This window comes from Devosia sp. BK (assembly GCF_032907385.1).
Taxonomy (GTDB): Bacteria; Pseudomonadota; Alphaproteobacteria; order Rhizobiales; family Devosiaceae; genus Devosia.
Genome location: NZ_JAIMBX010000001.1, coordinates 1,365,988 through 1,593,976, shown reverse-complemented (window position 1 = coordinate 1,593,976; position 227,989 = coordinate 1,365,988). Strand labels below are relative to the sequence as shown.

The window sequence follows — 227,989 nt, the reverse complement described above, 5'->3', positions numbered from 1 at the left end:
GCCTCATCGTTCCCTGCGATGGCGACCGCGTCGCCACCATCGGCGAAAACCGCAAGCTGCTCGTTTTCCCCTTGGCGCAACTGGCCGTCATGTCCCGCGGCAAGGGCGTCCGCATCCAGCGCTATAAGGATGGCGGCATCTCCGACATCAAGACCTTCTACGCTGCCGACGGTCTCACCTGGACCGACTCATCTGGCCGCACCTATTCAAAACCCACCGAAGAACTCACCGACTGGCTCAGCGACCGCGCCACCGCCGGCCGCCAGCCCCCGACTGGCTTCCCGAAGAACAATAAGTTTGTTGGGTGAGGGGCGAGCGCGCAGCGCAAAATTGCTCCAGTGGAGCAATTTTAGGCCCGAACGCCCGGAGAGCTATGCTCGAAGGGCCGGACGTGCTCATCACGGACCACCGCATGTCACCCGGCGAAAGCCGGGGCCCATCCTGAGATCTCAAGATTGATCCCGGCTCAAGGCCGGATGACGCGCGGTGGATTACCAACAAGCTTATGAAGCTCTTACCCCAAATCCTTCCAAGGACTCACGAAAATGATCCGCCACTGCGTTCTCGTCCGTTTCCGTCCTGAAGTAACGCAAGAGCAGCGCGCTGCGCTCTATGCCGAACTTGAATCATTGCGTGAAGTCGTCCCCGGCTTTCTCGCTATGTCAGCAGGCCCCAATGTGTCACCCGAAGGCGTCCACCAAGGCTTCGTCGATGGCTTCACCATGGATTTTGAGGATGAGGCGGCCCGTGACGCCTACCTCGTCCACCCGGACCATAAGGCCGCAGGCTCAAAACTCGTCGCGGCACTCGAAGGCGGCCGTGATGGTCTGATCGTGTTCGATATGGTTGTGTGACCGGCAAACGCCGGTCGTATCAATCCTCGACCCGACACCAGCCGGCATGGCCGCGCTGCACTTCCAGCGGCCGATACTGCGCCTTATAGGCCATCTTGGGCGAGTTCTTCACCCAATAGCCAAGATAGACGTAGTTCAGCGCCGAGGAGCGCACCTGCGCGATGTGGTCGAGAATAAGAAAAGTCCCGAGGCTGCGATGTGCCAGTTCCGGGTCATAGAACGAATAGACCATAGATAGCCCATCGTGCATCACATCGGTGAGCGCCACCGCGACCAATTGCTCGTCAGGATGGTCGCGAAGACGATATTCAACCAGGATGGATTGTACTGGCGTGTCTTCCACCATGTACTCATAGTCCTGATAGGACATCTGCGTCATCCCGCCGCCCGCGTGCCGGGATTCGAGATAGCGTCGGAAAAGCTCATATTGCTCGGTGGTGGCGGTCGTCTGCCGGACGGTAACGGACAGATCCTCATTGTTCCGCAACACGCGTCGAAACCGGCTCGATGCCGCAAATTCGCCAGCCACAATCCGCACGGATTGGCAGGCATTGCAGCCCTCGCAGGCCGGCCGATAAATCAGGTTCTGGCTGCGGCGAAACCCATTGTCGCTGAGCACATGATGCAGCGCCGAAGCGCGTCGCCCGCTCAAATGGGTAAAGAGCTTCCGCTCCATGTGGCCCGGCAAATAGGGGCACGGCATGGCTGCAGTCAAAAAAAGCTGCGTTGTCTCTGGTGATTGGTCGGTCATCTACGACCCGTTGCTGCAATCAGACGATACTAGCCTTAGAGCAGCCGCCTCGCAATGTTCACGAAAAGGCCGTGCCTCTCGCACCGCCCCAACGCCGCACCATGGGCGATCGACGCACCATCAGCGTGCCGACGACCAGGTCATGGATCATCTGCCGCCGGGGCGTGAAAAGCGCAAACAGCAGCGAAATAGGCCAGGAAATCCAGAAGCTTACCCAAAAGAGCAGCGCGTGGAAAATAGCCATCCAGCCATCGAGTGGCTGCCCCCGCGTCGGCGTCAAAACGATATCCATCATCTGCATGCCGACGGTCGCTCGTCGCGATGACCCGAGCGTTGCAGCATAATAAAGCACGATGGCGCCGGGAATCACCGCCGGCAAGGCGATCCAGGCCAGCCCCAGCGTGAAGAAGCCAAGCACCCCGCCAATCATCAGCGCCGCCAGCACCAGCGCCCCCATGATCATCAGGTCGATGAAGTAAGCCATGACGCGTCGCGTCAGCACGCCTTCGAACAATTCGGGGGCATTTGCGGGGTCTGGGAGATAGGGGCGAACATGGTCCTGGGTCATGGTCCAGAAATTGTCACGCCTGCGCCGCAATGCAAGACCCAAGGCACAGAAAAGGAACCGCCTGCGCCAAGGGTGACACGCTCGCCCGAGCATCCTATCCTTCCAAAACCGAGGAGGGCGCGATGAGCCAGATCACCCAAGACATGGATCGCCAATATTCCGATAGCGAAAAGCTCGCCGCCCGCGCTCGCCTCTCCGGTGGCTTCAGCAAAGCGGAGGTCCCGTGGTTCACTTGGGTTGCCCAACATGTTTCGGTCTCTACCGGCGCCAAAATCCTCGACGTTGGCTGCGGCCCCGCCTGGTTCTGGCAGGAGGCCGTGTCGGTGCTCCCAGAGGGCCTCGATGTGACACTGTTCGATCAATCCCCCGGCATGGTGGCCGAAGCCGAAACCCGCTGCCGCGCGCTACCCTTCGCAAGCATCTCAACCCAGGTCGGCGACGCCACGAGCCTGCCCTTTGCCGATGAAAGCTTCGACGCCGTCATCGCCATGCACATGCTCTACCATGTGAAAGACCAGGCTGCCGCCATCGCCGAGTTCCATCGCGTCCTCAAACCAGGCGGGACGCTCCTCGTCACCACCAATGGCCGCAACAACATGGCCGAACTCTATGTCCTGACCACGGTCTTCGGCAGCGCCCCGCGCGATCCCGCTGGCGACGCCTTCGGCCTCGACCGCGCCGAGCATCTTCTGAAAGCCCAGTTCGGCAATGCCGCGCTCAAGATCTATCCCGCGACCATGCGCGTCACCGATCCGGAAGTCGTCTACCTCGCCATGACTTCATATCCGCCCGGCGATACCGCGCCGACCGATCAGCAAGCCGCCTTCCGCGCTGCAATTCATTCCGCTTTCGAAGCCGGCAACGGTGGCGTCGACGTTACAAAGGAAGTTGGCTTAGTCGTGAGCCGCAAAGCCGCTTAGCGATTGAGGCGTTTCCGCTGGGCTTGGCGGGGCCTGGTGCTTATTATCGACCCAATCCTGCCATTTGCGAGTCGCCCCGATGCGCTCGCCGCCTCGGACTAAACCATGTCGACCACTTCTGCGTCCCCCGCGCCGCTGACCGATCAGCCATTGCGCGGCCTTGCCCTGATCATCGGGGCAACGATGCTTTTCGCCCTCAACGACACGACCAACAAACTGCTGGTCACTGAATATAACGTGCCGCTGGTCACGGCCATTCGCTACATCACTCATACACTTCTGATGCTGGCGCTCGTCGCGCCGTTCCGCGGCCGGCAGATGGTGAAAACCACGCGCACCGGTCTCGTCCTCGTCCGCGGCGCCTGCCTCGCGGTGGCGTCTCTCCTGATGGGCTTTGCGCTACAACGCATGCCGGTCCCCGAGACGACGGCGATCGTTTACATCATCCCCGTTCTGGTCATCCTGCTCTCCGGCCCGATCCTTCATGAGAAGGTTGGGTCCGCCGCCTGGCTCGCGGCAGCGCTTGGCTTTGGTGGCGTGATGCTCATCGCGCGTCCTGGCGGCGGGCTTGATCCGCTCGGCGTTGCCTTTGCGCTCGGCAATGTCGTCGTGTCGGTCGCCTACAACATGCTCTCGCGCGTCCTCGCCCGCACCGAGCGCACCATCACCATGCTGTTTTATACAGCCCTCATTGGAGCCATCGCCTTCGGTATCCTTCTCCCTTGGACGCTCTATGGCGTCGCACCCACGCAATTGCAGATCGTGCTCTTCCTCAGCCTCGGCGTCTCCGCCTGGCTGGGCCACTATCTCTTTACGCAGTCCTATCGGTACGCACCCGCCGCGATTCTCGCGCCGATGAACTATCTGCACTTGGGCTGGGCAACGCTGCTTGGCTGGCTGGTCTTCGGCCACGCCCCGGATTCGATCGCCCTGATCGGCATCGCGCTCGTTGCCTGCGGCGGCGTCGTCAGCGCAACAATGGCGCGCCGCCGCAGCCCGCGCGCCAAGGAAGAAGTTGCAGCGGCGCCCGAAGAGTCGGTTTAGGCCCCGAGCTTCCGCGCCATTTCGAGCGCATAATAGGTGAGGATGCCATTCGCACCGGCACGCTTGAACGCCCAAAGGCTTTCGAGCACCGCCGCATCGCGGTTGATTGCACCGGCCGCCCCGGCCAGCTCGATCATCGCATATTCCCCGCTCACCTGATAAACGTAGATCGGCACGTTGAAGGCGTCTTTGGTCCGCCGCACGATGTCCAGATAGGGCAGGCCCGGCTTGATCATCACGCTGTCGGCGCCCTCGGCGATGTCCTGCTCGATTTCGCGCAGCGCCTCGTCCGAATTGGCGTAGTCCATCTGATAGGTGCGCTTGTCGCCGCGCAACCGGCTCCCCGAACCCACCGCCTCGCGGAACGGACCATAATAGCAGGACGCATATTTGGCCGCATAAGACATGATCTGCACGTCCTCGAAGCCATTGGCGTCAAGCGCCGTGCGGATAGCGGAAACGCGCCCATCCATCATGTCGGATGGCGCGATGATATCGGCGCCCGCCTTGGCCTGCACCAGCGCCGATTTGACCATCGCCGCCACGGTCTCATCGTTGAGGATATGACCGTCCCGGACCAGACCATCCTGGCCGTCGCTCGAATATTCGTCGAGCGCCACATCGGCAATCAGCCCGATCTCGGGCACAGCGGACTTGATCGCCGTCAGCGCCCGGCACATCAGATTGTCCGGATTATAGGCCTCGGCCCCATTCTCGCTGCGCAGGTGATCTGGCGTATTGGGAAAAATCGCCAGCGCTGGAATGCCTGCATCGCGTGCGGCCTTCGCCGCCTCAACCAGGAGATCGATCGAAAGCCGCTCCACGCCTGGCATGGTCTTGATCTGCGTCCGCTCGTTCTGCCCCTCGATCGCAAAGAGCGGCCAGATCAGGTCACGCGGCAAGAGCTCCGTCTCGCGCATCATGTTCCGGCTCCACCCCGTCCGCCGCAACCGCCGCGGCCTGCGGCCTGCGAGGAAGGACATATCGTGTTTGGGCCAGCTTTCGCTCATTCTTTCATTCCTTGCTACGTGATGGAGGCATCCACCGGACCCAACCGAATTCGCACTAGCGAATTCGGTGACACCTCCGCCGTGATGGGGGCGGCTGGGAGGGGGCAACAATCACTTTGGCTTTGGGCGTCATAACAGTCGGAGTGATCGCCTCCAAGCCGCCGCTTGTCGCAGCCCCGTCCCATGGCATAGTAAGAAGCCATGTCGTTCAAGTCACCCCAACTCGGTCTTTATCTCCGCATCACCGCACTCCTCAGCCTCGCTCTGGGGCTCAGCGATGCCGGGCGCCTTCTCGGCATCAACTCTGGTGCGACCAGCCCCGTCGCCGTCCTTGGCTCATCGGGCTTTGTATTTCTCGCGATCTTTTCGCTCTCGCGCCTTTTCGCGGGCGTTGGGCTCTGGCTCAAGGCTAGTTGGGGCGCCGTGCTTCTCGTTGGATCGACCACGGCCGAACTCGCGCTTTATCTCGCCGGCAATGGCGATATCCACATGTCCGCTCCGGGCTTTGCCGTCCGCGTCATTCTGCTGGTCGCCATTCTCGTGATTTTTGCCCTCAGCTTCCGCTTCACCCGCGCCCAGGCAGCGGACTGAATCTTAGCCTGCCAATTCGGCTCAAATCGCTGGGATCACGGTAACCGTCCGCGGTGGCTGCGATTAGGCAAAGAGGGGCGCCTGATACGCGGCCCGTCTGCGCGAAGACCCTACTTCTGCCTAACGCGCTAACAGCCCCAACCCTGTGTCAAAGCCGTTTACGCCCCGGAAAGGTTACAACTTTATGCACCGGTGTGACGATCCGTTAAGCCAAATTCTCATTGCTTTCCAGTAAGATGACATTAAGCGTGCTGCTTAGGTGGATCTTAGTCCGGCCGTCGTAGTTTGGCCTCATGAGATGCGAAAAATCGCACGCAGATAAAAACAGTGAGGCAAAAAATGGCAATCAAGTCGAACGCAGCTGAGACCCTAGTTCCGAACCGTCCGGAAAGTCTGAAGCCCCTTTATCTCGAAGCCGTCTCCCGCGTGGAGCGTCTGCACCGCCGTCTGCTCGATCTAATCAAGGACGAGTTTGACCGTATGGGCTGGGATGATATCAACCCGGTCCAGGCGCTGCTGATGTTCAACATCGGCGATAGCGAATTGACCGCCGGCGAACTGCGTTCGCGCGGTTACTACCTCGGTTCGAACGTCTCCTACAATCTCAAGAAGCTGGTCGAAACCGGCTACATCTTCCAGGAACGTTCGCGGACCGATCGTCGCTCGGTCCGCATCCGCCTCACCCCCAAGGGCGAGGAAGTCGCGGAAGTCATCGACGAACTCTATGATCGTCACCTCAAGTCCATCGACAAGGTCGGTGGGCTCGGCGACGAAGAGTTCGACAACCTCAATAAGGCACTGGCCCGTCTGGAGCGCTTCTGGGTCGACCAGATCCTCTACAAGCTCTGATCCGGTAGCCGTCCGAAGCGATTTGCCTCCGTCACCGCCTCAAAGCGCGGGGCGGGGTAGGGCGCCACAGAATCAAGAAAATAGCATGCGGGTGTAGGTATGTGTTGCCTCCACGCCACACTCTTTGCAGAGACGCCGGCCGCAAGCCGGCGTTTTCTTATTTGTGCCGCAAACCGGGCGCAGCGATTTTTGCTGGTTTTAAACCATTTTTCGCTAATTCAGAGTCGTGCCGAGCGTGGTTCACAAGGCGTTGAGAGCCGTTGTGGAATCCGCCTCAGCAGTGATATCGCGCCATAACGTGGCGAGCGACTTTTTCTGGGGTACCGATATGCGGGTAAATCGACGTTCCTTTCTCCAATCCATGACATTCGTTGGCGCGTCCGCAGTGCTGCCGACTTTGGCACGGGCGCAGGAAAGCGAGTCGATGTGGGGCATGTTCTCGCGCGATCGTGTGCTGGGCGACGCTGCCAAGGGCGGTGCAACCGCTGCTGCCGAAGCGCTGATTTCGACCAATGAGCCAATCCTGTCGTTCGACACGGTCTACAACCTGCAGCTCGCCATCTCGCAATACGAGCCATTCGTTGCGGCCGGCGGTTGGGAAGGGATTCCTCAGGAAGCCTATGGCCTCAACTTCGGCAAGTCTTCGCGCGCCGCCGTTGCTCTCAAGCGCCGCCTGATTTCTTCGGGCGATATGGCGCTCGTTGAAAACGTCAACGACGTCTTCGACGAACAGACCGATGCTGGCGTCCGCGCTTTCCAGGCCCGCCATGGTCTCGTCGTAACCGGCCAGGTCGATGAAGCCACTTGGTACGCAATGTCCGTGCCGGCTCAACAGCGCCTGCAGCAGCTTTACCTCAACTACACGCGCGTCCAGAGCATGGCCGCCAATCTCAACCCGCGCTATGTCGTCGTCAACATTCCGGCTGCGACCATCGAAGCGGTGAATGACGGCATGGTCGAGCAGCGCCACACCGCGGTGGTCGGCCGCGTCGAGCGCGCCACCCCGATCATGGCGAGCAAGATCAGCCAGATCAACTTCAACCCATACTGGCATGTGCCCAAGTCGCTGGTCCGTCAGGACCTGACCAAGTACATGATGGAAAACCCCAACTACCTGACTGAACAGAACATTTTCATCTATGACGGCTCGGGTCAGAAGGTTGATCCCTCGACGATCAACTGGGCCGCGATCACCGATCAGCAGGTGAATTACATGTATCGCCAGGAACCTGGCGCGGCCAATTCCATGGGTCACTGCAAGATCAATTTCTACAATCCCTACGATTGCTACCTGCACGACACCCCGTCCAAGGCTCTCTTTGGCGAAAACGCTCGTTTTCACTCGTCGGGCTGCGTTCGTGTCGATGGCGTCAATCAGTTGGTCAATTGGCTGCTGCGTGACAATGGCGATTGGGATCAGACCAAGGTCGACTCGACCTTCGAAGCGCTTGAACGCCTCGACGTCGAGTGCAAGGCCCGTGTGCCGATCCACACGACCTATATCACCGCCTGGGCCAACCGTCAGGGCACCGTCAGCTTCCGCGACGACGTCTACAAGTTCGACGAGCAGGGCAAAGTGAGCTTTGATGCGTAAGCGTTAAGCCCTTAAAATACGAAAAATCCCCGCGAAAGCGGGGATTTTGTTTTTCAATATTCTCCCCTCACTCTCGGCGTCATCCCCGCGTAAGCGGGGATCTCTGGCCCCGTAGATGGTTCCCGATTTCGCGGGAATGACGCCGTAGTTGTGCGGAGGGAGTTGATGCTGATCGATGATCATCGATACGGCCAGCCGGTCCCATCTATTCCGACTCCCCCGCCCGAAAATCCCTGATAAACTCCATCCATCAATGGAGGTCCCATGGCGGGCGAGGTTCTCTTCGAGTTTGTGCAGATGGGGCAGGTGATGCGTGTCGCCGCCATCGACGAAGAAACCGGCACGGAAGTTTTCGTCATCACGCCGGTCAACGCCGCCCGCATTCACATGGAACGCTTGGCCCTCGCAAAGCTTCGGCGGAAACTCGGTGAACCCGAGCCCCCGCCGCCGCCGCGTCCATCAGGACGTTATGCCTGAGACCGCAAAGGTCTCGGCGCTACTCTGAAGTTAGAGACGGCACTGATGGCGGATGCCATCATAGCCGAGATAGGTATTGGTCCGCTCATCATAGGATTTGTAGCGGGCGTAGCACGCGTTGACGTTCCCGCCGCCATTGCCTTCACGATAGACGACCACGTCTCCGCGATTATTGTTGGCCGCGCCATTGGCAATGATCGAGCCAAGCGCTGCACCAAAAGCGATCCCGAAGATGCCGGCCGAGATATTGTCGATCGACGAACGGCGGGTATTGTAAAAATTGTAGTAGTCGCGATCGTCCCAACCACCATTGTAGAAGCCGCGGCAATCGCGGTCCCATGGGTTGCGGTCGCAATAGGTCTCAACGACCTTATAGCGCTGGCCAAAGCTTAGATTGACCGATTGCGCCTGCGTCGGGGCAGCGGCGCTCAGCATCGCCATGCCACCCAGGGCTACACCACTCACAATACGTGCAAGGTTCATCATTTCTCAACTCCCGGGCCGCAGCCCACAAGATCCTTGCGCAAACAATGTCGAGACCTGTCGACTGGTTGCGAGATGCCTAAATAATGAATACCTCATATGTGCTTTCACCCAGTTGAGTGACGCGCCCTCTTTTCCCAGGCGCTCATTTGCGGCATAAGGGTGCCGTTCGCGCGACTGGCGAGAAAAGGTGGGCAACCATCGGGGAACGCGAACCTCTGTGAAGCCGCTCGCCTGGGCACCCATCCGCGATCAAGGGAGCCCCCATGCACCCGATTCCGTCTGTCCGGCCTTTTATTTGCGCCATTCGACGTGATATGGGCACCGCCATGCCGGCCAACCTGATCCTTTTTGAGGAAGTCTTCCCATGAGCGCTGCAACGTCAACTCCGCTCTTCCCGCATTTCTTCTCCGCCGCCGTGGCCGAGACGGATCCGGATCTCGCACGGGCTATTCAGGACGAACTGGGTCGCCAACAGAACGAAATCGAGCTGATCGCTTCGGAAAATATCGTCTCCCAGGCCGTCCTCGAAGCCCAGGGTTCGGTGCTGACCAACAAATATGCGGAAGGCTATCCCGGCAAGCGCTACTATGGCGGCTGCCAATATGTCGACGTGGCCGAAAGCCTTGCCATCGAGCGCGCCAAGCAACTTTTCGGTGTGGCTTTTGCCAACGTCCAGCCCAATTCCGGTTCCCAGGCCAACCAGGGCGTCTATCAGGCCCTGATCCAGCCGGGTGATACCATCCTCGGCATGTCGCTCGACGCGGGTGGTCACCTGACCCATGGCGCCAAGCCCAACCAGTCCGGCAAGTGGTTCAACGCCATCCAATATGGCCTCCGCAAGCAGGATGGCCGCGTGGATATGGACCAGGTCCGCCAGCTCGCGCGCGAGCACAAGCCCAAGATGATCGTCGCCGGTTTCTCGGCCTATTCGCGCGTCATGGATTGGGCCGAGTTCCGCCAGATCGCTGACGAAGTCGGCGCAATCCTGTTCGTCGATATGGCCCACGTGGCCGGTCTCGTTGCCGGCGGCGCTTATCCGAGCCCGTTCCCCCATGCCCATGTCGCATCGACCACCACCCACAAGACCCTCCGTGGTCCGCGTGGCGGCCTGATCCTTACCAACGATGAAGACATCGCCAAGAAGATCAATTCGGCCATTTTCCCGGGCATCCAGGGCGGCCCGCTGATGCATGTCATCGCGGCCAAGGCCGTGGCCTTCAAGGAAGCGCTCCAGCCTGAGTTCAAGCAATACGCTGCTAAGGTCGTTGCCAATGCTCAGGTTCTTGCCGAAACCCTCGTCAAGGGCGGCGTCGATATCGTTTCGGGCGGCACCGACAATCATCTAATGCTGGTCGATCTCCGTCCCAAGGGCCTCACCGGCAAGGCGACCGAAAATGCCCTCGGCCGCGCGCATATCACCTGCAACAAGAATGCCGTGCCTTTCGATCCGGAAAAGCCGGCGATCACCTCGGGCATCCGCCTCGGCACTCCGGCGGGCACGACGCGCGGGTTTGGCACGGCCGAGTTCCAGACCATTGGCGAGCTGATCATCGAAGTGCTCGATGGCCTCAAGACCAATGGCGACGACAACAATGGTGCCGTCGAAGCCGAAGTCCGCGCCAAGGTGAAAGCCCTGACCGACCGCTTCCCGATCTACGGGTAAAACACCCTTCGTCATTCCCGCGAAAGCGGGAATCCCTTCTTTGCCATGAGAGGACATAGAGCCAATGCGCTGCCCCTATTGTGGCAATGACGATACCCAGGTGAAGGATAGCCGCCCGACTGAAGATTCGGGCGCTATCCGCCGCCGCCGCGTGTGCAATGCCTGCGGCGGCCGCTTCACGACCTTCGAGCGCGTGCAGTTGCGTGATCTGACCGTGGTCAAGAAAACCGGCCGAAAAGTCCCCTTCGATCGCGAAAAACTCACCCGCTCGGTCAATACAGCGCTGCGCAAACGCTCTGTCGATCCAGAGCGTGTCGACCGCATGATTTCGGGCATCGTCCGCCAGCTCGAAAGCCTTGGCGATGTGGAAATCACCTCGGATCAGATCGGCGAATATGTCATGGAGGGTCTCAAGGGGCTCGATGACGTTGCCTTCGTTCGCTTTGCCTCGGTCTACAAGAACTTTGCCGGTCCCGACGATTTCCGGGATTTCCTTGCCACCCTCGATGCCGACGCCAATACGCCGCCGCCCGAAGATGATTGAGTTCCCCACCGGAGTCCTGCAGTTGCGCGGACTCGCCCGGGGGACTAAGGGATTGGCTGGCAAGTTTTAGGATGACGGCAATGGATTCTTACGGCGAACGTTTCCCCATCGAGGCCAATTCCGCAGTTGGGCTCCACTTCCTCATCGTCGAAGGTAGGGCCTATCCCGGCATTGCCGGTGAAATGAAGTCGGGTGCCGTCGCCGCGCTGACCGCCGCTGGCGCGACCTACGACGTCATTGCCGTCCCCGGCGCCATGGAAGTTCCTGTGGGCGTCGCCATGGCGCTCGAAACCGAACGATATGACGGCTTCGTCGCCCTCGGCTGTGTCATCCGCGGCCAGTCCAATCATTACGTCGCTGTTGCCAGCGAGAGCATTCGTGCGCTGGCCGAATTGGCCGTCGTCGATGCATTGCCTCTCGGCATCGGCATTCTTACCGTCGAGAATGAAGGTCAGGCCTGGGCCCGCGCCCGCACCAATGATGGCGACCGTGGCGGCGATGCTGCCCGCGCCGCCCTCGCTCTCGCCGCTCTCAAGGCAAAGTTGAACGCATAGTATGAACGACACGCAGAAGCCCGTACCGCAGACCGCACGCAGCGCCAATCAGCGCGGTGCTGCACGCCTTGCCGCCGTGCAGGCGCTTTATCAAATGGATGTGGGCCGCCAGACGCTTGAAGATACGCTCGCCCAGTTCGGCGCGTTTCATCTCGGCCGCGAGATCGAAGGCGAGCAATATCTCCCGGCCGATGCCGACTTTTTCAGCCAGATCGTTCGTGGCGTTACCAAAAATCAGCTCGAAATCGACCCGGCCATCGATACGGCTCTGGCTGACGATTGGCCGATGGAGCGCATCGATTCGACGCTCCGCGCCATCCTCCGCGCCGCTGCCTTCGAGCTGCTTCGCCGCCGCGATATCCCGCCCCGCGTCGTCATCACCGAATATGTCGATGTTGCCCGCGCTTTCTTCGAAGAAGACGCCTCCGGCATGGTCAACGCCGCCCTCGATTCCATCGCCCGCACTGCCGGCGTCGATATGGAAAAGAAGGCCTGAGCCCTTTTCACACAGTGTTCCACCCGGCTGCCCTTGCACTGGCAACTATGGCGTTGACCCCTGCTGTGCAGGCGGAGGCGCCGTGTCCAGTACAATACGCGCTGGCGAGCACGGCATCTGAGAGCGTTGGCGTCATCGTTGAGTGCAGCGTCAAGAACGCCAAGCTTCCAGCCGAAGACATTATGCTGTCTCCCGACGTCGCACTGTCGCTCGGCGTAACCGAAGGCGGCAGCGTGAATCTGCTCTCTCCGGAAGGACCGGACACCCCGCTCGGCGCATTCCCAGTCCTGAAGTCCCTCACCGTCGTTTCAGCGCCGTCGGGCCCGTTATCGGAAAACACGGTCATTGTCTCGAGGGCGGCCTTCCAAGAGCTCTTCGGCAAAAACGGCTCGCAAAACTAATCTCCTCAGCACGCTAGCTACATTCAATGCACCAACTGGTTACTTAGCCTTGACCTTTTCGTCCAGCTGATGGAATGTTTGTTCCGCGATCTACGATTGTGGAATTTGCATATCATCACCAAGAGCGGCTGAGCCTTCGGTACAATAATAAACGCCGGCCTCCGCTCATTGAGGAGGACATCATGAATCGCCGTTTTTTCCTGGGTGCCGCGGCGGCGCTCGGCACGCAGGCCGTTGCCCAGTCCCGCTGGCTCGCGGGCTCCGCCATCACCCTTGGTCTTACAGGAACCGCCATGTCAGCCGAAGCCGATACCGCTAGTCTCGCTCTTCTTACCAAATCCGCGGACGACCAGGTCCAAAAGACCATCGAAGGCCAGCCCCAGGCGATGACAGGTTCCCCACGCGGCTTGACGCGCCAGGTTCGCCGCCTCGTCACGCCCTTTGTCTGGGCGGACTCGAAATACCACCACGACGAATCCCTGCTCCCCCACATCCGCCAGGCGCTCGAAAAGCTCAGCCAGGCGCAGCATGACGATGGCACCTTCAGCGTCGGCAATCGCCATTCCCCGCCCGATACCGGCTTCCTCATCGAAGATTTCGGTCTCATGGTCTCGCTGCTTGAGGCTGATGATCACGCCGATAGCGCCGCCATCGCTGACACAATCCGCGCCATCCTGACCAAGGCCGGCCCAGGCCTCGCGACCGGCGGCGTCCACACGCCCAATCACCGCTGGAAAATCTGCGCCGCCCTCGCGCGCATCAGCCACGTCACCGGCGATAAATCCTACCTAGCCCGCATCGACGAATGGCTCGCCGAAGGCATGGATATCGACGAAGACGGCATCTATTCCGAGCGCAGCCCGATCTACTATTCCGAGGTCACCAATCCCTCGCTGCTCATCGTTGCCCACGTCCTCGATCGGCCAGAACTTCTCGATTATGTCCGCAAAAATCTCGAACTCTCGATCGAGCACGCTGACCGGAACGGCGAAATCGAAGCCGTTCACTCCCGCCGCCAGGATCAGCATCAGCAGGGCACCAATCTAAAATCCTTCTACGTCCAGTTCCGCGAACTGGCTCTCCTCGATACCAATGGCCGTTTTGCTGCGATGGCCCGCCTGATCGAAGAAAAATTCGCCCCCGAACTCGGAGATTATCTCGGCGACCTCATCGAGCGTCCCGAACTCTCCACGGCCCTCCCGGCCAGCCAGGAAGCCTTCGTTGATTTTGCCAAGCACTACAAAACCGCCGGCCTCGTCCGCATCCGCCGCGGCCAAATCACCGCATCCGCCTTCGGCGGCAGTGATTGGTATGTGAACGGGCACGAGAGCAAGTTCTTCAACACCGTCGGCTCTGGCCTCTCGACCAACCCGACCATCTTCCGCTCTACAAACGGCGCTGCAATCCTCGACGCCGTTCGCCTCGTGCCTAATTTCTTCTCCATGGGCCATTTCCGCTCCAACGGCATCGGCTACGACAACGGCGCCATCACGCTCGGCAATGAGCTCAAGGTCCCTTACTACCTTCCCATGCCCCCAGAGCGCCGCGATCCCGACGGCGTCTATGCGCTTTCGCGTTCTGTGGATGGCCGCTTCAATTCCATGCTCGATTTCGAAAATCGCCCCGTCTCAACGCGCGATCTCAAGACCGACGTGGCCATCACTGAAACCGAAAATGGGTTCGATCTCGCCTTTGACGTCTCGGGCGAAGAGGATGTTGAACTCACCTGGGAACTCACCTTCCGCGAAGGCGGCGAACTGTCAGGCGTCGAAGCCCTCGAAGATGGCACCTTCCATCTGATCGAAGGGCAGGGGACCTACACCCTCGGCCAGGACAAGATCACCTTCGGCCCCGGCAATGGCAAAGGCCTCATCGAGGTGCGTCCCGGTGAACAATATAGCTGGACCAATGGCAGCCTGACCCTCAAAGGCCACCGCGTCTACATCACCGCCAAATCGCCGGTGACCTACACCCTAAGCCTCGGCTTCGCCTGACGCTCGATCGCTTCCTCCCCCTACCAGGGGGAGGTTAGGTGGGGGTACCCCGCACAAACAAAAAGCCCCGGCATGCACCGGGGCTTTTCCAATTCTTTGCGTCCAAAAACCTCAGAACGACTGCAGGATCTGGTCGATAAACGTGCGGTCTTCGCCGAAGGACGGCGTACGGCGGCTTTCGATTTCGACCGTCTTGCCGTCGGCTGCCGAATAGACCGCCTTGTCGACGACCTTCTTGTTCTTGTCGAAGTAGACCGCGAGCACCGTGCGCTCCATGCCGGTCGTCATGCCAAACGATGTCTGCTGCACCTTGGTCTGCACATAATACCAGGCGCTTTGATCGCCGAAGGTATTGGTCGACTGTGGCGAGCCGAGCACGAGCGTCACGAGCTCCTGGCTCTGCCCGACGCGGATCTGCTGCAGCGCGCTATCGGAAATCTCGTAGCCCTGGGTCCGCTTGGTCACGAGCGATGTGCTGCTCGTACAGGCCGCCAGGGTCACGGCCAGAAGGGCTGCAGCCGCGATCGGTGCGATGGGAGCGGAAGCAATACGCATGGGCATGAATTTGACTTTCCCGATGGCTCTCGACTATAGGCGTCTCAACAAGGCGCGTGCCCCTTGGCCGCCGGAATGTTTAGCTGTCAACTTGGCTCGGTGGCAAGCTGACATTGGGTTGGCGAACGATGCATGTGTTTGACCCATCCCGAGGCTGAGCGCAATCCCATGATCTTGTCTCTGTTCCGCAAAAACTCAGCCACAGATGCCGTTTACGGCGTCTATAACGCCATTGTGGCGCAATCCCGGCAGCCAGTCTTCTATGCCCAATGGGGTGTGCCCGATACGGTCACTGGCCGCTTCGATATGATCAGCCTCCACATGGCCCTGGTGTTCCGCCGCATGCGCGGCACGGAATCGACACGCCAGTTCAGCCAGGCTGTCTTTGATCTCTTCTTCAAGGATATGGACCGCTCGCTGCGCGAAATGGGCGTGGGCGATCTCGGCGTGCCAAAACGTATTCAGAAGATGGGCAATCTCTTCTTTGGCCTTCTTGCTGCCATCAATGAAGCCATGGATCGCAACGATCGGGAGGCGCTCGCCGGTGTCCTCTCGCGCAATCTTTTCGAAGGCGCGGACCTCGAACACGCCGGCACTCTCGCCGACTATATGTTCGAGCAAAACCAGACCCTCGCCGACCAGCAGCCTGCCGATATTTCGGCCGGAAACATCACTTTCGGACCCGCCGCATGAAAGACCAGCCGGAACCGCTTTTTGACGCTATCGTCCGCATCGACAAACTCCCCGCCTCCGGGCGCTCGGTGAGCGTTGATGCCGATGCATCGACGCGCGAAAAGATCGCGAAAGACATGAAGCTGACCTCGGTCGAACGGTTTGTCGCCGAATTGACCGTCGTGCCTCTGCGCGGTGGCCTTCGCGCCCAAGGCTGGCTGAAGGCCCGCATCACGCAGCCCTCGGTCGTCACCTTTGAACCGATCAGCCAGGAAATCGACGAAGAAGTCGATCGGGTATTCCTTCCCGTTCCGCATGGCCATCAGGCGCCTGCGCCGGGCTCGGAAGTCTTCATCGATCTTGAAGACGATGATTTCCCTGACCATATCGATGGTCCCGAGGTCGATCTCTCGGCGCTGCTCCTCGAAACCCTTGCTCTCGCCATCGACCCCTATCCCCGGCGCGAAGGCGAAGATCTCAACGCGCTCGGACCAATTGGTGATGGCGAAGAAAGCGGCCCTTTTGCTGCGCTCGCCAAGCTCAAAGACCAGGACAAGAGTTGAACCTTTCCCGGCGGGGCTTGCACCGACCCCCTGATGGGATATGTTGTCATGCCTGCCCAAGCGGGCCGAAAAACGGGCTGAAATGACCGATACTATAACGATTTCCGTGGATGCCATGGGCGGCGACCACGCTCCGCGCGCAGTCATCCATGGGGCCGATCTGGCCCTTCGCGAGCGTAAAAACACCCGCTTCATCTTCCATGGGCGCAAGGAGCAGATCGATCCGCTCCTCGAGGAATTCCCCAAGCTTAAGGCTGCGTGCACTGTCCGCCATTGCGAAGCCGTCATCGCCATGGACGAAAAGCCCAGCCAGGCCCTGCGCAAGGGTAAGAACGTCTCGTCCATGTGGATGGCCATCCAGGCCGTGAAGGATGGTGAGGCCGATGTCGCCATCTCCGGTGGGAATACCGGCGCGCTAATGGCAATGGCCACCTTCTGCCTCCGCCCCATGGAAGGCATTTCCCGTCCAGGCATCGCAGCCATCTGGCCGACCACCCGCAGCGACATCATCGTGCTCGATATGGGCGCCACCATTGGTGCCGACGCCCGCCAGCTCGTCGATTACGCCATTCTCGGTTCGGCACTCGCCCGCGCGCTGTTTGATTCCGAGTCGCCGACCGTTGGCCTTCTTAATATCGGCACGGAAGAGGCCAAGGGTCTCGACTATATCAAGGATGCCGGCAAGATCCTGAGCCAGGCCAGCGGCGCCGGCTTCACCTATCATGGCTTTGTCGAGGGCACCGATATCGGCAAGGGCACGGTCGATGTCGTCGTCACCGAAGGTTTTGTCGGCAATGTCGCGCTCAAGACCGCCGAAGGCACCGCCCGGCAGGTCGCGTCCTATTTGCGCTCGGCACTCAAGGCCAATTGGGTAAGCATGCTCGGCGCATTTTTCGCCTCGTCCGCGCTCAATGCTCTGCGCCGCAAGATGGACCCGCGTACCGTCAATGGTGGCGTCTTCATGGGCCTCAACGGCATCGTCATAAAATCGCATGGCGGCACGGATGAAGTGGGCTACAAGAGTGCTCTCAACCTTGCCTATGAAATGGCGCGCAGCCGCCTGATCGACAAGATCAGCGACACCATGCAGCGCTTCCCTGTCACTGTAGCGGCTCCCGAGCCGTCTTCCGATTCCGAGGCCAAGTCCGCGTGAGCAGAGTTCGTTCCATTGTGCGCGGGGTCGGTAGCTACCTTCCCCAAAACGTCGTCACCAATGCCGAATTGGCCAAGACCGTCGATACGTCGGACGAGTGGATCCAGCAGCGCGTCGGCATCAAGGAGCGCCACATCGCTGCCGAAGGCGAGTTCACGTCAGATCTAGCGGTTGCCGCGGCCAAGGCCGCGCTCGACAATGCCGGCCTCACGCCCGAAGACATCGACCTCATCATTGTCGCGACAACAACGCCCGATTACACTTTTCCGGCGGCTGCTACGCTGGTGCAGATGAAGCTTGGCATGCACCATGGCTTCGCCTTCGATATCCAGGCAGTCTGCTCCGGCTTTGTCTATGCGGTTACGACGGCCGATAGCTACATCAAGAATGGCCTAGCCAAGCGTGCCCTCGTCATCGGCGCCGAGACCTTCACCCGCCTCCTCGATTGGACCGATCGCACCACCTGCGTGCTCTTCGGCGATGGCGCCGGTGCCATGATTCTCGAGCGTGCCGAACTGGCCGAAGGCGAGCCGGAGCGCGGCATCATCGCCTCCGCTCTCCGCTCCGATGGACACCATTGGGATAAGCTCTATGTCGATGGCGGCCCGTCCTCTACAGGCACGGCTGGCCATGTCCATATGCAGGGCCCGGAAGTCTTCCGCCACGCCGTCGGCAAGATCACCGACGTCGTCTATGCGACGCTCGAACAGAGCGGCCATACCGTCGCCGATCTCGATTGGTTCGTGCCGCACCAGGCCAACAAGCGCATCATCGATGGGGCAGGGGCCAAGCTCGGCCTGCCGCCCGAAAAGGTCGTCACCACCGTCGATATTCACGCCAATACATCTGCCGCTTCCGTGCCGCTCGCCTTGAGCGTCGCCGTCGCCGATGGGCGCATCAAGTCGGGCGATCTCGTCATGCTCGAAGCCATGGGTGGCGGTTTTACTTGGGGAGCCTCGCTCATTCGCTGGTAGTCGGCGATTGAGCCGATTGACCTCAACCGTTTCAAGGCGTTAGTCTCCTTCCTGGGTGGAGGAGCCCGACGTAATGGCCTTTTCGGAGCATTTCCGAGGGCCGCGTCGATCGAGGGAAGGTTTCCTGCCGGTTTGCACTGCTAACTGGCGACAGTGGAATAAAAAAACAGTACGCTGGCTTGGAAATCAGTTCTGAACCACGGGGGTGCGAATGACGCAGAAGACGGTAACGCGGGCCGATCTTGCCGAGGCTGTTTATGGCACTGTTGGTCTGTCGCGAACCGAGTCGGCCGAATTGGTCGAACGCGTTCTAGAACTCATCACAGATGCGCTGATCACCGGCGCCAATGTCAAACTCTCATCATTTGGATCATTCCAGGTTCGCTCCAAAAACGAGCGGATCGGCCGCAATCCGAAGACCGGCGAGGAAGTGCCTATTTCCCCCCGGCAGGTTCTTGTGTTCAAACCCAGCAATGTGTTGAAGTCAAAAATCAACAAGTCTATGGTTGCCGCTGAAAAGTAAGGCTTTCTTACTCGAGGGGCGACCGGTTTGGACAAGTCTCCAGACGCATTCCGGACGATATCTGAAGCCGCGGAAGAGCTCGATCTTCCTCAGCACGTCCTGCGATTCTGGGAGACGCGCTTCGCCACCATCAAACCGCTCAAGCGCGGTGGCGGCCGCCGCTATTACCGCCCCGAAGACGTCATGCTGCTGCGCGGCATCCGTCATCTCCTTTACGATCAAGGCTTTACCATCAAGGGCGTCCAAAAGATCCTCAAGGATCAGGGCCCGCGCTATGTCATCGCCGTCGGCGAAGGCAAGGGCCTCGACGAGATCATCCCCCTCATCGAAGAAGCGCAGGCCGCCGCCGACGAAGCCGAGATCGAAGAAGCCGTCATGACGGCCGACCCCGCCCTCGACGAAGAATCGCGCGAAAAACTCTCCGAAGTTTTGCGCGAACTTTTAGAATGCAAACGCATCCTCGAGCGGGCGCGCGAGCACTAGTTTCTTAGAAGCCGAGGCACTCACAACGTCATCCCCGCGAAAGCGGGGATCTCTGTTTTGCTAATCCTGCTCCGTAATGGTGAGGTACTTGCGCAGCAAGCCTCGAACCGCTAGGTCATGGCACCATCCTCACCTCTCCCTCTGGGGGAGAGGTCGCCGCGAAGCGGCGGGTGAGGGGGCCTGCCCGCCAGCAAGCACGACGGCATGGCGTGGTCTTTTGGACCCTTGGCCCGACCTTCCACCCCGTCGTCACTACCCGGTCTGTCCGGGTAGTCCATGCGCGGCGATATGGATTGCTAGGCCAAACTCGGCAAAGACAAAATCCGAAGTGCCATGAGTGCACAAACCCCAGCATGATGACCTAGAATTCTCATTCCATCCGCACCAAAAATCGCCTATTCATTCCACAACAATTTATGGGTGGAGGTACCCTCATGACCGTTCGTTTTGGCCTTCTCGGCGCCGGCCGCATTGGCAAGGTTCACGCTAAAGCCATCGGCTCCAATCCCAAGGCGAAACTCGTCGCCGTCGCCGATCCAATGGCTGACGCCGCCAACGCCATCGCCAGCCAATATGGCGCCGAAGTCCGCACGATCGACACGATCCTGACCTCGGCTGACATTGACGCCGTCGTCGTCTGCACCCCCACTGACACCCACGCCGACCTGATCGAGCGCTTTGCCCGCGCCGGCAAAGCCATATTCTGCGAAAAGCCGGTCGATCTCGATATCGAGCGCGTCAAAGCCTGCATCCGCGTCGTCGATGAAACCGCCGCGACGCTCATGGTTGGCTTCAACCGCCGCTTCGATCCGCACTTTCAGGCCGTCAAGCAAGCCATCGACGAAGGCCAGATCGGCGACGTCGAAATGGTGACCATCATCTCGCGCGATCCCGGCGCACCGGGCGTCGATTACATCAAGCGCTCCGGCGGCATTTTCCGCGACATGACTATCCACGACTTCGACATGGCCCGCTTCCTCCTCGGCGAAGAAATCGACACCGTCACCGCCCAGGCCTCGGTCCTCGTCGACGCCGCCATCGGCACCGCCGGCGACTTCGACAGCGCATCGGTCATGCTGTCTACCGCCACCGGAAAGCACGCCACCATCTCCAATTCCCGCCGCGCCACCTACGGCTACGATCAGCGCATCGAAGTCCACGGCTCCAAGGGCGCCGTCGCGGCAGAAAATCAGCGCCCGGTCTCCATCGAAATCGCCAACGGCAACGGCTACACCCGCCCGCCGCTGCATGATTTCTTCATGACCCGCTACACCGAAGCCTATGCCCGCGAAATCAGCGGCTTCATCGATTTCGTCGAATCCAAAACTCCCGCTTCGCCCAGCGGCACCGACGGCCTCATCGCCCTCGCTCTCGCCGACGCCGCCCTCAAATCCGTCAAAGAGGGCCGCGCCGTAAAAGTCAGCGAAATCACAGGCATCATGGCCGACAAATCGGTCTTCCAGGGCCGCTGAGCCTCAGCCATCCACCCCGGCGAAAGCCGGGGCCCATCCTCAGGTCTATAAAATAAAAGGGCGCCACCACGGCGCCCTTTTTTCGTTTAGTCTAGTCCGAGCCCAAACACCGATGGCACAATGAAATTCCTCCCCCTGCTAACCGGTCTTCTGCTGATGTCCCCCAACGCCCAAAGCGCCGAACCCCATTCGGTCTTCACCCTCCGCGGCACCTGCCAGAGTTTTCTGGTCGGCACCGAAAACCTCACCAGCCTCTGCGCCGGCGAAGTCATGCAAGTGGTTTACACCGACAGCCGCATGGACCTGTCCATCTGGACCGACGACCCCTCCGGCCGCTTCTTCGTCCTCAGCGGCACAGCCAGCGCCGAGAACGGCAATCTCGCGCTCGCCGTGGATCAGATCACCGAAGGCAAGGACGGCAGTGGCAACAACATTGTCGAGATCAAAGCCTCAGGAAAATGCACGCTCGCCGGCGACCCCACCTCCGGCCCCGCGCATTACACCTGCGAGGCCACCGACGACGCCGGCAAAACCTACAAGTTTGCCCTGCTCACCGATGGCTCGGCCTCGGAAAGCATGCTCGATTGACCTCTGCCTGCCATCAGGAAGCCGCCATGCGTCCCGCTCTCGCCCTCTGCATCATTATGGCTGCCATCGTGCCCGCCACGGCCGCGGAGATCATCGATACCCAAGCGACCGACGGCACCTGCGAGCGGCTGGTCATCGCCGACGAGAACCTCACCGCACAATGCGGCACTGGCCTTGCCGTTCTGACCTATGACGATGGCCGGGTGGCCGTTTCCGCAGGCACGGGTGGCCAAGACTTCTTCGGCCTCGGCGAGCCCGAGCGCATGCTCTTGCTGATCGGCCCCGGCAAGCCCTGGATGGATTTCAATATCTCCAGCGTCGTGATCAGCGCCGCCGCAGAGACCGAAGACCCAGTCCTGGCCGACGTCTCAGGAGCCTGCACCCACGTCGACGCCACCCCCGGCTTTCTTGTTTCCTGCGAAGCCAAAGACGGCGATGGCCGTACTTACGCGCTCACCTATCGCACGGACGGCGGACAGATCCACAGCTTCTAGCTATTTCAGCATCCACTCATGCTCCGGCGCATTGTGGAATTTCCACACCCGCTTTGGCCCAGCCATCACATTGAGATAATAAAGATCATACCCCGCCGTCGTCGCCACCGGATGATATCCTCGCGGCACCAGCGTGACATCACCATCCTCCACCGCCATCGCCTCATCGAGGCTCCGGTCGTCGGTATAGACGCGCTGAAACGCAAACCCCTGCGGCGGATTCATGCGGTGATAATAGGTCTCTTCCAGAAAACTCTCGTGCGGAAGGTTGTCCTGATCATGCTTGTGCGGCGGATAGGACGAGGTATTGCCCTGCGGCGTGATCACTTCCACCACCAGCAGCGCATTGGCCGAGCCATCGTCCTCGGGCATGATATTGTAGACATGCCTGATATTGGCGCCCTTGCCACGGCTCAACCGCGGATGGGTCCCCGGCGGAATGATTTGGGCATGGAAATCCCCGCCGCCCGGCGCCGAGCACACGGCTAGTTCCAGGTCCGTCGTCGCATCGACTGCCCAGTCGCGCCCTGCCGGCACATAAAGCGCCCACGGCGCCCCCTGGAACGGGCTCATCCGCTCCCCGAGCTCGCCAAAATCCTCGCCATCGACGGCAAAGCGCCCCTTGCCGGAAACGATCACCAGGCAAACCTCGCGCTCGTCCGTCGCCTCGCCATAGGCCTCGCCCGGCTTGAGCCTATGTAGCCCGAAGCCGACATGCGTCCAGCCGGCCGAAGCCGGCGTCACATCATGGATCTTGCCGCTCGTCGCCGTCGACCGGACCAGCAGGGGGGATTTGCTCATTTTTGGGCTGCTCCTTGGGGAAGGCATAGAAGAAATTCCAGAGCGAATAGGCGAGCGCAGCGCCTACCAGCACGATCCAGAGTGTCTCCTTGGTCCAGATCGCCTCCCAGGCAAGCCAGATCGCCAGAAACACCACGATGGCCACCCGGCGCCAAAGCGGTCGGAACCAGTTGAGATCGTTTTCTTTCAGAGCCATGCGCCAATCCTTCTTCGTTGGCGCATGGTCTAGCAAAACTCACGCGTTCGGAAAACCTTGCGTCTCGACGGTGTAACCCGCCGCCGTCATCACCCGCATCAGTTCCTTGTGGCCCACCTGCGCCATTTTCAGCGGCGGATTGGCCTTCGGGTCCTGTTCGGCCTCGACCACAAACCAGCCCTCATAGCCATGATCGGCCAGCCGCTGCACGATGGCGCCAAAATCGAGCGACCCATCACCAGGCACGGTGAAAGCACCCAGCGCCACCGCATCGAGAAAGCTCTGCTTCGTCCGATCGAGCCCATCGACAACCGATCGGCGAATATCCTTCACATGCACATGATTGATCCGCTCATGATGCTTATCAATCGCCCGCAGTGGATCACCGCCCGCAAAGGCCAGATGCCCCGCATCGAGCAACAGCGGAATGCCCGCGCCCGAAGCCGCCATAAACGCATCCAGCTCCGGCTCGGTCTCGACCACAGCCGCCATATGGTGATGATAGCTCAGTGGCATGCCCTGCTCGGCGCACCATTCGCCAAATTCGGTCACCTTGCGCCCATAAGCCTTCATCTCGTCATCCGAGAGCTTCGGCTTCTGCGCCAGCGGAATTTCGCGCTTGCCCTGCACCGACCGGCCCACTTCGCCATAAACGATGCAAGGCGCGCTTACTGCCTTGAACAGCTCGATCATCGGCAGAATGCGGTCCTTGTTGGCCGCCAGCTCTTCCTTGACCAGCGTCCCCGAAAACCATCCGCCGCAAAGCGTAACATCGGCCGCGCGCAGGATCGGCAGCATCACCTCCGGATCATCCGGAAACCGCCGCCCCTTCTCCATCCCGGTAAACCCGGCCGAGCGCGATTGTCGCAGGCACTCCTCGAGCGACACATCATCGCTCAACTCCACCAGATCGTCGTTCCACCACGCGATCGGCGACATCCCAAGCTTGGCTTTCATTCTTTTGGTCTCTCCCGCGCCGTCGCGCTTAATCTCATCACGCCCACCGGCCTCCCCCTCGCCCCTTGCGGGAGAGGGACAGGAAATCTGCGTTCAGCAGATTTCCAGGGTGAGGGGTTCTATCCCCACGCTCAATTTCTCAATTCCGTCGTCATTGCCCGGCTTGTCCGGGCAATCCATCTCGCCTCCGCATGGACCACCGGGACAAGCCCGGTGGTGACGACCACTAGTGGACAGTAGTCACCCAATCCGCTGCGCTTGCAACGCCTTCACATACCCCTCACGCGCCGCATTCACCGCGCCGCGCTCGCTCACCTCCGGCACCGCCACATCCCACCAGGTCCCCCCAGCATCCGTGGTGATCAACGGATCGGTATCAATCACAATCACCGTAGTCCGCTCGACATCCGCCGTCTCGACCAGCGCCGCTTCCAGCTCAGCGATCGACCCGACCTTGCAGCTCACCGCCCCCATCGCCGCTGCATGCGCCGCAAAGTCGATGCCCGGCAGCGTCACGTGATGCGTATCCCTAAGCAGGTTGTTAAAATTCGCCCCGCCCGTGGCCATCTGCAGCCGGTTGATGCAGCCGTAGCCCGCATTATCCAGCAGCACGATCGTCAGCTTGGCGCCCAGCATGATCGACGAAACGATCTCCGAGTTCAGCATCATATAGCTGCCATCGCCGACCATCACGACCACGTCGTCCTCGGGCCGCGCCAGCTTCACGCCAAGCCCGCCGGCAATCTCGTAGCCCATGGTCGAAAAACCATATTCGAGATGATAGCTGCCCGGCGCACCCGCCTTCCAGAGCTTGTGCAACTCGCCAGGCAACCCGCCCGCCGCACACACCAGCGTCGCCTTCTGCCGCGCCCGCTGCACTGCTCCGATCACCTGCGCGTCCGACGGCAATTCCACATTGGTCGGCCCGGTCGCGGCGTCAGCATCCAGCAGCCATTTGTCCTTTTCCCGCATGGCCTTATGCGTCCAATCGGAATCAACCTGCCATCCCATCAGCGCCGCATCCAGCGCTTCAAGTCCCACGCGAGCATCTGAGACCAGCGGCAGCGCCTCGTGCTTCCCCGCATCGAACGGCTGCACGTTGAGACCAATGATTTTGAGGTCTTCGTTCTTGAACAGCGACCACGACCCAGTCGTAAAATCCTGCAACCGCGTGCCGACAGCCAGCACCACATCGGCCTCTTCAGCCAGAATGTTTGACGCCGACGAACCCGTCACGCCGACACTGCCCATGTTCAGTTCATGCGCATGGGGCAGGGCGCTCTTGCCCGCCTGCGTCTCCATAACGGGAATGCCATGCTCCTCGGCAAAGGCCATGAGGCTCTCGTTCGCTTCGGAGTAAAGCACGCCGCCGCCCGCGATGATGACCGGCTTCTTCGCCAGTTTCAGCGTCGCCGCCGCCGTCGCAAATTCATCGGCATCTGGCATGATCCGCCGCGGTACCCAGACCTTTTCGGCAAAAAAGCTCTCAGGATAGTCATAGGCTTCCGCCTGCACATCCTGGCACAAGCTCAGCGTCACCGGCCCGCATTCAGCCGGATCGGTCAGCACCTGCATGGCCCGCCGCAGCGCCGGAATGATCTGCTCCGGCCGCGTGATCCGATCGAAATAGCGGCTGATGGGCCTAAAACAGTCATTGGCCGAAACCGTGCCGTCGCCCCAGTCTTCGACCTGCTGCAAGACCGGATCAGGCAACCGATTGGCAAACACATCGCCCGGCAGCAAAAGCACCGGCATCCGGTTCACATGCGCCAGCGCCGCCGCCGTCACCATGTTCAGCGCGCCCGGCCCGATCGAAGAGGTCACCGCCATGAACCGACGCCGGAAGCTGGCCTTGGCATAGGCAATCGCCGCATGCGCCATGCCCTGTTCGTTCTGCCCGCGATAGGTCGGCAGCGTATCCCTAACGCCATAAAGCGCCTCGCCCACCCCAGCCACGTTCCCGTGCCCGAAAATGGCAAAAACCCCGCCAAAGATCGGCACCGTCTCCCCGGCAATGACAGTCTTCTGCGCCGTCAAAAACCTTGCCACAGCCTGCGCCATGGTCAATCGAACAGTCTTCTGGCTCATGGCCACTCCTCGTATTCCTCGGTCCTTGTCGGACCCTAATTCGTGGCGCTACCGCCTGTTAAGCCAACGCGCTTCCCTCGGGCTTGACCCGAGGGCCACCATCAATTTGCCACCGCGTCATTCCCGCGAAAGCGGGAATCTCACTGCCACTAAAGCCGGGATTCCCGCTTTCGCGGGAATGACGCCGTGGAGGGTAGATTTCCCTTGAGTTTAAGCCCCGTCCCAAGCCTCAACCAACCCCGCAAACCGCTGCGCCATCATCGCCACGGCCTCATCATCCCCAATGCGCCCATCGAGCCAAGCCCGCGCCGCATCAGCAAAAATCGTCCGCCCGACTGCAAAGCCCTTCACCGACTTTGCGGCCTTCGCCTCCGCAAAGCCAGCGATCAACTGCTCCGCCGGCGCATCGAGCCCGAGCAGCACGACCCCCCGGCAAAGCGGATCATGCGCTTCGATCGTGGCATCGATCTGGCGCCAAGCCTCCGCGCTCGGCTGCGTCTCGAGTTTCCACCAATCCGGCTTGATCCCTGCCGCATATACCGCTTGCATCGACCGCGCCGCCGTATCGTCGCTCAGCGCGCCATGCTTGCTGGAAATGATCTCGACCAATAGCTCGCGCCCGATTTTGCGCGCCGCATCATAAGCCGCGCGTAGCTTATCGATCTGCACGTCCCGCAATTCCGCCGCATCGTCCGGATGATAGAAACACAGCACCTTTATGCAGTGATCCACCGGCCAATCCACCAGCCGCGATCCCAGATCCTGCGAAAACTCAAACTGCAGCGGCCGCGACCCCGGCAACTCAATAGGCTTTGCCACCCAGAAATTGCCGATCGCGCTGGCTGCATAAAGCGCATCGCGCCCATATTTGTCGTCGAGCAACATGCCAAAGCCGTCGCGCCCACCAGCCACCTGCGCCGCTGCTTTAACGGCCAGCACCTTGAACGCCGGAATGCGCTTGAGCTTTTCCGCGTCGCCCGCTGCCATCTCTTCGATCTGGAGCCGATGGTCGATTGCCAGCGCCTTCATGCTTGGGATTTCGCGCCGACGTGTCGTCGCCCAGTGCACGTGATTGATCGCCTCGTCCTTGCGCAGCGCCCGCTCCTTGCTGCCATGCTCGAGGAAGTAGTTGAGTTCGGTCCAGGTCGGAATTTCCGGCGCACACAGCAGCCGGCTCACGGCAAAAGCCCCACAGGCATTGGCCCAGGTCGCACTCGTCGCATGCGGTTCCCCGCGCAGCCACCCGCGCAGAAATCCGCTCATGAAGGCGTCGCCGGCCCCAAGCACATTGTAGACCTCGATCGGAAATCCCTTGCCGACGATCCCATCTTCAAGATCATCCGGAATAGCCCCGTCATAAACAATGCACCCCATCGGCCCGCGCTTGAGCACAATGGTCCCGCTCGAAAAGCTTCGAATGGTTTTGAGCGCCGCTGTCAGATCGCTCTCGCCCGACGCGATAAGCACTTCCTCTTCCGTCCCGACGATCAGATCGCAATCCGCCAAAACGGTCTGCATACGCTTGGAGACTTCATCCGACGCGATATAGCGGCTGTCGCCCGCGTCGTGCCCCGCCAGTCCCCAAAGATTAGGCCGATAGTCGATATCGAGGATAACCTTGGCGCCGTTGGCCTTGGCGATCCGCATCGCCTTGCGCTGCGCCGCGTCCGTATTGGGCTTGGCAAAGTGCGTGCCGGTCACCAGCACCGCCTTGGCCGAGCGCACGAAATCCTCGTCGATATCGCCTTCATCAAGCGCCGCATCGGCGCAGTTGTCGCGATAGAAAATCAGCGGAAACGAATTGTCGTTCTCGACCGAAAGCAGCACCAGCGCCGTTAGCCGCTCGGGATCGGTCACAACGCCCTGGGTCTCGACCCCCTCGCGCTGCAATTGCTCGCGAATGAAGCGGCCCATCTGCTCATTGCCAACCCGCGTGATCAGCGCCGACTTCAGCCCCAGCCGTGCCGTGCCGACAGAAATATTGGTCGGGCACCCACCGACGGATTTAGCGAAGCTGCCGATATCCTCGAGCCGCGTCCCGATCTGCTGGCCATAAAGGTCCACCGAGGCGCGGCCAATGGTGATCACATCGAGCGTCTGTTGCGTGCTCACCAAAATTCCTCCCGCGGCGGCTTATCGTTGGAGGAATTGAAACACATCTTCTAAATCAGATCAAATATAGAATACTTGTTCCATTCATGAAATTTGCATTCGCCGCCGTTCCTCCGCGATGCCAACCGCTAGCGCCATGGCGAAAGCCATGCTTGCGGATAGTGACCGGAAGCCGGCATGGTCCGCTTCGACCAGTTCGAACCACACCGTCGAACATTCCGCCAGCGGCGAGAACGCTGAGTCGGTCAGCGACACCACCGGAATGCCCCGCGCCGCTAGTGCCGAAGCTTGCGCGATTGTCTCCGGAGCATAAGATGAAAAGCTGATCGCAAAAGCCGCGTCACCCGGGTCGGCCATTGCGAGCAAATCATCGTCGATGCCGGATGCTGTTCCAGCGATCTGACAGCGGATTTTGAGCTGCGAAAGCGCGTAGGCCATGTAGGTCGCGATCGGATAGCTTCGCCGACGTGCAATAAGGTGAATTGTGCGCGCCGATGCTAACGTAATGGTAGCGGATTCGAAGCGTTTAGGGTCGATTGCAGTCCCCAGATTATCAAGGCTGCGATGGGCTGCAGCAATGAATGAACTGAGGATGACCGCCGATCCTGCCGGCGCCAATTCCCCGCTTTCAAGCTCTGCAAGGCGATCTTCATAGCTCGAATTGCGCTCTCGCAACCGCTCACGAAACACAGCCTGCAATGCCGAAAAGCCATCAAAACCAAAGGCTTGCGAAAATCGAACCAGCGTAGATGGCTGCACTTCCGCCGCGAGCGCAATACTCGCCGCCGTGCCAAACGCGATCTCATCGGGATGATCAAGCGCAAAGGCCGCTACCTGCGCCAGGCGCTTGGGCAGTTCGCGCCGCCGTTCAAGGATAAGCTCCCGCAGCGCCTCGAAATTTTTCGGCGCCGCCAAAATCTCTCCCCGGTCCATCGAACACCCTCAAAATAGCAACGCCGGCAATATCGCATCGCCGGCGCCCGATTTGGAAGAATTATTCTACGCGCGGAACGCTATGCCGCTACGAATTTCGATCCTTGGTCGCGTCCTTCAACAAGATAGAGCAACAGCGACGCCAGAATGATCAGCGCTGCACCGGGCCAGAACCATACCGATGGCACCTGACCAAGCACGATCCAGCCGACGATCGCGCCCAGGGGGACCTTCAAATCACCGAATGGCTGGAGGAAAGTTGCATCGGCGGCCCGATAGGCAAAGCTCAGCAGATACTGCGCCGCGGCCGTTAGTGCGCCGAGCAACAAAAGCAGGATCAACCCGGTACCCGTCGGCAAGGCAAACGGAAAGCCAGGAGCAGCACCGACCGGCAGCGCCCAGGAAAAGGCGGTCACCAGCAGCAGGATAGCAAGGTGGTTCGGCGTGATCAGCACCAGCAGCGAAATGGTGAGCGTCTCGGGGCTTTCGCCCTTATGCGTCAGATACTTGGTCAGAATATCCGTGGTTGCCCAAAGCGCCGCCGCCAAAATCGGTACAAGGGTTTGCCAGGAAAACCCTTCGGCCCCAATGCCCGAAACAATGATCGCACCAGCAAAGCCGGTTAGCGCGGCGCCAATCCGGGCCGTGGACGCCTTCTCGCCGAGAAGCAGCGTAGACCCCAGAATAATGAACAGCGGCCCGGTGGCGAGCAGCGTCACCATCTGCCAGATCGGCACGCCTGAGGCGAAACCATAGACGAATACATGCACGCCCAGCGCCGAAGCGAAGGCACGAATTTCATGGGCAAGCGGATAGCTGGTGCGCAGATTCTTGAGGCCAATCCGCATGATGATCGGCAGCGCCAAAATGGAGGCAATGACATATTGCCAGAAGGCCATGCCGGTCGAACTCATGCCAAACCCGCCATATTCCACCGGCGTGGGCAGAACGGATTGCAGCGTATTGGACGCGGCAAATGCCAAGCTCGCGACGAGCATGAACAGCGCGCCCGAGGTGGCGCTGGCATATTTAGAAGAGGAAATCTGGTTCATATGGTGTCCTTTCCGTAACCAGTTTCCTCAGGGTTACGAGAAGGGGACGCATCACGGTGCTCGCGAACAAACGCGAACGCCGTCAAGCGATTACCAACTCATTCTCTTTCATCCGGACTATACCGTCGGCTCCGGAATCACACCGGATCTGCTGACCCTCCAGCCGAAGCCGGAAGCGCTCGCGGGCTTGGCGTCGCCGCCTTACCGCCGGTGGGGAATTGCACCCCGCCCTGAGAATTGCGCGAGATCGTAATCTCACGATGGATAACATAGGGCAGGCCAATTGACCTGACAACCGCGCTTCAGGGCACAAACTGTCTTCTTTCGCCGAACAGCGCGGATGAATTCTCTACGCGGCGGTGTGAAATTATCGACGCCATTCCAGCCATTGAAAAAGGGGCCCGTTGCCGGAGCCCTTGATCTGTTTCGGTTTTGTTAAGGCTTAGCCTTCCAGCCATTTCACCTGTTCTGGCGTCAGCTTGATCTCGAAAGCCTTGACGCTATCTTCGAGCTCAACCAGACGACGCGGCCCGATCAACGGTACGCTGGGGAAAGGCTGGGCCAACACATAGGCCAGCGCCACATGGATTGCGTTGTGGCCAATCTGATTGGCCAGCTCGATGGCCCGGTCACGACGGCCAAAGTTCTGCTCGTTGTACCAAACGCGAACCAATTCCTCATTGTCGGTCTTGTCGCGACCAGCAAGGTCGGTGAAGAACCCGCGAGCCTGGCTCGACCACGAGAAGTTGGTCACCTGACGGTCGATCAGCCACTGCTTGAAATCAGGCGTCGATGACGTGACGCAGCCGCCCCAGATCGGATCGAGCATTTCGGCCAGCGCAAAGTTATTGCTTAGGGCCTGTGGCTTGGCCTTGCCCGTGCGTTCGGCATAGGCAATTGCTTCGTCCATACGCTCTTTGGTCCAGTTCGACCCACCGAACGGCCCACGAATGCGGCCAGCCTTCACCTCGGCATCCATGGCATCGACGAATTCGCCCACTGGCACATCGGTATTGTCGCGGTGCATGAAATAGACGTCGACATAGTCTGTTTGAAGCCGATCGAGCGACTGGGTCAGCTGCTTGCCGATGACGTCGGGATAGACGAGCGGCGAGTGCGCGCCCTTGCCGATGACCACGGCGTCTTCACGCACGCCGCGGCTCTTCTGCCATTCGCCAAAGAGCTTTTCGGTGTAGCCACCGCCATAGATGAAGGCGGTATCAAAGATATTGCCGCCCTTTTCCCAGAACGCATCGAGGAGGATCGCGCCCGAGGAGAAAGTGCGGAAATCTTCAAAGCCAAGGGCGACGGCCGAAGCCGGCTTGTTAAGCCCAGGGATCGTGCGCTTGGTGATCACGCCACTGTTCGGTCCCAGCTTGCGATTGTCCAAGGTGTTGACACGGTTGGTGTATTTTTCGACCGAGTACTCAATCCCGGCGTCCTTACGCCACTGATCCAGTACGCGTGCGTTGCCAAGGCTATCGCCCCAGGTCATGCCTGGCGCCGGGAATTCCTGCTTGCCTTCGAGAATGGCGAGCGAGGCTGCGTCGGCTTCGAACGAATAGACGTGAGCGGTTTCATTGACCGAAACCGTCTCGGTCTTGCCGCCCTTGATGATGTCGATGCGGCCAAGGCCCTGGTCACGATTGCCATTGGCGAACCAGAATTCCGGCACTTCGATCCGGCCGTCAGAGCCATGGATGCGCAGCACATTGTCGAGATTGGCCATCACCGCGCAAGACACCTGCGCGACGATGCCGTTCTCGAACGTCAGCAGCGCCGCGGCCCAGTCGTCCGTGCCTTCATCGTTTAGCTTAGCCGTGCCAGCCACCTTAACCGGATCAGCAAACGGTTTGCCGAGCGCCGCGCCAGCAATAAGCCGCGCCATCGAAACCGGATAACCGCCGACGTCCAGAATGCCGCCGCCAGCCAATTCCGAAGCGAACAGGCGGTGCTGCGGCTGGAACTTGCCCATCGAGAAACCAAAGCTCGACTGGATCATCCGCACTTCGCCGATGGCGCCGGATTTGATCAGGTCGAGGAGCTGCTTCATCTGCGGGTGTAGGCGATACATGAAGGCTTCCCCGGCAAAGGTGCCGGCCTTCTTGTGCGCATGGAACACGGCGTCGATTTCATGAGCCGAAAGCGCCAGCGGCTTTTCGACCAGCACATGCTTGCCGGCTTCCGCTGCCTTGATCGCCCACTCGGCGTGACCGGTATGCGGCACAGCGATATAGACCGCGTCGATGTCCTTGTCGGCGAGAAGGGCGTCATAGCCCTTGACCACGCGCACCCCCGGAAAATCCACGGCCAGGTTCGGCTTGCTCGGATCGCGGGTAGCGATTGCTGCCAGAACGCCATGCTTGGAATGCTCGAGGCCGCCGCGGAAGGCCTTGGCGATGCTGCCTGGGCCAATAATGCCCCAGCGAATTTTCTTGTCAGTCATGTTCTTTCCTCGCAAGGAGCCATCCCGTTTCCGGTTGGCTCGATCTTATTGCTGTCGGCAGAATCAGGTGGGCGCGGCTGACACAAGGCCCCGCGCTCTCTCCTCCCTTGCTCTTATGCCGAGCGCTACCTAAGCTAGAGACTCTATTAGAGCCGTCGCTCTTATCGGGTATTTCAAATTGGCGGATAGTAAGATGGTGGATCGCGGCTTTTATGAGCCGTCAATCAATGGCGTCGAACGCCTCCCCACCGAACTCAACATGTTCCATGCGTCTCCGCTGCTGATGCGTACGCCGCATTGGCATGCGCAGGTCGAGGTCAATTATATCGTCCGTGGCTGGGCGCATTATGCCATGAGCGGCTACGAAGTCCGCTTTTCCGCCGGCGATCTCGCCCTGTTCTGGGGCGGCCAACCCCATCGCCTCGACGATGCCTCGGACGACCTCGTTTACACAGGCGGCCATCTTCCGCTCGTTCATTTCTTCCGCCTGCGCCTGCCGCAGGACGTCCAGGCTGGGCTGATGCAGGGCGCCTCTCTCGTCACCAAGGCAACTGATCCTTCGGATACGCTCAATTTCGCCCGCTGGAACGACTATGTGCGCTCCAATGATCCGCTTCGCGTCAGCGTCGCAGTGGACGAACTCCTCCTTCGGATCGAGCGCATCCGCTTCGCGCCTTATGAGCTGCTGTCGAGCCACCCAATCCAGTCCGACGGCTCCTCGACCGACCAGCATATTTCGCCGATCGTTGTGCGCATCTGCGATTTCATCGCCGACAATTTCCGCGAGGACATCGACTCTGTCGACATCGCCGTGGCAGCCGACGTGCACCCCAAATATGCGATGACCGTCTTCAAGAAATGCACGGGTATGACGCTCAACGACTACGTCAACCTGATCCGCCTGTCTTACGCGCAGGCGCTGCTGATGCGCGACGATGAAAACGTACTGCAAATCGCCATGGAAAGCGGCTTCGGCTCGCTCAGCGCCTTCAACAAGCTCTTCCGCAAGATCGCCGGCATGTCCCCCAGCGACTTCCGCCGCGATCTGCGAACACGACCGGTATCCGCCCTGCCGCCAAAAGTCGCGGCCTCGCTTTCATATAACTGATCAAGCCGTGTGGGGCGCAAGCTTTTGGCGCAACTCATCGCGATGCGGCCAGGTGTAGCGCAACACTGGCGTATCCGGGCTGCCCGGATATTGCGCCAGAATCCGCTCTTCGATCCGGCCGCCCATGCGGTCGTATAGGGCGCGCGCCGGCATATTGCCTTCAAGGGCCAGCAGGGAAATCGGGGTATCCAGGAACGCTGCTGGAAAAGTGTCGAGAATGGCAAGCCAAAGCCGCCGCGCCAGCCCCTGCCGCTGAAAGTCAGAGCCGACATAGAGGTGGTGCAGATAGGTGCCCCACTTGTCGCTAGGGTCGAACACGGCGCTGGTAAATCCGGCCAGCACACCATCCGCGTCCGCCACCATGATCGATAGCCGCTCGGGGTCGACTGGCCCGGCAAAGCGCTCCGACCAGAGCTTGTCTTTCTCTGCGGGTAAAACTTCGGCGAAGTAATAGTCCGACAGAATGTGCCCATAAGCCTTGCGGCTCATCGTAACATGCATGCCGATGATCGCATCCCGATCGGCGGCGCGGGCTGGGCGGATAGGGATGGGCATCTTCTTGTCCAGGCGTTGTAAATCCTGACGGAATTATCCGGACAAACACGGCTGAGAAAAGGCTGGGAGGATGGAAACCACCCTCCCGCCAAAGGCTTACTGCGCGGCAACGGCTTCCGGTGCTGCAAGGCCAGCCAGTTCGCGCGCGCGGCGCAGGCTTTCCGGCTGCTCGGCGCGGTAGCGGTGGCCGACTTCCATCATCAAGACGGTGTCGGGCAGGAAAGTGAGTTCGGAGAAAATCCGATCCCAATCGATATCGCCCCAGCCAAGTGGCATGTGGAGATCGCCAATGCCCATGGCCGTGTTTTCCTGCGGATGGAACGGCTTGTAGAATCCCTGTGGGCGACCAAAACTGTCGTGAACGTGTAGATGGCCCGTGACCGGCGCCATGGCGCTGATTTCGCTGAAGAAATCGAGGCCACGATAGGTGCTCTCGATATAGGCGTGGCTGAAGTCGATCAGCGCCACGACGTTCGGATGGTTGACGGCCTTGACCGTCTCGGCCACCTGGCTCGGCGTCTGTCGATACTGGCCGAGTTCGGTTGTAAAAATGTTCTCGAGCGCAATGCGCACGCCATAGGGGCGGGCGAAGTCGGCGAGTTCGGTGAGCGCTTCGCGTTCGCGCTGGTCGGCGCCGTTGCGCTCGGCGATCTGGTCGGCGCGGAGGCATCCACCGTGCTGAACGATGATGCGGGCATCGACACGATCGCAGACTTCAATCAGGGCCTTTGCGGCATCGATCTGGTACCGTTGCGTTACCGGATCCATGAAGTTCGACGAGACAAGACCGTGGACGGTGTAGCGGAAGTCGAACTGCTTGGTGATCGCTTCGAGCCGCTGCATGCGCTCGGGGATGATGCGGCCCCCCGAAATGAGGTCGAGGCTGGTGAGACCCAGTTCGACCGTATCGACGCCCATATCGGCAAGGGCGCGCATGTCGTCGTGGAAGCTGGCGAGTTCGCCGTCGGTCGATCCGACATTGAAGCCGGTACCAATGATATTGCTCAAGATGATCTCCAAGGGTCAGGCGGAAACGGTTGCAGAGCTGCGTTGAGTGCGGCCGGGCGCGTCGACGCGGCGTCCGGTGTCGTGACTGAAAACGTGGACATCGGCTTCCTCGAAGGCGAAGTGAACAGGCATGCCGGTGCCCAGCGCATCGCCGCGCGTGTCGACGGCAATGATCTGGCTGCCATCGGCGCGGGCATAGATCAGGCGTGAGGCGCCGAGTTCTTCGGTGTAGTCGACGGTCGCGTGGATCGCGTCCTTATGCGAGGCATCAACCCGGCGCACGAGTTCGGGACGAATGCCCACGGAAACTTCCTGGCTGAGGTGGTGCGGCGCAAGACCCGGCAACCGGATCATGCCGCCATTGCCATGACGGAAATAACCATCATCGGCAAAGAAGCCGCGTACGAGATTCATGGCCGGCGAACCGATGAAGTCAGCGACGAAAAGGCTCGCCGGGTGATGATAGACTTCCGAGGGCTTGCCGACCTGCTCGACGATGCCGGAGTTCATGACGATCAACCGATCCGCTAGCGTCATGGCTTCCGTCTGATCGTGCGTCACAAATACCGAGGTGACGCCCAGGCTGCGGTGGAGGTTGCGGACCTCGGCGCGCATGGCGACGCGGAGTTTTGCGTCAAGGTTGGAGAACGGCTCGTCAAACAAGAACACCTTGGGCTCACGCACCATGGCACGGGCCATGGCGACGCGCTGGCGCTGACCACCGGAAAGCTCGCCCGGCTTGCGGTCGAGATAGGGGTCGAGGCTAACCGACTTCGCAACCTTGAGCACCTTCGCCTCGCGCTCTGCCTTGGGCATGCCGGCGACCTTGAGCGCATAGCCAATGTTCTGGCGCACGCTCATATGCGGGTAAAGCGCATAGTTCTGGAACACCATGGCGCAGCCGCGTTCGCGCGGCTCGAGCTCGTTGACTATCTTGCCGTCGATGGCGATCGTGCCCTCGGAAATCTCCTCAAGCCCGGCAATCATGCGCAGGAGCGTAGACTTGCCGCAGCCCGAGGGGCCGAGGATAACGACGAACTCACCCGCCTCGATCTCGACATCGACGCCATGGATGACGTCATTCTTCTGGTAGCGCTTCTTGACGCCGGAAAAGCTGATCGCAGCCATGGTTGTCTCACTTGTCCTTGGTGATGAGGCCGCGCACGAACCAGCGCTGCATGAAGGCAACGATGAGGAGCGGCGGCAGCATGATGATGAGGGCGCCTGCCATGGTGACGTTCCAGTCGGGGGTGCCGTTCTGGGTCGGGATCAGGGCCTTCAATTGCATGACGACGGTGCCGTAATTGGCGCGGTCGGTGGTGATGAGGAGGGGCCAGAGATACTGGTTCCAGCTCGATACGAACATGATGGTGGCGAGCGCCAGCATATTGGTGCGGCTGAGCGGCAGGAGCACATCGAAGAAGAACCGGATCGGGCTCGCGCCATCCATCTTCGAGGCTTCCACCAATTCATCCGGGATAGTCATGAAGAACTGGCGATAGAGGAAGGTGCCGGTGGCTGTCGCAACGAGCGGCAGGATCAGACCCGTATAGGAATTGAGGAGGTTCCATTCGAGGCTGATGCGCACGCTCGAAACCGCCTCGACGAGCCCGGTGATCCCAAGCGTATCGAGAACGACCTGCATCGGAAGCAGCGCGTTAGCTGCGATCGCATAGGTCGGCACGATGCGCACTTCGAGCGGCAGCATCAGGGTGATGAAGATCAGCCAGAAGCAGACCATGCGTGCCTTGAAGTTGAAGAACACGATGGCGAAAGCCGAAAGGGAGGCGAGCACGATCTTGCCTGTCGTCACGCCAACCGCAACGATGAGCGAATTGAGCATTTTCGGGCCAAGATCGGCCCGGGCCCAAGCCGCCTGGACGTTTTCCCAAAGGTGGGAAGAGGGCCAGAGGACGATGGGCACTCGGCTGACTTCCTGCAGCGATTGGCTGCCGGCCACGATGACGATCCAGAACGGGACCAGCACCACAAGCAGCCCCAGAACCATCGCGGCATAAGTGACGAAATTGAAAAAGGGGGAACGTTCGATCATCTCGGCGCCCTCAATTGTAATGAACGCGCTTTTCGACCCATTTGAACTGGACGAAAGTGAGCGCAATGACGAGGAGCATCAGGACGATCGACTGGGCCGCAGCGCCCGAATAGTCGAGGGATTTGAACCCGTCGAAATAAATCTTGTAGACCATGACCTCGGTCGAGCCGACCGGACCACCTTCGGTCATCGTGTCGATGAGGCCAAAGCTGTCGGTGAAGCTCGAGATCAGGTTCATGATCAGGAGGAAGAAGACGGTCGGCGCGATCAACGGCAGTTGCAGGTCGAACATGCGGCGAACCGGCCGCGCGCCGTCCATGGCCCCAGCCTCGGTGATCGAGCGTGGGATCATTTGCAGGGCGGCGAGGAAGAAGATGAAATTGTAGCCGATGCCGAGCCAGGCGTGGCAGATAATAATCATGGCAAGGGCGTGCATGCCGTTGGTAGACGGGTCCCAAATGCCGGGCCAGATCTGGTTGATCGAGCCGATGATCCCCGATTGCGGGGCGAAGATGAACCGGAAGGCGACCCCTGCAGCAGGCGCGGCAATCGCATATGGCCAGACATAGACCGATTGGAAGATCTTTGTGCCCTTGAGCGAGCGATCGACAAAGCACGCGAGAAAGAGCGCAACCGCCATCGAAAGGCCGGTGGTGCAAAGCGCATAAAAGGCGCTGCGCGCAACGGTCGTCCAATAGTCGCTATCCCGGAAGATCGCGAGGAAGTTGTCGAACCAGATCCAGCTATTGCCGCCGCCCCAGGGCTGTTCGAGCGTAAAGGCCCAATAAAGCGCTTGCGATGTCGGCCAGTAGAAGAAAACCAGGACGAGGATGAGCTGCGGGCCGATCAACAGCCAGGGCAGGACCCCATTGCGGTAATAGGCGCGTCGTTCCATCGCCGTCTCCCAAGGAAAAAGAAAAAGCACGGGCGGCGAACCGCCCGTGCAATCGGATCAAGCGATCAGGGGAGCTGGGCGCCCTTGTAGGTCTGCTCGAAGCGACGGAGGATTTCGTTGCCCTTGGCATCGAACGCCTGGAGCGCTTCGAGAACCGGACGATCGTTGAAGAGAACGTCCTGCATGGTCTTGACCATTTCGGCGCGGATCGAGGCATAGCTGCCAAGACGGATACCGCGGCTGTTTTCGGTCGGCGGGGTGAAGGTCAAAGATTCAATGGCGACTTCGCGGCCCTTGTAGGGGGCTTCGTCATAAAAGCCATTGGCTTTCATGGCTTCAAAGCCAGCCATGGTCACGGGAACGTAGCCGGTGATGGTCGACCAGGTCTGGGCCTGTTCTGGCTGGGCGAGGTAGTTGAAGAACGCGGCAGCGCCCTTGTATTCCTCTTCAGACTTGCCCTTGAGGGTCCAGAGCGAAGCGCCGCCCACCAGCGAGTTGGTGCGTTTGGTGCCTGCCCAGATCGGCAGCATGGCATCGGTCCAGTGCACGCCTTCGGCGGCCTGCTTGCCAAAGGTACCGTGGTCGGCGATCGAGGACGACGTGATCTGGCACTTGCCGTTGACGAAGGCGTCGTTGGCGGTTTCGCCGGCATCCTTGGATTTGTGAACGATGATACCTTCATCGTACATTTTCTTGATCCAGGTGAGCTGATCGACGAACTTGCCCTGGCTCACGACCATTTCGGCATCGAGACCGCCAAAGCCGTTGCCCTTGGTGGCGATCGGCTGGTTGTGGATGGCGGAGAACTGCTCGAACCACTGCCAGGCGCCTGACGGGTCGAAGGCGATCGGGCATTCATAGCCGGCGTCCTTCATGGCGCGGGCGACGGTTTCGACTTCTTCCCAGGTCTTGGGCGTGCCTTCGAAGCCAACCTTTTCGAGCGCGTCGGTATTGTAATAGATAACGGCGGTCGAGTTGTTGAACGGCAGCGACAGCATCTCGCCCTTCGAGGTCGAGAAGTAGGACGCGATACCCGAGAGGTAGTTGTCCCAATCGATCTGGTAGCCGTTTTCTTCCATCAGCTGGCGCACGGGGACATAGGCGCCCGAGAGCATCAGGTCGAGCGTGCCGGCGTCGAAGATCTGGGTGACGGTCGGCTGCTTGTTGGCGCGGTAGGCTGCAATCGTGTTCTGCAGGTTGGCGTCGTAATTGTCCTGGCTGACGCAGACGATCTCATAATCGGCCTGCGACTCATTGAAGCCTTTGCACATGTCCTGCACGCGCTCGGACAGGTCGCCCGAAAGGCCGTACCAGAATTCGAACTTGGTCTGCGCCAAAGCCGGAGTGGCCAGCGCGAGGAGGGTCAGCGAGGAAGCCGCAGTCAGCAGCTTGATGTTTGTCATGGTAGGGCTCCGGAGAACTTGGCCTTCTGAGGCGGGCGGAGTCCTAGAGCGGGTCCTTGACGATCAGACTTCGGAATTATGACGGGGCGCCAATAGTTCTATGACGGCTCGGTGACGCGCACGTGTTCACTGAGCGCGAAAATCGAGCCCAGATCATGGGTGTTCGGCATAAAAATATAAGTTTGATAGCAGTTTAGGCTGGCGTGAATTCGCGCCAGGTATTGCGGCCTTCGCGCTTGGCAGCATAAAGCGCCTGATCAGCCCTGGCATAAAGTTCATCGGCGACGCACACGTGTCCATAGGCAATGCCGACCGATGCTGTCACTTTTCGCGTCGTGCCGTTGAACCTGTATGGCTCCTGCAAGCGCGCGACGATCGTCTGCGCGAGAAGGCGAGCCACATCTGGCCGCTCGTCGTCGAGCACCACGGCAAACTCATCTCCGCCAATGCGGGCCATCAACGTGTCGGGGCCACAACACTCAGCCATGCGTTGAGCCGTCTCGATTAGGCACGCATCGCCCGCCGCGTGGCCGAGCGTATCGTTGATCCCCTTGAATCCATCGAGATCGAGCAAAAGCAGCGCCCCGACCGGCTCTTCGAGCCGGGTCTGGAAATGCATGCGATTGGCTAGACCGGTCATGGGATCAGTATTGGCAAGCCGTCGCGTTTCCTGCGCCAGCACCTTTTCTTCGGTGATGTCCTGCTTGATGCCAAAGATGCGGGTTGCGTTACCGTCTTCCACGTCGACCGTACCGGTAATCCGGATCCAACGCTTCTTGCCGGTGGCCGTTTTTATCTCGGCGTCAAAGCGCATCGAGCCGCCAGTTTCGATCGCTTGGCGACGGACGGCCTCCATGGCCGCGCGCGAGTCAGGCGCGTACATCTCGAGGATCAATTCACGCGGCACGGCAGAGCCCGCCTGCAATTCGAACAGCTCGTAAACCCCTTCGGACCATTCGATCTGCTCGCCCGGCAACTCACATGACCAGAAGCCAATCTCTGCCGTCTTCGCCGCCCGCCGCAGCCTATGGCGATACGCCATCGACCCTGCGCGGACGCGGGCCAACGACATCTGCGCCGTCAGAGCATCAAGCTTGAAGAGCAATTGCGCGGCTTTGGTGGCCAGAGGTTTCCTGGTCAACCAGACCACGAGCCAGCGGTCTGCTGCATCACCATAGGACATGATGGGCGCTGCAAAGACCGTCGACTTGCCGACGTCGAAGCAGCGAACGCCATCACCGAGGGAGGGGAGGGCGGGCAAAATCGCTGCGCCACCAAAGGCGAGCCATTGACCGTCCGGCGTGGCAAAGCCCGCACCATCGACAGCCAACGCTGCAGCAAGGCGCGTCAATGCACGAGCATCTCCCAAAGGAGACGGCTCAAAATCCTGCTCTCTGAACTGATCGACGAACACGGATCGACACACCGAACATGGGCGACGGAGACAAAAGTCCGCTCGCGCAATTTCAACCTATATCCGGAATTTTCCCAATGCCCGGTTAAGAGCCTATGCGCAGGTGGCACGGCATCGGGATGTTTTACCTACACAAGTTTTATGTGCCGGCTTAGAATTGGGTGTGTTCAAAAGGTTAGTCCGAGCACCGCCGTTAGTCCGGCGATGCTCCTTTCTGATCGATTAGGCAGCCTTCGATTGCTCGCCGTCTGGCGCACTGTCCATGGCGCGCATGTAGAGGTCGAGCAGCGTTTCGTGCTCGTCGCGTTCGTTGCTGTCTTGCTTGCGCAGCTTGATGATTTCCTTGATCACCTTGATGTCGAAGCCTTCGCCCTTTGCCTCGGCAAAGATCTCTTTCTTGCCCTCGTTGAGCTCGGCGATCTCCGCCTCGATCTGCTCGACGCGTTCCACGAAAGACCGGATACGGCCGCCTGCAATGCCTGCGTCGCTCATGATGACTCCTTTGTTAAATCGAGGCAGATCATCAAGTCGCCCGATAAACGAAAGGTAAAATTGCCTCGCCTATCCACAGAACCAGCTCGTTCAGGATTGGCCTTGCCGTCGGAGATGGTCTTGGTGGTGCATTGGCTAAATGCTATCCAGTTCCCATGCCTAACCCAGACTCCTCCGCCGTTGTCCGCGGCAGCGCTCAGACCGTGGTAGACCTGTTTCGCCTGATGGCCGCTTTGCTCTGGCGCTTCTGGCCTCAGCTCGCGGCAATCTGGCTACTCGGCTTTATCGGCAACCTCGTGTTGAACGAATTCGCCGCCCTGCTTGGGCGCTGGAATTCGCTGGCGGGTCTTTCGGTTCTGGCGATTGTGGTGCTGCTCAAGCTGATCATTATCGTCGCGCTTTTTGAAACGGTGCGGCCGGCCCTGCCGTCGCTTGAAAAAGCGTCGAGAGCGGTGGCGGACCAGAGGGCCGAAACTGTAAGCGCAGGCGAAGAACCCACCGATTTTGTCACCGTGCTGACCCTGACCCTGGTCCCCTTCTTTGCGTTTTATGCTGCCTGGGGTTTTCTGGGCGATACGCTGCGCGATTATTCGCGCCTCGCCTTCAGCCTTTTTCTCGCCGGTGAGCAAAAAAGCCTGTTGGAGGTAACTGGTGGTGCCTGGTTGACGGTGCCTATCGTGGTCGCCTGGGCCGTCCGACGGTTTGCCAAAGCCATGCACAAACGATCGAAGGCCTGGATTTGGCCGGTGCTGACAGTGCTGTGCGAGGCGAATTGGGCCTTCATCGGCATTTTCGCGCTTTCGCAGTGGCAAGGCGACATTTTCGCCTGGTTCAGCCAGTTGGCCGACATGATTGGTTCGGTCCTGGGCGCTCTCTCGCCCATTCGCGAAGCGGGGGCCCAGCCCATTCTTCCGACACCACCTGAATTTGCATCGCCACCGGTCGGCCCACGGCTGATCAGCCTCTTTTTCTATAGCCTCTATCCAGTGGTCTGGCTCACCATCGCTGCGCTTGTTTATGGCTACGATATCAATGCTGCGCCCGCGATTGCAGAGGGGCGGTTCGCAAGGGTCGTGTCTCGCTGGAAGGCGCTTCCCAAGACGGTCCGCGAGTTTATCGCGCGCTTCGGTGCTGGAACCGTAAAGCGCTATCAAGCGCTTGCCGAAGGAATAGGACTGACGCTGAAATCAGGCTCTGTGCTCATCGTCACCGCGATCGTCCTTTATCGCGCTCTGGACTGGCTCTCTGCCTGGGCCTGGTATGGCCTCACCCAAGTTATCGGCCCGCACGATCTGCCGCTTTGGCAAATCATCGCCCAGGTCATCTCGCCTTTTATCGGCACGCCGAGTGATCCTGGCGAAGGCCTTTTGGTGACGCCGATCAAGATTTGTCTCCTCGCCGCGACATTGGAGCTTGGCTTCGCGCGTGGCCGGCAATGGCGCGGCCGCAATCAAGCGCCAGCGGTGGGCTAGCTGCGATCAAGGCCGAGCGGAAACTCGATTGCTGCAGGCCTCAAGGCGCCGACGCTCAGAGTAACGGAGAGCGCAGGAACGGCACTTGCAGGAACAACGAACTTTTCTTCGATTGTCGCAGTCTCATTTGCAGCAGGTGGGTTGAGCGATTTGATGCCGCAGCCGTCGAGCGGCTCAGCCGCCGGGTCGAGATCCCGGCTGAGATCGTCCGATAAAACCACGTCGAGCGGCAGCCAGCGGCGACCAGTTCCGTCGCCCAAGCTGACTTCGCATTGTCCCCATCCTTCGCCGATGGTCTGCGTTGCAGTCGCCGAAAGCCGCACGATCACAAGTCGCATCTCGCCGGGAAGAACAACCTCCGTGTCTCTCCCGTCGCCGATCAGGCGTGCCTGCGCAATGCGCCACGTGGCGCCTGCATAGTCAGGTTCGGTCGGCCCCGGCTGCACATCGGTTTCAATGCGATGCCGGTATTCGTCGACATTGCGCCATGCATTGATGCCGATCGCCGCGGCGACCAGCACCGGAAGGCTTGCAAACGACAGCCATCGGATCTTTCTCTCGCGATCAGATGCCATCTGGGCCAATGTCCAGTCGGTCTTGCGGTGAACCGGGGAGGGGAGTGAGCGAGACAGAAATCTCATCCTGAAGTTGCGGGTCGTATTGTTCGGAAACGATCAAGGTCATCTTGCTCAGTTCGTCCTCGGGAATTTCGAAAATGAACAGTCCCGTCGTCGGCAGTCCCGGCTGGACGATTTTCGAAGCGAGAACGTCCGGCGCCCCTCCCGCCCGCTGCGATTGGCGATAACGCCGGCCTGAGGCCCCGACAAGCGTCGCTGCACGAACGGGCATGGTTTGTCGAAAACCTTCCAGCTTGGCTGAAACGACAACCCACACGCCCGAGGTGTCCAGCTCCACCGCCTTGCCGAACTGATCGTAGGCAAGGATGCGTGCTTGCTTCACCTCGCCAACGCCGATGGCGAACGTCGCACTCGTCACCCTCTCGGATTGTGGTCCCGCCGTCTTGATAGGCCCGGTCAGCATTGCATAGGGCGGCGTCGTCGTTTGCAGCATGGCCAGCACAAGCGCCGTCATCCCCAGCGCAAAGATCCTCAGCAGGTGCCCCATCAATTCCCATCCCCAGAGGCAACCTCGGAAAGGGTAAACACGACTTCCGCCACGTCACCCGTCGGGAACCAGCCGGGCGCTGCATAGAGATTGTCACGCGGTTTGAATGCGGCGCCCTGGACATGAACTGTGAGCGTCTCAGGCAGTCGGAGATCCACCGGCACTTCCCAAACCGCGGCGACTGTTTCAGGCATTCGGGGCTGCAAATCCCACAATATGCTCCGGTCTCGCAAAAGGTAGAAATCAGGCTTTGGAAGATCGGCAATGTCGGACAGGACGAGAAGGTCGCCGTAAAGATTTGAGCTTTCCGACGAGATATTTTCCAAAGACATCTCCACGACCAACGCCCGTTTGTCTGGCGACACCGATAGGCCATTGGGTAGCTCAGACGTCACTTGAGCCTTCAAAACCGATACGGTCCACCGACCCGCAGAGATCGGAATGCCGACGTCCACTTGAGGCACGGCGGCGGCCACTTTCTGCTGAGAAACCGAATAGCCCAGAGAAAGCAACGCAGCCGAGACCCCACCAACAGCCGCCAACAGCTTGGTGCGCCAGCTCTTGCGGGCCGTCTTTGTATCTTCTTCCGTCAAGCCGCTGATTTCCTTCAGGCGTGCAGATGCTTTGGCCGTGCGCAACATCCCCGAACGGCCAAGACATTGCAACACTGCGATTTTCCGTGCTGCACTGAATGACTGGGCGAGCTGAGGCTCGTCGACACAATGGCCGATCTTATCATTCCATTCACCATCATCGACCAAGATGAGATGCGCGATCGAGTACTGCGTACGCGCCCTTTCCCAACGTGAATGGATCCATGCTCAGAGCGTTGTTGCTTGTTTTAGTGCTATCGTCCCCAGCTATCGCCGCCGATTGGAAATTTGAAGGCGGCGCTACACCCATCGCCTATTCCGACAATGGCGAGGCCCAATTCCAGTTCGCCTGCCGCGGCGGTGACCTGGCCATGGCCTATTGGGTGCGCAAGCCCGGCGCGACGGTCGCCAAGTCACTTTCCCTCAGCCTTGCAATCAGCACGCGAGGCGGCGGGGTGTCAGCCGGGGGAGATACGAGTTTCGCCCAAGACTTTCCGATGATCCACTACGATGGCAGCTCGCTGATCATCCGCGGCCCGGTAGCGCGGCAATGGGCACGGACCGCGCAGCAGGCCGGCGAAACCATGGAACTTGCCTTCGTGAAATCCACCGCCAGCGGCGGGCCGGATTTTCTCGATCGTCATCGCTTTGGCGCGGTGGGTTCCTCAGCAGCAATCGGCAAAGTTCTCGCCGACTGCAGTTAGGCGCCCACAATTCGGCCTGGTCACGGCAGACGCACGCGGTGGTTCGGCTCGAACTCCGCCTTCCCGAATGTGGCCTTAAGATTGTTGTCCGTCCATTCGACAGGATATCCCAAGGCAAACGGTAGAGCTTCCGTCAGCTCGTCCCTCGCGTCAGGCGGCAAATCCACGTCGCCCGCGGCCAGATTTTCGTCGAGCTGCTCCGCCGTGCGCACCCCGATGATCGCCGCAGTCACCCGCCGATCGCCAAAGAGCCAACTCAGCGCCACCTGGCTCGGCGTGTGTCCCAGCCGATCAGCAACCTCGACCACATTGTCGATCAATTGCAGCGCATTGTCGAACCAGTAGCGCGGCATGGTGACGGAGGCTTGAATGCCAATGCGTGATTGCGCATCCGGCGCCGACTGATTGCGATATTTGCCCGAAAGCATGCCTGCTGCGAGCGGGCTCCAGCAGATCATCCCGACGCCCGCATCTTCGGCCGCCGGCAAGATTTCGCGCTCAACATCGCGGCGGATAAGATTGTAGAGATGTTGGGCCGAGATCAGCCGCTCATGCCCCTTCGTATCAGCAAGCGCATTCGCCTTGGCGATCTGCCAGCCGTGGAAATTCGAGCAGCCGAGATAGCGCACCTTACCCGCCCGCACGAGATCGTCGGCGGCCCTCAGGCTTTCTTCGATCGGTGTGTAAGGGTCTGGCCCGTGAAACTGATAGAGGTCGATATAGTCGAGCCCCAGGCGCTTCAGGCTTTTCTCGCAGGCCTCGATGATGTGTTTTCGCGAAAGCCCTCGGGATGTCACTGCCTGATTTGTTGGAAACCAGCATTTGGTTGCGATGACGAGATTGTCTCGATCGAGTTCGCTCAGCGCGGTGCCCAACATCCGTTCGGATTCGCCACCGCTATAGCCGTCTGCGGTATCGATGAAATTGCCGCCAGCCTCGACGAACCGCCGGACGATGCTACTCGCCTCGTCCTGGTTGCAGCCCCATTGCGCATTACCGAATGTCATGGTGCCAAGGCAGAGCCGCGACACCAGAAGCCCTGAGCGGCCTAGATAGCGATACTTCATCGAGAAATCCTCCTAGTCGAAGAACCCGGCATCTTCTTCTGCCAGGTACTTTTTCGCGCCGTCGGCATCGATATCGAGCCCAAGGCCCGGCGCTTCGAGCAGATCGACATGGCTATCGGTGACGATCTGTTTCGGTAGCCCGATGACAATGTCTTCCCACCACGGATCGGATGCGCTGGGATATTCGAAGGCGATGTAGTTGGCCGGCAGCGTCGCGCAGACATTGATCAGCGCCCCGAGCCCCAAAAGGCCATTGGCGGTGCCATGCGGCGCCATCATGATCGAGTGCATGTAGGCGTGTTCCGCCACCCATTTGAGCTCGGCGATCCCGCCGATATCGGCCGGGTCTGGCCCGACGACCCGCACCGATTGCGTCTCGATCAGCTCCTTGAAATTGTGCCGGAGGTAAATCTGCTCCCCGGTATGGATCGGTGTGGAGGTCGAAACGGTCAGCTCGCGATAGGCCTGATGGTTGACCCAAGGCACATAGTCCCCTGTCAGCATATCTTCGAGCCACATCAGATCATATTTCTCGACAGCCCGCGCAAAGCGGATGGCGTCATTGAGGAACCAGCCCGGCCCACAGTCGAGCGCCAGGCTTACTTTGTCGCCCAGCACTTCCTTCATGGCCGCCACGCAGTCGAGCATGTGGTTAAACCCGCGCTCGGAAATCTGCCCTTGGTCCATGGCGCCGTGATAGCCGGCCTTGTTCTGGCGCACGCCATAGTGGAAGTCGTCGACCGTATCCTTCATGTTCGAGTGGAAGGAGATGCCCTGCTTCACCATGAAGAATTTCTCGGGCCGCTCCATCATCCACTTCACATCAGCCGCATAATCCTCCGGCCGGTCGCCCGTGCGCTTTTGGCGGATAGAACCATTGTAAACGCGCACCTTGTCGCGAACCTTGCCGCCGAGGAGCTTATAGACCGGCACATTGGCCGCCTTGCCCGCAATGTCCCACAGCGCATGCTCGATAGCGCTGACCGCCGCGCCATAGGGCTTAAACGACCCGCGCTGCCGGATTTTGAGCATGCATCGCTCGACATCGGTCGGGTCTTCCCCGATCAGAGCATCGCGGAAATGCAGCACCCAGGGTTTGAGGTAGGTTTTGGTGAACTCCACCTCGCCCAAGCCATACAGTCCCTCATCGGTCACAATACGAACAATCGGATGCCGCCCGATAACGGCACAGCGCAGATCAGTGATTTTCATGCCTTTTGCCTTTCTTCACCTCTCCCTCTGGGGGAGAGGTCGACCGCAGGTCGGGTGAGGGGGCCTTCCAGAGACCTCAGCTCCAGGTCCGATCCCAAGAATATTCCTGATCCCAATGATCCGTCGGCTGCCAGATGCCCTTCACACCCGGCTGCAGGTGCTGGCTGATGACCTCATCCACCACATCGTCGATCCCGAGCCCGGGCTTGTCCGGTACTTCGATAAACCCGTTCTTGACCAATGGCTTGGGCAGGCCCGTGACGATATCGTCCCACCAGTCGACTTCGACCGAGTGATATTCGAGCGCCATGAAATTCTCGGTCGCCACCGCCACGTGCGCGGCGGCCATTGCCGCGATCGGGCTCTCGGCCATGTGGATGGCCATGGCCACTCCATGATCCTGCGCCATATCTCCAAGCTTCTTGGTTTCGAGGATGCCTCCCGAAGTAAGAAGATCGGGATGGATCACTGAAATCCCGGCCTTGAGGAGCGGCTCGAACCCTTCTTTGAGGTAGATGTCCTCGCCCGTGCAGATCGGCACGGTGGTCGCTTCCTGAAGCTGCCGATATTGCTCGGTATATTGCCAGGGGATGACATCCTCGAGCCAGGCCGGGACGTATTTCTCGATCCGCCGGGCCAGCCGAATGCCGTTCTGCAGCGAGATATGACCGACATGATCGATGGCGAGCGGCACTTCGTAGCCGATCACCTCGCGCACCTCGTGGATATATTGCTCCAAGAGATCGATGCCCTTGTCGGTAAAATGGAGTCCGCTGAATGGGTGCCGCACATTATGCGTGTCATAGACCGCATTGCGCGCTCGGCGGTCATCCATCGACGTCACTGGCCCGCGATCGGGATGCACGCGATAGGCTTCGAGCGAACCCGCCGGCGACACCACGGCCCCCGGAATATCGGCGATCTGCATCAGCCCCAGGTCCATCTTGAGGAAGGTGAACCCCATATCCATGCGCGCCTTGAGCCGCTTGCCCGTCTCGGTGCCGCTTGGCTTGTCGGCGTCGGTATCGCAGTAGCAGCGGACCTTGTCGCGAAACTTGCCGCCCAGCATCTGATAGATCGGCACGCCATAGGCCTTGCCCGCAAGATCCCAGAGCGCAATCTCGATCGCTGACACCCCGCCGCCCTGCCGGCCATGACCACCAAACTGTTTGATACGGCGGAAGAGGCGATCGATATCGCAGGGATTTTCCCCCAGCAGCCGGCTCTTCAGCATCAGCGCATAAGTCGCGCTCGCGCCGTCGCGAATTTCACCAAGTCCGACAATGCCCTGGTTGGTGTAGATCTTGAGCAAAGCTGAGGTGAAGGGTGCGCCGACGATCTCTGCGACCCGCAGGTCGGTGATGCGCAAGTCGCTTGGCGCGGAAGATCGGCGCACATTGGTTTCGATATGCTCGCCGGCGGTCAAATCCCTGGTCATGAAACTCCCTCCCTTGTATGCTTTCACCGCGCCAGCGGTGCGGATGCTCTATCCGGCGCTCCTCCGCGCCAGATTGCGCTTGGCAACGCCCATCTGTTCGATGATGTGACGTCCCGATCCTTCGACATGCCGTGCAACCACAGCCGCAGCGCCCTCGGCATCCTGCGCCTTGATGCGGGCAATGAGCTCACGATGTTCGCTCAACACGGCGACGCGACGGCTCAGCGAAGTCGGAAAACGGCGGCTAATAGCGCGGAGGATCTCGCGATGCTTCCACCAGAGTTCAGCGGCGTGCCTGTTGTAGTGGCGGTCGTAAATGAGCTGATGGAATTTCGTATCCAGCTTGCCATGCTGCCGCGGATCGGAAAAATTGAGCGCCTCGATTTCGGCTTGGGCGGCTTCGAGTTCTGCAATGTCGGCGTCGCTGACGATCGAGACAAACCAGCGTGTCAGCGCCGGCTCAATGAGCATTTCGATCTCGATGATGTCGCGCACGAAGTCTTCGTCGATGGCGACCACGCGCGCACCGCGATTGGCTTCCATCACTACAAACCCTTCGCCGCGCAGCTGTTGCAGCGCCTCGCGCACCGGGTTGGTCGACGTGTTATAGGTGGCGGCCAGGTCGGCAACCTTGAGGCGCGCACTGGGCTCGAGCCGTCCCGAAATGATATCCTCGCGGATCAATTCGTAGACAGTGCCCGGCTGGTCATTCGCCGTTTCAGGCAAAGAAGGGGTGGCGCTGCTCTCAGTCATAGCGCCTGTCTTATGCGCCTTTCACGGGTAAGCCAAGCTGCTTCGCACGCATAAATCACAAAATAATGTACGATTTTCGGACGCTTGACACACAACTTCCCGTCTGTAACGTTCTTGTTTGGGAGACATGGGCAAAAGCCCGGCCCCGGAGCAGGCGCCACCTGATCGTCTGCAGAGGAGGCGCAGCGCAAGCTGCGTGGAGAGCCAGGTCAGACCGATGGGGTCGAGCGGCTTTCCGCTTGAGGAGGACTATCGATGACGAATATGCAGGGCCGCGCTCAGCGGCCGGGCTCGCTGACTCGTCGGCAGGCCGTTGCCTATGCCGTTGCAGCTCTGACGACTACGTCGCTGATGTCGACGACCGCATTTGCTCAGACCGTCGATCTCAGCCAGTGGTCGCCAGACTACGTCAAGTCGATCGCAGGCACGAAGCAGTTCGACGCCGCCAAGGATTGCGGCGCTGTCGTTCCCAACGATTATGCTGGCAAGGTCAGCTACTGGTACACCGGGCCATTCGAGGCAGATCCGCAGATCGCGCACGATCAGGACAAGGCATTCTGGGAAGCCTTCAAGGCAGCATATCCCAATATCCAGACCGATGTGCAGTCGATTACCTATAACGAATTGCTCGACAAGTTCCGCACGGCTCTACTTGGCAATGCCGCTCCGATGGTCATTCGCCTCCAGATCCTCGGTGGCGTGGAGTTTGCCGCCAAGGGCTATCTGCAGCCGCTCGCGCCGGAGGATGTCGGATACACGGCCGCCGATTTCTGGCCCGGTGCTCTCAAGTCTGTCACTTACGAGGGCACGACCTACGGCTTGCCTACCAATAACGAGACCATGGCGCTGATCTGGAACGCCAAGATTTTCGAGGACGCCGGGCTCGATCCAGAAAATCCCCCAGCGACCTGGGATGACGTGGTGGCTTATTCAAAGACCATCCACGACAAGCTCGGCATTGCCGGCTATGGCCTCGTTGCCAAGCAGAATGCGGGCAATACGCCGTTCCGCTTCATGCCCCAGCTCTGGGCCTATGGTGGCGGCGCGCTCGACGAAACCTCGGCTGACCCGACCTATACCACGGTCGAGATCAATAATGACGGGTCCAAGGCGGCACTCGAGGCTGCGTACCAGATGTATGTCGTCGATAAATCAGTTCCGGTTTCGGCCCTGACCAATACTCAGGCGGAAAATCAGGCCCCGTTCATCGCCGGGCAACTCGGCATGATGATCGCCCACCCTGCCGAATATGCCAAGATGGTCGACCTTGCTTCCAAGGCCACCGGCGCAGACAAGGCTGTTGCCGACGATGTTGTCGCCAATATGCGCTATGGCCTGTTGCCGACAGGCCCCGATGGCAAGCGCGCCGTCGTGTTCGGCGGCTCCAACATCCATGTGGTCAAGCCCGAATTCGTCGAAGGCGGACAGTCGGACGAGCAGGCGGTCAAGGCGCTGATCTGCTTCTGGAATAGCCCGGAATGGTCCACCAAGCTTGCTTGGGTCGGCTCCAATCCCGGCAATATCAATGGCTTCCTCACCGATGCCATGAAGGAACGTCTCGATACCATCAAGTTCCTGGATGTCACCACCTCCATGCTGCCCAACGGCATTCCGTTCCCGGTGATCCCGGAAGCGCCGGAGATCATGAACATCATCGTTCCGGACATGCTGCAGAATGCTCTGACGGAAAACATGACGGTGGACGAGGCAACCGATGATGCGGCCACCAAGATCGAAGCGATCATTGGCGGCGGCGGCGGCCTCTGACCTCTACCAACTCCAAGGATCGGCAGCTCGTGCTGCCGGTCCGCGATGCCGGTATAAAGGGGTTATCTGGTGAGCAGCGTTCAGAAGCAGGCCATCTTTCGCGACGTGCCTGGGCTTGTGCCCAAGCGACCCAATCTAGGTCAAAAAATCTGGAAGAGCCGCGCCGATTATCTCTACGTCGCGCCTGCCATTGTGGCCATGATCGTGGTGATCGCCTATCCGATCTACTACACTATCGAACTGAGCTTCTTTAACACACCAGCCAGCCTGTCGCTGGCCGATAAGCAGTTCAACGGCATAGACAATTACGTCACAATTCTGACCAGTCCTGTCTTCTGGAAAGTGACCTGGCAGACGATTGTCTGGACTGTGCTCTCGACCCTTTTCGCCTTCCTGCTCGGTCTGGGTGCCGCGCTCGCACTGCATCGCGAGTTTGTCGGGCGCGCGCTCTTGCGTGGCTTGCTGCTTATCCCTTGGGTGATCAGTGCGGTGGCCGCCTCCTATGTCTGGAAATGGCTCTACCATTCCGATTTCGGGGCGATCGGCGCGGCGCTGGTGCAGCTTGGGATCACCGACAGGCCCATCAACTTCATCGATAATTCGACGAGCGCTCTCTATTCGCTGATCGTGGTCAATGTCTGGAAGGAGTTTTCCTTTGCCATGATCATGCTGATGGCTGGCCTCCAGACAGTGCCCGACTCGCTGTTGCGCGCCGCCCAAGTCGATGGCGCCAATCCCTGGCAACGTTTCTGGCACGTCACCTTCCCGCATCTGTCGGGCGTGTCGACGGTCACGATCCTGCTGCTCGTCGTGCAAAACTTCAACTCGTTCATCATCCCCTTCATCATGACCGGGGGTGGGCCAGTTGGCTCGACGCAGATCTGGATTACCCACATCTACGAACTCGCCTTCCTGCGCCAGCGCTGGGGTGTCGGCGCCGCTTACGCCGTCCTGCTCTTCATCATCATGATGACTCTGGGCTACTTTTATGTCCGCGCACTGACCCGCGGCGATGAATCGAGGGCCGGCGCATGACCTCCGAGATCACAACCGCCGCTGAACCAATCCGGGTGGCGCGACGACGCAGCATCGACGGCTGGCGCTGGGCCGGCCGCATCTTCCTGACGCTGCTGGTCGGCTTCACCATTATGCCGATGTTCTGGATGGTGATCACCTCGCTCAAGACCGGCTTTGCCGCCATGCAATATCCGCCCCAATGGTGGCCGGCGGCGCCGACGCTCGACAACTACTGGCGGCTGCTCGATCCCAATGGCAGCGTAGGCCGCGATTTCCTGCGCTATTTCTGGAACAGCATGTTCGTGTCCGTAGCGACGACCGTGCTTGCCGTCGTCGTCGCGGTCCCGGCGGCCTACGCGTTCTCGCGCTTTCGGTTTCCCGGCAGGAACTTCCTGTTCTTCGCCATTCTCTTGCGCAACATGTTTCCGGCGGTCGTGTTCCTTGTGCCCCTCTTTATCCTGATGCGGGTGCTGGGCCTCGTGAACACACATGGCTCCCTGATCCTGACCTACCTCACCTTCGGTCTGCCGCTCGCCATTTGGCTGCTCAAGGGCTTTTACGACAATATCCCGATCCAGCTCGAACAGGCCGCGCGCATCGATGGCGCGACCCGATTCCAGGCCTTCTTCCATATCGTCATGCCGCTCTCGACGCCGGGCATTATCGCGACCTCGATCTATTCCTTCATCGGCGCCTGGAATGAATACATCTACGCCTACACGTTCCTCACACGGCACGATCAGATGACGCTTCCAGTCGGCATCCAGCGCTTCTTCTCGGAGAACGCCACCGATTGGCCGGGCCTGATGGCTGCCACCTTCCTGATGAGCGTGCCGGTCGTGGTGCTGTTCCTCGTGCTGCAAAAATACTTCGTGCGTGCCCTCACCGAAGGCGCCGTCAAACACTAACGGGGGTACACATGGCCCAAGTGGTTCTCAAGGATCTCGTCAAGACCTACGGCTCCATCTATGCCGCCAAGGACGTGTCGCTGACCGTCAACGACGGCGAATTCGTCGCTCTCGTCGGCCCTTCCGGCTGCGGCAAGACGACGACCCTCAATCTCGTCGCCGGGCTCATTCCGATCACCTCGGGCGACATCGTCATCGGCGATCGCGTCGTCAACGATCTCGATCCCAAGGATCGGGACATCGCCATGGTTTTCCAAAACTACGCGCTCTATCCGCAAAAGACGGTGTTCCAGAACCTCGCCTTCCCGCTGATGATGCGGAAGCTCCCGAAGGATGAGATCGACCGCAAGGTGCGCGAAGCCGCCAAGGTGCTCGACATCACCCATCTCCTCGAGCGCAAGCCACGAGAACTCTCGGGCGGTCAGCAGCAGCGCGTCGCCCTCGGCCGTGCGCTGGTCCGCGATCCCGCGGTCTTCCTTATGGATGAGCCACTTTCCAATCTCGACGCCAAGTTGCGCGTGCAGATGCGCTCAGAGATCAAGCGTTTCCATCAGGATCTCAACGCCACCATCATTTATGTCACCCATGACCAGCTCGAAGCGGTCACCATGGCCGATAAGATGGCGGTGATGAATGGCGGTCTTCTCCAGCAATACGACACGCCGGCCAATGTCTTCGCCAATCCGGTCAACATGTTCGTCGCCAGCTTCGTCGGCAGCCCCGCCATGAGCCTCGTGCCGCTCGAACTCTCGACTGCCAACGGGCAAAGCGTCCTTACCAGCCCCGAAGGCTGGAGCCTGCCGCTCTCTGAACACAACGCTCGAAAGGTTGCAGGCGCCACATCGAGCAAAGTCGTCCTCGGCGCCCGCCACTCCACCATCAAACTACACAAGTCTCAGATGCCCGGCACCGTCCCGGCGCGCGTCTATACGGTCGAGCCCACCGGCGACATTACCTTCGTGCAAGCCTTCCTCTCGGGAGCCATCGTCAATATCAGCTTTCCGCCCTCCGTCGTCGTTGCGCCCGATGAACAGGTCTGGCTCGAATTCGACCAGGACCGCATTCACCTCTTCGATGGCCAGACCGAAATGGCCCTGCGCGCCGACTGATCAGAAATCATCATGTCCTTAAAACTCAAGATCACCGCCATTACGCCCTATCCCGTCTGGGTCGGCATACGAAATCAGTTCCTTCTCAAGATCGAAACCGATCAGGGGATTGTCGGATGGGGCGAAAGCGGCCTTTCGGGTCGCGAAAAGGCGGTGGCTGGCGCCATTGAGCATTATACCAAATTCCTCATCGGCCAGGATGCCATGCAGATCGGCCGCATCTGGCAGGAAATGTATCGCAGCCAGTATTTTGAGGGCGGCCGCGTGCTCCAGGCTGCCATCTCGGCCATCGATATCGCCCTCCACGATATCAAGGGCAAGGCGCTCGGCGTGCCGGTCTATGAACTCCTCGGCGGCAAGCAGCGCGATGTCGTGCCCGCTTTTGCCTCGACCGGCGATGCGGCGGGGGAGGGGGCCGTCGAACGCGCCCATGAACTGCGCGCAATGGGCTTTGATGCCATTCGCTTCTTCCCCATCGGCCAGGACAGCCGCGATATCTTCGAGCCGCGCCAATCCATCGCCGCCACCGCCCGCATTCTCAATCGGGCGCGCGAAGAACTCGGCAGCGAGGTTGTGCTCGGTATCGATTATCACCATCGCCTCTCGGTCGCCGAAGCCGCCAGCTTCTGCAACAAGCTGGACAAGGGCGTCCTCGATTTCCTCGAAGAACCGATCCGCGACGAGACGCCCGAAGCCTATGAATCCCTCCGCACTATGACCGATATTCCCTTCGCCATCGGCGAGGAATTTTCGAGCAAGTGGCAGTTCATCCCCTATATCGAGCGCGGAATCCATCAGTTCAATCGCCTCGACGTCTGCAATGTCGGCGGCCTCACCGAAGCGATGAAAGTCGCCGGTTGGAGCGAGGCGCACTATGTCGACCTCATGCCCCACAATCCGCTCGGCCCGATCTGCACCGCCGCCACGGTTCACTTCGCGGCGGCCGTCCCCAATTTCGCCTGGCTCGAAACGCGCGCTCCTGAAACTGCGCTCGGCTTTGACAATTCCGAGTTCTTCCCGGTCCAGCCCAAACTCGAGGGCGCGGTCTATCCTGTCAGCGATGCGCCGGGCCTGGGCGTTGAAGTCAACGAGGCGCTGCTCGCCAAGCAAAGTTTCAAGTTCTGGGAAGCGCCCCATCTCAAACGCACCGACGGTTCGGTGACCAACTGGTAGGCCAAAGGCCCAGAGGAGAAACCATGATCGAGACACACGACATCACGCGTCCGTCCAAGCACCTCATCGAGGGCCTCAAAAATCTCGGCGCCGCCACCATTGCCGGCACGCTCGGCCATATGGGGTTCAAGAACCCGCACATGACCGGCATCCTGCCTCAGACCAAGGGCAAGTCGATCTGCGGCCCGGCGCTCACCCTGCAGTGTCTCCCGCAGCGTCCAGACCTCTTCAGCGAAGGCGAATACGCCAATCCTGAGATCCAGCTCCACCGGCATGTGCTCTATCATGTTCAGGATGGCGACGTGGTCGTGGTCGATGCGCGCGGCGACATGCGCTCAGGCATTTTCGGGGACATGATGTCCACCTATTTCAAGGGTCGCGGCGGCGCCGGCATGATCATTGACGGCGTGATGCGCGATCGCCCCAATGTCGAAAAGCTCGATCTCTCGCTTTGGCTCAAGGGCTGGTCGCCGAACTATCACGTCCAGACCGACATCTTCCCCAATGCCGTCAACGTCACCATTGCCTGCGGTGGCGTCACGGTCGTCCCGGGCGATATCATCGTTGCCGATGACGATGGCGCCGTCGTCGTGCCGGTCTCAATGGCTGAGCACGTCATCGAAGACGGCAAGAAGCACGCTGAATGGGAAGAATTTTCGCGCATGAAGCTCATGCAGGGCGAACCGTTGCAGCGATACTACCCGCTGCACCCGGACGCCGAGGACGAATACCAGGCCTGGCGAAAACTCAATCCGATCAAACCGGCTTGACCATCTGCGGCCTTTGGAAAGGGCGTGAAACCCCTTCAAATTCTTGGGGTTTCAACACCAGCATCCGCGCCAGCTCAGATAGGGTCGCGCAAAAATCTGCACTTTGCTCACACAACCCTCCAAATTGAGGGTTGCACCCAAACCCCGGTTTCTCTATGTCTCCGCGCAGTCGGGGCGTAGCGCAGCTTGGTAGCGCATTTGTCTGGGGGACAAAGGGTCGCAGGTTCAAATCCTGTCGCTCCGACCATTTCACCAATATCCGCGCGTGATGCGACGCTGATCGTCAGATCAGCATTTGCTCGCGGCTTGATGTCGTCCGCCGCTCATTGTTGATGGCGCTCGACAATCCCCAGGTGAGGCCGATCAGCAAGAAGAAATGCCGCCAGTGATCGGAATCGATGATCGCTGATTCCGCGACGACCATTGTGAATGTCGCAAAGACCGGAATGGCCATCAGCCGATAAGGTGAGGGGCGAATGATCGTCCCAAGGCCCTTCCAGAGGGTCAGCAGGATCATCAGGTAGTAAAAGAGCCCGCCGCCCCAGCCATAGACGTGCAGCACCGTCACATAAACATTGTGCGGTTCTTCGCGGACACGCAGGTGGCGAAATTCTGCCGGCCCAATACCCCATGGATGATCGAGGGCCAGTTCGAACGCATAGCCCTGTCGGCCAAAGCGCCCGGTCTCCCCCTCGTCATAGTGCTGGGCCGAGGCGCGCATCTCGAAGAATTTGCTCACGGCCGGCACCGAGAGCAAACCGCCCAGCGCCACGACGAGAAGGCCCGCGCCGATCAGGCTCATCAGCAAAATGCGCACCTTGTCTCGCGCATTGGCTTCGAAAAGAAAGACCAGCACCAGCGTGATCAGCGACGACGCCGCAAAATGTCCCCAGCCGCCGCGTGAGAAGCTGACGAAGACCCCCAGAAACAGAATGAAGTAGGCCGCGCAGGCAAGGATCACCTGCCAGCCGCGCCCGAGGAGAATGCGCTGCAGCGCAAACATCGCCGGCAGGACGAGAAACGGCGCGAAAACGTTGGGGTCCTTGAACGTCGCCTTGGCGCGATCGTAGATCAGGAAAAAGCTGCCGCCCGGCATGACGCGGAGATAGGCGAGGGTGCCGACCAGCGCGAGGATCACGGCAATCCAGGTATAAGCGCGCATGATCACGCGCATGCGCCGCTCGGTCGCTTCGGCGAGATAATTGGCGAGGAAATAGCTCGTGATCATCAGGAAGATGGTCACCGCCGTGAAGATGATCGCTTCTGATATCGGCGTGATCCGAACCTGGATGGCCGCGATCAGGGCGAAGGGTATGAAGCCCAGAATGATGGCGAGAAGCCCAAAGGTCGACCGATAGAGCCCGAGCCCGGCCATGACCGCCACGGGCAACACCAGCAGAAACATCACCTCATAAGGCGATGGCTCGATGATGACGATGCCGCCGGCAAAGATCCAAAGGGCAACGACGACATCGAGCAGTTTCTCGGCGCGCTGCCGCACATAATCCCGGCCCGAGACACCAGGCCTCACAAGGCTTGGGTCAAATGTGCCAGAAACACTCAATACGCATTCTCGTTCTTGGCGATGAGCGAAACCGGCGTCATCAAGACGATGTAGAGATCGAGCAAAAGGCTCCAGTTCTCGATATAATAGAGGTCATGGTTCACGCGCTGCATGATCTTGTCGATCGTGTCGGTTTCCCCGCGCCAGCCATGGATCTGCGCCCAGCCGGTCATCCCGGGCTTGACGCGATGGCGCGCGAAGTAACCCTCAACCGCTTCATAATAGAGCTGGTTATCGGCCTTGGCCTGCAGGGCATGGGGGCGGGGGCCAACTACCGAAAGCTCGCCCTTCAACACGTTGAAAAGCTGCGGCAATTCGTCGATCGAGGTCTTGCGGATGAACTTGCCGACGCGTGTCACGCGCGGATCGTTCTTGGTCACGAGCTTCGTGGCACCGGCATCGAGCATGTCGGTCCGCATCGAGCGGAACTTGTAGATACGGATCAGCTGGTTGTTAAAGCCATGCCGGTTCTGCACGAAGAACACCGGCCCCTTGCTCTCGAGCTTGATGGCGATGGCGGCGACGATCATCACCGGCGAGAGCAGCAGCAGCGCCGTTATCGCGACGATCTTGTCGAACACCCATTTAAAGACGAGGTTCCAGTCCGAGATCGGCCGATCGGCCATGTCGAGCACGGGCACGCCACCGACATAGGAATAGGCGCGATCTGTGAACTTGAGCTTGCTCATATGCGCCGAAAGGCGGATGTCCACCGGCAGCACCCAAAGCTGGGTCAGCATATCGAGCACGCGCTTTTCCGCCGAAAGCGGCATCGACACGATCACGAGATCGACCGGCGTCAGTCGCGCAAAATCGATCAGTGTCGACACCCGGCCAAGCTTGCTCAGCCCCGCCACCGATTCCGGCGACCGCGAGTCGTAGCGATCGTCAAACAGCCCCAGCAACTCGATGTCTTTGTCCGCGCCGTTCTGAATCTGCTCGATGAGAATTTCCGCATCGCGCCCGCCACCGACGATCACCGCGCGACGCTTTAACCGTCCGAGATTTGTCCAGCGCAGGACGAGAAAACGCAGCATGAGCCGATAGGCGATGAGCACCACTGCGCCCGAGATGAACCAGGTCAGCAGCCAGACGCGGGAGAGCATGTCCCCCGCCTTGAAAAAGAAGATGGCAGCGGTCATCACCGCCATCACGCAAAGCCACACCGCCAATACCTGGCCGAACTGCCCGACCACGCGGCGATAGGTGGTGATGCGATGCGCGCGGATCAGGTTGAGCCCGATATTGGTCGCGAGGCACGTGCCGACGACAACGGAGAGGTAAAAGCCCTCCTGTCCCGATGGCACATAGACCGCGTGAATGCCGTAGCCGAGAATAATCAGCAGCAGCGCTTCGACGACCTGCGCCACGCCGACGATAACGGTGCCGGAATAGGTGCGTTCGACAGGGCGCGCCGCGATTTCGACGGCAGCGGCCGACAGCGTCGCGCCATCCCCCTCGGGCTTGCGCGCGGCATGGTCCGCGATGGCCTGCTTTGGATCGACACGAAACATGATGCTACCGGTACTCACCTACTCCCGGCTGCATCATGGGGCCAAGGGGTTTATACTCGGTGAAACGAAAGCTCAGGCTTTGTCGAGGATATCGCGATAGAGCGCCTCGATGCGCGTCGCCATGGTGTCGAGCGAAAATTCTGTCTCGACGCGCCGCCGCCGGATTGCAAGTTCCGCCATTGCAGCCTCCGGCTCATCGAGCATCCGCTGCATCGACACGGCCAGAGCCTCAGCATTCCCCGGCTCAACCAATGTCTCTGTAGTGCCGGCAAAGATTTCCGGGATGCCGCCAACCCGCGTCGTCACCACCGGAAGCCCCGCCGCCGTCGCCTCCAGCACCACATAGGGCAGTGACTCCGCCAGCGACGGGATCACGCCATAATTGCCCATGGCAAAGACACTGCGCGCGGGTTGCGATCCCACAAGCTTGACCTGACGCTGCAGCGACAGCCCCGCAATATGCGCCTCAAGCTCCTCGCGCTGTGGCCCATCACCGGCCATCACCAGCGTCACCGGCCTTCCGTCTGTCCGCTTCAACTGCTTTAGCGCATCGACAAGCGGGAAAATGCCCTTGAGTTCGCGCAACTCGCCAACAAACACAAAATCAGCCGGATCGCCAACCTTCGCAACGGGCTCGAATTCAGCGCGATCGAGCCCATTATAGATGATCTCGGTCCGGCAACTGGGCGGCGCGATCAACCGGCTATAGGTGTCGCGCGCAAATTGGCTTTCGAAGACGATGGCGCCAGTCTGGTTCAGCAGCTTTCGCTCCAGCCAGTGAAACACCTGCCCGCTCCGCGAGCGCGCCGAAAAGTGCAGAACCCCGCCATGCGGCGTATAGACCGCCGCTGGCAGCTTGCGTCCCAAATGCGCCAGCCGTGCATAAAGCCCGCCCTTGGCGCCGTGCCCGTGGAGAATATCGGCAGAAACTCGCTGAGCGATCCGCCGCACTGCAAAAGGCGCCGTCAAATCGCCTTTGCCCAGCACGCGTGGCATAGGCATCGCATGAATGCCAAGCGTCGCATGGTCGCGCAGCGCTTCGAGACGCGCCGTCGTCTGCGCATCGCTTGCGAGCGCATCGACGATCAGCCCGACGCTATGCCCGCGCGCATTGAGCATGCGGGTGAGGTCGGCCACATGGCGAAAAAGTCCGCCGACAGGCGCGCGCATCACCTGCAATATGCGCAGCGGCCTCGTCATCGAGTTAGAACCAGCGTTCGGAAACGACGACAGTGTCACCGGGATAGATCGGGAAGTCGAGATCGACGTCACCGCGCACCATTTCATTGCCCTGGCGGCGATAGACGGTGACATTATTGCGGTTTGCCGTTTCGCCATAGCCTCCGGCCGTGCTGATCGCAGCGCGCACCGTCATGTTCGGCACATAGGCGAACTGGCCCGATGTCCGCACAGCGCCCTGGATGAAGAAGGGGCGATATTGCGCCACTTCCACCGCTACATTGGGATTGCGCAGATAGCCATTGGCCAGCGCCCCGGCGAGCCGGTTGGCGGCGACTGAAGTGGTCTGTCCACGCACCTGCACCTGACCCACAAGCGGGAAGGATATCGTGCCGTTGTCGCCGACGCGGTAGCTGTTGCTCAGCTCCTGATCGCCGTAGACGGTCACCCGTACGAGATCGCCCGTGTCGAGCGTATAGGGCCCGGAGGGTTCTACGAAATAGCTGGCCGGCCGCGTCGTAGCGCACGCAGCAAGGGGGAGCATCAATGTGACGGCGAGTATGGGAAGCCAGCGCATGGTGAATCCGCGCGTTTGAATTGACCCTCAGTCTTCCCGTTTATGGTTAAGATTTCCCTTATGTCCTTGCGGGGCAATTCGAATGTGATCCTGCGATTAACTGAATTTTGATAGCGAACACCGATAGTGCGGCGGATGATGAGGATTTGCCGTGAGCGAATACGCCCCGACGATGCGCGATGCGCGAATTGATGTAGCTGCTGTCTTTTCCGCCGTCGGCCGGCGACTGCCGCGCATCATCATCATAACTTTGCTGGTCTTGGCAGCGGCCTTTCTTGTCTTGATGATGATGCCGCGGCTCTATGAATCCTCGGCATCTATTCTCGTCGAACCGCGCTCCAATGTTTATGCGCGCTCCGCCAACGAACAGGCGCCGTCGAGCACGGCCGGCGATGCCAGCGTCGTCTCGAGCCAGATCGAACTCATCAAATCGCGCGATACCCTGCTTGGCGTCATCGACAAACTCGATTTGCGCTCCAAACCAGAATTCAACGGCAGTCAGTCAGGCTTCTCGCCGCTTGGCGTAATCATGCAGCTTATCGGCCGCAGCTCGACACCAGTCAGCGTCGACGAGCGCGTCATGACCACGCTTTATGATCGTATGACGGTCATTCAAGAGCGCGATTCCCGCATCATCTCGATTCTCGTGCGCTCGACCGATCCGCAACTGGCCGCCGACATTGCCAATGCCGTCGCTGCCGCCCACGTTGCCCGCCGCGCCCAGCTTTCGCTGGCTGATACCGCCGAGGCATCGGAATGGCTCAATCAGGAAATCGATCGTTTGCGCATTGCCGTGCGGGACGCTGAATCAAAGGTTGCCCAGTACCGCGTCGACAATGATCTCTTTGTCGGTACCAACAACACCACCTTGCTCGATCAGCAACTCTCGACGCTGACGACCCAGATCACATCGGCTCAGGAGCGCAAGAACACCGCGCAATCGCGCGCCGCCGTCATTCGCGGCCTCCTTGAACGCGGCCAGCCGATCGAGAGCATTGCTGACGCGAGAAATTCGACCGTCATCCAGCAGCTCAGCCAGGAAAAGGCGCGACTCCAGGGCCAGCTCGCCCAGCTTTCGGCAACGCTGCTTTCCAACCACCCCACGGTGCGCGCGCTCAATGCGCAGATCGCCGAGCTCGATACCCGCATCAACCAGGAAGGCTATCGTGTCGCTGCGGCCCTCGAAGCCGAAGCCCAGGTCGAGGCCGATCTCGAAGTATCCATGCAGTCCGATCTTGCCCGCTTCAAGCAGACGGCGTCGACCGCAACCCAAGACACTGTTGCGCTCGATAGCCTGCAGCGCGAAGCCAAGGCCCAGCGCGATCTGCTCGAGTCCTACCTGCTGCGCTATAATGAAGCCTCATCGCGCGTCGACTCCAATTCGACGCTGCCCGACGTCCGCGTCGTCACCGAGGCTGTGCCTTCGGTCATCCCCGCCTTTCCCAAGACCGCACTCATTCTCGCCGGCATTGGTATCGTCACTTTCTCCGTCCAGTTCGGCGCCGTTGTTTTCGGCGAGCTGATGTCGGGCCGGGCGCTGCGTCCGATCGAACCCTATTACGCCGCTGCCCAGCAACCGGTCCCGGTCGTGACGCAACCCGCCCGCGCTGCGGCTCCGCCTGAGCCTGTCGAGGAGCCGGTCCAAACCGAGGTCGTCTATGACGAGGCCGCAGCGGAAAGCGACCATGAAGCCGCGTCAGTCGCCGAGCCCGAGCCGGTCGACCAAACCGCAGTCGCCTCCGCCAATGCCCGCAATCTTCTTCGTGATCTCGCCGAACGCCGCGCCGAGCGCGAAGCGGCCCGTGCAGCCGTCGCAACGTCGTCCGAAGAAGAAGCTGCTGAAGTCGCGACCATGCGCCCCAAGACCCAACAGGTCACGGGCATCGTCCGCTATTCCGATCTTGCGGCCGACCTCGTCCTCGGCAAGACCCATCTGCTCCTGCTCGCCGATCACGGCAGCGCCGAGCCCGGCCGTCGCATGGCTGACGCCCTCGTCGCCGACGCGCTTGGCAAGGGATTGAGCGTCGTCCTTATCGATGCCGGCAGCGGCTATGTCGGCGAGAACCCTGGCCTCTCCGATCTCAGCCTTAATCGCGCTGGCTTCGGCGATGTCGTGCAGAAATCTGCCGATCAAAGCTATGCGGAAGTTGCCTGGGGGCAGGGCGAAACCATCGAGCGCAGCTCCACCAAGCCATCGACGCTGGTGGAAGCCCTAGGCGATATCTACGAAGTCGTTCTCGTCCTCACGGGCAAAGTCGGCGGCCGCTCGACCCTCCCCATCTTCGCCGATCTCGGCGGCCGAGTCGTTCTGGTCACCGCCGAAGACGAGGATATCGATTCCGCCGATAGCGTCCGCCGTCAGCTTATCGACGCTGGCCTGCCGCGGGTCGAGATTTCCGCCGTGGACGATGCCGTTGCAGCCTGATCCGCTGAGCGAGATTTAATGAAATACGCCGCCATCCGTGCCGCCTTCGAGCTGATTTGGCTCTCGCGCTTGCCATCGCTTTCGCGGGCGCTGTCGAAGTCCCGTGGCGTCATTTTTACGCTCCATCGCGTCCTGCCCGAACCGCCCCCAGCCTTCTTCCCCAACGCAATCCTGCAGATCGAGCCGGACTTTCTCGACTACACCATCGCGCGCCTCCGCGACCTGGGCATAGACATTATCACGCTCGACGAGGCCATGGAGCGCCTTGCTGAGCCTCAGAAGCCACGCCCCTTTGTCGTCCTCACCTTCGACGATGCCTATCGCGACAATCTCCAATACGCCCTGCCGATCCTCAGCCGCCACGAAGCGCCATTCACACTCTACGTGCCCACGGCCTTTGCAGATGGCGTCGGCGAAATCTGGTGGCAGGCCATCGAAGACATCATCGCGCGCCAGGAAGCCGTCGCCTTCACCGAAAATGGCGACGTCGAATATGTCGACACCTCCACAACGGCAAGAAAGAAGGATGCCTTCTCGCGCCTCTATTGGCATATGCGCAAAATGCCCGAGCCCGCCCGCCGCGCGCTCCTCGCGGAATTCTGTAGCAATTACGGCTACGACCTCGAAAAGCAGTGCCGCGACCTGATCATGACCTGGCAGGAGCTCCGGCTGTTCGCCGGCGACCCGCTTTGCACCATCGGCGCCCACACGGTGCACCATTACGAACTGGCAAAACTCTCCGCCGACGAGGCGCGCCAGGAAATCTCCCAGTCCGTCGACGTCATCGAGGCCCAGTTCGGCCTACGCCCCCAGCATTTTTCTTATCCGCTCGGCGGCCCACTCTCCTGTGGTCCGCGCGAGTTCGACATAGTCCGCGACCTCGGCTTCAAAACCGCCGTCACCACCCGCCCCGGTGGCCTCTATCCGCACCACGTGCAGACCCCCACAGCCCTTCCACGCGTCTCCCTCAACGGGTATTTCCAATCCCGCCGCTACGTTGACATCTTCGCCAGCGGCGGCATCTTCACCGCCATCGGCAAATTGACGGGCTGACTGTCTTCACCTCTCCCTCGGGGGGAGAGGTCGGCGCGCAGCTCACCGAATTCGCGCTGCGAATTCGGTTGGGGTGAGGGGGCCTTCCTATACGCGCTCATCCGGCCGCGCCATCCAGCGAATGATCCACATCGCCGGAAACACCCAGCCCATCCCCGCGACGATAAAATAAAGGATCAGCACCAGCCCCGGCAGCCCCTCGGGAAACATCAAATAGATCGAGGTCGCGATGCACGCCCAGACGAAAATGGAGATCACGCAGAGGAAAGCGCCGATCAATTTGCGAGTACGTTGGGTCATGTGCGGCATCTGGACTGTTGCGACGGAGCGAAGCGGGGATTACCACTCCGCCAGCCCCATCGATACCGGAATATCACCGTGACCACCCAGCACAATGCCGCACCGGGCCAGATCAGCTACGCTAGCGACCTCCTGCGGCCCGTCCGCATCTGGCTTTATGCGCTCGCGAGCTTCGTTCTGCTGATCGTCGTGGTCGGCGGGATCACGCGCCTGACGGAATCGGGGCTCTCGATCACGAGCTGGAAGCCGATCTCCGGCATCATTCCGCCGCTCAACGATGCGCAGTGGCAGGCCGAATTCGACGCCTATAAGCAGATCCCGCAATATACGGTGCTCAATTCCTGGATGTCGCTGGGCGACTTCAAGTACATTTTCTTCTGGGAATGGCTGCATCGCCTGCTGGCCCGCACCCTAGGACTGATCTTCATCGTCCCATTCCTGGTTTTCCTCGTCCAGAAGCGTCTGTCGCGCCAGCTCGCCTGGCCACTGTTCACGCTCTTCATTCTCGGCGGCTTCCAGGGCCTGCTCGGCTGGTGGATGGTCTCCTCGGGCCTATCCGAACTGACCTCGGTGTCCCAATACCGCCTCGCCGCCCACCTCACGGCCGCCTCGCTGCTCTTCGTCGCGCTCATCTATGTCGCGCGCAGCCTTGAGCCGGGCAGGGTGCTCGGCCGCGTTACGCGCTGGCATCTGGTAACGGGCGTCATCCTCGGCGTGCTGCTGATCATCCAGATCGGGGCGGGGGCCTTTGTCGCCGGTCTGGATGCCGGCATGGGCTACAACACCTGGCCATTAATGGATGGCGCGATCATCCCCAAAGGCCTCCTGATCATGGATCCCGCCTGGCGCAATTTCTTCGAAAATGCGCTGACCGTGCAGTTCATCCATCGCTGCATCGCCTATGGCATCACCGCTTATGTCGCTTATCTCATCTGGCGCCGAAACAAGGATGGCGGCTTTGGCGGCGTCCATGGCTGGCTGCCGCGCATCGGCTTCCTCGTCCTCCTCCAGGTCGCCCTCGGCATTGCGACGCTGCTCACCAACGTCCCGATCTCGCTGGCGGTTGGCCACCAGTGCCTCGCTTTCATGCTTGCCGGCTCCATTTTCGGCTATATTGCCGATATGCGCCGGGCCAGGTGAGTCCGGCTTGCGGAGGAGTTAGCCGCAAGATGACCGCCTGGATCTGGAAGACCGTTCTCGCCATCGTCGGCTCCGTCATCGGCGTCTATATCGGCCAGGAGCTCATGGGTGGCGGCGCAATCGGGTGGATGGTGAGTGGTGCGATCATCGCGGCAAGCTGCTATCCGCTCTTTAAGGCGCTCTTCGCCTATCGCACTGAAAAAGCGGGCAATACTTTGCGGTAATATGATACCGCATTCGTAACGTGTTGATTTCGTTGATTTAAATCAACCCTATTGACGACCGCTAGAATCCCCCCTAAACGAGCCGCCGAACATGCCGTTTTCCCTCGTTTGGGAGCATGGCATCCCAGCTTTTTCTAGGGAATTCCAACAATGACCACTTACTCGGCAAAACCGAGCGAGATCGAAAAGCAGTGGATCCTCATCGACGCCGAAGGGCTTGTCGTGGGTCGTCTGGCTTCGATCATTGCTTCGCGTCTGCGCGGCAAGCACAAGGCCACTTTCACGCCTCACATGGACATGGGTGACAACATCATCGTCATCAATGCCGACAAGGTGAAGCTGACCGGTCGCAAGCTCGACCAGCACCGCTTCTACTGGCACACCGGCTACCCCGGTGGCATCAAGGACCGCACTGCTCGCGAACTGCTCGAAGGCCGTTTCCCGAACCGCGTCCTCGAAAACGCCGTTCGCCGCATGATGCCGGGCGGCCCGCTGACCCGCGCTCAGCTCAAGAACCTCCGCGTTTACGCTGGCGGCGAGCACCCCCATGAAGCGCAGAACCCGAGCAAGCTCGATGTCGGCGCTATGAACCCCAAGAACGTCCGGGTGAAGTAATATGGCTGAAACCATCAACTCTCTCGAAGCCCTGGGCACCTCCGCTGCTGCTCCCGCTGCCTCCTCGGCTCCGGTTCATGTGCAGAAGCTTGATTCCCTCGGCCGCGCCTATGCCACTGGCAAGCGCAAGAACGCCGTCGCCCGCGTCTGGATCAAGCCCGGCAAGGGCAAGGTCACGATCAATGGCCGCGAATTCGCCGCTTACTTTGCGCGTCCGGTTCTCCAGCTGATCGTCAAGCAGCCCATCGTTGCTGTCGACCGTCTCGACCAGTACGACGTCAACGTCACCGTTGCCGGTGGTGGTCTCTCGGGTCAGGCCGGTGCCGTTCGTCACGGTATCTCCAAGGCGCTCAACTACTTCGAGCCAGCCCTGCGCCCGACCCTCAAGAAGGGTGGCTTCCTGACCCGCGATAGCCGCGTCGTCGAACGTAAGAAGTACGGCAAGGCCAAGGCCCGCCGCTCCTTCCAGTTCTCGAAGCGCTAAGCTTCACTTTTCGATATTTGCAAGGGCCGGGAAACCGGCCCTTTCTTTTTGGTTGCATAAGCCTAAATGCGCTTTGTGCATCGCACGCTCGATTGTCACCCCGGCGAAGGCCGGGGCCCAACCTGAGATATTAAGATGGCCCCCGGCTTTCTCCGAGGTGACAGCCGGAAGTTGGTGATATGCCGGAACACATCCGCGAAAGTCGGCCGATGCCCCTCGTCACCCGCTTCCATCTCCTGATCTTCTCGGTGACGCTCTCCATCACGGCCGTCGCCCTGTTCCGCATACCCGCCGATTTCCTGTTCCAGGCCCATTGGCACGCCTCCAACGCCGATTGGCTTTGGCCGCGCGGCATCGCGCTTTCGGTGGCTCCAGCCATCCAAGCCATCCTCCTCATCGCGTTTTTCGTGCTCGGCCGCGCCCTCACTAAAAATCACTTCGCCAAGACCCAGCACATCCTCGATCCAGCCCTCAGCTTTTTCCTCGCCGTCCCCGCCGTGTACCAGCTTGGCCTCCTCTTCATCGGCATCGGCTCTGATCTCGATATCATCCGCGGCGAAGGCTATATCCTCGGCGCCGCACTGGGCTTCATCGGGCTTGTCCTGTTTTACGCCGAGCGCCACAGCTATGGCGGCCTGCGCCTACCGTGGCCGATCCCCTCTGATCGCGCCTGGCTCCTCGCGCACCGCCTCACTGGCCTCGCGACATCGCTGGTTGGTCTGGTCGTCATCTGGATTGCCTGGACCGATCCCGGTCCGGCGATCCTGGCCCTGTCTTACGCGGCCGCACTCATGGCGCTTCCCATCATCGCAGCCGTCGTGAGTCTGGCTGTCCGCCGGGTCTGACAACTTCTATTCCCTAATTCCCTGTACAGAATGAGAAAATTCTTCTCTAGCGGGCGGAAATGGAACGCCATGCGCTGCGTAAGCGCATGCGCGGGCGTAAGTTGTGGGCAAGATAAAGGCAGGGCGCCCGTTTTTTGAGCGGCCCTTGCCAGTGCAAAGGTCGTAAAATGTCTCCCACCACCGTATCCGCTGCGCGCCCGCCCAAGGCGCCCAAGCCGCTTTACGCCAATTTCGGCTTCCAGGTTCTGGCCGCCATGGTCATCGGCCTCGCCCTCGGTTTCGTCGCTCGCTCCATGGGCCCGGATGCCGCCGGCAATGCCAATTGGCTCACCCAGACGCTCGCGACCATCGGCTCGTCCTTCGTGTCGCTGCTGCGTGCGCTGGTTCCGGTTCTTGTTTTCACCGCGATTGTCGCCTCAATCGCCAATCTCCGCGAACTCAACAACGCTGCCAAGCTGGTCTGGCAGACCCTCCTTTGGTTCGCCATCACGGCGCTGATCGCCGTCGCCATCGGCATCGCCCTCGGCCTCATTATCCAGCCGGGCCTCAATTCCAGCGTCGCCGCCGATCTTGCCAAGGCTCCGTCCTCGACCGGCTCCTGGCTCGATTTCCTCAAGGGCCTGATCCCGTCCAATATCCTCGGCCTTCAGGCATCGACCCGCGTCACCGATGGTAGCGCTTCGACGAGCCTCAGCTTCAACGTGCTGCAGATCCTCGTGATCTCCATCGTCGTCGGCATCGCGGCCCTCCGCGTTGGCCCGGCTGCCGATTCGTTCATCGCCTTCACCCGCTCGTTCCTCAAGGTCATCCACAAGGTCCTGTGGTGGGTTATTCGCCTGACCCCGATCGGCACGATCGGCCTTCTGGGTAATGCCGTTGCCGTCTATGGCTGGGATGCGCTGGCCCAGCTCGGCTGGTATTCGGCCGCCATCTATATCGGCCTCGCCCTCGTTCTGTTCGTCGTCTATCCCGTGCTGCTGCAGCTCAATGGACTCAACCCCATCCGCTATTTCCAGAGCGCCTGGCCAGCGATCCAGCTTGCCTTCGTCTCGCGTTCGTCCATCGGCACCCTGCCGGTCACCGAGCGCATCACCGAAGAAAATCTCGGCGTGCCGCGTGAATACGCCGCCTTCGCCGTGCCACTCGGCGCCACCACCAAGATGGACGGTTGCGCCGCGATCTATCCTGCGATCTCGGCCATCTTCGTCGCCCAGTTCTTCGGCATTTCGCTCGGGATTGAGCATTATCTGCTGATCGTCTTCGTCTCGGTCATCGGCTCCGCAGCCACGGCTGGTCTCACAGGCGCAACGGTCATGCTGACCCTGACCCTTTCGACCCTCGGTCTGCCGCTCGAAGGCGTCGGCTTGCTGCTCGCCGTCGACCCGATCCTCGATATGGGCCGCACTGCGGTCAACGTCGCGGGCCAGGCCCTCGTGCCGACCATCGTTGCCAAGCGCCAGGGTATTCTCGATCAGGCGACCTATGACCGCGGTGAAAGCATCGATGCGCTCGGCGCCGACGCTGTTCCTGCCGAGTAAACGGCCTAATCAATCGTGTGAAAGGGGAGGCACTGCCTCCCCTTTTGTTGGCTGCTATTCTAACTCATTTTACCAAGTAGCCACATTTGGCCTTCAACTTGCCAGCTCAAGACGGTATTGAACCCGACTGTGCATATGGGAAGATTTGCATGATGGCTCAAAGACCTGGTTTGTGGGATGGACGGCGTCGCGCCGTTACCCTGGGCATGATTTCCAACATCATCGGCGCGGCCGCAGCCGCCGGTGCCGCAGTCACTGCGTGGCTCAGCACGCATTGGCAGACGGATTTGACACAGTGGACGCTGGTTCTTGCCGGCATCGGCGGCGTCTTCGTCATCAAGGGCACGATCATTCTCGGCATCGCCGAAAGCCGCCCCTATATGCCGCGGGAATCTGACGCCGATATGCAGCACTCGCTGCGCGCCTTCGAAGGGCGCCTGAATTCGCGCCAGAAGGCCATGGTCGAGCGCTTAGACAAGCTCGAAGCCGAGATCACCAACATTCGCGTCGGAAGCTGAGCCGGTTTCGGCTCAGACAGCCTTTTTCAGCGATAGCTTCTTGGCCTTCGTCTTGGATTTTCGCGCTAGTTTGGCTGCGCGCGGCACGAAGTTGCCCATCACCCGCTCAATGACCTTGATGGCTTTGTCAGTGCCGTCCTCGCTGCGCAATTGCTCCGCCACCAATGCGGCATTGCGGCGATAGGAATCGTTGCTGTTGAGATCGGCGAGCGCTTCGGCCAGCGAATCCGCCGTCAGCTTGCGGAGCCGGATCGGCTTTGGTCCGCATCCAAGCTCATAAACCCGGCGGCCCCAATAGGGTTGGTCGATGGCTTGGGGGACGATGAACGTCGGTCGCCCAAGGTGCAGGCCCGCCGAAGTCGTGCCCGCGCCACCGTGATGCACCACGGCGCTGACATAGCGGAATAGGCGATCGTGCGGTGCTTTTTCGATCGGAAAGATCGTATCGGGCAGATCGCGCGGATCGATGCCGCCCCAACCGCGCGCCACGACGGCGCGGCCACCCCAAAGCGCCACCGCTTCTTTCAGAATGCGCGTATTGCGTTCGGCCCCAAACGGCATTGAGCCAAAGCCGATATAGACCGGGGCTTCGCCTGCCGAAAGAAAGGCCTCGAATTCCGGCGTCGGCTCCCAATTGCTGCGATCGCGCAAGTTCCAGTAGCCGGTCACCAAAGCCGTCTTCGGCCAATCCCGCGGGCGCGGACTGACAGCCGCCGAATAGGCATAAAGCGTGGTCAGGTGGGAGCCATCCGTATTGGTGAAGACCCCACCCATATTGCGCGCTTCAAGCCCCATCAGTTCCCGGCGCAGGCGATTGCGCGGCAGGTTCATATAGGCCTGCTGCATGGTGGCAGCGGTGTAGGATAGCTTGTTCAGCGTCGGGCCGAGATCGTCGGCGACATAATACATCGAGAGCGGAAATTCGCTCGTCGAATTGAGCGGCTGCAGCGCCGTCATGATCGCCGGAATCTTCAGCGCCTCGGCAATGTCGATGCCGAAGCTCGTATTCATATTGACGATGATCGCATCGGTGCCCTGGCACATGCGCCAGGCGGCCCGCGCCGCCGTGTCGATGATCTGCTGGCCCTGTTTGAGAAACCATGGGCCATTGATCAGCATCGAGCTGTTCATCGCATTTTCGAAGCGGGTTTCCTTGAGGAATGCCTGGATCGAAGGGCCCAGCGAATGGAATTCGATTCCATATCCCGTCACGAGGCCTTCAAAGTCCTCGTTGGCGCCGATCACGACGGTATAGCCACGTTCCTGCAGCGCCAGCGAGAGCGCGATGTAAGGTTGTACGTCGCCTTGCGTGCCAATCGTCACCAGGGCAATGCGCTTCAAGTTTCAACCTCATCATACGCCGTCAGGCCGTACGTTGTCGTGCCCCCGGGCATTTACAAGACCATGTGGAGCAATTATGAACGGCCTGTCGATTGTTGCATTCTTTACAAAAACGACCTTCGAAGGGCAAGAGACATGCTGTCTCCATTCACTGTTGCATGGGTTGGAGCTCCGCTCGCCGGCAAGGTGACTGCTATTGCCGCTGCCACTCCCGTCGCCGCGGCGGCAAGCGCCCGATAGCTCTTCCCGCGTGGCCACCTGGTGGCCGGGAGGAGCCGAATAGATCGTTTGGTCTCGCAAGGGCCGCTTTAACCCATCCAAAACCATAATTCCGCGATAATCGGCGCCTCTCTTGAGCCGCCAGCGCAAAGCGCGTCGCGATCAGTTCAGGGTCCTTGAAGGGACCTTCCGAGGAATCAAATGAGCGAAGTCTTCCATCGCATCCGCCGCCTGCCGCCCTACGTTTTTGCGCATATCGATCCGATCAAGGCCAAAGCGCGCGCAGAAGGCGTCGATGTCATCGATCTCGGCATGGGCAATCCCGATATGCCGACGCCCGAGCATATCGTCGCCAAGCTCCAGGAAACGGTGAAGGACCCGCGCACCCACCGCTATTCCACCTCCCGCGGCATTCCCGGCCTGCGCAAGGCTCAGGCGAGCTATTATGGCCGCCGCTTTGGGGTAAAACTCAATCCCGATACCCAGGTCGTCGCGACCCTTGGGTCCAAGGAAGGCTTTGCCAATATGGCTTCGGCCATCACCGCCCCGGGCGATGTGGTGCTGGTGCCGAACCCGACCTATCCGATCCATTCCTTCGGCTTCATCATGTCGGGCGGCGTCGTCCGCTCCATGCCCGCCGAGCCGGGCGAAGATTTCATGCGCGCGCTCGATCGCGGCGTGCGCCACTCCATTCCAAAGCCTATCGCGCTGGTTCTCAACTACCCGGCCAACCCGACCGCTTACACCGCCGACCTCGATTTTTACGCCGAGGTCGTCAAATATTGTAAGCAGCACGACATCTTCATCCTGTCCGATCTCGCCTATTCCGAGATCTATTTCGACGAAGACAATCCGCCGCCGTCAGTTCTCCAGGTGCCTGGCGCGATCGACATCACCGTCGAATTCACCTCGATGTCCAAGACCTATTCCATGCCCGGCTGGCGCGTCGGCTTCGCCGTCGGCAACGAGCGCCTGATTGCCGCGCTCGCCCGCGTCAAATCCTACCTCGATTACGGTGCCTTCACGCCGATCCAGGTCGCCGCAGTCGCCGCGCTGAACGGCTCCGACGACGTCATCGAGGAAGTCCGCAAGGTCTATAAGCATCGCCGCGACGTCATGGTCGAAAGCTTTGGCCGCTCCGGCTGGGATATTCCTGTGCCAAAGGCCACGATGTTCGCCTGGGCGCCCATTCCGCCCCAGTTCGCTCATCTCGGCTCGCTCGAATTCGCCAAGCTCCTGATCCAGGAAACCGGCGTCGGCGTCGCCCCCGGCGTCGGCTTCGGCGAATATGGCGATCAGTACATTCGCCTCGCCTTCGTCGAAAACGAACAGCGCATCCGCCAGGCCGCCCGCAACATCAAGAAGCTGCTGGGCAGCAAGGGCGAGCAGAGCAACATCGTGCCAATGGCTTCTGCGACGAACTAAGTTAGGCTCGACTTCACCTAGGTCCTGGGCCTCGGCCCTATAACGACGTCATTCCCGCGAAAGCGGGAATCCCTTCACCGGAAGTGAGATTCCCGCGTTCGCGGGAATGACGCGGTGATAGAATGCTCGTATCGCAGTTTTGGAGGGACGTGGATTCGTCCCTTCATTTCCAAATCTAGCCGCGTGGAGGCAAATCTGAACGCCATCATGCACTGCGGCTATTTCGACCACGGCGTCTGCCGCTCCTGCACCCGCATGGGCGAGCCCTACGGCGCCCAACTCGACGCCAAGCTCCTCCACGCCCACGACCTTCTCGCCGCGTGGCCCGAAGCCGAATGGCTGCCGCCCATGGTCAGCCGTCCCGAAGCCTTCCGCAACAAAGCCAAGATGGTCGTCGGCGGCACCGCCGATGCGCCCACCCTCGGTATTCTCGATGACACTCAGCACGGCGTCGATCTCACCTGCTGCGGCATCCTGACCCCCGGCCTTCGTAGCGCCTTGGAACCCACCAAATCCTTCATTTCCCTCGCGCGCATCGCCCCTTATGACGTGCCCACCCGCCGCGGGGAGTTAAAACACGTCCTCCTGACCGAATCCGCCGATGGCGAACTCATGCTCCGCTTCGTGCTGCGCTCGACCGAAGCGCTTGGCCGCATGCAAAAGCACCTGCCGAGCCTGCTTGCTGCGCTCCCCCAACTCGCCGTCGTCACCGCCAACCTTCTCCCCGAACACAAGGCGGTCCTCGAAGGCGAAGAGGAAATCTGGCTCAGCGGCAGCGAAACGCTCGCCATGCGTCTCGGCACAAGTGTCCTCCATCTCCGCCCCGCCAGCTTCTTCCAGACCAATACCGAAATCGCCAAAGGTCTCTATCTCCAGGCCAGAGACTGGATCGACCAAGCCGGCGCCAACGCCATTCTCGACCTTTATTGCGGTGTAGGGGGCTTCGCCCTTCACATCGCCGCACCCGGCCGCCGCGTCCACGGCATCGAACTCAGCGCCCCAGCCGTCGAATCTGCCCGCCTCAGCGCCGCCGAAGCCGGCCTCACCGATGTCACCTTTTCAGTCGGCGATGCCACCGCCCTCGTCGCCGCCGAACTCCCCGACGCCATCATCGTCAATCCGCCCCGCCGCGGCCTCGGCGATCAACTCTGCCAAACCCTGCAAGCCTCCGGCGCCCAAACCATCATCTATTCAAGCTGCAACGCGGTCACCCTCGCCAAGGACCTCGCCGCCATGCCGGCGTACACGCCCACTGCCATCCGCCTCTTCGACATGTTCCCCCAGACCGACCACTACGAAGTCATGGTGCTCCTGACCCGTCGCACCGACGCATAGCGTCCAGAAATTACATGACAACGATAATCACCTTTCGTATGGAGTGTGACCTCCACGAAAAGGGTGCCCCATGTCTGTCCGTTCGATCCTGCTCTCGGCCACCATTGCATTAGCCTCGGTCGGCGCCACTCAAGCCCAGGCTTTCCCGGTCACGATCGAGCACGCCTATGGCAAAACCACCATCCCCGCGGAGCCCCAGCGTATCGTCACCTGGGGCTGGAGCAATGAGGATGCGGTCATCGCGCTCGGCAAAATTCCTGTCGGCATGCCCTTCCAGTCCTATGGCGGCGGCGACAACGGCATCCACGAATGGGTCGAAGAGGCCCTCGCCAAAGCCGGCGCGGAACCCCCAACTATCCTCGACAATACAGGCGAACCGCCGATCGAACGGATCGCCGCCCTCAATCCCGATCTCATCATTGCCGCCTATTCCGGCATCACCGAAGAGCAATATGCCGTCCTCTCCGGCATCGCCCCCACCATCGCCTTTTCGGGCGCCCCCTGGTCCACCTCCTGGCAGGACTTGACACTGATCGTCGGCAAAGCCCTCGGCAAGGAAGACGAGGCCAAGACGCTCGTCACCGAAACCACCGATTGGGTAAAAGCCGAATTCGCCAGATATCCGACCCTAACAGAGGTCACCTTCGCCAGCGCCAACGATTATGATGGCTCCATGGCGGTCTACGCGCCGCTCGACGCGCGCATGAAATTCCTCACCGATTTCGGCATGACCCTCAATCCCAGCGTCGCAGCGCTCTCGCCTGGCGATGACGCCTTCTATTATTCCCTCAGCTACGAACTCTTCGATCAGCTCGAAGCCGATATCTTTGTCACCTATTTCGAAGAGCAATCCGCCCTCGATACCTGGCTCGCCACGCCCCAGGCGCGCAATTATCCGCCCATCGTCAATGGCGGCCTCGCCGCTCTCGTCGGCACGGAAAACGTCGCCGCCGTTTCCCCGCCGAGCATCCTGTCCCTCCGCTGGGGCCTGCCGCGATATCTCGAAATCCTCGGCGCTGCTGCCGACGCCGTCACCAAGAACTAACCCCAATTTCTGGAGCCACCATGCTGACCAAGCTTGGCCTCGCCGTCCTCGCGGCATCCCTTTTCGCCGCACCTGCCTTCGCGCAGGACCCGTTCCCCGTCACCATCGAACACGCCCTCGGCTCCACCACTATCGAAGCCCAGCCACAGCGCGTGGTCACCTGGGGCTGGTCCGCGCAGGATGTCGTCATCGATCTCGGCATTGAGCCGGTCGGCATGCCCTTTTTCGCCTATGGTGGCGGCGAAGATGGCCTCCTCCCCTGGACCGAGGCCGCACTCGCCGAACATGGCATGGCCATGCCCACAGTCCTGCCCAACGTTACCGAACCACCCATCGAAGCCATCGCTGCCCTGGCGCCCGACCTGATCCTCGCACCCTATTCCGGCCTGACCCCCGACGAATACGCGCTTCTGAGCAACATCGCGCCCGTCGTCGCCTATCCCGACAAGCCCTGGTTTGCGAGCTGGCAACAGGTAGTCACCATGACCGGCAAGGCCCTCGGCCGTTCCGCCGAAGCCGAAAAGCTCGTCGCCGATACCGAAACCTTCCTCAAATCCGAACTCGACAAATATCCCGATGCCGCCGGCACCGTGTTCGCCAATGTCGTCAATCGCAACGACGGTCAGGTCTCGGTCCGCCTCGAAGGCGATCCGCGCGTCCAGCTCTTCGCCGATATCGGCCTCGTGCCCTCCAAGGCCCCGGAAAACGCCGATCTGGTCCCAACTGGCATCGCCTATACCGTCAGCTACGAAAACTTCGACACCATCCCCGCGGACATGCTCCTCAGCTTCTTCAATGATCAGCAGTCTGCCGATGCATTTTTCGCGATGGACCTGATCAAGCTCTCGCCGCTCGTCGCCAAGGAGGCCTATACCAAGCTCGTCGGCGAAGACATCACCATGGCTGTCAGCGGCGCCGTGACACCGGTCTCGCTGCGCTGGGGCTTTCCGCAAGTCGCCAAGGAAGTGGGCCGCGCGGCAACTGCCGCCAAAGCCCAATAAACGTATCAATCGCCTAGTCGCCAATTATCCTATTGACGACTAGGCGACTTCCTATGCACATGCTCGCCCCATGAGCGATATCCAGTCTTTCCGCCAATCCGTTGAGTCTTTCATTTCCGCGCGCGGTTGGACACCCACCCGTTTTGGCCGCATCGTGGCGGGCGATCCGCTCTTCGTCTTCGATCTCCGCGATGGCCGCGAGCCGCGCAGCGAAACGCGCTCGCGCATCCTCAAAGCCATGGCTGAATTCGGCGAAACCGAAACGCTCTCGCCCCTCCGCATCGGCGTTGCCGGTCTTGGCAATGTTGGCGCCACTCTGGTCCGCATTCTTCAAAAAGACGGCGCTGAACTCAACAAGAAGCTCGGCCGGCAGCTGCAGGTGACCGCCGTCGCCGCCCGCTCCCGCTCCCGCGATCGCGGCATCGATATCTCGGGCATCGAGTGGTTCGATGATCCGGTTGCCCTCGCAAAATCCGACAGCATCGATCTTTTCGTCGAATTGATCGGCGGCGAAGATGGCCCGGCTTTCGCCGCCGTCAAATCCGCCCTCGAAATCGGCCGCCCGGTCGTCACCGCCAACAAGGCGCTCCTCGCCAAACATGGCGTGACGCTTGCCAAGCTCGCCGAAGAATCCGGCGCCCAACTCGGCTTCGAAGCCGCCGTCGCCGGTGGCATCCCCGTTATCAAGACCCTCCGCGAAGGCCTCGGCTCTGCCCGCATCGCCAAGGTCTTCGGCATCATGAACGGCACCTGCAATTACATCCTGACCCGCATGGGCAATGAAGGCATCTCCTTTGCGGATTGCCTCAAGGATGCGCAGGCCCTCGGCTATGCCGAAACCGACCCGACCTTCGACGTCGAAGGGTTCGACACCGCCCACAAGCTCTCGATCCTCGCCACGCTCTGCTTCGGCTACGAAATCGCCCCCGATAAGATGCGCGTCGAAGGCATCTCCCGTATCACCCAGCACGATATCCAGGTCGCCGCCGACCTCGGCTATAAGATCAAACTTCTCGGCATTGCCGAGCGCACCGCCGATGGCATCGAGCAGCGCGTCCACCCAACCTTCGTGCCCAAGGGGTCGGCCATTGCCGGCGTCGATGGCGTCATGAACGCGGTGGCGCTCGAAACCGACCACGTCCACGAACTCCTTCTCGCCGGCCCTGGCGCCGGTGGTCCGCCAACGGCCTCGTCGGTCCTTTCCGATATCCTCGACATCGCCCGCGGCACCCGCGTGCCACCTCTCGGCGTCCCGAGCGACGAACTGCTCCCCTATCGCGAAGCGCCATCCCGCGCCCATGAAGGCGGCTTCTATATTCGCCTCAGCGCGAAGGATGTCCCCGGCGCCCTTGCCGCCATCACCACCCGCATGGGCGAAAAGGCGATCTCCATTGATTCCGTCATCCAGCGGTCAGACTTGACGGCTAAAGCCACAGCGCCCGATGGCACGCCGGCCCGGACCGTCGTAATGATTACCCAGCAGACCGTGGAATCGTCGGTGCGCGATGCGCTTGCGCAAATCGCCGCAGACGGCTTTATCGTGGGCGAACCGCAATTGATCCGCATCGAAATGCTCTAGGCATTTTAGGGGCGAGGGGACAAAATGAAGCTCAGCAAGGCCGACGACGCCCGCAGCCCGGCCAATCTTCATCGCACCCTGACGCTCGAAATGGTCCGCGTCACCGAGCGCGCCGCCGTCGCCGCCGCCGAATGGCGCGGCAAGGGCGATGAAAAGGCGGCCGACGATGCCTCCGTCGCGGCCATGTCCAAGGAATTGGAGCGCGTCTCGGTCGCCGGTCGCATCGTCATTGGCGAGGGCGAGCAATACGAATGCGACCATCTCTATGTCGGCGAAACCGTCGGCGCCGATGAAGGTCCCGAAGTCGATATCGCCGTCGATCCCCTCGAAGGCGTCACCCTCTGCGCCAAGAACCAGCCCGATTCCCTGGTGGTTCTGGCCATGGCCGAGCGCGGTGGCCTCCTCAACGTTGCCCGCAACGTTTACATGCACAAGATCGCCGTCGGCGCCGAATACGCGCCGGAAACCGTGCATATCGAGTGGTCCGCCACCGAAAACGTCAAGGCGCTCGCCAAGGCTAAAGGCGTTCCGGTCTCCGAAATCACCGCCATCGTCCTCGATCGGCCCCGCCACGCCGGCCTCCTCGAAGAACTGCGCACAGCCGGTGTATCGGTAAAACTCCTCAGCGATGGCGACATTGCCGGCGTCATTCACGCGGTCAACACCGAAGATACCGGTGTCGATATCTATCTCGGCTCCGGCGGCGCCCCCGAAGGCGTCCTCGCCGCCGCCGCTCTCCGCTGCATCGGCGGCCAGATGCAGGGCAAATTGATCCTCGACACACCCGATAAGCGCGCCCGCGCCCGCGAAATGGGCATCACCGATCCCAACCGCATCTATGATGTCAGCGAACTCGCGGCCGGCGACGTCCTCTTCTCGGCCACCGGCATCACCGACGGCTCCCTCGTCGAAGGCGTAAAACTGCGCCGCCATTGGGTCGAAACCAATACCGTCGTCATGCGCTCCTGGAGCCAGACCACCCGCTGGATCAAGGCGCGCCATGCGCGCTAGCAAGCCGCGCTCTCTTCTGGAGTAAACCATGTTTTCCCACGTCATGATCGGCAGCAACGACCTCGCCCGATCCAAGACCTTTTATGACGCCACTTTCGCAGCCCTCGGCGGCAATCCCGGCGAAATGGATGCTGGCGGCCGATTGGTCTACACCCGCGACGGCAGCCGCCTCATGATCACGACGCCCATCAACGGCCAGCCGGCCACCGCCGCCAATGGCGGCACCATCGGCATCTTCGCCGAATCCGCTGACCAAGTCTGCGCCTGGCACACCGCCGGCACGGAAAACGGCGGCACCTCCGCCGAATCCCCACCCAATCTGCGCCCCAACGGCGTCTTCGTCGCCTATCTCCGCGACCCCGACGGCAACAAACTCTGCGCCCGCACCCGTCCGCCTAAATAAGCTGTCGCGTCAGAAGGACCGCTTCTCACTTGCCTTCGGTCACCTCGAAAAACCGCGACTGTGCTCGTGGCTCTCTCCAAGCCGCCATTACCTGCGCGGCATTTGCGTCCACACCGTCCGCCGTCTGCAGTTCGAGATCATACCGACGCCCCTCGTGGATCGTCAGCGCATCCTGTTCCGCGCTGCCGACCGGGCGATCCCCTCTTGCATACTCTCGCCGCCGCAGTTCTTCGATCTCGCAATGCAGCGCTACGAAAAGCACATCGAACGGTGCAAAGAGTTCAGCAAGCTCAAGCTGCCAGCCTGGCGTATCGAGTATATGTTCGATGATGAGATTGTTTCCCGCTTCGGCATAGGCTGCGAGCGAGGCGTGGTAGCCGGCAAAGAACGGCGCGCGCATGTCTCTCCATTTGAAATCTCCTGCCTTGACGCGGCCAAGCGGCAAGACCCCAGAGTCCCGGAGATGGTCGATGGAGATATGCCAGAAGGGTCTCTCGATCTTGGCTTGTATCTCTCGCGCCAGCGTGGATTTTCCGCTGCTCGAAGCGCCATGAAGAAAAATGATGCTGGCTTTGCTCGTCATGTCAGCTCCTCCGGTCGCTGCGCACCAAGCACGCGCACACAACCTCCCGCAACCCCTTCCACCTCCGCCTCAAATCGCCTAACACCAGCCCATGCTGGAACCGCGCCGCAATTTTCTCGATGTCAGCCAGTCGGTCCTTGGCCGCGCCTGGGTCGATCGTCTCGATATCGCGGGCAGCCGTCTCGCTACCGCCATCGCTCAGCGCACCGGCATTTCCGACATCGTCGCGCGCATTCTTGCCGGCCGCGGCGTCGAACTTGACTCCGCCGAGGCCTATCTCGAGCCGACGATCCGCAATCTCATGCCGGACCCGTCGACTCTCACCGCCATGGATGACCTCGCCAGCCGCCTGGCCCAGGCCGTTGCCGACAACGAGTCCATCGCCCTATTCGGCGATTACGACGTCGATGGCGCCAGCTCCTGCGCCTTGATGGTCCGCTATCTCGCCCATTTCGGCCTGACCCCACAGGTCCATATTCCCGATCGCATCTTTGAAGGCTACGGCCCCAATATTGCGGCCATGGACAAGCTGATCGATGCCGGTGCCACACTGATCATCACCCTCGATTGCGGCACCACCAGCGATGGCCCCATCGCTCACGCCCGCAATCGCGGCGTCGATGTTCTCGTCATCGATCACCACCTTTCCGATCACGATCTGCCGCCCGCGACGGCCCTCGTCAATCCCAACCGCCCCGACGATATTTCCGGCCTCGGCTATCTCTGCGCTGCCGGCGTCACCTTCATGGTCCTCGTCGCCGTCAATCGCGCCCTCCGCCAGCGCGGCGATACCGGGCTCCCCGACCTCCTGCGTTTTCTCGACATCGTCGCCCTCGGCACCGTCTGCGACGTCGTCCCGCTCGTCGGGCTCAACCGCGCCTTTGTCATCCGCGGCCTCGAAGTCGCCCGCCGCGGCGACAACCGCGGTATGTCGGCCCTCGCACTCGCTTCCCGCGTTAGTGGGCCGCTCAATCCCTATCACCTCGGCTTTCTCATCGGCCCGCGCATCAATGCCGGTGGCCGCATCGGCAACGCAGCCCTCGGCACCCAGCTCCTTTCGGTCGATGACGAACACCAGGCGCTGGTGATCGCTGCTAAGCTCGACGAACTCAATACCGAGCGCCAGCGCATCGAAGTCGAAGCCGTCGAAGAAGCCACCGCCGTCGCCGCCGCCGAAATCGGCAGCGGGGAGGGGCCCCCGGTCCTCGTCCTTGCCTCTGCCAATTGGCATCCCGGCGTCGTCGGCCTCATCGCCGCGCGCCTCAAGGAGCGTTTCGATCGCCCCGCTTTCGCGATCGCACTTCATCCCGATGGCTCGGGCACCGGCTCCGGCCGCTCCATGCCCGGCGTCGATCTCGGCCGCGCCGTTATCGAGGCGGTGGAAACCGGACTCATCCCCAAGGGCGGGGGCCACGCCATGGCGGCGGGCGTCACGCTGCGCCCCGGCGATCTCGGCCCCTTCCGCTCCTTCATCGCCGACCAATTGGGCAAAAGCGTCGCCACGGCCCGCGCCGCCTCAGCCCTCAAGATCGATGCCGCACTCACTGCGCGTGGCGCGACCATCGACCTCTTGCACAAGATCGAGAAAGCCGGCCCCTTCGGCTCCGGCAATCCCAATCCGGTCTTTGCCTTTCCCGCCCATCGTGCGCGCTTCCCGCAGATCGTCGGCAGGGGCGGCCATGTCAGCTTCACGCTGACCTCCGAAGACGGCGCGCGCCTCAAGGCCATTGCCTTCCGCGCCGCCAATACCCCTCTCGGTGATATTCTGATGCGCGATAACGAGCAGCCGCTTCACTTTGCGGGCACGCTCAATATCGACCACTATCAAGGCCGAGAGCAGCCGCAGTTCCGTCTGTCCGACATTGCAAGGCCCGCCCGGTGAAATCGGCTCCAAGGCGAAACTTGCTGCTGATCCAATACGTTGCTGGACACGTAGTAGAATAGACGAACGCCTGGAGATCCCCGCCTATGACGAACTCATCGATCGCTGTTATTGGATCGGGGATATCTGGATTATCAGCCGCTTGGCTGCTTTCGCGGACTCAAAACGTTACCCTTTTCGAGAAAGACGAACGCCCCGGAGGACACGCCAACACCATCGTCGCTCGCACCGCTCAGGGCGATGTTGCGGTCGATACTGGCTTCATCGTCTATAACGAGCGCAACTATCCCAACCTCACCGCGCTTTTTGATCATCTTAAGGTCGAAACCGCCCGGTCCTACATGACCTTTGCCGTCTCGGTCGGGCAGGGCGAGATGGAATATTCCGGCGAATATCTCTGGGGTCTTTTCGGTCAGCGCCGCAATATCATCAGCCCGCGCCACTGGAAGCTGGTTGCCGATATCATGCGCTTCTTCCGCGATGCGGAAAAGCAGATCGCAACGTGCGACGATGATCTTTCGATCGGCGATTTCCTCAAGCGCTTCGGTTATTCCCAAGCTTTTATCGACGATCACATCCTGCCGATTTCGGCCGCCATCTGGTCGACGCCGTCGCGCGGCATGCTCGATTTTCCGGCCAAGACCTTTATCGGCTTTTTCGCCAATCATTCCCTGCTTCAGGTCCTCGGCCGCCCCACCTGGCGCACCGTCAAAGGTGGTTCGCGCGAATATGTCTCGCGCATTCTCGCCGATCAGAAGACCGAGGTGGTCACCAGTGCCAAGATCGTGTCGGTGCGCCGCCATGCGCAGGGCGCCGAGATCTATTTCGAAGACGGCAGCCATCGCCATTTCGATCAGGTGGTCTTTGCCTGCCATGCAGATCAGGCGCTGGCGCTCCTCGCCGACCCCACCGAAGCCGAGCAGCGCGTGCTCTCGTGCTTCCAGTTCACCAAGAACAAGGCCGTGCTTCATACCGATGCGCGCTTCATGCCCAAGCGCCGCCATCTCTGGTCGGCCTGGAATTACCTTCGGTCCAGCCGTGGCGAGGACAATCTCAGCCTCACCTATTGGATGAACAAGCTCCAGCCGCTGCCAACGACTACAAACCTCTTCGTGACGCTCAATCCGCATATGGATTTTGCGCCGGGTTCGATCCAGTACGAAGTCGATTACGAACATCCCCTGTTCGATACCACGGCCGTCGAAGCGCAGAACGATCTCTGGCAGGTCCAGGGCGTCAACCGCACCTGGTTCGCGGGCGCCTGGATGGGCTATGGCTTCCATGAAGATGGTCTGCAGGCCGGTCTTGAAGTAGCCGAGCGCATCGGCGGTCTTCTTCGCCCGTGGAACCTTGCCAATCAGCGCTACCGCATTGCTCACAACTGGGCTCAGGGCGAGCAGCTCCTGGCTGCGGAGTAGGGCGGTGGAAACCGGCAGCGCAATCTATGTGGGGGACGTCGTTCATAAGCGCGTCCGGCCCAAGCGCCATAGCCTCCGCTATCGCGTCTTCTCGCTTCTGGTCGATCTCGATCAGATCGAGGCACTGGACCGCAAGCTGCGCCTCTTCTCGTTCAATCGCTTCAACGCCGTTTCGCTGTTCTCGTCAGATTTTGGCCCCCGCGACGGCGCCGATATCAGCGATTTCGTCCGTCGCAAGGCGCAGGCTGCGGGTGTCGAAGGCATCGTGCGCATCCGTATGCTCGCCTATCCGCGCATCTTTGGCTACGCGTTCAACCCGATCACGGTCTACTTCTGCGAGAATGAAGCGGGCGAAACCGCTTTCATGCTCCACGAAGTGTCCAACACGTTCGGCGAGCATCATTTTTACAGCGCGCCGGTGACGGAGGCTCATGGCAAGATACGCCACGAAAACGCCAAGGCCTTCTACGTCTCGCCCTTCAATACGCTTGAGGGCAATTACCGTTTTGCCATCCGCCCGCCCGAGCAGGACGTCTTTGTGGGCATCACGCTGACGACGGACGAAGGTCCGCTTTTGTCGGCCTATTTTGGTGGCGAGCGGCGGGAGATTACCGACAGGGAACTCTTCAAACTGCTGCTTGCATATCCGTTAATGACCGTTAAAATATTGCTAGGCATCCATTGGGAAGCGCTTCTGCTCTGGCTCAAAGGCGTGCCTCCGACGTTGAAATTGCGCAAATTGCATGCGCCGCGTCGGTCGGCATCGCGATAGTTGGATAGAGCGGCGCAATGAGTAAATCTGTAGTAGAACAATCGCGTACCGGCGTAACCCTGTGGACGCGCTTCGCTTCGCGCATCGTCGAGCGCATCGGCGTCGCCCTGATCGGCAATCCGAAATTTGGCGCCGTCACGGTCATTCTGCCCAACGGCCGAACACGCACCATCGGCAATACCAAGACAGGCGAACACGCCGTCCTGCGCGTCAATAATTTCAAGGTCATCACTGAGGCCATGCGGCGCGGCACAGTTGGCTTTGCTGCTGCCTATATGAATGGTGATATCGAGGTCGATGATCTCACCGCGCTCTTCCGCTTTTTCCTGCAGAACCGCGATATGTTCGAAAGCGCCGGCAGTGGCTTCTTCCGCCGCGCCGCGACAGATCTTCGTTATCACATGTCGCGCCGCAACACCCTCGAAGGCTCGAAGAAGAACATTGCCGAACACTATGATCTCGGCAACGATTTCTACGGGCAGTGGCTCGACCCCTCGATGACCTATTCCTCGGCCATCTTCCAGTCCGGCGATCAAAGTCTCGAAGAAGCGCAGCGCGTCAAATATCGCCGCGTCGCCGATATGGCGGGCATCACGCCCGGCTCTTCCGTCCTCGAAATCGGCTGCGGCTGGGGCGGCTTTGCCGAGACAGTCGCCCGCGATTACCAGGCCAACCTGCGCGGCATTACCCTCTCCGCCGAGCAGCTCAAATACGGTCAGGAGCGCCTCTCGCGCCAGGGCCTCGACCAGTTCGCGACGCTCGTTTTCGAAGATTATCGCCACACCGAAGGCCAGTTCGACCACATCGGCTCCATCGAGATGATCGAGGCTGTCGGCGAGGACAATTGGCCGAGCTATTTCCAGGCTATCCACGATCGCCTGAAACCAGGCGGCACGGCAGCTATCCAGGCCATCACCATCAGCGAGGCCGATTTCGACGCCTATCGCAGTGGGCCCGATTTCATCCAGCGCTATATCTTCCCCGGCGGCATGTTGCTGACCAAGACGGTCATGCGCGAATTCGGCGAAAAATATGGCCTCGTCCTCGAAGACGTTGAAAACTTCCGCCTGTCCTATGCCAAGACCCTAAAACTCTGGCGCGAGCGCTTCCTCGAACGCTGGCCCATGATCGCGCCGCTTGGCTATGACGAAGTCTTCAAGCGCAAGTGGGTCTACTACCTCAGCTATTGCGAAGCGGGTTTCACCGAAGGCTCCATCGACGTCGGCATCTACCAATATCGCCGCCCCGCTTAGGCGCCACTCAGCAGTAGCCCTCATCTTGAGGCGCTCGCCAAAGGCGAACCTCAAAGGACTGGGGCGCGGCACAACCTCTTCGCATGCTGCAACCTGCACCTCCCCTTAAAAGGGGAGGCCGGGAGGGGATGCCGAGAGCCACGATGCCTGAAACGGATTCCTAAAACCGTATCCCCATCCAGATCGCATCATCGCGCCGTAGCTCCTTGAGCCCAACGCGCTGGTAAAATCCGAACGCCCGCTCGTTCCGCAGCCCCAGCCCCAGATGCATCCCCCGCACACCCGCGGCCCGCAGCGAATCCATCTCCGTTTCGATCATCTTCCGGCCCCATCCACCCGACTGCACCTCTGGCAGCAGGTTGATGTGCATATGCGCCGGATAATCCGCCACGATTGCCGGGTCGCTCTTCGGCGGCGCCGTCAACTTATCGAGCACATTGCTATCGAGCTTCCCCCTCGGCTGCCGCCCCGCATACTGCTCCGCCAACTTCGGCCACCAATCCCGATCGAGCTGCGCCTCAAACGCATGCGTATCAGCCGCCCCGACGACATAACCCACGACCTTGCCCTCGTTCTCCAAAACGAACGCATGCTCAGGCGCAAAGAGAAGATAGGGCACGGACCACACGAGCCCCGGATAGTCCGGATCGGAATAAAGCGCCGAGGCATCCTGGCCCGTATCCGCCGTCAGCAGACAAATCTCAGACAGCGCCGCGCGATCGTCAGGGCGGGCAGGGCGGATTACTGGGGTCATGGTTTCCTCCTCAAAGACCTCAGTCTTCTACGCGGAGGATCAAAGCGCTGACAATCGCCAGCGCGCAATCACTTGGGCAGCAGGTTCTTCATCAGCGAGAAGAAAATCGGATAGGGCAGGAAGCGGATGGTCTTCATCAGCCAAACCATGCGCTTGGGAAACGCAATCTCGAACCGGTCCGACTTCGTCAACCCATCGACGATCCGCTTCGCCGCATCGTCGGTTTCCATCAGGAACGGCATCGGAAAGTCGTTCTTGTCCGTCAGTTCCGATTTGACGAAACCCGGCGCTACCATTCGCACCTTGATATTATCCGCGGCAAGTTCCGTCCGCATGGTCTCGAGCAGATTGATCAGCCCCGCCTTGGTTGACGAATAAGCCGCCGAGCGCGGCAGGCCAAAATAGCCCGCGACCGAAGCGATAACGGCAAAATGCCCGCCACCCTGTTTGCACATCTGCTCGATCATCGGCTGCGCAATGCGCAACACCCCGAGATAGTTGGTATCGACGGTCTTTAAAAACTCGTCGAACCCATAATTGCCGGCATCCATCGGCTGCCATGCCGCCGCGCCGAAGAGAAACAGGTCGATCCGCCCCAGTTCGCTGGCGACCCGGTGCACCATCGCCTCGACCGCATCCTTATCCGTCACATCGAGCGGATAAGGCCTAATCTTGGGATTGCCGCCAGCCACCGCCGCCAGTTTGTCCTCGCGACGGCCCGAAATGGCCACGGTCCAACCCTCGGCGGCAAGTTTCTTGGTCACCGCAGCGCCAATGCCCGATCCACCACCGATAATCCAAGCGACACCCGGCTGCATGGTCAGATCCCGAACAGTGGTTGCAGGGCGCGCATGATCCGCCCCTGGAAAGTCAGCTTGGCATCGACCGCAACGAGGCAGATGCAATCTTCGCCCGGCTCTGCAATCGGCTGGTGCTCGACGTCCTCGTCATGGTCGGCAATATCGCCCACAGCAAAAACCCCAAACCGGTCGCGATAGGCGCCCTGCAGGATCAGCGTCAGCTCCTGCCCGCCATGCCCATGCTCCGGCACAGGGCGGCCCGCCGCCACACGCAAAAGCATCAGCCGCGATTTTCCGTCCCGACCCCAGCCAAGATCGGCCGTCGCCACGCCCGGACCCGTCCAGCGCCATTTGACGCTCTTGAGGCCCTTCGGCAAATACCTGCGCAAGGGCAGGGGCACATCGTCGGCCGTCGCCTTGTCATCCCGCGATGAAACCTCGATCCGGTCATCACCCAACCGGCTCATCAACCGCGTCAGCGCGCCATCCGACAGCGCTGCCGGTTGCTCATCGGCCAACAAGGCGCCGCCAATGACATTGATATGCCGCACCGTTTCGCGCCCGCCCTCTGACATAGCCAGATGCGTCGCGATCACAGCGGCATAAGGCTCGTCGAGCGTGCCCGCACTGAAGGCCATCAGGGTTGCAATATCGGGGTGGTGTGTAACCGTCATTGTAAATCCTCCAGCATGGGCCGGAGCCGTTCGTAAGCAAGTCTAAGTCTGGATTTAACAGTGCCGAGCGGTATCCCGATCCGCTCTGCAATCTGCGCGTGGGGGAGGTCGTAGAGGAAGCTGAGCCGCACCACTTCCTGCTGTTCGGCCGAGAGTGTTTTCAGCGCATCTGTCACCCTTGCGATGACCTGCCGCTGCTCAACCATCACGCTGCCATTCGGCTCCGCGCTCTCGATGGTTACAGTTTCAAGGTCTTCATATGGCTTGTTCGATTGCCGCCTGAATTGGTCGATGCGCAGATTGCGCGCGATCGTGAAAATCCAGGTCGAGGCCGCGCCCCTGTCCGTCGAATAAAGATGCGCCTTCCGCCAGACGGCGAGAAATGTCTCCTGCACCATGTCCTCGGCAATGGCGTCGCTGGCGCCGAGCTTGAGCATCATGGCTTTGACGCGTGTGCCGAGCAGCGAAAACAATTGCGCCAGCGCCTCCCTGTCCCGATCCTGCGCAATGCGCAGCAGCAGGGTTTCAGGGTCGGCACTTTGCGGTATTCCGGAATGAGATCCGGTTCTGCTGTCGGACATGGTTATCGAATACATCGGCCGCGCCATCCTTGTCAGCTTGATTACGCCGCGCGCAAAGTCTTGGATCAGCGGTTTAAAACTTGACTTGACCGATCAGTTTAAGCGTTGCAGAAAACCCTGACTTTTTGAGGAAGGTTAGGCCAATGCTGTTTCGCCCCATCGCCCTGGCGTCTCTCATGGTTCTCGCGCTCTCCAGCGCCGCGCACGCCGAGCCCTGGACCTATACCGATGGCACGGGCCAGAGCGTTACGCTCGACGCCGTCCCCCAGCGCATCATCGCGAGCCAGGACGCTGCCGCCGGCCTCATTCCGCTAGGCATCCGCCCGGTCGGCATCTACGCCGATAGCCCCGTGGACGCCGCCAAAGCGCTTGAAGGCCTTGATCTCACGGGCATCGAAATCATCGGCCAGGCCTGGGGCGAAGTGGATATCGAAAAGGCCGCCGCCCTCGAACCCGATCTCGTCCTCGCCGAATGGTGGGACCGCAACAGCACTTGGTCCGGCGGCGAAGACGTCGTCGCAACTCTGAGCCAGCTAGCCCCGATCACCGGCGTCTCGGCTGGCGATTCCATCGTGGGCATGATCGAGGACTACGAAACCCTGGCCCAAAGTCTTGGCGCCGATCTGTCCGCTCCCGCCATCGCCGAAAACAAGGCTGCCTTCGAAACCGCCCTCGCCGACTTCAAAACCGCCATCGAGGCCAAGCCCGGTCTGACCGCGCTCGCTGTTTATGCCGGTGACGACGCTCTCTATGTCGCCGATCCCGCTGGCGCCGCCGAGCTGCTCGATATGCAGTCCTGGGGTCTCACCATCGTTAAACCCGAAGGCGTCGATGCCGCTGGCAACAATTATTTCGAGACAGTCAGCTGGGAAAATGCCGATCGCTACCCGGCCGATCTCATCCTCGTCGACAATCGCGCCGAAAGCACCCTCGCCACCGCGCTGGCCCAGCCCACCTGGACGCTGATGAAAGCTGCCGAAGCCGGTCAGGTCGCCGAGTGGCCTGCCTTCTGGCTGCGCAATTACAAGGCCTATGCCGGCGCCCTTACCGATCTCACCGCCGCCATCAATGCCGCCGACCCGGACCTGACACCCTGATGGCGGCATCCGTCGTTGAAGCACGCGCCAGCCGGGCCGCCGCGCTCGGCCTTGGCCTCCTGCTGCTCGCCGCCGCCCTCATCGCCGTCATTCTCCTCTCCATGGCCACCGGCGCCCGCGCCATTCCGGTGGACATGGTCTGGTCCGCGCTGACCGCCTTCGATCCCAATTCCACCGAACATCGCATCGTCTGGGATTTGCGGCTCCCGCGTACCCTTGTCGGCGTCCTCGTCGGCATCGCCCTTGGCCTCTCCGGCGCCGTCCTTCAGGGCGCGACGCGCAATCCCCTGGCCGATCCATCCATTCTCGGCATCAATTCCGGCGCCGCGCTCTTCGTCGTCCTCGGCGTTTCCGTCTTCGGCATCACCCAACTCAGCCTCTATGTCTGGCTCGCCTTCATCGGCGCCGGCGTTGCCATGCTCGTGGTCTATTCCGTCGCCTCCCTCGGCCGCGAGGGCGCAACGCCCATCAAGCTCGCGCTGGCTGGCGCCGCCATGACCGCCATCATGCTCGCCGTCATCAATGCTATCCTCCTCACCAGCCCGCGCACCCTTGATGAAGTCCGCTTCTGGCAGGTCGGCTCGCTCGCCGGCCGCTCCATGGAGATCGCGCTTCAGGTCAGTCCCTTCATCGCCATTGGTGCCGTCCTCGCCCTCTTGAGCGCGCGCCTTCTCGATGGTCTCAGCATGGGCGATGATGTCGCCCGCGCCCTTGGCCAACGCATCGGCCTGTCCCGAGCTCTTGCTGGTCTTGCTGCCGTTATTCTCGCCGGTGCCGCTGTTGCCGCCGCCGGACCCATCGCCTTTGTCGGCCTCACAGTCCCTCACGTCGCTCGCGCCATCACCGGCCCCGGTTATCGATGGATTCTGCCCTATTCCATGCTGATGGCGCCCATCCTGTTGCTCGGCGCCGACATCATTGGCCGCGTCATCGCCCCACCGGGTGAACTCCAAGTCGGCATCGTCACCGCCTTTATCGGCGCGCCATTCTTCATCGCGCTCGTTCGCCGCCGTAAACTGGCTGCCCTCTGATGACCCTGGTCCAAGCCACAACCATCGCCGCCGTCCGCCGCTCCCGCCAGAGCCACGCTACCCGCGTCACCCTCGGCCTCCTCGCCGCGCTGCTCGCCGCCGCCATCGCTGCCATGCTCCTCGGCGATTTCCCCGTCCCGCCCGAAACGGTTCTCCAGTCGCTGTTCTCGCCACTGACCGGCATCACCAATAAGGGCGCCGATTTCATCGTCCTTCAGGTTCGCTTGCCGCGCCTCTTCCTCGCGCTGCTTTCCGGCGCGGCCTTCGGCCTCTCCGGAATCATTTTCCAAACGCTTCTGCGTAACCCCTTGGCCAGCCCCGACATTATCGGCATCGCTCATGGCGCCAGCGCCGCCGCCGTCTTCTGCATTATCGTCCTCGGCTGGGGCGGTCTTTCGGTCTCGCTCGGCGCCTTTGCCGGCGCCATTCTCACCGCCGTGGCCATCTATCTCCTCGCCTGGCGCAATGGCGTTACCGCCTATCGTGTCGTCCTCATTGGCATCGGCGCCGCCGCCATGCTCAGCGCCATCATCTCCTATCTCTTCACCCGCGCCCGCCTCAACGAGGTGCAACAGGCCATGGCCTGGCTCGTCGGCAGCCTCAACGCCGCCCAGCCCGCGGACTCGATCGTCCTCGCCATCACCATGGTCGTCATTCTGCCCATGCTCTTCGTCCTTGTCCGCGGTCTCGATGGCCTCGAACTCGGCGACGACACCGCCCATGCCCTCGGCACCCATGTCGAGCGCACCCGCCTCGGCCTCATGCTTGTTGCCGTTGCGCTCGCCGCCTTCGCCACCGCTGCCGTCGGCCCCGTAGGTTTCGTCGCGTTCGTCTCCGGCCCCATCGCCCGTCGCCTCATGGGTGGGGCAGGGCGCGGCTTCCCGCAAGCCGCCCTCGTTGGCGCGCTCGTCATGCTGGTGTCCGATCTCGTGGCGCAGCACGCGCTGCCCAGCACGCAATTGCCCACCGGCGTCGTCACCGGTGCCTTCGGCGCCACATTCCTCCTCTGGCTCTTGGTCGTCTCCGGCCGCTCAGGGCGCGTCAACTGAAATGGAGTCCCACATGCGCAACCACCAGCTCATGGCCGCCGGTCTCCACCTCGGCTATGCCGACCGCGAGATCGTCGCCGATCTCAACCTGACCATTCCATCCGGCAAGCTCACCGTCATCGTCGGCGCCAATGCCTGCGGCAAGTCCACTGTTTTGCGCGGCCTCGCCCGCCTCTTGCCGCCCAGCAAGGGCGCCGTCTATCTCGATGGCAAGCCCATCCACCAGATGCCGACCCGCGAAGTCGCCACCCTCCTTGGCGTCCTCCCCCAGTCCCCCATAGCCCCCGATGCCATTACCGTCGCCGATCTCGTTGGCCGCGGCCGCTATCCGCATCAGGGCTGGTTCCGTCGCTGGACCTCCGAAGACGATGCCGCCGTCGCCGAAGCCCTCGGCGCCACCGATATGGCAGACCTCGCCGGCCGCCCGGTCGATGAACTTTCAGGCGGCCAGCGCCAACGCGTCTGGATCGCCATGGCCCTCGCCCAGGAGACCGACCTTCTCCTCCTCGACGAGCCCACGACCTTTCTCGACATCAACCACCAGGTCGAAGTCCTCGATCTCCTCACCGATCTCGTCAAATCCCGCGGCCGCACCGTCGTCGTCGTTCTCCACGACCTCAACCTCGCCTGCCGCTACGCCGACCACATCGTCGCCATGAAATCGGGAAAGATCATCGCCGAGGGCAAGCCCGTCGACGTCATGACCGAAAAAGTCGTCCACGACGTCTTTAACATGTCATCCCGCGTCGTCCTCGATCCCGTTTCCAACACCCCCATGATCGTCCCCATCGGCCGGCATCATGTGGAAGCAGCCCAGGATGTTACGGGCTAAACCAGTAGCCCTCTTATTCTTCTCCCCCTCGGGGAGAAGGTGGCGCAACGCTCACCGAATTCGCGTTTGCTAATTCGGTTGGGATGAGGGGGGCTGAAGCTACTCCCTCAGCCCCTTCACCCACTCCGCCACACCCCTCGCCACGCTCCCCATATGATCCGCCGCTGAAAACCCGGAAACCGACTTCCGCGGCTTCAAATCATGATCCCCATCCTCAAGCCACATCACCTTGATCGCCGGTGACAGCGCATAGCCGCCGACCTCTTCCTGCGTCCCCAACGCATCCCGCGTCCCCTGACAAACCAGCGTCGGCACCTGCAAATCCTGGAGATGAGCCACCCGCAACTGCTCCGGCTTCCCCGAGGGATGAAACGGATACCCCAGGCACAACAGCCCCGCGATCCGCCCCGCCGCGAAAGCCTCCGCCGCAATCATGCTTGCCACGCGCCCACCCATCGACTTCCCGCCGATGATCAAACTGCCATTGGTCGGCCCCAGATCCTCGATCGCCGCCACATAATCTGCCATCACCTTCTCGGCCTTCGGCGGCGGTTTGGCGCCCTCGCCGGTGCGCCGCGCCGCCATATAGGGAAACTCGAACCGCGCCACCCGCAGCCCCTCATCCGCCAGAAGCCCGGCCAGCGTGTTCATCCAGTCCGAATCCATGGGCGCCCCGGCCCCATGCGCCAGCAACACCGTCACCCGCGCATCCTCAGGCCCATCGAATATGAAATCTGTGGTCATGCCCACACTCCACCACGCCAAGCCTCGCTTGTCACCTCTCGGCACGGCACGAATGAGCCAATGGCTTTTTCTGTCCGCAACTAGTCCAGAATATGCCTCGTATAGCGCTCTGATGGAGCTAGACTAGGCATACTCCCCAAACTAAATAATGGCCGAAAATGACCGACACCGCATTGCTCGTCATCGATGCTCAGGAAAGCTTCCGCCAGCGCCCCAGCTGGCAGGAGATCGATAGCCCAACCTACCTCAAAAACCAGCAGGCCCTGATCGACGGCGCCGTCGCCCGCGGCTGGAAGATTGTCCGCGTCCTCCATGCCGAGCCAGAAGGCCTCTTCTCGCTCGCCTCCGGCTTCGTCACCCCGATCAGCGATCTCCGTCTCGAAAAGCCCGATCTCGACATCGTCAAGTGGCGTCATTCCGCCTTTGTCGGCACTCAGCTCGAAGTTTTCCTCATCGAAAACGGCATCCGCCGCCTCGTCATTTCCGGCATCCGCACCGAGCAATGCTGCGAAACCACCACCCGCCACGGCTCCGACCTCGGCTGGCAGGTCGATTATGTCACCGAAGCCACCCACACCATGCCCCTGACCGACGCCACCGGCAAAACCTGGACGGTCGACGACATCAAGGCCCGCACCGCCGCCGTTCTCGATGGCCGCTTCGCCCGCGTCTGCACCATCGCCGAAGCCCTCGATGGCCCCACAAGGATCGCAGCCGAATGACCAAAAGCCCGCGCCGCATCCCGACCTATGTCGTTCTCCCGGCGCGGACGCTTCTCCTCGACGTTGCCGGCCCGCTCGAGGCTCTCCGTTACGCCAACAAATTCAGCCAAAGATCCACTTCGACGTCCGCTATATCGGCCCGCTGCCCGAGCTGACCACCTCCATCGGCCTCCGCCTCTCCGGCATCGAACCACTCCCAGAGACCATCGAACCCGACGCCATGATCATCCTCTCGGGCCACACCGAGGATCCCATGGACGCCGGCCACCCCGCCGAGCCCACCGATACGGGCACCCAGCAAATCATCGCCTGGCTCCAGAAATCCGTGACTCCGCAAACGCGCCTCGTCTCCATCTGCTCGGGCGCCTTGCTCGCGGGCCGGGCAGGGCTCCTCGACGGCATCTCCTGCACCACGCATTTTTCCGATTGCGCCGAACTCGCCGCCGCTGCACCCGCCGCGCGCGTCCTCGAAAATCGCCTCTATGTCGAAGATGGCAACCGTTATTCCAGCGCCGGCATCACCGCTGGCATCGATCTGATGCTCCACATCATCGGCCGCATCACCGATCCGGCAACAGCCGCCGCCGTCGCGCGCTCGCTCGTCGTCTATCTCCGCCGCGCCGGCACCGATCCGCAGCTTTCCCCCTGGCTCGAAGGCCGCAATCACATCCATCCGGCCATCCACCGCGTCCAGGACGCCATGACCGTCGACCCAGCGCGCGACTGGTCCCTCGAAACCCTAGCGGCCATCGCCATAGCAAGCCCCCGTCACCTCAGCCGGCTCTTCAACGAACACACCGGCATGAGCCTGCCCGATTATCTCAACAAGCTCCGCGTCGCGCTCGCCCAGCAATTGCTCACCGAAACCCGCCTCGACATGGAAAACATCGCCGAACGCGTCGGCTTCAGCTCCAGCCGCCAACTCCGCCGCGCCTGGAGCCGCGTCAGCCGCACCCCGCCAAGTGCCGCAAGGCGGGCGTCAAGCTGAAACCACCGCCCCCAGCGCCACAAACGTCTCCTCCGCCACCTCCGCCAATTCCCGCGTGCCGCCCTCCCGGCTCCACGCATCGAGCGAAAGCCGCGTCACACTGATGCAGAGCATGGCGAGAATGCGCAAATCCATCTCCGCCCGCTCGGGCCAGACTTCCCGCATCGCCGCGAACACCACGCTTTCGTCGGCAATATAGCTCGCGCGTTTGCGCGCCTGCACCACTTCGCTCGAGCGCATCATCCGGTCGATCACCAGCAGTTCCGCCGCCGGGTAGCGCCGCGATATCTCCAGCATCCGCGTCTTCATCGCCGCCAGCGGCTCCTCCGCGCCCGAACAATCCCGCGCAGCATCCGACAGCGCCTCGCCTAGCCCCGATTGCAGCGAGAGCAGAATTTCGTCCTTGGATTTGAAATAGTGAAAGAACGTCCGCCGCGAAATCCCGGCCTCTGCCGCAATATCGTCGAGCGTCGACGCCTCATAACCTTTGGCCGCAAAGAGTTTTAGCCCCGCATCGACGATCCGCTGCCGCGTCTCCCGGCGCTTGCGCTCCCGCACGCCTTCCGTCTCGTCGCTGCCGTCCAAATTTTCCACTGGGATCACTCTTGTAAAAATATGCACTCAGTGCAATATAAATTATGCACCGAGTGCAATTTTAAAGCGAGGGCTTTCCATCATGTCCAAATGGACCACGTCTGACATTCCTTCTCAAGCAGGCCGCCTGGCCGTCGTCACCGGCACGGGTGGCCTCGGCTACGAAACGGCTCTCGCTTTGGCAAGGGCAGGGGCCGAGGTTGTTGTTGCCGGTCGTAATCCCGAAAAAGGCAATCAGGCGATCCATTCGATCCTTGCCGAAGTCCCGAAAGCCAATGTCCATTTCGAAGCCCTCGATCTCGCCGATCTCTCGACCGTCACCCGCTTTGCCGAGCGTCTCGCCATGCGGCACGATAGCCTCGATATCCTGGTCAACAATGCCGGCGTCATGGTCCCGCCCAAGCGCGAAACCACCAAGGACGGCTTCGAACTCCAGTTCGGCACCAATTATCTCGGCCACTATGCGCTGACCGCGCGCCTCTTGCCGCTGCTGCGCCGCGGGCAGGGCGCGCGCGTTGTTTCGCTCTCGAGCGTCGCCGCCCGCGCTGGCCAAATCCACGTCACCGATCTCCAATCGGAAAAGAACTACGTGGCCATGACGGCTTATAGCCAGTCCAAACTCGCCTGCCTGATGTTCGCCTTCGAGCTACAGCGCCAAAGCGCCGCCCATGGCTGGAACCTTAGGAGCCTCGCCGCCCATCCTGGCGTCTCGCGCACCGATCTTCTGCACAACGCCCCCGGCCGCTTCAGCCCAATGGGCATCGCCCGCTCCTTGGGCTGGTTCCTCTTCCAACCCGCCTGGCAAGGCGCCTTGCCCACCCTCTACGCTGCCACAGATCCAAACGCCCAACCCGGCGCCTATTACGGCCCCCACGCCCTCAGCGAAACCCGCGGTTATCCCGTCCCCGCCAAAGTTCCCAAAGCCGCTAACGACACGACCGTCTCAAAGCAACTCTGGGACGCGTCCGCCAAACTCGCCAATGTGCAGTGGGCATGAAAATAAAGGAAAGCGGCAAGGCGTTGCCCAACGTCTAGCCCCAACCGAATTCACGTTTGCGAATACGGTGACATCTTCCCTCGATGGGGGAGGTGGGAGGGTGTACCGGCCGCCGAGACTGTATACGACCATCCCCACCCACCGTGCTTCCCGAGGGCCAATGCGGGAGTCACAAATGTTTCAGCATGGGCAAGTGACCCTCGGGTCAAGCCCGAGGGAAGGCCGTGTGCGATCCTAAAGCTTCTCTCCCCCGCCAATCCTTCACCGCCGCCGAAACCGCATCACCCAGCTCCCGCGTCAAATTCCGGCTCCGAAACGGCGATGTGCTCCCCAGCGCCGCCGGCGCGCTATAATGAATGTCGTAAGCCAGCCGTCCAATATACTCGCGCCCAAGCGTCTCGAACTGCCCGCACTCCTCGGCACTCAGCCTGATCAGCACCGAATAATCAAAGAAGCTATGGCTGCAATGCGCATCGAGATAGAGCGCCCCCTCATGCTCGAGCAAAAAGCAGGCATAGGGCTCGTGGTCCAAAACCTTCATAGGCGCTCCATAGGGCAGGGGTTGCGCCAGTCCAGGGCATGAGAATGGCCACACAATGACCAAGCGCGGCCAAGTCGGTCCACCTCATCAACACTCACGACCCCGCCCCACCCACGGCGTCATTCCCGCGAAAGCGGGAATCTCTCCTTCCACGCATGGGATTCAGCTTTCCCGAGAAGGCCTCCGCGACGAGACACGCGCGCTGCCAACAAAAACCTCAGTCAAACCAACGCGAGAAGCCGCGTCGCCTTGTAAGCGCCACGGCACAAACCATGCGCACCAAAAGCCGCGCCGGCTCAAAACCCAAAAAGACAGAAGACTTTGCTTGGTACGCCCTAGGGGAATCGATCCCCTCTTTGGACCGTGAGAGGGTCCCGTCCATTTACACCCCTCTCTAAGTCTACCACCTGCTCCTAAACACGTCGCGGATGGCTGTTGTTTCATTGTTTTGGCGGTTGGTATGATTGCGTTTTTTACCCCGGCCTCCAACTCTACCACCGGATTGCGATCGTTCACCAGCCGAGGCCCGACTTCGGAAAATGGATTGAGTGTTTGCTCATGAAGTCCACGAAGTCTTCCATGTCAGACACATCGTCGAGCATGGCGCGAAGCTCATGGTGCTCGGCGATGTCGGAAAGGTATCGCGTGACTTCGTCAGGCTCCCCCGGGAGCTCGCTGCCGACCCTGAGAGCCTGCTGAACGATCCGGGCGGCCAATGTCAGCTTACTCACCTCATCAGCCGTGGGGGCTTCTTTTGCCCGCATACTGGTTGGTCGATACGCGTCGCGTTGGCGACCGTGCCTGATAGCACCGATTTCCACCTGGCCGTTTTTCTGGCGCCAGGTCATTACGAAAGGCGGCATGTTGATGTAACGGGTGTCGCGGATTTTACCGCGTTGAAATGCGCGAGGGTTTTCGCCGACAAGACGAAGGATTTCCTCGAAACGGTCGAGTAAGGCGTCGGCCGCGTTTGGGCTGTCCTTCGCGATTTCGTCGATCTGGGCGAGAAACCATGCCATTGCCTTGGGCCGGACGGTCGCCTTGGTCATGGATCAACGAGCCTGTTCGCTACGGCGTCGCGCGACAATTGCTCGCGCCTTGCTGATCATCTCGTCAGCGTCCACTCCATGCCCCGCATCCAGCTCAGCAAAGCCTTCGATCTCTTCGAGCAAGTCCTTGCCTTCGCTTTCCATGTAAAGCCGGAAGGCCTCGTTCATGACAAAGCTGCGGTCACGCTCAACGCCAGCCGCGATCCGATCAAACATCTGCAGCATCTCCGTCGGTATGCGGATAGAAATTTGCGTCTTGCCGTCAGCCATGTCATATCCTCCATAATCACGTTGTATCACACTAAATCACGGCGTGATACAGCCACAAAGCTATGTGGTTAAAGTCGCTATAATCGAGGGGGGAGCTGTAAAAGACCGAGGGCGACGGCTTGTTCGGTAAGCTCTTCCCTGAGCAGATCTGAGATCTTGGCTTCGACGGCCGAACGCACCGTAGCGTTCACGTCCATCCCGTCCGCGTAAGCGGTGGTTTCCAGCAGATCTGGCACCTGCCACATCATCTGCATGACCCAAACGCCTTCGACGTCATCGAGCTGGGGCAGGGTATTTTCACATGCTGATGCCAACACAGCTTCGACAATGTTGCTGTGAGCTCCTTCGGACCATGCTTCAAGCAGTGTGAGCGCCAACATTTTGGTGCGCTCGGTTAAGTCGATGAAGCTGCGGGGCATGAGGTTGATCTCCTTTGGAGACGAACATCTCATGTGGCCCAGCAAGGCACACGAAAAGGGCGGCCGCGTGGAAGGCTAAAATAGACCCTTACGTGCGCCGGTTCCTAAGGGCCCGGTGAAGACGGTAATGCTTGCTCCGTCGCCAAAATCGGCCGGCGGCGGGTCATTTTCGATGATGATGAACTGAGCCAAGTTTCGGTGCTCCATCAAGAAGCGGTAAAATTCGACCTTCAGGCCACTTTCCTGCACTTCTTCTTCATCTGCCGAGAGGGCTCCATGCCTCGATGTAAGCGAGTCTCGATAGCTCAGTAGCGGACTATCCAGGACAAGAATGCCGGGATGAGGGAGCTGCTTTTCTCGACAATAGAGCAGCACCCCTATCTTAAAGGCGGCATTCATCAGAGCACGGACGCCTTTGCCATTACCGCGGCGCCCTTTGCCGTTGAGGAGGATGTCATGGGTGGCGTCGTCGAATGACACAATTGGGAGGCCGGGGAACTGCCATGCGTGCAACACTTTCTGCACTTGGGTAGCGAGTTCGTGCCCTGTGATGCCGTCGATGCCGGCAACCACGCTTCCACGGGGCACGGTTTGAGGCTTGAACGCTGCGATCAATGCTCGACGTTGCTCGAGTTCAGCGATCTGAGTTTGCAGGGTAAGGCCCCGTCGAATGCTCTCGCGAATCTGGTCCAGGGCTTCATATCGTTCTCGGGCTGACGCTTCCTGAGGCAGTGCCTCCTCTATCTGCGCATCCAGACTTTTGGTCTCGCCTTCAAGTCGTTCAAGTTTGCTTCCCAGCCCGTCTTTTTCGGCTCGTAAGGAAACAACCGCCTTTCTCAGGTCTGCTCGCTCGGCCCGAATCTTGGCGAGTTCCGCCTCGACCGCTCTTCTGGCCTGGGCAACTTCTTCAAGGCCATGCGTGCTGTGCTGATGCTCCGGCGACGCCCCACAGAGGGGGCAAGGACGTTGCGCACCAGCAAGAAGCGCTGCACTGCCTTCCTCAAGCGAAGCCAGACGTTCAATGTCGCTGTCGTATACCTCTCCAAGGAGATCAAAACGACCCAGGGATAACTCGACTTCTGTTTGTCGCTCGATGGCGTCAGCCAAGGCTTCGCGCTTGCTGCGCCTTTCCTTGTGAAGATTGTCAAGGTGCGTTTGCCAAGCGGCAACGTCTTCATAAAGGTCGGCCATGAGCCCGAGGAGCTCGTCTTCTTCCTCATCCAGGTTTACATGGCTGGGGAACTTGCGCTCCAACTCCGCTCGGGCGGTCGCGATCATATCATCGATCAGCTCGAGTTTGCCTGAATTGGCAGCTCGCTGGACGGTCTTTTTGGGGACAGTTTTTAGGGCGGAGTCATCTACGCCCGTCAGAATGAACTTGAGCACGTTGCGGTCGAATGTGTCTCCGCTTCGCTTATCGACGATGATCGGGCTGTCTTCACCCATCATGCTGGTTTCGTCAGTGTAAATGTAAGGCGAGAAATGGCGGTAGGTGAACGTGTTTTTGTCGCCGTTCAGCGTGCGGGCAATCCGCTTATTGAAAATGCCCATCTCGCCCAACAGAAGGCTGGACAGGCTATCGCCTTTCGCACGGTGCTCGGAATAAATCGTGCGATCCTCTAGCCCAGGGTCAACAGGATCAGCTGCTCCAAGAAAAACCGAGTAGTCTCCGCCAACCAGCGACCGAGCCAGTGTCACCGTTCCTGCTTTGGGAAGATCCATGGTCAACCAACAACGGTCATAGCCGCGGATTTGATCGATTTCCGGAAGCAGTGTACCGCCTCCGGACATATAATCCAGAGCTTTGAGAATGAAGGATTTGCCGGCGTTGGAGGCACCCCAAATGACGTTGACGCCGTCGACAAAAGCGACATCGCGCAGCGGCACTGCCGGACCGGTGAATGCCAGTCGACGAAGAAAAAATCGGGCCTGGTTCATGTCGGTCCTGACTCAGTGAAAGAGTCCGACCAGTCCCCGAGCTGTTGGCGGGCCTGACTGGTGAAACCGCCCTTGCTGTGTTGCTTGACCCGCTCCGCAACCCAATTCGCTCGTTCTTTGAGGCGCGAAGAATAGGCGCTTTCAAGAAGCTCAACGTATGAGGCAGCCTCATCAGAAGCACGGTAGAAAATTCCTTCGTCTGCCGCTTCCTGGACCAGGAGATGGCACCGACGCATAAGGTCAATTCCCTCTTCGACAAGCCGGCGCCGAACAAGGAGTTCTCCCTTTCGATCAGGAACGTCCGGATGGAGGCTCTCGGGTCCCCCAAGATCCGAGGTATGCACGACGATATGATCGAGCAGGACAAGTTCGGAGAGGTCTACGACCGCGGGCCGCAAATACTCCAAGACAACAACGGCGCGAATACCTGCTTCCAGCGGTGAATTGAATAACGAGCCGGCTTTGGTGGTCATGATGTCCACTTGAAGCGATTGTCGTTCACGAGATGGTGGCACATGCCTTGACGTACGGGAGTACGTACCGATCGACCTCTCAAATCTGTTGGCAGCAAGGATGCATGCCTCATGACCGCGTCCACCCGTTGGAGCATGTTGGAATGGGGTTGACGATGGACGTCAATGACGCCGTGATAGATGTCCTCCTGGAATGCCACAAGGGCATCAGCATCTGTGTTGTCGCGATGAAAGCGCTGAAACGCTGCCGCTTCAAAGAAACGAGTTCTCTGGTCTCGGAAGTGATCACCATGATCGGCATGCCTCAGGATGTCGTCTGCCGTGGCGAAGCTTTCGGCAGAGGCTTCTTCATACACCTGACGTAATTGCTCGACGTAAATAAGCTCTTCATTCTGCATGGTGCCTGGCGCGACCCCCGGCGGAGCTTCGTCTGGTACCAGTCCCAAAATTTTAGAAAGGGCAGGGCCCGCTGCCTTATCCTTTACAATCATTGGTGCGCTCAGATGCTCGACCCGAGAGAAAGGATAGGACTCGATTGCCTTCCGGATGCTTTCGGATAGCGGAATGACGGTTTTGGCGACGATTGCTTTGGCACAGTGATCATCCCATCCGTCGATGAGAGCGCTTTGCAGATCCGTGGGATTGTTGATCAGGTCAAGCAGGGGGCCGACGATGCCACGCGGAGATACGAAAACGTACTTCGTTGGCAGAGTGCGATATGCCCCCTCCACGTGATGATAGAAAACCTTGCCGAGTTCAGCCAGGGCTTCCGATTTTCCAAGCTTGGCGCCCCGTGTCTTCCGCTTGCATTGATAAAGATGCCAGGCGCCTTCGTGACGCTGCGAGGTGAGGAATCCAATGACGTCGCGACCCTTATCGTTGGCCGCGCCGATGCGCTCTACGCGATGGTAGACCTCGGACTTTTTCTCGACCCATAGCTCGATAAACTGCTCGAGCTCACTGTCATCGATCTCTGTCAAACGAACTGCAAGGCTTGGCATACTCTCGGTCCACTCGTTGCAACCCGCGCTCATTGAGCGGGAGGGTGCAATCGATCATGTAGCGGAAAATTCCAGAACACCAGGGAATTACGATGCGCCAAAAAATTACTACCAAAAAAGATAATCATGGTGTAAGTGGTAGTTCATGACGATCGCCGCCCAACCATTTTCGCGTGAGCAAAAGCGCCATGTCCAAGAGGTCCTCGATCTCTGGCAGCGCTATGCGCCGATGGTTTCGCACAAGCGGGAACTGACCGGCGGCATGCAGTGGAAGACCCTCAGGGGGCACGAGTACCTTTATCGCTACTGGCCTGATCCGGTGACAAGGAAGAAGCGCTCGACCTCAGTCGGCCGCCGCTCCCCCGAAACCGAAAGTCTCTACCGCGATTTCTATTCCCAGCGAGACGCTGTCACGGCATCGCTTACCGCTTCAAGACCCGATTTTGACCTGCAAGCACGCGTGTCGAAGGCCATGCGCCTCAATCGAATGCCAAATGATGCTGGCGATGTTCTTGAGGTTCTCTGGCTGAACAAGCTTCTGGATCAACTTGCCCTCGTCAGCGCGCAAGCCGTGGCTGCCTATGAAGTGGATTTGGCCCACCACATCTCTCGGCCGCCGCCAACCTTATTGGAATTCCTTATTCCCGATACTCGGTTCGATAATGCTCTGTTGGACGATCTTGAGCGTGCCCTCAGCGAGCTTGATAGCTCATACCAGTGTCGCTCCGCTTCAGGTGTCTTTGTAGGTGAGCGAGGCCCTGCTGTTCGGTTCTTAAGCTTTGGATCGCTTGTTGGCGAGCTCGATGCTCAACACGGCGTCGGAGCCGAACAGATCGACGCTCTCGTGGCGTTAAACGAATTCGAGCCAGTGAACCTTGTGGCGGTCCGTCGTTCTGGCGAGCCGGTTCCAGTTCGGGTGGTCGATCCACGACTATATGCGGTTCTCGCCGTCCTACGGGACGAGGACGCCGAGATAGGCATAACCATTGCCGAATTGGCCTCCGAGAGCGGACGCTACCCCTTCGACGATCATCTTCTGGAAGTCTTTCCAGAACTTGGTAAACGCGAAGATCACGGTCTCCGGCTCTAAAACCCGACTTCGTTAAAATTGAAGGTCACCCAGCGATTAATCGCGGGCGTGCCAATCCTTTGTTTCGCGTAAGGGATTGTGAAGATGAACTATTTTAATCTGCCGACATCGGCAAGATACGTTTCCTCAATGCGTTGCGGATCGGCTGCTGCCACCGTTTTTGTTTCGCATTCAGCCCAACGTGTCGTGAGAGAACCACAGCCCCTTTTCCATGCCACTCTGGCAATGCGCGTCTCCGGAGCTCCCGCGGGCTGGACGGCTCGTGTCGTCTTTCTCCTGCGCAAGGATGGCGTGGTCGAACCTTTCGTTCGCCTCCTTGAATACATGCGGGCTCACCCCTTCCGCTCAAGCACCTGGCAGAACACTGTAGCCCGTGGCGTCGGACTGTTCTGGGACTACTGCCAAGCTCATGGCGATCGAGTCATGCGTGAGGCCGCGGTCACCAAGACGCATCCTCAGGAAGCCCTTTTTCGCGGCTTTGCGCTGGCCCTCTTATCCGGCACCGACATGAGCAACGCCGACGATGAACTCCTGTGGCCCAGCACAAGCATTCACCGTAGTCGCGAACTGATTTCGGCCGTGGAAGCCTTTGCCGAATGGAGCGATACGTCAGCGGCCCGTACTGCAATCCTTCCGGCCAAGCTCAAGCAGGCGCCGAGCGATCAGCTCAATGTCACCGATATGCTGATCTGGGCTCGCATGCGCAACGTGTCGATGCTGAGGCATATCAAGGCTCCTAACATTGTTCGCCGGACCAATATCATCGATTTTGGCCCTGATACCCGCGGCCATGGTTCTGAACCGGTGAAGTTTTTTCCGCCTGACCACGTCGAGCGTCTGCTTTGGGAGGGTCATGTCCGGCCCGGCATGGAGCACGAGCCCAATCCCTTTCTCAGATTCAATGTTCGCGATCAGATGATTGCGCTTCTCGATGCATGGGGTGGTTTACGTCGCAGCGACGGCCTGCACCTCTGGGTCAATGATGTTGTCGAAGAGCCCAAGAAGCCCGGTCACGCCCTGGTCGTTCTCAACCATCCATCCGAAGCCAAGGTTGAATGGTTCGACCCCATCGCCAGGAGAACCGTCAAGCTCACGAGGGCTGAGGTCCTCCGTCGGCAATATGATCTCCTTCCCCGAAACCAAGTTACCCGCGGCCGCTACCACGTTGGCTGGAAGAACCTTGAGCTCAACAGGGAACATCAGGCTTTCGTATATTGGCTCGAACAGTCCGCTGGCGACTTGTTCTGGGTACTTTACCTTGGATATCTGCGGCACGTCAGAGCGCCCATTATGCAGCGTCGCAAGGCGCTTGGTGGCTATGATCATCCGTTTCTCTTTGTCAGTCTTGGCGGCTCCAATACTGACGGGGGCATGATCGGGGATCCACTGTCGAGCCAGGCCTATACCGACAGTCATGAGCGAGCCGTATTGCGGTTGGGCCTTGAGCACAGCAAGGAAGCCGGCACGTCGACGCACGGCCTTCGCCATCTCTACGGCCAGACCCTCGCAAACCTCGGCGTCTCGGCGGCCATTATCAAAAAGGGGATGCATCACCGGCATCTCCTGTCACAGGTGCCCTACACTGTGCCCACGGCGGACCGCGTCAATAGCGTGTTGCGTGCTGCCGTGTCGGGCCAACCCCTCGAACAACAACCACTTGGTCACGAGAGCGCTCTGGCTTTGCGTGACCTCCACCAATTCATTGTCGGGGGAACGCCTCGTGTCTGACATGTCCACCTTCGATCTGCGTCGCCTTGGCAGCCCGCATTTCGCGAACACATCGCTCAATCTCTTCGGCATCAAGCCATTAGTCGACGCAAGCACACCAGTCTTCTCGTCCGATGACGAAGATGACGACGGCACTTTCGAAGTCGAAATCCCCAACACGGCATTGCACCAAACTGTCGAGGCGCTTTGTGCCAAGGCATCTTCGGGTCTCACCGCAAAGGAAAAGGCTCCCTTATTGCGAGAGCTTTACGGTCTTGAAGGTGTTCTCTGGCCGCTCGGCTTTTTATGGGGACAGTCGCCCTTTGGCGAAATCGACATGTTCTCATTCCAGCATTTGGTTGGTGCGCTCGATCCGAACCTGGCCGCAATGCGAGATGAATTCGAGGCCCTGCCAACCATTCAGCGGCTGGACATGGACCTGGTACGGAAGAACTATTCGTTCAACTACTGGAAGGTGTTTGTCGCGCTGCAGAAGTCGTTTGACGGCATTAACACACTCAACGATGTTACCGATCTGCACGCCGGTTATCTTGGGGATGCTCTCAAGCCCAACGGCGTTTGGCAGCCATTCATCCCGAATTGGCAATCCAGGCTTATCCGATCATTCATGACAGCGATCGGTGAGATGCGAAATGATCACAATTTTGGTCGATCGCTCGGACGGATTGCCTATTCCGGGCGTGGTGCTCGTAAAATGTCGCCTGTCAGCGAGCACGAGCACCTCAGCTGGATCGAGCGGGATTACGAGATCTGGCTCGATGAGTTGCATCTGGCCCAAAAGAAGCAGCACCGACGCGGTCTCAAACTTATGCTTGCCGCGCTTGAAACTCTTCCGCCAAACCAGACTGATACCCCTCACAAGGTATTTTCCAACAAGACTATGCGGGCCATCCTGGAGTTTGCCGCGTCTTGGAGTACACCCGCAACGCGAATGGGTGCTGTCGGTAAGGTGTTTGATTTTGGCACGTGGCTTTCGGACCGTAGCCGTGACGACCGAGGTCGCCCCCAATTCAGCATGTCTCTCACATGGTCAGATATCACGAGGTTCAGACAGCAACAGCCGCAGGTGCAAAGAACCACCCAATTGGCTGCTCGCCCGATGCCCACGCGCCTCCACCTCAGGCTCAAGGAAATCATCTCCGAAGATGACTTCGCCTGGCCTAAGTCGCTGGTTGGTGCTGACGGTCAGGCACGCCTCTGGTTCACTTGGGCTGACAGTATCACCGGCGAAGGGGCGCCTGTGTTCTCAGAGGTGGTGCCACGCCTCCTGATGCTGCTGCTCGATCTGCCGCTTCGCACGGTTCAGGCCCGACGCCTCGACAGCGGGGAGGGTGATGCCGAGCGTTGGAATGTGGAGAAGCAGGTTTGGGAACCCAATGTAGGCCCCCATGCCCGCTACTGGCTGAGAAACAAGGCTCGCAATCCGCGGCGTGGCGTTCTGCGCCAAATCAAGGGGATGGGCATCAATGGCAGCGACATCACCGGCTTTTATATTAACTCCAACAAGACCCAGGATCGCGAGCAGCTGTTCGACGAAACCTCGGGGTACGAAATTCCATGGCAGCATGACGAGGTCATTGCCAACCTTGATGCCATGCGGCGGTGGCAGACACGCTACAATGTCGTCGAAGGGCCGCTGCCCCAAGCCGAAGTGCCAAAGCATGTTTTCAAGGACGAGGCGAGCGCCGTGGTTCGCCAGAGCCAACCCGATCGCTTCTACCTTTTCCGTGACCCTTTGAACTATGGGAAGCGTGGGCGTGAGGCCCCACCTTCCTATCCGGCGCTCCTGCAGTTTTTCCATGACGCCCTGAGCGAACTGGAACGGCGGCTCAACGAGGAAGATCCAACCGCCAATATCACCATTATCACCCGTCGGGATGAAAGCGGCCTGCCAAAGCAAGCCATCTACTCGATGCACGGTATGCGATCGTCTACGATCACCGCCCTTTATGATAGCGGCGTGCCAATCGGCATCTTAAGCCGGCTGGTTGCTGGTCATTCCACCATTTTGATGACCCTGCGCTACGTCAAGTACGAGCCCAGTCACGTGAATGAAATTCTCAACGCTGCCCGGCAAAAGGCGTTGGTGAACAGCGAAGCAGATTTCCGCGAAACCCTGAGTTCCTCGACGTTTGCACAAGCAGCTCGGATGACCGCCCGATTGTCCGATGACGGCATTCATCAGGCCACTGGACAATATGCCGAAAGCTCCAGCTGGTCGGGTATGGACATCGGTGTTTGCCCAAATGGGCAGACGCTTTGCAATATCGGTGGCGAGACAGTTCGGAAAAGACAACCCCGTGGGGAGGCAGATAAGTCCGTATATGGGCCTGTGCCTGGCGGCGCAAGAAACTGCGTCCGTTGCCGCTTCTTTGTAACCGGCCTGCCGTTTTTGATTCCCTTGGTGGGACACTCGAACGCCATCGCTGCCAAGGCCCAGACGGTTGCTGCTCGAACCGAGTCGAGAAAGGCCGAAATCTCTGAACTGAAGAAGCGACGTTACACTCTTACGACTGAAGGTGAACCTGTTCCAGACGATCTGCGGCGTCGCATCGCGGTCCTCGAAGCGGAGTGGGAAGGGGATGACGCCAAGAGCGACCAGCATGCGGCCGATTTTCATGCCGCTCTGACGCTGATCGAAAAGATCCGCGGCTTGGCAGGCGAAAGCGACGAAGACGCCAAGCTTCCGATGCTGCTGCATCAAGACGGGGTCCCCGAGGTCACCGGCCGACCTTCAACGCGGTTTGAGCTTTCTGACTCTATCGTCCAGATGAGCCGCTTCTATCCATCACTTGAATCCGAAGACCTCGAACGTGAGCGCGATGGGTTTATCGACCGCGTGCTTTATCGGGAGGGTTTCGTGCCTTTCTCGATGTCGCCGCTGTCCAACGTTGAAAAGCGTAAGGCTGCGGATGCTTTGGCAGAAATGCTCTTGAGTAAGCTTGGTGCGATGGAGACCGAAAATCTGATCCAGGGCCGCAAGACCTTGGCAGACCTTGGAATCGAGCACAGTTTTGACGATGCTATCAGACGCTCGATTGGCCGGCCTCTCGACCGTGCAGCTTTGCCTGCTGCCAACGACGGTCCCATGCTGCTCGACCTCACAGCTGAGGTCCGAAGATGAGCCGTTCCGTCGTCCCTGACATTCTCAGCCGTCTTGAGCCGCTTCTCGAAGACAAGGTTCGTGCGTGGGAAGCCAATGGCCGCGCCACGCCTAGCTTGCCGTATACATCAGACGGCAAGGTCAACGTTCGGGGGCTGGTCAAGCTTCTGGGCCTGCCGGTTCAGCAAGAGCAGCATTTTTTCAAGAAGGCCGAAATTCGTTCCGTCGTCAACGCGGTGGCTCAAGAGCAGGGGCTTAAGCCCATCGGCGCCCGTGGCGATCAAGACGATGTCGACGCTGTCGTTGGGAATCGCATGAAGCTTGAGGCTCGACGGCACAGCGAATTGGGTAAGCTGGTCGCCGAGCAGGCTGCAACGATTGAATGGCAGAGGCGCGAAATTGCCTCCCTTCGCGAGCAGCTGCGCATCGTTGAGGAGACCGGGCAGACCGTTCGTCTGGGTGGTGTCTTATGATGCAGGTTTCCATCGACACCATCCTCTCCCAGCGTGAGTTCGGCACAATCTTCTCCGCGACCGTTCTCGGTAATGAACACCCGCATGCAGGAACCCGCCTGCGATTTAAGGCACTGACGCAAGTCCTGACCGGCAAGCCGGGCGTTGGCGAGGTCTGGACCATTGAGGGCAGGGGTCGCGACACCGTCCATGGTCATCAGGTGGAGGTGCAACGCGGTCGCAGGGTGATGTCGGGCGGCGTATTGATGCGACGTTTTTTGGCCAACCATGCCCCCGGTATCGGTGAGGAACGGGCAACTCGACTTTGGAACGCCTTTGGAGTGCGCCTTAACGAAGTGCTTGAGGACGATAGTCGGCTTCAAGCGGTTGCTGACGTCCTTGCGCCCGGAAAGCCCGTCCTTGGGGTTCGGCTCGCAGCTGGCGTTATGCGATGCTGGCGCGATGCTGCCGGCGAGGCCGCGGTCATGACATGGCTCGACAATGCCGGTATCGAAGATGTTCGGCTCGCCCGTCGCCTTTATCGCCTTTGTGGTGAGGAGACCCCTCGGATTCTGGAAGCCAATCCCTATGCCTTGGTGCCGCTGGTTTCGTGGAAGACCATCGACGACATTGGCAGAGCGATCCTTGGTCGTGATGTGGACAACGTCGTTCATGATCGGCGGCGTTTGGTCGGTGCGGTCGACGAGTGCATCAAGCTGACCCTGCAACGTGGCGCAACCGCGCTTTATGAAGCAGATCTGGAAGAGGCTATCGGTAAGCTTTTGGGCATTCGGTCCCCTGTCATCCTCGGTGATGCCATCGCTTTTGCGGAACAGGATGGGGCAGTTTTACGGGATGGCCGGACGTTGCGTGCCCCTGGTGCGGCAGCCATGGAGTTTGCGCTTCAGAACCGGTTTACCGCGATGGTCGCTGGCAGATCTCAGCATAATGTTTCGGCCATCTCTGAGGCGTTGGCGCTGGCGAACCAGACCTTGGCACCGCATCCTCAACAGCTCGAGGCTGCCCGAGCCGTGTTGAGCAATCCATTATCGTGCCTCGTTGGTGGAGCCGGCACGGGCAAGACCTATACGTGCCGCTTGATTGTCGAGGCCTGGGAACAGCTCGGTGGTCAAGTTGTTCTTTGCGCTTTGGCGGGCAAGGCGGCACTGCGTTTGAGCCGATCAACCAGTCGTCTGGCCAAGACCCTTGCCAGAACGCTGGCTGAATTGGCGGAAAGAGAGCGCCTCGAAATCGAGGGGGCTGACGGCGCTGACACCAAGTTGGATCGTTTGGCCAAAATTGAAGCCGGGACACTGGTCTTGGTCGATGAAGCCTCAATGGTGGACTTGCCGACAGTGCATGCTCTCGTGCGACGCCTGCCGGAAGGGGCACATCTTCTCCTCGTCGGTGATGAGAGCCAGTTGCCTCCGGTCGGATTTGGCCTGGTCTTCCACCAACTGGTTCGTGATTCAAGGATCACCGTCCGTCTGACCCAGGTGCATCGCCAAGCTGCTTCCACTGGTATTCCCGCAGTGTCGGCGGCAGTGCGAGAAAGGTCCCTCCCGGGCCTCCTCCCATATGCGGGGATGGCCGATGGTGTTGTGCATCAGTTTGCAGACCTCGATAGCCTTCCGGAAGCGGTCTCTAACATTGCAGAGGATCTTGGGGTTGTGGACGGAGAGGCGTTGATCGTCGCAGCGACAAATTCCGGGGCCGCGGGTGTCGACAGCCTCAACGCAAGGCTGCAATCAATTCGCTTCGAACGGGATAACCCTCCAACCATGCGAGGGCATCTGGGCTGCATCTTCGGCATCGGTGACCCTGTCATTTTTGGTCGCAACGACTACGCAGCCGGACTCGTCAACGGGATGATGGGCCGGGTCACCGAGATCTTCCCAGACACCATGATGCTCGAAGTGGCATTCGAAGGAGAAGAGCGACGCAAGCTGCTGGATACCGAGCAGATTTTCGATTTGTCTCTGGCTTACGCGGTCACCTGCCATAAGTGTCAAGGCAGCAGCGCCAGTCGCATTATCGTGCCGCTTTATCCGACGCGTCTTCTCGATCCAAGCTGGCTCTACACTGCCATCACGCGGGCCGAACGACAGGCGGTTCTCGTTGGACCGATCAGCCTGGCCGAAGCTGCCCTGGCTCGCCCCTGGGTGACAGAACAACGGCTTGTTGGCTTCAGATGGACTGGTGAGGGCAGATGACGCTTCCCGCCGCCGAACTTGTTTATCTGATCTCCGGAGCCGCCGTCGCGCCGTTCCGAAGAGGTCGACGAGCGCATCGTGCAAGGTGGAAAGCGGCTGAGGCCGCGTGCCTTGCACGGGAGCACGACGGCCTCAGGAAAGGAAGCAAAGGCGGCGATGGGGTCAGATACCCTGATCTCTGGTGGGTCCTGAGCGGTCTTCGTGGTGGATGGAAGTATCGAAATGAACGACATTAACAAGCAAGCCATCGACGTCGTGGAAACACGGCTCGCAGAACTCATTCAAGCCGCTGCGACCGAAACGGTTCGAGTGAAGCTGCGGAATATCAACGACACCTGCAAGCACTTGGTCGTCACCGGTAAGCAACGCCTGACCGTGCCATCCTTGCTTGCGGCATATGCCGCTCGCTTTTCGGCCAAGGATCAGTCGATCGCTGAATCCTCCATCCGCAATAAGCGTGATGGCAACAACCCTTATCACGAGCTTTATCGCGCCTGGGAAATGGCCGCAGAGGTGATCCTTTCCACAGCACCGCGTTCGGCAAAGGTGTTGGCTGGGGAAGTGATCGACATGACGGAGGTCTCGGCCATCAGCGACCCAGCCTTGCGTCATCAGGTTGGTCTGTTGGTAAGCCAGAACCGTAGCCTCAAGAGCCAGCTCGACATTCTGAAGCAGGTGAAGGGTACGCCGGTGATCCGGCTTGAAAGCGGCGTTGAGAGCATCGCGGGCAACCAACCCAACAAGAATGCGCAGCTGGAACTTACGGAAAGCGAGTTCTCGGCGTTGAGTGATTTTCTCGCGCAACGCCGTCTGTTGCAACGCGGACTGACCATCGGCGAATTGGGTGTGCTTCAGAGCAAGACGGGTAAGGAGCTGTCCGACCCTGGCTTTATCGACGCACTGAACAAGGTCATCGCCCATCTTCAAGCCTGATGATGCAACTTGATTTCGTGCGTTGACACCCCTGAATATGTTCTTTATTTGTTCCCTTATGCAAGTCCTGAAAACCATACGCAAACGCGACAGTCTATGCGCGACGCCCCTTGGACGTTGGCAGCATTGCTTTGCCCTTCAGACTCCTCAGTAATCCTGATCTGAGGGTGGGAGGGATCCTCAAGGAGACCTCACTTGCCTTTCAATTTTTTCGAGATCGCCGACGGTCGTGCCGACCGGTTTACCCCCGGCTTGCCATGTGTTGACGGGTTCCATGTGGCCGCGTTCATAAGCGTCCGACTATGGGTCAAACGACCCTGACGAGACCTTTCATGTACCCCACAAAATCCGGGCGACCTTCAGGGCGCCAACATATCCTGCAGCGCAGGGCGGACTTGTAGTCCTCGCCTTCTGCCATGCAGGGGCACGAGGCACAAATGGCCGATAATGATGACTATGACGACGACCACCTCGAAGACATTCCAAACGTAACGGCTTCGCCCCTCCCTACATCCAATCCCAAGGGCTTGCGCTCATCAACTCAGGTATTGCCCGAACTGATGCTGCGGGAGACTTTCACGCCCGAGCAGGTTTCTCAATTGCGGCGGGATCGCACGGCTTGCGTCGTGATCGAAGCCCCGACGGCCCAGTGGGTTGATCCGCTCGCGGCTGCCGGCAAGAAGCTGGGCGACTGGAAGTATGTTCAAGCCGCAACCGTCCCCAACCGCAGCACTGTCAGCAATGACGTCTTGATTGACCATGCCCTCAACGCGTTGGCGAGTGGCGGGCGGACGCTTGGTATTTCACAGGCGCCGCACCGATTATTGCCCAAGGCCATGACCACCACGGCAGACATCTTCCTCAAGGTAGAGCCGCCCTCAGATGCGATCATCCGGGAGGCCATTAAGGCTTCGACCGGCCGCTTCCCGCGGTCTTTGCCGAAGATGGTCGCAGCAGGCCTCGATTATGCGGAAATCTGTGCCGCAATTCGCATTGGCAGTACGGCAACCGCCTGCGTCCAGCGTCTTGTGGCTGCGGCCAATGCTAAGACAGCCGTCGACCCTGGTCTTGCGGCTGTGCCAGACATCGAAGATTTGCATGGTTATGGCGATGCGATGGACTGGTGCAAGGATTTGATTACAGATCTCGAGGCCTGGCGGCGGGACGAAATCAACTTTTCTGACCTGTCGCGTTGCGTCGTGCTGGCATCGCCTCCGGGCTTCGGTAAGTCGACCCTCGTTCGCAGCCTTGCAAAGTCCGCACGCTTGCCACTGGTTGCGACATCGGTAGGCGACTGGTTTGCGAATGGGCCAGGGTACCTCGATTCCATCATCAAGCAGATCGACGATGCCTTCAACAGGGCGGCAGCGAACGCTCCAGCTGTCTTGTTTATCGATGAGATTGACGGGGTTCCCCGGCGCAGTTCCCTCAATGGCGACCGGGGGTCATGGTGGTTGCCGGTGGTCAACCATCTGCTCCTCAAGCTCGATAGTGTTGTGTCTGGCGCTTCATCCAAGCTGATCGTGATCGGAGCGACCAACAATCCTGACAGGCTTGACCCCGGTTTGGTTCGGCCTGGTCGCTTGGATCGGATCGTCCATATCGCTTTGCCCAATACCGAGGCTCTCGCTGGTATCATCCGTCAGCATCTGGGTGAGGATCTGGCCGATGCCGATCTGACCCCCATTGCAACGCTTGGGGGCGGCAGCACTGGGGCGGACGTTACGGCATGGGTCAAGAACGCTCGCCGAGCCGCTCGTTCAGAGAACCGCGCCATGCGGCTGTCAGACTTGCTCGATCAAGTCGCTCCACCCGAAGATCGGCCGGCCGACTTGCTTTGGCGCGTCGCTGTTCACGAGGCATCTCATGCAGTGGTGAGCCATATCCTTCGCGAAGGATCGGTAGAGCGGGTTTCAGTTATTCGGCGAGCTGGTGAAGGAGGGCAAGCCGTCACCACACCGTTTGCGAGCTCCATCCTGTCGCGAGATGAGGTTGAAGCCATGGCCATGATCTATCTCGGTGGTCGCTGTGGAGAAGAGGTGTTGCTCTCGTCGGTCAGCAGTGGGGCCGGCGGCAGTGACGACAGCGATCTGGCTTTGGCAACCTATTGGATTACCCTTGGGCACACGGCATTTGGCTTCGGCAATACCCTGGCGTACCGTGCAAACCCAAAAACGGTCATGAGCCTTCTGCCCCTTGATACTCACCTCACGAAGGCGGTCGAGGCGGATCTGCAACGGGTCTATGCCTCAGGCTTGGAAATTATCGAGGCCAATGCAGGCTTGGTACAAACGGTCGCGAACAGCCTGATGGTTCACCGCTATCTGACCGGGCGTCAATTCCTGGACATTATTCGCAAGCATGCGACGGACGACGGCCTCGATTTTGTGGGTGAGCATCATGAATGACCTCCTGATCAAGGTGATCGTCCGCCTTGCCGGCGTACACGATAGTCTGGGCCCCCAAGCGTTTGAGAAGGCAGCCAAGCGTGCCCTGGTCGGTATCGCTACCGCGGTCAAAGACGAGGGCGAAGAACGGGCGGGCATCGATGGCTCGGGTCGCAAGTGCGGCACTGTCGTTCGGTTTCCGCTGGGGAAGACGACTGGCACCATTGCGGCCAGCAATGATAATGTTGAAGACACGTAGAGCCCTGCTTGCCGTGCGGGTCACCCGCTCGGCAAGCGTCTCAATACGTCCAAACCAGTCCCCGGCGGAGATAGTCGGGGACCGTATATCCCCGGACCTTGGGGTGGTTCTCGAGGTACATGCGCAACTCTCGAACAACATCGTAGGCGTCATTCATAAGCTCTCTCTGCTGGTGAAGAAATACCTGATCGAATGTGTTTTCTTCGGCGATGTGCGCAGGGCGAGCACGAACGGTTCGGATGTTCCGAAGCTTTTTGAAGAGTGCCTCCATCGCTTCCGGGTCTCTCGGCCGAAAACGCGGGGGGGACAGCCACTGCTGAAGGAGCGTGATTGTGCCGATGGGACTTTTGCGTTTATTCCCCGCTTCGTCTGTCACGGTTCCTGATGTTGGAATGTCACCTTTGAAAAACGCAACATCGATATCGTCAGTCAGCAGCAGGTTCAGCAGGAGGGCAAAATCCCGGAACTCCTTATTGGTGGAGCGGAGTAAAATTCCAAAACCGTGCGGTCTGGGATGCTGGACATCGGTTTTGAACAATGCCGGCTTACCCATCAGCCTGCACATCTCATTGATGTGGTACTTCTCTTCGAGGAAGGCGTCATAGATCGAAACTTTCTCGGGCCATTCACCCAAGATGTATGAGCTGTAAAATCCGGGGTGAAGCTTATAGTCCCCTTTGAGCTGATAGCCGGCCATCAACCTCTGCTCCTCGGCTCCGACATGCCGAAGATCGCGCAAAAAGATGGCGATGGCCCGATCCATTTGTTCATTGAAGGCAAAGCCAAACCGCGCAAGTTCTACGCCGTCAGCAACAGTCTTCGGTTCGGTCGTCCTATGGTCAGGATTGCGGTAGATACCGCCTGAAACATCATCCACCTCGTAATTGAAACGAGGGTCGTTCCGGTAAAATTCCAGGAGGCGGAGGTCAAAAACACGAAACTCCAGCTGTGGAGCGCCCAGCGCCATTTCCTGGGTAAACGGTCGATCAGTGAACGCAGCTCCGGCACGCTGCTCAACAAGGAACTGTCGAGTTGGGTATAGGCACCCCTCACCGAGGCCCTGTTCGGCCAGCTTTCTCAGTTGCTCCTCAACCGGCTCTTCAGCAAATGCCTTGATATGTGGATTGGGATGTCCGTCGCCTCGAACGAGATCGACTTTGCCGGCCTTTATGAGGCTCGCAACCGTGCTGACATCGAGCCCATGCACCCCATACCCGTTGAAGTCGTCTCCATTGAGGTAACGGTCCATAACGCGGTGGGGCAGGCGAGTGCCGACACCATAGAGGTTCCAGAGCCGGCGCAGTGGCGCCACGAGGGCTCGTAATATCTGTTCCCCCGCCATCGGAGCCACTCCGCTGCTTCTGTCGACCTATCTCTATCCCCACAGATAGTCAGAGGTCGTGAAATAGTCAGGTGTCTCGTATGGGATTTTCGACAACGACGAGACCAATTCACGTGACCGTCCAGCGATCATCACCGATTGCCGGACCATCGCTTCGTTCATAGTCCTCAGCTGTGCTCGCGTCAGTTGCTCGACATGAACCGTCCGGGCTTTTGTGTAGTAGCCGATGGCCATGTCGCTCGCGATCGGCATGAAGGAAATTTTGCCGCCAGGAGCATCTTTGGCTGCCTGCCCAACCCTTGCCATCGCGGTCGGGTGGTCGCCAAGAATGAATGCACCGTTTCGAGGCGCGACATAGATGGCCAGACCTCGCTTTCGCATCTCATCGAGAAGCTCATCTGGCGGCCCGGAGGTCTGGGCGGCAATGCGGGAATTCCTCTTGATCCGATCAACGTCCTTGGGATCAGACATCCATGCCCGATCCTCGTCCGTCCAATGAGGTTGGCTGGCGACTTCCGCCATCACGGCGTTGAACTCGTCATCGCTCAAAAAGCGGGAGTGCCAGGCCGATGAGCGCTTGTCCGCAAAATATCTGAAGTGCTGGAGAAATTCCCAAGTTGCTTCTTCCAGGCGCGGCTTCTTGCCTGCTCTGACGATATCGACGAGCTGGCGTATCAAGTGTGCGCCTGACGTTTCCATTTTAGCAAAGCCATGCTCGACCGAAACGTCCCGCTCTCCCTCATCACCGACAATGGTGTAGAGGTCGTCTTCAACAAACAGGTTTTCTGGCTTGGTCGATTTGATGTCCCCCACAGGAAACCCGCGACGCCAAAAATAGAGCCCCCGACGATCATTGAGAAAATTCCTCAAAATCATCCGAGGGATATAGTGGTGGCGGTGAGGCGCGTTCATACCGAGAATTCTCGCTCGTGGTGCATTCAGTTAGGCAAAAGTGCGGCATTTCACAACAAGCCGACGACACTCGTTCTCCGCATCATCTGCATCCCCGAAGCTCATCCCAAATTATCAGGGTCCTGAAACAGCAAAAGATAGCGCGCTCAAACAAAAATCCCACAAATCACAGGCAGCAAGTCTCTGTTGTCCCTTGATTTTGGCCAACACTTGCACATGCTCTTAGTACGAATTAGGGGGTGGACGGTGGCGAAACGCAATATTACGGATGACGAGATCGGGTTAATCAAGGCCATGCTAAAGAGAGGCATGCGAAACGACGAGGCCCACTTCCACTTCAATCGCCAGGATCGCCTCATTAGCCCCGGTCGTATCGCCCAGATCAAGAGCGGAAAATACGGGGGCGGAGTTGCCATCGCCAACGACAGCGCTCTCGACCAATTCCTCACTGCCTTCCGTCAGCGATCAGGCACACCTGCCAAAGCCAACATGCCTGCCGGTCCCGGGTCCAGCCACTTGTTCGAGGACAATGGTGGTGTGTTTCGGCTTCGCGGCACCGAGACCGATACGATCGAATGCAAGCTATCGTTTCGTATGCAACAGAACCGGTTCGCTGAAATCGTCAAATCCATAGCGGGCATGGCCAACAATAAAGGCGGAATGATCCTGTTTGGGGTTCGGGACGGGACTCTCGTTGTCGAGGGTCTGACGGATGACGAGTTCGAAAAGACCGATCCTGCTGCCATCAATCGCTTCCTTGCTGGCGCCTTGGATCCTGTACCGCACATCACAAAGTCCGCCATACGGATCGACGGCAAATACATTGGAATTCTGACCGTAGAACCTCATCCGAACGCTCCTGTTATCGCGCTTAAAGTGATCGGGCAGGATGTCAAAGAGGGATGTATTTATTTCCGATATGTCGGTGAAACGAGGACGATTAAGCCAGGTGAACTGAGACACATAATCAATATGCGAGAGCAACGTGCCGTCGCAGAATTTTCGAGACGAATGATGGGTGTTGCCACAGGCGAGCAAGCCACTGACGTGAGGCCCAAGTCCCCTCCGGTTTTACGGAGAGTCCTTGGGTTGATGTTTGGCCCTAAGCGGCCTGTTTTTCCAGTGCCAGATTGCTGGCAAATTCGCTGGGCGTGAGATTGCCCAACGAGGAATGCGGTCGGTGGTCGTTGTAGTCGTCCTTCCATGCGCCGATCCGCATCCTGGCTTCGGCCAGTGACGTGAACAGCGTCTCGTTGAGGCATTCATCACGGAAGCTGCCATTGAAGCTCTCGATAAAGCCGTTCTGCATGGGCTTGCCCGGTGCAATGTAGTGCCAGTCGATCTGCCGGTCCTGAGACCAGCGCAGGATCGCCATGCTGGTGAACTCGGTGCCATTGTCACTGACCACAGTCGACGGCCCGCCTCTTCGTGCAATGACGGCATCGAGCTCGCGCACCACCCGTCTCCCCGAGAGCGAGGTGTCCACGACCAGAGCGAGGCATTCCCTTGTGTAATCATCGACAAGGGTCAGCACCCGGAACCGCCGGCCATCGGTCAAAGCATCGCTGACAAAGTCCAGGCTCCATCGCTGGTTCGGCTGGTCCGGCACGATGATCGGCCGTCGTGTTCCCAAGGCACGTTTGCGGCCGCCTCGTTTGCGCACCTGCAGCTTCTCCTCGGCATAGAGCCGCCTGAGCTTCTTGATGTTCATCGCGATGCCCTGTCGCTGCAGCATCACATGGATACGACGATATCCGAACCGTCGCCGCTGGGCAGCAACGGTCTTCATCGCCTCTCGCAGAGCGCGGTCGTCCGGCCGCAGACTGCGATACCGCACGCTCGATCGATCCACATCCAAAGCTTCACACGCCCGCCGCTGGCTCACCCCGTGCGCCAGACAGGCATGAGCCACAGCATCCCGCTTCGCGTCGGGCGTCACCATTTTTTTGCTGCGACATCCTTGAGGATGGCATTGTCCAGCATCGCCTCGGCAAGGAGCTTCTTGAGCCGGGCGTTCTCGTCCTCCAGCGTCTTTAGCCGCCGCGCCTCCGACACGTCCAGGCCGCCATACTTGGCCTTCCACTTGTAGAAGGTCGCACTGCTGATGCCGTGCTTGCGACACAGGTCCGCCGTCCCAAGCCCGGCCTCCTGCTCCTTCAATATCGCAATGATCTGTTCTTCGTTGAACCTGCTGCGCTTCATGCGTCCGCCCTCTGTTGCGGCGGACTCTACCAAAATCTGGAGGAGACCTAGGGGCTCAGGTCATTGCCCTCGATCTCGAAACGGGCGAAGTTAAAGGGTCCGCAGGGGCCTTCGTTATTGATAAAACCCTGCTGCCGCAGATCCAGTTCATCCGTGAGGGCGACTTTTCGGAAGTGCGTGGAGCTCCAGCTCTGCGCCTGATAGGCGACGTTCAGCTGATAGATAAAGCGGCTAGAGAGCAGGCTCGCATCATCCGCGACACTGTAACCCCCGATGCTGTCGTGCGGAATTTTCTCCGCAGTGAGAAAGCCGCCCAACCCCTTCAATATATTCATGCCCAGGCCCACTGTCAGCGCAAGTGGCTGCCGATCTGGTACTATGCTCGCAGCACGGGGCTTACCGTCGACGAGCTCGTTGAAGACCTTCGGTCCATGGTCGCCACCCACCCTTCGAGCCGAAACGCGGTGGTGCAACGACGCCGCAAGACGGAAACGGCTCATAAAATTCATTCGGGCAAGGCCGCTGCGATGCTCGCGAGCATAATCGCTGGGGAGGGTGTTATGCCGGGAACGCCGAGCGAGAGGGTCGCACCGGTGCTGAATCTAAGTACCGCGAGGAATGCTTCATGAACACTCAATCGATAACCCGAACAACCATAGACCTTTGGAATGCGGATTCCTTCGATCAGAAGCTCCGCGAACTCTTGGATGCAAAAGCAGAGCTGCTCGTCTCATACTTCGACACAGAGAACGCCAACTTTCTTGCGTATGACCACGCTCGCGGCAGTGATCGGCTCGCTTCACGGCCGTCCAATCCTTACGCGACCGAATTTCTCAGCTTCGTTGAGGGCCTTGGTCGCTGGATGGAAAGTCGCTCAATCCGAGCCTTTCACTGCACCCGCATGACCAATGAAGAGGTCAAGTCGCTGCTGAAGTCGGGGATCGAACTGTCGACGCCCGAAACACTGCGGCGGCGTCTCGATGCGCTTGTTGATGCCGGTCACCTGTCGGCAGATAAAGCAGACGTTGCCTTCGATGACAGTCCATTTCAGGGTGACCAACTCGAATTCCGTTCCGGCATCTTCTGGCTTACTTCCCATCCTCTGGTGCCCTACGAAGGTGGCACCGAGGATCTCCTGGGCCGATGGGGTGGTGAGGTCGCCTCATTCTGGACGGAGGATAACGAGCTCATCGAAACACTCAGCCGTATCGGTACACCACGCATTTTAGAGATTGCTGTTCCGCTGCACGCGACCCATCATTCTTATGCGGCAGCTAATACGGTTGTTCGAACGTTCGCTCGCTCTCGCGGAGCATTGCCCGATAAGGGAGCTTTCGATCTTTATACCGAGCAGCCTTTGCCCGCCACGGCGGTGCTTGCGGTCCATAGCGAAGGGGACGCCGACTTTATCGCCATGGGCACGACCTATCCCGATAGCTATGTCGATATTAACGTCGGCAGATGGAAAGAGCTGACGGGAGAGGACGATTAATCCGGTTCACTCCGCAGCCTCCCGACATCATCAAAACCCGGAAGTTCCTTTTGCCCGCAGGTTCGATGCTTGCATGCCGATGAGACAACCCGCACCGAATAAATGGACTGGTGCGCCCTCCGGGAATCGAACCCGGCTCTTAGCCGTGAAAGGGCTACGTGCTCACCGATACACCAAGGGCGCCTTCTAATCAGTCAGTGATGGGAGCTGAATGGATTGACTGGTACGCCCACGGGGAATCGAACCCCGCTCTCCGCCGTGAGAGGGCGGCGATCTAACCGATAATCTATGGGCGCTCTAAGTCATTGAAAACAAACAGAAATTTGACTTCTGAATGCTTTTGTTCTCCATACCGTCCTATCGTTACAAAGCAATGGTAGTGGTAGGCCTACCAACGCTAAGCCCTTGAACATACACACTTGGTAGGTTCTCCGGGATATAAAGCCGTTCTAACCGATAGACGAAGGGCGCCTAAAGCTGTTTGAGCGCCTGAGCCAACCTGCTTTCCCAACCAAAAGTGGGAGAAGCGTGGTACGCCCTAGGGGAATCGAACCCCTCTCTGCACCGTGAAAGGGTGCCGTCCTAACCGATAGACGAAGGGCGCGCTCAACGCTGGGTGTCGTATAGAGGGAGCTTTTTCCGGACGCAACCCCCTTGTTGGAGATTTCAAACTTTTTTCAAAAAGGACAAAGTTATCAACAGCCTGAGAAGGTGACTGGTCGATTGTAGCCGCGCGGCCTGTCGCGCACATCGACATGGATGAAGCTCCGGCCCGGATAGCAGCCGAGCCCGCCGACGCCATTCGTGCGCATGGCGAATTCGATCAGCCGGGCTTTGTCCACGCCGGGAATATAGAAGTCGGCGGCCATGCATTTCATATGGAAGGAGTTGTCCGTCCCCCCGGCAGCCGAGTTGTGATAGGCGTCGCGATAGCCCGATTGCATCACGACCTTCTTGCCGAACTGGCCCTCGAATTCCCAGATCAGCAGACGCAGTTTCGGGCTGAGACAAAATGCATTGACGCTCTTGGAGGTGACATAGGTCCCCCAGTCCGATCTCAACCCCGAATAGCCGGAGCCGCTGCTTGAAGCGAACATGGCCATGGGCACGCAAGCCGCAAGTGCGGATACAATGGTTATGAGAGCGAGGATGGAGCGCAGAAAACGGGGCATAGCGACTTTCCCGATGGGCCCGTGTGGCGCATCTGCCACAGAAAAGGGCTGGACGGTGTAGTCGCTAAAATTAGAAGAGTTTCGCTAACCGCCCGCTAAGCAGCACGGTTAGCGATTTCTTAAGCCGAAACACCGCGGCACTCCTCCCCCTGCCAGGGGGAGGCGGGATGGGGGTAATTCCACGCGCTAAATCAGGCGATGTATCTTACCACTTGCCTGTATTCGCCATAGAAGCCCAAGGCTCCTGCGGCGGCAAAGTGCCATCCTGAATCAGCTCCACCGAAATTCCGTCCGGCGAGCGCACGAAAGCCATATGCCCGTCACGCGGTGGCCGGTTGATCACAACACCCATATCCTGCAGATGCTGGCAGAGCGCATAGATATCCTTCACCCGATAGGCGAGGTGACCGAAGTTGCGCCCGCCGGTATATTCCTCCGGGTCCCAGTTATAGGTCAGCTCCACTTCGCCGCCCTCGTCACCCGGTGCGCGAAGGAAGATCAGCGTGAAGCGGCCCTTTTCGTTTTCGGTGCGGCGCACTTCTTCCAGCCCGAGGCCTTCGCAGTAGAATTTGAGGCTTTCCTCGACATTGCTGACGCGCACCATCGTGTGCAGATATTTCATAACTAGCCTCCTTTTTAGTGTCCGGTCATTGGCCTAGCAATGCAAGCAAGCCCTCGCAACCGCGCCGGTTGCAACAGAGGACAACTATTTCGCAACACCTTCTTAACTTTTGAGCCTGAATCGGACAGAGTGGCCCTATTGTCGGAGTACCCGTAGTCACGGGAGTTGCGGAAAAGGCGTAGGGCATGGGGGCCAATCTTAACGGCGCAGGTGGGAATCCCACGGATCCGTCGCAGGAGTCCGGATCGGACCAGCGCGAAACCGTGCCTACACACGCAGATGATGCAAATCTCGATACGATCGAGATTTCGGGCACCATCAAGTGGTTCGATGCCGGCAAGGGGTTTGGTTTCATCATCCCCGATGATGGCAAGGCCGACGTCCTCCTCCACGTTACCTGCCTCCGCCGCGATGGTTACCAGACAGCTTATGAAGGCGCGCGCATTGTTGTCGAAGCGCTCAATCGTCCAGGTGGCCTTCAGGCTTTCCGCATCGTCTCCATGGATGATTCGACCGCCCGCCATCCCGCCCAGATGCCGAGCCCGCGCACGCATGTCGTGGTGGAACCCAGTTCGGCCATGGTTCGCCTGGAGGTGAAGTGGTTCAACCGCATTCGCGGTTTCGGCTTCCTCTCGGCGGGTGAGGGCGCGCCCGATATTTTCGTGCACATGGAAACGCTGCGCCGTTTCGGCATCACCGAACTGCGCCCCGGCCAGTATGTTCTCGTGCGCTACGGCAATGGCCCAAAAGGCCTTATGGTCGCCGAAATCCGCCCCGATGGTTGGGGCGACGCGCCATCGTCGCACTAAGTGCGTTCGGGCTGTCTCAATGTTAACGGACTGCTAACGAAAGCTCCTTCGATGCTGCACCAATTCAAGGCACTTGCTGCTGCCGCTGTCCTGCTCGCCGTCAGCCTGCCGGCCCTCGCTTTTGCCGACGATAGCCAATTGGTTATCCACTCCAAAAACGGCGATCACTCCTTCACCGTCGAAGTCGTCGATACCGCCGAAACCCGCGCGCGCGGCCTGATGTACCGTCAGGAACTCGGTGATGATGCGGGCATGCTCTTCGACTTTTTCGAAGAGCGTTCGGTCTCATTCTGGATGCGTAACACCTTCATACCGCTCGATATGTTGTTCATCGCAAGCGATGGCACGATCCGCAATATCCACATCAACGCCCGCCCGCACGACCCCACCTCTATTCCCTCGGATGGTCCGGTACAGTTCGTTCTGGAAGTCCCCGGCGGCCGCAGCAAAGAGCTCGGTATCGTCGCGGGCGATAAGGTCACCCACGACCGGATCGACTGAATTTCAGAGCCTGTGAATGACCATGCAGTCGAGCACTGCCCAAAGGTGGAGGCTGGCGCCTGCCACCACGAAAACATGCCATAAGGCGTTCTGAAACTTCAGCTTTTCCCAAAGGTGAAAACCGATGCCGGCGGAATAAGTCACGCCGCCGGCCAGCAAAAGCCATAGCGTCGATGGCGGCAGTTCCTCGGCCAGCCGCTGAAACACCAGAATGCCGCTCCACCCGATCGCGAGATAAAGCAGTATCGCCAGCCGCCCAAAACGTTGCGGCACGATCAGCTTTAGCGCCACCCCGATCAGCGATGCGCCCCAGACAAGGCTCATCATGATGGCGCCGGCGCGCGTGCCGCCAATCACGGCGAGAAACGGCGTGTAAGTTCCAGCAATGAAAAGGAAAATCGCCGCCTGATCAAAGCGCGCCAGGTGCATTTTGATCGGCGAAACTGGCCAGACATTGTAAGCGAGCGACACGCCCAGCACCGCAATCAGCGTTGCCACATAGACCACAAGCGCCGGAAACGCCTCCGGCGCGGTGTGCATCAGCGCCAGGACAAGCAGGATCGACCCTGCCGCTATCGCGCCCACAAGCCCAAGAACATGTACGACTGCATCGACCACCACCTCGGCCATGCTGAATGGCCGTTGCTCGCGACTCCACCAGGAATAGGTAGGGCTTTGGTCCTGCGATACCATGTGGCGATCCTCCTTGGGCTAAACTGACGCTTGAGGCATGACCACAATCTTATCCGCGGGTGGCAATCCCGTGGCATGCTGAACGCTGGTTGAACGTTTCTGGTGAACAAATGGTGCCATAACTTGACGTGTAACACCCTTGTTACATAGGGCTCGGCGCATGAGCAAAAGATCGAAGCCGCCCATCGCCCTTTATTCAGCCCTGGCTGACACCACGCGCTGCCGTATCCTTGAGATTCTCAAGGTCGCGCCGACGCCGGTCCATGTGCTGACCGAGGCTTTTTCGATCAGCCGCCCCGCCATCTCGCGCCATCTGCGCGTGCTGAAGTCCGCGGGCCTCGTCGCGGAGGTCAAAAAGGGTCGCGAAAATGTCTATGCCTTCCGCCCAGCGAAATTAACCGCTGCAAAAGGCTGGCTGGATCTCATCGCAACTGCCGCCGAGGCAGAAACTGTGGAGGCTGAGATGGAAGCCGTAGAAGTGATCATCGCAAAGCCCGCCGAAGCGGCAAAACTCAAGGCTGCACCGGCACAACTCCGTAAGGCGAAAGCTAAGCCCATCTTCAAAGATGAGAAGCAGGAAGAGGTCTCAGCCGCTCCCGCACCCTCTATCAGCCAGATGGGTTTTGATTTCTAGTTTGCGGTGAGTGGATAACGCCTGCCGGACCGGTCCTGTTTTGTCCCGAATAAGTTAAATCTGTCCACGATCGTCACCACCCGGCTCGTCCGGGTGGTCCATCCGTCAGTGCGATGGATTGCCCGGACAAGCCGGGCAATGATGGCAGCAATGGGTGGGTGTACCCTGATAGCTACAGGTCGGCATCATAAAAGCCTTTTGTAGACCATCGAAGCAAAGACTTGGCGCCGCAGCGCCAATCTCACGCAGTAGCCACTGCAAGCGGGTAGGGCGCCCGCACTGGTCCATAAAGATGCGTATCAAAGAGGTCGGACGTCAGCCGATCGAGATCATGCGCTGACCAGGCAATCTGCAATTGTGGGCAATCGCCGTCCATGGCCCGCAGCGCCGCACGCGCGCCCAGAGCCACTGGCACGATCGCACGCGACAGATTGGCAGAAGCGGAAAGCGCTGCATCCACATCCTTGCGCTGATCGCCAACATACCAGACGACGTCGCGCGCCCGCAGACCGCGCCCGACATTGCCGAGCGCCGCCTGAATGGAATCAGGCCAAGGCTTGCCGCGCGCCACGTCCTCGCGGAACACGCAGGTCGTAAAATACTTCCTGAGATCAAAGGCTTCGAGCACGTCGTGACCATAGCCACGACCAAGCCCATTGCTCACGAGGCCCAGAATGACCCCATTCTCATGGAGGCGTTCCAGAACCCTCCGCATCGTTTCGCACGGCACCAGCATCTGATCGACAGACTTGCGACGTACCCGATGAATCGCACGATGCACGAGCAGTTTTGGCATCTTGCATGGCGTTGTCTGTTGGCGCCGCATCAGGCGGAACCGCGCAACAAGCCTTGCGGCACGGTGCGAGCAATCGTCCAAAAACTCGAGCGCCTGCAAGACGCGCGGGTTAATATGGTTCACCAGAGTGCCGTCGAGATCGAACAGCACAATGGTCGGTGGCGTCTGATTTGAATCCAGTGTCGCATCCCCCATTTGCCCCGAGTTTGCCGTATTTTAACCATCGGAGCAACCCGCTTGCGGAAAATCGAGTTTGGCCCTGTGCGTTATCCGCCCGCGCCTCCTGCAATTCGCATTCAATATGTGCAGGCTCCAAATTTGGGCAAAAAATATGCGAATGATGCCCAATTAGGCGATTGGTCGCCAAAGTCGATAAAATCTGGAATCAGCTAAATAGTTGCGCCATAACGTCTTTTGCCGCGAAGTCCGGCTGGCACACTAAATGCATTACCTCTGGTGAAACGCTCTCAGGAGCGATTGAACCGGCGTCCAACGATGGGTGCCACAGGCAAGGCTGCCAATAGAAGCGATCGGAACATCCGGTCGGCTCTGTTGGCGGCCTTTTTGTTTTAGGGGTGAAAGGCATGACAAACATGCAGTCGACTTCCTCAGCGCAATCGACACGCGCGCTGACCATGTCCACGGTGGCATTCACCGTGTGCTTTGCCGTCTGGACGATTTTTTCCATTATTGGCGTGCAATTGAAGGACCAGCTTGGGCTCAGCGAAACCCAGTTCGGCCTCCTGATCGGCACTCCGGTGCTCACCGGCTCGCTGGTCCGCGTCCTCCTCGGCGTGCTTACCGATCGCATGGGCGGCCGCATCGTCTATGTCATCACCATGCTCGCCGCGGCACTGGCGACCTTCCTCCTCACCTTCGCCCAAACCTATGAGCAGTTTCTCATAGCCGCGCTTGGCGTCGGTCTCGCGGGCGGCTCCTTCGCCGTCGGCGTAGCTTATGTGTCCCGCTTCTATGCCGCCGGTAAACAGGGCACGGCCCTCGGGATTTTCGGCGTCGGCAATGTCGGATCGTCCGTCACCAAATTCCTTGCTCCCTTTGTCATGCTCGCCTCGGGCTGGCAGTCGGTCGCGCTTATCTGGGCTGCTGCGCTCGTGGTGATCGCTGTGGTCTTCTGGTTCACCACCGAAGATGATCCGATCATCGTTAGGCGCCGCACCGAGCCCTACACGCCCAAGAGCCTCCTCAGCGAATTCGAGCCGCTGCGCAATCTTCAGGTCTGGCGCTTCGCCCTCTATTACTTCTTCGCCTTCGGCGCCTTCGTTGCACTCACCCTGTGGCTGCCGCGCTACCTGATCGGCGTCTATGGCTTTGACATCAAGACAGCCGGCATGATCGCCGCCTTCTACTCAGTCCCCGCCAGCATCTTCCGCGCTTATGGCGGCACCCTCTCGGACCGCATCGGCGCCCGCACTGTGCTCTATTGGACCTTCGGTGTTTCGCTGCTGATGACCGCCATTCTGGCTCTGCCGACATCCGATTTCGTCGTTGCCGGCATCAACGGCCCCGTGCCGCTGCACTTCGAGTTGAGCCCCTGGGCATTTGTTGGCCTGGTCTTCGTCCTCGGCTTTTTCATGAGCCTCGGCAAGGCCGCGGTTTATAAGCACATCCCGGCCTATTACCCTCAGAATGTCGGCGCCGTCGGTGGTCTGGTCGGTATGATCGGTGGCCTCGGTGGCTTCGTCCTGCCGCTGCTCTTTGGCTATCTCAATGATGTCACTGGCATATGGTCGAGCTGCTTTATTGCGCTCTTCGTGCTGGTCGCCGTCGCATTCCTCTGGATGCACATGACCGTCCGGCGCATGGAGCGCCAGCCGGTCGGGCAGCCCGCATGAGCGGTAGGCAAAAACTCGTCGTGGTCGGGGCCGGTATGGCCTCCGGCCGCGCCCTCGAACATCTTTTCGCCGAGGCGCCAGACCGCTACGACGTCACCCTTTTCGGCGCCGAGCCGCGCGGCAATTACAACCGGCTGATGCTCTCTCCGGTCCTCGCTGGCGAAAAGAACTTCGAGGACATCATCACGCACGATGCCGCCTGGTACGCCTCGCACGGCGTCAACACCCACTTCGGCGAACACGTCACCGCCATAGATCGCCACCGAAAGGTGGTGATCTCGCGCAGCGGCGAAACGCCATACGATACCCTTGTCGTCGCTACAGGTTCGGCCCCTTTTGTCCTGCCCGTCGCCGGCAAGGACCTCCCCGGCGTTCTGGCTTTCCGCGATTTTGACGACGTGCAGAAGATGATCTCGGCCGCCGCCATGCCCGGCTCACGCGCCGTCGTCATCGGCGGCGGTCTCCTCGGCTTAGAAGCCGCCGCCGCTCTCCGCCTGCGCGGCATGGGCGTCACAGTGCTCCATGCCGCCGACCATCTGATGAACCGCCAACTCGATCCCGTTGCCGGGGCCATGCTCCAAAAAGCTTTCGAGGACCGCGGCATCGAAGTGCTCTGCAAAGCCCAAACCCAGGCGATCATCGGCCACGATCGTGCCGAAGCTGTCATGCTTGAAGATGGCCGGCTCTGCCCGGCCGATATCGTCGTCATGGCAGTGGGCATCCGCCCCGAAACGCGCCTTGCAACCGATGCCGGCATCCATGTCGAACGCGGCATCGTCGTCGACGATCAGATGCGCACGTCCGACCCGCACATCCTCGCTCTTGGCGAATGCGTAGAACACGATGGCATATGCTACGGCCTCGTCGCCCCGCTTTACGATATGGCGGCTGTCCTCGCCAAAACCCTAGCGGATCAGCCTGCCGCATTCAGTCCCGTGCCCACGGCGACCCAACTCAAGGTCACCGGCATTTCAGTTTTTTCGGCTGGCGATTTCGAAACGCGCGACGGGCAGGAAGACATCGTGCTGCGCGACGAGGAAGACGGCATCTATAAGCGCCTTATCCTTCGCGATGATCGCATCGTCGGTACCGTGCTCTATGGCGAAACCACCGACGGTCCCTGGTTTTTTGACCTACTCCGCGATTCCGCCGCGACGGGCGATATGCGCGGTACGCTCATCTTCGGCGCGGCTTTTCAAGGCAGCGCACCGATAGATCCCTATGGCGGACGGTGCAGCGTCGCGGGATGATCCGCGCCGCTTCCTTCGCCTGTCGACTTTGGAAACTACGCTGCATGACCGCCCTCGGCTCCGCCAAAACCGTCAAGACCACCTGTCCATATTGCGGCGTCGGCTGCGGTGTCCTTGCAACGCCCCGAGCCGATGGCACCGTCGCGATTGCGGGCGATCCCGATCATCCCGCCAATTTCGGTCGCCTCTGCTCCAAAGGCTCCGCACTCGGCGAAACCCTTTCCTTGGAAGGCCGGCTTCTCCACCCCGAAATCGGCAATCGCCGCTCCAGTTGGGGCGAAGTTCTCGACCTGGTCGCAGCTCGTTTTCGCGAAGCCATCGAGCAATACGGTCCAGATTCCGTTGCCATTTATGGCTCGGGCCAGCTCCTCACAGAGGATTATTACGTCGCCAACAAGCTGATGAAGGGGTTTGTCGGCAGCGCCAATATCGACACCAATTCCCGGCTCTGCATGGCATCGTCGGTCGCTGGCCACAAACGCGCCTTCGGCTCCGACACCGTCCCGGGCAATTACGAAGATCTCGAACTGGCCGATCTCGTCGTGCTCGTCGGTTCCAATCTCGCCTGGTGCCACCCCGTGCTTTACCAGCGCCTCGCCGCCGCCAAGGCCGAACGTCCCGATATGCGCGTCGTACTCATCGATCCGCGCCGCAGCTCCACCGCCGACATTGCCGATCTTCATCTGCCGCTCCGCTCCGACGGCGATAGCGCACTTTTTGTCGGTCTCCTCGGTCATCTCGCGCGCTATGGGCAGGTTGACGCCAACTTCGTGGCGCAACACACAAGCGGCGCCGAAGCTGCCTTGCTCCTCGCCGAAGATTGGCCGCTCGACCGCGTCGCCGAAGCCACCGGCGCGGCAGCTGCCGACATCGCAACATTTTATGACTGGTTCGCCAAAACCGAGCGCACCGTCACCGTCTATTCCCAAGGCGTCAATCAATCCGCCTCGGGCACGGACAAGGTCAATGCCATCATAAACTGCCATCTCTTGACCGGCCGCATCGGACGCAAGGGCATGGGCCCCTTCAGCGTCACCGGTCAGCCCAATGCCATGGGCGGTCGCGAGGTCGGTGGTCTCGCCAATATGCTGGCCGCCCATATGGATTTCACGCCCGAAGCGATCGACAGGGTAGGGCGCTTCTGGCAGGCGCCCAATGTCGCGACCAAGCCGGGCCTCAAGGCTGTCGATCTCTTCAGCGCCATGGCGCGAGGCGACATCAAGGCAGTCTGGATCATGGCGACCAACCCCGTGGATTCTATGCCCGATGCCGACGCCGTTCGCGCCGCTTTCGAAGCTTGCCCCTTCGTCGTGGTCTCAGACATGAATGCGAAGACCGACACTGGCCACCACGCCCATGTCAGACTTCCGGCCGCGGGCTGGGGCGAAAAGGAAGGCAGCGTCACCAATTCGGAGCGCCGCATATCCCGCCAGCGCCCCTTTCTTGCCCTTCCAGGAAAAGCGCGTCCTGATTGGTGGATCATTTCCGAAGTTGCGCGACGCCTCGGACATTCCGCAGCCTTTCCCTATCGCACCCCGGGCGACATTTTCGCCGAGCACGTTGCGCTCTCTTCCTTTGAAAACGACGGGACCCGCGACTTCGACCTCGCCGGCCTTAGCGGCGCCGATTATGCGGCCATCCAACCTACCCAATGGCCGGTGCGAACCAAACCCAGCGCCCGCATGTTCGGCGATGGCCGCTTCTTCACACCCGATCAAAAAGCCCGTTTTGTCCCGGTCGTGCCGCCGCCGCCCATCCGCCCGGCGCCCGGCTCATTCGTGCTCAACACTGGCCGCGTTCGGGACCATTGGCACACCATGACCCGCACCGGCAAAGCCGCGCGGCTTTCCGCCCACTATGCCGAGCCTTTCCTCGAAATTCACCCTGCCGACGCCGAGCGCCTCAACATCCGCCGCGCCACTCTGGTCCGTGTCTCCAATGCCCGAGCCAGCGTGACGCTGCGCGCTGTGGTCACCGATCGCCAGCCACAGGGCCAGGTCTTTGCGCCCATGCACTGGACTGATCAATTCGCCTCCAATGGCCGCATCGATTCACTCGTCGCTGCCAAGACTGACCCTGTCTCTGGTCAGCCCGCCCTCAAAATGGCGCGGGTCCATGTCGAGCCCGCTGGCACTCGCCTCTTTGGCTTCTTCGTCGCCACCCAAAGCCCAGCATTGACCAGCGACTATTGGGCTATCGCGCCCGTCAACGGCGGCACACGCGGCGAACTGGCATGGTTCAATGAGCCCGAAGATTGGATCGCCTGGCTCAAGGAAAATTTCCACCTCCCCGCCAATGCCAGCATCAAAACATTCAACGACGACCGGGCCGGCCGCCGGAACTTCGCAGTGCTCGAAGATGGACGCCTGATCCTCGCGCTCTACACCTCTCCCGATCCCGTCATTGTCTCCCGCCAATGGGCGACGACGCTTCTTACCAAAACAAACCTCAGCGCCTCAGTCGTGCTCGCCGGTCGTCCTGGCGCCGACACGCCCGACCCGGGCGCCACCGTCTGCTCCTGCTTTTCCGTCGGCATCAACACTATCACCGCCGCCATCGCCAAGGACGGATGCGACACTGTGGAAGCCATCGGCCACTGCACCAAAGCCGGCACCAATTGCGGCTCCTGCCGCCCCGAAATCCGGAGGATATTGGCGTCAGCAATGGCCTCGCTCAGCCAAACGCGATCCTAAGCCCGCCCGCCATCGACGCTGATAATCTGCCCCGAAATCCACGACGCTTCATCGGATGCCAAAAACAGCGTTGCCGCCGCTATGTCATTGGGCGTGCCCAAGCGCCGCGTATGCGTCGACGCGATCAGGCGGTCTTGTTGGTCACTCGTATAGCTGTCCCACTGGCGCTGGGTGTTGGGATTAGACAACACGAAGCCCGGTGCAACGCTATTCACCGTTATTCCAGCGGGCCCCAGTTCAAGCGCAAGCTGCTTGGTTAGCCCGACCAGTGCGTGCTTTGCCGCAGAATAGGCCTGAATGCCCGTGAGGCTGGGGCGAAGTCCTGCCCCGGATGAAATGGTGACAATCCGCCCCGCGCCACGTTCTTTTATATGAGGCGCGACTGCTTGAGCGCACCATAGCGCGCTCTCGACATTGGCCGCGAATAGCTGTTGCCACGCATCCGGCGTAATGGCCTCCAACGGGCCGCCCACCTGCCCACGGACACCTCCGGCCGCAGTCACCAAAATGTCGATGCCTCCCGCCGAGCGCACGACCTGCTCCACTGCCCTGGCAACCAAGGTCTGATCAGCGAGGTCGACGGGGATCGTGAGCGCCACGCCCGACGATGCCAACGGCGCCATCCCGGCCTCGTCGATATCAAAGCCCGCGACAGAGGCGCCGGCTTGGGCAAAAGCAATGGCAATTGCGCGGCCAATGCCTTGGGCGGCACCGGTCACGATGACGGACTTTCCGTTGAAGTCGAACGTTATGGACATGACCTAAGCCCAACCGTTCTCGATCAAAGACCTGGTTTCGTCGATCGCAATATCCCAGATCGCTTGCATTTCCTCGTCTGGCCGCTGGTAGAAGCCACCGAAATTACCGTCGCCGAGATAGTCCTTTACCGCCTGGCTTCCCATCGTCTTCAGCTTGTCCAGATCACTCATCGTCTTTTGGCTGCTGGGCATGCCGATATTGGGCAGTCGCGTCCATGCAAAGTTCTCCATCCATGACGCATGGCTGGCGACGGGGTCTATGGCTTGCACCTTGGCGAAAGTCTTCGGTGCATTCCACCAGTTGTGCCAGCGTATCCGGCAATCGGCATGATCGTTTAGCCATTCGAGAGCCGTCGTTTGGCCCGGGCTGTTTCCGCCATGTCCATTGACGAAAAGGAAGCGCCGAAAACCCTGGCCGGCAAGGCTATCGAGCATGTCGGTGATGATCCGGCCGTAGGTTTCGGCGCGGAGCGAAACGCTGCCGGGATAGGCAGTGAAATAGGGGGTAATTCCATAGGCCAGAACCGGAAAAACCGGCACGCCGGTCGGATCTGCGGCTTCGACCGCCACTTTTTCCGCTAGGATCGAATCGACACTATTCGAGAGGTAGGCGTGCTGCTCCGTCGAGCCGAGCGGGATGATCGCGCGATCGTCCCGGCGCAGATAGTCCTCGACGGCAAACCAGTTCATGTCCGAAATTTTCAAGGCTGATATCCCAATCCAGTCTGACCACGCACCACCGATTGACCAGCGGCAGAACTGGCCTCAGGGTTGACCACAAGGCGGCGCCGATCAAGCCGCAATCTCAGGGAGACCTATCAATTGGCGACACTTGCCATTCACGGAGGCGCTGGCACCATTCCGCGCGGCTCGATCACAGAAGAAGGTTATCGCGCAGCTCGTGAGGGGCTCAGGGCCGCTCTTGCCGCCGGATGGTCTGTGCTGAAAGAGGGTGGCCTCGCCATCGATGCGGTCGAGGCTGCGGTCGTGGCGCTGGAAGATCACCCCAGTTTCAATGCAGCCCATGGCGCAATCCTCAATGAGCGACAAGAGCATGAACTCGATGCCGGAATCATGGATGGGCGAACCTTGGCCGCGGGGGCGATCGCATCCGCCCGCCACATCCGCAACCCGATCCAGGCTGCGCGCCTGATCATGGAAGACGGCACGTGCCTGCTGCTTTCCGGTGCGGGTGCCGACGATTTTGCGCGTGGCCAGGGCCTTGCTATGGTCGAGCAGGATTATTTCACGACGCCCCTTCGAAAGCAGCATTGGCAGCGCGCCGAAGACGAGCGTACCGGCAAACTCAATCGCAGCCGCACGGAAGCGGAAAAGCACGGCACGGTGGGAGCCGTTGCGCTGGACGACGCCGGCAATCTTGCAGCGGCAACGTCGACGGGCGGATACACATTCAAGCGCGCCGGGCGTGTAGGAGACGCGCCGATCATTGGTGCGGGGACCTATGCGCGCAATGGCGTCGTCGCCGTGTCCTGCACAGGCCTCGGCGAGTACTTTATCCGCCGATGCACCGCCCACGACATTGCATCGCGCATGCTCTACCTCGACACCCCTCTTGCCGATGCAACACAGAATGCGGTCAACGAGCTGAAAGGGGACGGTGCCGGCGCCGGGATAATAGCGATAGACCGCCATGGTGCCATTTCGTTGGTGCACAATACTGAAGGCATGTATCGCGGCAAAGTGTCAGACGAAGGTGTGATCTACGTCGGCATTTACGCTGACGACTTCGGCGCGGAATAATCAATCCAGCCTTTGATTGTCTAATTGTAAGGCAATGTTGTGGGGAAATAGGCCGGGTGATAGAAGCGGCCTTGTGTTGGCGGCAAAGCCTTGCCCCGGCGCCCAAGGTGGAGACACGCATGCACGGCGAAGCAAACCTCGTCGAACTCCCGCAACCCAAGCGGATTTCGCTGTCGGAAAGCGTCGCCGATACTATCGCCGAAGCCATCGCGACCCGCATCATTTTGCCCAATGAGCGAATCGTCGAAACGACGCTGGTGGAAAAACTTGGTGTCAGCCGCGTGCCGATCCGCGAGGCGCTGAAAGTGCTGCACGCGCAGGGCATTATCAGTGGCGGTGGGCACAAGGGTTATAGGGTCGCCGCTTTTGAACCCGGCATTACCCAGCAGATCATGGAAGTCCGCCTCAGTCTCGAGACCTTCATGCTGCGCGACGCCATCGAAAACTGGCGCAAGGGACAAGGCAGTCCCAAAGTCCTTCAGCCGTCTATTGAAATGATGATCGCCTCGGCCAAAGGCGGCAGTCTGCGCAATTCGCTGATTGCCGATCTTGAATTTCATCGGGCGATCCGTCAGGCAGCGCATAATCCTATCGTCGGCACCCTCTGGGACACGATCGCACGCCATGTGCTGATCATCTTCAATTTCGAGCGGTTCCGCGACGAAGACCTTGAGGCAAGCGCCCGGCAACACGAGCAGTTTCGCGACTGGATTGTGGCGCAGGTTGCCAAGCCCTCGACGCCGTTCAAGGATATCCAGGCGGCACTCGAAGACCATATGCTGTTGATTGCACGCAAGAAAACCGGCGACGTTTCCATCAGCCGCTAAGGCAGCGAGCCGATAAAAAGTCGGTTGATCGATTGTATACTGTATGACAAGGTCCGAGGAGATAGCCTCTTCCTCAACCGGGTTCCCCATACATGTACCGTATTGGCGTCGACGTTGGCGGCACGTTCACGGACTTCACCTTGCTCGATGACCGCTCGGGCGATGTCCATTTTTTCAAGACATCCTCGACACCGCATGATCCCTCCGAAGCGATCGAGAATGGCTTGCGCGACATGCTGGGCGAGCTGGGTTTTGCGCCTTCATCCGTGAGCTATTTGGCGCATGGCACGACCGTTGCGACCAATATCGTCATCGAGCGGCGCGGCGCGCGGACCGGGCTCGTGACCACCAAGGGATTTCGCGATGTGCTCGAGCTCGGGCGGCAGGCTCGCCCCTCGATCTATGATTACCGGGTGGAAAAGCCGCCGGTCCTGATCCCGCGCGACCGTCGCGTCGAGGTGCTTGAGCGGATCGGGCCGGATGGAGAAGTGCTGCAGGCACTCGACGAGGAGTCGCTGCGCGAGGCAGTCGCCAAACTGGCGGCCACCGGGGTCGAAAGCGTTGCCATTTGTTTTCTCCACTCCTATCGCAGGCCGGAACACGAAGCCCGCGCCAAGGAAGTCGTCCGCGAGCTTCTGCCTGATGCCTATGTGAGCCTTTCCTCGGAAATTCTGCCGGAATTTCGCGAGTTCGAACGCATGTCGACTGTCGCGGTCAATGCCTTTGTTGGGCCGCGCATGGGCAGCTATCTGCAGCGCTTCCGCAAGCGCGTTGCTGATGTCGGCATTCCCGCTGCGCCTTATACGATCCACTCCAACGGCGGGTTGATGTCGATCGACACGGTCTATGCGAGTCCGGTGCGCACCTGCGTGTCCGGGCCAGCGGCCGGTGTGGTGGGCGCTGCTGAGATTGGGCGCGTTGCGGGACTGCCCAATCTCATCACCTTCGATGTCGGCGGCACCTCGACCGACGTTTCCTTGATCGACAATTGCACGCCGCTTTTCACCAGCGCGCGGCTCGTCGCCGGCTATCCGGTCAAGACGCCGATGCTCGACATTCACGTCATTGGGGCAGGTGGAGGCTCGATCGCTGCGATTGATGACGCCGGCTCGATGAAGGTCGGGCCACGATCGGCTGGCGCAGCACCGGGTCCGGTGGCTTATGGGCGCGGTGGCACGGAGCCGACGATTACCGATGCCAACCTCTGCCTTGGGCGCCTCGACGCGACGACCCTCTTGGGCGGTCGCATGCAGATCGATCTCGAAGCGGCACGCCGGGTCATTCGCGAGGCCATCGCCGAGCCGCTTGGCATATCGCTTGAAGCGGCCGCCCACGGCATCATCCAGATCGCCAATGCCAATATGAGCCGCGCCATCCGGTCGGTGTCGGTGGAAAAAGGCTATGACATGGGCGACTTTGCCCTCTGCGCTTTTGGTGGCGCGGGGCCGCTCCACGCGGCGGAAGTCGCGGTCGAATGCGGCCTGCCGCGTATTCTCATTCCGCGTGAGCCGGGTACGCTTTGTGCCCGCGGCATGTTGCTGACCGATCTCAGCTCGGACTATGTGCGCAGCTTCTTTTCAGATTGCACCGCAGAGAACTGGACCCACGTCCTTGGCCTCTTCGATGCCATGGAAGCCGAGGGCACGGCCTGGCTCGACAATGAGGGCGTCGCCACCAGCGACCGGCGCTTCAATCGCGTTCTCGATGCGCGCTATCGCGGCCAGAATTTTGAGGTCAAGGTCGATTGCAGCGGTCTCGGCGCCGGCGATCTCAAGGAACTCGAAGAGCGGTTCCACGCCGCCCACGTCAAGGAATATGGCTACGACATCCGGCACCGTGCCATCCAGTTCGTCTCGGCCCGCGTGCAGGCGATCGGCGCCGTCGAAAAGGCGCCGCAGGCGGAAGTTCAGGGCGGATCAAGTCTCGAGGCCGCTCAAACAGGCTCCCGGCCCGTCTATTATGATGCCACCCACGGCTGGCTCGAAACGCCGATCTACCATCGTGGCGACCTGCCGTCCGGCGTGTCGATCTCCGGCCCGGCCATCATCAACGAAATGAGCGCGACGAGCCTGATCCTGCCGGGGCAAACCGTCGTCGCCGACCGCTGGGGCAATCTGATCGTGGAGACCAACCTGTGACCCAAGACAATGATCGCATCGCCGATGCCATCCAGATGGAGGTGTTTTCCAACCGGTTGCTCGCCATTGCCGAGGACATGGGGTCGATCCTGATCCGCTCGTCTTTCTCGTCCAATATCAAGGAACGCCGCGATTGTTCGACGGCGATCTTCGATGCGCAGGGGCGCCTGGTGACCCAGGCCGACCACATTCCCATTCACCTCGGCGCCATGATCGGTGCTGTCGAGGCGATGCTGGCGCGCTACCCCTTGTCGGCCATGAAGCCCGGCGACGCTTTCATTGCCAATGATCCCTACCTCGCTGGTGGCAGCCACTTGCCGGATATCTCGATCATCACGCCGGTGCATCATGAGGGCGAGGTCCGGTTCTTTGCCGGCAATATCGCGCATCATGCCGATGTCGGCGGCAAGACACCGGGATCGACCTCGGGCACGTCTCGGTCGATTTTCGAGGAGGGCATCCGCCTGCCCATCATCCGCATCGCCCGCGGTGGGGAGATCGATGAGGATCTGCTCGAACTGATCGCCCACAACACCCGCGATCCGGAGGAGCGGTTGCTCGATCTGCGCACGCAGATCGGCACCAATGTGCGCGGCGGCGCCATGCTGGTGCAATTGGTCGATCGCATGGGCTGGCCAGCGGTGTCGCAGGCTATCGAGGACATTTTAACCTATACGCGCCGGCGCCTGAGCAACCGGGTGGCGGCTTTGCCCGATGGTGTCTATCGCTTCGAGCGCGCCATGGACGATGACGGCTTTCCGGGCGAACCGGTGCCGATCGTCTGCACGGCAACCATTGCGGGGGACAAGCTCTCTTTCGATTTTGCCGGCTCGGGTCCGCAGGCGCGTGGGGCGATCAATCTGCCGGACAGCGCCCTCAAAGCCTCGATCTACTATTGCGTCAAAGCGGTGCTCGATCCTGGCCTGATGCCAAATCAGGGAATTATCGATCCCATCGGCATCTCTGCGCCGCCGTGCACGATCGTCAACCCGAAGGCGCCGGCCGCTGTCGCCGGTCGTGCTGTGACGTCGAACCGTCTTTGCGGCGCGGTGTTCGGCGCTCTCTACCAGGCCATGCCGGAAGACAAGGTCATGGCCTCGTGCAATGACTCGACCTCGGCCGTTTCCATCTCGGGATGGCACGAAGGCCGCCAGGCGACTTATGTCTATCCCGAAAGCATGGGCGGTGGTGCTGGCGCCTTTGCCGATCGCGACGGCATGGATGCGGTCCATGTGCACACGGTCAATTCCACCAATCTGCCCGCCGAAGCGCTGGAACTCGAATATCCGCTGCTGCTCGACGAATATTGCCTTGTGCCGGATTCCGGCGGGGCAGGGCGGCATCGCGGTGGCATGGGCATGGCGCGGCAGATCCGCATTCGTGAGGACAACACCACCTTCTCGGCCCGCTCGGACGCCCACATCATCCCGGCGCCCGGAGTCGCCGGTGGCAAGGCATCCAATGTCACGCGCATTCGGCGCAATCCCGGCACGGCTCAGGAAGAAAACCTGCATTCGAAAGCCTCGGGCCTGGTGCTCGCGGCGGGCGAAGTGATCCGCGTCGAAACGCTGGGCGGTGGCGGCTTTGGCGACCCCGGCGAGCGTCCACTTGCCGCCTTGGCCGCCGACCTCCGCGAGGAGAAGATCACCCGCGCTGCCGCCGAGCGCGATTATGGAGCGAGCCGCGTCGCAGATGCCCTCGCGCTAGGTTAAGCCTGGCGCGGGGTATAGACGACAAGTTCAACCTCGAGCTTGACCTCGGGTCCGCCCAGCGCCGCGACGATCAGACCGGTATGGGGCGGACGGTGTTCGCCAAAGAACGCCTTCCGCTCTGCCGCTACTACCGCGGAATCGGCCGGGTCCACGAGATAGGTGGTGATCTTCACCACTTGGTCGCGCTCCGCACCGATATGGCGGAGGATAGCGTCGATGTTGCGATAGACCTGTGCCGCTTGTTCGCCGGCGTTGCCCGGCCCGACCAGTTTACCGGCGCTGTCACGCGAGACCTGCCCGGCTATGAAAGCAAAATCGCCAGCTTGGGCCACGTGCTCATAACTGGCAGGGGCGTAGATGTCGGGAGGGCTGGATAGGGTAATCGAGAGGCTCATCACATGCTCCGTTTGCCCAAATCTACGACTTTGAGTTTGTATTACAAGCATACAATACTGTAGGCTTTGGCAACCAAATCTGGGGGTAGATGTGAGACTAGAAGGCATGGTTGCCGTGATCACCGGTGGCGCAAGCGGGATGGGGCGGTCGACTGCGATGCTTTTCGCCCGCGCAGGCGCGAAAGTCGTTGTCGGGGATGTCGATGACGCTGAGGGCGCGCGTCTGGCCGATGAGGCGAAAGCGGCGGGACTGTCGATTGTCTTTCAGCACACAGACGTGTCCCAGGAGGATCAGGTCGCCGAACTCATCGCCCGCGCGGAAAAAGATCACGGCAAGCTCGATACCATCTTCAACAATGCCGGCATTGAACAACCGGTCACGCCCTCTGAGGATGTTACCGAAGCACTTTTCGAGCGCGTGATCGACATCAACCTCAAGGGTACCTTTTTCGGCTGTAAACACGCGATCCCGGCGCTGTTGCGCAATGGCGGCGGTACCATCGTCAACAACTCTTCGGTAAGTGCCTTTGCCAATGTCGGTGGCAATCTGAGCTATGCGGCATCCAAGGGCGGCATCATGTCGATGACCCGCGTCATCGCCATCGAATATGCGACCCGCAACATTCGCTGCAACGCCATCAATCCGGGCGTCATCGACACCGGCATGAACCGGAGAAATTTGGAAAAAGCCACAGACCCTGATGCGCTGGAACAAAAATGGCGTTCGATCACGCCGCTCGGGCGCATGGGCACTGGCGACGAAATCGGCGAGGCTGTGCTCTTCCTTGCCTCAAAACAGTCCTCGTTCGTCACCGGGATTGGGCTTGTCATCGACGGCGGAAGGATCGCGACATGAGCGGCAAACTGGACGGCAAGATTGCCATCGTTACTGGCGCAGCGCGTGGCCTCGGCCGCGCTATTGCGCAGCTTTATGCAGCCGAAGGCGCGACGGTCTATGCGCTCGATGTGTTGGAGGATGAGCTCCGGGGCCTTACCGACCTGCCGGGCGATATTCGTCCGCGAAAGCTCGATCTCACCGACGCAGAAAGCATCGAGCCGGTGCACAAAGCCATCGAAGCCGAGGCGGGTCGGATCGACGTTCTGGTCAACAATGCCGGCATCATTTTCTTCAAGCCGGTAGAGGACGTCACCATCGCCGATTGGGATCGGCTGATGGGCGTCAATCTCAAGGGCGCGTTCCTCTGCGTCAAAGCAGTCGCACCGGGGATGAAGGCTCGAAAAGCCGGCGCTATCATCAACGTTTCCAGCAATGCCGGCATTGTCGGCGATGTCGATGAGAGCACCTATTGCGCGTCCAAGTTTGGCGTCGAGGGTTTGTCGCGCGCGCTGGCCAAGGAATTTGCGCCCTACAATGTCTCGGTCAATATCGTGACCCCCGGCCATGCCATGCACACGCCGATGAGCGAAACGACCTATTCGCCGGAAATGCGGAAGATCTGGAAGGACCCGATCGAACTTGCACCGGCTTTCGTGCATCTGGCCGTTCAGGACGCCAGTGGTCTCCACGACCAGCGCATCAAGGCTTGGGATCTGGTGCAGGAAATAGCTGCCCGATAAAAATACTCCGGTCCCAGAAGGACCGGAGCCAGTTGGGACAGGAACTCAGTTGATCGTCGTGGTGACCCGATGCGTGCCGCCCTTTTCGGAGCGGCTGGTGACGGTCACCGATGCGCCGGGCTTGGCGCGAACAAGCCACTCGATGGGGCGGCCATTGGCGGTCCATTGCTGGCCCCATGGCGACCAGGGATAGAGGCGTTCGTTGCGGCCTGCGAGATTGCCGAGATCGGCGGTTTCGGGGTTCATCACCAGCTCCCCGCCATCGACGCTGATCGCCGCAGTGACGGGCTTGGCCACCTTATTAGCGATGGCAACGTCCGAGAGGTTGGTCGGGAGATAGCCGAAATTGCTGATGACCGCGCGCACCTTGTAGAGATCGCTGCCGACGGCGGTGAGGCTCACATCCTCGACCTTGACCTGCGGCGCGGCGGCCGCATGCTTGAGATTGAAGAGGACGTTCTGGCGGACCATTTCTTCGAGCAGATTGCCCGGCGGATTGCGGTAGCTCCAGATATTGACCATGCCGCCGATTTCGATCTTGCCCAGTTGCGGATGATCGAACGGCTTCCAGTCGCGCCAACCTTTTTCGGCCATGTTGGCCTTGACGTAATCATAGACCTTTTGCTGCACCTCTTCATTGCGTGGGTAGAGGTTGTAATAGCCTTCCTTGGGGACGCCGGCCGTGCGCTCGAGATCCCAAAGCTCAGTGCCGAAGGAGATGATCCCCATCTCCTCATAGGTCCAATCCATCAGGCCGCCGCGGCGGACGACGGATTTGTCCGGCGTGAATTCCTCATATATCGAGACGGTCGGGTAACCCGTAAGTGCCGTGCCGACCTTGCCGATTTCCTTATAGAGATTGATGTCCCGCGCGCTCATGGCGCTATCGGGCTTGGTCATGGATGGCCGCAGGATAATGCCGCCATGGGTGTGATAGGCGCACATGCCGCAGATGTTGGGATGGTCGAGAATGAACTTCGCCATGCCGAAGGCTTCGGGCTCCGACAGCGGATGAATGCCGGCGCCATATTCCTGCGGCGACCAATGGGTCGGGAAGTTGCGGTTCATATTGCCGTCGAACGGCTTTTCGACCGGGACGTTCACCCCGTTATAGTTGCGGACGGTACCCTCGGGATACATTCGGTAATATTCGCCGCCTTCCTCGCCCGGCGTGCGCTGCACCATGATGTCGGGATTGCTGGCGCTCTTTTTCCACTCGCCCTTAGGGTCCGGTACGCGCATCCAGACGATGTAACCATCACCATCGATATCCTCGGGGATCAGGCCCTCGAGCCGATCAGCGCCGGGCATGAAGCGGCCATTGCCGCACCAATTGTAATAGGGCGGGACAAGCGATAGCTCAGCGCCGTCCGGATTGATGCGCGGCAGAATGTAAAACACCTGCGTATCGAGAAGGCGCGTCGCTTCCTCGTCGGTGCCGTACTTGGTCAGCAGGTGATAAACGGCATAAAGCGACGCTGCCGAGGTCGCATGTTCCTCGGCGTGGATCTGGCCGTCGATGTAATAACCGGGCTTTTCGGCCGCCGGGCCGGTCTTGGGGTTGGTGATCTCAATCAGCCAGACGTCGCGCCCTTGAAAGCTCTTGGCGAGCGATGTCATCGTGGCGAGGTCGGGATAAGCAGCGACCAACCGGCGCAGGCGCTCCGTCATCTCGTCATAGGTGTAGTAGCGGTCGAATTTCACATCGAGATCGGTCATGGCATATCCTGGGCGGCAAGTTGGCCGTAGGCGGGTTGTGGGGCGGTGCGGATGCAGGCGCTGAAATGACCCGGCGACACTTCGACCGGTACCGGCACGACCTTGGCGCAGTCGGCGATCGCCATGGGACAGCGGGTGCGGAAGACGCAGCCGGACGGCGGGTTGATAGGGCTCGGAATATCGCCCTTGAGAATGATCCGATCCTTGCGCGCCGTGATGTCCGGATTGGGCACTGCGGAGAGCAGGGCCTTGGTGTAGGGGTGGTTAGGATTGCGATAGAGCGTGCGCGTCGGCGCGATCTCCATGATCCGCCCGAGATACATGACGATGACCCGGTCGCTGATATGCTCGACGACCGCCAGGTCGTGGGCAATGAACAGCATGGTCAGGCTGAACTTGTCCTTGAGGTCTTCAAGGAGGTTGACGACCTGCGCCTGGATCGACACGTCGAGAGCCGAGACCGGCTCGTCGGCGACGATGAAATCGGGCTCGACGGCCAGGGCGCGGGCAATGCCGATACGTTGGCGCTGACCGCCCGAAAATTCATGCGGGAAGCGATCGAGATAGTCCCCGCTCAAACCGACCTGTTCGAGCATGGCGACGATCCGGTCTTCGCGATCGGCCGAGGTGCCGATATTGTGGACGGCCAGCGCATGCCCCAGCACGGTGCGGATCTTTTCGCGCGGATTGAGACTGGCATAGGGGTCTTGAAAGACGATCTGCATGCGCTTGCGGTAGCGCCGCATCGCGGGCTTTGAGAGCTTGCTGATATCAGCGCCATCGAAGTCGATGACGCCCGATGTCGGCTCCCCCAATCGCAGAATGGTTCGGCCTACGGTTGTCTTGCCAGATCCCGATTCTCCGACGAGCCCGACGACTTCGCCCCGGCGGATCGAAAAGGATACGTCGTCGACCGCTTTCACATTGGTGACGACGCGGCTCAGGACGCCGCCGCGTATCGGAAAGTACTTTTTGAGGTGTCGCACATCGAGCAGTGCATCACTTGGAGCGACTGGCGTTGGAAAGGATGTCTCGGTCATGCCGTCGCCTTGGTCTTGAGATCGAGTTCGCGCCAGCGCACGCAGCGGACGGATCGGCCACTATCGAGCACTTCGAGCGGTGGTTCGGCTGCCGCGCAGCGCTCTTCGGCAAAGGCGCAACGGGTGCGGAAACGGCAGCCGCCGGGCAGCTTGGTCAAGAGCGGCACATAGCCCGGGATGGTCTGGAGCCGCGTCTTTTCTTCATATTCGCCCATGCGCGGGATCGACTGCATGAGGCCCGATGTGTAGGGCATCAGGGGCTTGGAGAAGATTTCGGCGACGGTACCGGTCTCGACGACCTGGCCGGCATACATCACCACTACCCGATCGGCCATTTCAGCAACGACGCCGAGATCGTGAGTGATGAAGACAATCGCCATGCCCATCTTGGCTTGGAGATTGCGCATCAGGTCGAGGATCTGCGCCTGGATGGTCACATCGAGGGCCGTCGTGGGCTCGTCGGCAATCAGAACACTCGGTTCGCACGAAAGCGCCATGGCAATCATGGCACGCTGCCGCATGCCGCCCGACATTTCATGCGGATATTGGCTGGCCCTGCGCACCGGCTCCGGAATGCCCACAAGTTCCAACATCTCGACCGCTCGCTGGTGCGCAGCTTTTTTGCCCAGCTTTTCGTGCTGCATGACCACTTCGGCGATCTGGGTACCGATGGTGTGTACTGGATTGAGGCTCGTCATCGGCTCCTGGAAGATCATGCCGATATCGTTGCCGCGAATGGCGCGCATTTCTCCTTCAGGCAAGCTCACCAGATCCTTGCCGCGAAGACGAATGGTCCCTCGCGAAATGCGGCCGATTTTCTTGGGCAGAAGCCGCATGATGGAGAGGCTGGTCACGGATTTACCCGAGCCAGACTCGCCGACGATGGCCAGTGTTTCGCCACCTTTGACGACGAAGCTGACGCCGTCGACGGCCCGAACATCCTGGCCTTCGCCGACGATGAAGGAGGTCTGCAGGTCTTCCACCTCGAGGAGAGGCGGTTCGTTGGTCCGTGCCGTAGACGAAGATGCGAATGCGTCAGTCATGGGTCAGGCCCTCAATCTGGTGTCGGGTCGGATCGTCCGGTCTGGAGCGACGAAGTGGCCGTCTCCCGCTTGTCCAACGACTTCGCCATCAAAAACGGTCTTGCCGCCAACCAATGTTCGCGTCACCCGGCCCGAAAATTTCGCGCCGTAATAGAGGTGAGCCACATCGCGCGCGAAGGTGTGGAGGCTTTCCTTGGTGATTTCGGTTACGCCAATGGGATCAACGAGGATCAGATCGGCATCCGCGCCAACGGCAATGCGTCCCTTGTTCGTCAGCCCAAAGCGGGCCGCAGCATTGGCGCTCAAGAGTGCCATGGCTCTATCGAGCGAAATACGGCCCTTGGCGACGGCGTCTAACATGGACGGCAGAAGAATTTCCGATCCCGGAGAACCTGGTGGTGCGCGCAGAAAATCCTTGGCGCTGGCGAGTTTTTCGGCATGGGAGAAGGCCGCGTGATCGGTCGTGACATGCTGGATCGTGCCGTCTGCCAGCGCCGACCAAAGCGCATCCTGATCGGCCTGCAGCCGGACAGGCGGATTGATCTTGGCGAAAACCCCTGCCTTGCGCACATCGTCATGGGTGCGGAAGAGATAATGCGGACAGGTCTCGGCCGAAAAGTCGGACGTTCCCGCAAACCGCCTCAAAATATCAACTGTTAGGGCGCTGGTAACGTGGGCAATATGCAGCTTCGCGCCAGCTTCGATGTTCATGGTGAGAAGCTTAGCGACCGCGACAGCCTCGCAGATCGCCGGACGCGCCGCGAGGTGCGTGTCGGGATTGGCCAGATCAAGCGATCGGGCGGCCGCTTCGCTTAGCGCAATCATCTGCGCGCTCTCGGCGTGTACAACAAGCGGAATGCCGGTTTCGGCGACTGCCTTGAGCGCGCGCATCTGGTCTGCCTCGTCGGGAAACGACAGGCCAAAGAACTCGTCATCGCGACCGGCCGGGGCTTCGGTCGTAAAAATCTTGAAAGCGATGGCGCCGGCATCAGCCATGGCACTGACTGCTTCTGGTGTCAGGTCGCCAGGAGCGCCAAAAATGCCGAAATTGATCCGGGCATGTTCGGCGAAATGCGCCTTTCGCATCTCGACCCGTTCGGCCGAATTGCAGCACGGCTTGCTGATCGGCATTTCGAAAAGGGTGGTGATGCCGCCCGCCGCCGCAGCCTTGGTTTCGCTCTCGACCGTGCCCCGATCCGGATAGGCCGGAGCGCGGATATGGAAGTGAATATCGATGACGCCTGGCAAAAGGGTTTGCCCAGCCCCGTCGATGATCGCACTGGCCTCTCCAGCACCCGCTGGCAGCAGCGCGGCAATTTTTTCGCCCCAGATGGCCACGTCGATTTTCGTGATCCCCGTCTCGGTCAGCACGTCCGCATTGCGGATGATGGTGTCGTAATACGTCAATCCTTCAGCCCCAGTTCTGTCAGGGCCTTGGCCACGCCATCGAGATTGGTCAGGTGCATGCTGGCATAATTGGGCGCGAGGACGACGCCATGGCCACCGGCACGGTAGGTCGCCATGACGGAGCGATAGGCGATGTCGGGTGTCATTTTGGCCGTCTCGGCCTTGGTGCGCGGGGCATCGACGCCGAGGCCCATGAAAACCTTGGCCTTGCCGTTGACGCCCTTCACGGCATCCGCGCATTGGCCGAACACATAGGTGTCCGGGTCCATGCCCGCGGCGATGACGTTGGCATAGGGCGCCTCGTTGAGGCCGAGAATGCGATAGAGCACTGCCGTCGCTTCATCGGGCGAAAAATCGCGCAAAATGGTCTTCTGGAAGAAGCCCAGTTCCTTGGTGAACACCTCGCCGGCCTGATGCTGATAGGTGATGGGCTTCACCCAATCGGCATACATGGTCTGCTCTTCCCACGGCCATTGGGCGCGGCGGAAGATATTGAAATGGTTGCGGTTCCAGACGTTGAGCCCAAAGCTCAGGCCCGGCTTGCACCATTTGACGAGACCATAGAGCTCGCGATCGAGATCCTTGTTGCGCTCAAGCCAGAACTTTTCCCAGATCAGCGCTTCCGGGTTGGCGAGAAGCGTGCGGATGAAGGTGATGAAGGCGCCATCGGCGAATTCCTTGCCCGACGCGGCTTCCTGCATGAAATCATAGAGATTAAGCAGCGCCCGACGGCAGGCTTCGACGTCGATACCGCGCTCCATGGCTTCCTTGCGGGCATGGGTCGAAAAATCACCCGGCGCACCGCCCTGGATCAGAGTGTCGAGCGGCGAGTTGCGCTCGTTACACCACATGACGCCATCGATATCGTAATTGCGGACCTGATCCTCGATCATCGAGAGGATCCAATTGCGATAGTCCGGGTGGCTCGTCGATGGGTCGCTGCCGAGGCGGCCAAAAATGTCGACCTCCATGGCCTGAGCGAGGTTCGGAATATCAACCGTGTTGGTCGAACCGTGACCGGTATATTTGAAGAACGGCTCCATCAGCTCGATGAACACCTTCATGCCCCGCTCGTGCGCGGGGGCAATGACCATGTCGAGGATGTCCTTGCCTTCGAACTCAGGGTCCTTGGCCCGATAATCCTTGATAAAAGTGCCGTTGTAATAGGCCGGATCGGGCTCGAAATAAGCGCCCCCCTTCATAGCGAAGGGTTCCGGCACGCCATGATCGGGCCAGCCGTCAAGCTTATGCGAGATCGAGCGCCCGGTCTTGAGGCCGAGCCAGGAGACCGTGCCGAGCATCAGCACGTTGACGCCGACGCGATCCTTGAGGATGTCGAGGACGTTTTCGACGCCTTCGTCGATGAAGTTGATCGGGCTGACCTGTATGCCTACGAATTTTTCGGCGGGATTGGGCTTGTCGGTCATGCGGCGGCTTTCGCGTGCTTGGCGATAAAACCCTTCATGCGCTCGACCGCATCCTTAATCTTGTCGAGCGGCTGCAGGAACGACATGCGGATATAGCTCGGGTCATGGTCGCCGAACATGGTGCCTGGGAAGAGCATGACGCCTGTTTCGCGCAGGAGCTTTTCGCAGAATTCGGGCGTCGACATGCCTGTGCCGGCAACGTTGATATAGACGTAAAAGGCGCCGCCGGGCTTGCCGTAGGTCAGGCCCATTTCGTCGAGCGCGGGCAGCAGATAATCTCGGCGTGCTTTGTATTCCGCGATCATCGCCTCGATCGGCTCTTGCGGCCCGGTCAGCGCAGCGAGCGCCGCATATTGGCTGATGGTCGATGTGTTGATCGAGAGCGTATGACGGGTGTCGGTGATGCGCGAGATGAAATCGGCAGGTGCCGCCATATAGCCGACGCGCCAGCCGGTCATCGCATAGGTCTTGGAGAACCCGTTGAGCGTGATGGTGCGATCCTTCATGCCCGGAAGCGTCGCGATCGAGAGGTGCTCGTAGCCGTCATAAATGATCTTGGCGTAGATCTCGTCCGAGACGATGATGAGGTCATGCTTGATCGCGAGATCGGCGATGCCGCGGATGACGTCTGGAGGCGTAACCGCGCCCGTCGGATTGTTGGGCGAAACCAGCACGAACATCTTGGTTTCCGGCGTGATGCGCTTTTCGATCTCGGTGAGGTCGAGTGCGAAATCGTCCTTCTGGAACGTCGGGACCGGGACGGGCACGCCACCAGCCAGGTTGACCGCCATGTCATAAGTGGTGAAGCGCGGGGAGGTGATGAGTACCTCGTCCCCCGGCTGGATCAGCGCAAGCATGATCAGCGTGATGGATTCCTGGACGCCTGCGGTGACGGCAATGTCGTCAGCGGAATAGTCGAGGCCATATTCCTTATTGAGGTGCTCGGCGATGGCAGCCCGGAGCGGCGGGATGCCGTGGGGACCGGTATAGTGATGCTGGTTGTCGTCGAGCGCTTTCTTGCCGGCTTCGACGATATGGGCTGGCGTATGGAAATCGGGATCGCCGCGACCCATGGCGATGACATTGGTCATGCCGGCGGCGATGGCGAGCATCTTGGTCCGGAACGAGCCGTCGTCCTCGGTGATGCGGGTGGCCATATGGTCGTTCAGAAAGCTCATCAGTGCATCCTCTTGCCGGCGATAAAGGTCATCTCGACGCGTTCGAGCGCGTAGAGATCCTCGTCGGGTTTTCCGTCGACGACGATGAGATCGGCTTCTTTGCCTGCCTCGACCGTGCCAATCTTCTTGTCCATTTTCGAAAGTTGCGCGCCGCGAATGGTGATGGCGCGCAGCGCGTCGAGATTATTGGGGCACACGCCGACCTCGACCATGAAGGCGAGTTCAGGCGCGATGACATCGTGCTCGACGGCCGGGCTACCGGCATCGGTACCGAAGACGATCGGCACGCCGGCCTTGGCTGCGCGTACGAGGCCATCGAAGCGCGTCTTGTCGCCCACCGCCTTCTGACGCTCGAGCACTTTCCATTCGGGAATGCCGAATGCCTTGGCGATATCGGGCTTGGCCTGCATGACGAGGGCAGAGAAGGTGGTGACGATCGGGATCTTTTTGTCGAGGAGGATCTGGATCGTCTCGTCGCTCATCGAGCCGCCATGCTCGACGCAGTCGACGCCGAATTCGGCGACGCGGCGGATACAGGCGTCATAAGTCGCGTGCGCCGTGATCGGCAGGCGGTTGCGGTGGGCTTCGTCGATGACGGCTTCGAGCTCGGCGTCGGTGAATTCGAGCGTATCGTGGCAGGCCATGATCTTGATGAGATCGGCGCCGCCCTTGACCTGATCGCGCACGGCGCGGCGCATTTCGTCAGCGCCGGAGGCTTCGCGACAAACCCAATAAGTGTGGCCGCCGGTCTGGATGATCGATTCGCCCGAGACAAGCAGACGCGGCCCGGGGAAAAAGCCTTGGGCGACAGCTTGCTTGGCGAAGAGATTGGCATTGTGCACGCCGAGATCGCGGACCAGCGTGACGCCGGCGCGGAGCGATTTCAGCATGTTGCCAGCGGCTTTATAGGCGCGGATTTCCGGCGAGTCGTACATGGACTGGAAGGACAGCTCATGCACACCGTCCCAGGACAGGTGGCCGTGGGACTGGATCAGGCCAGGCATGATGGTCTTGCCGCCAGTATCGACGACCGCGAGATCGGTGTTGCCGAGCTCTGACGCCGGGCCGACGCGAACAATCTTGCCGCCGCGAATTTCGACGAAACCGTCTTCGATGATCTCGTCGCCGACGGCGGTGATGATGCGGCCCTTCAGGACCTGGTCGACCGGCTTGAGGTCGAACATGGGCTTGGTGATCTTGGTATAATGCCAGGAGGCGGGTTCGGGCATTTCAGGTCCTCAAAGCGGAATGACGCGCTGGTCAATGGGAAGGGTCGCGAGCAGGCGCGAGGGGATTTCGACGTAATTGTCGTGGACAATCATGGTGTTGATGGTGCGGTAGCCGTCGCGGCCGGGGCGGTAGACGCCGGGCTCGTTGGAGAAGACCATGCCAGCTTCGATGGTGGTCATATCGCCCGGTGCAAGCCAGGGCGCTTCGTGGCCTTCGAGCCCCATGCCGTGACCGATACGGTGGCGGATAGTGTCGCCGAGGCCCGCTGATTTGAGCGCATCGAGGGCGGCTTCGTTTACATCCTGGCAACGTTGACCCGGCTTTAGCGCGGAAACGGCGGCATCATTGCAGTTGGCCATGGCGGTCATGACATGGCGCTGGTCATCGCTCATTTCACCGACGACGAGCGTGATGCCGCTTTCGGCATGATAGCCGCCGAGACTGGCGCCAATGCCGGAGATGATCGTGTCGCCATATTCGGGAACGCGGTGGCTGGTCGAGCCATGGGGCAGGGCAGCGCGGGGACCGGAATGGACCGACGCGGTGATGCCGAGCTTGGTGCCGGCAAAGGCGGCGCCGTAATCGCGCTTCAGGGCTGCAAGGGCAAAACCGGTGCAATCGGCGAGGAGGTCGAGTTCGCTGCCGCCATTGCGGATGATGGTGCCGGCTTCGCTGGCAAGGCGGAAGAGGCAGAGGTCGGCGTAGCCGGCGGCGACGCGCGTGAGTTCGAGCTCTTCGGCCGTTTTGATGAAGCGCAGCGGCGCAGCGAGGTCTTCGAGGACGATTGCGTCGGCGAGGGTATTGAGCGTTGCGAGAAGGCGTGCGTCGAGCGTGTCGATAGCGATGCGCCGGGCCTTGGATTGGCACAGCATCCAGGCGATCGGATGAACGAGGCCGGGGAATTCTTCGTATGTCGCGAGTTCGACGCCTTCGACCGGCTCCGCATTTTCAAGTTCGAGCAAGGGCACGAAGAGAAGCACCGGGCCATCGACGGGCACATAGAGCCCAATTGGGCGCTCGTTGACCGAGAAGTTGAAGCCGCAGGCATAAAAGACATTGGCCGGCGAGAGCAGCAGCACGCCATCGACGCCGCGCCACTCGGCGGCGACGCGAAGGCGGGCCTGCACGTCCTGCCGGAAGGCGTGGCCCAGCGGCCGGACTGGTTTGACGGGGGGCGCCTGCAGGGTCACAGCCGGACCTCGTTATAAGGGCCAATCGCCTGAATTGCGGATTTGAGTCCGAGTTCCTTGCCGAGAGCGACGAGGTCGGCGAGCACTTCATCGTCAAGCGGCACGCCTGCAGCTGATTTCCGGGCAACGCGCCGTGCTTCCTGCTCGCCGGGTATGAGAACTTCCGAAAAACCGGGCCGTGTCTGGCGCGATTTGACCATTTCGGAAAATTCGCCCATGCGCGCCTTAAACTCGTCGAGCGGCATGAACCATTCGATATCGATGGCCGTGAGGCTGTGCGAGACATCGAGTTTGGCCGGGTCGGCATAGGGCGTAAGGCCAAAGCCGCCGCCACCGATCACGCCGGTCAAAACGTCGGTCATGAAAGCAAGGCCATAGCCTTTGTATTCGCCGATCGCGAGGAGGGGGCCCTTCATTGCAGCATCGGGATCGTCGGTGACTTCGCCCGCAGGTGTCAGGGCCCAGTCGAGCGGCATCTTTTTGCCCTCGCGCGAATGCCACTGCATCATGCCCTTGCCGGCGGTGGTCAGAGCAAAATCCATGACGGCGGGAAAGCCGAGATTGGTCGGGGCAGCGATGCCCCAGGGATTGGTGCCGACGGCGCCTTCGCGTGCGCCCCAGGGCGCCATTTCGGGGCCGGCATTGGTATAGGCGATGCCGATGCAGCCCGCTTCCATGGCCTGGCACGCATGGACGGCGGACGAGCCATAGTGCGTCGAATTGCGGACGATGACCTGGCCGATGCCGCAGACCTTTGCTTTCTCGATGGCGAGTTTCATCGCCTTGGCTGCGGCGACAGTGCCGATGCCGTTATGGGCATCGACGAGGGCGAGGGCTGGGCTTTCCTTGACCAGTTCCCAAGGCGCGCGGGGATCGACGAGCTTTTCGCCGATCCGTTCCTGATAGCGGCGCAGGCGGCGGACGCCCTGGCCGTGGCCCGGATGGAAGCGCAGTTCGGAAAAGATCAGCGCATCGGCAAAGATGCGGGCGTCTTCAGGCGTAAGCCCCAAGGCTTCAAAGCCTTCGGCCATGAAGCTTTCTAGGCTAGGCTTGTCGACGCTGGTCAGGGTGATAGCCACAGGTCAGGCCTCGAGCTTAAGGAGCGAGGCGATATTGGCGCTCGCATCCTGATAGGCGCCAAGTTCACCCCTGGGCGCGGTCATGATCACGGTCATGCCGGGGCCATAGCCGGAGCGCGGGCCATCGGTCTGGCCAACAATGCCGATGCTCGTGGCGCCGCGGAGGTAGCCATGATTGTAGCGGCTGTCAGTGTTTTCGATGGCGACGACATCGCCGAGCTTGAGCTGGTCGAGGCCGGCTTCGGCGAGGGCCGCCTTGTCGGTCGACTGCATGTGAAGGCTGCCGCCTTCGCTCGTGAGACCAGCGCCCGCGCCGACAAGAAAGGCTGGGACAGTAGCGACCACGCCGAACTTGAGCACGCCGTCTTCGACCTTACTTGGCAGCACCTTCAACAGGTCCGGCGACAGGCCCTTGCAGGCGATGTTTTCGTGGCCGTGAATAGAAATGCCCGTGCCATAGGACTTGACGAGGATCTGGTCCCCAATCGCCATCTTCTTCCGGACGTCCTTGGGGAAGTGGACGATTACCTGCTCGGAGAATCGCCCCGACTTTCCGGTGACGACGCCCTTGGCGCCTTGGGCCTGACCAGTCATCACCGTCGCGGTATTGCCAAGGCACGCAAAGACATTGAGGCCGCGATTTTTCAGATCGTCGCTACCGCGGATCGACACGCCGGGATGGATGCAATCCGCCGCCCAGCCAAAGGCGCGATCGCCAACCGAGACGTTGTAGACGATGCCGCCCCAGGCCGGCAGCAGGAAGGGCGTGCCATCGGCCGCGAGGCGATAAGGCTCTGCGGGAAGGCCCGGAAAGCCGGGATGGGCGATGGTGCCGCCAACCGAAACGGCAACGAGATCGGCTTCGTTGAAGGAAACGGTCATTTGGCGGCTCCGATACGGAAATAGTTGGAAATATTCGCGGTCGGATCGATCTCGAACTCGATACCGCCAGCGGCGCAGCTCATCAGCGTCATGATCCCCGGCCCGTGGCCCGTCATGATCGAGTCGCCATGGATGCAGATGGCGATGGAGACGGCGCCCTCGCGATAAGAGCGACCGAAATGGTGGTCGGCGTGGCGGATGGCGATGATGTCGCCCAACCGCATCTGGTCGATGCCGAGATCCGCCATCAGCGCGCGATCGCCGCTCATCAGGTCCTGGTCGACATATTCGGAATTGAGCTCGGCGCCCGAGCCCATGATTTCGATGGGGAGTTCGATGGCGACGGGGAGTTTCAGGGCGCCATTGCCGGCGCGCGTCAGGCGCAGTGCGTTGAGCAGTTTGGGGCTGGTTTTCTTGAACTCGATCTGCGGGAATTCATTGAGCGAAATGCCGCGGCCGAGGGCCTCGATCTGGATTTGATCGCCGATGTTGAGGAGGTCATTCACCTCATCGGGGAAGGCGACGAGGAGCCTCGCGTGCTCTCCCGTCACCGTGCCCTTGGCGCCTTTGGCGAGGCCTGACATGACGGTCGCTTCATTTCCGACGCAGCTGAGGTAATGCAGCGCCATGTCCGATTTTTCATCGGGATGGGCGATGGAAACGCCGGGCTCGACATGGTCACCCGCCCAGCCAAATGCCCTGTCGCCGACACTGGCATTGTAGGTCACGCCAAACATGCCGGGCAGGATCACGCCCTTGCCGTCGGGGTAGTGCGTGTAGTGCCCCGGCCGCAGCGATGGCGTGCTGACATAGCCGCACACGGCCATGGCGACGAGGGTGTCGGCATTGGAGGTGAGGCCCCCCAGATCACTGCTCATTTGTGCGGTTCCACTATTTTCAGACGCCTCGTTTGCATCGCTTGACAACCTTCAGATTCCCTGACCAACATTAGCTCGTTAGATTGTCGACAATCTGATAAACGACAAATGTGCATACGGATCGGGCGTCGTCAAGCACCTGATCAACAAAGCGGCAAAAACAACCGCACTGAACAAGAAAGATAGTAAGGCCAATGAGTTACGCGCAGCTTATGGAAACTGTGGGGCAGGTGAACGACCTGCTCAACGCCCAGTCGATCCTGAGCTGGGACTCGCGCACCATGATGCCCCATGGCGGTCACGAAACCCGTGGCAAGCAGTTGGCAACGCTGTCCGTTTTGACCCGCGACCTCCTGGTTTCGGCCAATACGCGCTCCCAGCTCGACAAGGCCGAAGCCGAAGTCGCCGGCATGGCTGACGGATCTGTGGAAAAAGTCATGGTCGCCCAGGTACGCGAAGCCATCGACTGGCACCTCGCCATTCCTGCCGAACTGACCCGCAAGCGCGCCGAGCTTGGCTCCAATGGTCATGCCATCTGGGCGAAGGCGCGCGCCGAAAGCGACTTCAGTCAGTTCGCGCCAATTCTAGAACAGACGGTGGCGCTCAATCGCGAAATGGCTGAGGCCATCGGCTATAGCGAACATCCCTATGATGCACTGATGTATCGCTTCGAGCCGGGCGAAACGGTCGCGACGCTCAAGCCGCTTTTCGACCGTCTGCGCGAAGGTCTGATCCCTTTGGTGAAAGCCATCGGCGAAAAAGACCAGCCGCGCTTCGATTTCCTTGAGCGCCATTATCCCGTCGATCAGCAGCACGCCTTCGCGCTGAAAATGGCGCAGAAGGTCGGTTACGATCTCAACCGCGGTCGCCTCGATACGACGCTGCATCCGTTTGAAGTGTCGTTCACTCGCAATGACGTCCGCATCACCACTCGCTTCAATCCCAATTACATGGCGGCGAGCCTTTTCGGTGCGCTGCACGAGGCCGGACATGCGCTCTACGAACAGGGTGTCGACCCTGCTTACACGCGCACACCTTTTGCGACCGATCTGGTCGGGCTCTATGCGGTGGGCGGCGTCAGCTTCGGCGCCCATGAATCGCAATCCCGCCTCTGGGAAAACCATGTCGGCCGCAGCCGCGAATTCTGGCAGGTCAACTTTGCCGAGGCGCAGAAATTCTACCCCGAGCAACTAGCCGATGTGACGGCCGAAGAATTCTTCCGCGCCGTCAATCGCTGCAAGCCGGGCTTCATCCGCGTCGAAGCCGACGAGTTGACCTACGATTTCCACGTCATGCTGCGCACCGATATCGAAGCCGCGCTGATCGATGGCTCGCTGGCGGTCAAGGATCTGCCTGAGGCCTGGAACGCCAAGATCAAGGAATATCTGGGCCTCGATGTGCCTAACGATGCCAATGGCGTGCTGCAGGATGTGCATTGGTCATCGGGTCAGATTGGCACCTTCTGCAACTATACGATCGGCAATGTCATGGCCGGCCAGCTCTTCGAGACCGCCAAGCAGGATGCCACAATCGCATCGGGTCTCGCGACGGGCGATTATGAGCCGCTTCGGGCCTATATGGTCGAGAATGTGCACCAGCACGGGCGTCGCTACATGCGTGACGAGCTGTTGATCAAGGCGACTGGTCGCCGGCTCGATCCCGAGCCCTATATCGCGCATCTCACCAGCAAATATACCGAACTGTACAGCCTTTAGGGGAGGGGAGCGACATGCAAGCATCAGACCTGCACGCCAACCGTCTGGCCAATCGCGTCAAGCTCAAGGACGCGCATATCATCACCAAGATGACCGACATCGCCGCTGGCTTGGAGGATGTCATCAAGCTCGGCCGAGGCGATCCCGACCTCGATACGCCGGTCCATATCGTCAAGGCCGGTCAAGACGCTCTTGGCCGCGGCGAAACGCATTACGGTCACCCCCTCGGGCTGCCGGCGCTACGCACGGCAATCGCCGAAAATATCAAAGCCTATGGTGGCGCCGATTATGCCATCGACGAGATTGTCGTTACGCCCGGCGGCCAGCATGCGATGTTCGTCATTGCCCTGGCGCTACTCAATCCCGGCGACGAAATCCTGGTGCCATGCCCAGGCTACAATCCCTACGGTCAGGCCGCCGAACTCGCCGATGCCACGGTCGTCAATATTCGCATGAGCATGGAGACCAACTTCACGCTCACCGCCGATATGGTCAAAGCCGCCATCACGCCCAAGTCCAAGGTGCTGGTGCTGATCAATCCCAATAATCCCACCGGCACGGTCACGGCCCCGGACGAAGTCGAAAAAATCGCCAAGCTCGCTATCGAGCACGATCTGATCGTCATTTCCGACGAGATCTATGCGCGCCTGACCTATGGCAATCAGCGCATCCAGCCCATAGCGTCGCTGCCCGGCATGCGCGAGCGTACCATCACCCTCTCCGGCTTTTCCAAGGCCTATGCCATGACCGGCTGGCGCATCGGCTACTTTGCCGGTCCGCGCGAACTGATCGTCGCCATGGCCGAGATCAATCACGCCTTCGCCATTTCGGTCGCCTCGGTCAGCCAGCACGCCGCGCTTGCCGCGCTCACCGGGCCGCAGGATTGCGTCGAAGAGATGCGGCTCATTTATGACGAGCGCCGCAAGGCGCTCTGCGAAGGGCTGGATGCGCTGGGCATTCCCTATGCCGAACCGCAGGGCGCCTTTTACGTCTATGCCAATGTCGCCGCGACCGGTCTGCCGGCCAGCGAATTCTGCGAGCGTCTCCTCACCGAAGGCCGGGTGCTGATGTATCCGGGCACCATTTACGGCGACTACACGGACGACTTCGTCCGCATGTCGCTCACCCAGTCGGTCGATCGCATTCGCGAGGCCATGACCCGCATAGAGACCGTCGTCAACACCATCCGCGCCGAGCGCAAAGCGCCGGCAGCCTAAGGAGTCACTATGTCCGTTTCCACCAATCCAAACGTTCTCTCGATCAAGCACATGGCCTTCGGCGTCAAGGACGCGAAGAAGGCGCTTGAGGCCTATTCGAAGTTCCTCGACGTGCCGACCGATACGGCCCTTGTCGACTATCCCAAGTCCAAGAACCGCGTCGCGCTCTTTCAGTTGGGCGGCATCGAATATCAGCTCTGCCAGTCCCTCGAAGAAGGCGGACGGTTCGATGCGTGGATGAAGCAGCGCGGCGGCGCCGAAGGCCTTCACCACATCTGCTACGCCGTCGACAATATCGACAAGGCGCTCGACCATGCCAAGGCGCAGGGCGCGGACCTTCGGATCTGCCAGGCCTGCGGCGTCTATGGCTCCCACCCCCATCCCGAAGGGTTCGTCGCCTTCCTCGACAACGATGCCGGCGGCATCGAGATCGAGTTCATGCAGGTCTATACGCCTGAAGAACTCGAAAAATATAACGCCTTCAAGGGGATTTGAGCGCGATGTCTGAAGCCAAAACAATCACCGTCGGCACCGCCACCGCAGCCCCGGGCACCATCGTTCGCGGCGTCATCCCCGTCACTGAACTCGCTGGGGGCACCAAGGTCGAAATCCCACTGGTCATCGTCAATGGCACCAAGCCGGGACCGGTTTTCTGGGTCGATGGCGCGATCCATGGCGACGAGCCAGAGGGCCCGATGGCCTGCGGCATTGCCCTCAAGGAAGTCGACCCGGCGCAGCTCTCGGGCACCTTGGTTATGGTCCCCGTGCTCAACGTCATGGCCTTCGAGAATTCCAATCGCGGCAATCCGCTCGATACGTTCTCGTTTGACATGAACCGCATCTATCCCGGACGCGCCAATGGCTATCTCAGCGAGCGCGTCGCCTGGGCCCATTCGGAATGGATGAGCAAGGTCGCGGACCTTGAAATCTCCATCCACTCGGGCGGTGCGCACTCTTTCCTCGCCAAGGCCATTTTCGTCGACGAGACGCCGGCTTCGGTCGAGCTCGCGATGGCTATGGGCGAGGGCTGGGGCTGCATCATGTCCAACTTCCTGCCCAAAGGCAGCCCAATGGCGCAGATGAAGGAAATCGGCAAGACCGGGATCACGGTCGAACTCGGTGGCCGCTCCGCCACGTCGCCGGAAAAGTTCGCCGAAGTGTCCCGCCACCTCGCCGACTCCATCATCAACATTCTCCGCCACTACAAGATGTATCCCGGCACGCCGACCTATCCCAAGGACGCAACGCGCGGCCAGCAGGAGGCACTCCTCGCTCCGGCTTCGGGCATTTTCGTGCCGATCCCCGGCGTCGATTTCCTCAAGCCGATGAAGAAGGGCGATAGCCTCGCCAAGATCATCAACATCTTTGGCGATGAACTGGCCCATCTCGTTGCGCCCGCGGACGGCATGTTCTTCGGCCTTCGCGCCCTGCCAAACGTCAACACCGGCGACTGGTGCTGCTTCTTCAATAAGGTGGAAGGACCGCGTGACTGGACGCCTTGAGGCCAGGCACGGGGGCATCAACATGCGCGATTTCGTCGGCTACGCCAATCGACCACCGACCGTCAGATGGCCCGGAAATGCGGGTGTCGCGGTCAACTTCGTCCTCAATTACGAGGAGGGGTCGGAATATTCCATTGGTGAGGGCGATGGGCGGTCCGAAGGGGCGCTCATCGAAGTCAATGCCGTTCGGGTCAAGACCGGCGACCGCGATTTCGCTTCCGAAAGCATGTATGAATACGGTTCTCGCGTCGGCTTCTGGCGCGTTTACCGCCTGTTCCGCGAACGCAACCTGCCCCTGACCATCTTCGCCGCGGCCCTGGCTCTTGAGCGCAACGGCCTTGTCGCCAAGGCCATTGCCGATACCGATTGGGACATCGTCGCCCACGGCTACCGCTGGATCGAGCACTACAATCTCGATGAAGCGACCGAGCGCGAGCACATCGCCAAGGCCCATGCCAGCATCCTCGACACGGTCGGCCGCGCGCCGGATGGTTGGTATTGCCGCTATAGCCCTAGCGCCCACACACGGCGCCTCGTCGTAGAACACGGCGGATATAGCTACGATAGCGATGCCTATAATGACGAAGTGCCCTATTGGCTCACGGTCGAAGGCAAGCAGCATCTGGTCGTGCCTTACTCGCTTGTCACCAATGATGCCAAACTTCTCGCGGGCGGCGGCATCGAGACGGCGGGCGATTACGCCCAGTTCCTGATCGATACGTTCGACGTGCTGCGCGCGGAAGGGCAGGCAACGCCCCGTATGATGTCCATTGGCCTTCATCCCCGCGTGATCGGCCATCCCGGTCGCTTTGCGGGTCTCATCAAATTCCTCGACCACGTGATTGCGAGCCCTGACGCCTGGATCGCTCGCCGTTCCGACATCGCGGCCCATTGGCGTGCTGTCATGCCACCCAAGGAATTGGTCGCATGATGCAGTCGGTTGCCATTCAGTCCGGTATCTCCAGCGATCGCTTCGCCCCCTATGGCGCGATTATCGATCGCCCGGCCCAAGCCGGCGACCGCGCCTTCTATTCCCGCTGGCTTGGCGGCGAGGGTCTCGAACCCGTCTTCCACGTCAACAATGTGCCGATGACGACGATGCCGGCGCTGGTGAACCGCCTTGAACGTCATCCCCACGCGGCCCAGTGTTTCGTGCCGCTCGATGTCAGCCGGTACCTCGTCACCGTGGCGCCATCGCGTCCTGACGGATCTCCCGACCTCGAACAGGTCGAAACATTTCTCGTCCCCGGCACTCTGGGCGTCGTTTATGCGCCCGGTGTCTGGCATGCCGGTATCAGCGTCATCGATCGGGCAGGGGCCTTTGCCGTGCTGATGTGGCGCGGCGCTCATGACGATGATGTCTTCACTGACATTTCTCCGCTTCAACTTATGACCGAGGAGGGTCAGGTATGACCCGGACCCCAAAACTCTACGTCCCCGCCATCACACCCTTCGCCACCGACCTCAGCGTCGATGTCACGCGCTTCGTTGCTAATTCGAAGGCCCTGTTGAACGACGGCGCTGATGGTCTCGCGCCGTTCGGCACGACCAGCGAAGCCAATTCGATGAGTGTCTCGGAGCGGATCGACGCGCTCGATGCCTTGATCGACGGCGGCATCGACCCCAAGCGCCTGATCCCCGGCACCGGCTGCGCGGCTCTGACCGATACGATCGCGCTAACGCGCCACGCTACCGATCGCGGCTGCCTTGGCACGCTCATGCTGCCGCCGTTCTATTATAAGGGCGTCACGGACCAGGGGCTCGTTGACAGCTATTCCGCCATAATCGACGGCGTGGCGAATAGCGCGCTCCGCATCTACCTCTACCACATCCCCCAGATGACCGGCGTGCCGATCACGCTCAACCTGATCGAGCTGCTGCTCAAGAAGCATCCCGGCATTTTTGTCGGCTTGAAGGACTCCTCGGGCAATTGGGAGAACACCAGGTCGGTGATCGAGGCTTTCCCAGAGCTTGAAAGTTATTCCGCTTCCGAAGCGCTGATCCCGCAAAACGTCGCGGCCGGTGGCGCCGGCTGCATCAGCGCCTCCGCCAACGTAAATGCCCGCAATATCGTCGCTCTGATGCATGCTCTCGGAACGCCCGAAGAGGCCGAGATTGCCACCGGTGTAACGGCGGTCCGCAAGATCTTCGAAAGCCTGCCGCTCATTCCCGCGATCAAGGCGGCAACGGCCCTCCGCCATGGTGATGAGGCCTATGCGACCGTTCGGCCGCCCTTCGTGCGCCTCGGCGCAGAACACAACGACGCTTTGGCCCGGGCCGTCGATATCGCGCAAGGCAAGGCGGCATGACCATGGCAGAGACGCATGCCGACATCAGCCGCATCGAGAACGTGCCGCTCCGCGTGTCGGTCGCCGATATCATCCGCCAAGCCATCCTCAATGGCACGATGAAGCCCGGCACGCCCGTCGTCGAAATGGCACTGGCCGAGCAATTGCAGGTGTCTCGTGCGCCGGTGCGTGAGGCGATCCAGATCCTTGAGGCCGATGGGCTCATCGAAAGCGAGCCCTACAAAGGCAAGCGGGTGAAGCCGCTGACGCTCAAGGAAGTCGAAGAACTCTATAGCCTGCGTGAACAGTTCGAGGCTTTCGCCATTCGCCGCGTCGTTGAGCGGCAGGTCGATGTCTCCGAACTGCGTCGTCATTCAGCTGCCATGTTCGAAGCCGCCGAACGGGGCGATCTGGCAGCTCTCAATACCGCCGACGAAGCCTTTCACCGCACGCTGATCCGCCTTGCCGATCATCAGCTCATGCTCAGCTTCTGGGATAATCTCTACATGCGCATCCGCCAGATCATGGCCCTGCGCAATAGCGCCAATCGCGATCTCCGCGCCGTCGCCCGCAATCACCCGCCCATTATCGAAGCGATCGAAAATCGCGACATGATCCGCGCGATTTCGCTGATTTCCGACCACACCCGTTCGGCTTCTCAGATCACGCCGGAAGAATTGGGGATTGCGCGATGACGCGGTGTGTCCTCATCACTGGCGGCGGCGGCTTTGTCGGCTCGCACCTTGCCCAAGGCTTCAAGGCGCTAGGCGACGCAGTATTTGCCGCCGATCGCCTGTTCGACACCGCCACGCGCCAGCGCCTCGCCGGTGTCGACCTGATCGAGGGCGATCTTCTTTCGGGCGAAATGGCTCTGCCGCACGCGGACCTTGTCATCCATGGTGCGGCAATCACTACCCCCGCAGAGAGCGATGCGGCATCCGAGGACGCGCTCCTTTCAGCCAATATTGCCTTGACCAATCGGGTCCTCCGCCACGCCATCGATAGCGGTGCCAAAGACTTCGTCTTCATCTCCTCGTCAGGTGTTTTCAGCGCGACGGATGGAGATAGCGTTCACCTTGAAAGCACAGCCCCAACCGCCGACTTGCCCTATGCAAAAGCCAAGCACGCCGGGGAAGATGCCGCCACAGCCGCAACTGAACTGCGCGCGATTTCCATTCGCCTTGGCCCGATCTATGGACCAGACGAACGCCCCCGCGACACCCGCACCATCGTTTCGCCGATAAGGCGTTGGCTCAATATGGCGCTCTCCGGCGAACCGATCATCGTCGATATGCCTGCCGAACGCCGCGATTGGACCTTTGCCCCCGATCTGGCTTTGGCGCTCGACACGCTGCTGCACAAGCAACCGTCCCTTCGCGGCGTCTTTCATCTGACCTCCGGCCAGTCGATCGCCAATATCGACCTCGCCCGGATGATTGCCGACCTCGTCCCCGGGGCGCGGATCGTCATCGGCGACACCACGCGCATCGAACGTCTGCCCATGGCCAGCGATCGGCTCGACCTGTCGGCGCTCTATGAGTGGACCACTTTGCCCACCGGACTTGCCCGCATCCTCTCGGCGGAGGCCCGCGCATGAATCCCCTTCGCATCATCCTCGTCGGTCTTGGTGCCCGTGCCCAATTCTGGATGCGCGTCATCCGCGAAAATCCGGAATGCACCATTGTCGGCCTCATCGATCCTTCGGATGACGCGCGCAGTCGCGCCTTGGCACAGTGGCCTGAGGCCATTGCCAGCGCCGATCTTGATCTCATCACGACGCTCGATGCCGATTTTGTCCTCCTCGCCACCCCGCCTGGCGGGCGCGAAAGGCAGATGGAGCTGGCATGCAAGGCCGGCATTGCCATTCTCGCGGAAAAGCCATTGGCCGACAGCGTCGACCTCGCGGCGCGTTATGTCGAGATGGCTGAAGATGCCGGCGTCCCGCTCACAGTCGGCCTCAATTTCCGCTTCCTGCCCGTCACCCAGCAAACCCTGCGCCTTTTCGACGAGACGGTTGGTGCGCCCGAATTCGGCCGCTTCACCTATGAGCGCTGGCGCGATGGCTGGAAGCCGAACTTCAATAAGTATCCACTGACCATGGACCAGCCCATGCTCTGGGAACAGTCGATCCACCATTTCGACCTGATGCGCTTCGTCTATCGCTCCGAACCGGTCTCGGTTTTCGGTTCGACCTTCAATCCGAGTTGGTCGATGTATCGCGACGACGCCAATGTCAGCGCGCTCATCCGTTTCGCCAATGGCGTCGAGGTCAACTATCAGGGTCTCTGGCAGTCCAACTGGCAAAAGCCGGGGTTTCAGTGGCGCAGCGAATGCAAGAACGGGGTCGTCGTGCAGAACGACCAGTTCGGCGAACTCAACTACGCGCTCCACGCCGATACCGAACTGACCTCCGTTGAACTCCCTCCATACGAGCAGTGGATCAACGACGCCAAATCCCTCCTCGCCGCTTTCGTCGCCGCCATGCGCGGCACGGCCAATCTGCCGTGCACCGGGCGCGACCACCTCAATTCGCTTCGCATGGTTCAAGCCTGCATCCTCTCCTCTCAACAGGGCCAAGCGATCAATCCCGCCGATCTCGACACAACTGCGAAGCGAGAGACCGGCAAACCACTCCACTACTCTGCACTCCAGCAAAGGACGTCCCAATGAACACCGTGAGATATCTTCTCATGGCAGGCACGGCGGCGCTTATTCTGCCGCTTGCTTCCGCCCAAGCCGCCCCGCCTGCAGATACCCTGGTCGTCGGCATCTCCGCAGATGCTTCGACCTTTGATCCAGCCAATATTTCGAGCCGCGACAATTCCAACATCGCCAAGCACATCTTTGGGACGCTGTATGAGGTCGACCCCGAAGGCAATATCGTGCCGCAGATGGCGGAGTCCTATGTCGAGGCGGAAGACGGCAAGAGCTATACCTATACGCTCAAGCCTGACCTCACATGCGAAGACGGCGAAGCGCTGACCGCGGAAGACGTCGCCTATTCGTTCAACCGCGCCGCCGATCCCGCGAATGCCTTCACCGGCAACACGCCGGGCTTTGTTTATTCGTCGATCGGCTTTGCCGGCGCCGAAGCGCTCAGCGATACCGAGGTGAAGATCAACCTCGACAAGAAGAATCCGGTGTCCTTCGGCCTCATCGCCGAAGTGTTCATTCACTGCAAGGACAGCTACGAAAAGATGAGCCTGGAAGACGCGGCTGCCAAGCCGATCGCTTCGGGGTCCTATCGTCTCGCTTCCTGGGACCGCGGCTCGCAGGTCGTCCTTGAAAAGATCAAGGATCCGGGCAGCTTCAAGAATATCGTCTGGCGCATCATCCCAGAAGCCTCGACCCGTTCGGCCGAGCTGATCGCTGGCAATGTTGACATCATCACCAATGTCGCTCCCGACCAGGTCGAAGCCGTCAACAATTCCGGCACAGCCGAGGTCAAGTCGGTTCAGGGTACCCGCCGCATCTATGTCGGCTTCAATATGAAGGACTCATTCGCCACGGGTACGCCGGGCGGCGAGGCCATCCAGAAGACCGACGTTCGTGTTGCGCTGCAATATGCGGTCGATGTCGAAGCCATCTGCAAGCAGCTCCTCAATTTCGAGTGCACGCGTGCGACAGGTCTCGTCAATCCACCCAACGACAACAAGAGCTTGAAGCCCTATCCTTATGATCCGGATAAGGCCGAAGAACTGCTCGACGCTGCCGGTTACCCGCGTGGTGCAGACGGCACCCGCTTCGAAATCAATTTCCAGGCGCCCCGTGGCCGTTACCTCAACGATGCCAACGTTGCTCTCGCCATCGGCCAGTATCTCAACGACATCGGCGTCAAGACCAATGTCGAGCTGATGGAATGGGCATCGGTCTATGTGCCGCTGATCCAGAAGCATGATGTCGGCCCGATGTTCCTCCTCGGTTCGGGTGGTGGCACCTGGAGCGCGCTCTATGACATGGCCGATCTCTCGGCTGTCGATGCGGGCACCAACTATACCGAATGGAAGAACCCGGCTTGGTTCGATGGCTGGGCGGAAATCGCCGCTGCCAAGACCCCCGAGGAGCAGCGCGTCGTTATCGATCGCATGCTCGATGTCTTCTACAACGATCCGCCGTGGCTGATGCTCTACTTCCAGCCCGATTTCTACGGCGTGTCCAAGCGGGTCACCTTCGAACCGCGCCGCGACGAAAAGGTCTACCTGTTCGACACCGCACTCGCCGCACAGTGACGCACTTCGGCACGCAGGGTCAGGAGAAGCCCTGCGTGCCGGCACAAGCTGGCAGCATAGCCGGCGAGAATGCGTATCCGGGAGGTCAATGAGGGAATGACAATGAGAACACTGTTTCGCTTTGGTGCCGTCGCCGCCTTATTGGGCGCTGCGCTCTCGACCACAGCCTTGGCTGCTCCCCCCGACAATACGATCGTCGTGGGCTTGAGCGCCGACGCGTCCACATTTGATCCGGCCCAGATTTCGAGCCGCGACAATTCCAATATCGCCAAGCATATTTTCGCGACGCTGTTCCGCGTGACCTTCGAGGGCGAAGTCGAGCCTTATCTCGTCGAAGACACCAAGGTTAGCGACGACGGGCTCGCCTACACTTTCAAGATCAAGGATGGCCTCACCTGCGACGATGGGGAGCCGCTGACCGCGGAAGACGTCGCCTATTCGTTCAATCGCGCGGCAGATCCGGCCAATGCCTTTACCGGCAATACGCCGGGCTTTGTCTATACGACGCTCGGCTTCAAATCCGCCGAGGTCGTCGATGATCTCGACGTCAAGATCAACCTCAGCGCCAAGACCACGCTCGCTCTGGGGATGATGGCGCAGGTCTATATTCACTGCAAAGACAGCTACGAAAAGATGACGCTCGAGGAAGCGGCGGCAAATCCAATCGGATCGGGGTCCTATCGCCTCGCCTCCTGGGATCGCGGCTCGCAGATCGTCCTCGAAAAGGTCAAGAATCCAGGCACTTTCGATACCATCATCTGGCGCATCATTCCCGAAGCCTCGACCCGGACGGCCGAACTGATCGCTGGCAATGTCGATATCATCACCAATGTCGCGCCGGATCAGGTCCCCGCCGTTGACGCATCCGGCACGGCCACCGTTGCCAAGGTCAGTGGTACGCGCCGCATGCAGGTGGGGTTCAACCTCGGCGAAGGCGTTGCAGGCATGCCGGGCGCCAGGGAAATCCAGGACCCCAAGGTTCGCTGGGCGCTGCAATATGCCGTCGATGTGCCGAGCATCTGCACCCAGCTTCTTGGCACCGAATGCGAGCGCATGACGAGCCTCGTCAATCCGCCCAACGGCAATCCCGACCTCAAGCCGGTGCCGTATGATCCGGACATGGCCGAAAAGCTCCTCGACGAGGCTGGCTATCCGCGCGGCGAAAACGGCGTGCGCTTCAGCATCCGCCTCCAGGGCCCGCGCGGTCGCTATCTCAACGACGCCAATGTCGTCCAGGCCATCGGCCAGTATCTCAACGATATCGGCGTTCAAACCGACGTCGAATTGCTCGAATGGGCCTCGGTCTATTCCCCACTGCTGCGCACCAAGGAAATGGGCCCGCTCTTCTTCCTGGGGCAGGGTGGTGTCACCTGGAACCCGCTCTACGACATGAGCCTCTTTTCGACGCCCGACGCGGCGACGAACTACCAGAGCTGGAAGGACCCGCGCTGGTTCGATGAATGGAAACTGGCTCTTGCCGCCGACACGGTGGAAGAGGCGCGCCCGATCATCAATCGCATGCTCAAGCTCTTCTACGACGAAGGCCCGTGGCTGCAGCTCTACTTCCAGCCTGACTTCTATGGCGTCTCCAATCGTATCGATTGGACGCCCCGGCGCGATGAAGAAATCGAGCTTTTTGCCGCGGCACTCAAACAGTAGCCTCAAACCAACCGGGTGCGCCGTCCCGCGGCGCATCCCCTGCCTCTCCAAAATCGGTTGACCGCGTATGTGGACATTCATCGTCAGGCGGCTTTTGCAAAGCGCCATCGTCATCATCGGGGTAACGCTGATTACCTTCACCGCCCTGCAGATGAGCGGCGATCCCACTTATCTCTATGTCAGCGAACGCGCGACCGAAGCGGAAATCCAGCGCACCCGCGAAGCGCTGGGCTTCGATAAGTCCTTGCCCGAGCAATATATCAATTTCCTCGGCAATCTCGCCCGTGGCGATTTTGGCAATTCCCTGTCCTACAAACGCCCCGCCATCGAAGCGGTGATGGAGGCTCTTCCGGCGACGCTGGAACTGACGCTCTTTGCCATGTTCCTGGCCATTGTCGTCGCCATTCCGCTCGGCGTCGTCGCCTCGCTCAATCGCGGCAGCGCGGTGGATGGCTCGATCATGACCATGGGCATGTTGGGTCAGTCGATCCCAAGCTTCTGGCTCGGCATCATGATGATCATGTTCTTCGGCCTGCAATTGCGCATCCTGCCGATCTCGGGCCACGTGCCCTTTATCATGCCACTGATCCAGGGTGACTTCGTCCGCGCCTTCACCAACCTGCCGCAAACGCTTTACTACCTCATCATGCCCGGCTTCGCGGTGGCGTTTTATTCGATCTCGCGCAATGCGCGCCTCGTGCGCTCGTCCATGCTCGAAGTGCTTGGGCAGGATTTCGTCCGCACCGCCCGCTCCAAAGGTATCAGCGAGCGCGCCGTAGTCATCCGCCATGCCCTGCGCAACGCCTGGCTTCCCGTTGTCACCATGATCGGCCTCGAATTCGGGTTCCTGATCGGTGGCGTGGTCGTCGTGGAAATGGTCTTTTCCTGGCCCGGCATCGGCCGGCTCGTCTTCAACGCCATCAATCAGCGTGACATTCCCGTGGTTCAGGCCGCCGTCGTGACGCTGGCGCTTGTGTTCATCGCCCTCAATCTCATCGTCGACCTGGTCTATGCCCGGATCGATCCTCGCGTGAAACTTTAGGAGGCTCCAATGTCGGTCGAAACTGCAGGACGCCCCGTCATCGTCACGCGCCCCATGTCCCATCGCCGGCGCGAATTCCGCCGCGCCATCCGCTCCATGGTCCAGGCCAAATGGCCGGTCGTCGCGGCGCTCATCCTCTTCTGCGTCGCCATCGCCGCTCTCTTCGGTCCGTGGATCTCCCCGCTCGATCCCAATCGGCAGGACATCATGATGCGCCTTGCCGATCCGCTGACCGAGGGCCGCCGCGACGCCTTCTTCCTCCTCGGCACGGACGGGCTCGGCCGTGATGTGTTCTCACGGCTGCTCTATGGCGCCCGCGTTTCGCTCCTCGTCGGCATCTGCGCCATTCTCGTCGGCGGTACGATCGGGGTTATCGCCGGTCTGCTCGCCGGCTATTTCGGCGGCTGGATCGACGACGTCATCATGCGTCTCGGCGACATCCAACTCGCCTTCCCGTTCATCCTTCTCGCCATCATGTTCCTCGTCATCCTCGGGCCAGGCGTCGTGAACATCATCATCGTCCTTGGCGTCGGCCAATGGGTCACCTATGCCCGCATCGTCCGCGCACAAACCCTATCCATCCGCGAAAAGGAATATGTGGAGGCCGCCCGTGCCCTTGGGGATTCCACCTTCCTCATCATCTTCCGCACCATTCTGCCCAATATCATCGCGCCGCTCACCGTCATCGCCTCGTTCAACGTCGCCTCGGTGATCCTATCGGAAGCCTCGCTTTCTTTCCTCGGCCTCGGCGTACCGCCCGATGTGCCGACCTGGGGCGCTATGCTAGCCGACAGCCGCGATCAGCTGATGGCCAACAAGTGGTGGCTCGCCTTCTTCCCCGGCATGGCGATCGTCCTGACCGTGCTGTCCTTCAATATCCTCGGCGATTGGCTGCGCGATTTCCTCGATCCGCGCCTCAAGACCATGGCCTGACCCCGAAACCGGAAAGACAAAAATGAAAATCGGAATTGTCGGGGCAAGCTTTGCCCGCGCTGCCTACTTGCCCGCTCTTCGCCACGTGGAGGGCACTGAAGTCGTCGCCATTGCCTCGAGCCGCCTCGAAAGCGCCCAATCCGCCGCCTCCGAGTTCGGTGTCGGCGCAGCTTATGACGATTGGCTGGCGATGCTCGACAATCACCAGCTCGACCTCGTGCTGATCGCGACGCCTACCGATCTCCATGCGCCCATCACGCTCGCTGCGCTCGACCGCGGCGCCCATGTGCTCTGCGAAAAGCCGACAGCGATGGACGCAACCGAAGCTAAGGCCATGCTCGATAAGGCCGAGGCACTCGGCCGCGTCCACATGATCGACCACGAACTGCGCTTCAATCCCAATCGCGCCCGCGTCGCCGAGCTCATTGCTGCAGGCGAGTTGGGCGACATCCGCCACGTCAATATCGCCAATATCGGCGCCTCCTGGGCCAATCCCGCTAGCCGCCCGAAAGGCGATTGGTGGAGCCTTGCCGAACAGGGCGGTGGCCGTCTCGGTGCCAATGGCAGCCATCAGGTCGATATGCTGCGCTGGTGGCTTGGGCCTGTCCGCTCCGTCGTCGGCCAGGCGCTGACCGTCATTCCAAACCGGATCGACAAGAAAACGGGCGAGGCCTGGACAGCCACTGCGGACGACCTCTCCTATTTCACCCTGGAAATGACCAGCGGCGCTTTGGCTCAGGTCTTCATGTCTGGTGTCGCCGCCAACAATATCGGCAACCTGACCCAGGTCTTCGGCTCCAAGGGCAGCATCCTTCTCGACAACGACACCGAACGCCTGATGTTTGCCAAGGCAGGCGAGAGCTTTACCGATATCACCGTCGATGACCCCAATGCCCAGCTCCCGGGCCTCAACAAAGGCGTCTGGAACGTCTCCGTCGTTGCCGCGCTCCAGGAGCTCACCTCCTCCATCCGCGAGGGCAGGGCCCTGAAACGTGGGGCCACCTTCGAAGATGGATTGAAAAATCAGCAGGTTCTCGACGCGGTGAAAACATCGACGCGCACCCGCGCCTGGGTCGATCTGTGAGGCGCCAAGTAGATTTGGTCTGAGCAAGATCGGCTAACCTCGCCGATTAGTCCTATACACCTACCGCCGCCACGGCTTACCTTCGGGCCAACAATCGGATCGGGAGAGCGAGAATGGACCATAAACGACTTGGCAATAGCGGCCTGAAAGTCTCTCGGCTCTGCCTTGGCTGCATGACCTATGGTGCTGCCGATCAGGGCAACCATTCCTGGACCCTGTCTGAAGAAGAAAGCCGGCCATTTATCCGTCAGGCGCTCGACCTTGGCATCACCTTCTTCGATACGGCCAATGTCTATTCCGATGGCAGTTCCGAAGAGATCGTCGGCCGCGCCTTCAAGGATTTCGTGCGCCGCGAGGACATTGTCCTGGCCACCAAGGTCAATGGCGCCACCCGCCGCACCGACGCCAACGCCACCGGCCTCTCGCGCCGCGCCATCATGCGCGAGATCGACGCGTCGCTTTCTCGGCTCCAGACCGACTATGTCGACCTCTACCAGATCCATCGCTGGGACGATGACACCCCCATCGAAGAGACGATGGAGGCGCTGCACGACGTCGTGCGATCGGGTAAGGCCACCTATATCGGCGCCTCGTCCATGTCGGCCTGGCAGTTTTCCAAGGCTCAATATGTAGCCAAGATGAATGGCTGGACGCCGTTTATCTCCATGCAAAACCAGCTCAGCCTGCTCTATCGCGAGGAAGAGCGTGAAATGCTGCCGCTCTGCGCTGATCAGGGCGTTGGCTTGATTCCGTGGAGCCCGCAGGGCAGGGGCTTGCTCACTCGCCCCTGGGGGCAAGCCACGGGCCGATCCGCCACCGATAATGTCATCCCGAAACTCTATGGCGACACCGCCGAAATGGACCGCGGTATCGTCGATAAGGTAGAGGTGGTCGCTAAGCGCCTCGGCGTGCCCATGTCCCAGGTCGCCCTCGCCTGGGTCCTGCACAATCCGCTCGTTACGGCCCCGATCATCGGCGCATCCAAGCCTCATCACCTGACCGATGCTGTCGCCGCTCTCGATCTGAAACTGAGCCCCGAAGACATCGCAGATATCGAAAGCGCCTACCGCCCAAGACCCGCGGTAATCTAACTCAAGCGTGCCGGCAGACGAGCCTGCCGGCACCTCATGCCCAGACTATCGAGCGTTGCCGAAGTCCATGTTCTGCAGGTCTTCGATCAAACCCGGACCAGTCGGCGCCCAACCGAGCGTCTGGCGCGTCCAATCGCTTGTGGCTGGCAGGTCCATTGTCGCAAAATGCGCGAAGTGGCCATAGTAGGCCTCGATTTCATCTGGCGCGAGCGACCGCACGGGAATGCTGAGTCCCTCTCCGATCGCCTCGGCGATGAGACGAGCCGGTAAGCCGCTCTCTCCGACAGCGTGATAGCGCGCGCCGTTTTCATGCTGCTCGAGCGCCAGGCGATAGAGCCGCGCCGCGTCGCTGACATGGACTGCCGACCAGCGCCCCGCGCCTTCTCCGACATAGGCTGCAAAGCCGCGCTGCCGGGCAATTTCGATCATCGGCGAAATCAGCCCCTGCTTCTGCGTATCGTGCACCTGCGGCAGTCGGACGAAGGAAACGCTGACGCCCTTGGCGCCGATAGCCTCACCCGCCAGTTCCGACATCCGCCTCGGATTGGCGTTCTGGCGGTCAAAGACATGTTCCGTCGCCGCTTCGCCATTGGGGCCATTGCCCATGCCCACGCCGGACGTGATCAGAAACGGCCTGTTCGATCCCACGAGCACGCTACCGATTGCCTCGATCACCCGCGTGTCTTTTTCGCAGTTGGCGACGAATTTGGTGAAGTCGTGGTCGAAGGCCGTATGCACCACGGCCTCTGCCTGTGCTGCCCCCTCTGCCAAAGCCTCCGGCGCCTCCAGCGTGCCATAATAGGGCTCGCCGCCAGCGGCGAGCACAGCATCAGCGCCAGTCTCGGACCGCACGACCCCGATAACCTGATGTCCGGCGGCAATCAGTTCCGCCAAGACCTTCGACCCAATAAACCCTGTCGCCCCAGTGAGAAAAACGCGCATGGAAGACACCTTTCATATTGTTCGGCTCACAGGGTGGCGGTAGATCTAGTCCTGTTAAAGTAGTGATCTTATCATGGTATAGGATGTACCCGGATGTCGGTCTCCCCAAGTTCGAGCAACGCTCTCGGCGATTATCTGCGCGATCGTCGCACCCGTCTCGACCCCGCAACATTCGGCTATACCGGTACCCGGCGGCGGACGGCCGGTTTGCGGCGCGAAGAGGTCGCGCAGCGATCCAATATCAGCCCCACCTGGTACACCTGGCTCGAGCAAGGTCGCGGTGGCGCGCCGTCTGCCGATGTGCTCGATCGCCTCTCCAAAGGCCTCATGCTGACAGAGATGGAGCGCGAGCACATCTACATCCTCGCGCTCGGGCGGCCTCCCGAGGTCCAGTACAAACCCATCGATGGCGTAACGCCGAGGCTACAAAAAATTCTCGACGCCATGGCCCATAGCCCGGCCTTCATCAAGTCCGCCACTTGGGATGTGCTGGCCTGGAACCGTGCCGCTGCGGCAGTGCTCACCGATTACGGCAAGCTGCCCGTCGAAAAGCGCAACATTCTGCGACTGATGTTCGGGCAATCCAGTCTTCGCGCCATTCAGGAAGATTGGGAAAGCGTCGCGCGCTACGTCGTCGGCTCATTCCGCGCCGATGTCGCCCGCGCCGGCGCAACCGAGGCGATCAAGCAGCTAGTCGATGAGCTCTCGGCCTCCAGTCCCGATTTCAAGCGTCTCTGGATCGCGAACGACATCGCGGCCCACCACGAAGGCGTCAAGCGTCTGCACCACCCGGATATGGGCCTGTTGCAGCTCGAATTCTCCGCCTTCGCCGTTGATGGTCGACCCGAATTGGGGATGGTCGTCTACAATCCCGTGTCGAGTGAAGACACAGAAAAGGTGCAAGCCCTGATGGAGCGAAGCCGCGTAGCCGCTAGCGCTGATCGATCAGCTTCTTGAACAAGGTCTTCTTGGATAGGCCGTGTGTCGAGTGACCTTTGGTCTTGCTCAGGTTGATAACGAGCAGCACGTCACCATCCTGCAAGCCGACGGACGCCATGATTTCGTCTTTGAGATTGGCCGAATTCTTCGTCGACGTGACGAGAAAAAACGAGGCTGTTTCCGACCAGACGTCGCCATCGGCCGCTTCCTCGATCGCCTTCACCAGGGTCGCGAGGCGATCATTGTAGTCGCTACCGTCTTCGAGCATGAAGCTTATGGCAAAGAGAGCCAAGCAGGCCTCCTCCGATAGTGTTGAACGTCTGAGGCGGCCCATAAGCCAGCGCGGATGGACTGGCGATCCCGACAGGACTCGAACCTGTGACCTTCAGCTTAGAAGGCTGCTGCTCTATCCAGCTGAGCTACGGGACCGCACGAGTCTCCCTTTAGCGGATTTGGCGAAAAATGAAATGCCCCACGATCAGGAAGCGACGATCTCGGCGGCTTTCGCGGTCACTTGGATTTGGGCACGGCTTGTACTCTCGCGAACCACCAATTCCGAGCGCAGCACGATCCGGAGCGGCGCCGCGATCACGCCGGGATTTTCGACGAGATCGATCAGCGCTTCCGCGGCCATCCTGCCAAGCGTTTCGCGCGGTTGGCGCATTGTGGTCAGAGGCGGCGCATAATGCGCGGCAACGCCGAGATCGTCGAACCCAACCACCGAAACGTCCCGCGGACAGATCAGGCCGTGATTCCGTAGTCCCGACAGAAAACCGATGGCGGCCTCGTCGTTTGCGGCAAAGACCGCGCTCGGCCGGTCGGCGACGCCTAGGAACCGGGCCGACGCTGCAAAGCCGCTTTCCATGTCGAAATTGCCGCGCAGCTGCCATTCGGGCAGGGCAGGGAGGCCGGCGCGATTGAGCGCCTTGAGATAGCCCACCAGCCGCTCGCGCGCGACGACGTTATGATCCGGCCCCACCAGATGCGCGATCTTGCGATGTCCAAGGTCGATCAGGTGCTGCGTTGCCCGCTCCGCCGCCTCGACATTATCCGTCAAGACCGTGTGAAATCCCGAATTGGGAATCTCTTCACACGCCACCACTAGCGGGATCTCGGCCGCCTGTTCGGCAAGCTCGCGCAGCATGTGCATGTCGACCGACCCATCGAGCAGCAGCAGCCCGTCGGCACGGTTCGAAAGAAGAAAATCTTGCAGCCGGCGAATGGTTTCGTGGCCGAAATAAAGGTTCAAAACAAGGACGCCGAACCCGCGACTAGCCGCCTCCCGCTCTATGGCGTCGAGGATCAGCGAAAAAAACGGATTTCTGATATCGGGGATGGCGACAAGAATAGTTTTCGCCGACCTTTGGCGTAAAGACCGGCCTGCCTGATTGAGCGTGTAACCGGTTGCACGGATCGCTTCCGAGACGCGCGCACGCGTTCCCTCGCTCACCTTGTCAGGGGCGGAAAGAGCTCTGCTCACAGTTGCTGTGGAGACATTGGCTATACGCGCAACGTCTTGAATCGTCGTCGTTTTTCGATCTGTTGTCACGGCTGGCAGCGCCCCCTCTCGCTGTCAGTGTCGCAATCTGTCTAATTCGATCTTGACAGGTCTGCAAGACGTGTATGAAACTAATGAAATCGATTGCACAACCTATTTCACTTGGTTTATGCAATCGATTACATGCGGCCGAACGGGTGTCTGGAGGAACGGGGATCCGCCGGCCGGTGGCATGAATGGGGGCACACAGCTCCTCGTGTTCGTTGGGAGGACATTCCTATGAAGAAATTTGCAGTGGTTGCCATGATGGCGACCGCGCTGCTCGGCTCTACGTCTTCGTACGCAGCCGATCTCGAAGTGACCCACTGGTGGACGTCCGCTGGTGAAGCGGCCGCCGTGGCCGAATTTGCCCGCGTCTTCGAAGAAGAAACCGGCAACAAGTGGATCGATAGCGCCCTGGCCGGTTCCGGCACCGGTGCGAACCCCGTCATCATCAGCCGCATCATCGGTGGCGACCCGATGGGTGCCACCCAGATGAACACCGGCCGCGATGCCGAAGAACTCATCCAGGCTGGCCTTATCCGCGACCTGACCGATGTCGTTGCCGACATGAACATCGACTCGTTCTACGTCGATCAGTCGCTCCTCGAGCCGTGCAAGATCGACGGTGGCCTCTACTGCCTGCCCGTCAATATCCACTCGTGGGATTGGCTGTGGCTCTCGACCAAGGCCTATGAAAAGATCGGTCAGCCGGTCCCCAAGGATTGGAACGAATACGTCGCCTCCTGGCCTGCTCTGCAGGAAGCCGGCATCCTGCCATTCGGTCTTGCCACTGGCTGGCCGTTCTCGGGTATCCCGGGCGTTCTGATGTCGGGCATCGGCGGTTCCGATCTCGTTCTCAAGATCAACCGCGACAAGGATGCCGAAGCTGTTCGCAGCCCGGAATTCCGCAAGGTTGCCGAAGCTCTCGACGCTCTGCGCCAGGTCGTTTCGCCTGAAACCATGGTTCCGTCCTTCGGCGACGTCGGCACGCAGCTCATCGAAGGCACCGCGGCTGGCAACATCCACGGCGACTGGCTCCAGGGCGACCTTCAGGTTGCTGGCGCCGTTCCCGGCAAGGACTATGAATGTCTCCCGGCTCTCGGCCTCGGCACTCAGCTGACCGGCGGCGGCGACTCGTTCTACTTCCCGGTTCTTCCAGAAGGCACCGATCCGGCTGTCATCGAAGCTCAGGCCCAGCTTGCGCGCACGATCATCTCGCCAGAAGCTCAGCTCGCCTTCAACCTGAAGAAGGGCTCCATGCCGATCCGTACGGATATCGACCTGTCGCAGGCCAATCCGTGCATGCAGAAGGCTCTCGGCCTTCTCAAGAACGGTCTGCTGCCGTCGGGTGACTTTGCTCTCTCCGCAGACACCCAGCAGCAGATGACGGACCTCAACACCGAGTTCCTCGATGACGACAGCATCACTGTCGACGACTACATCGAACGCTATGCTTCGATCATCGAGTCCGCTGACTAAGCGTCGGTCGTTTCGGTGAGAATAACTTCTCATCACTGAAAAGCGGTGGTCGGCCTTGAATCGACAAGGTCGACCACTGTCGTATGGAGAGACACTGATGGCGGACACTGCCGTACAATCCGCGCCGGTGGCTGGATCATCCAGCCGGCCCAGCGCCTTTAAAAAATTCTTCCTTCACAACCTGTCCGCCAAGGTCGCGGCAATCCCGATGGTCGCGACGGTGCTCGTCGTCTTCATCGGCTGCACCATCTGGACGATCTACTACTCGTTCACGAACTCCAAACTCCTGCCGACGGGCAAGTTTGTCGGCTTCGATCAGTACGAGCGCCTGTTCGCCACCTCGCGCTGGAATGTCTCGGTCATCAATCTCTTGATGTACGGCGCCATGTCGCTGGTGCTGACCCTTGGGCTCGGCTTTCTGCTCGCCGTTTTGATGGACCAGAAGATCCGCTTCGAAAGCGCCTTCCGCACCATCATGCTCTATCCCTTCGCGCTTTCGTTCATCGTCACCGGCCTTGTCTGGCAGTGGATCATGAACCCGACGCTGGGCCTTCAGGGCACGATGCGGAACCTGGGCTGGACCAATTTCACCTTCGACTGGATCGCCAATCCGCGCATGGTGCTCTTCGCGCTGCTCATTGCCGGTCTATGGCAGGGCGTCGGCTTCTGTATGGTGCTCATGCTCGCCGGTCTCCGCGGCGTCGATGAAGAGATCTGGAAAGCCGCGCGCGTCGACGGCATCCCGACCTGGCGCACCTATATCTCGGTGGTTCTGCCCATGATGCGCGGCGTGCTCGTCACCGCCGTGGTGCTCATCGGCTCGGGCATCGTCCGTCTTTATGACCTTGTGGTCGCGCTCACCAATGGCGGCCCGGGCATCTCGTCCGAAGTGCCCGCCAAATACGTCTACAATTACATGTTCTCGGGCGGCAATATCGGCCAGGGCCTCGCTGCCGCGACCATGATGCTCCTCACGGTCATGATCATCATGGTTCCGTGGGCCTATCTCGAATTTGGCGGAAAGGGGCGCAAATGAGCCAGACCGCGACTATGACCGGCTCCGCGCCGGCAACTGGCGGCAACGCGGCCACGGACCCACGCGGTCCGCGCCCCAAGCCGTTCTTCACGCCCAAAAAGATCATGATCTACACGACCCTGATCTTCTTCGCGCTCTACTTCCTCTTTCCGCTCTATGTCATGGTCGTGACCTCGCTCAAGACCATGCCCGAAATCCGCTTCGGCAATATCTTCGCGCTGCCGTCCGCGCCGAGCTTCGACGCCTGGGTCAAGGCCTGGACCAGTGCCTGCACGGGTCTCACCTGTAATGGTCTCTCCCCCGGCTTCTGGAACTCGGTCAAGATCACCATCCCATCGACCATCGTCTCGATCTTCATCGCCGCGGTAAACGGTTATGCCCTGGTCAACTGGCGCTTCAAGGGTTCGGAAATCTTCTTTGCCGTCCTGATCTTCGGCTCGTTCATCCCCTATCAGGTGATGCTCTATCCGCTGGTGATGCTGACGCGCGGCATGGGGATTTTCGGCTCGCTCCAGGCCGTTATCGTCATCCACACCATCTTCGGCATGCCGATCCTGACGCTTCTGTTCCGCAATTACTTCGCCTCGCTGCCGCAGGAACTGTTCAAGGCAGCGCGTGTCGATGGGGCAGGGTTCTGGCGTATCTTCTTCGAGATCATGCTCCCGATGTCGCTGCCGATCTTCGTCGTCGCGCTCATCCTGCAGATCACCGGTATCTGGAACGACTTCCTCTTCGGCGTCGTCTTTGCCGGCCCGCAGAATTACCCAATGACGGTCCAGCTCAACAACATCGTCAACTCGGCCCAGGGCACGCCCGAATATAACGTCAACATGGCTGCCACCGTGCTGACCGGTCTCGTGCCACTGATCATCTACTTTGTGTCCGGCAAGCTGTTCGTACGCGGCGTCGCCGCCGGCGCCGTGAAGGGATAAAAGAAATGCAGCCAAGCGTTTCCATCAAAGACCTCTCGCTGAATTTCGGCAATGTGAAGGTTCTCGAACGCCTCAATCTCGATATTGCCCAGGGCGAGTTCATCGTCCTCTTGGGCCCCTCGGGTTGCGGCAAGTCCACCCTGCTCAACTGCATCGCGGGTCTCCTCGATGTGTCCGATGGGCAGATCTTCATCAATGGCAAGAACGTCACCTGGGAAGAGCCCAAGGACCGCGGCATCGGCATGGTGTTCCAGTCCTATGCGCTCTATCCGCAGATGACCGTCGAGCGGAACCTCTCCTTCGGCCTCCGCGTCTCAGGTATGGCCAAGGACGAGATTGCCCGCCGCGTCGCGCGCGCTGCAGAAATCCTGCAGATCCAGCCGCTGCTCGGCCGCAAGCCGGCCAACCTGTCGGGCGGTCAGCGCCAGCGCGTCGCCATCGGCCGCGCCCTGGTGCGTGACGTGGACGTGTTCCTCTTCGACGAGCCGCTGTCCAACCTCGATGCCAAGCTCCGCAGCGATCTCCGCGTCGAAATCAAGCGCCTCCATGCGCGCTTGAAGAACACCATGATCTACGTGACCCACGACCAGATCGAGGCTCTGACGCTCGCCGACCGCATCGCCATCATGAAAAATGGCGTCATCCAGCAGTTGGCCGATCCGCACACCATCTACAACAAGCCGGTCAATCTCTACGTCGCCGGCTTCATCGGCTCGCCTTCGATGAATTTCATCAACGGCTCGCTCGATGGTGCGACCTTCACCGCTGACGATGGCACCAAGATCCCGGTCGGCGCCTATGATTTCGCTGCTCAGCGTGGCGCTGCCACCAAGGCCGTTCTCGGCGTGCGTCCCGAACACATCCTTCTGGGCGATGCCGCCCAGGGCATGCCGTTCCAGACCCAGGCCGAAATCGAAATCGTCGAGCCCATGGGTTCGGAAACCCTCGCCTGGACCAAGGTCGCCGGCATCCCGGTCACCTTCCGCTGCTCGAGCGATATTCCGCTCCATGCCGGCGATAAGGTCACCGTCGGTTTCGACATCGCCCGTGGTTCGCTCTTCGACGCACAGTCGGAAAGCCGGCTCTAAGCTTTCGTGGCGCCCTCCGGGGCGCCACTTCGGGTCTGCCCGATCCTCACCTTACTTTTGCGGCACTGCATCTGACGAAGCGGTGCGACAGGCACCCGCTTCGGGGAGTACCCCATCGACATGCGGAGCCGCATCCAACCGAAAAGACGAGGCCGATAATGGACTTCTCCTACCAGCTCTATAGCGCACGCAACGAAGCGTCGCTGGACGAAACCCTCAAGACTCTCGCCGGCCTTGGCTATACCCAGGTCGAAGGTTGGGGCGGCCAGTTTGCCGATCCTGCCGCCCTCGCGCAGAGCCTGAAAAATGCCGGCCTCACCATGCCGACGGCACACATGGGCTATGGCCAGCTCGAAGACACCGATGCTGCGCTCAAGATCGTCGATCAGGTTGGCATCCAGACGGTTTATTGCCCCGCGCCCCCGTCTGAAGCCTATCGGGACGGCACCGGCAATTGGGCCGAATTCGCCGACGGTCTCGCCAAGATTGCCGCCGCCTTCAAGGCTGCCGGCAAGGGCTTTGGTTACCACAACCACCATTGGGAATTCGCCAAGGCTGCCAATGGCAAGACCCCGATGGAACTGATCCTCGACGCTTCCCCGGACACGCAGTGGGAAATGGATCTCGCCTGGGTCATCCGCGCCAACGAAGATCCGCTGTTCTGGATCGACAAGCTGGGCAATCGCATCACCGCTGTCCACGTCAAGGACATCGCGCCAGCCGGTGAAAAGACCGACGAAGATGGCTGGGCCGACGTCGGCACGGGCACGCTCGATTGGCCGAACTATATCAACCAGATCAAGGCCAAAACCAAGGCCCGCTACTTCGTTGCCGAGCATGACAAGCCAAGCGATGCCATTCGCTTCGCCCGCAATGCTGCTGCTGCCCTGAAGAGCTACGGAGTCTAAAATGGCAAAGACCTTTGGCGTCGGCATCATGGGTGCCGGCAACATCTCGGCTGCCTATCTGCGCCTTGCGCCGCTGTTCAACGGCCTTGAAGTGCGTGCCGTCGCTGACATTCTCCCGGAAGCCGCCAAGAAGCGCGCCGATGAATTCGGCGTTGCCGCCCAGACGCCCGATGAGCTGCTGAAGAACAGCGAAATCGACGTGATCGTGAACCTCACGATCCCGGCGACCCACTATAAGGTGTCTTCGGACATTATCTCGGCCGGCAAGCACGCCTATTCCGAAAAGCCCTTCGTTCTCAGCGTCGAGGAGGGCCTCGCCCTCAAGAAGGCCGCCGACGAACGCGGTCTTAAGGTTGGTTCGGCCCCCGATACCTTCCTCGGTGGCGCGCATCAGCAGGCCCGCGAGATCATCGACAGTGGCAAGCTCGGCAAGATCATGAGCGGCACCACCCACGTCATGAGCCGTGGTATGGAACACTGGCACCCGAACCCGGACTTCTTCTTCCAGCCCGGCGGCGGCCCGATCCTCGATCTCGGTCCCTATTATATCACCGATCTCGTCCATCTCCTCGGCCCCGTGAAGCGCCTCTCGGCCTTCACCAACATGGCCCGCACCGAGCGCGAGGTCACAGCCGAGGGCCCCTATAAGGGCACCTTCGTCAAGGTCGGCACGCCGACGACCATCCATGGCGTCCTCGAGTTCCACAACGGCGCCATCGTCACCATCGGCGCCAGCTGGGACGTGGCGGCTCACGGCCACCACAATATCGAGCTCTACGGCACCGAAGGTTCGATCTTCGTGCCCGATCCGAATTTCTTCGGCGGCGATCTGGTCACGGCCAGCATCGACGGAACGCGGACCCCGGTCACGCCCTGGGATCACCCCTTCGGCAAGCCGAACCAGGACCTCGATAAGGCCATTTCCCGCGCCAACTATCGGTGCGCCGGCCTTGCCGACATGATGCTCTCGCACGAAACCGGCCAGACCGCCCGCTGCGGCCTCGATGTCGCGCTCCACGTGGTCGAAGTGATGACAGGCCTTCTCAAGGCCGGCGAAACCGGCCAGGTCCTCACTCTCCAAACCACCTGCGAACGCCCCCGCGCCCTGGGCATCGAAGAAGCCCGGGCTCTGCTCAAGGCTTGATGGAACACGGACGGCAGGTGGTTTCACGTGCCGTCCTCATTCTCTCGGTCCTATCCCTTGAAACGAACTTGAATGTAACCTAAAGTTCACATGATCGAAGTTCGCCAAACTGTGGCCTTCAGAGATTGGATGCAATCTCTTCGAGATCGCAAGGCAGCTCAGATTATTGCTAGGCGCATCGTGCGTGTTCAGTCTGGCCTGCTAGGTGATGTGAAGCGCTTCGACGGGATAGGCGAACTGCGGATCGACTATGGTCCCGGCTACCGCGTCTATTTTGTGCAGCAAGGCAGCGTTGTGATTGTGTTGCTGTGTGGTGGCGATAAGGGGTCTCAGGACCGCGACATCGCCAAAGCTGTGCAAATGGCAAAGGAGCTTTGAGATGGCATTGGAAACTCTTCCATTCGATGCTGCCGACTATCTCGGAGACGAAGCCGCGCAAGCCGAGTTTCTCGCGGAAGCGTTCGAAACCGGCAATGCGGCTTTCATTTCCAACGCCCTCGGGGTAGTGGCGCGTGCCCGCGGCATGTCAGGCATCGCCCGCGAAGCCGGTGTGACGCGCGAAGCGCTGTACCGATCGCTCAGTGAGCAAGGCGATCCTAAACTCTCGACGCTGCTTGGGGTGCTCAAAGGGCTGGGCATAAAGCTCTCAGCCCTCCCGATTTCTACACCCGATCGCGAAGCAAGCTAATCCGTCCGCTACCCTCATCGCCGCTTGATGAGCGTACCTCATTGACAGGCTTTCTATGCCGGTCGACACTGCTAACTAACATGTCAGGGCTGTCGCCATTCGCTGCCCGGCATCGTCAATAACGTGCCCCGGACGAGGCGTTCACGGGGCCACAAGAGGAGAGACTTCATGGCCACCACCATCAAGGGCCCGGCAATCTTTCTCGCCCAGTTCGCTGGCGATAAGGCCCCCTTCGATACGCTCGACAATATCTGCAAATGGGCTGCAGACCTCGGCTACAAGGGCGTCCAGATCCCGACCTGGGTCTCAAGCTTCATCGATCTCGAAAAGGCCGCTGAATCCAAGACCTATGCCGACGAGATCAAGGGCACCGTCAACAGCCACGGTCTCGAGATCACCGAACTCTCGACCCACCTCCAGGGCCAGCTCGTCGCCGTTCACCCCGCCTATGACGCAGCCTTCGACGGCTTCGCCCCGGCTGCGGTCCATGGCAACCCGAAGGCCCGTCAGGAATGGGCCGTCAAGACCATGCTCAACGCCGCCAAGGCCTCGAAGAACCTCGGCCTCAACGCGCACGCGACGTTCTCCGGCTCGCTCGCCTGGCCCTATATCTATCCTTGGCCGCAGCGTCCCGCCGGCCTCGTCGAAGAAGCCTTTGACGAACTGGCACGCCGTTGGACCCCGATCCTCAATGCCTTCGATGATGCCGGCGTCGATGTCTGCTATGAAATCCACCCCGGCGAAGACCTGCACGACGGCATTTCGTACGAGATGTTCCTCGACCGCGTGAAGAACCACCCGCGCGCCAACCTGCTCTATGATCCTAGCCACTTCGTGCTGCAGCAGCTCGATTATCTCGACTACATCGACATCTACAAGGATCGCATCAAGGCCTTCCATGTGAAGGACGCCGAGTTCAACCCGACGGGGCGTCAGGGCGTTTATGGCGGCTTCCAGTCGTGGATCGACCGGGCAGGGCGCTTCCGCTCGATCGGCGATGGCCAGGTCGATTTCCCCGCGATCTTTGCCAAGATGGCCGCCAACGATTTCAAGGGCTGGGCCGTCCTCGAATGGGAATGCGCCATCAAGCACCCCGAAGATGGCGCGCGTGAAGGCGCCGAGCTGATCAAGAGCTACATCATCCGCGTCACCGAACACGCCTTCGACGATTTCGCTTCGGGCGGGACCGATAAGGCTGCAAACCGCAAGATGCTGGGTCTGAGCTAAGCCAAACCACGCGCCGCTAACCTATTCGCGTTAGCGGCGCCTCAATGTTAACCTGTTGCTAACAGAAGAGACACGAAAAATGGCTGAAAACGGCGCAAAACGCATCCGCCTCGGCATGGTCGGCGGCGGCACCGGAGCCTTCATCGGCTACGTCCACCGCATCGCTGCCCGCCTCGATGGCGACTATGATCTGGTCGCCGGCGCACTCTCATCGCGCCCCGAAGTCGCCAAGGAATCCGGCAAAAACCTGGGCCTCGCCGAACATCGCATCTACACCTCCTACGAAGAAATGGCCCGCGCCGAAGCCGCCCGCCCGGACGGCATCGAGGCAGTGTCGATCGTCACGCCCAACCACATGCACTTCGGCCCTGCGAAGGCCTTCCTTGAAGCTGGCATTCACGTCATTTGCGACAAGCCGATCACGGCCACAATCGAAGATGCTCGTAAACTATTGGAAATCAAGCCGAAAAACGGCGCGAAGTTTCTGCTGACCCACAACTACACCGGCTATCCGCTGATCCGTCAGGCCCGCGAACTCATCGCGTCTGGTGCGCTCGGCAAGATCCGCGTCGTCCAGGCCGAATACCCGCAGGATTGGTTGACCGAAGCCACGACCGACGACAACAAACAGGCCTCCTGGCGCACCGACCCCGCCCGCTCCGGCGCCGGCGGCGCCATCGGCGATATCGGCACCCACGCCTATAACCTTGCCCGCTTTGTTACTGGCCTCAAAACCGAAGCCGTTTCAGCGGACTTGACTGCATTTGTCCCCGGTCGTCAGCTTGATGATAATGTGCACATCATGTTGCGCTTTGAGGGAGGGGCGAAAGGCATGCTCTGGGCCAGCCAGGTCGCCGTCGGCTGTGAAAACGGCCTTCAGCTTCGTGTATATGGCGACAAGGGCGGCATTGAATGGCGCCAGGATAATCCGAACTACATGTGGTTCACCGAATTCGGCAAACCAAAACAGTTGCTCACGCGCGGCGGTTCCATCTCGCTGCCGCCCGCAGCCTCGATGAATGTCCGCATCCCTTCGGGTCACCCTGAAGGGTATCTGGAAGCTTTCGCCACGCTCTATAGCCAGTTCGCGGCCGTTATCCGCGGCGATGGCGCAGCTTACGAAGACCTCTTGCCCTCGCTCGCCGATGGCGTCGAAGGCATGCAGTTCATCACGGCGTCGGTGAAATCCAGCCAGAATGACAGTCGCTGGACCCGTCTCTCCGACGTTTAAAGCTCTCGGGCCGTCCGCTAAGACCGGGCGGCCCTATTGCACGCGTTCGCTGGTAAAGCCGGCGTTCTCGAGCATGGTGATGACGCTGCCCTCACCAACGAGATGCCCCGTGCCGACGATGAGGAAAGCTTGCTCGTTCCGCGCCAGCATGTCGGAAATCTGCCCGGTCCAGTTTGTATTGCGGTCCGTAATCAGCCGCTTGGTAAAGCCATCGCCGTACGAGCCGAGCTGCGCCAAAAAGATATCCCCGACCCGTTCCGGTGTGCCGTCTACCCAGGCATCCTTCATCGCGTCGATCGTCGAAACGGCGTCCAGTCCCTCGGCCAGCGTTGCCGTGAGCAATTGGATATGTTCGTCTCGCGTTCCGCCCGAAATGGCATCCATTTGCTCTACCGCTGTTTCCAGAAATCCTTGGCGCTCCACGGGAATTTCCTTGGACATAACCGAGTCGACACCGACAGTAGGGTCATATCCAGCTTCGGTCATTACCGCTGTCGAGAGCATGGTTGCCGCCATCCAAGGCTCCATGGCAAGGAGGCTCGCCACCGGCACGTTCACCGCGTCCGCCATGGAGCGCACTTTCCCCATCAGCTTGGGATCAATTTTTCACTCAATAGCTTGGCGTCGGTTGAAAACCCACGCTGCGCCGTGAGCACGATGATTTCGGCCTGTGCCGCCGGTCCCAGATCCGTTTCGAAATAAACCCCGTCCGCAGCGTCGACGAGTTTGTCGAACTCCTCCGTTCGCCAGTCCGTATCTGGCGGCAAGAGGTGGATTGAACCAAAGAGCCAGACCGAACTATCCGCGTCGCTGACCTTCCAGATCGCCGGTGCAGCCAGCGCGGTGCTGCTCAATCCGCAGAGCGAAACCAGAAGGGCGAGGGGGCGTAGTAAGGTCATGGGCATGGTTCTCCTCGTGACATTTCGACACGAGAAGTTTGGCCGAACTTTGCCAAAAACAAAAGCGCCACAATGGATTGCGGCGCTTCATAGAATCTATTGGAGAGCTTGGCTCAGTGCGTCCAGGGCGTTTTCCGGTCCGAGCGGAAATTGTCCGGATAGCTCACGCGCTTGGGCGTCGCGTCATGCGCGGGCTGTACCGAATATTCGATGCCGTTGCGCTGCGCATAGGCTTCAGCTTCTTCGAGCGTCGAGAAGGAAAGCTTGATCTGCTGCTGCATATCGGAGCTGCTGGTATAGCCCATCAGCGGCTCGATCTTGCGCGCCTGGGCGGGCTCGTGCACCAGGATCCACTGCTTCGACTTACCCTTGCCCGACTGCATGGCATTGCGGGAAGGGCGGTAGATACGGGCTGTCATGCAGTATCCTCAACACGATGCGCGAATGGTCGGAGTACAAAGATTCGAACTTTGGACCCCCGGTTCCCAAAACCGGTGCTCTACCAGGCTGAGCTACACTCCGACGTCGCGCCATTCCGTTAGCGCGTTCGCCGACAAAGGGCAAGCGATGGATGCGTTATCCACGCTATTGACGTGGGGAAATCCTCCGAACAAAAAGGGCGCCATGAGTGACCTGAGCAAACGCTGGCCCTTGGGCCTCAATCGCAAGACCTGGCCCGACTATCTGGGCGTCTTCATTCTGATGCTTTTTGTGCTGCTGTTTTTCGACGTTTCGCTCTCGCGCAGCGCTATTGCCTGGGATGGAGAATGGCGCGCGCCGTTCCAGTTCGTCACTCATTTCGGATTGTCCGATTGGGTGCTGATTCCCAGCGGCTTGATTTTCCTTATAAGTTTCATCGGCTACCGCTTGGTGCGCCGCATGTCGCCCTGGCGCCTCGCCACGTTCGAGCTCGCGCTGCTTACCGGCTTCATCTTCGCCGCTGTCGGCGGCACAGGCCTCCTGACGAATCTCCTCAAGCGCCTTTTCGGCCGCGGCCGCCCCGCGGTTTACGATGAATTCGGCGCTTTCGATTTTCAGCACATTTTCAATGACTGGACTTTCCAGAGCTTTCCCTCCGGCCACTCAACGACAGCGATGGCCACCGCCATCGTCGTCGGCTTTCTCGCCCCCCGCTTTTTCCGGCTGGTTCTGATCATTGCCGTGGTGACGGGTGTTTCCCGCGTCGTCGTGGGCGATCATTACCCAACCGACGTCCTCGCCGGCTTTGCGGTCGGCTGCATCGGCACGTATGCGGTCCGCAATTATTTTGCCCAGCGGAAGTGGCTGTTCCGAGCCACTCACGAAGGGCGCATTCGTTTCCAGGGCGTTCCAGCCCTCAGGCGGCTTGTTCAGCGCGCCTTGGCGTAGCGATCGAGCGCTGCCGCCAGGTCTGCCTTGAGGTCATCGATGGCCTCAAAGCCAATGTGGATGCGGAAGAGGTTGCCCGGGGCCGACCATGGCTTTGCCGAGCGCGCCTTATCGATTTTTGAAGGCAGGCAGAGGCTTTCATAGCCGCCCCATGAATAGCCCATGGAAAAGATTTCGAGATGGTCGACAAAGGCTGCGATGGCAGATCGCGGCGCCGGCTTCAGAACCATGGCGAAAAGGCTGCCTGACCCGGTAAAATCCCGCTTCCAGAGCGCGTGATCGGGATGGCTTGGCAGGGCAGGGTGGATCACGGCGCTGACTTCGGGCTGTTCCTCCAGCCAGGCGGCAATCTCGATCGCGCGTTTCTGATGCTCCGCCATACGGATCGCCAGCGTCTTCAAGCCGCGCGACACCAGATAAGCATCGTCGCCGGACGTGAAGAAGCCCAGCAGCGTGCGCACCCGCTCCACATCGGCCCAGGCAGCTTCTGTGGTCGAAATCGTACCGGCGAACGCGTCCGAATGCCCTACAAACATCTTTGTCCCGGCGTGAATGACGATATCGGCGCCGAGCGCGAGAGGTTGATGGTACAGCGGGCTTGCCCAGCTATTGTCGACGATCAGCCGCGCGCCATGAGCGTGCGCCGCGTGCGCGATTGCTGGAATGTCCTGGACTTCGAAGGTCAGAGACCCAGGGCTTTCAGCCAGAACCGCCTTAGTGTTCGGCCCCATCAGCTCTGCAATGCCAGCGCCAATACGCGGATCATAATATCGCGCCGTGATTCCCATGTGCTCAAGGAACCCATCGGCAAATTTTCGGCCTGGCTCGTAGGCGCTGTCGGTGATGAGAATTTCATCACCGATTTTGAGGCAAGCAAGCATCGCGATGGTGATTGCCGCAAGGCCCGATGGCACGAGCTTGGTGCGATAAGCGCCTTCAAGCGCCGTCACTACTGCCTCGACACCCTCGGTCGTGGGATTGCCGGCGCGGCCATAAAGATAGCGCTGTTGCTGGGCGTCGAGGTCCGCCAGGGTTTTGAAAAGCACCGTCGACCCGCGATAGACCGGCGTGTTGACGAAGCCAAACTGGCTATCTGGGTCGCGCCCGGTATGCGTCAGGATCGTTTCGAAAGAACTGTTTGAAGGTCTGCTGTCGCTCATGCGGGCACTGTGCTCAAAATCGGATCAAATTCGTCGTCTGGCTAAATTAGAGACAGAATTGCTGTCCCAAAACAGCTTCTACCCTTGACGTTATCGTCCAGAGAGGCTTGCATGCTTAACAGCATCGTAACCGCGACACAAAGGCGGTGGTGCCGCCGGGGGCGCCCAAGGCAAATTGGGTAAAGAAACTCCGGGACACGAGGGTCAGGAAACAAAGGGCAATAATATGCAAAAGCAGCTCGTAACGCTTGCAGCATCAGCGATGCTGAGTCTCACGGCGGTCTCCGCACAGGCCGCTATTTTGGATGACGTGAAGGCCAAGGGCTATGTCCAGTGCGGCGTAACCGGCGGTGTGCCGGGCTTTTCCGCTCCCGATTCCAACAATGTCTGGACCGGTATCGAAGTTGATTTCTGCCGCGCCATGGCCGCTGCGATCTTCAACGATGCCGATGCCGTTCGCTACACCTCGCTGACCAGCCAGGAACGCTTCACGGCGCTCTCCTCCGGCGAAGTCGACGTGCTGTCGCGCACCACGACCTGGACCATGAGCCGCGATACCCAGCTGGGCATCAGCTTTGTCGGCACCATGTTCTATGACGGCCAGGGCTTCATGGTTCGTAAGGAAGACGGCATCGCATCCGCTCTCGACCTGAGCGGCGCTGCTATCTGCATCGAGTCTGGCACCACCACCGAACTCAACGCTGCCGACTACTTCGCTGCCAACAAGATGGAATTCAACACCGTCGTGTTCGTTGATCAGGACGAAGTGGTGAAGGCCTACGAAGACGGCCGTTGCGACGTCTACACCACGGACTCTTCGGCTCTTGCTGCCGAGCGCTCCAAATTCGCCAATCCGGATGACCACATCATCCTGCCCGAAATCATCTCGAAGGAGCCGCTTGGCCCCGTGGTTCGCTCCGGTGATTCCCAGTGGTTCAATCTCGCTCGCTGGACCTATTTCGCTCTGCTCGAAGCTGAAGAACTTGGCGTAACGTCCGCCAATGTCGATGAAATGCTCGGTTCCGACAATCCGGCGATCAAGCGTCTCCTCGGCGTTGAAGGCGATTTCGGCACCCCGCTCGGCATCACCAAGGATTGGGCCTACCAGATCGTCAAGCTGGTCGGTAACTACGCTGAAACCTATGATCGCAACGTCGGCCCAAGCACCCCGATTGGTCTTGAGCGCGGCCTGAATGCCCTCTGGAAAGACGGCGGCATCCAGTACGCTCCGCCGATCCGCTAATCTGAACTTTTGGTTCCGGCGCCCTTCTTGGGCGCCGGCATCGTTTGTTCTGTCGCTTATGGCGTCTCCATGGACGCCTTGCGGCTTTCTGCGGCCAAGGGACAGCATCTATGACCACTCGCGACTTGGGGCACGACGCTGCCCCCCGCGTCAGCTTTTACAATGACCCGAAGATCAGAGGGTATATCTACCAGTTCATCGTGGCCGCCATTTTGGTCGGCTTCATTTTCTGGATCGTGAAGAACACGGCCGCTAATCTCGCGGCTCAAAACAAGACCACAGGCTTCGACTTCCTCTGGAAGACAGCCGGTTTCGACATCAGTTTCTCTCTGCTGCCCTGGTCCCGAGCATCTTTCTATTGGGAAGCCTTTCTCGTCGGCATTCTCAACACGCTGCTTGTTGCCTTTATCGGCATCATCCTCGCCACCATGCTCGGCTTCACGCTCGGCATCGCAAGGCTCAGCAGCAACTTCATCATTTCAAGCCTCGCGACGATCTATATCGAGGTGATCCGGAACATCCCGCTGCTGCTGCAGCTGTTCTTCTGGTATTTCGCTGTCCTCAAGGCGATGCCCGCGGTGCGCAATTCGATCGCCCTGCCGTTTGATGCGTTCATCAATCAGCGCGGCATCATGGTGCCGCGACCCATCCCGGATGAGCAGTTCGGCTTTACCTGGATCGGTATTGCCCTGGCGATAGCGGCGGTCATCGCCCTCCGCATCTGGGCCAAGCGTCGCCTAGAAGCCACGGGACAGCGCTTCCCGGTTTTCCTCGTCGGCCTGGCCATTCTGATCGTCATCCCAACGATCGTCTTTGTGGTGTCAGGCGCCAGCGTCGCGTTCGAACTGCCGGTCCTCGAGCGGTTCAACTTCAAGGGCGGATTGCAAATTCCACCGGAATTCGCCGCGCTACTCCTGGGCCTGACGATCTACACCGCGGCCTTCATTGCCGAAACGGTCCGTGGTGGCATCCAGGCAGTCAACCATGGCCAGACCGAAGCTGCCCAATCGCTAGGGCTCAAGGATAATGATCGGCTGCGGCTCATCGTGATCCCGCAGGCCATGCGGGTTATCGTCCCGCCGCTGACGAGCCAATATCTCAATCTCACCAAGAACTCCTCCTTGGGTGCCGCCATCGGCTACCAGGAGCTGTTCAACGTATTTGGTGGCACCTCCCTCAACCAAACTGGCCGGGCGATCGAGTGTATCGCCATGGTTATGCTCGTTTATCTCACGTTCTCCCTCCTCACCTCGGCGCTGATGAATTGGTACAACGCCCGCGTGAAGCTGGTCGAGCGGTAGGAGGATCTGATGACAGATATTGGATTCGTCCGCTCTGACCTTGTAGAGGCCCGCCCGGCTCCGGTGCGCACCACAGGTGCCATCGCCTGGGCGCAAAAAAACCTGTTTTCGACCCCGCTCGATACAGTTCTCACCATTCTCGGCTTGCTTTTCCTCGCCTGGATCGTACCGCCACTCTACGGCTTCTTTTTCGGCAATGCCGTCGGTCCAAACGGCACCGTCGAGCAATGTCGTATGGAAAACGCCGGCGCATGCTGGGCTTATATCTCCTCCGAGATGGAGTTCTTCATCTACGGCTTCTATGACATCCCCGAGCAATGGCGTCCGAATATCGTCTTTGCTCTGGGCGCGCTGCTTCTCGTGCCGCTCCTGATCCCCAAGGCCCCCTTCAAGAAGACGAACGCGGTGCTTTTCCTCGCGGTCTACCCAATCGTGAGCTACTTCCTCCTCGCAGGCGGTGTCTTTGGGCTGCGGGAAATCCCGACGGAGAAGTGGGGCGGGCTCCTGGTGACGCTGATCCTCTCCGTGATCGGTATTACCCTGTCCTTTCCGCTAGGCATTATTCTCGCCCTTGGCCGGCAGTCTTCCATGCCGATCATTAAGACGGTGTGCGTGGGCTTTATCGAGCTCATCCGCGCTGTTCCGCTGATCACCATCCTGTTCATGGCGTCCATCATGTTGCCGCTCTTCATGCCCCAGGGCATGACGGTCGACAAATTCCTGCGGGCTATCGTGGGGGTGACGCTCTTCACCTCGGCCTATGTGGCCGAAGTGGTCCGCGGCGGTCTGCAGGCCATTCCGCGTGGTCAGTATGAAGCGGCTTCCGCCCTCGGGCTCGGCTACTGGAAACGGATGTGGTTCATCATCCTGCCCCAGGCGCTCAAGCACGTCATTCCTGGCATCGTGAACAACTTCATCGCGCTCTTCAAGGACACGTCCCTCGTTTACATCGTGGGCATGAAGGACCTTCTCGAAGCGGTGAAGACCAAGAACGATACCGCCCTCGAATGGCAATCGGGCAATACCGCGACGACCGGCTACATCTTCGCCGCCATGGTCTTCTGGGTGTTCTGCTTCGGCATGTCTCGCTACTCCATCTACATGGAGCGACGTCTCAACACTGGCTACAAGAGGTAGCTTCATGTCTCAGGTTTCCGAAACGACCGTTGATCGTCAGATCGACACCAGCCACATGCAGGTCTCCAAGACCGACGTCGCCATCGACGTGATCAACATGCACAAGTGGTATGGCGACTTCCACGTCCTGCGTGACATCAACCTGCGGGTGATGAAGGGCGAGCGCATCGTCATTGCCGGGCCTTCTGGCTCCGGCAAGTCGACGCTCATTCGCTGCATCAACCGGCTCGAAGAGCACCAGGAAGGGCAGATCATCGTCAATGGCACGGAGCTGACGGCCGACCTCAAGCGTATTGACGAAGTGCGCCGCGAAGTGGGCATGGTGTTCCAGCACTTCAATCTTTTCCCGCACTTGACCATTCTGCAGAACCTGACCCTCGCCCCCATCTGGGTGCGCGGGACGCCCAAGGCGGAAGCCGAGGCGACGGCCATGCATTACCTTGAGCGCGTCAAGATTCCCGAGCAGGCCAACAAGTTTCCTGGTCAGCTTTCCGGTGGCCAGCAGCAGCGCGTCGCGATTGCCCGCTCGCTCTGCATGCAGCCCAAGATCATGCTTTTCGACGAACCGACGTCGGCGCTCGATCCGGAAATGGTCAAGGAAGTGCTCGAAGTCATGATCAGCCTTGCCGAAGACGGCATGACCATGATCTGCGTGACCCACGAAATGGGCTTTGCCCGCCAGGTGGCCAATCGCGTCATTTTCATGGATCAGGGACAGATCATAGAGCAGAACGAGCCAGAAGCGTTCTTCTCGAACCCGCAGCATGAGCGCACCAAGCTCTTCCTGAGCCAGATCCTGCACTAGGAACAGCGGCTGCGCGCCCGGCTATCGCGGATCGCAAGGCGCTTTCACATGCGATATCCACGGGTCACACCCTCTCGGTGGCTTGACCCGTGGATATGCAATGCCACAATGCCGCAGTTCCAAAAGAAGGTCGGCATGTTCAATCGCTGCATAAAGCCATTGGTGCTCGCGCTGGCCGTTGCCCTCTTTGGCAGCGTCGTTTCTGCGCAAGCCAACACGCTTGAAACCATTCGTGAGCGTGGCTTTCTCGTCTGTGGCTCCAGCAATCCATTAGCCGGCTTTGCCCAACAGGACGCAGACGGTCGATGGTCGGGCTTTGACGTCGATCTTTGCCGCGCGCTCGCTGCGGCGGTCTTCAATAATCCCGATCTCATCGAATTCCGCGCTTTCCGCGGCGAAGCGCGTTTCGCTCCGCTACAGACTGGCGCAGTCGATGTGCTGATGCGTAATGGCGCCTGGAGCGCGGGCAGGGACCTCCGCTACGGCGCTCGGTACGTCACGCCGAGCTTCTTCGATGGCCAAGGGTTTCTCGTCCCCCAGTCAATGAGCATCGTTTCTGCCTACGAGCTCAACAATGTCAAAGTCTGCGTCGTCGATAATGGCAGCGCGGTCCAGGCGCTCGAAGAATTTTTCTTCACCAATCAGACCAGCTACACAGACGTTATCTACGAAGATATCGCCGATCTGATCGTCGCCTATCGCGCCAATATGTGCGACGTTATCTCCGCATCGGGCCGTCAGTTGCAGGCCATCCGCCGCGAACTCACCGATCCATCACAGCATCGCATTCTACCCGAACGAATTTCTAAGGAAGTTCTCGGCCCCGTCGTGCCCGGTGGCGACGATCAATGGTTCGAAATCGTCCGCTGGACCATTTTCGCGCTGATCACGGCCGAAGAAGTCGGCGTGACGCGTCTGAATGTCGACTCCCTCCTCGCGTCACGGTCGGCCGATGTCCGGCGCCTATTGGGTGTCGAAGGCGATTACGGTTCTGCGCTCGGTCTCAAATCCAGTTTCATGAGCGATGCGATCCGCGCAGAAGGCAATTACGCCGAAATCTACGATAAGAATTTCGGTCCACAGACAGGCGCCGCCATGCTGCGTGGCCAAAACGCCCTCTGGAGCAATGGCGGCCTGCTCTACGCGCCGCCAATCCGTTAGCACGCTCGACGGTCTTAGGCGAAGTGAAGGTTGATCCGCCGGTTCTGCTTGCCCTTCTTTTCGACCTTGCCGATCGTCAGACGTCCAATTTCGCTAGTCCGCGCAACATGCGTCCCGCCACAGGGCTGCAGGTCTATATCCCCGATCCGCACCAGCCGAACGCGGCCCTGGCCCATTGGTGGCTTCACCTTCATGGTCTTGATCAGGTCCGGACGCGCCAGCATTTCGTCATCGGAAATCCATTCCGATGTCACCGGATAGTCTGCCTCGACCATCGCATTGACCGCTGCCTCTATTGCCGCGACATCCTCGGGCGATTCCGGCATGTCGAAATCAAGCCGTCCCTTGTCCTCGCCGATCGACCCGCTGGTCACCGGCAGAGGAATGGCAACCGAGAGCAAATGCAGCGCCGTATGCATGCGCATCAACCGATAGCGCCGATCCCAGTCGATTTCGGCCGTTACCGCATCGCCAACGCTAAGCGTCGGTTGTCCCTCCGCCGGCACATGCACGATCCGGGTTTTGTCGCCGTCAGGATGTATTGCCGTGGCAATGACAATGCGCCTGCCATCAACAGCGATCAGCGCGCCACTGTCGCCGGGCTGGCCGCCTGAGGTCGCATAGAAGACGGTCTGGTCGAGCAAAATTGCGCCATCCGGCAAGACGTCGATGACCTTCGCCGAAGTGGAGCGCAGATAGGCATCATCGCGAAAAAGCAGACTGGTCATGGGTGGTCCTAAAGCAGCGGCGAGAGGAGTTTTGCGGCCTGGGTCGCAAAGTAGAGTGGCTTTGATCGGCTGGAAACTTCGGCAAGGCTCACCTGCCGGCACAATTTGAAATCTTCAGCCAACATGGCGTCGACCGCGGCGAGCGCCTGCGGATCGGTGAACCAGAGAGTAATTTCGAAATTGATGGCAAAGGAGCGGTTGTCGAAATTCACGCTGCCGACGGTCGTGATTTCATTGTCCATCACCACCACCTTCTGGTGCAGGAACCCGTCGGTATAGCGATAGACCGAGATATCGTGTTCCACCATGGCGTCGGCATGGGCAATGCTGGCAAGCCAAACCATGATGTGGTCCGGATTATCCGGAAGCATGATCCGGACATCTACACCGCGCAACCGAGCTGCAAATAGCGCCGTCCGGATATCGGTATCGGGCACGAAATAGGGGCTGACGATCCACAGCCGCTCCCGCGCGCGCCCGATCAGGTCCACATAAGCGATGGCGCATTCTTCCAATTGGTCAGCCGGGCCGCTCCCCATGACCAACACCGATTGATCGCCGGGGGTGTCGACTTCCTTCGGCGGCGCGGCAGGCAGGCGCTCGCCGGTCGCCCATTCCCAATCTTCGCGGAACAGCAGGGCGCACCCCAGCGCCGCGGGTCCCGAGACCCGCACATGGGTATCGCGCCAACGGCCAAATTTCGGGTCCTCGCCGAGATATTCGACGCCGACATTGTGTCCACCGACCCAGGCATGCTTGCCATCGGCCACGACGATCTTGCGATGATTGCGATAGTTGATCCGCGTCGGACCATAGAAGCGCAGAAACTTGTGCCGTTGGTTGAAGCCGGCAACCTTAACGCCAGCATCGCGCATCTGCGTCCGAAACCGCTTGGGCATGCCGGTGCTGCCGATATCATCATAAAGAAGCCGGACTTCGACGCCCGCTTTCGCCTTGGCGATCAGCCGCTCGGCAAGCTGCTGACCAAGCTTGTCGTCGCGAATGATATAAAATTGCACCAGCAGATAATGCTCGGCGGCATCGATCCCGGCAAAGATGGAATCGAAGGTGGCCTTGCCGTCGATCAGCAGCTCGACATCGTTGCCTCTCAAGAATGGCAGCTCGGAAACTTGCACCTGAACGGGCCATTTGGCGTCCGTTTCCCGGTCGATTAGCGCCAGATCCTTGGCGCGCAGCGGACGGTCGGCGCGGCCATTCTTGATCCTGTCGGTGGCATAGTCGTCAAAAAACTTCCACCCGAAGATCATGTAGAGGAAGGCGGTGGGGAAGGGCAGCAGCGCCAGAGAGAGAAGCCAGGCGATAGAGCCTTGGGATGTGCGGGAATTGAGAATTTCCCGTACAGCGCAGATGAAAGCGAGGAGGTAGATCGCGCCCATGATGGCGGCCAGGATATGCAGGTCCGCAATGATCGCTTTGAGAATATCGTCGATGCCGAACACGGCCGTCCTTTCCGACAGGAGATAGCGCAATCTATCAGCAGGCGCCCGGCCGACAATCCCAAGTTGACACTGGGAGCCTAAGCGCTACCATGATCTTCGGCTCGTGCAGCCAGCCGCTCGCCCCGCTGAGGGAAGGTGAATGCACGAAGACGCTTTTGGTTTGACCCATTTTTGCGGGCAGACCGTCAGCAATGCGAGCACTGACTATGTAGACGCCCGCCGAGAGGATCAGACCATGCACACGTTCATGGATGCAAAACTCATGGCCAAATTGCTGCGGCAAGCCTTGGCAGAGCGCGAAGTGTATCTAACCCATAGCGACTGTCTTGAGCTGGTCGCAAAACAATACAATTTGGCGAATTGGAACATTCTAAGCGCCAAGATCGATTCCATTGCCGAAAGCGAACTCTTCATGCCTGAGGGGTGGATGCGCGCTGGTGGCTCGCCGCGGTTTTATCGCCTTGGTCTAGACCGGAAAACAGGCGCTGCGCTCATCGAAAATCTCCCCGAATATGGTCGGCTGACTGCTGACGACTACGCCACCATGATGCAGAGCGCCAGTGCCAAGCCCTATATCGGGCAACGCATCCGCTTTACGAGTGAACTGCGTACCGAAGACGCCGTCGATGGCGGTACCATTTGGATGCGGATCGATGGCAACAATGCGCGCAATCTACGGTTTGACAATCTACAGATGCGGCCTGACGCCGAAGGCGCAATTCGCGGGACAAGCGATTGGACACTGCGCGATATCGTCTTCGATGTGCCCGAAGAGGCCGCCAGTATACATTTCGGTTTTTTCCTCAAGGGCACCGGAAGGTGTTGGGCGCGTAAATTCTCACTCGAGGTCGTGGACGACACCGTGCCGATGACCGAAAGGCAGACCAAATTCCTACCCGGTCCGATCAATCTCGATTTTCGTCTGGCGAACTAAATATACCGGGGCCACTGCATGTGGCCCCGCTCGTTCTGCTCATACCGGCTCCGTCACCACCACATCCGAAATATCGATCGATGGTTGATCGACCAGCCATGGCGGCACTGGCAGGCTTTTCGATGCCAGGAATTCGGGATTGAAAATCTTGCTCGCATAACGATTGCCGTAGTCGCAAAGGATTGTGACGATCGTCTTGCCCGGCCCAAGGTCCCGGGCCATACGCACTGCGCCGGCGATGTTGATGGCGCTGGACCCGCCGAGGCAAAGCCCCTCGTGCTGCATCAAGTCGAAAATGTAGGGCAGGGCCTCCGCATCCGAGATCTGATAGGGGTGGTCAATCTTGAGCCCCTCGAGATTGGCAGTAATGCGCCCCTGACCGATGCCTTCGGTGATGGAATTGCCGGCCGACTTCAGTTCGCCATGAGCATAATATTCATAAAGCGCCGCCCCCTCTGGATCGGCCAAGCCAATCTTCACATCCGCACTACGGGACCGCAGCGCCTCGGCAACGCCAGCGAGCGTGCCACCTGACCCAACGGCGCAGATGAAGCCATCGATGCGGCCATTGGTCTGCTGCCAGATTTCGGGCCCCGTCGTTTCGATATGCGCCCGCTTGTTGGACACATTGTCGAACTGATTGGCCCAGACGGCGCCTTCCGGCAATTCGCGGTTGAGCTTTTCGGCAAGGCGCCCGGAAATCTTGATGTAGTTGTTGGGGTCTTTATAGGGCTTGGCCGGCACCTCGATGAGCTGTGCGCCATAGAGCCGAAGCGCGTCCTTCTTTTCCTGGCTCTGCGTCTCGGGAATGACGATGACCGATTTGAAGCCCAGCGAATTGGCGACAAGCGTCAGGCCGATGCCCGTATTGCCTGCTGTACCCTCGACGATCGTGCCGCCCGGCTTCAAGGCGCCTGATTTCACGAGATCATGGATGATGAAGAGAGCCGCACGATCCTTGACCGATTGGCCCGGGTTCAAGAACTCCGCCTTGCCCCAGATATCGCATCCCGTCAGCGCCGATACCCGGTTGAGACGGATGAGGGGCGTGTTGCCGATGGCAGAGATGAGATCGTCGTGCTTGGCCATGATCTTGCGAAAGTCCTCTTGCTATGGCTCCGATGGTAGAAGCCCAAAATTTCTCCAACAAGCCATAAACATCAGAAGTAGCAGGACTTTTCGATGTCCTGCCATCTGACGAACGTCATGGCTTGCGCTCACGCGCAAAGAGGTTTGTTTTTCTAGAGGTTCTTTTGCGCCTCAAGAGCCCGCTCGCGCGATTCCTTGAGGTCAACGATTGCCCGGGGGTAGGTGGTTCCCAATTCAACGCCTGCCGCCTTTAAAACGTCCTTGGGTGCGCCGCTCGGATTGTGGATCCATTTGTCTGGCATCGCCTTGATCTCGGGCACCCATTCGCGGACATACTTTCCGTCAGCATCGAACCGTTCGCCCTGCGTCGCCGGATTGAAAATACGAAAATACGGCGCCGCATCGAGCCCACTACCAGCGACCCATTGCCAGCTCGCCGGGTTATTCGCCCTGTCGCTATCGACGAGGCAATCCCAAAACCAGCGCTCGCCATCGCGCCAGTCAATCAGCAGGTTTTTCGAAAGCAGCGACGCGACCAACATGCGGACGCGATTGTGCATATAGCCGGTCTGCCATAGCTCACGCATGCCCGCATCGACGATGGGTATCCCCGTCATCCCCTTCTCCCAGGCGTGCAGGGCCTTGGCATCATTGCGCCATTCCATCCCGCTGTATTTCGGCTGCATCGGCGCAGACGAAATATCTGGACGGTGAAAAAGCTGGTGATAGCTGAAATCACGCCATGCAAGTTCGGAGAGAAATTTGTCTGTCGGCGCACGAAGCTCGTGATGCGACTGCGTTCGGGCGAGAGCGGTATGCCAAACCTGGCGCGGACTGATCTCGCCAAAGCGAAGATGCGGCGAAAGGCGAGAGGTTACATCGCGCGCCGGAAAATTGCGGCCCTCTGGATAGTCCTCGAGGTTCTGATCGAGAAAATGGTCGAGCGCATCATGCGCCGCCTTTTCACCAGTCGCCCACACCCCATCGAATTTCTTCGACCATTTTGGCGCCTTATACTCGCGATCAACATTCCCAGCCTTGATCGCGTCGCCCAACTTGCGGGGCTTTTGCAGCGGTTGCTCTATGTGCTTGTCGCGGAGTGTTTTCCAGAACGGCGAAAACACCGAATAGGGTTTGCCTTGCCCTGTCTCGATCATCCACGGCTCGATGAGCACATTGCCGGGATGCGAGGTGACCGACAGCTCGTCTTTGCGGAGATTTTCCTTGATCTCTTTGTCGATCGCTACTTCGGCAGGCGCATAGCGCCGGTTCCAGTGGACGTTGCCGACGCTCTGATTCTTGATAACGTCAGCCAGCACATCGCCCGCCTTGCCGCTCTCCACCATGAGCGAAATACCGAGCTCTGCCAAATCCTTGGCGAGAACCGTGAGGCTATGATGCAGCCACCAGCGTGCCGCGCCACCCGGCGCTCTGATGCCTTTGTCGGTTTCGTGGATATAGAGAGCGATGACTGCATCGCTCTCCTTGCACGCTGCGGCAAGTGCCGGATTGTCGCTGATGCGGAGATCGTTGCGCAGCCAGACCAGTCCAGTCGATCGATCCAAAATGCCGCTCCCGCTCGTTTACCGAACTACGCGCCAATGGCCCCTGCGGTTCAGTCCAAAACTTCTTCCATGACCTCTGCAAGCTGCTCGAGCGTCGCGCTCCATGCTTCCATCGAGAAAATCCGAGTCTGTGGATCGGCATGGGGAAGGCCCCGCTCGACCAGCGTCAGCTCCATATTGTCGTCGCCGATGGCGCGGAATGTGATGTCGAGGACGAAGATCAGCTCTTCCTCTGTTTCCGCATCACGATGCACCCAGGACATGACCAGCTTTTCGTCCTCCACGAATTGGAGGATTTCTCCCGTCACTTCATGGTCGGTCTCGTCCTCATCCCCAAACGTGACGAAGCGATACTGGCCGCCTTCGAAGGCGTCGAATTCGGCCTCATCGACCTGCCATTGTTCGATCAGCGCTGGGTCGGTCCAAGCCGAAAAGACGTCGCTGACATGCGCGCCGATCTTGCGAGTGAGGGTGATCTGGCTCTCGTTGTCGAGGTCGATTTTGTCGCTCATGCCAGCTTCTCCTTTGGTTCGGGATGCAGTTCCGCCGTTTTGGGCAGAAGAATGGTGAGGATACCCAATGCGGGTAGGAAGGCGCAAATCTGGAATACCGGAATGATCCCGATCCAGTCTGCGATAGCGCCCATGGCCGCGGCTCCCAGTGCGCCAATCCCGAACGCAAAGCCGAAGACAAAGCCCGCAATCATGCCAACTTTGCCCGGGACCAACTCCTGCGCGTAGACAACCATGGCAGAAAATGCCGAGGACAGAACGAGCCCTGTCAGGATGCTCATTACCGCAGTGCCGGTAAGATCAAGATAGGGCATCAGAAGCGTGAAGGGCAGGGCGCCCAGGATGGAAACCCAGATCACCGAAAGCCGCCCATAGCGGTCCCCGATCGGTCCGCCGATAAACGTGCCTGCCGCCACAGAGCCCAAAAAGAGGAAAAGGTAGATTTGGGCGTCCGGTGCCGACAGACCAAACTTCTCCATGAGGAAAAAGGCGTAATAGGTTTTGAGGCCTTCGATATAAATAAATTTGCTGAGCAGCAGCGCCCCGATAACGGCAAATGCAACGATCAACCTGTTGCGCGACAAAGCCGGCTTCTTGATCGCGACGGCCGGACGCGATGCCGCTTGCCGCTGATGCTCGACAAACCAGCGCCCGACATAGGTCAACAGCGCCACACCGGCACACCCTAAAATCAGGAACCACGCAGTCGTCGTCTGCCCCATGGGAATGAGAATCATGGCCGCGGCCAGCGGCCCAAGTGCCGTACCCAGGTTGCCGCCAACCTGAAACAGCGATTGCGCAAAGCCGAGCTTGCCGCCCGAGGCCATACGGGCCACGCGCGACGCTTCAGGATGGAAAATGGCGGAGCCGGTACCCATCACGACAGCTGCGAGGAAAAGCCACACAAACTGATTGGCAAAAGCCAGGCCGACGATGCCGACCGAAACTATCACCAGCGAGACAGCCAGACTATAAGGCTTGGGCTTGAGGTCGCCGCGGAGGCCAAAAAGCGGTTGCAGCAGGCAAGCCGTAATCTGCTGGCCAAGCGTCAACAGCCCGATCTGCAGATAGTTCAGCTCATAGTTTTCCTTCAGCAGCGGATAGAGCGCTGGCAGGAGGAACTGCAGAAGATCGTTGAGCAGATGCGCGCCACTAACGGCAAGAATGATTGCCAGCGTGGTTTGGTGACCGGTCATGGACGCGGGCGTGTTGGATGCGGTGGTCATGTCGGACAATCCAGGAGAGGTGGTCTCCTAGCGCGCTAGCGCTGCAAGGGCAACTCTCGCGCACGATAATGCACTCCATAGCTCAGAAGGCGTTGAGCCAGACAATATCGAGAATTTGTGGGGATCTTGGAAAGACCCGAAATGGCTCCGCGAGCTGGACTCGAACCAGCGACCATTCGATTAACAGTCGAACGCTCTACCAACTGAGCTATCGCGGAACACTTCGGTGTTGCCTTCGCGTTGAAGGCGAGGTCCGTGTACCCAAACCGATCTGGTTTGCCAAGTCCTTATTGCGGAGCCTGTGCATAAATATGTCACGAAGGCTGCCGTACCACCGCGTCCAAGTCCCGCAGAGCCCGGCGCTGCAGGGCAATGAGGTCGGCAAGGGTGTTGAGATTTGCAAAAGGATCCTCCGAACACCGATCAGACCAATCCAACGTCTGAGCCTCCAACAAATTCAGAATCGCTCTCGGTCCCGCCGTTGGTGCGACAGATTCGAGACCGCTGAGCAGATGTGAAAGCCGCACGGCACTGTTTGTCGGATAAAGCGCGTTACCCCACGTGGCCAGGGCTGATCCTCGCGCCTCTGCTTCCTGAGTGAGGCGATAAACGTAGTCATCTGGCGCAAAAGGTGTATCGACCGCCAGAAAGACCAGGATATCGGCTGGGCTTGCGCGATCTGCAAAATGATGTGCAGCCGCCGTGAGCCCCGCGAGCGGCCCACGTCTCTCGCGTTCCCCATCACGAATAAGCACTGCATCGCCTAGTTCGTCGCCCGCAAAGTCTACCGGCGCCGAAACGGCGATCTTCGACACCTGGCCCCGGAAAACCCCCGTAGCGCGATCGATAAGCCTTTTGCCGCCGATCCGGATGTCGGCCTTGCGCACCCCACCAAGCCGCGTCCCGCTGCCGCCTGCAAGGATAATACCGAAGACCTTGGTCACGCCGCGCGCTTTCGCAGCAGGATCAGCAAGGCAATGCCGCCCACGAGCCCCCAGAATGGCGCGCCGATCCCGAGGATCGTGATTCCCGACGCGGTGGCGATAAAAGTCAGGATGGCCGGCAGCCGCGCTTCCTCAAGATCGAGAGCGCCCGCCAAAGCCGAGGCAAGGCTAGAAAGCAAGGCCAATCCAGCAACTGCCTGAATGAGCAGCGGCGGTGAGGCCGCAATGAACGCTGCTGCCAAGCTCGCCGCCAACCCAAGGAGAATATAGGTGGCCCCCGCCGCAACTGGGGCAGGCCAACGTTTTTCCGGATCAGGATGCGCCTCTGGTCCCGCGCAGATGGCTGCGGTGATGGCAGCCAGATTGGTCGTATGCCCGCCAAAGAGCGCAGTTCCGGCGCTCGCGAGCCCCGTCATCACGAACACCGGTGCCGGCGCGATTGTGTAGCCATTCGCTTTCATCACCGCTATTCCTGGCAGATTCTGCGAGGCCATCGTCACCACATAAATCGGCAAAGCGATCCGCACGACCGCGTCCCAGCTAAATTCGGGCATGACGAAAACGAGCGCCGGCCACGTGCCATCAAGCGCTCCGGGCGGAAGATGCGTCGTGAGTGCCAAGACGATCCCCGTTACCAAGACGGCAATGGGCACGGCATAGCGGCGCGCAAAGCGCAGTCCCAGCATCCAGGCGAGGAGAATTGGCGCTGCCAGCATCGGCGCCTCGGCGAGCGCCGTGACAGGCGCTAGGCAAAGGGTCAACAGCATGCCTGCAAGCATCGCATTGGCGATTGCCGCCGGGATCGCCGCGATCAATCGCGCCAAAGGTTTGACTAGGCCAGTGAGAACGATAAGGCCGGCCGCAACCAGAAAGGCTCCCGCCACAGCGGGAAAACCGCCGACAGGTTCGCCGACTGTAAGCAAAAATGCCATTCCCGGTGTGGTCCAGGCAAAGCTGACGGGAACCCGCACGCGCCAAGCGACGACCATGTTGAGGACGCCAAGCGCCAGGCAAACCGAGAACAATCCCGATCCCGCTTGTTGCGGCGTTGCTCCTCCGGCTGTCAGCGCGGCCAAAACAACGGTAAATGTGCTTGCATAACCAACCACTGCGGCAAGAGCGCCGGCCATGATCGGCTGCAAAAAATCTTTGCGTGTCGGCGCGAGGGTTGGCGAGCCCGCATCCATGGCGATTCCCCGAAAAAGTCCGCGTCACGCTAGCGATTTTTTGCGGACGATCCAGCGTCTCGCTTGTTCACAACTCTTGTGCCGCAAGTCTTAAAAGTAGTTAACCTATTGAAAGGTAAGCTCTTCTTAAGCTCTCGCGAGCGAAAAATTAACTATAATCGCAAATTGTCGGCGTTAGTTCCATGTGATGCCGAGTGTTTATCGTGTCGCCCTCCCGCCTTCTGCTTTGCCTTGTGGTTTCCGGCCTTATGCTGGGCGGTTGTGCCAAGCCGGTGAGCTCGCAAATGCAGTTTGCGGCGACGCCGAAAGTGGACGAGGTGAAGACTTCCGCCATCGCCGTGCCTGCTGTGCTCAAGATGGAACAGCCCATGCCGGCCGAGATCCTTTCACCCCGCAACATTGGGGGCAGGACCCTTGCCGTTGCCACAACCGCCGACATCGTTCTGAGGCCCGGCGAAGTTGTCCTGACCTTTGACGATGGCCCGCGCGCTGGCAAGACCGAAGCCATCCTTGCCTCCTTGGCCGATTATGGCGTCAAGGCAACTTTCCTCATGCTCGGCTCTTCGGCCGCTGCCAATCCAACCCTGGCGCAGCGGGTCGCCATTGCAGGTCATACCGTTGGCAGTCACACATATGCCCACGTCAATCTTGCAGATATCACGCGGCAGGAAGCGATCGTCGAAATCGTCAAAGGCGAGGACGCCGTTTCGGCTGCGCTGGCTGGCGCCGGCCAAAAGCTCTCGCCCTTCTTCCGCTTCCCATACCTGTCCCAGACAGGCTTCTTGCGCACCGGCCTTCTTCAGAGCGGCGCCGTCGTTCTCGACGTCGATATCGACAGCAAGGACTACTACAAGGATACGCCCGCGACTGTCGCCGCGCGTACTCTCTCGCGGCTCGAGCAGCGCGGCAGTGGCATCGTGCTCTTTCACGATATCCACCAGCGCACCGTGGATATGCTGCCTGTCTTCCTCGATCAGCTGGCCCGCCGCGGCTATACGGTCGTCCGCCTCGTCCCCCGCGACAATTCCATCTTCGGCCGTGATCTCATCACTGCGGGCGTCGTCGAAGACGCGTGTGACGATTGCAAGACCTCAGTCGTGAATTAGCGGTTCAGTTCGCGACTAAGACCATAGCCCCGAAGCCAAGATCGCGCTCCATTTCGCCGATCGGTAGATTAGCCTGTCATTCGGCGTGCGAGTGGCACGTCTATCTCATATAGACGTGTGCAAAAGGGGAGATTGGCGACATGGTTCTGCGTTTGGGAGTGATTGGTGCGGGCCTGAAGGCGGCTGACTATGCCAAGGGTTGGGCCGCAATGCCCGACGTAAAAATTGTCGCCAGCGCAGAAGTCAGCGAGCTATCGCGAAAGCGGTTTGCCGATACCTGCGAAGCTGCTGGCGCGTTGCGTCCGGCCGAGTACGACAATGCCGAAACCATGCTCGCCGCGATGCAGGGCAAAATGGATGCGGTCTATGTGTCGACCCCGCATGTTTTCCACGGCGCCAATGCGCTGGCCGTCATCGAAGCCGGGTCTGACCTTCTCCTCGAAAAGCCGATGGTCACGACGGTGGAGGAGGCCCTTGCACTGGTAGAGGCCGAAAAGCGCACTGGGCGCACGATTGTCATCGCTTTCCAAGGCGGCCTCTCGCCTCTCGTCCACGATACCAAGAACCGCGCCCGCAGAGGCGACTTTGGCGACCTCGTCAGCGTAAATGCGTCGATCTGGGAGGGTTGGGCGACGAACTATGCGGGCCAATGGAAACAAAACCCTGCAATTTCGGGCGGCGGCTTCATGTTCGATACCGGCGCCCACATGATGAATACCGTCTGCGTGCTCGCTGATGCCGAATTCGAGCGCCTTTCCGCTTATGCCAATAATCGCGGCCTCGCCGTCGACCTCGTCACCGCTGTCGCCGGGCGCCTCAGCAATGGCGCCCTCGTCACCTTCAACGCTGCCGGCGATGGCCCTCCAGGCTGCGCCTCCGCCATCACGTTCTTTTATACCAAGGCAATCGTCCGCATCGACGCCTGGGGCGCCTGGCGCGAGGTAACGATCAATGGCGTCGCTGAGCCACGGGAAGAAAACGAAATACGCGACACGCCCATGCAGACTTTCCAGGCCGTTCGCGATGGACGGTTGGAAAATCCCTCCACAGTCGCAAACGGTCTGCGCTTCGCCCGCCTTTGGGATGCGATCAAGGAATCCGTGGCCGGCGATGGCACGCCCGTCACCATTCAAGCCTGGTAGACTTTCGGGCAGATGCAGAGGCCTAGGTTTTCATCATAACCTCACCCACTGGCCCGGCCTTCATTTTCACCCGGAGACACCCTGACTAATAGGTGCTAAAGAATATTAGCACCTTGGTTTGGGCGGATTGCATGGACTCAATCGACAAGAAGCGGAGCAACGCCCCCGCAAATCGCCGTCTAAAAGAAGGCGTCGAGCGACGCGCGACGATGACGGATATTGCTCGGGAAGTAGGATGTTCGCAGGCGACTGTGTCGTTTGTGCTGAACAATGCGCCTGGGATTCGGCTGTCTGATGAAACGCGGCGGCGGGTATTTGAGACGGCACGGCGGATTGGGTATGACGTGCCGTCGGCGGCGCGGACGGTCGAGAGCGGGCGGCCGGGGCGGGGGCAGCATATTGCATTCTTGGTCGATCAGTTGTCGACCAGCCCGGAGGCTGTGCAGGCCATCGAGGGGTTGAGCCAGGCAGCGCAGGCGGCTGGGGGGCTGGTCTTTGTGGCGCAAAGCCGTGGGGACGAGGAGACGGAGCGCGATCTAGTCGAGGCCTTTGTCCGGCAGGGTGCCACGGCAATTGTCTATATGACTATCTTCACGCGCGAGGTGAAGCTGCCGAAAATACTACAAGATATTGATATTCCGGTGCTTTTGCTCAACTGTTACGCGGTTGGGCAGGCCGTTCCGGCGGTGGTGCCGAGTGAGATCGCCGGAGGGCAAAGGGCGACGCATCATCTGATTTCCAAGGGGCACCAGCGCATTGCCACGATCACGGGCGAGGTGTGGATGGAGGCGGCGCAGGATCGTTTGAAGGGGTATCGTCGTGCGCTGGCGACGGCGGATATTCCGTTTGACGACGATCTGGTTTTTGCCGGGGACTGGTCGGCCAGTGCTGGCTATGAAGCGACGCGGAAAATCCTTGATTTGCCTGAGGTTCCGACCGCGATCTTTTGCCAGAACGACCGTATGGCGATCGGCTGTTATGAAGCGCTGAAAGAGGCAGGATATCAGATCCCGCGCGATATGTCGGTGGTGGGTTATGACGACGAAGAGATCGCGCGCCATCTCCATCCACAATTGACGACATCGGTGCTGCCGCATCGGGCTATGGGCCAGTGGATTGCCGAGCAATTGGCTGATGGTCAGGTGGAGGCAAGGTATCCGCTCACCAAGCTCGAATGTCCCCTCGTCGAGCGTGCGTCCGTAGAAAAGCCTCGCTCTTAAGGCCTTGGCGGCGCTATCGAATTCCTATCCATGAACTCGCATTCGATCTTGAGTTTTTGCATGCCTTCGTCGGCATCTAGGTTCGTAAAGCCATCGAGCAACTGGCCAACGGCCCAGCGTGCCATTTCGTCGTGGGGAAGCACCATGGTCGAGAGGGGCGGGTCCATGTTGGCGGAGATGTCTTCGTTGTCGAAGCCGACGATGGAGAGGTCGCCTGGGATGCTGAGGCCGAGGATGCGGGCGGCTTCATAGCAGCCGATGGCCATGCGGTCGTTGAAGCAGAAGATTGCCGTGGGGCGATCGGGGCGAGAGAGCAGTTCTAGGGCGCGTTCGCGGCCGGCGCGGATGGAGTAGCCACCGAGGGTGACGAGGGATTCGTCAACCGCAATGCCCGCCTTGGCCATGGCCTGGCGGAAGCCTTTCTCGCGGTCGCCGGCGGCTTCGGCGGTCTGGTGCTCGCCCGCGAGGTGAGCGATTCGGGTGTGGCCCGCTTTGATAAGGGCGTCAGTTGCCGAGTAGCCGCCAACGATGTCGCCGGGCACGGCGGACGGGTGGTGGAGGCGCTTTTCGTAGCAGTTGAGAAGCACTAGGGGCAGCGCCGAAAAACTTGAAGGAACAATGACTTCGCGAGTCATAAGTGTCGTATAGATAGCGCCGATGGCCTTTTGGGCGACAAGCATGTCGAGGCCGGCTTGTTCAAGGGCAGGGCTGTTGCCGGTGCAAAAAGTGGCGACAGTAACATCCTGCAGCGCGGCCTCGTCGCGGGCGCCTTCGAGGAATTGCGCGGCGAAGGGCGTGGTCGAGACTTCATCGATGAACAGGCCGATGACGCGCTGGCGCCCGGCGGGCACCGGATGGGTTTTGCCGCGGCGATAGCCCAATTGCTCGGCGGCTTCCTGCACGCGGCGGCGGGTGGTTTTCGATACGCGCGCATTGGGAACGCCATTGAGAACAAGCGACACGGTGGCCTGCGAGACCCCGGCACGCTCGGCCACGTCGTGCATTGTTGCGCGCTTTTCCATCGTCTCTCCGAAGTGCGGGATAATTCTCTAACCCGGATTTGAAAGCGTGCCCATTCCGTTAGCAGTCCGTTAGCTTCGAGAGTTGGTTTTCTGCGAGTTGGTTACGGATCTGTGGATCGCGGCGCCCTTGATTTCGCCCCCTTGCCAAGCGCGGGCTTTTCGCCCTACTCTGATAATAATATAACTAATACGCTTAAGGGTGGGGAATATGAACCTTGGTCGTGCAGTCGCCGCGGAGGAAGTCGGCGCACCACGCAAGAGCTTGTCGCTGGACGGTGTCTGGCAGTTCAAGCACGAGGATGGCGCATGGCGCGAAGCGCATGTGCCCCAGCCCTGGCAGGCCGAATTCTCCGACCTCGTCGATACGTTTGGCCATGCCATCTACAAGCGCAGTTTTGCCGTGCCGGCCGGTTGGGATCGGCAAGAGCTGGTGCTGCATTTTGGCGCTGTGAGCTACTATTGCGAGGTGTTTCTCAACGGGCAGAAGCTGGGCAGCCACGAAGGCGCCTTCCTGCCGTTTGAGTTCGTGCTCGACGCCAAACTCCTCCGCCCGACCAATGAGGTCGAGGTGCGCGTGACCATGCCGTCGGCCGATCATCGCGCCTTCCCAGACTTCCCGTTTGGTGAAGTGCCGCACGGTAAGATTTCCTGGTATGGCCGGATTGGCGGTCTCTGGCAGTCGGTTTCTCTGCTGGCGCGCGATGCGCGGCGGCTTGAAGCGGTTGTCATCACGGCTGGCACCGATGGCCTTGTGAAGGCCGAGCTAGACTTTTCGGCTGCGGCCGCGGGCCTGCCGGTCAAGCTCGCCGTGCGCGATGCCGGTAGGAATGTGGTGGCCGAAAGCTTGGTGACTGCAGCGGCTTCGGTTGCGGTCGAGCTTGCGGTGACTTCGCCAAAGCTTTGGGGCATCGATCAGCCCAATCTCTATACGCTGACCGTGTCGCTGGGCGATGATGTCGACGTGGTGGAAGAGCGTTTTGGCTTCCGCTCGGTCGAAACGCGCGATGGCAAGATCTTGCTCAATGGCGAGCCGATCTATATGCGCGGCGCGCTCGACCAGGACTATTATCCAGACGGCATCTATACGCCGCCTTCGCTGGAGTTCCTGGAAGACCAGGCGAAGAAGGCCAAGGAGCTGGGTCTCAATACGCTCCGGTGCCACATCAAGGTGCCGGATCCGCGCTATTATGACGTGGCTGACCGATTTGGCCTGCTCGTCTGGACCGAAATTCCGAACGTCGCGAATTTCACATCGAAGTCGGCGCAGCGCATGCGCGACACGATGACGGGTATTCTGAAGCGCGATCGCAACCATCCTTCGATCATCGTCTGGACGATCATCAACGAGGACTGGGGCACCCGCATGCTCGAAAATGCCGAGCACCGGCAGTGGGTGAAGGACACCTACGACTGGCTGAAGGCTGAGGATGCGACCCGTCTTGTGGTCGACAACTCCGCTTGCTTCCCGAACTTCCACGTCAAGACCGACCTCAACGACTACCACTATTACCGCTCGGTGCCGGAGCGCCGGCAGGAGTGGGACGATATAACCGCGCAGTTCGCAGCAGGTGCTGACTGGACGTTCTCAAGCCTAGGCGATGCCGAGCGGAAGGGTGATGAACCGCTGATCGTTTCCGAATTCGGCGTCTGGGGTCTGCCTGATCCGAAGAAGCTGCGCCGTGAAGATGGGTCCGAGCCGGATTGGTTCGAGACTGGCTCGCTCTGGGGCGATGGCGTGGCGCTGCCGCATGGCATCGAGGACCGCTTTGGTGCGCTGGATCTGGCGAAAACCTTCGGCTCGTTCGATGCCTTCATCGAAAACGTGCAGTGGTATCAGTTCATGAACCTGCGCTACGAAATCGAGGAAATGCGCCGCTATTCCTCGATCATGGGCTATGTGATCACGGAACTAACGGATGTACATTGGGAGGCCAATGGTCTCCTCGACATCGAGCGCAATCCGCGCGTCTTCCATGACGTCTTTGGGTCGATCAACGCCGATGTGGTGATCGTGCCGCGTCCGGCGCGCTACTCGGCCTATCTTGGCGAAACGCTCGATATTGAGCTGAAAATCGGGACCGGTGGCGAGACTATTCCCGCTGGAGCTGTGCTGCGCTGGAGCGGCGAAGTTTCAGGTTCGGTCGATGTGCCGGCGACCGGCAAAGTGTCGACGGCCGATCTCGGCAAAATCGGCTTTGTTCTGCCGCAGGGCGGCGACAACCGTGTTCTATCCATAGAATTTGTGCTGGAGGCCGGTGGATCGGTTCTCTCGCGCAACACTTGCGAGATCGCGCTTTACCAAAAGCGCGATACGGCCGGGCGCCCCTCCATCGCCGCGGCCGATTCCTCCCTCGCAAGTTATGCCAGCGGCCTCGGCTACCGTGTGGTACCGGCTGCCGAGGCCGATGTGGTGCTGGTGCATGCGGTGGATGGCGACGATGTCGAGGCCATCAAGGCGGGCGCGCGCTATCTGATCCTCGCCGATGGGACGGTGGAGACGAACAAGAACCTGCGGACGGACATGCCTGACGGGGAACTGCCGCATCGCTCGATCGTGGCGGATGGCAAGACGTTCAGGCCAAGCCTCGATCAGCATTTGCCGGGCATCAGCCTGGTCGAGCGTGACGGGACGATCTGGCGGGGCGACTGGATTGCCGGGTTCTCGTGGGTGCGCCGCGAGGGGGCGTTTGCGAACATTCCGGGTGGGCCGATCTTTGATCTGAGCTTTTCCGATGTTGTGCCGCATCACCTGCTTACGGGGTTCAGGCCCTGGGAATTTGGCAACAATGTCATCGCGGGGATGGTCTGCGGCTGGGTGCACAAGCCGGCGGCGATCATTGGTGAAAAGCGCGTTGGCCGGGGTGGCGTTGTCGCGACGACGTTCAGGCTGACGCGCGAGGCGCCGGGGGCTGATCCGGTGGCGGCGGCGCTGTTTGATGGGTTGGTGGCGACGGCTGGGGAGCTGCCGGTGGATAAGGGTTCGATGTGACCTGAGGAATACCCTCACCCGTCTCGGCCTGCGGCCGATCCACCCTCTCCCCGAGAGGGAGAGGAATAAGAGGTGAGCGCCGAACCATTCTTCTCCCTCTCGGGGAGAAGGTGGCGCGAAGCGCCGGATGAGGGGGCGAGCCCACAACTCGCTCCTCTGCGGAGGAGAGAACCCATCACCCTGGATTTTCGCTGAACGCGAAAATCCTGTCCCTCTCCCGCAAGGGGCGAGGGGAGGTTCCGTGGGTGGGGCGAGGATGCAGGCCGCTAAATGAGCGGCAAGTGATCAGAAGACAGCAAAGCTGCGCTGGTCTCATAAGGAGGAAAGAGATGGCCGATATCGTCCTTCGGGATGTCAGCAAGTCCTATGGCGCTGTGCAGGTGCTGGACAGTGTCAGCATGCATATTCGCTCGGGCGAGTTCATCGTTTTCCTCGGGCCTTCGGGCTGCGGGAAATCGACGCTGCTGCGGATGATTGCCGGGCTTGAGGCGGTCAATGGCGGGGAAATCCACATCGGCGACAAGCGCGTTGATACCCTGCCGCCGAACCAGCGCGAAGTGGCGATGGTTTTCCAGAATTATGCGCTTTATCCGCATATGACGGTGCGCCAGAACATGAGCTTTGGGCTCGAAAATATCGGCACCGACAAGGCCGAGATTGCGCGCCGGGTCGACGAGGCAGCGCGGATGCTCGAGATCACGGCGCTGCTCGATCGGCGGCCGGCGCAGCTTTCGGGTGGACAGCGGCAGCGCGTTGCCATCGGGCGGGCGATTGTGCGCGAGCCCAAGGCGTTTTTGCTCGACGAGCCGCTTTCCAATCTCGATGCGGGGCTGCGGGTGCGGACGCGGGTGGAGCTGGCGCAGCTGCATCAGCGCATCGGCACGACGATGATTTTCGTGACCCACGACCAGACCGAGGCGATGACGCTGGCGAGCCGGATTGTCGTCATGAACAACCGCAAGGTGGAGCAGATCGGCACGCCGATGGAGGTGTATTCGAAGCCCGCGAGCCGGTTCGTGGCGGCCTTTGTCGGTTCGCCCTCGATGAATTTTTTGCCGGTGACGGCGCTGGCCGATGAAGGCGGGCGCGTCGCGGTGACGGCGGGTGGAACGCGGATTGCGACGACTATTCCGACCGCGCTTGCGCCGACCGTGGGGCAGGGGCTGACCTTTGGCGTGCGGCCCGATGCGTTGCGCGTGGCGGCGGACGGCGAGGTGGCCGGGACCATTGCGCTGGTCGAGCGGCTGGGGGACCGGACGCTCATCCATGCGCGGCTGGAAGACGGCACGGTGGTCGTCGGCGACGATATCGGCAAGTCGACCCTCGAAGCCGGGCAGTCTGTGCGGCTCAAGGTCGATGGTTCGGCAGTCCATCTCTTCGATGCCGAAGGGAAGGCCTATCACGCCGACTGAGGAGAGTTTCCGCCGGGAAAATAACAAGCGCCCGGCTGGATGAATGCATGCATTGGGCATGTTTGGGAGGAAAGTATGAAACAGACTTTGAAGCGACTGGCTTTGGTGTCGACTGCGCTGATGGCGCTGACCCATGCCGCTGCGGCTCAGCAGAATGTGGTCTGGTGGGATTTTCTCGCCGGCGGCGACGGCGTGCGCATGAAGGCGCTGATCGATCAATTCAACACCGAGCACCAGGGCGAGATTTCGATCGAGAACACGACGCTCGAATGGGGCACGCCGTTCTATACCAAGCTGCAAACGTCGGCGGCGATCGGGGAAGGGCCCGATATCGCGACCTATCACCTCAGCCGCATTCCGCTCGCCGTCGATAGTGGTACGGTGAGCGAGATCACCGACGAGGATATGTCCGGCGCCGGGATTTCGGACGGGGACTTTACGACGGCTGCGTCGGATGCCGGTAAGGTCGATGGCACGCGTTATGCGGTGCCGTTCGATCAGCACGGGCTCATTCTTTATTATAACAAGGATATGCTCGCCGAGGCTGGCTTGATCGGTGAGGATGGGCTGCCCAAGGGCCTCGATGGGCTCGAGAATTTCAACAAGATCCTGGCTGATTTCACCAAGGACGGGAAATACGGCATCTCGACCCCAACGGGCGATCGCTACCGCACGATCTACTCCCTGTTCGGCCAGCAGGGTGGCACGATGTTCGACGAAGCCGCAGGCGGTTTCTTCCCGACCGACGAGGACGTCACCAAGCTGACCAACGCCATCGATGTGGTGAAGGGTTGGGTCGATAGCGGCTACACGCCGGTGCAGGTCGAAAGCCCGGCGGCGCTGGCGCTCTTTACCTCGGGCCAGTCGCCGTTCTTCATCATGGGCAATTGGGAAATCCCGACCATGGTCGATCTCCATGCCAAGGGCGAACTGTTCGAATGGGGCGCGGTAGAATTGCCGACGCTGTTCGAAAACAAGGCCGCATGGTCTGACTCGCATGCCTTCGTTATTCCCGCCAATGCCGGCAAGGAAGCTGATGCGGACAAGCGCGCGGCGGTGATGAAGGTCATTGCCTGGATGGACCAGCACTCGCTCGACTGGGCTGGCGCTGGCCACATCCCGGCCTTCAATGCCGTGCGTGACAGCGCTGAATTCCAGGCGCTGAAGCCGCAGTCGGACTATGCCGGCTTTGCCGATACGGCCGTGTTCGATCCGCGCACCGTGCTTGCTGGTCCCGCCGCGCCGCTCGGCGATGCTTGGAGCAACTACATCAATCCAGCCACCACGGGTGAAATCGAGCCTGCAGATGCTGCCGTGCAGATGCGGGACGATTTGAACGGGCAGCTTTAGGACTAGACCCGATGGGCACCCTCCCCCTTGCGGGGAGGGTTGGGGAGGGGGACTTGGGCCAAGATATCGTGGCTCCCGACACCCCCTCCCGTCCTCCCCCGTCAAGGGGGAGGTGTCCGCCGGTGGTTGTGGATGCAGGGAGTTCTATGCGATGCTCAGGGATAAACGGCAGGAATATCTCGTGGCGCTGCTACTGGTGGGGCCATTTGTGCTCATCTATGGCGGGCTGTTTGTGTGGCCGACGATCCAGATGGCCATGCTCAGTTTTACCAAGGCGCCGCTGATCGGGTCGGGGGACTGGGTGGGCTGGGATAACTATGTGAAAATCCTCAGCCACAAGCTGTTTCACTCGGCCTTTTGGAACACGGCCTATTTCGTCGTGTTGACGGTTATTCCGAGCACGCTGGTTTCCCTCGTCATCGCCATGGCGGTGAACCGGCTCAAGGGACCGGTGCAGGGCTTTGTGCTCGCCTGCTTTTTCCTGCCCTATATCCTGCCGGTTTCGGTGGTGTTCCTCACCTGGAACTGGATCATCGACGTGCAATATGGGCTCGTGCAGGGGCTGGTGGCGCTGTTCAATGGCGGCAAGCCGATCTCGCTGACGCGCACCATTCCGCTCTTCATGCCCACCGTTGCCTTCGTCACGGTCTGGTGGACGATGGGGTTCAATATCCTGCTCTTTATCGCCGGCTTGAGAAATATCTCGCCGGAAATCTATGAGGCCGCGGCGCTGGATAGCGCGGGGCGGTGGCGGCAGTTCCAGCGTATTACATGGCCGCTGATCTGGCCGGTGACGGCGCTGGTGCTGACCATTCAGCTCATCGCGCAGCTCAAGATTTTCGATCAGGTCTACCTGTTCTCGATCGGCGGGCGGCAGGACGCGACGATCACGCTGGTTCAATATGTCTACAAACTGGCTTTCCAGCAGAACAAGGGCGGCGAGGCGGCGACGGCCGCCATGCTGCTCTTTGGGATGATCATCATCCTCTCGGTGCTGCAATACCAGGTCTTGCGTGCACGAGGTGAGAAATGAGCGCCGAAGCAATTCCCAACCGCGACACCATGGTTTCAGCGCGGAGCCGGGGCGATGGCCCCATCGACATGATCGGGCTGGCCCTGACTGTCATCACACTACTCGTCGCGCTCGCCTCGTTCTTCCCAATTTATTGGGCAGTGATCACGTCGATCAAACCCGATGGCGAGGTGATTTCGGGGAGCAATTCGCTGATCCCCAATCGGGTGGTGTTCGACAGCTATATCCACATCTGGAACAACACCAATATCGGCATCTGGTACATCAACTCGATGGTGACTTCGCTGATCATCACCGCGCTGGTGATCGTCTCCTCGGCCGGTTGCGCCTATGCGCTGAGCCAGTTGGATTTCCCCGGGCGGCGGGTGATCTATGTGCTGATCCTGGCCTGTTTCATGGTGCCCATGCAGGCGCTGATCGTGAACCACTTCGTGCTGATGGCGCAGTTCAAGCTGTTGAACACCTGGGCCGGTATCATCCTGCCGCAGCTGATCGTGCCGGTGGTGATCATCGTCTATAAGCAGTTCTTCGATAGCGTGCCGAAGGAATTTCGCGAGGCGGCGCAGATGGATAGTGCGGGGCACCTCAAGATCCTGTTCCGGATCTATCTGCCGATGAACTGGGGCGTAACGGCCGCATTGGCGATCATCACCTTTATCGGCGCCTGGAATTCCTTCCTCTGGCCTTTCCTTGCCGCGACCGGCGAGGCGACGATGACCGTGCCCGTGGGCATCACGCAGGTGAAGGACGCCTATGGCATTGTCTATGGGAAGTTGATGGCCTCGGCCGTCGTTGCCGGTCTGCCTGTGGCTGTTCTCTACCTCATCTTCCAAAAGCGCGTGACGCAAGCCATCATGCTTTCGGCAGGGGTCAAGGGTTGAACCACTGGGCGCGATAAAGACGGTGGCCGCCTAAAAAAGACTTTGCTGTGCTTTGGGCTTTGGCACTTGCGGCGTCGCTTCGCCGCGGCGCTTAAGTTCCTGCTCGGCGCTGAAGCGCGTGTCGATGTCGCGGTCGCGCGCTAACTCGTCGAGTGCTTCGAGCGAAATCTGTTCCCACGCTTTGCCACGCTCCGGACCGGAGCGCACTCGTGGCAGAAGGCCCGGCAGCTTGCTCCAGGCAATCAACTGTTCGGCCGAAGTTTCATTGAGCATATCGCGCAGGTGATGCGCCGTGACATAGGCATCGGGCATGGCGCGGTGGGCGGGGAGCCCGATTTCGTGCACGAGGCCCTCGGGCATGCGCTGATACCGCAGCATCTGGTTGGAAAAGCCTTCAAGTTTGGGCCAGACGCGCAAGGCGCTTTTCCAGGTGCATATCCACGGCGCGCCGCCGGTCAAACGCGGCGTGCAATAGCGCTGCTCGAAAGCTGCGCGATGCGCCGCCAAAGCGATGACGCCATCCTGCGGCTGCAAGACGGTGGGGGCTATGTCGCGCCAGAAAGGCGCATCGGCGACGAAGGCATCTAGAATATGGTGTATCGCCATTGTCTCGGGCGTGATGGGGCGGCCCGGATTGACGAAAAGCGCGCCGCGTTCGTCATTGACCTGCCACGGGCCGCCCTCGATCGAGACCACATCCTGCCAACCGATCTCGCAGACATCCGTTGCCGCATCGCCCGATGTCTCGAGGTCGATGACGCGTATCCTCCTGATGGACATGACCAATCCTTGCTGCATGAAGCCATAACGGACCATTGCCCACTAGGATGCACAAGTCCGGTTGCTGCGATCACGGCAATATCGTGATGGCGTGAGTCCAAGGAAAGCTTGCGAACAAAAAGAGAATATCATCCCCTGTCCGCTTATTGCGGGGATCGATTCGTGCTTGCCGACACCACCTATCTTGATGCGCTCAACACCAATCAGCGGGCGGCTGTCGTGCATGGGGTTGGGGAAGCAAAGCCCGGCCCCTTGCTGGTCATCGCTGGGGCCGGCTCGGGCAAGACCAATACGCTGGCGCATCGCGTGGCGCATCTCATCGCCAATGGCGCGGACCCCAGGCGCATTCTGTTGCTGACCTTTTCGCGCCGTGCCGCCAGCGAAATGGCCCGCCGTGTCGAGCGCATCGCAGGCCGCGTTCTCGGCATTGGCGAAGGCGCAGTCGCTGATGCTCTGACCTGGGCCGGGACTTTTCACGGGATCGGCGCGCGATTGCTGCGCGAGTATGCGCATCAGATCGGTCTCGATCCCGCCTTCACGATCCATGATCGCGAAGACTCCGCCGATCTCATGAACCTCGTCCGCCACGAGCTGCAGTTCAGCGAGACCAAGACGCGGTTTCCGACCAAGGGCACGTGCCTCGCCATCTATTCCCGCGTGGTCAATGCGCAGGCGGACCTCGACGAGGTTTTGAAATCCGTCTTTCCCTGGTGCGCCATGTGGTCTGCCGAATTGCGTCAGCTTTTCAGCGCCTATGTCGAAGCCAAGCAGCAGCAGAATGTTCTCGATTACGACGACCTGCTGCTCTACTGGGCCGGGATCATGGCCGAGCCTATGATTGCCGAGCAGATGTCGAGCCTTTTCGACCATATCCTCGTCGATGAATATCAGGACACCAACCGGCTACAGTCCTCGATCCTGCTCGCTTTGCGCCCGGATGGGCGCGGCATGACGGTGGTCGGCGATGATGCGCAATCGATCTATTCTTTCCGCGCCGCGACCGTGCGCAATATCCTCGACTTTCCGAGCGCCTTTTCGCCGGCCGCCGAGATCGTCACGCTCGATCGCAACTATCGCTCCACCCAACCGATCCTCGCCGCGGCCAATGCGGTGATCGAGCAGGCAAGCGAGCGCTTTACCAAAAATCTCTGGTCCGAAAGGCACTCCGAGGCCAAGCCTTTCCTCGTCACCGTCAAGGATGAGGCCGATCAGGTAGGCTATATCGCCAAGTCTATTCTGGAGGCGCGCGAGGCGGGCACTGCGCTCAAGGAACAGGCCGTGCTGTTCCGCGCATCGAGCCATTCCGGGCCGCTCGAAATCGAGCTGACCCGCCGCAACATTCCTTTCGTCAAATTCGGCGGGTTGAAATTTCTCGACGCGGCCCACGTCAAGGACGTGCTGGCGCTTTTGCGATGGGTTGAAAACCCGCGCGATCGGGTTGCCGGTTTTCGCGTGCTGCAACTCATGCCGGGCGTCGGGCCGGGAACGGCTGGCCGAGCCCTTGATGCCATCGCCGCCCATGCCGATCCCGCATGGGCTTTTTCCGAAGTTCCGCCACCTATCAAGGCCGGTCAGCATTGGCTTGATCTCGTCAGCATGGTGGGCCGGCTTTCGGCGCGCGAAATCTCTTGGCCGCTCGACATGGCTTATATCCGCCAATGGTACGAGCCGCTGCTGGAGGCCAATTACGAAGATGCAGCTATCCGATCGGCCGATATCGTCCAGCTCGAGCAGATCGCCTCTGGCTATCCGAGCCGCGACCGGTTTCTCACTGAACTGACCCTTGATCCGCCCGACGCCACCAGCGACCAACCCGGCGTGCCCTTGCGCGACGAGGATTATCTCATTCTCTCGACCATCCACTCGGCAAAGGGGCAGGAGTGGAAATCGGTCCATGTCCTCAATGTCGTCGATGGCTGCATTCCGTCCGATCTCGGCACGGGATCCACGCATGAGATCGAAGAAGAGCGGCGGCTTCTTTATGTCGCCATGACCCGCGCCAAGGACGAATTGCATCTGCTCGTGCCGCAGCGCTTCTATGTGACCCAGCAGACGAGGAATGGCGATCGCCACCTCTATGCGCAACGCACCCGCTTCATCCCAAGGTCGATGACCGCATTTTTCGATGACATCTTATGGCCGCCGGTGACGCCAATCCGCGAAGGCGTCGGCCCGGCGCGGCCAGCTGTCGTCGATATCGCGGCCAAGATGCGCGGCATGTGGTAGCGTCAGGTATAGTTTCCGAGCGCAGCGTACCATTCGGCATAGGGCGTGTTTCGTGCGAAGTGTCGGTTGTAATCCGGCGCGCCGTCGTCCCACCAGACAGGGCCACGTTCGCCAAGCGCGACCTTGGCTTCATCGACCGCAGTGCGCGCAGCTTTTCGCGCCGCATCATCATTTTTTTGCGAGACCGACGGCGCGTCGTGCGGCCGTCAATTTTTGGACCCAATATGTGCGGTTGGTCTCGCTGAGTGAAGGATTGCTCTTCCGCCAGAGCCGGCCGCGCACGACGAAATATCGCCCGTCTGGCGTGGTCGGATAGTCCTTTACCTTTTTAGTAGCCATGGCCTCGTCACTCGGAAAAGTGCAGGCTCCACCCGCGATCGGCGCCGGAGGGGGAGCGGTATTCGACATCAGGGACCCACTGATATTGCCCAAAGAACCATTTTCGCGCCGACCAGAAATTGCTCGGTTCTTCGTCCTCAGGCACACCATGATAGAGAAAGGGCACGGGCTCTTTCACGCCCTCGCCATCCGTCCCGTCCTCATCCGTGATGAAGCTATGGTGGCCGACGCCTTTTGCCGCGGTGGCTAAGGTGCCTGTATCGGACAGCGTTTCGGCATTGGCACCAAAGAGGCACCCGTCCGACTTGGACCAATCCTCGGCCACCAGGGGAACGCCGTCAGCGCGCAATCGCAGATCGGCGAGGCAATAGTTCGCACCCCATGAGCCGTTGGCCGAATAGACCACGTGCAACTGTCCCGCTGGGTCCACGATCGGCTGGGGGCCCTCGTTGATCGACGGCGTCTCGTTCGCAACGTTTTCCCAGGGCTGATCGGGAGACGAGATGATCGCCCGTGACGCGTCAGGCGCGTCATCACCCTGCAGCTTCACGATGAAAATATCCTGCTGCACATCGCTATCGCCCTGCCAGCCGGACCAGACGAAGAAATCATCTCCGTCGAAACTAAAGGGCATGCCGTCGATGGCCCACTTGTCTTCGGGCAGATCGATTTCCTCCGCGGGGCCATAACCGGATGTCGGCTCTGTCGAGGTGATGCGATACATCCGATGCGCCTCGCCGACGCCGGCCGCGAAATAGACGTGATAGAGGCCTTCTTTGTAGACGATCTCCGGCGCCCAGACTTCGCCGAGCCGATCCCGATCGAACCAGATCCGCAAGCCGCGCGCTTCGGCAAGCGCATCAAGGCTCGATGCGACGCGCACCACGAGACTATCGCCGCGCCGCGATTCGACGGCCACAAAGCCGTCGTCGGTGTGAATGACGCTGGGGTCTGCTGAGTAAATGCCCGTGTCGCCGAGAGGCGCCGGAGCATCTTGCGCCGAGGCGGAGATCGCGCCGGCAAGAAACCAGGTTACCGCCAGGCCGCCAATCCAATTCGGCATCGTCCCCTCCCAAAAATGTCGCGGCGTCCGATTTCCACTGATTATCGCCGCGCTGTCGTCGTTTCGATATTTGCGCTCGTCATGATCGCAACGCGACCATTTTTCACCGCGTCGTCGGCCATCGTCAACGCGTCTCCAACGAAAGCTCAGGCATGAACTACAAGGATTTCATGGCGAGACCGGGCCGGGATTGCGCCATTATCGCGCATCGCGGCATCTGGCGGGATGCGCCGGAGAACAGTCTCCAGGCGATCGAAGCGGCCATTGCCGGCGGCTATGACGTCGTCGAGATCGATGTGCGCCGTAGCGCCGACGGCGCGCTGTTCCTCTGCCACGACGATAGTCTCGAGCGGATGACGGGGCACGACGCCGCGGTGGAAGAGCTTGCGGCCTCGGAGCTGGCTGCGCTGCACCTGCGCAATCGCGATGGTGGCGCGGGGAATGCGCTGACCGATCAGAAACTCGCGCGTCTGAGCGATGTTTTCGATCTCACCCGGGATCGCATCTTCATCCATCTCGACGTCAAGGACCGGCTTCTTATTCCCGAGGTCATCGCCGCCGCCCAGGCCGCCGGCGTCGATCAGCAGGTCGACTTTTGGAGCGCCCTTCGAGACGAAGACGACTTCGCTTGGATCAATAGCAACATCATGGCCCACGGCGTCCCGTTCATCGCCAAGACGCGGCTCAATGTGCCGGGTGCGGAACTTCAGACCGAATTGGTGTTTCGGATCAAGCCGCTGATCTGCGAAATTTACTTCGATTCCATCGAGCAACTCGCCGCGCATCGGGATCGCTTTGCGGCGGCGGGGATCAGCCTCTGGGTCAATACGCTCGATGATGTTTCCTGCGCCGGGCTGACCGACAGCGCGGCACTCAGGGATCCCGACGCGGTTTGGGGGCGCCTCCTCGATGCAGGCGTGTCTGCCATCCAGACCGACGAAGCGGCGGCTCTCAAAGCCTATCTCGCCAAGCGCCGCTGATATTTCCCAAGAAAGCGAGACCAATGGCCTACATAGACTATATCGCAGATCCAACGCGCCGTTGCGCCATCGTTGCCCATCGCGGCGCCTGGCATGGTGCGCCGGAAAACAGCCTCGCGGCGATCGAGAATGCCATCGCTATCGGCGTCGACATCGTAGAACTCGACGTGCGCAAGAGCGCTGATGGCGAACTCTTCCTGATGCACGACGATACGCTGCTGCGCATGGCGGGGATCGATCGCGATGCCGAGACTTTTACGATCGCTGAGCTGCAGGCTATCGCGCTTCGTGCCGATGATGGCGGCGACGGCCGGGCGCTGACGGACCAGCGCGTGCCGACCCTCAAGCAGGCGCTCGAAATCATCCGCGGGCATATCTTTGCCGATCTCGATTTGAAGGATCGAGGCCTATTTTCCGAAGTGGCTGCCTGCGCGCGCGATATGAATGCTGCGGACTATGTGGACCTCAAGACCACGGTCACCACACAAGAACACGTCGACTGGGTCAACGCGCAGGATATTTCCGGCGTGCCGTTTCTGGCCATGACGCGCTTTACCGAGACCGGAACCGGTGACACGCTGGCGCTCCTGTCCGGCATCAAACCCTTCATGAGCGAAATCAGCTTCGATCACATCGAGACTATCGAGAGCAATCGTGCGGCGTTCGAGGCAGCGGGCATGGCGCTTTGGAAGAATACGCTCGATATGGCGAGTAGCGGGGAGTGGACCGATACCGTCGCACTGGCTGACCCTGATAAAATTTGGGGACGGTTGATCGATGCTGGTATCAGCGCCATCCAGACCGACCAGCCGGCGGCATTGAAAGCTTACATCGAGAAACGTGCATGACCGAAATCAGCGATGATCTGCTCAAAACCCTGATGGCCGACATGCGGACGGTGGCGGAACAAGAGATTTTGCCCCGATTTCAGGCGATTACCTCAGATAGCATGCGCGCCAAAACTGCGCCCGATGACTTGGTGACCGATGCCGATATTTCCGCAGAACATGCTCTAAACCGGCTGCTCGTGGAGCGGCTCCCGGGCGTCGTGGTCGTGGGTGAAGAGGCGGTGTCCGAGGATAGATCCGTCCTCGACGGTATCGGTGCCTCCGGGCTGGTCGCCATTATCGACCCTGTCGATGGCACCTGGAACTTTGCCCATGGCGTGCCAACATTCGGGTCGATCCTTGCCATTGTCGAGGAAGGTAAAACCATTGCCGGCATCATCCACTATCCGGTGATGGGCGATTTCATTGTCGCCCGGCCCGGTCAGGGCGCCTGGCATGTTGCGGCCGATGGCGCGGCGAGTCGCCTTGCGGTGGCCAAGTCCCGACCCATTGCGGACCTGCATGGTTTTGTGCCGCTCCATATGTTCGCGCCTGAACTACAGCCAGAGCTTTCGCAGCGCGTCCTGCGCTTCTCGCGCACCACGACATGGGGCTGCTCGGCCTGGGAATATCGCATGCTCGCGACCGGGGCGATGAGCTTCTGCCTCAATGCGAGCGTCATGCCCTGGGACCACGCGGCGGGCGTGCTGATCCACGCCGAAGCGGGTGGTCATGCTGCGTTCGTGAGCGACGAACCGTATAGCGCGGATCAGAACAAGGGCTTCTTGCTCACCGCGACCGATGCGGAAAGCTGGACACACATCCGGGATACTCTGTTCGCCTGATAATGAGAGGCTTCCGGTGAGGGAGCGAGACAAACTCATCGCTGCCGGTAACGGTCCAAATCTCTCTCGCGGCGCTCAGGCGTTGTGGGAGAGGATGGGCCGCCAAAGACGCCCGGTCTCATTGGTTTGGAGTTGTGCGGCGGCGAGAGCAGTATCCGTGGCTGGTTCCGAGACCGTGATGCCGGGCAACTGCTTTCTCATTTCAGCGCCGATTGCTGGGTGAAGCTTTAAGACACCGCCGATGAAGGCGACGGGCCGTTCTCCAACTCTGGTTTGCAGGGCCTGAGCCAGTTCCGCCAGATGGGCGCCAGCCTGCGTGAGGATAGCGAGGGCCGTCGCGTCACCGGCTTCCGCTGCCTGGGCCACGCCGACAGCCAGCGCGCCAATGCGGCCACGATCGCCGCCATAGACATATTCGCGGACGTGATGCCATTCGCTGCCGCCGACCAGGGCAAAGAGCGCGTCGGCCAGGGCTTGAACGTCGGAGAACGAACCGGTGCGATCGAGGGTTCGGTAGATGATGTCGAGGGCATGCAGGGCAATCCAACTGCCCGAGCCGGCATCATCGATGAGGATACCTCTGCCGCCGACGCGCGTCATGCTGCCATCGGCCGCGACGTGAACGCCGATGGAACCGGTTCCGGCGGACACCAGGTGACCTTGCCCCGGCTGGAATTGCGCTGCAAAGGCAAGGACGATGTCGTCGGTCAGGAGAATTTGCTCCGGCCTCAGCCCAATGGCGTGATTTATGAGGCCGTGGACTTCCCCTGTGGCGACGGCTCCAAAGCCGGTTAGTCCGCCCACGAGCCCGATCGGCTGAAGGTTTTCAGCGGCAAGCGCGTTGCCGATCTGCGCTAAAGCCGTGCCCAGACGCTCCCGCTCGGCCGGGTTGAAAACATGGGCGGTGGCGCCATTGACGCTGCCGCGCGCAACCACCTGCCCAGCCTTATCGCAGGCCACCCATCGGCTTGCCGTGCCGCCGACATCAAGGCCGAGATAGGTCTCTCTCACCGTGGCACGCCCTGCTGCACGAAACTGCGCGTGATTTCCCGGGGATTTGTGATCATGGTGCCAACAACCACCGCATGCGCGCCCGCCGAAAAGGCCTGGCGCACGAGATCGGGCGTATTGTAGCGACCCTCGGCCACAACTGGCACCGTGAGGCGCGCAGCAAGATTTTCCAGCAATCTTAGGTCCGGTTCGCTTGGTTTGGGCATGGTGGCCTCGGTATAGCCGGAAAGCGTGGTGGCGACGTAATCGGCGCCCCAGTCAGCGGCTTTCAGTCCTTCTTCCACCGTCGAAATATCGGCAAAGACCTCAGCGCCCAGCTCCGCCTTGATGCGACGGATCATGACGCTCGGATGCTCGCCATCGCGTGGCCGCTCAGTGCAATCGAGTGCAACAATATTGGCTCCGGCTTCGACAATAGCGGCTGCGGTTTGAAAATCGGGCGTGATGTAGACCGGGTGATGTTCCGAGAAGACCTTGTGTATCCCGATCACAGGCAGGCCGGCTTTGGTGACCACCGCAATGTCGTCCGGACCATTGGCACGGATGGCGACAGCGCCACCATCGCGTGCGGCAAGCGCCATAGCGCCCATGAATTGAGCCCCATGCAGGGGATTGTCCGCACGCGCCTGGCAGGAGACGACCAGTCCCTTCTGCAGCATCATTTGATGGCGCCCGATGTCATGCCCGCAATGAACTGGCGGGACAGGACGATGTAGATGATGATGATCGGCGCGGCCGAAAGCGTTAGGCCCGAGAACAGCACGCCCCAGTCGGTCGTGTATTCGCCCATGAACGTGGTGAGGCCTTGGGGCAGGGTTTTCAAACTGTCGTTCTGGATAAAGACCAAGGGGAAAAAGAAGTCGTTCCAGATCGGCACGATATTCTGGATACCGGCGATGACCATAGCCGGGCGCACCAGCGGCAGCATGATCGACCACATGATGCGCGCTTCCGAAGCGCCGTCCATGCGAGCGGCGTCCTCAAGTTCATTGGGCAGGGTGCGGATGAAGCCGGTCATGATGAAGACCGTCGAGGGCAGGCCCATGGCGGTATAGACGAAGATGAGGCTCAGTTGATTATTGAGGATCGACAGGTCTCGCATCAGCATGAAGAGCGGGATGATGGCGAGTTTTAACGGCAGGGTTAGCCCGGCCAGGAAAAACATCAGGATGAAGTTGGCGCCGGTAAAGGCATAGCGGCCGATGGCATAGGCGGCCATGGTGCCTAGCGTCAGGATCAGCACCATCGATGCGCCGGTAACCACGAAGGAATTGAGCAGGTAGCGCAGGAAGTTGGTTTCCGACCAGATCTTGATGAAGTTCTGGACCTGGGTGAAATCGGGAATGCCAAACGGCGACTGAAAAATCTGCGGTGTGGTCTTGAAGGCCGAGAACACCATGATGACGATCGGCGCCAGCATCAGGATGGTGTTGGCGATAAGGATGATCTGCAAAAGGCCATCGCGGCCAAGCGTGCCGAGAATGCCCTTGCGATCATAGTAGTTGGTCGTCGTCACGCTCATAGCTGAATTTCCCGGGCGCGCAGGCGGGTGGTGATGACAGCGGCAATGGCCGCGATGAAGATGAAGATGAGGACGGCCAGCGCAGAACCCAGACCGAAGTCCTGTTGGCCGGAAGAGACATTGCCAAAGGCAGTGCGGTAAAAATAGAGCCCCAGCACGTCGGTCGAACCAAACGGCGACCCATCGAGCCCACCCATGATATAGGGCAGCTCAAACCAGTTGAAGGCGCCGACGAAGAGCAGCGTGAACACGATCGTGGCGCTCGGGGCGACCAGCGGCCAGACGATCTTGGTGATCTTGACCCATTCGCTCTCGGTTTCCATGCGCACGGCATCGAGAATTTCGCTGGGAATCCGCTGCATGCCGGCAAGGAAAACCAGGGTCGGGAAGCCGACCATGTGCCAGGCCTGCGCTGCGATGATGCTCCAGAGGGCGGTGCCGGATTGGCCGAGCCAGGGCTGGGCCCATTCGCTGAGGCCAATGCTTTTGAGGCTGATATTCACCACGCCAAAGAGCGGGTGATAAAAGAGCTTGAAGAGATAGGCGACGATGATCGTCGAGAGCACCACCGGCAGAAATACGGCGATGCGGTGGAAGCGCGCGCCGGGCAGTTCGCGCCAGAGCGCATAGGCGAGGATGAAGCCGAGCCCATTTTGCAGCACCATGAGCGCGAAGAAGACGATGATATTGTTCTTGAAGGCGTTGAGCGTCCAGCTGCGATAGGGCTCGACGAACAGCACCGCGTGAAAATTCTCGAGGCCGACGAATTCGAGGCGCTTCAATCCCTGCCAGTCGAAGAAGGCATAAGCGAAAGCCGAGATGATCGGATAAACGATAAAGAGCGCCACGAAGCACAGCGGCGGCACGATCAGTGCCGTGATCCAAAGTCCGCGGCCGGTCATCCGAAATTGGGGCATCAAAGGCTCGCTCAGATGGGATTGGGGGTGACCTTATGGCCACCCCCGAGGCGGAGGGAAGGCCGCCTTATTTCTTGAAGGGCTCGTACCAGGCAGCAAGGCCGGTGGTCAGCGCTTCGCCGATGGCTTCGGGCGTCGTTTCACCCGAGAACAGCTTCTGCATTTCACCCTGGATCAGCACCGAGCCCGAGGGTTCGCCATAACGGAAATGGGCGAGCATCAGGTAGGGGATCGAGGACTTGTTGAGGTCGTTGACTTCCGCCAGCAGCGGGTTGTCGAACGTCACGCCCGGAATGGTCGAGATATTGTTGAGCGTATTGGCAAAGGCCTGGCCAAATTCCGGGCTCGCCAGATAATTGACGAAGGTGATCGCCGCTTCCTTGTTGGGCGAGGCGGCATTGACTGAATAGCCACCATCGAAATAGAGGCCGACGAGCTTGGCGTCCTCCGCGGTCTTGCCGGGGGCGGCGAAGACGCCCATTTCGATATCCGGGTTCTGCGCCTTGAAGGTTGCCAGTTCGTAGGAGCCGCCAACGAACATGGCGGACATGCCAGACGAAAAGAGCTGCTGGGCCGAGGGGTAGTCGAGGCCGATGAAGCCATCGGGGAAATAGTCCTGGGCCAGTTCGTTGACCGAGGCGAGAGCCGAGGTGAAGCGGGCATCGGTGAAGTCCGCGGTGCCGGCCATCAGCTCGTCGTAAAAGGCCTTGCCCATGAGCGAGGAGCCGAGCCCGAAGGTCACGGTTTCATTCTGCCAGGCGGTGGCGGTCCCATTGGCAAAGGGGATGATGCCGGCGTCCTTGAGCTTCTGGCTCGCAGCCATCAGGTCGTCCCAGGTCTGGGGCTCTTCGATGCCGTTATCAGCGAAAATCTTGGAATTGTAGATGACAAGCTGGGTCTGGCTGGCGAAGGGGACAGCGTAGATCTTGCCATCGGCCCGCACGCTTTCGGCGGCAAGTGCAGGTTCGGCGAAATTGGCAAGGGCCGGGACGCTTTCGGTCGTCAGCTCTTCGAGGTAGCCAGCGACAGCGACGTTTTCGAGCCCGCCATAGGCGCGCACCATCATCACGTCCGGACCTGTACCCCCTGCAAGGGCGGTCGAGAGGATCGTGTTGTAATTGGTCGCCTCGAACGTCTCGAACTTGACCGTGATGCCCGGATTGGCCGCTTCGAATGTGTCGATGAACTGCTCGTAAGCAGCGCGGTCTTCCTGGCGCCAGCTCCAGAACGTCAGGTCTTGAGCGAAGGCGGGGGCGGCAACGAGCAAGGCGCTGAGTAGAGTTCCGGCACGCACTATGGTTTTCATCTGTATTCCCTTCCCTTGAAAACGTCTTGCAGATGTCTCAGGCGAACCGGATCAGGGTGTCAGCCGTCGGCCATCCTCGGCAGAAAAGTAATGTGCGGCGCCAGGCGCGACCGTCACGGTCACGGCCTCGTCGGGCGCATAGAGATCATTGGGGGCAGTGCGGGCCGACAGCAGTTTGCCATCGGCGAGCCGCACATAGACATAGGCGTTGTCGCCGAGATATTCGGTATATTCGACGCGACCGGCGAAGCCTTCGGCGCTGGCGCCTCGGATAAGCTGAACCGTGTCCGGCCGCAGCCCCAGCTTCAGGGTTTTGGGGCCAGGAAGGTTGCCGACCGAAATCGAACCGCCATTTGCAAGGACCAGCCGATCGCCGTCGCGCGTCACGTCCACCAGGGCCATGCGGGGCGAGCCGATAAAGGTTGCGACAAAGGTATTGGCGGGCGTCTCGTAGAGTTCGCGGGGCGAACCGACCTGTTCGATGCGGCCATTGTTCATGACGACGATCTTGTCGGCGAGGGTCATGGCCTCCACCTGATCATGCGTCACATAGATCATGGTGCCGCCGATCTCGCGATGGAGCTTGGCGATTTCGAGCCGCACCTCGGAGCGGAGAGCTGCATCGAGATTGGACAGCGGCTCATCGAGGAGGAACACGTCGGGCTTGCGCACCAAGGCGCGGCCGATGGCGACGCGCTGGCGCTGTCCGCCGGAAAGTTCGCGCGGCTTGCGCTTGAGGAGCGCTTCAAGCCGCAGCATCTGGGCCGCCTCGGCGATGCGGCGCTCGACCTCGGGCTTGTCGAGGCCCATGAGGCGGGCGCCGAAGGCCATGTTTTCGTAGACATCCATATGCGGATAGAGCGCATAGGACTGGAACACCATGGCGATACCGCGCCGGGACGGGGCCACATCGTTCATGCGGTGGCCGTTAAGAACGAACTCGCCGTCGCTGATGGGATCGAGGCCGGCGATCAAGCGCAGCAGCGTGGACTTGCCACATCCCGAGGGACCAACGAAGACGACGAATTCGCGGTCGCCGATTTCGAGATCGATGCCGTGCAGCACTTCGGTGTCGCGAAAACGCTTCTTGATGCCACGAAGCGACAGCTGGGCCACGTATTCTCTCCATCCCGATCCGCCCCACGCAGATCCTCGACAGGATCATTGCTGATCTGTCGGGAGGAATACTAAATTCCTAAAATCGATCGTGTCAAGAATATCCGATTACAGTCGCGCGGCCGTCAACGGACCTTAAGCACGGTGACCGCGCTTTCGGAATTGTGGATGAAGTCGTGAGCATCGGTCTGCTGCCGCAC

The 227,989-nt window shown here is 60.2% G+C and carries 218 protein-coding genes, 7 tRNA genes, 4 pseudogenes and 2 riboswitches (2 of these 231 running past the window's edge); of the genes and pseudogenes, 128 read left to right on the top strand and 101 right to left on the bottom strand.

The features are described from left to right. Together parC and DevBK_RS07880 are read left to right on the top strand one after the other, a co-directional pair. Positions 1–308, top strand: partial view of a DNA topoisomerase IV subunit A gene (gene parC, locus DevBK_RS07885; protein ID WP_317185044.1) — the end only. The gene continues 1,993 nt to the left of window position 1, outside the view; the window shows 308 of its 2,301 coding nt (coding positions 1,994–2,301); its start codon lies beyond the left edge, outside the window; it ends in the stop codon at positions 306–308. 237 nt (positions 309–545) lie between these two features. Continuing rightward, complete coding sequence (locus tag DevBK_RS07880; protein ID WP_317185043.1) at positions 546–854, top strand: Dabb family protein; 309 nt, start codon at positions 546–548, stop codon at positions 852–854. A gap of 19 nt (positions 855–873) precedes the next feature. Here the strand turns inward: DevBK_RS07880 and DevBK_RS07875 are convergent, their stop codons facing one another. Together DevBK_RS07875 and DevBK_RS07870 are read right to left on the bottom strand one after the other, a co-directional pair. After that, positions 874–1,605 (bottom strand): arginyltransferase, encoded by a 732-nt coding sequence (locus tag DevBK_RS07875; protein WP_061907045.1) that lies wholly within the window; start codon positions 1,603–1,605, stop codon positions 874–876. Between the two features lie 58 nt (positions 1,606–1,663). Continuing rightward, entirely contained in the window at positions 1,664–2,203 is a 540-nt protein-coding gene (locus tag DevBK_RS07870; RefSeq protein ID WP_210168430.1) for an RDD family protein, read from the bottom strand. 92 nt (positions 2,204–2,295) lie between these two features. Between DevBK_RS07870 and DevBK_RS07865 the strand changes: the two genes are divergently transcribed. Both DevBK_RS07865 and DevBK_RS07860 read left to right on the top strand, forming a co-directional pair. Then, positions 2,296–3,093, top strand: a complete 798-nt coding sequence (locus DevBK_RS07865) for a class I SAM-dependent methyltransferase (protein WP_317185042.1) — start codon at positions 2,296–2,298, stop codon at positions 3,091–3,093. A gap of 105 nt (positions 3,094–3,198) precedes the next feature. After that, positions 3,199–4,137 (top strand): DMT family transporter, encoded by a 939-nt coding sequence (locus tag DevBK_RS07860; protein WP_317185041.1) that lies wholly within the window; start codon positions 3,199–3,201, stop codon positions 4,135–4,137. On the opposite strand, the gene hemB is transcribed toward DevBK_RS07860, so the two are convergent. Continuing rightward, complete coding sequence (gene hemB, locus DevBK_RS07855) at positions 4,134–5,147, bottom strand: porphobilinogen synthase (protein WP_317185040.1); 1,014 nt, start codon at positions 5,145–5,147, stop codon at positions 4,134–4,136. The genes DevBK_RS07860 and hemB overlap by 4 nt on opposite strands. A gap of 201 nt (positions 5,148–5,348) precedes the next feature. Here hemB and DevBK_RS07850 point away from each other — a divergent pair, with 201 nt between their 5' ends. From DevBK_RS07850 to DevBK_RS07835, 4 genes are all read left to right on the top strand, one after another. Next, positions 5,349–5,738: a hypothetical protein gene (locus DevBK_RS07850; RefSeq protein ID WP_061907042.1), complete on the top strand. Its 390-nt coding sequence runs from the start codon at positions 5,349–5,351 to the stop codon at positions 5,736–5,738. A gap of 339 nt (positions 5,739–6,077) precedes the next feature. After that, a complete protein-coding gene (ldtR, locus tag DevBK_RS07845; RefSeq protein ID WP_061907041.1) occupies positions 6,078–6,587 on the top strand; it encodes a transcriptional regulator LdtR in 510 nt (169 codons plus the stop codon). A gap of 385 nt (positions 6,588–6,972) precedes the next feature. Next, positions 6,973–8,181, top strand: coding sequence for a murein L,D-transpeptidase (locus DevBK_RS07840; RefSeq protein ID WP_317185039.1), 1,209 nt, complete (start codon positions 6,973–6,975; stop codon positions 8,179–8,181). A 264-nt stretch (positions 8,182–8,445) separates the two neighbouring features. Continuing rightward, entirely contained in the window at positions 8,446–8,658 is a 213-nt protein-coding gene (locus DevBK_RS07835) for a DUF6898 family protein (RefSeq protein WP_317185038.1), read from the top strand. Between the two features lie 30 nt (positions 8,659–8,688). Here the strand turns inward: DevBK_RS07835 and DevBK_RS07830 are convergent, their stop codons facing one another. Further along, the gene (locus tag DevBK_RS07830; RefSeq protein ID WP_062631086.1) at positions 8,689–9,144 is read right to left on the bottom strand and encodes a BA14K family protein; all 456 of its coding nucleotides are present in this window, start codon (positions 9,142–9,144) and stop codon (positions 8,689–8,691) included. A gap of 160 nt (positions 9,145–9,304) precedes the next feature. Next, positions 9,305–9,388: riboswitch (ZMP/ZTP riboswitch) on the top strand. Positions 9,389–9,508: 120 nt separating this feature from the next. Between DevBK_RS07830 and glyA the strand changes: the two genes are divergently transcribed. The 6 genes from glyA (at position 9,509) to DevBK_RS07800 (ending at position 14,796) form a co-directional block, all read left to right on the top strand. Next, positions 9,509–10,807 (top strand): serine hydroxymethyltransferase, encoded by a 1,299-nt coding sequence (glyA, locus tag DevBK_RS07825; RefSeq protein WP_317185037.1) that lies wholly within the window; start codon positions 9,509–9,511, stop codon positions 10,805–10,807. 64 nt (positions 10,808–10,871) lie between these two features. Further along, a complete protein-coding gene (gene nrdR, locus DevBK_RS07820; RefSeq protein WP_317185036.1) occupies positions 10,872–11,351 on the top strand; it encodes a transcriptional regulator NrdR in 480 nt (159 codons plus the stop codon). An 80-nt stretch (positions 11,352–11,431) separates the two neighbouring features. Then, positions 11,432–11,905, top strand: coding sequence for a 6,7-dimethyl-8-ribityllumazine synthase (gene ribH / locus DevBK_RS07815; protein WP_317185035.1), 474 nt, complete (start codon positions 11,432–11,434; stop codon positions 11,903–11,905). Position 11,906: 1 nt separating this feature from the next. Continuing rightward, positions 11,907–12,401, top strand: a complete 495-nt coding sequence (nusB, locus tag DevBK_RS07810; RefSeq protein ID WP_061907035.1) for a transcription antitermination factor NusB — start codon at positions 11,907–11,909, stop codon at positions 12,399–12,401. 182 nt (positions 12,402–12,583) lie between these two features. After that, positions 12,584–12,802, top strand: coding sequence for a hypothetical protein (locus tag DevBK_RS07805; protein ID WP_317185034.1), 219 nt, complete (start codon positions 12,584–12,586; stop codon positions 12,800–12,802). Between the two features lie 182 nt (positions 12,803–12,984). Next, positions 12,985–14,796: a hypothetical protein gene (locus DevBK_RS07800; protein WP_317185033.1), complete on the top strand. Its 1,812-nt coding sequence runs from the start codon at positions 12,985–12,987 to the stop codon at positions 14,794–14,796. A 111-nt stretch (positions 14,797–14,907) separates the two neighbouring features. Here DevBK_RS07800 and DevBK_RS07795 read toward each other — a convergent pair whose 3' ends face one another. After that, entirely contained in the window at positions 14,908–15,357 is a 450-nt protein-coding gene (locus tag DevBK_RS07795) for an outer membrane protein assembly factor BamE (RefSeq protein ID WP_061907032.1), read from the bottom strand. A gap of 162 nt (positions 15,358–15,519) precedes the next feature. Here DevBK_RS07795 and DevBK_RS07790 point away from each other — a divergent pair, with 162 nt between their 5' ends. The 9 genes from DevBK_RS07790 to DevBK_RS07750 all read left to right on the top strand — a co-directional run bounded on the left by DevBK_RS07790 (position 15,520) and on the right by DevBK_RS07750 (position 22,273). Continuing rightward, a complete protein-coding gene (locus DevBK_RS07790) occupies positions 15,520–16,044 on the top strand; it encodes a ubiquinol-cytochrome C chaperone family protein (RefSeq protein ID WP_317185032.1) in 525 nt (174 codons plus the stop codon). After that, positions 16,041–16,586 (top strand): YceD family protein, encoded by a 546-nt coding sequence (locus DevBK_RS07785; protein ID WP_317185031.1) that lies wholly within the window; start codon positions 16,041–16,043, stop codon positions 16,584–16,586. The genes DevBK_RS07790 and DevBK_RS07785 overlap by 4 nt, the downstream gene beginning before the upstream one ends. An 82-nt stretch (positions 16,587–16,668) precedes the next feature. Beyond that, entirely contained in the window at positions 16,669–17,739 is a 1,071-nt protein-coding gene (gene plsX / locus DevBK_RS07780; RefSeq protein WP_061907029.1) for a phosphate acyltransferase PlsX, read from the top strand. Next, entirely contained in the window at positions 17,736–18,713 is a 978-nt protein-coding gene (locus DevBK_RS07775) for a beta-ketoacyl-ACP synthase III (RefSeq protein WP_317185030.1), read from the top strand. The genes plsX and DevBK_RS07775 overlap by 4 nt, the downstream gene beginning before the upstream one ends. Before the next feature lie 211 nt (positions 18,714–18,924). After that, positions 18,925–19,236: an integration host factor subunit alpha gene (locus tag DevBK_RS07770; protein WP_061907027.1), complete on the top strand. Its 312-nt coding sequence runs from the start codon at positions 18,925–18,927 to the stop codon at positions 19,234–19,236. 27 nt (positions 19,237–19,263) lie between these two features. Continuing rightward, positions 19,264–19,719: a MerR family transcriptional regulator gene (locus DevBK_RS07765; protein WP_061907026.1), complete on the top strand. Its 456-nt coding sequence runs from the start codon at positions 19,264–19,266 to the stop codon at positions 19,717–19,719. Positions 19,720–20,153: 434 nt separating this feature from the next. Next, the gene (iolG, locus tag DevBK_RS07760) at positions 20,154–21,191 is read left to right on the top strand and encodes an inositol 2-dehydrogenase (RefSeq protein WP_317185029.1); all 1,038 of its coding nucleotides are present in this window, start codon (positions 20,154–20,156) and stop codon (positions 21,189–21,191) included. Positions 21,192–21,311: 120 nt separating this feature from the next. Beyond that, positions 21,312–21,779 carry a hypothetical protein gene (locus DevBK_RS07755; RefSeq protein ID WP_317185028.1) on the top strand — a complete coding sequence of 156 codons (468 nt, stop codon included), beginning with the start codon at positions 21,312–21,314 and terminating at the stop codon, positions 21,777–21,779. A gap of 26 nt (positions 21,780–21,805) precedes the next feature. Beyond that, complete coding sequence (locus tag DevBK_RS07750; RefSeq protein WP_317185027.1) at positions 21,806–22,273, top strand: hypothetical protein; 468 nt, start codon at positions 21,806–21,808, stop codon at positions 22,271–22,273. Here DevBK_RS07750 and iolB read toward each other — a convergent pair whose 3' ends face one another. From iolB to DevBK_RS07710, 8 genes are all read right to left on the bottom strand, one after another. After that, complete coding sequence (gene iolB, locus DevBK_RS07745) at positions 22,274–23,074, bottom strand: 5-deoxy-glucuronate isomerase (protein ID WP_317185026.1); 801 nt, start codon at positions 23,072–23,074, stop codon at positions 22,274–22,276. After that, entirely contained in the window at positions 23,019–23,270 is a 252-nt protein-coding gene (locus tag DevBK_RS07740) for a hypothetical protein (RefSeq protein WP_061907022.1), read from the bottom strand. Before DevBK_RS07740 ends, iolB begins: the two co-directional genes overlap by 56 nt. Positions 23,271–23,309: 39 nt before the next feature. Continuing rightward, positions 23,310–24,227, bottom strand: coding sequence for a myo-inosose-2 dehydratase (gene iolE, locus DevBK_RS07735; RefSeq protein WP_317185025.1), 918 nt, complete (start codon positions 24,225–24,227; stop codon positions 23,310–23,312). 240 nt (positions 24,228–24,467) lie between these two features. After that, positions 24,468–26,315: a 3D-(3,5/4)-trihydroxycyclohexane-1,2-dione acylhydrolase (decyclizing) gene (gene iolD, locus DevBK_RS07730; protein ID WP_317185024.1), complete on the bottom strand. Its 1,848-nt coding sequence runs from the start codon at positions 26,313–26,315 to the stop codon at positions 24,468–24,470. 210 nt (positions 26,316–26,525) lie between these two features. Beyond that, a complete protein-coding gene (locus tag DevBK_RS07725) occupies positions 26,526–28,427 on the bottom strand; it encodes a bifunctional 5-dehydro-2-deoxygluconokinase/5-dehydro-2-deoxyphosphogluconate aldolase (RefSeq protein ID WP_317185023.1) in 1,902 nt (633 codons plus the stop codon). Positions 28,428–28,511: 84 nt separating this feature from the next. Further along, the gene (locus tag DevBK_RS07720) at positions 28,512–29,360 is read right to left on the bottom strand and encodes a MurR/RpiR family transcriptional regulator (protein ID WP_061907018.1); all 849 of its coding nucleotides are present in this window, start codon (positions 29,358–29,360) and stop codon (positions 28,512–28,514) included. 80 nt (positions 29,361–29,440) lie between these two features. Continuing rightward, on the bottom strand, positions 29,441–30,412 hold the full coding sequence (locus DevBK_RS07715; protein ID WP_317185022.1) for a DMT family transporter: 972 nt from the start codon (positions 30,410–30,412) through the stop codon (positions 29,441–29,443). 96 nt (positions 30,413–30,508) lie between these two features. Next, positions 30,509–30,654: riboswitch (FMN riboswitch) on the bottom strand. Positions 30,655–30,854: 200 nt separating this feature from the next. Continuing rightward, the gene (locus tag DevBK_RS07710) at positions 30,855–32,858 is read right to left on the bottom strand and encodes an aldo/keto reductase (protein ID WP_317185021.1); all 2,004 of its coding nucleotides are present in this window, start codon (positions 32,856–32,858) and stop codon (positions 30,855–30,857) included. 193 nt (positions 32,859–33,051) lie between these two features. Between DevBK_RS07710 and DevBK_RS07705 the strand changes: the two genes are divergently transcribed. Beyond that, a complete protein-coding gene (locus DevBK_RS07705) occupies positions 33,052–33,966 on the top strand; it encodes a helix-turn-helix domain-containing protein (protein WP_317185602.1) in 915 nt (304 codons plus the stop codon). On the opposite strand, the gene DevBK_RS07700 is transcribed toward DevBK_RS07705, so the two are convergent. The 8 genes from DevBK_RS07700 to DevBK_RS07665 all read right to left on the bottom strand — a co-directional run bounded on the left by DevBK_RS07700 (position 33,967) and on the right by DevBK_RS07665 (position 41,786). Beyond that, positions 33,967–34,521: a GNAT family N-acetyltransferase gene (locus DevBK_RS07700; protein WP_317185020.1), complete on the bottom strand. Its 555-nt coding sequence runs from the start codon at positions 34,519–34,521 to the stop codon at positions 33,967–33,969. A gap of 96 nt (positions 34,522–34,617) precedes the next feature. Further along, complete coding sequence (locus DevBK_RS07695) at positions 34,618–35,529, bottom strand: TIM barrel protein (protein ID WP_317185019.1); 912 nt, start codon at positions 35,527–35,529, stop codon at positions 34,618–34,620. Positions 35,530–35,544: 15 nt separating this feature from the next. Beyond that, complete coding sequence (locus DevBK_RS07690) at positions 35,545–36,657, bottom strand: sn-glycerol-3-phosphate ABC transporter ATP-binding protein UgpC (protein WP_317185018.1); 1,113 nt, start codon at positions 36,655–36,657, stop codon at positions 35,545–35,547. A gap of 7 nt (positions 36,658–36,664) precedes the next feature. Further along, positions 36,665–37,582 carry an ABC transporter permease subunit gene (locus tag DevBK_RS07685; RefSeq protein ID WP_062631105.1) on the bottom strand — a complete coding sequence of 306 codons (918 nt, stop codon included), beginning with the start codon at positions 37,580–37,582 and terminating at the stop codon, positions 36,665–36,667. A gap of 10 nt (positions 37,583–37,592) precedes the next feature. Further along, positions 37,593–38,477 carry an ABC transporter permease subunit gene (locus DevBK_RS07680; RefSeq protein WP_061907011.1) on the bottom strand — a complete coding sequence of 295 codons (885 nt, stop codon included), beginning with the start codon at positions 38,475–38,477 and terminating at the stop codon, positions 37,593–37,595. A gap of 65 nt (positions 38,478–38,542) precedes the next feature. Further along, complete coding sequence (locus tag DevBK_RS07675) at positions 38,543–39,880, bottom strand: extracellular solute-binding protein (RefSeq protein ID WP_317185017.1); 1,338 nt, start codon at positions 39,878–39,880, stop codon at positions 38,543–38,545. A 193-nt stretch (positions 39,881–40,073) separates the two neighbouring features. Continuing rightward, positions 40,074–41,231, bottom strand: coding sequence for a sensor domain-containing diguanylate cyclase (locus DevBK_RS07670; RefSeq protein WP_317185016.1), 1,158 nt, complete (start codon positions 41,229–41,231; stop codon positions 40,074–40,076). 285 nt (positions 41,232–41,516) lie between these two features. After that, positions 41,517–41,786 (bottom strand): DUF2312 domain-containing protein, encoded by a 270-nt coding sequence (locus DevBK_RS07665; RefSeq protein ID WP_061907008.1) that lies wholly within the window; start codon positions 41,784–41,786, stop codon positions 41,517–41,519. A 155-nt stretch (positions 41,787–41,941) separates the two neighbouring features. Between DevBK_RS07665 and DevBK_RS07660 the strand changes: the two genes are divergently transcribed. Then, positions 41,942–43,258 carry a hypothetical protein gene (locus tag DevBK_RS07660; protein WP_317185015.1) on the top strand — a complete coding sequence of 439 codons (1,317 nt, stop codon included), beginning with the start codon at positions 41,942–41,944 and terminating at the stop codon, positions 43,256–43,258. Here DevBK_RS07660 and DevBK_RS07655 read toward each other — a convergent pair. From DevBK_RS07655 to DevBK_RS07645, 3 genes are read right to left on the bottom strand one after another with little or no spacing between them, the layout of a single operon-like run. After that, positions 43,255–43,833: a hypothetical protein gene (locus DevBK_RS07655; protein ID WP_317185014.1), complete on the bottom strand. Its 579-nt coding sequence runs from the start codon at positions 43,831–43,833 to the stop codon at positions 43,255–43,257. The two genes, DevBK_RS07660 and DevBK_RS07655, sit on opposite strands and share 4 nt — an antisense overlap. After that, on the bottom strand, positions 43,823–44,383 hold the full coding sequence (locus DevBK_RS07650) for a hypothetical protein (RefSeq protein WP_317185013.1): 561 nt from the start codon (positions 44,381–44,383) through the stop codon (positions 43,823–43,825). Before DevBK_RS07650 ends, DevBK_RS07655 begins: the two co-directional genes overlap by 11 nt. Next, a complete protein-coding gene (locus DevBK_RS07645; RefSeq protein ID WP_317185012.1) occupies positions 44,383–45,144 on the bottom strand; it encodes a hypothetical protein in 762 nt (253 codons plus the stop codon). The genes DevBK_RS07650 and DevBK_RS07645 overlap by 1 nt, the downstream gene beginning before the upstream one ends. A 56-nt stretch (positions 45,145–45,200) precedes the next feature. Between DevBK_RS07645 and DevBK_RS07640 the strand changes: the two genes are divergently transcribed. Next, positions 45,201–45,680 (top strand): hypothetical protein, encoded by a 480-nt coding sequence (locus DevBK_RS07640; RefSeq protein WP_317185011.1) that lies wholly within the window; start codon positions 45,201–45,203, stop codon positions 45,678–45,680. 20 nt (positions 45,681–45,700) lie between these two features. Here DevBK_RS07640 and DevBK_RS07635 read toward each other — a convergent pair whose 3' ends face one another. The 4 genes from DevBK_RS07635 to DevBK_RS07620 form a co-directional block, all read right to left on the bottom strand. Then, entirely contained in the window at positions 45,701–46,747 is a 1,047-nt protein-coding gene (locus DevBK_RS07635) for an aldo/keto reductase (protein WP_317185010.1), read from the bottom strand. Between the two features lie 12 nt (positions 46,748–46,759). Further along, a complete protein-coding gene (locus tag DevBK_RS07630; RefSeq protein ID WP_061907001.1) occupies positions 46,760–47,959 on the bottom strand; it encodes a mandelate racemase/muconate lactonizing enzyme family protein in 1,200 nt (399 codons plus the stop codon). A 76-nt stretch (positions 47,960–48,035) separates the two neighbouring features. Continuing rightward, the gene (locus tag DevBK_RS07625; protein ID WP_317185009.1) at positions 48,036–49,397 is read right to left on the bottom strand and encodes a mandelate racemase/muconate lactonizing enzyme family protein; all 1,362 of its coding nucleotides are present in this window, start codon (positions 49,395–49,397) and stop codon (positions 48,036–48,038) included. A gap of 48 nt (positions 49,398–49,445) precedes the next feature. Then, positions 49,446–50,150 (bottom strand): GntR family transcriptional regulator, encoded by a 705-nt coding sequence (locus DevBK_RS07620; protein ID WP_317185008.1) that lies wholly within the window; start codon positions 50,148–50,150, stop codon positions 49,446–49,448. Between the two features lie 264 nt (positions 50,151–50,414). On the opposite strand from DevBK_RS07620, the gene DevBK_RS07615 reads away from it, so the two are divergent. The 7 genes from DevBK_RS07615 (at position 50,415) to DevBK_RS07585 (ending at position 57,141) form a co-directional block, all read left to right on the top strand. Continuing rightward, on the top strand, positions 50,415–51,917 hold the full coding sequence (locus tag DevBK_RS07615) for an extracellular solute-binding protein (protein ID WP_410494064.1): 1,503 nt from the start codon (positions 50,415–50,417) through the stop codon (positions 51,915–51,917). A 93-nt stretch (positions 51,918–52,010) separates the two neighbouring features. Further along, on the top strand, positions 52,011–52,952 hold the full coding sequence (locus DevBK_RS07610) for a sugar ABC transporter permease (RefSeq protein ID WP_317185601.1): 942 nt from the start codon (positions 52,011–52,013) through the stop codon (positions 52,950–52,952). Beyond that, a complete protein-coding gene (locus tag DevBK_RS07605; protein ID WP_317185007.1) occupies positions 52,949–53,842 on the top strand; it encodes a carbohydrate ABC transporter permease in 894 nt (297 codons plus the stop codon). Before DevBK_RS07610 ends, DevBK_RS07605 begins: the two co-directional genes overlap by 4 nt. Before the next feature lie 11 nt (positions 53,843–53,853). After that, positions 53,854–54,951, top strand: a complete 1,098-nt coding sequence (locus tag DevBK_RS07600) for an ABC transporter ATP-binding protein (protein ID WP_317185006.1) — start codon at positions 53,854–53,856, stop codon at positions 54,949–54,951. Positions 54,952–54,963: 12 nt separating this feature from the next. Then, positions 54,964–56,124, top strand: a complete 1,161-nt coding sequence (locus tag DevBK_RS07595; protein WP_317185005.1) for a mandelate racemase/muconate lactonizing enzyme family protein — start codon at positions 54,964–54,966, stop codon at positions 56,122–56,124. A 23-nt stretch (positions 56,125–56,147) separates the two neighbouring features. Continuing rightward, positions 56,148–56,894 carry a ribonuclease activity regulator RraA gene (locus tag DevBK_RS07590; protein WP_061906994.1) on the top strand — a complete coding sequence of 249 codons (747 nt, stop codon included), beginning with the start codon at positions 56,148–56,150 and terminating at the stop codon, positions 56,892–56,894. Positions 56,895–57,064: 170 nt separating this feature from the next. After that, positions 57,065–57,141 (top strand) — tRNA-Pro (locus DevBK_RS07585). 36 nt (positions 57,142–57,177) lie between these two features. Here DevBK_RS07585 and DevBK_RS07580 read toward each other — a convergent pair. The 4 genes from DevBK_RS07580 to DevBK_RS07565 form a co-directional block, all read right to left on the bottom strand. Further along, entirely contained in the window at positions 57,178–58,458 is a 1,281-nt protein-coding gene (locus DevBK_RS07580) for an O-antigen ligase family protein (RefSeq protein WP_317185004.1), read from the bottom strand. Continuing rightward, positions 58,455–59,972, bottom strand: a complete 1,518-nt coding sequence (locus tag DevBK_RS07575) for an undecaprenyl-phosphate glucose phosphotransferase (RefSeq protein ID WP_061906992.1) — start codon at positions 59,970–59,972, stop codon at positions 58,455–58,457. The genes DevBK_RS07580 and DevBK_RS07575 overlap by 4 nt, the downstream gene beginning before the upstream one ends. A 72-nt stretch (positions 59,973–60,044) precedes the next feature. After that, positions 60,045–61,172, bottom strand: coding sequence for a glycosyltransferase family 4 protein (locus DevBK_RS07570; RefSeq protein WP_317185003.1), 1,128 nt, complete (start codon positions 61,170–61,172; stop codon positions 60,045–60,047). Positions 61,173–61,176: 4 nt separating this feature from the next. Continuing rightward, on the bottom strand, positions 61,177–61,728 hold the full coding sequence (locus tag DevBK_RS07565; RefSeq protein WP_062631123.1) for a polysaccharide biosynthesis/export family protein: 552 nt from the start codon (positions 61,726–61,728) through the stop codon (positions 61,177–61,179). A 151-nt stretch (positions 61,729–61,879) separates the two neighbouring features. On the opposite strand from DevBK_RS07565, the gene DevBK_RS07560 reads away from it, so the two are divergent. Further along, positions 61,880–64,153: a GumC family protein gene (locus tag DevBK_RS07560; protein WP_317185002.1), complete on the top strand. Its 2,274-nt coding sequence runs from the start codon at positions 61,880–61,882 to the stop codon at positions 64,151–64,153. A gap of 18 nt (positions 64,154–64,171) precedes the next feature. Further along, the gene (locus DevBK_RS07555; RefSeq protein ID WP_317185001.1) at positions 64,172–65,206 is read left to right on the top strand and encodes a polysaccharide deacetylase family protein; all 1,035 of its coding nucleotides are present in this window, start codon (positions 64,172–64,174) and stop codon (positions 65,204–65,206) included. Positions 65,207–65,293: 87 nt separating this feature from the next. Here the strand turns inward: DevBK_RS07555 and DevBK_RS07550 are convergent, their stop codons facing one another. Next, positions 65,294–65,506, bottom strand: a complete 213-nt coding sequence (locus DevBK_RS07550) for a DUF2842 domain-containing protein (protein ID WP_317185000.1) — start codon at positions 65,504–65,506, stop codon at positions 65,294–65,296. Positions 65,507–65,584: 78 nt separating this feature from the next. Here DevBK_RS07550 and DevBK_RS07545 point away from each other — a divergent pair, with 78 nt between their 5' ends. The 7 genes from DevBK_RS07545 to DevBK_RS07515 all read left to right on the top strand — a co-directional run bounded on the left by DevBK_RS07545 (position 65,585) and on the right by DevBK_RS07515 (position 70,870). Then, the gene (locus DevBK_RS07545) at positions 65,585–66,646 is read left to right on the top strand and encodes a COX15/CtaA family protein (protein WP_317184999.1); all 1,062 of its coding nucleotides are present in this window, start codon (positions 65,585–65,587) and stop codon (positions 66,644–66,646) included. Positions 66,647–66,675: 29 nt separating this feature from the next. Then, positions 66,676–66,870, top strand: a complete 195-nt coding sequence (locus DevBK_RS07540) for a hypothetical protein (protein ID WP_317184998.1) — start codon at positions 66,676–66,678, stop codon at positions 66,868–66,870. A gap of 150 nt (positions 66,871–67,020) precedes the next feature. Continuing rightward, complete coding sequence (gene rplM / locus DevBK_RS07535; protein ID WP_061906985.1) at positions 67,021–67,485, top strand: 50S ribosomal protein L13; 465 nt, start codon at positions 67,021–67,023, stop codon at positions 67,483–67,485. 1 nt (position 67,486) lies between these two features. After that, positions 67,487–67,969, top strand: a complete 483-nt coding sequence (gene rpsI / locus DevBK_RS07530; protein WP_061906984.1) for a 30S ribosomal protein S9 — start codon at positions 67,487–67,489, stop codon at positions 67,967–67,969. A 179-nt stretch (positions 67,970–68,148) separates the two neighbouring features. After that, on the top strand, positions 68,149–68,814 hold the full coding sequence (locus DevBK_RS07525) for an SdpI family protein (protein ID WP_317184997.1): 666 nt from the start codon (positions 68,149–68,151) through the stop codon (positions 68,812–68,814). 167 nt (positions 68,815–68,981) lie between these two features. Beyond that, entirely contained in the window at positions 68,982–70,352 is a 1,371-nt protein-coding gene (locus DevBK_RS07520) for a dicarboxylate/amino acid:cation symporter (protein ID WP_317184996.1), read from the top strand. Between the two features lie 149 nt (positions 70,353–70,501). Further along, positions 70,502–70,870, top strand: a complete 369-nt coding sequence (locus DevBK_RS07515; protein ID WP_317184995.1) for a hypothetical protein — start codon at positions 70,502–70,504, stop codon at positions 70,868–70,870. A gap of 12 nt (positions 70,871–70,882) precedes the next feature. Here DevBK_RS07515 and DevBK_RS07510 read toward each other — a convergent pair whose 3' ends face one another. Then, positions 70,883–72,211, bottom strand: a complete 1,329-nt coding sequence (locus DevBK_RS07510) for a glycosyltransferase (protein WP_317184994.1) — start codon at positions 72,209–72,211, stop codon at positions 70,883–70,885. A 420-nt stretch (positions 72,212–72,631) separates the two neighbouring features. Between DevBK_RS07510 and DevBK_RS07505 the strand changes: the two genes are divergently transcribed. From DevBK_RS07505 to DevBK_RS07475, 7 genes are all read left to right on the top strand, one after another. Further along, on the top strand, positions 72,632–73,855 hold the full coding sequence (locus DevBK_RS07505; RefSeq protein ID WP_061906979.1) for an LL-diaminopimelate aminotransferase: 1,224 nt from the start codon (positions 72,632–72,634) through the stop codon (positions 73,853–73,855). 183 nt (positions 73,856–74,038) lie between these two features. Then, positions 74,039–75,190 (top strand): methyltransferase domain-containing protein, encoded by a 1,152-nt coding sequence (locus DevBK_RS07500; RefSeq protein WP_317184993.1) that lies wholly within the window; start codon positions 74,039–74,041, stop codon positions 75,188–75,190. Positions 75,191–75,260: 70 nt separating this feature from the next. Beyond that, the gene (locus DevBK_RS07495) at positions 75,261–76,235 is read left to right on the top strand and encodes an iron-siderophore ABC transporter substrate-binding protein (protein ID WP_317184992.1); all 975 of its coding nucleotides are present in this window, start codon (positions 75,261–75,263) and stop codon (positions 76,233–76,235) included. Positions 76,236–76,255: 20 nt separating this feature from the next. Then, the gene (locus DevBK_RS07490; RefSeq protein ID WP_317184991.1) at positions 76,256–77,236 is read left to right on the top strand and encodes an ABC transporter substrate-binding protein; all 981 of its coding nucleotides are present in this window, start codon (positions 76,256–76,258) and stop codon (positions 77,234–77,236) included. 238 nt (positions 77,237–77,474) lie between these two features. Continuing rightward, positions 77,475–78,815, top strand: a complete 1,341-nt coding sequence (locus DevBK_RS07485) for a homoserine dehydrogenase (RefSeq protein WP_061907269.1) — start codon at positions 77,475–77,477, stop codon at positions 78,813–78,815. A 24-nt stretch (positions 78,816–78,839) separates the two neighbouring features. Next, positions 78,840–79,826, top strand: a complete 987-nt coding sequence (glpX, locus tag DevBK_RS07480; protein ID WP_317184990.1) for a class II fructose-bisphosphatase — start codon at positions 78,840–78,842, stop codon at positions 79,824–79,826. A 28-nt stretch (positions 79,827–79,854) separates the two neighbouring features. Then, positions 79,855–80,229 carry a VOC family protein gene (locus DevBK_RS07475; RefSeq protein WP_317184989.1) on the top strand — a complete coding sequence of 125 codons (375 nt, stop codon included), beginning with the start codon at positions 79,855–79,857 and terminating at the stop codon, positions 80,227–80,229. Positions 80,230–80,254: 25 nt separating this feature from the next. Here the strand turns inward: DevBK_RS07475 and DevBK_RS07470 are convergent, their stop codons facing one another. Then, a complete protein-coding gene (locus DevBK_RS07470) occupies positions 80,255–80,812 on the bottom strand; it encodes a chloramphenicol phosphotransferase CPT family protein (RefSeq protein WP_317184988.1) in 558 nt (185 codons plus the stop codon). 91 nt (positions 80,813–80,903) lie between these two features. Here DevBK_RS07470 and recJ point away from each other — a divergent pair, with 91 nt between their 5' ends. The 4 genes from recJ to DevBK_RS07450 all read left to right on the top strand — a co-directional run bounded on the left by recJ (position 80,904) and on the right by DevBK_RS07450 (position 86,137). Then, on the top strand, positions 80,904–82,694 hold the full coding sequence (gene recJ / locus DevBK_RS07465; RefSeq protein WP_317184987.1) for a single-stranded-DNA-specific exonuclease RecJ: 1,791 nt from the start codon (positions 80,904–80,906) through the stop codon (positions 82,692–82,694). Between the two features lie 86 nt (positions 82,695–82,780). Then, positions 82,781–84,112: an NAD(P)/FAD-dependent oxidoreductase gene (locus tag DevBK_RS07460; RefSeq protein WP_061906972.1), complete on the top strand. Its 1,332-nt coding sequence runs from the start codon at positions 82,781–82,783 to the stop codon at positions 84,110–84,112. A gap of 4 nt (positions 84,113–84,116) precedes the next feature. Next, complete coding sequence (locus DevBK_RS07455) at positions 84,117–84,884, top strand: DUF1365 domain-containing protein (protein ID WP_317184986.1); 768 nt, start codon at positions 84,117–84,119, stop codon at positions 84,882–84,884. A gap of 17 nt (positions 84,885–84,901) precedes the next feature. Further along, the gene (locus tag DevBK_RS07450; RefSeq protein ID WP_317184985.1) at positions 84,902–86,137 is read left to right on the top strand and encodes a cyclopropane-fatty-acyl-phospholipid synthase family protein; all 1,236 of its coding nucleotides are present in this window, start codon (positions 84,902–84,904) and stop codon (positions 86,135–86,137) included. A 160-nt stretch (positions 86,138–86,297) separates the two neighbouring features. Here DevBK_RS07450 and DevBK_RS07445 read toward each other — a convergent pair whose 3' ends face one another. The 4 genes from DevBK_RS07445 to DevBK_RS07430 all read right to left on the bottom strand — a co-directional run bounded on the left by DevBK_RS07445 (position 86,298) and on the right by DevBK_RS07430 (position 88,973). After that, positions 86,298–86,891 (bottom strand): GNAT family N-acetyltransferase, encoded by a 594-nt coding sequence (locus tag DevBK_RS07445; RefSeq protein ID WP_317184984.1) that lies wholly within the window; start codon positions 86,889–86,891, stop codon positions 86,298–86,300. Positions 86,892–86,959: 68 nt separating this feature from the next. Beyond that, positions 86,960–87,709 carry an SDR family NAD(P)-dependent oxidoreductase gene (locus DevBK_RS07440; RefSeq protein WP_317184983.1) on the bottom strand — a complete coding sequence of 250 codons (750 nt, stop codon included), beginning with the start codon at positions 87,707–87,709 and terminating at the stop codon, positions 86,960–86,962. Positions 87,710–87,711: 2 nt separating this feature from the next. After that, positions 87,712–88,365: a ChrR family anti-sigma-E factor gene (locus DevBK_RS07435; RefSeq protein ID WP_061906968.1), complete on the bottom strand. Its 654-nt coding sequence runs from the start codon at positions 88,363–88,365 to the stop codon at positions 87,712–87,714. Then, entirely contained in the window at positions 88,362–88,973 is a 612-nt protein-coding gene (locus DevBK_RS07430; RefSeq protein WP_317184982.1) for a sigma-70 family RNA polymerase sigma factor, read from the bottom strand. The genes DevBK_RS07435 and DevBK_RS07430 overlap by 4 nt, the downstream gene beginning before the upstream one ends. A gap of 116 nt (positions 88,974–89,089) precedes the next feature. Between DevBK_RS07430 and DevBK_RS07425 the strand changes: the two genes are divergently transcribed. Genes DevBK_RS07425 through DevBK_RS07410 form a run of 4 tightly spaced genes read left to right on the top strand, consistent with a single transcriptional unit; the run spans position 89,090 to position 92,955 of the window. Further along, positions 89,090–90,043, top strand: coding sequence for an ABC transporter substrate-binding protein (locus DevBK_RS07425; RefSeq protein WP_317184981.1), 954 nt, complete (start codon positions 89,090–89,092; stop codon positions 90,041–90,043). Then, positions 90,043–91,074, top strand: a complete 1,032-nt coding sequence (locus tag DevBK_RS07420) for a FecCD family ABC transporter permease (protein ID WP_317184980.1) — start codon at positions 90,043–90,045, stop codon at positions 91,072–91,074. Before DevBK_RS07425 ends, DevBK_RS07420 begins: the two co-directional genes overlap by 1 nt. After that, complete coding sequence (locus tag DevBK_RS07415) at positions 91,074–92,123, top strand: FecCD family ABC transporter permease (protein ID WP_317184979.1); 1,050 nt, start codon at positions 91,074–91,076, stop codon at positions 92,121–92,123. Before DevBK_RS07420 ends, DevBK_RS07415 begins: the two co-directional genes overlap by 1 nt. A 13-nt stretch (positions 92,124–92,136) precedes the next feature. Continuing rightward, the gene (locus DevBK_RS07410) at positions 92,137–92,955 is read left to right on the top strand and encodes an ABC transporter ATP-binding protein (protein WP_317184978.1); all 819 of its coding nucleotides are present in this window, start codon (positions 92,137–92,139) and stop codon (positions 92,953–92,955) included. A 99-nt stretch (positions 92,956–93,054) separates the two neighbouring features. Here DevBK_RS07410 and DevBK_RS07405 read toward each other — a convergent pair whose 3' ends face one another. Then, positions 93,055–93,699 (bottom strand): alpha/beta fold hydrolase, encoded by a 645-nt coding sequence (locus tag DevBK_RS07405; protein WP_317184977.1) that lies wholly within the window; start codon positions 93,697–93,699, stop codon positions 93,055–93,057. A 158-nt stretch (positions 93,700–93,857) separates the two neighbouring features. On the opposite strand from DevBK_RS07405, the gene DevBK_RS07400 reads away from it, so the two are divergent. Beyond that, positions 93,858–94,421, top strand: coding sequence for a cysteine hydrolase family protein (locus DevBK_RS07400; RefSeq protein WP_317184976.1), 564 nt, complete (start codon positions 93,858–93,860; stop codon positions 94,419–94,421). Beyond that, a pseudogene (locus tag DevBK_RS07395) lies at positions 94,418–95,409 on the top strand (GlxA family transcriptional regulator). The gene DevBK_RS07400 and the pseudogene DevBK_RS07395 overlap by 4 nt, the downstream one beginning before the upstream one ends. Here the strand turns inward: DevBK_RS07395 and DevBK_RS07390 are convergent. After that, complete coding sequence (locus DevBK_RS07390; protein WP_062631149.1) at positions 95,401–96,003, bottom strand: TetR/AcrR family transcriptional regulator; 603 nt, start codon at positions 96,001–96,003, stop codon at positions 95,401–95,403. The pseudogene DevBK_RS07395 and the gene DevBK_RS07390 sit on opposite strands and share 9 nt — an antisense overlap. 82 nt (positions 96,004–96,085) lie before the next feature. Between DevBK_RS07390 and DevBK_RS07385 the strand changes: the two genes are divergently transcribed. Beyond that, entirely contained in the window at positions 96,086–97,000 is a 915-nt protein-coding gene (locus tag DevBK_RS07385) for an oxidoreductase (protein WP_317184975.1), read from the top strand. 205 nt (positions 97,001–97,205) lie between these two features. On the opposite strand, the gene DevBK_RS07380 is transcribed toward DevBK_RS07385, so the two are convergent. The 7 genes from DevBK_RS07380 to DevBK_RS07350 form a co-directional block, all read right to left on the bottom strand. Then, positions 97,206–97,541, bottom strand: a complete 336-nt coding sequence (locus tag DevBK_RS07380; RefSeq protein ID WP_317184974.1) for a hypothetical protein — start codon at positions 97,539–97,541, stop codon at positions 97,206–97,208. Between the two features lie 512 nt (positions 97,542–98,053). Next, complete coding sequence (locus tag DevBK_RS07375) at positions 98,054–98,590, bottom strand: type II toxin-antitoxin system RelE/ParE family toxin (RefSeq protein ID WP_317184973.1); 537 nt, start codon at positions 98,588–98,590, stop codon at positions 98,054–98,056. A 3-nt stretch (positions 98,591–98,593) separates the two neighbouring features. Continuing rightward, on the bottom strand, positions 98,594–98,860 hold the full coding sequence (locus tag DevBK_RS07370; protein ID WP_317184972.1) for a transcriptional regulator: 267 nt from the start codon (positions 98,858–98,860) through the stop codon (positions 98,594–98,596). A 77-nt stretch (positions 98,861–98,937) separates the two neighbouring features. Continuing rightward, on the bottom strand, positions 98,938–99,279 hold the full coding sequence (locus tag DevBK_RS07365) for a hypothetical protein (RefSeq protein ID WP_317184971.1): 342 nt from the start codon (positions 99,277–99,279) through the stop codon (positions 98,938–98,940). A gap of 75 nt (positions 99,280–99,354) precedes the next feature. Then, on the bottom strand, positions 99,355–101,217 hold the full coding sequence (locus DevBK_RS07360; protein ID WP_317184970.1) for a hypothetical protein: 1,863 nt from the start codon (positions 101,215–101,217) through the stop codon (positions 99,355–99,357). Then, positions 101,214–101,690 (bottom strand): ABC-three component system middle component 2, encoded by a 477-nt coding sequence (locus DevBK_RS07355; protein ID WP_317184969.1) that lies wholly within the window; start codon positions 101,688–101,690, stop codon positions 101,214–101,216. The genes DevBK_RS07360 and DevBK_RS07355 overlap by 4 nt, the downstream gene beginning before the upstream one ends. Next, positions 101,687–102,691, bottom strand: a complete 1,005-nt coding sequence (locus tag DevBK_RS07350) for an ABC-three component system protein (protein ID WP_317184968.1) — start codon at positions 102,689–102,691, stop codon at positions 101,687–101,689. The genes DevBK_RS07355 and DevBK_RS07350 overlap by 4 nt, the downstream gene beginning before the upstream one ends. 145 nt (positions 102,692–102,836) lie before the next feature. Between DevBK_RS07350 and DevBK_RS07345 the strand changes: the two genes are divergently transcribed. The 8 genes from DevBK_RS07345 to DevBK_RS07310 all read left to right on the top strand — a co-directional run bounded on the left by DevBK_RS07345 (position 102,837) and on the right by DevBK_RS07310 (position 114,856). Beyond that, positions 102,837–103,781: a hypothetical protein gene (locus DevBK_RS07345; RefSeq protein WP_317184967.1), complete on the top strand. Its 945-nt coding sequence runs from the start codon at positions 102,837–102,839 to the stop codon at positions 103,779–103,781. A 423-nt stretch (positions 103,782–104,204) separates the two neighbouring features. Beyond that, entirely contained in the window at positions 104,205–105,509 is a 1,305-nt protein-coding gene (locus DevBK_RS07340; protein ID WP_317184966.1) for a hypothetical protein, read from the top strand. A 1-nt stretch (position 105,510) separates the two neighbouring features. Continuing rightward, positions 105,511–108,633 carry a VPA1269 family protein gene (locus DevBK_RS07335; RefSeq protein ID WP_317184965.1) on the top strand — a complete coding sequence of 1,041 codons (3,123 nt, stop codon included), beginning with the start codon at positions 105,511–105,513 and terminating at the stop codon, positions 108,631–108,633. After that, the gene (locus tag DevBK_RS07330; protein ID WP_317184964.1) at positions 108,630–109,085 is read left to right on the top strand and encodes a hypothetical protein; all 456 of its coding nucleotides are present in this window, start codon (positions 108,630–108,632) and stop codon (positions 109,083–109,085) included. Before DevBK_RS07335 ends, DevBK_RS07330 begins: the two co-directional genes overlap by 4 nt. Then, complete coding sequence (locus tag DevBK_RS07325) at positions 109,082–111,277, top strand: AAA family ATPase (RefSeq protein WP_317184963.1); 2,196 nt, start codon at positions 109,082–109,084, stop codon at positions 111,275–111,277. Before DevBK_RS07330 ends, DevBK_RS07325 begins: the two co-directional genes overlap by 4 nt. A 222-nt stretch (positions 111,278–111,499) precedes the next feature. Next, positions 111,500–112,210, top strand: coding sequence for a gamma-mobile-trio protein GmtX (gene gmtX / locus DevBK_RS07320; protein WP_317184962.1), 711 nt, complete (start codon positions 111,500–111,502; stop codon positions 112,208–112,210). Positions 112,211–112,647: 437 nt separating this feature from the next. Next, positions 112,648–114,618: an AAA family ATPase gene (locus DevBK_RS07315; RefSeq protein ID WP_317184961.1), complete on the top strand. Its 1,971-nt coding sequence runs from the start codon at positions 112,648–112,650 to the stop codon at positions 114,616–114,618. Then, a complete protein-coding gene (locus DevBK_RS07310; RefSeq protein WP_317184960.1) occupies positions 114,611–114,856 on the top strand; it encodes a hypothetical protein in 246 nt (81 codons plus the stop codon). The genes DevBK_RS07315 and DevBK_RS07310 overlap by 8 nt, the downstream gene beginning before the upstream one ends. Before the next feature lie 40 nt (positions 114,857–114,896). Here the strand turns inward: DevBK_RS07310 and DevBK_RS07305 are convergent, their stop codons facing one another. Together DevBK_RS07305 and DevBK_RS07300 are read right to left on the bottom strand one after the other, a co-directional pair. Next, the gene (locus DevBK_RS07305; RefSeq protein WP_317184959.1) at positions 114,897–116,198 is read right to left on the bottom strand and encodes a hypothetical protein; all 1,302 of its coding nucleotides are present in this window, start codon (positions 116,196–116,198) and stop codon (positions 114,897–114,899) included. A 33-nt stretch (positions 116,199–116,231) separates the two neighbouring features. After that, positions 116,232–117,110: a DUF4238 domain-containing protein gene (locus tag DevBK_RS07300; protein WP_317184958.1), complete on the bottom strand. Its 879-nt coding sequence runs from the start codon at positions 117,108–117,110 to the stop codon at positions 116,232–116,234. Between the two features lie 246 nt (positions 117,111–117,356). On the opposite strand from DevBK_RS07300, the gene DevBK_RS07295 reads away from it, so the two are divergent. Continuing rightward, positions 117,357–118,265, top strand: coding sequence for an ATP-binding protein (locus DevBK_RS07295; RefSeq protein WP_317184957.1), 909 nt, complete (start codon positions 117,357–117,359; stop codon positions 118,263–118,265). Here DevBK_RS07295 and DevBK_RS07290 read toward each other — a convergent pair. Further along, a protein-coding gene (locus tag DevBK_RS07290) for an IS3 family transposase (protein ID WP_317184956.1) occupies positions 118,213–119,312 on the bottom strand; the annotation gives its coding sequence in 2 pieces (ribosomal slippage) (positions 118,213–119,063 and positions 119,063–119,312; 1,101 coding nt in all). The two genes, DevBK_RS07295 and DevBK_RS07290, sit on opposite strands and share 53 nt — an antisense overlap. A gap of 47 nt (positions 119,313–119,359) precedes the next feature. Next, positions 119,360–119,812 carry a hypothetical protein gene (locus tag DevBK_RS07285; protein ID WP_317184955.1) on the bottom strand — a complete coding sequence of 151 codons (453 nt, stop codon included), beginning with the start codon at positions 119,810–119,812 and terminating at the stop codon, positions 119,360–119,362. 125 nt (positions 119,813–119,937) lie between these two features. On the opposite strand from DevBK_RS07285, the gene DevBK_RS07280 reads away from it, so the two are divergent. Beyond that, entirely contained in the window at positions 119,938–120,804 is an 867-nt protein-coding gene (locus tag DevBK_RS07280; protein ID WP_317184954.1) for a hypothetical protein, read from the top strand. Between the two features lie 108 nt (positions 120,805–120,912). On the opposite strand, the gene DevBK_RS07275 is transcribed toward DevBK_RS07280, so the two are convergent. The 5 genes from DevBK_RS07275 to DevBK_RS07255 form a co-directional block, all read right to left on the bottom strand. Continuing rightward, positions 120,913–120,987, bottom strand: a tRNA-Glu gene (locus DevBK_RS07275). Positions 120,988–121,025: 38 nt separating this feature from the next. Next, a tRNA-Glu gene (locus tag DevBK_RS07270) sits at positions 121,026–121,100 on the bottom strand. Between the two features lie 233 nt (positions 121,101–121,333). Next, positions 121,334–121,408 (bottom strand) — tRNA-Glu (locus DevBK_RS07265). Between the two features lie 91 nt (positions 121,409–121,499). Next, positions 121,500–121,976, bottom strand: coding sequence for a YcbK family protein (locus DevBK_RS07260; protein WP_062631152.1), 477 nt, complete (start codon positions 121,974–121,976; stop codon positions 121,500–121,502). A gap of 205 nt (positions 121,977–122,181) precedes the next feature. Continuing rightward, complete coding sequence (locus DevBK_RS07255; protein WP_317184953.1) at positions 122,182–122,598, bottom strand: VOC family protein; 417 nt, start codon at positions 122,596–122,598, stop codon at positions 122,182–122,184. A gap of 185 nt (positions 122,599–122,783) precedes the next feature. Here DevBK_RS07255 and DevBK_RS07250 point away from each other — a divergent pair, with 185 nt between their 5' ends. Together DevBK_RS07250 and DevBK_RS07245 are read left to right on the top strand one after the other, a co-directional pair. Beyond that, positions 122,784–123,407, top strand: coding sequence for a cold-shock protein (locus DevBK_RS07250; RefSeq protein WP_082461242.1), 624 nt, complete (start codon positions 122,784–122,786; stop codon positions 123,405–123,407). 51 nt (positions 123,408–123,458) lie between these two features. Next, a complete protein-coding gene (locus DevBK_RS07245) occupies positions 123,459–123,908 on the top strand; it encodes a DUF192 domain-containing protein (protein WP_317184952.1) in 450 nt (149 codons plus the stop codon). Positions 123,909–123,911: 3 nt separating this feature from the next. Here the strand turns inward: DevBK_RS07245 and trhA are convergent, their stop codons facing one another. Then, positions 123,912–124,601: a PAQR family membrane homeostasis protein TrhA gene (gene trhA, locus DevBK_RS07240; protein ID WP_317184951.1), complete on the bottom strand. Its 690-nt coding sequence runs from the start codon at positions 124,599–124,601 to the stop codon at positions 123,912–123,914. A 160-nt stretch (positions 124,602–124,761) separates the two neighbouring features. Between trhA and DevBK_RS07235 the strand changes: the two genes are divergently transcribed. Beyond that, complete coding sequence (locus DevBK_RS07235; protein ID WP_317184950.1) at positions 124,762–125,235, top strand: metalloregulator ArsR/SmtB family transcription factor; 474 nt, start codon at positions 124,762–124,764, stop codon at positions 125,233–125,235. A 241-nt stretch (positions 125,236–125,476) separates the two neighbouring features. Here DevBK_RS07235 and DevBK_RS07230 read toward each other — a convergent pair whose 3' ends face one another. Next, positions 125,477–126,226: an HAD hydrolase-like protein gene (locus tag DevBK_RS07230; protein ID WP_062631156.1), complete on the bottom strand. Its 750-nt coding sequence runs from the start codon at positions 126,224–126,226 to the stop codon at positions 125,477–125,479. Positions 126,227–126,615: 389 nt separating this feature from the next. Here DevBK_RS07230 and DevBK_RS07225 point away from each other — a divergent pair, with 389 nt between their 5' ends. The 3 genes from DevBK_RS07225 to DevBK_RS07215 are packed head-to-tail and all read left to right on the top strand — an operon-like array spanning position 126,616 to position 131,827. Next, the gene (locus tag DevBK_RS07225) at positions 126,616–127,884 is read left to right on the top strand and encodes a nitrate/nitrite transporter (RefSeq protein WP_317184949.1); all 1,269 of its coding nucleotides are present in this window, start codon (positions 126,616–126,618) and stop codon (positions 127,882–127,884) included. After that, the gene (locus tag DevBK_RS07220) at positions 127,881–129,134 is read left to right on the top strand and encodes an NAD(P)/FAD-dependent oxidoreductase (RefSeq protein WP_317184948.1); all 1,254 of its coding nucleotides are present in this window, start codon (positions 127,881–127,883) and stop codon (positions 129,132–129,134) included. The genes DevBK_RS07225 and DevBK_RS07220 overlap by 4 nt, the downstream gene beginning before the upstream one ends. A 44-nt stretch (positions 129,135–129,178) precedes the next feature. Continuing rightward, complete coding sequence (locus DevBK_RS07215) at positions 129,179–131,827, top strand: molybdopterin-dependent oxidoreductase (RefSeq protein WP_317184947.1); 2,649 nt, start codon at positions 129,179–129,181, stop codon at positions 131,825–131,827. Here the strand turns inward: DevBK_RS07215 and DevBK_RS07210 are convergent. Together DevBK_RS07210 and DevBK_RS07205 are read right to left on the bottom strand one after the other, a co-directional pair. Continuing rightward, positions 131,824–132,585, bottom strand: a complete 762-nt coding sequence (locus tag DevBK_RS07210; protein ID WP_317184946.1) for an SDR family NAD(P)-dependent oxidoreductase — start codon at positions 132,583–132,585, stop codon at positions 131,824–131,826. The two genes, DevBK_RS07215 and DevBK_RS07210, sit on opposite strands and share 4 nt — an antisense overlap. Positions 132,586–132,588: 3 nt before the next feature. Continuing rightward, positions 132,589–133,290, bottom strand: a complete 702-nt coding sequence (locus tag DevBK_RS07205) for a creatininase family protein (RefSeq protein ID WP_317184945.1) — start codon at positions 133,288–133,290, stop codon at positions 132,589–132,591. Between the two features lie 117 nt (positions 133,291–133,407). Here DevBK_RS07205 and DevBK_RS07200 point away from each other — a divergent pair, with 117 nt between their 5' ends. The 4 genes from DevBK_RS07200 to DevBK_RS07185 all read left to right on the top strand — a co-directional run bounded on the left by DevBK_RS07200 (position 133,408) and on the right by DevBK_RS07185 (position 139,023). Further along, positions 133,408–134,346, top strand: coding sequence for an isoaspartyl peptidase/L-asparaginase (locus DevBK_RS07200; RefSeq protein WP_317184944.1), 939 nt, complete (start codon positions 133,408–133,410; stop codon positions 134,344–134,346). A 119-nt stretch (positions 134,347–134,465) separates the two neighbouring features. Beyond that, the gene (locus tag DevBK_RS07195) at positions 134,466–135,173 is read left to right on the top strand and encodes a GntR family transcriptional regulator (RefSeq protein WP_061906947.1); all 708 of its coding nucleotides are present in this window, start codon (positions 134,466–134,468) and stop codon (positions 135,171–135,173) included. A gap of 92 nt (positions 135,174–135,265) precedes the next feature. Further along, positions 135,266–137,311 (top strand): hydantoinase/oxoprolinase family protein, encoded by a 2,046-nt coding sequence (locus DevBK_RS07190; protein WP_317184943.1) that lies wholly within the window; start codon positions 135,266–135,268, stop codon positions 137,309–137,311. Continuing rightward, a complete protein-coding gene (locus DevBK_RS07185; protein WP_317184942.1) occupies positions 137,308–139,023 on the top strand; it encodes a hydantoinase B/oxoprolinase family protein in 1,716 nt (571 codons plus the stop codon). Before DevBK_RS07190 ends, DevBK_RS07185 begins: the two co-directional genes overlap by 4 nt. On the opposite strand, the gene DevBK_RS07180 is transcribed toward DevBK_RS07185, so the two are convergent. Beyond that, positions 139,020–139,418 carry a RidA family protein gene (locus DevBK_RS07180; protein WP_317184941.1) on the bottom strand — a complete coding sequence of 133 codons (399 nt, stop codon included), beginning with the start codon at positions 139,416–139,418 and terminating at the stop codon, positions 139,020–139,022. The two genes, DevBK_RS07185 and DevBK_RS07180, sit on opposite strands and share 4 nt — an antisense overlap. Before the next feature lie 106 nt (positions 139,419–139,524). On the opposite strand from DevBK_RS07180, the gene DevBK_RS07175 reads away from it, so the two are divergent. Beyond that, positions 139,525–140,274, top strand: coding sequence for an SDR family NAD(P)-dependent oxidoreductase (locus DevBK_RS07175; protein ID WP_317184940.1), 750 nt, complete (start codon positions 139,525–139,527; stop codon positions 140,272–140,274). Further along, positions 140,271–140,996 (top strand): SDR family NAD(P)-dependent oxidoreductase, encoded by a 726-nt coding sequence (locus DevBK_RS07170; protein ID WP_062631166.1) that lies wholly within the window; start codon positions 140,271–140,273, stop codon positions 140,994–140,996. Before DevBK_RS07175 ends, DevBK_RS07170 begins: the two co-directional genes overlap by 4 nt. A 45-nt stretch (positions 140,997–141,041) precedes the next feature. Here DevBK_RS07170 and DevBK_RS07165 read toward each other — a convergent pair whose 3' ends face one another. From DevBK_RS07165 to DevBK_RS07115, 11 genes are read right to left on the bottom strand one after another with little or no spacing between them, the layout of a single operon-like run. Continuing rightward, on the bottom strand, positions 141,042–142,715 hold the full coding sequence (locus tag DevBK_RS07165) for a M14 family metallopeptidase (RefSeq protein ID WP_317184939.1): 1,674 nt from the start codon (positions 142,713–142,715) through the stop codon (positions 141,042–141,044). Next, positions 142,712–143,755, bottom strand: a complete 1,044-nt coding sequence (locus DevBK_RS07160; protein ID WP_062631168.1) for an ABC transporter ATP-binding protein — start codon at positions 143,753–143,755, stop codon at positions 142,712–142,714. Before DevBK_RS07160 ends, DevBK_RS07165 begins: the two co-directional genes overlap by 4 nt. Continuing rightward, positions 143,752–144,798: an ABC transporter ATP-binding protein gene (locus DevBK_RS07155; protein ID WP_317184938.1), complete on the bottom strand. Its 1,047-nt coding sequence runs from the start codon at positions 144,796–144,798 to the stop codon at positions 143,752–143,754. Before DevBK_RS07155 ends, DevBK_RS07160 begins: the two co-directional genes overlap by 4 nt. A 3-nt stretch (positions 144,799–144,801) precedes the next feature. Beyond that, positions 144,802–146,205, bottom strand: coding sequence for a dihydroorotase family protein (locus tag DevBK_RS07150; RefSeq protein ID WP_317184937.1), 1,404 nt, complete (start codon positions 146,203–146,205; stop codon positions 144,802–144,804). Beyond that, positions 146,202–147,632 carry a hypothetical protein gene (locus DevBK_RS07145; protein ID WP_317184936.1) on the bottom strand — a complete coding sequence of 477 codons (1,431 nt, stop codon included), beginning with the start codon at positions 147,630–147,632 and terminating at the stop codon, positions 146,202–146,204. The genes DevBK_RS07150 and DevBK_RS07145 overlap by 4 nt, the downstream gene beginning before the upstream one ends. Continuing rightward, positions 147,629–148,810, bottom strand: a complete 1,182-nt coding sequence (locus tag DevBK_RS07140) for a pyridoxal phosphate-dependent aminotransferase (protein WP_317184935.1) — start codon at positions 148,808–148,810, stop codon at positions 147,629–147,631. Before DevBK_RS07140 ends, DevBK_RS07145 begins: the two co-directional genes overlap by 4 nt. Next, a complete protein-coding gene (locus DevBK_RS07135) occupies positions 148,810–150,039 on the bottom strand; it encodes an amidohydrolase family protein (protein ID WP_317184934.1) in 1,230 nt (409 codons plus the stop codon). Before DevBK_RS07135 ends, DevBK_RS07140 begins: the two co-directional genes overlap by 1 nt. A 9-nt stretch (positions 150,040–150,048) precedes the next feature. Beyond that, complete coding sequence (locus tag DevBK_RS07130; RefSeq protein WP_317184933.1) at positions 150,049–151,230, bottom strand: Xaa-Pro peptidase family protein; 1,182 nt, start codon at positions 151,228–151,230, stop codon at positions 150,049–150,051. Next, positions 151,227–152,309, bottom strand: coding sequence for an Ldh family oxidoreductase (locus tag DevBK_RS07125; RefSeq protein ID WP_317184932.1), 1,083 nt, complete (start codon positions 152,307–152,309; stop codon positions 151,227–151,229). Before DevBK_RS07125 ends, DevBK_RS07130 begins: the two co-directional genes overlap by 4 nt. 3 nt (positions 152,310–152,312) lie before the next feature. Continuing rightward, positions 152,313–153,191, bottom strand: a complete 879-nt coding sequence (locus DevBK_RS07120; RefSeq protein ID WP_317184931.1) for a DUF4438 domain-containing protein — start codon at positions 153,189–153,191, stop codon at positions 152,313–152,315. Then, positions 153,188–154,069 carry a DUF4438 domain-containing protein gene (locus tag DevBK_RS07115; protein WP_317184930.1) on the bottom strand — a complete coding sequence of 294 codons (882 nt, stop codon included), beginning with the start codon at positions 154,067–154,069 and terminating at the stop codon, positions 153,188–153,190. The genes DevBK_RS07120 and DevBK_RS07115 overlap by 4 nt, the downstream gene beginning before the upstream one ends. Positions 154,070–154,263: 194 nt before the next feature. On the opposite strand from DevBK_RS07115, the gene DevBK_RS07110 reads away from it, so the two are divergent. The 16 genes from DevBK_RS07110 (at position 154,264) to DevBK_RS07035 (ending at position 170,829) form a co-directional block, all read left to right on the top strand. Beyond that, complete coding sequence (locus DevBK_RS07110) at positions 154,264–155,784, top strand: carboxypeptidase M32 (RefSeq protein ID WP_317184929.1); 1,521 nt, start codon at positions 154,264–154,266, stop codon at positions 155,782–155,784. 14 nt (positions 155,785–155,798) lie between these two features. Next, positions 155,799–157,001, top strand: a complete 1,203-nt coding sequence (locus DevBK_RS07105) for a pyridoxal phosphate-dependent aminotransferase (RefSeq protein WP_317184928.1) — start codon at positions 155,799–155,801, stop codon at positions 156,999–157,001. Between the two features lie 9 nt (positions 157,002–157,010). Beyond that, positions 157,011–157,496: a VOC family protein gene (locus DevBK_RS07100; protein ID WP_317184927.1), complete on the top strand. Its 486-nt coding sequence runs from the start codon at positions 157,011–157,013 to the stop codon at positions 157,494–157,496. A 5-nt stretch (positions 157,497–157,501) separates the two neighbouring features. Next, complete coding sequence (locus tag DevBK_RS07095; protein WP_317184926.1) at positions 157,502–158,503, top strand: M14 family metallopeptidase; 1,002 nt, start codon at positions 157,502–157,504, stop codon at positions 158,501–158,503. Positions 158,504–158,525: 22 nt separating this feature from the next. Continuing rightward, the gene (locus tag DevBK_RS07090; RefSeq protein ID WP_317184925.1) at positions 158,526–159,434 is read left to right on the top strand and encodes a polysaccharide deacetylase family protein; all 909 of its coding nucleotides are present in this window, start codon (positions 158,526–158,528) and stop codon (positions 159,432–159,434) included. Beyond that, positions 159,431–159,916 (top strand): ureidoglycolate lyase, encoded by a 486-nt coding sequence (locus DevBK_RS07085; protein ID WP_317184924.1) that lies wholly within the window; start codon positions 159,431–159,433, stop codon positions 159,914–159,916. The genes DevBK_RS07090 and DevBK_RS07085 overlap by 4 nt, the downstream gene beginning before the upstream one ends. Further along, positions 159,913–160,812 carry a dihydrodipicolinate synthase family protein gene (locus DevBK_RS07080; protein ID WP_317184923.1) on the top strand — a complete coding sequence of 300 codons (900 nt, stop codon included), beginning with the start codon at positions 159,913–159,915 and terminating at the stop codon, positions 160,810–160,812. The genes DevBK_RS07085 and DevBK_RS07080 overlap by 4 nt, the downstream gene beginning before the upstream one ends. Further along, positions 160,809–161,486, top strand: coding sequence for a GntR family transcriptional regulator (locus tag DevBK_RS07075; RefSeq protein WP_317184922.1), 678 nt, complete (start codon positions 160,809–160,811; stop codon positions 161,484–161,486). The genes DevBK_RS07080 and DevBK_RS07075 overlap by 4 nt, the downstream gene beginning before the upstream one ends. Next, complete coding sequence (locus DevBK_RS07070) at positions 161,483–162,388, top strand: NAD(P)-dependent oxidoreductase (protein ID WP_317184921.1); 906 nt, start codon at positions 161,483–161,485, stop codon at positions 162,386–162,388. The genes DevBK_RS07075 and DevBK_RS07070 overlap by 4 nt, the downstream gene beginning before the upstream one ends. Beyond that, a complete protein-coding gene (locus DevBK_RS07065; protein ID WP_317184920.1) occupies positions 162,385–163,461 on the top strand; it encodes a Gfo/Idh/MocA family oxidoreductase in 1,077 nt (358 codons plus the stop codon). The genes DevBK_RS07070 and DevBK_RS07065 overlap by 4 nt, the downstream gene beginning before the upstream one ends. Next, complete coding sequence (locus DevBK_RS07060) at positions 163,458–165,020, top strand: ABC transporter substrate-binding protein (protein WP_062631187.1); 1,563 nt, start codon at positions 163,458–163,460, stop codon at positions 165,018–165,020. The genes DevBK_RS07065 and DevBK_RS07060 overlap by 4 nt, the downstream gene beginning before the upstream one ends. Before the next feature lie 102 nt (positions 165,021–165,122). Continuing rightward, positions 165,123–166,679 carry an ABC transporter substrate-binding protein gene (locus DevBK_RS07055; RefSeq protein WP_317184919.1) on the top strand — a complete coding sequence of 519 codons (1,557 nt, stop codon included), beginning with the start codon at positions 165,123–165,125 and terminating at the stop codon, positions 166,677–166,679. Positions 166,680–166,746: 67 nt separating this feature from the next. Further along, entirely contained in the window at positions 166,747–167,721 is a 975-nt protein-coding gene (locus DevBK_RS07050; protein ID WP_061906919.1) for an ABC transporter permease, read from the top strand. 9 nt (positions 167,722–167,730) lie between these two features. Further along, the gene (locus tag DevBK_RS07045; RefSeq protein ID WP_317184918.1) at positions 167,731–168,654 is read left to right on the top strand and encodes an ABC transporter permease; all 924 of its coding nucleotides are present in this window, start codon (positions 167,731–167,733) and stop codon (positions 168,652–168,654) included. Positions 168,655–168,676: 22 nt separating this feature from the next. Then, entirely contained in the window at positions 168,677–169,738 is a 1,062-nt protein-coding gene (locus DevBK_RS07040; protein ID WP_317184917.1) for a Gfo/Idh/MocA family oxidoreductase, read from the top strand. Between the two features lie 113 nt (positions 169,739–169,851). Then, a complete protein-coding gene (locus DevBK_RS07035; RefSeq protein ID WP_317184916.1) occupies positions 169,852–170,829 on the top strand; it encodes an aldo/keto reductase in 978 nt (325 codons plus the stop codon). A gap of 45 nt (positions 170,830–170,874) precedes the next feature. Here DevBK_RS07035 and DevBK_RS07030 read toward each other — a convergent pair whose 3' ends face one another. Beyond that, positions 170,875–171,771: an SDR family oxidoreductase gene (locus tag DevBK_RS07030; RefSeq protein WP_317184915.1), complete on the bottom strand. Its 897-nt coding sequence runs from the start codon at positions 171,769–171,771 to the stop codon at positions 170,875–170,877. 93 nt (positions 171,772–171,864) lie between these two features. On the opposite strand from DevBK_RS07030, the gene DevBK_RS07025 reads away from it, so the two are divergent. Beyond that, positions 171,865–172,728: a helix-turn-helix transcriptional regulator gene (locus tag DevBK_RS07025; protein ID WP_317184914.1), complete on the top strand. Its 864-nt coding sequence runs from the start codon at positions 171,865–171,867 to the stop codon at positions 172,726–172,728. Here the strand turns inward: DevBK_RS07025 and DevBK_RS07020 are convergent. From DevBK_RS07020 to DevBK_RS07010, 3 genes are all read right to left on the bottom strand, one after another. Further along, complete coding sequence (locus DevBK_RS07020; protein WP_061906914.1) at positions 172,703–173,002, bottom strand: hypothetical protein; 300 nt, start codon at positions 173,000–173,002, stop codon at positions 172,703–172,705. The two genes, DevBK_RS07025 and DevBK_RS07020, sit on opposite strands and share 26 nt — an antisense overlap. A gap of 60 nt (positions 173,003–173,062) precedes the next feature. Further along, positions 173,063–173,139, bottom strand: a tRNA-Arg gene (locus tag DevBK_RS07015). A gap of 49 nt (positions 173,140–173,188) precedes the next feature. After that, positions 173,189–174,259 carry a LacI family DNA-binding transcriptional regulator gene (locus tag DevBK_RS07010; RefSeq protein WP_317184913.1) on the bottom strand — a complete coding sequence of 357 codons (1,071 nt, stop codon included), beginning with the start codon at positions 174,257–174,259 and terminating at the stop codon, positions 173,189–173,191. Between the two features lie 228 nt (positions 174,260–174,487). Between DevBK_RS07010 and DevBK_RS07005 the strand changes: the two genes are divergently transcribed. The 10 genes from DevBK_RS07005 (at position 174,488) to DevBK_RS06960 (ending at position 183,983) form a co-directional block, all read left to right on the top strand. Next, the gene (locus DevBK_RS07005) at positions 174,488–175,729 is read left to right on the top strand and encodes an ABC transporter substrate-binding protein (RefSeq protein ID WP_317184912.1); all 1,242 of its coding nucleotides are present in this window, start codon (positions 174,488–174,490) and stop codon (positions 175,727–175,729) included. A gap of 97 nt (positions 175,730–175,826) precedes the next feature. Continuing rightward, positions 175,827–176,765 (top strand): carbohydrate ABC transporter permease, encoded by a 939-nt coding sequence (locus DevBK_RS07000; RefSeq protein WP_082461248.1) that lies wholly within the window; start codon positions 175,827–175,829, stop codon positions 176,763–176,765. A 14-nt stretch (positions 176,766–176,779) separates the two neighbouring features. Then, positions 176,780–177,697, top strand: a complete 918-nt coding sequence (locus DevBK_RS06995) for a carbohydrate ABC transporter permease (protein ID WP_317185600.1) — start codon at positions 176,780–176,782, stop codon at positions 177,695–177,697. A 5-nt stretch (positions 177,698–177,702) separates the two neighbouring features. Further along, complete coding sequence (locus DevBK_RS06990) at positions 177,703–178,785, top strand: ABC transporter ATP-binding protein (protein WP_061906910.1); 1,083 nt, start codon at positions 177,703–177,705, stop codon at positions 178,783–178,785. A 158-nt stretch (positions 178,786–178,943) separates the two neighbouring features. Continuing rightward, a complete protein-coding gene (locus tag DevBK_RS06985) occupies positions 178,944–179,693 on the top strand; it encodes a sugar phosphate isomerase/epimerase (protein WP_317184911.1) in 750 nt (249 codons plus the stop codon). A gap of 1 nt (position 179,694) precedes the next feature. After that, positions 179,695–180,837, top strand: a complete 1,143-nt coding sequence (locus DevBK_RS06980; RefSeq protein ID WP_317184910.1) for a Gfo/Idh/MocA family oxidoreductase — start codon at positions 179,695–179,697, stop codon at positions 180,835–180,837. Positions 180,838–180,927: 90 nt separating this feature from the next. Next, complete coding sequence (locus DevBK_RS06975) at positions 180,928–181,215, top strand: type II toxin-antitoxin system RelE/ParE family toxin (RefSeq protein WP_317184909.1); 288 nt, start codon at positions 180,928–180,930, stop codon at positions 181,213–181,215. Position 181,216: 1 nt separating this feature from the next. Continuing rightward, complete coding sequence (locus DevBK_RS06970) at positions 181,217–181,525, top strand: addiction module antidote protein (RefSeq protein ID WP_317184908.1); 309 nt, start codon at positions 181,217–181,219, stop codon at positions 181,523–181,525. Positions 181,526–181,693: 168 nt separating this feature from the next. After that, complete coding sequence (locus tag DevBK_RS06965) at positions 181,694–182,752, top strand: sugar phosphate isomerase/epimerase (protein WP_317184907.1); 1,059 nt, start codon at positions 181,694–181,696, stop codon at positions 182,750–182,752. A 79-nt stretch (positions 182,753–182,831) separates the two neighbouring features. Then, positions 182,832–183,983, top strand: a complete 1,152-nt coding sequence (locus tag DevBK_RS06960; protein WP_317184906.1) for a Gfo/Idh/MocA family oxidoreductase — start codon at positions 182,832–182,834, stop codon at positions 183,981–183,983. 33 nt (positions 183,984–184,016) lie between these two features. Here DevBK_RS06960 and DevBK_RS06955 read toward each other — a convergent pair. The 3 genes and pseudogenes from DevBK_RS06955 to DevBK_RS06945 form a co-directional block, all read right to left on the bottom strand. Next, a pseudogene (locus tag DevBK_RS06955) lies at positions 184,017–184,882 on the bottom strand (TraB/GumN family protein). Between the two features lie 113 nt (positions 184,883–184,995). Next, a complete protein-coding gene (locus tag DevBK_RS06950; protein ID WP_317184905.1) occupies positions 184,996–185,301 on the bottom strand; it encodes an ETC complex I subunit in 306 nt (101 codons plus the stop codon). 26 nt (positions 185,302–185,327) lie between these two features. After that, positions 185,328–185,404 (bottom strand) — tRNA-Pro (locus DevBK_RS06945). 102 nt (positions 185,405–185,506) lie between these two features. Here DevBK_RS06945 and DevBK_RS06940 point away from each other — a divergent pair. Beyond that, a complete protein-coding gene (locus tag DevBK_RS06940; RefSeq protein ID WP_317184904.1) occupies positions 185,507–186,250 on the top strand; it encodes a phosphatase PAP2 family protein in 744 nt (247 codons plus the stop codon). Here DevBK_RS06940 and metC read toward each other — a convergent pair. Next, a complete protein-coding gene (gene metC, locus DevBK_RS06935) occupies positions 186,232–187,410 on the bottom strand; it encodes a cystathionine beta-lyase (RefSeq protein WP_317184903.1) in 1,179 nt (392 codons plus the stop codon). The two genes, DevBK_RS06940 and metC, sit on opposite strands and share 19 nt — an antisense overlap. Before the next feature lie 226 nt (positions 187,411–187,636). On the opposite strand from metC, the gene DevBK_RS06930 reads away from it, so the two are divergent. The 5 genes from DevBK_RS06930 to DevBK_RS06910 all read left to right on the top strand — a co-directional run bounded on the left by DevBK_RS06930 (position 187,637) and on the right by DevBK_RS06910 (position 193,057). Continuing rightward, entirely contained in the window at positions 187,637–188,653 is a 1,017-nt protein-coding gene (locus tag DevBK_RS06930) for an amino acid ABC transporter substrate-binding protein (RefSeq protein WP_061906901.1), read from the top strand. A 110-nt stretch (positions 188,654–188,763) separates the two neighbouring features. Then, on the top strand, positions 188,764–189,954 hold the full coding sequence (locus DevBK_RS06925; protein WP_317184902.1) for an amino acid ABC transporter permease: 1,191 nt from the start codon (positions 188,764–188,766) through the stop codon (positions 189,952–189,954). A gap of 9 nt (positions 189,955–189,963) precedes the next feature. Then, on the top strand, positions 189,964–191,091 hold the full coding sequence (locus DevBK_RS06920; protein WP_317184901.1) for an amino acid ABC transporter permease: 1,128 nt from the start codon (positions 189,964–189,966) through the stop codon (positions 191,089–191,091). Between the two features lie 4 nt (positions 191,092–191,095). Then, complete coding sequence (locus DevBK_RS06915) at positions 191,096–191,896, top strand: amino acid ABC transporter ATP-binding protein (RefSeq protein ID WP_061906898.1); 801 nt, start codon at positions 191,096–191,098, stop codon at positions 191,894–191,896. Positions 191,897–192,004: 108 nt separating this feature from the next. After that, on the top strand, positions 192,005–193,057 hold the full coding sequence (locus DevBK_RS06910) for an amino acid ABC transporter substrate-binding protein (RefSeq protein WP_317184900.1): 1,053 nt from the start codon (positions 192,005–192,007) through the stop codon (positions 193,055–193,057). Positions 193,058–193,071: 14 nt separating this feature from the next. Here DevBK_RS06910 and DevBK_RS06905 read toward each other — a convergent pair whose 3' ends face one another. Both DevBK_RS06905 and cls read right to left on the bottom strand, forming a co-directional pair. Then, positions 193,072–193,785, bottom strand: a complete 714-nt coding sequence (locus tag DevBK_RS06905) for an alanyl-tRNA editing protein (RefSeq protein WP_317184899.1) — start codon at positions 193,783–193,785, stop codon at positions 193,072–193,074. An 8-nt stretch (positions 193,786–193,793) separates the two neighbouring features. Next, complete coding sequence (gene cls, locus DevBK_RS06900) at positions 193,794–195,245, bottom strand: cardiolipin synthase (RefSeq protein ID WP_317184898.1); 1,452 nt, start codon at positions 195,243–195,245, stop codon at positions 193,794–193,796. 235 nt (positions 195,246–195,480) lie between these two features. Here cls and DevBK_RS06895 point away from each other — a divergent pair. Next, positions 195,481–195,648: pseudogene (locus DevBK_RS06895) on the top strand (glyoxalase superfamily protein); the annotation flags it as partial. 570 nt (positions 195,649–196,218) lie between these two features. Here the strand turns inward: DevBK_RS06895 and DevBK_RS06890 are convergent. The 7 genes from DevBK_RS06890 to DevBK_RS06860 all read right to left on the bottom strand — a co-directional run bounded on the left by DevBK_RS06890 (position 196,219) and on the right by DevBK_RS06860 (position 202,702). Next, the gene (locus tag DevBK_RS06890) at positions 196,219–197,268 is read right to left on the bottom strand and encodes a cysteine synthase A (protein ID WP_317184897.1); all 1,050 of its coding nucleotides are present in this window, start codon (positions 197,266–197,268) and stop codon (positions 196,219–196,221) included. A 152-nt stretch (positions 197,269–197,420) separates the two neighbouring features. Continuing rightward, on the bottom strand, positions 197,421–198,833 hold the full coding sequence (locus DevBK_RS06885) for a deoxyribodipyrimidine photo-lyase (protein ID WP_317184896.1): 1,413 nt from the start codon (positions 198,831–198,833) through the stop codon (positions 197,421–197,423). A gap of 50 nt (positions 198,834–198,883) precedes the next feature. Further along, positions 198,884–199,345, bottom strand: a complete 462-nt coding sequence (locus DevBK_RS06880) for an SRPBCC domain-containing protein (protein WP_061906892.1) — start codon at positions 199,343–199,345, stop codon at positions 198,884–198,886. Continuing rightward, a complete protein-coding gene (locus tag DevBK_RS06875) occupies positions 199,342–200,571 on the bottom strand; it encodes an MFS transporter (RefSeq protein ID WP_317184895.1) in 1,230 nt (409 codons plus the stop codon). Before DevBK_RS06875 ends, DevBK_RS06880 begins: the two co-directional genes overlap by 4 nt. A gap of 142 nt (positions 200,572–200,713) precedes the next feature. Then, a tRNA-Asn gene (locus DevBK_RS06870) sits at positions 200,714–200,789 on the bottom strand. A gap of 96 nt (positions 200,790–200,885) precedes the next feature. Beyond that, positions 200,886–201,515: a molybdenum cofactor guanylyltransferase gene (locus DevBK_RS06865; protein WP_317184894.1), complete on the bottom strand. Its 630-nt coding sequence runs from the start codon at positions 201,513–201,515 to the stop codon at positions 200,886–200,888. Then, complete coding sequence (locus DevBK_RS06860; RefSeq protein ID WP_317184893.1) at positions 201,512–202,702, bottom strand: benzoate/H(+) symporter BenE family transporter; 1,191 nt, start codon at positions 202,700–202,702, stop codon at positions 201,512–201,514. The genes DevBK_RS06865 and DevBK_RS06860 overlap by 4 nt, the downstream gene beginning before the upstream one ends. 284 nt (positions 202,703–202,986) lie before the next feature. Between DevBK_RS06860 and DevBK_RS06855 the strand changes: the two genes are divergently transcribed. The 3 genes from DevBK_RS06855 (at position 202,987) to DevBK_RS06845 (ending at position 206,170) form a co-directional block, all read left to right on the top strand. After that, positions 202,987–203,808: a polysaccharide deacetylase family protein gene (locus tag DevBK_RS06855; protein WP_317184892.1), complete on the top strand. Its 822-nt coding sequence runs from the start codon at positions 202,987–202,989 to the stop codon at positions 203,806–203,808. Between the two features lie 140 nt (positions 203,809–203,948). Next, positions 203,949–204,950, top strand: coding sequence for a Gfo/Idh/MocA family oxidoreductase (locus DevBK_RS06850; protein ID WP_317184891.1), 1,002 nt, complete (start codon positions 203,949–203,951; stop codon positions 204,948–204,950). A gap of 131 nt (positions 204,951–205,081) precedes the next feature. Continuing rightward, complete coding sequence (locus DevBK_RS06845) at positions 205,082–206,170, top strand: LacI family DNA-binding transcriptional regulator (protein WP_317184890.1); 1,089 nt, start codon at positions 205,082–205,084, stop codon at positions 206,168–206,170. On the opposite strand, the gene DevBK_RS06840 is transcribed toward DevBK_RS06845, so the two are convergent. Continuing rightward, complete coding sequence (locus DevBK_RS06840) at positions 206,167–207,192, bottom strand: LacI family DNA-binding transcriptional regulator (protein ID WP_317184889.1); 1,026 nt, start codon at positions 207,190–207,192, stop codon at positions 206,167–206,169. The genes DevBK_RS06845 and DevBK_RS06840 overlap by 4 nt on opposite strands. A 208-nt stretch (positions 207,193–207,400) precedes the next feature. Between DevBK_RS06840 and DevBK_RS06835 the strand changes: the two genes are divergently transcribed. The 5 genes from DevBK_RS06835 to DevBK_RS06815 all read left to right on the top strand — a co-directional run bounded on the left by DevBK_RS06835 (position 207,401) and on the right by DevBK_RS06815 (position 214,857). Then, positions 207,401–210,181, top strand: a complete 2,781-nt coding sequence (locus DevBK_RS06835) for a glycoside hydrolase family 2 protein (protein WP_317184888.1) — start codon at positions 207,401–207,403, stop codon at positions 210,179–210,181. Positions 210,182–210,510: 329 nt separating this feature from the next. Next, positions 210,511–211,593 carry an ABC transporter ATP-binding protein gene (locus DevBK_RS06830; RefSeq protein WP_061906885.1) on the top strand — a complete coding sequence of 361 codons (1,083 nt, stop codon included), beginning with the start codon at positions 210,511–210,513 and terminating at the stop codon, positions 211,591–211,593. A gap of 75 nt (positions 211,594–211,668) precedes the next feature. Next, entirely contained in the window at positions 211,669–212,943 is a 1,275-nt protein-coding gene (locus tag DevBK_RS06825) for an extracellular solute-binding protein (RefSeq protein ID WP_317184887.1), read from the top strand. A 151-nt stretch (positions 212,944–213,094) separates the two neighbouring features. Then, positions 213,095–213,976, top strand: a complete 882-nt coding sequence (locus DevBK_RS06820; protein WP_061906883.1) for a carbohydrate ABC transporter permease — start codon at positions 213,095–213,097, stop codon at positions 213,974–213,976. Positions 213,977–214,044: 68 nt separating this feature from the next. Next, the gene (locus DevBK_RS06815; RefSeq protein WP_061907258.1) at positions 214,045–214,857 is read left to right on the top strand and encodes a carbohydrate ABC transporter permease; all 813 of its coding nucleotides are present in this window, start codon (positions 214,045–214,047) and stop codon (positions 214,855–214,857) included. 30 nt (positions 214,858–214,887) lie between these two features. On the opposite strand, the gene DevBK_RS06810 is transcribed toward DevBK_RS06815, so the two are convergent. Next, complete coding sequence (locus tag DevBK_RS06810; protein WP_061907257.1) at positions 214,888–215,637, bottom strand: exonuclease domain-containing protein; 750 nt, start codon at positions 215,635–215,637, stop codon at positions 214,888–214,890. A gap of 162 nt (positions 215,638–215,799) precedes the next feature. Here DevBK_RS06810 and DevBK_RS06805 point away from each other — a divergent pair, with 162 nt between their 5' ends. Continuing rightward, positions 215,800–217,863: an ATP-dependent helicase gene (locus DevBK_RS06805; protein ID WP_317184886.1), complete on the top strand. Its 2,064-nt coding sequence runs from the start codon at positions 215,800–215,802 to the stop codon at positions 217,861–217,863. A 2-nt stretch (positions 217,864–217,865) separates the two neighbouring features. Here DevBK_RS06805 and DevBK_RS06800 read toward each other — a convergent pair. Together DevBK_RS06800 and DevBK_RS06795 are read right to left on the bottom strand one after the other, a co-directional pair. Continuing rightward, positions 217,866–218,202 (bottom strand): annotated as a pseudogene (locus tag DevBK_RS06800) (hypothetical protein). Between the two features lie 7 nt (positions 218,203–218,209). Next, positions 218,210–219,265 (bottom strand): family 43 glycosylhydrolase, encoded by a 1,056-nt coding sequence (locus tag DevBK_RS06795; protein WP_317184885.1) that lies wholly within the window; start codon positions 219,263–219,265, stop codon positions 218,210–218,212. Positions 219,266–219,417: 152 nt separating this feature from the next. Between DevBK_RS06795 and DevBK_RS06790 the strand changes: the two genes are divergently transcribed. Genes DevBK_RS06790 through DevBK_RS06780 form a run of 3 tightly spaced genes read left to right on the top strand, consistent with a single transcriptional unit; the run spans position 219,418 to position 221,917 of the window. After that, positions 219,418–220,245 carry a glycerophosphodiester phosphodiesterase family protein gene (locus DevBK_RS06790; protein WP_317184884.1) on the top strand — a complete coding sequence of 276 codons (828 nt, stop codon included), beginning with the start codon at positions 219,418–219,420 and terminating at the stop codon, positions 220,243–220,245. A gap of 23 nt (positions 220,246–220,268) precedes the next feature. Continuing rightward, positions 220,269–221,093, top strand: coding sequence for a glycerophosphodiester phosphodiesterase family protein (locus DevBK_RS06785; protein WP_317184883.1), 825 nt, complete (start codon positions 220,269–220,271; stop codon positions 221,091–221,093). Further along, entirely contained in the window at positions 221,090–221,917 is an 828-nt protein-coding gene (locus DevBK_RS06780) for an inositol monophosphatase (RefSeq protein ID WP_317184882.1), read from the top strand. The genes DevBK_RS06785 and DevBK_RS06780 overlap by 4 nt, the downstream gene beginning before the upstream one ends. A gap of 75 nt (positions 221,918–221,992) precedes the next feature. On the opposite strand, the gene DevBK_RS06775 is transcribed toward DevBK_RS06780, so the two are convergent. The 7 genes from DevBK_RS06775 to DevBK_RS06745 all read right to left on the bottom strand — a co-directional run. Further along, on the bottom strand, positions 221,993–222,928 hold the full coding sequence (locus DevBK_RS06775; protein WP_062631221.1) for an N-acetylglucosamine kinase: 936 nt from the start codon (positions 222,926–222,928) through the stop codon (positions 221,993–221,995). Next, complete coding sequence (locus tag DevBK_RS06770) at positions 222,925–223,590, bottom strand: N-acetylmannosamine-6-phosphate 2-epimerase (protein ID WP_061906876.1); 666 nt, start codon at positions 223,588–223,590, stop codon at positions 222,925–222,927. Before DevBK_RS06770 ends, DevBK_RS06775 begins: the two co-directional genes overlap by 4 nt. After that, positions 223,587–224,450, bottom strand: a complete 864-nt coding sequence (locus DevBK_RS06765; RefSeq protein WP_061906875.1) for a carbohydrate ABC transporter permease — start codon at positions 224,448–224,450, stop codon at positions 223,587–223,589. Before DevBK_RS06765 ends, DevBK_RS06770 begins: the two co-directional genes overlap by 4 nt. Beyond that, positions 224,447–225,367 carry a carbohydrate ABC transporter permease gene (locus DevBK_RS06760; protein ID WP_062631223.1) on the bottom strand — a complete coding sequence of 307 codons (921 nt, stop codon included), beginning with the start codon at positions 225,365–225,367 and terminating at the stop codon, positions 224,447–224,449. Before DevBK_RS06760 ends, DevBK_RS06765 begins: the two co-directional genes overlap by 4 nt. A 67-nt stretch (positions 225,368–225,434) precedes the next feature. Then, complete coding sequence (locus DevBK_RS06755) at positions 225,435–226,673, bottom strand: extracellular solute-binding protein (protein WP_317184881.1); 1,239 nt, start codon at positions 226,671–226,673, stop codon at positions 225,435–225,437. A gap of 51 nt (positions 226,674–226,724) precedes the next feature. Beyond that, positions 226,725–227,789 carry a sn-glycerol-3-phosphate ABC transporter ATP-binding protein UgpC gene (locus DevBK_RS06750; RefSeq protein ID WP_317184880.1) on the bottom strand — a complete coding sequence of 355 codons (1,065 nt, stop codon included), beginning with the start codon at positions 227,787–227,789 and terminating at the stop codon, positions 226,725–226,727. A 125-nt stretch (positions 227,790–227,914) separates the two neighbouring features. Next, on the bottom strand, positions 227,915–227,989 hold the 3' portion of the coding sequence (locus DevBK_RS06745) for a MurR/RpiR family transcriptional regulator (RefSeq protein ID WP_317184879.1). Its footprint extends 777 nt past the window's final position; the window shows 75 of its 852 coding nt (coding positions 778–852); its start codon lies beyond the right edge, outside the window; it ends in the stop codon at positions 227,915–227,917.

Excerpts from the sequence above, each read along its gene's own strand:
- DevBK_RS07880 (WP_317185043.1), top strand. The coding sequence starts at position 546 with ATGATCCGCCACTGCGTTCTCGTCCGTTTCCGTCCTGAAGTAACGCAA.
- DevBK_RS07875 (WP_061907045.1), bottom strand. The coding sequence starts at position 1,605 with ATGACCGACCAATCACCAGAGACAACGCAGCTTTTTTTGACTGCAGCC.
- DevBK_RS07865 (WP_317185042.1), top strand. The coding sequence starts at position 2,296 with ATGAGCCAGATCACCCAAGACATGGATCGCCAATATTCCGATAGCGAA.
- DevBK_RS07860 (WP_317185041.1), top strand. The coding sequence starts at position 3,199 with ATGTCGACCACTTCTGCGTCCCCCGCGCCGCTGACCGATCAGCCATTG.
- hemB (WP_317185040.1), bottom strand. The coding sequence starts at position 5,147 with ATGAGCGAAAGCTGGCCCAAACACGATATGTCCTTCCTCGCAGGCCGC.
- DevBK_RS07850 (WP_061907042.1), top strand. The coding sequence starts at position 5,349 with ATGTCGTTCAAGTCACCCCAACTCGGTCTTTATCTCCGCATCACCGCA.
- ldtR (WP_061907041.1), top strand. The coding sequence starts at position 6,078 with ATGGCAATCAAGTCGAACGCAGCTGAGACCCTAGTTCCGAACCGTCCG.
- DevBK_RS07835 (WP_317185038.1), top strand. The coding sequence starts at position 8,446 with ATGGCGGGCGAGGTTCTCTTCGAGTTTGTGCAGATGGGGCAGGTGATG.
- DevBK_RS07830 (WP_062631086.1), bottom strand. The coding sequence starts at position 9,144 with ATGATGAACCTTGCACGTATTGTGAGTGGTGTAGCCCTGGGTGGCATG.
- glyA (WP_317185037.1), top strand. The coding sequence starts at position 9,509 with ATGAGCGCTGCAACGTCAACTCCGCTCTTCCCGCATTTCTTCTCCGCC.
- nrdR (WP_317185036.1), top strand. The coding sequence starts at position 10,872 with ATGCGCTGCCCCTATTGTGGCAATGACGATACCCAGGTGAAGGATAGC.
- ribH (WP_317185035.1), top strand. The coding sequence starts at position 11,432 with ATGGATTCTTACGGCGAACGTTTCCCCATCGAGGCCAATTCCGCAGTT.
- nusB (WP_061907035.1), top strand. The coding sequence starts at position 11,907 with ATGAACGACACGCAGAAGCCCGTACCGCAGACCGCACGCAGCGCCAAT.
- DevBK_RS07805 (WP_317185034.1), top strand. The coding sequence starts at position 12,584 with ATGCTGTCTCCCGACGTCGCACTGTCGCTCGGCGTAACCGAAGGCGGC.
- DevBK_RS07800 (WP_317185033.1), top strand. The coding sequence starts at position 12,985 with ATGAATCGCCGTTTTTTCCTGGGTGCCGCGGCGGCGCTCGGCACGCAG.
- DevBK_RS07795 (WP_061907032.1), bottom strand. The coding sequence starts at position 15,357 with ATGCCCATGCGTATTGCTTCCGCTCCCATCGCACCGATCGCGGCTGCA.
- DevBK_RS07790 (WP_317185032.1), top strand. The coding sequence starts at position 15,520 with ATGATCTTGTCTCTGTTCCGCAAAAACTCAGCCACAGATGCCGTTTAC.
- DevBK_RS07785 (WP_317185031.1), top strand. The coding sequence starts at position 16,041 with ATGAAAGACCAGCCGGAACCGCTTTTTGACGCTATCGTCCGCATCGAC.
- plsX (WP_061907029.1), top strand. The coding sequence starts at position 16,669 with ATGACCGATACTATAACGATTTCCGTGGATGCCATGGGCGGCGACCAC.
- DevBK_RS07770 (WP_061907027.1), top strand. The coding sequence starts at position 18,925 with ATGACGCAGAAGACGGTAACGCGGGCCGATCTTGCCGAGGCTGTTTAT.
- iolG (WP_317185029.1), top strand. The coding sequence starts at position 20,154 with ATGACCGTTCGTTTTGGCCTTCTCGGCGCCGGCCGCATTGGCAAGGTT.
- DevBK_RS07755 (WP_317185028.1), top strand. The coding sequence starts at position 21,312 with ATGAAATTCCTCCCCCTGCTAACCGGTCTTCTGCTGATGTCCCCCAAC.
- DevBK_RS07750 (WP_317185027.1), top strand. The coding sequence starts at position 21,806 with ATGCGTCCCGCTCTCGCCCTCTGCATCATTATGGCTGCCATCGTGCCC.
- iolB (WP_317185026.1), bottom strand. The coding sequence starts at position 23,074 with ATGAGCAAATCCCCCCTGCTGGTCCGGTCGACGGCGACGAGCGGCAAG.
- DevBK_RS07740 (WP_061907022.1), bottom strand. The coding sequence starts at position 23,270 with ATGGCTCTGAAAGAAAACGATCTCAACTGGTTCCGACCGCTTTGGCGC.
- iolE (WP_317185025.1), bottom strand. The coding sequence starts at position 24,227 with ATGAAAGCCAAGCTTGGGATGTCGCCGATCGCGTGGTGGAACGACGAT.
- iolD (WP_317185024.1), bottom strand. The coding sequence starts at position 26,315 with ATGAGCCAGAAGACTGTTCGATTGACCATGGCGCAGGCTGTGGCAAGG.
- DevBK_RS07720 (WP_061907018.1), bottom strand. The coding sequence starts at position 29,360 with ATGGACCGGGGAGAGATTTTGGCGGCGCCGAAAAATTTCGAGGCGCTG.
- DevBK_RS07715 (WP_317185022.1), bottom strand. The coding sequence starts at position 30,412 with ATGAACCAGATTTCCTCTTCTAAATATGCCAGCGCCACCTCGGGCGCG.
- DevBK_RS07710 (WP_317185021.1), bottom strand. The coding sequence starts at position 32,858 with ATGACTGACAAGAAAATTCGCTGGGGCATTATTGGCCCAGGCAGCATC.
- DevBK_RS07705 (WP_317185602.1), top strand. The coding sequence starts at position 33,052 with ATGGTGGATCGCGGCTTTTATGAGCCGTCAATCAATGGCGTCGAACGC.
- DevBK_RS07700 (WP_317185020.1), bottom strand. The coding sequence starts at position 34,521 with ATGCCCATCCCTATCCGCCCAGCCCGCGCCGCCGATCGGGATGCGATC.
- DevBK_RS07690 (WP_317185018.1), bottom strand. The coding sequence starts at position 36,657 with ATGGCTGCGATCAGCTTTTCCGGCGTCAAGAAGCGCTACCAGAAGAAT.
- DevBK_RS07685 (WP_062631105.1), bottom strand. The coding sequence starts at position 37,582 with ATGATCGAACGTTCCCCCTTTTTCAATTTCGTCACTTATGCCGCGATG.
- DevBK_RS07680 (WP_061907011.1), bottom strand. The coding sequence starts at position 38,477 with ATGGAACGACGCGCCTATTACCGCAATGGGGTCCTGCCCTGGCTGTTG.
- DevBK_RS07675 (WP_317185017.1), bottom strand. The coding sequence starts at position 39,880 with ATGACAAACATCAAGCTGCTGACTGCGGCTTCCTCGCTGACCCTCCTC.
- DevBK_RS07665 (WP_061907008.1), bottom strand. The coding sequence starts at position 41,786 with ATGAGCGACGCAGGCATTGCAGGCGGCCGTATCCGGTCTTTCGTGGAA.
- DevBK_RS07660 (WP_317185015.1), top strand. The coding sequence starts at position 41,942 with ATGCCTAACCCAGACTCCTCCGCCGTTGTCCGCGGCAGCGCTCAGACC.
- DevBK_RS07655 (WP_317185014.1), bottom strand. The coding sequence starts at position 43,833 with ATGGCATCTGATCGCGAGAGAAAGATCCGATGGCTGTCGTTTGCAAGC.
- DevBK_RS07650 (WP_317185013.1), bottom strand. The coding sequence starts at position 44,383 with ATGGGGCACCTGCTGAGGATCTTTGCGCTGGGGATGACGGCGCTTGTG.
- DevBK_RS07640 (WP_317185011.1), top strand. The coding sequence starts at position 45,201 with ATGCTCAGAGCGTTGTTGCTTGTTTTAGTGCTATCGTCCCCAGCTATC.
- DevBK_RS07635 (WP_317185010.1), bottom strand. The coding sequence starts at position 46,747 with ATGAAGTATCGCTATCTAGGCCGCTCAGGGCTTCTGGTGTCGCGGCTC.
- DevBK_RS07630 (WP_061907001.1), bottom strand. The coding sequence starts at position 47,959 with ATGAAAATCACTGATCTGCGCTGTGCCGTTATCGGGCGGCATCCGATT.
- DevBK_RS07625 (WP_317185009.1), bottom strand. The coding sequence starts at position 49,397 with ATGACCAGGGATTTGACCGCCGGCGAGCATATCGAAACCAATGTGCGC.
- DevBK_RS07620 (WP_317185008.1), bottom strand. The coding sequence starts at position 50,150 with ATGACTGAGAGCAGCGCCACCCCTTCTTTGCCTGAAACGGCGAATGAC.
- DevBK_RS07615 (WP_410494064.1), top strand. The coding sequence starts at position 50,415 with ATGCAGGGCCGCGCTCAGCGGCCGGGCTCGCTGACTCGTCGGCAGGCC.
- DevBK_RS07605 (WP_317185007.1), top strand. The coding sequence starts at position 52,949 with ATGACCTCCGAGATCACAACCGCCGCTGAACCAATCCGGGTGGCGCGA.
- DevBK_RS07600 (WP_317185006.1), top strand. The coding sequence starts at position 53,854 with ATGGCCCAAGTGGTTCTCAAGGATCTCGTCAAGACCTACGGCTCCATC.
- DevBK_RS07595 (WP_317185005.1), top strand. The coding sequence starts at position 54,964 with ATGTCCTTAAAACTCAAGATCACCGCCATTACGCCCTATCCCGTCTGG.
- DevBK_RS07590 (WP_061906994.1), top strand. The coding sequence starts at position 56,148 with ATGATCGAGACACACGACATCACGCGTCCGTCCAAGCACCTCATCGAG.
- DevBK_RS07575 (WP_061906992.1), bottom strand. The coding sequence starts at position 59,972 with ATGTTTCGTGTCGATCCAAAGCAGGCCATCGCGGACCATGCCGCGCGC.
- DevBK_RS07570 (WP_317185003.1), bottom strand. The coding sequence starts at position 61,172 with ATGACGAGGCCGCTGCGCATATTGCAGGTGATGCGCGCGCCTGTCGGC.
- DevBK_RS07565 (WP_062631123.1), bottom strand. The coding sequence starts at position 61,728 with ATGCGCTGGCTTCCCATACTCGCCGTCACATTGATGCTCCCCCTTGCT.
- DevBK_RS07555 (WP_317185001.1), top strand. The coding sequence starts at position 64,172 with ATGAAATACGCCGCCATCCGTGCCGCCTTCGAGCTGATTTGGCTCTCG.
- DevBK_RS07550 (WP_317185000.1), bottom strand. The coding sequence starts at position 65,506 with ATGACCCAACGTACTCGCAAATTGATCGGCGCTTTCCTCTGCGTGATC.
- DevBK_RS07540 (WP_317184998.1), top strand. The coding sequence starts at position 66,676 with ATGACCGCCTGGATCTGGAAGACCGTTCTCGCCATCGTCGGCTCCGTC.
- rplM (WP_061906985.1), top strand. The coding sequence starts at position 67,021 with ATGACCACTTACTCGGCAAAACCGAGCGAGATCGAAAAGCAGTGGATC.
- rpsI (WP_061906984.1), top strand. The coding sequence starts at position 67,487 with ATGGCTGAAACCATCAACTCTCTCGAAGCCCTGGGCACCTCCGCTGCT.
- DevBK_RS07525 (WP_317184997.1), top strand. The coding sequence starts at position 68,149 with ATGCCGGAACACATCCGCGAAAGTCGGCCGATGCCCCTCGTCACCCGC.
- DevBK_RS07520 (WP_317184996.1), top strand. The coding sequence starts at position 68,982 with ATGTCTCCCACCACCGTATCCGCTGCGCGCCCGCCCAAGGCGCCCAAG.
- DevBK_RS07515 (WP_317184995.1), top strand. The coding sequence starts at position 70,502 with ATGATGGCTCAAAGACCTGGTTTGTGGGATGGACGGCGTCGCGCCGTT.
- DevBK_RS07505 (WP_061906979.1), top strand. The coding sequence starts at position 72,632 with ATGAGCGAAGTCTTCCATCGCATCCGCCGCCTGCCGCCCTACGTTTTT.
- DevBK_RS07495 (WP_317184992.1), top strand. The coding sequence starts at position 75,261 with ATGTCTGTCCGTTCGATCCTGCTCTCGGCCACCATTGCATTAGCCTCG.
- DevBK_RS07490 (WP_317184991.1), top strand. The coding sequence starts at position 76,256 with ATGCTGACCAAGCTTGGCCTCGCCGTCCTCGCGGCATCCCTTTTCGCC.
- DevBK_RS07485 (WP_061907269.1), top strand. The coding sequence starts at position 77,475 with ATGGCTGAATTCGGCGAAACCGAAACGCTCTCGCCCCTCCGCATCGGC.
- glpX (WP_317184990.1), top strand. The coding sequence starts at position 78,840 with ATGAAGCTCAGCAAGGCCGACGACGCCCGCAGCCCGGCCAATCTTCAT.
- DevBK_RS07475 (WP_317184989.1), top strand. The coding sequence starts at position 79,855 with ATGTTTTCCCACGTCATGATCGGCAGCAACGACCTCGCCCGATCCAAG.
- DevBK_RS07470 (WP_317184988.1), bottom strand. The coding sequence starts at position 80,812 with ATGACGAGCAAAGCCAGCATCATTTTTCTTCATGGCGCTTCGAGCAGC.
- recJ (WP_317184987.1), top strand. The coding sequence starts at position 80,904 with ATGCTGGAACCGCGCCGCAATTTTCTCGATGTCAGCCAGTCGGTCCTT.
- DevBK_RS07460 (WP_061906972.1), top strand. The coding sequence starts at position 82,781 with ATGACGAACTCATCGATCGCTGTTATTGGATCGGGGATATCTGGATTA.
- DevBK_RS07450 (WP_317184985.1), top strand. The coding sequence starts at position 84,902 with ATGAGTAAATCTGTAGTAGAACAATCGCGTACCGGCGTAACCCTGTGG.
- DevBK_RS07445 (WP_317184984.1), bottom strand. The coding sequence starts at position 86,891 with ATGACCCCAGTAATCCGCCCTGCCCGCCCTGACGATCGCGCGGCGCTG.
- DevBK_RS07440 (WP_317184983.1), bottom strand. The coding sequence starts at position 87,709 with ATGCAGCCGGGTGTCGCTTGGATTATCGGTGGTGGATCGGGCATTGGC.
- DevBK_RS07435 (WP_061906968.1), bottom strand. The coding sequence starts at position 88,365 with ATGACGGTTACACACCACCCCGATATTGCAACCCTGATGGCCTTCAGT.
- DevBK_RS07430 (WP_317184982.1), bottom strand. The coding sequence starts at position 88,973 with ATGGCGCGGCCGATGTATTCGATAACCATGTCCGACAGCAGAACCGGA.
- DevBK_RS07425 (WP_317184981.1), top strand. The coding sequence starts at position 89,090 with ATGCTGTTTCGCCCCATCGCCCTGGCGTCTCTCATGGTTCTCGCGCTC.
- DevBK_RS07420 (WP_317184980.1), top strand. The coding sequence starts at position 90,043 with ATGGCGGCATCCGTCGTTGAAGCACGCGCCAGCCGGGCCGCCGCGCTC.
- DevBK_RS07415 (WP_317184979.1), top strand. The coding sequence starts at position 91,074 with ATGACCCTGGTCCAAGCCACAACCATCGCCGCCGTCCGCCGCTCCCGC.
- DevBK_RS07410 (WP_317184978.1), top strand. The coding sequence starts at position 92,137 with ATGCGCAACCACCAGCTCATGGCCGCCGGTCTCCACCTCGGCTATGCC.
- DevBK_RS07405 (WP_317184977.1), bottom strand. The coding sequence starts at position 93,699 with ATGACCACAGATTTCATATTCGATGGGCCTGAGGATGCGCGGGTGACG.
- DevBK_RS07400 (WP_317184976.1), top strand. The coding sequence starts at position 93,858 with ATGACCGACACCGCATTGCTCGTCATCGATGCTCAGGAAAGCTTCCGC.
- DevBK_RS07385 (WP_317184975.1), top strand. The coding sequence starts at position 96,086 with ATGTCCAAATGGACCACGTCTGACATTCCTTCTCAAGCAGGCCGCCTG.
- DevBK_RS07380 (WP_317184974.1), bottom strand. The coding sequence starts at position 97,541 with ATGAAGGTTTTGGACCACGAGCCCTATGCCTGCTTTTTGCTCGAGCAT.
- DevBK_RS07375 (WP_317184973.1), bottom strand. The coding sequence starts at position 98,590 with ATGACCAAGGCGACCGTCCGGCCCAAGGCAATGGCATGGTTTCTCGCC.
- DevBK_RS07370 (WP_317184972.1), bottom strand. The coding sequence starts at position 98,860 with ATGGCTGACGGCAAGACGCAAATTTCTATCCGCATACCGACGGAGATG.
- DevBK_RS07365 (WP_317184971.1), bottom strand. The coding sequence starts at position 99,279 with ATGCCCCGCAGCTTCATCGACTTAACCGAGCGCACCAAAATGTTGGCG.
- DevBK_RS07360 (WP_317184970.1), bottom strand. The coding sequence starts at position 101,217 with ATGAACCAGGCCCGATTTTTTCTTCGTCGACTGGCATTCACCGGTCCG.
- DevBK_RS07355 (WP_317184969.1), bottom strand. The coding sequence starts at position 101,690 with ATGACCACCAAAGCCGGCTCGTTATTCAATTCACCGCTGGAAGCAGGT.
- DevBK_RS07350 (WP_317184968.1), bottom strand. The coding sequence starts at position 102,691 with ATGCCAAGCCTTGCAGTTCGTTTGACAGAGATCGATGACAGTGAGCTC.
- DevBK_RS07345 (WP_317184967.1), top strand. The coding sequence starts at position 102,837 with ATGACGATCGCCGCCCAACCATTTTCGCGTGAGCAAAAGCGCCATGTC.
- DevBK_RS07340 (WP_317184966.1), top strand. The coding sequence starts at position 104,205 with ATGCGTGAGGCCGCGGTCACCAAGACGCATCCTCAGGAAGCCCTTTTT.
- DevBK_RS07335 (WP_317184965.1), top strand. The coding sequence starts at position 105,511 with ATGTCCACCTTCGATCTGCGTCGCCTTGGCAGCCCGCATTTCGCGAAC.
- DevBK_RS07330 (WP_317184964.1), top strand. The coding sequence starts at position 108,630 with ATGAGCCGTTCCGTCGTCCCTGACATTCTCAGCCGTCTTGAGCCGCTT.
- DevBK_RS07325 (WP_317184963.1), top strand. The coding sequence starts at position 109,082 with ATGATGCAGGTTTCCATCGACACCATCCTCTCCCAGCGTGAGTTCGGC.
- gmtX (WP_317184962.1), top strand. The coding sequence starts at position 111,500 with ATGAACGACATTAACAAGCAAGCCATCGACGTCGTGGAAACACGGCTC.
- DevBK_RS07315 (WP_317184961.1), top strand. The coding sequence starts at position 112,648 with ATGGCCGATAATGATGACTATGACGACGACCACCTCGAAGACATTCCA.
- DevBK_RS07310 (WP_317184960.1), top strand. The coding sequence starts at position 114,611 with ATGAATGACCTCCTGATCAAGGTGATCGTCCGCCTTGCCGGCGTACAC.
- DevBK_RS07305 (WP_317184959.1), bottom strand. The coding sequence starts at position 116,198 with ATGGCGGGGGAACAGATATTACGAGCCCTCGTGGCGCCACTGCGCCGG.
- DevBK_RS07300 (WP_317184958.1), bottom strand. The coding sequence starts at position 117,110 with ATGAACGCGCCTCACCGCCACCACTATATCCCTCGGATGATTTTGAGG.
- DevBK_RS07285 (WP_317184955.1), bottom strand. The coding sequence starts at position 119,812 with ATGAGCCGTTTCCGTCTTGCGGCGTCGTTGCACCACCGCGTTTCGGCT.
- DevBK_RS07280 (WP_317184954.1), top strand. The coding sequence starts at position 119,938 with ATGAACACTCAATCGATAACCCGAACAACCATAGACCTTTGGAATGCG.
- DevBK_RS07260 (WP_062631152.1), bottom strand. The coding sequence starts at position 121,976 with ATGCCCCGTTTTCTGCGCTCCATCCTCGCTCTCATAACCATTGTATCC.
- DevBK_RS07255 (WP_317184953.1), bottom strand. The coding sequence starts at position 122,598 with ATGAAATATCTGCACACGATGGTGCGCGTCAGCAATGTCGAGGAAAGC.
- DevBK_RS07250 (WP_082461242.1), top strand. The coding sequence starts at position 122,784 with ATGGGGGCCAATCTTAACGGCGCAGGTGGGAATCCCACGGATCCGTCG.
- DevBK_RS07245 (WP_317184952.1), top strand. The coding sequence starts at position 123,459 with ATGCTGCACCAATTCAAGGCACTTGCTGCTGCCGCTGTCCTGCTCGCC.
- trhA (WP_317184951.1), bottom strand. The coding sequence starts at position 124,601 with ATGGTATCGCAGGACCAAAGCCCTACCTATTCCTGGTGGAGTCGCGAG.
- DevBK_RS07235 (WP_317184950.1), top strand. The coding sequence starts at position 124,762 with ATGAGCAAAAGATCGAAGCCGCCCATCGCCCTTTATTCAGCCCTGGCT.
- DevBK_RS07230 (WP_062631156.1), bottom strand. The coding sequence starts at position 126,226 with ATGGGGGATGCGACACTGGATTCAAATCAGACGCCACCGACCATTGTG.
- DevBK_RS07225 (WP_317184949.1), top strand. The coding sequence starts at position 126,616 with ATGACAAACATGCAGTCGACTTCCTCAGCGCAATCGACACGCGCGCTG.
- DevBK_RS07220 (WP_317184948.1), top strand. The coding sequence starts at position 127,881 with ATGAGCGGTAGGCAAAAACTCGTCGTGGTCGGGGCCGGTATGGCCTCC.
- DevBK_RS07215 (WP_317184947.1), top strand. The coding sequence starts at position 129,179 with ATGACCGCCCTCGGCTCCGCCAAAACCGTCAAGACCACCTGTCCATAT.
- DevBK_RS07210 (WP_317184946.1), bottom strand. The coding sequence starts at position 132,585 with ATGTCCATAACGTTCGACTTCAACGGAAAGTCCGTCATCGTGACCGGT.
- DevBK_RS07195 (WP_061906947.1), top strand. The coding sequence starts at position 134,466 with ATGCACGGCGAAGCAAACCTCGTCGAACTCCCGCAACCCAAGCGGATT.
- DevBK_RS07190 (WP_317184943.1), top strand. The coding sequence starts at position 135,266 with ATGTACCGTATTGGCGTCGACGTTGGCGGCACGTTCACGGACTTCACC.
- DevBK_RS07180 (WP_317184941.1), bottom strand. The coding sequence starts at position 139,418 with ATGAGCCTCTCGATTACCCTATCCAGCCCTCCCGACATCTACGCCCCT.
- DevBK_RS07175 (WP_317184940.1), top strand. The coding sequence starts at position 139,525 with ATGGTTGCCGTGATCACCGGTGGCGCAAGCGGGATGGGGCGGTCGACT.
- DevBK_RS07170 (WP_062631166.1), top strand. The coding sequence starts at position 140,271 with ATGAGCGGCAAACTGGACGGCAAGATTGCCATCGTTACTGGCGCAGCG.
- DevBK_RS07165 (WP_317184939.1), bottom strand. The coding sequence starts at position 142,715 with ATGACCGATCTCGATGTGAAATTCGACCGCTACTACACCTATGACGAG.
- DevBK_RS07160 (WP_062631168.1), bottom strand. The coding sequence starts at position 143,755 with ATGACCGAGACATCCTTTCCAACGCCAGTCGCTCCAAGTGATGCACTG.
- DevBK_RS07155 (WP_317184938.1), bottom strand. The coding sequence starts at position 144,798 with ATGACTGACGCATTCGCATCTTCGTCTACGGCACGGACCAACGAACCG.
- DevBK_RS07145 (WP_317184936.1), bottom strand. The coding sequence starts at position 147,632 with ATGACCGACAAGCCCAATCCCGCCGAAAAATTCGTAGGCATACAGGTC.
- DevBK_RS07140 (WP_317184935.1), bottom strand. The coding sequence starts at position 148,810 with ATGAGCTTTCTGAACGACCATATGGCCACCCGCATCACCGAGGACGAC.
- DevBK_RS07135 (WP_317184934.1), bottom strand. The coding sequence starts at position 150,039 with ATGCCCGAACCCGCCTCCTGGCATTATACCAAGATCACCAAGCCCATG.
- DevBK_RS07120 (WP_317184931.1), bottom strand. The coding sequence starts at position 153,191 with ATGACCGTTTCCTTCAACGAAGCCGATCTCGTTGCCGTTTCGGTTGGC.
- DevBK_RS07115 (WP_317184930.1), bottom strand. The coding sequence starts at position 154,069 with ATGAGCAGTGATCTGGGGGGCCTCACCTCCAATGCCGACACCCTCGTC.
- DevBK_RS07110 (WP_317184929.1), top strand. The coding sequence starts at position 154,264 with ATGAGTTACGCGCAGCTTATGGAAACTGTGGGGCAGGTGAACGACCTG.
- DevBK_RS07105 (WP_317184928.1), top strand. The coding sequence starts at position 155,799 with ATGCAAGCATCAGACCTGCACGCCAACCGTCTGGCCAATCGCGTCAAG.
- DevBK_RS07100 (WP_317184927.1), top strand. The coding sequence starts at position 157,011 with ATGTCCGTTTCCACCAATCCAAACGTTCTCTCGATCAAGCACATGGCC.
- DevBK_RS07095 (WP_317184926.1), top strand. The coding sequence starts at position 157,502 with ATGTCTGAAGCCAAAACAATCACCGTCGGCACCGCCACCGCAGCCCCG.
- DevBK_RS07090 (WP_317184925.1), top strand. The coding sequence starts at position 158,526 with ATGCGCGATTTCGTCGGCTACGCCAATCGACCACCGACCGTCAGATGG.
- DevBK_RS07085 (WP_317184924.1), top strand. The coding sequence starts at position 159,431 with ATGATGCAGTCGGTTGCCATTCAGTCCGGTATCTCCAGCGATCGCTTC.
- DevBK_RS07080 (WP_317184923.1), top strand. The coding sequence starts at position 159,913 with ATGACCCGGACCCCAAAACTCTACGTCCCCGCCATCACACCCTTCGCC.
- DevBK_RS07075 (WP_317184922.1), top strand. The coding sequence starts at position 160,809 with ATGACCATGGCAGAGACGCATGCCGACATCAGCCGCATCGAGAACGTG.
- DevBK_RS07070 (WP_317184921.1), top strand. The coding sequence starts at position 161,483 with ATGACGCGGTGTGTCCTCATCACTGGCGGCGGCGGCTTTGTCGGCTCG.
- DevBK_RS07065 (WP_317184920.1), top strand. The coding sequence starts at position 162,385 with ATGAATCCCCTTCGCATCATCCTCGTCGGTCTTGGTGCCCGTGCCCAA.
- DevBK_RS07060 (WP_062631187.1), top strand. The coding sequence starts at position 163,458 with ATGAACACCGTGAGATATCTTCTCATGGCAGGCACGGCGGCGCTTATT.
- DevBK_RS07055 (WP_317184919.1), top strand. The coding sequence starts at position 165,123 with ATGAGAACACTGTTTCGCTTTGGTGCCGTCGCCGCCTTATTGGGCGCT.
- DevBK_RS07050 (WP_061906919.1), top strand. The coding sequence starts at position 166,747 with ATGTGGACATTCATCGTCAGGCGGCTTTTGCAAAGCGCCATCGTCATC.
- DevBK_RS07045 (WP_317184918.1), top strand. The coding sequence starts at position 167,731 with ATGTCGGTCGAAACTGCAGGACGCCCCGTCATCGTCACGCGCCCCATG.
- DevBK_RS07040 (WP_317184917.1), top strand. The coding sequence starts at position 168,677 with ATGAAAATCGGAATTGTCGGGGCAAGCTTTGCCCGCGCTGCCTACTTG.
- DevBK_RS07035 (WP_317184916.1), top strand. The coding sequence starts at position 169,852 with ATGGACCATAAACGACTTGGCAATAGCGGCCTGAAAGTCTCTCGGCTC.
- DevBK_RS07030 (WP_317184915.1), bottom strand. The coding sequence starts at position 171,771 with ATGCGCGTTTTTCTCACTGGGGCGACAGGGTTTATTGGGTCGAAGGTC.
- DevBK_RS07025 (WP_317184914.1), top strand. The coding sequence starts at position 171,865 with ATGTCGGTCTCCCCAAGTTCGAGCAACGCTCTCGGCGATTATCTGCGC.
- DevBK_RS07005 (WP_317184912.1), top strand. The coding sequence starts at position 174,488 with ATGAAGAAATTTGCAGTGGTTGCCATGATGGCGACCGCGCTGCTCGGC.
- DevBK_RS07000 (WP_082461248.1), top strand. The coding sequence starts at position 175,827 with ATGGCGGACACTGCCGTACAATCCGCGCCGGTGGCTGGATCATCCAGC.
- DevBK_RS06995 (WP_317185600.1), top strand. The coding sequence starts at position 176,780 with ATGACCGGCTCCGCGCCGGCAACTGGCGGCAACGCGGCCACGGACCCA.
- DevBK_RS06990 (WP_061906910.1), top strand. The coding sequence starts at position 177,703 with ATGCAGCCAAGCGTTTCCATCAAAGACCTCTCGCTGAATTTCGGCAAT.
- DevBK_RS06985 (WP_317184911.1), top strand. The coding sequence starts at position 178,944 with ATGGACTTCTCCTACCAGCTCTATAGCGCACGCAACGAAGCGTCGCTG.
- DevBK_RS06980 (WP_317184910.1), top strand. The coding sequence starts at position 179,695 with ATGGCAAAGACCTTTGGCGTCGGCATCATGGGTGCCGGCAACATCTCG.
- DevBK_RS06975 (WP_317184909.1), top strand. The coding sequence starts at position 180,928 with ATGATCGAAGTTCGCCAAACTGTGGCCTTCAGAGATTGGATGCAATCT.
- DevBK_RS06970 (WP_317184908.1), top strand. The coding sequence starts at position 181,217 with ATGGCATTGGAAACTCTTCCATTCGATGCTGCCGACTATCTCGGAGAC.
- DevBK_RS06965 (WP_317184907.1), top strand. The coding sequence starts at position 181,694 with ATGGCCACCACCATCAAGGGCCCGGCAATCTTTCTCGCCCAGTTCGCT.
- DevBK_RS06960 (WP_317184906.1), top strand. The coding sequence starts at position 182,832 with ATGGCTGAAAACGGCGCAAAACGCATCCGCCTCGGCATGGTCGGCGGC.
- DevBK_RS06950 (WP_317184905.1), bottom strand. The coding sequence starts at position 185,301 with ATGACAGCCCGTATCTACCGCCCTTCCCGCAATGCCATGCAGTCGGGC.
- DevBK_RS06940 (WP_317184904.1), top strand. The coding sequence starts at position 185,507 with ATGAGTGACCTGAGCAAACGCTGGCCCTTGGGCCTCAATCGCAAGACC.
- metC (WP_317184903.1), bottom strand. The coding sequence starts at position 187,410 with ATGAGCGACAGCAGACCTTCAAACAGTTCTTTCGAAACGATCCTGACG.
- DevBK_RS06930 (WP_061906901.1), top strand. The coding sequence starts at position 187,637 with ATGCAAAAGCAGCTCGTAACGCTTGCAGCATCAGCGATGCTGAGTCTC.
- DevBK_RS06925 (WP_317184902.1), top strand. The coding sequence starts at position 188,764 with ATGACCACTCGCGACTTGGGGCACGACGCTGCCCCCCGCGTCAGCTTT.
- DevBK_RS06920 (WP_317184901.1), top strand. The coding sequence starts at position 189,964 with ATGACAGATATTGGATTCGTCCGCTCTGACCTTGTAGAGGCCCGCCCG.
- DevBK_RS06915 (WP_061906898.1), top strand. The coding sequence starts at position 191,096 with ATGTCTCAGGTTTCCGAAACGACCGTTGATCGTCAGATCGACACCAGC.
- DevBK_RS06910 (WP_317184900.1), top strand. The coding sequence starts at position 192,005 with ATGCCGCAGTTCCAAAAGAAGGTCGGCATGTTCAATCGCTGCATAAAG.
- DevBK_RS06905 (WP_317184899.1), bottom strand. The coding sequence starts at position 193,785 with ATGACCAGTCTGCTTTTTCGCGATGATGCCTATCTGCGCTCCACTTCG.
- DevBK_RS06890 (WP_317184897.1), bottom strand. The coding sequence starts at position 197,268 with ATGGCCAAGCACGACGATCTCATCTCTGCCATCGGCAACACGCCCCTC.
- DevBK_RS06880 (WP_061906892.1), bottom strand. The coding sequence starts at position 199,345 with ATGAGCGACAAAATCGACCTCGACAACGAGAGCCAGATCACCCTCACT.
- DevBK_RS06875 (WP_317184895.1), bottom strand. The coding sequence starts at position 200,571 with ATGACCACCGCATCCAACACGCCCGCGTCCATGACCGGTCACCAAACC.
- DevBK_RS06860 (WP_317184893.1), bottom strand. The coding sequence starts at position 202,702 with ATGGATGCGGGCTCGCCAACCCTCGCGCCGACACGCAAAGATTTTTTG.
- DevBK_RS06855 (WP_317184892.1), top strand. The coding sequence starts at position 202,987 with ATGCAGTTTGCGGCGACGCCGAAAGTGGACGAGGTGAAGACTTCCGCC.
- DevBK_RS06850 (WP_317184891.1), top strand. The coding sequence starts at position 203,949 with ATGGTTCTGCGTTTGGGAGTGATTGGTGCGGGCCTGAAGGCGGCTGAC.
- DevBK_RS06845 (WP_317184890.1), top strand. The coding sequence starts at position 205,082 with ATGGACTCAATCGACAAGAAGCGGAGCAACGCCCCCGCAAATCGCCGT.
- DevBK_RS06840 (WP_317184889.1), bottom strand. The coding sequence starts at position 207,192 with ATGGAAAAGCGCGCAACAATGCACGACGTGGCCGAGCGTGCCGGGGTC.
- DevBK_RS06835 (WP_317184888.1), top strand. The coding sequence starts at position 207,401 with ATGAACCTTGGTCGTGCAGTCGCCGCGGAGGAAGTCGGCGCACCACGC.
- DevBK_RS06830 (WP_061906885.1), top strand. The coding sequence starts at position 210,511 with ATGGCCGATATCGTCCTTCGGGATGTCAGCAAGTCCTATGGCGCTGTG.
- DevBK_RS06825 (WP_317184887.1), top strand. The coding sequence starts at position 211,669 with ATGAAACAGACTTTGAAGCGACTGGCTTTGGTGTCGACTGCGCTGATG.
- DevBK_RS06820 (WP_061906883.1), top strand. The coding sequence starts at position 213,095 with ATGCTCAGGGATAAACGGCAGGAATATCTCGTGGCGCTGCTACTGGTG.
- DevBK_RS06815 (WP_061907258.1), top strand. The coding sequence starts at position 214,045 with ATGATCGGGCTGGCCCTGACTGTCATCACACTACTCGTCGCGCTCGCC.
- DevBK_RS06810 (WP_061907257.1), bottom strand. The coding sequence starts at position 215,637 with ATGTCCATCAGGAGGATACGCGTCATCGACCTCGAGACATCGGGCGAT.
- DevBK_RS06795 (WP_317184885.1), bottom strand. The coding sequence starts at position 219,265 with ATGCCGAATTGGATTGGCGGCCTGGCGGTAACCTGGTTTCTTGCCGGC.
- DevBK_RS06790 (WP_317184884.1), top strand. The coding sequence starts at position 219,418 with ATGAACTACAAGGATTTCATGGCGAGACCGGGCCGGGATTGCGCCATT.
- DevBK_RS06785 (WP_317184883.1), top strand. The coding sequence starts at position 220,269 with ATGGCCTACATAGACTATATCGCAGATCCAACGCGCCGTTGCGCCATC.
- DevBK_RS06780 (WP_317184882.1), top strand. The coding sequence starts at position 221,090 with ATGACCGAAATCAGCGATGATCTGCTCAAAACCCTGATGGCCGACATG.
- DevBK_RS06770 (WP_061906876.1), bottom strand. The coding sequence starts at position 223,590 with ATGATGCTGCAGAAGGGACTGGTCGTCTCCTGCCAGGCGCGTGCGGAC.
- DevBK_RS06765 (WP_061906875.1), bottom strand. The coding sequence starts at position 224,450 with ATGAGCGTGACGACGACCAACTACTATGATCGCAAGGGCATTCTCGGC.
- DevBK_RS06760 (WP_062631223.1), bottom strand. The coding sequence starts at position 225,367 with ATGCCCCAATTTCGGATGACCGGCCGCGGACTTTGGATCACGGCACTG.
- DevBK_RS06755 (WP_317184881.1), bottom strand. The coding sequence starts at position 226,673 with ATGAAAACCATAGTGCGTGCCGGAACTCTACTCAGCGCCTTGCTCGTT.